General features: G+C 41.5%; 198 protein-coding genes, 3 tRNA genes and 10 pseudogenes (2 of these 211 cut by a window edge). 100 read left to right on the top strand and 111 right to left on the bottom strand.

Translation table 11 applies throughout. From position 1 onward, the window contains the following. The 7 genes from HBH39_RS04045 to HBH39_RS04015 form a co-directional block, all read right to left on the bottom strand. A protein-coding gene (locus HBH39_RS04045; RefSeq protein ID WP_167675833.1) for an NADH:ubiquinone reductase (Na(+)-transporting) subunit B crosses the window boundary here: on the bottom strand, window positions 1-876 show its 5' portion. The gene continues 324 nt to the left of window position 1, outside the view; 876 of the gene's 1,200 nt are visible here — the first part of the coding sequence; its start codon is at window positions 874-876; the stop codon falls past the left edge of the window. Next, entirely contained in the window at window positions 876-2,210 is a 1,335-nt protein-coding gene (locus tag HBH39_RS04040) for a Na(+)-translocating NADH-quinone reductase subunit A (RefSeq protein ID WP_167675831.1), read from the bottom strand. The genes HBH39_RS04045 and HBH39_RS04040 overlap by 1 nt, the downstream gene beginning before the upstream one ends. Before the next feature lie 435 nt (window positions 2,211-2,645). Further along, window positions 2,646-4,718, bottom strand: coding sequence for a TonB-dependent receptor (locus tag HBH39_RS04035; protein WP_167675829.1), 2,073 nt, complete (start codon window positions 4,716-4,718; stop codon window positions 2,646-2,648). 185 nt (window positions 4,719-4,903) lie between these two features. Beyond that, window positions 4,904-5,413: an S-ribosylhomocysteine lyase gene (gene luxS / locus HBH39_RS04030; protein ID WP_167675827.1), complete on the bottom strand. Its 510-nt coding sequence runs from the start codon at window positions 5,411-5,413 to the stop codon at window positions 4,904-4,906. 149 nt (window positions 5,414-5,562) lie between these two features. Next, a complete protein-coding gene (locus HBH39_RS04025; protein ID WP_167675825.1) occupies window positions 5,563-6,681 on the bottom strand; it encodes a TRAP transporter substrate-binding protein in 1,119 nt (372 codons plus the stop codon). A gap of 139 nt (window positions 6,682-6,820) precedes the next feature. Then, window positions 6,821-7,135, bottom strand: coding sequence for a BolA family protein (locus HBH39_RS04020; RefSeq protein ID WP_167675823.1), 315 nt, complete (start codon window positions 7,133-7,135; stop codon window positions 6,821-6,823). A 158-nt stretch (window positions 7,136-7,293) separates the two neighbouring features. Further along, window positions 7,294-7,902: an alpha-ketoglutarate-dependent dioxygenase AlkB family protein gene (locus tag HBH39_RS04015; protein WP_167675821.1), complete on the bottom strand. Its 609-nt coding sequence runs from the start codon at window positions 7,900-7,902 to the stop codon at window positions 7,294-7,296. Window positions 7,903-8,047: 145 nt separating this feature from the next. Between HBH39_RS04015 and HBH39_RS04010 the strand changes: the two genes are divergently transcribed. Next, window positions 8,048-8,809, top strand: a complete 762-nt coding sequence (locus HBH39_RS04010) for a PH domain-containing protein (RefSeq protein WP_167675819.1) — start codon at window positions 8,048-8,050, stop codon at window positions 8,807-8,809. Further along, the gene (locus tag HBH39_RS04005; protein WP_167675817.1) at window positions 8,802-10,358 is read left to right on the top strand and encodes a PH domain-containing protein; all 1,557 of its coding nucleotides are present in this window, start codon (window positions 8,802-8,804) and stop codon (window positions 10,356-10,358) included. The genes HBH39_RS04010 and HBH39_RS04005 overlap by 8 nt, the downstream gene beginning before the upstream one ends. Window positions 10,359-10,489: 131 nt before the next feature. Here the strand turns inward: HBH39_RS04005 and HBH39_RS04000 are convergent, their stop codons facing one another. Next, on the bottom strand, window positions 10,490-10,921 hold the full coding sequence (locus tag HBH39_RS04000; RefSeq protein WP_167675815.1) for a universal stress protein: 432 nt from the start codon (window positions 10,919-10,921) through the stop codon (window positions 10,490-10,492). Between the two features lie 208 nt (window positions 10,922-11,129). On the opposite strand from HBH39_RS04000, the gene HBH39_RS03995 reads away from it, so the two are divergent. From HBH39_RS03995 to HBH39_RS03970, 6 genes are all read left to right on the top strand, one after another. Beyond that, entirely contained in the window at window positions 11,130-12,554 is a 1,425-nt protein-coding gene (locus HBH39_RS03995; RefSeq protein ID WP_167675813.1) for a coniferyl aldehyde dehydrogenase, read from the top strand. 12 nt (window positions 12,555-12,566) lie between these two features. Further along, complete coding sequence (locus HBH39_RS03990) at window positions 12,567-13,154, top strand: TetR/AcrR family transcriptional regulator (protein WP_167675811.1); 588 nt, start codon at window positions 12,567-12,569, stop codon at window positions 13,152-13,154. Between the two features lie 223 nt (window positions 13,155-13,377). Then, complete coding sequence (locus tag HBH39_RS03985; protein ID WP_432280143.1) at window positions 13,378-14,247, top strand: MipA/OmpV family protein; 870 nt, start codon at window positions 13,378-13,380, stop codon at window positions 14,245-14,247. A gap of 2 nt (window positions 14,248-14,249) precedes the next feature. Continuing rightward, complete coding sequence (locus tag HBH39_RS03980; protein WP_244325738.1) at window positions 14,250-14,669, top strand: DUF3019 domain-containing protein; 420 nt, start codon at window positions 14,250-14,252, stop codon at window positions 14,667-14,669. Then, window positions 14,669-15,382, top strand: coding sequence for a winged helix-turn-helix domain-containing protein (locus HBH39_RS03975; RefSeq protein ID WP_167675807.1), 714 nt, complete (start codon window positions 14,669-14,671; stop codon window positions 15,380-15,382). The genes HBH39_RS03980 and HBH39_RS03975 overlap by 1 nt, the downstream gene beginning before the upstream one ends. 17 nt (window positions 15,383-15,399) lie before the next feature. Further along, window positions 15,400-16,665 carry an ATP-binding protein gene (locus HBH39_RS03970; protein ID WP_167675805.1) on the top strand — a complete coding sequence of 422 codons (1,266 nt, stop codon included), beginning with the start codon at window positions 15,400-15,402 and terminating at the stop codon, window positions 16,663-16,665. Between the two features lie 53 nt (window positions 16,666-16,718). Here the strand turns inward: HBH39_RS03970 and HBH39_RS03965 are convergent, their stop codons facing one another. Next, window positions 16,719-17,027 (bottom strand): DUF1289 domain-containing protein, encoded by a 309-nt coding sequence (locus HBH39_RS03965; RefSeq protein WP_167675803.1) that lies wholly within the window; start codon window positions 17,025-17,027, stop codon window positions 16,719-16,721. Between the two features lie 89 nt (window positions 17,028-17,116). On the opposite strand from HBH39_RS03965, the gene HBH39_RS03960 reads away from it, so the two are divergent. Then, window positions 17,117-17,692: a DUF4136 domain-containing protein gene (locus HBH39_RS03960; protein WP_167675800.1), complete on the top strand. Its 576-nt coding sequence runs from the start codon at window positions 17,117-17,119 to the stop codon at window positions 17,690-17,692. Window positions 17,693-17,912: 220 nt separating this feature from the next. Further along, window positions 17,913-19,109, top strand: coding sequence for a formate-dependent phosphoribosylglycinamide formyltransferase (purT, locus tag HBH39_RS03955; RefSeq protein ID WP_167675799.1), 1,197 nt, complete (start codon window positions 17,913-17,915; stop codon window positions 19,107-19,109). 147 nt (window positions 19,110-19,256) lie between these two features. Here the strand turns inward: purT and HBH39_RS03950 are convergent, their stop codons facing one another. From HBH39_RS03950 to HBH39_RS03930, 5 genes are read right to left on the bottom strand one after another with little or no spacing between them, the layout of a single operon-like run. Beyond that, on the bottom strand, window positions 19,257-20,204 hold the full coding sequence (locus HBH39_RS03950; protein ID WP_167675797.1) for a D-2-hydroxyacid dehydrogenase: 948 nt from the start codon (window positions 20,202-20,204) through the stop codon (window positions 19,257-19,259). A 48-nt stretch (window positions 20,205-20,252) separates the two neighbouring features. Next, on the bottom strand, window positions 20,253-20,864 hold the full coding sequence (locus HBH39_RS03945) for an outer membrane beta-barrel protein (RefSeq protein WP_167675795.1): 612 nt from the start codon (window positions 20,862-20,864) through the stop codon (window positions 20,253-20,255). 26 nt (window positions 20,865-20,890) lie between these two features. Then, window positions 20,891-21,664 (bottom strand): co-chaperone DjlA, encoded by a 774-nt coding sequence (gene djlA, locus HBH39_RS03940; RefSeq protein WP_167675793.1) that lies wholly within the window; start codon window positions 21,662-21,664, stop codon window positions 20,891-20,893. A gap of 41 nt (window positions 21,665-21,705) precedes the next feature. After that, entirely contained in the window at window positions 21,706-22,404 is a 699-nt protein-coding gene (gene murU, locus HBH39_RS03935) for an N-acetylmuramate alpha-1-phosphate uridylyltransferase MurU (protein WP_167675791.1), read from the bottom strand. A gap of 25 nt (window positions 22,405-22,429) precedes the next feature. Beyond that, on the bottom strand, window positions 22,430-23,494 hold the full coding sequence (locus tag HBH39_RS03930) for an aminoglycoside phosphotransferase family protein (protein ID WP_167675789.1): 1,065 nt from the start codon (window positions 23,492-23,494) through the stop codon (window positions 22,430-22,432). 143 nt (window positions 23,495-23,637) lie between these two features. Between HBH39_RS03930 and lptD the strand changes: the two genes are divergently transcribed. The 7 genes from lptD to HBH39_RS03895 all read left to right on the top strand — a co-directional run bounded on the left by lptD (window position 23,638) and on the right by HBH39_RS03895 (window position 32,593). Next, entirely contained in the window at window positions 23,638-25,938 is a 2,301-nt protein-coding gene (lptD, locus tag HBH39_RS03925) for an LPS assembly protein LptD (protein WP_167675787.1), read from the top strand. Window positions 25,939-26,081: 143 nt separating this feature from the next. Then, window positions 26,082-27,386, top strand: a complete 1,305-nt coding sequence (surA, locus tag HBH39_RS03920) for a peptidylprolyl isomerase SurA (protein WP_167675786.1) — start codon at window positions 26,082-26,084, stop codon at window positions 27,384-27,386. Between the two features lie 6 nt (window positions 27,387-27,392). Then, window positions 27,393-28,379: a 4-hydroxythreonine-4-phosphate dehydrogenase PdxA gene (pdxA, locus tag HBH39_RS03915; protein ID WP_167679959.1), complete on the top strand. Its 987-nt coding sequence runs from the start codon at window positions 27,393-27,395 to the stop codon at window positions 28,377-28,379. Window positions 28,380-28,386: 7 nt separating this feature from the next. Further along, window positions 28,387-29,199, top strand: coding sequence for a 16S rRNA (adenine(1518)-N(6)/adenine(1519)-N(6))-dimethyltransferase RsmA (rsmA, locus tag HBH39_RS03910; protein WP_167675784.1), 813 nt, complete (start codon window positions 28,387-28,389; stop codon window positions 29,197-29,199). A gap of 62 nt (window positions 29,200-29,261) precedes the next feature. Next, window positions 29,262-29,642, top strand: coding sequence for a Co2+/Mg2+ efflux protein ApaG (apaG, locus tag HBH39_RS03905; RefSeq protein WP_167675782.1), 381 nt, complete (start codon window positions 29,262-29,264; stop codon window positions 29,640-29,642). A 2-nt stretch (window positions 29,643-29,644) separates the two neighbouring features. After that, window positions 29,645-30,463, top strand: coding sequence for a symmetrical bis(5'-nucleosyl)-tetraphosphatase (locus HBH39_RS03900; RefSeq protein ID WP_167675780.1), 819 nt, complete (start codon window positions 29,645-29,647; stop codon window positions 30,461-30,463). Between the two features lie 108 nt (window positions 30,464-30,571). Then, window positions 30,572-32,593 (top strand): HAMP domain-containing methyl-accepting chemotaxis protein, encoded by a 2,022-nt coding sequence (locus HBH39_RS03895; protein WP_167675778.1) that lies wholly within the window; start codon window positions 30,572-30,574, stop codon window positions 32,591-32,593. A gap of 291 nt (window positions 32,594-32,884) precedes the next feature. Here HBH39_RS03895 and HBH39_RS03890 read toward each other — a convergent pair whose 3' ends face one another. From HBH39_RS03890 to rplU, 7 genes are all read right to left on the bottom strand, one after another. Beyond that, entirely contained in the window at window positions 32,885-33,292 is a 408-nt protein-coding gene (locus HBH39_RS03890; protein ID WP_167675776.1) for a DUF3718 domain-containing protein, read from the bottom strand. A gap of 62 nt (window positions 33,293-33,354) precedes the next feature. Continuing rightward, the gene (gene folA, locus HBH39_RS03885; protein ID WP_167675774.1) at window positions 33,355-33,858 is read right to left on the bottom strand and encodes a type 3 dihydrofolate reductase; all 504 of its coding nucleotides are present in this window, start codon (window positions 33,856-33,858) and stop codon (window positions 33,355-33,357) included. 30 nt (window positions 33,859-33,888) lie between these two features. Continuing rightward, window positions 33,889-34,359: a threonine/serine exporter family protein gene (locus HBH39_RS03880; protein ID WP_167679958.1), complete on the bottom strand. Its 471-nt coding sequence runs from the start codon at window positions 34,357-34,359 to the stop codon at window positions 33,889-33,891. Beyond that, on the bottom strand, window positions 34,359-35,117 hold the full coding sequence (locus tag HBH39_RS03875; RefSeq protein WP_167675772.1) for a threonine/serine exporter family protein: 759 nt from the start codon (window positions 35,115-35,117) through the stop codon (window positions 34,359-34,361). The genes HBH39_RS03880 and HBH39_RS03875 overlap by 1 nt, the downstream gene beginning before the upstream one ends. Before the next feature lie 11 nt (window positions 35,118-35,128). Continuing rightward, window positions 35,129-36,298, bottom strand: coding sequence for an Obg family GTPase CgtA (gene cgtA, locus HBH39_RS03870; RefSeq protein ID WP_167675770.1), 1,170 nt, complete (start codon window positions 36,296-36,298; stop codon window positions 35,129-35,131). A 297-nt stretch (window positions 36,299-36,595) separates the two neighbouring features. Beyond that, the gene (gene rpmA / locus HBH39_RS03865; protein ID WP_011621691.1) at window positions 36,596-36,850 is read right to left on the bottom strand and encodes a 50S ribosomal protein L27; all 255 of its coding nucleotides are present in this window, start codon (window positions 36,848-36,850) and stop codon (window positions 36,596-36,598) included. Window positions 36,851-36,866: 16 nt separating this feature from the next. Beyond that, window positions 36,867-37,178 (bottom strand): 50S ribosomal protein L21, encoded by a 312-nt coding sequence (rplU, locus tag HBH39_RS03860; protein WP_055024329.1) that lies wholly within the window; start codon window positions 37,176-37,178, stop codon window positions 36,867-36,869. A 480-nt stretch (window positions 37,179-37,658) separates the two neighbouring features. Between rplU and ispB the strand changes: the two genes are divergently transcribed. Beyond that, window positions 37,659-38,630 carry an octaprenyl diphosphate synthase gene (gene ispB, locus HBH39_RS03855; RefSeq protein ID WP_167679957.1) on the top strand — a complete coding sequence of 324 codons (972 nt, stop codon included), beginning with the start codon at window positions 37,659-37,661 and terminating at the stop codon, window positions 38,628-38,630. A 62-nt stretch (window positions 38,631-38,692) separates the two neighbouring features. Here the strand turns inward: ispB and ung are convergent, their stop codons facing one another. Beyond that, window positions 38,693-39,373, bottom strand: coding sequence for a uracil-DNA glycosylase (ung, locus tag HBH39_RS03850; protein ID WP_244325737.1), 681 nt, complete (start codon window positions 39,371-39,373; stop codon window positions 38,693-38,695). A gap of 76 nt (window positions 39,374-39,449) precedes the next feature. On the opposite strand from ung, the gene HBH39_RS20085 reads away from it, so the two are divergent. After that, entirely contained in the window at window positions 39,450-39,737 is a 288-nt protein-coding gene (locus tag HBH39_RS20085) for a prepilin-type N-terminal cleavage/methylation domain-containing protein (RefSeq protein WP_208764180.1), read from the top strand. A 332-nt stretch (window positions 39,738-40,069) separates the two neighbouring features. Then, window positions 40,070-40,387 carry a DUF3144 domain-containing protein gene (locus tag HBH39_RS03840; protein ID WP_167675768.1) on the top strand — a complete coding sequence of 106 codons (318 nt, stop codon included), beginning with the start codon at window positions 40,070-40,072 and terminating at the stop codon, window positions 40,385-40,387. 79 nt (window positions 40,388-40,466) lie between these two features. On the opposite strand, the gene HBH39_RS03835 is transcribed toward HBH39_RS03840, so the two are convergent. Further along, window positions 40,467-41,084 carry a LysE family translocator gene (locus HBH39_RS03835; protein ID WP_167675766.1) on the bottom strand — a complete coding sequence of 206 codons (618 nt, stop codon included), beginning with the start codon at window positions 41,082-41,084 and terminating at the stop codon, window positions 40,467-40,469. Between the two features lie 117 nt (window positions 41,085-41,201). On the opposite strand from HBH39_RS03835, the gene HBH39_RS03830 reads away from it, so the two are divergent. Next, window positions 41,202-41,732 carry a thioredoxin family protein gene (locus HBH39_RS03830; protein WP_167675764.1) on the top strand — a complete coding sequence of 177 codons (531 nt, stop codon included), beginning with the start codon at window positions 41,202-41,204 and terminating at the stop codon, window positions 41,730-41,732. Window positions 41,733-41,994: 262 nt separating this feature from the next. Beyond that, window positions 41,995-42,621, top strand: coding sequence for a YgjV family protein (locus HBH39_RS03825; protein WP_244325772.1), 627 nt, complete (start codon window positions 41,995-41,997; stop codon window positions 42,619-42,621). Window positions 42,622-42,710: 89 nt separating this feature from the next. Here the strand turns inward: HBH39_RS03825 and HBH39_RS03820 are convergent, their stop codons facing one another. After that, entirely contained in the window at window positions 42,711-45,308 is a 2,598-nt protein-coding gene (locus tag HBH39_RS03820) for a TonB-dependent receptor plug domain-containing protein (RefSeq protein WP_167675762.1), read from the bottom strand. Window positions 45,309-45,884: 576 nt separating this feature from the next. Between HBH39_RS03820 and HBH39_RS03815 the strand changes: the two genes are divergently transcribed. After that, complete coding sequence (locus HBH39_RS03815) at window positions 45,885-47,483, top strand: AMP-binding protein (protein ID WP_167675761.1); 1,599 nt, start codon at window positions 45,885-45,887, stop codon at window positions 47,481-47,483. A 69-nt stretch (window positions 47,484-47,552) separates the two neighbouring features. On the opposite strand, the gene HBH39_RS03810 is transcribed toward HBH39_RS03815, so the two are convergent. Continuing rightward, on the bottom strand, window positions 47,553-49,349 hold the full coding sequence (locus HBH39_RS03810) for an ABC transporter transmembrane domain-containing protein (protein ID WP_432280142.1): 1,797 nt from the start codon (window positions 49,347-49,349) through the stop codon (window positions 47,553-47,555). 92 nt (window positions 49,350-49,441) lie between these two features. After that, window positions 49,442-49,849, bottom strand: coding sequence for a hypothetical protein (locus HBH39_RS03805; RefSeq protein WP_167679953.1), 408 nt, complete (start codon window positions 49,847-49,849; stop codon window positions 49,442-49,444). Window positions 49,850-50,029: 180 nt separating this feature from the next. On the opposite strand from HBH39_RS03805, the gene HBH39_RS03800 reads away from it, so the two are divergent. Further along, on the top strand, window positions 50,030-51,175 hold the full coding sequence (locus HBH39_RS03800; RefSeq protein WP_167675759.1) for a methyltransferase: 1,146 nt from the start codon (window positions 50,030-50,032) through the stop codon (window positions 51,173-51,175). Here the strand turns inward: HBH39_RS03800 and HBH39_RS03795 are convergent. Next, window positions 51,172-52,059: a sterol desaturase family protein gene (locus HBH39_RS03795; RefSeq protein ID WP_167675757.1), complete on the bottom strand. Its 888-nt coding sequence runs from the start codon at window positions 52,057-52,059 to the stop codon at window positions 51,172-51,174. The genes HBH39_RS03800 and HBH39_RS03795 overlap by 4 nt on opposite strands. Window positions 52,060-52,064: 5 nt before the next feature. Then, window positions 52,065-53,089, bottom strand: a pseudogene (locus tag HBH39_RS03790) (DUF2804 domain-containing protein). 224 nt (window positions 53,090-53,313) lie between these two features. Between HBH39_RS03790 and HBH39_RS03785 the strand changes: the two are divergent. The 4 genes from HBH39_RS03785 to HBH39_RS03770 all read left to right on the top strand — a co-directional run bounded on the left by HBH39_RS03785 (window position 53,314) and on the right by HBH39_RS03770 (window position 56,685). After that, window positions 53,314-53,880, top strand: a complete 567-nt coding sequence (locus HBH39_RS03785; protein WP_167675755.1) for a YajG family lipoprotein — start codon at window positions 53,314-53,316, stop codon at window positions 53,878-53,880. Between the two features lie 34 nt (window positions 53,881-53,914). Beyond that, window positions 53,915-54,514, top strand: a complete 600-nt coding sequence (locus HBH39_RS03780) for a peptidylprolyl isomerase (protein WP_167675753.1) — start codon at window positions 53,915-53,917, stop codon at window positions 54,512-54,514. A gap of 268 nt (window positions 54,515-54,782) precedes the next feature. Continuing rightward, window positions 54,783-55,115, top strand: coding sequence for a hypothetical protein (locus tag HBH39_RS03775; protein ID WP_167679952.1), 333 nt, complete (start codon window positions 54,783-54,785; stop codon window positions 55,113-55,115). A 169-nt stretch (window positions 55,116-55,284) separates the two neighbouring features. Next, on the top strand, window positions 55,285-56,685 hold the full coding sequence (locus HBH39_RS03770) for an AmpG family muropeptide MFS transporter (RefSeq protein WP_167675751.1): 1,401 nt from the start codon (window positions 55,285-55,287) through the stop codon (window positions 56,683-56,685). 98 nt (window positions 56,686-56,783) lie between these two features. On the opposite strand, the gene HBH39_RS03765 is transcribed toward HBH39_RS03770, so the two are convergent. Beyond that, window positions 56,784-57,269, bottom strand: a complete 486-nt coding sequence (locus HBH39_RS03765) for a YajQ family cyclic di-GMP-binding protein (RefSeq protein WP_167675749.1) — start codon at window positions 57,267-57,269, stop codon at window positions 56,784-56,786. Window positions 57,270-57,421: 152 nt separating this feature from the next. Between HBH39_RS03765 and HBH39_RS03760 the strand changes: the two genes are divergently transcribed. Together HBH39_RS03760 and HBH39_RS03755 are read left to right on the top strand one after the other, a co-directional pair. Continuing rightward, complete coding sequence (locus HBH39_RS03760) at window positions 57,422-57,778, top strand: VanZ family protein (protein ID WP_244325735.1); 357 nt, start codon at window positions 57,422-57,424, stop codon at window positions 57,776-57,778. A gap of 30 nt (window positions 57,779-57,808) precedes the next feature. Further along, a complete protein-coding gene (locus tag HBH39_RS03755; protein WP_167675747.1) occupies window positions 57,809-58,750 on the top strand; it encodes a ketopantoate reductase family protein in 942 nt (313 codons plus the stop codon). A 67-nt stretch (window positions 58,751-58,817) separates the two neighbouring features. On the opposite strand, the gene HBH39_RS03750 is transcribed toward HBH39_RS03755, so the two are convergent. From HBH39_RS03750 to hemA, 8 genes and pseudogenes are all read right to left on the bottom strand, one after another. Next, window positions 58,818-59,690 (bottom strand): EamA family transporter, encoded by an 873-nt coding sequence (locus HBH39_RS03750; RefSeq protein WP_167675745.1) that lies wholly within the window; start codon window positions 59,688-59,690, stop codon window positions 58,818-58,820. Window positions 59,691-59,791: 101 nt separating this feature from the next. Beyond that, a complete protein-coding gene (gene kdsA / locus HBH39_RS03745) occupies window positions 59,792-60,643 on the bottom strand; it encodes a 3-deoxy-8-phosphooctulonate synthase (protein ID WP_167675743.1) in 852 nt (283 codons plus the stop codon). Between the two features lie 15 nt (window positions 60,644-60,658). Next, on the bottom strand, window positions 60,659-61,906 hold the full coding sequence (locus HBH39_RS03740; protein ID WP_167675741.1) for a DUF819 domain-containing protein: 1,248 nt from the start codon (window positions 61,904-61,906) through the stop codon (window positions 60,659-60,661). Between the two features lie 183 nt (window positions 61,907-62,089). Beyond that, on the bottom strand, window positions 62,090-62,878 hold the full coding sequence (locus tag HBH39_RS03735) for a SirB1 family protein (RefSeq protein ID WP_167675739.1): 789 nt from the start codon (window positions 62,876-62,878) through the stop codon (window positions 62,090-62,092). 10 nt (window positions 62,879-62,888) lie between these two features. After that, window positions 62,889-63,284 carry a SirB2 family protein gene (locus tag HBH39_RS03730; protein ID WP_167675737.1) on the bottom strand — a complete coding sequence of 132 codons (396 nt, stop codon included), beginning with the start codon at window positions 63,282-63,284 and terminating at the stop codon, window positions 62,889-62,891. Window positions 63,285-63,361: 77 nt separating this feature from the next. Continuing rightward, window positions 63,362-64,215, bottom strand: a pseudogene (gene prmC / locus HBH39_RS03725) (peptide chain release factor N(5)-glutamine methyltransferase). 9 nt (window positions 64,216-64,224) lie between these two features. Further along, window positions 64,225-65,310: a peptide chain release factor 1 gene (prfA, locus tag HBH39_RS03720; RefSeq protein WP_167675735.1), complete on the bottom strand. Its 1,086-nt coding sequence runs from the start codon at window positions 65,308-65,310 to the stop codon at window positions 64,225-64,227. A 14-nt stretch (window positions 65,311-65,324) separates the two neighbouring features. Next, window positions 65,325-66,575 carry a glutamyl-tRNA reductase gene (gene hemA / locus HBH39_RS03715; protein ID WP_167675733.1) on the bottom strand — a complete coding sequence of 417 codons (1,251 nt, stop codon included), beginning with the start codon at window positions 66,573-66,575 and terminating at the stop codon, window positions 65,325-65,327. A 213-nt stretch (window positions 66,576-66,788) separates the two neighbouring features. Between hemA and lolB the strand changes: the two genes are divergently transcribed. From lolB to HBH39_RS03700, 3 genes are all read left to right on the top strand, one after another. Further along, window positions 66,789-67,409: a lipoprotein insertase outer membrane protein LolB gene (gene lolB / locus HBH39_RS03710; RefSeq protein WP_432280136.1), complete on the top strand. Its 621-nt coding sequence runs from the start codon at window positions 66,789-66,791 to the stop codon at window positions 67,407-67,409. Between the two features lies 1 nt (window position 67,410). After that, a complete protein-coding gene (ispE, locus tag HBH39_RS03705) occupies window positions 67,411-68,283 on the top strand; it encodes a 4-(cytidine 5'-diphospho)-2-C-methyl-D-erythritol kinase (RefSeq protein ID WP_167675731.1) in 873 nt (290 codons plus the stop codon). Between the two features lie 68 nt (window positions 68,284-68,351). After that, window positions 68,352-69,299, top strand: a complete 948-nt coding sequence (locus tag HBH39_RS03700; RefSeq protein ID WP_167679949.1) for a ribose-phosphate pyrophosphokinase — start codon at window positions 68,352-68,354, stop codon at window positions 69,297-69,299. A 279-nt stretch (window positions 69,300-69,578) separates the two neighbouring features. Here HBH39_RS03700 and mdh read toward each other — a convergent pair whose 3' ends face one another. Then, window positions 69,579-70,514, bottom strand: a complete 936-nt coding sequence (gene mdh, locus HBH39_RS03695) for a malate dehydrogenase (protein ID WP_167675729.1) — start codon at window positions 70,512-70,514, stop codon at window positions 69,579-69,581. Window positions 70,515-70,758: 244 nt separating this feature from the next. Continuing rightward, complete coding sequence (locus HBH39_RS03690) at window positions 70,759-71,058, bottom strand: hypothetical protein (protein WP_167675727.1); 300 nt, start codon at window positions 71,056-71,058, stop codon at window positions 70,759-70,761. 97 nt (window positions 71,059-71,155) lie between these two features. Here HBH39_RS03690 and HBH39_RS03685 point away from each other — a divergent pair. Beyond that, window positions 71,156-71,604, top strand: a pseudogene (locus tag HBH39_RS03685) (N-acetyltransferase family protein). Window positions 71,605-71,621: 17 nt separating this feature from the next. Here HBH39_RS03685 and HBH39_RS03680 read toward each other — a convergent pair. The 4 genes and pseudogenes from HBH39_RS03680 to hemG form a co-directional block, all read right to left on the bottom strand. Next, window positions 71,622-72,877: pseudogene (locus HBH39_RS03680) on the bottom strand (Y-family DNA polymerase). Continuing rightward, window positions 72,877-73,284: a LexA family protein gene (locus HBH39_RS03675; protein WP_167675725.1), complete on the bottom strand. Its 408-nt coding sequence runs from the start codon at window positions 73,282-73,284 to the stop codon at window positions 72,877-72,879. The pseudogene HBH39_RS03680 and the gene HBH39_RS03675 overlap by 1 nt, the downstream one beginning before the upstream one ends. 194 nt (window positions 73,285-73,478) lie before the next feature. Further along, the gene (locus HBH39_RS03670) at window positions 73,479-73,994 is read right to left on the bottom strand and encodes a cytochrome b/b6 domain-containing protein (protein ID WP_167675723.1); all 516 of its coding nucleotides are present in this window, start codon (window positions 73,992-73,994) and stop codon (window positions 73,479-73,481) included. 3 nt (window positions 73,995-73,997) lie between these two features. Continuing rightward, window positions 73,998-74,519, bottom strand: coding sequence for a menaquinone-dependent protoporphyrinogen IX dehydrogenase (hemG, locus tag HBH39_RS03665; RefSeq protein ID WP_167675721.1), 522 nt, complete (start codon window positions 74,517-74,519; stop codon window positions 73,998-74,000). 414 nt (window positions 74,520-74,933) lie between these two features. Here hemG and HBH39_RS03660 point away from each other — a divergent pair, with 414 nt between their 5' ends. Next, a complete protein-coding gene (locus tag HBH39_RS03660; RefSeq protein ID WP_167675720.1) occupies window positions 74,934-76,148 on the top strand; it encodes an MFS transporter in 1,215 nt (404 codons plus the stop codon). Window positions 76,149-76,151: 3 nt separating this feature from the next. Continuing rightward, window positions 76,152-76,991: a TIGR03899 family protein gene (locus HBH39_RS03655; protein ID WP_167675718.1), complete on the top strand. Its 840-nt coding sequence runs from the start codon at window positions 76,152-76,154 to the stop codon at window positions 76,989-76,991. Window positions 76,992-77,067: 76 nt separating this feature from the next. Here the strand turns inward: HBH39_RS03655 and HBH39_RS03650 are convergent, their stop codons facing one another. Together HBH39_RS03650 and HBH39_RS03645 are read right to left on the bottom strand one after the other, a co-directional pair. Further along, a complete protein-coding gene (locus tag HBH39_RS03650; RefSeq protein ID WP_167675716.1) occupies window positions 77,068-77,682 on the bottom strand; it encodes a hypothetical protein in 615 nt (204 codons plus the stop codon). A gap of 454 nt (window positions 77,683-78,136) precedes the next feature. Beyond that, window positions 78,137-79,447 carry a metal-dependent hydrolase family protein gene (locus tag HBH39_RS03645; protein WP_167675714.1) on the bottom strand — a complete coding sequence of 437 codons (1,311 nt, stop codon included), beginning with the start codon at window positions 79,445-79,447 and terminating at the stop codon, window positions 78,137-78,139. 678 nt (window positions 79,448-80,125) lie between these two features. Here HBH39_RS03645 and HBH39_RS03640 point away from each other — a divergent pair. From HBH39_RS03640 to HBH39_RS03620, 6 genes are all read left to right on the top strand, one after another. Then, window positions 80,126-80,884, top strand: coding sequence for a 2-dehydropantoate 2-reductase N-terminal domain-containing protein (locus tag HBH39_RS03640; RefSeq protein ID WP_244325734.1), 759 nt, complete (start codon window positions 80,126-80,128; stop codon window positions 80,882-80,884). Beyond that, entirely contained in the window at window positions 80,800-81,168 is a 369-nt protein-coding gene (locus HBH39_RS19740; protein WP_244325733.1) for a ketopantoate reductase C-terminal domain-containing protein, read from the top strand. The genes HBH39_RS03640 and HBH39_RS19740 overlap by 85 nt, the downstream gene beginning before the upstream one ends. Next, window positions 81,165-84,491 (top strand): winged helix-turn-helix domain-containing protein, encoded by a 3,327-nt coding sequence (locus HBH39_RS03635; protein WP_167675712.1) that lies wholly within the window; start codon window positions 81,165-81,167, stop codon window positions 84,489-84,491. Before HBH39_RS19740 ends, HBH39_RS03635 begins: the two co-directional genes overlap by 4 nt. Window positions 84,492-84,501: 10 nt before the next feature. Then, window positions 84,502-84,855, top strand: a complete 354-nt coding sequence (locus HBH39_RS03630; protein WP_167675710.1) for a DP-EP family protein — start codon at window positions 84,502-84,504, stop codon at window positions 84,853-84,855. Window positions 84,856-84,976: 121 nt separating this feature from the next. Next, window positions 84,977-86,071 carry a sensor domain-containing diguanylate cyclase gene (locus HBH39_RS03625; protein WP_167675708.1) on the top strand — a complete coding sequence of 365 codons (1,095 nt, stop codon included), beginning with the start codon at window positions 84,977-84,979 and terminating at the stop codon, window positions 86,069-86,071. A gap of 255 nt (window positions 86,072-86,326) precedes the next feature. Then, entirely contained in the window at window positions 86,327-87,037 is a 711-nt protein-coding gene (locus HBH39_RS03620; protein ID WP_167675706.1) for an oxidative stress defense protein, read from the top strand. Window positions 87,038-87,133: 96 nt separating this feature from the next. On the opposite strand, the gene lgt is transcribed toward HBH39_RS03620, so the two are convergent. Next, entirely contained in the window at window positions 87,134-87,931 is a 798-nt protein-coding gene (gene lgt, locus HBH39_RS03615) for a prolipoprotein diacylglyceryl transferase (protein WP_167675703.1), read from the bottom strand. 188 nt (window positions 87,932-88,119) lie between these two features. Between lgt and HBH39_RS03610 the strand changes: the two genes are divergently transcribed. Next, window positions 88,120-88,965 (top strand): pseudouridine synthase family protein, encoded by an 846-nt coding sequence (locus HBH39_RS03610; RefSeq protein WP_167675702.1) that lies wholly within the window; start codon window positions 88,120-88,122, stop codon window positions 88,963-88,965. An 8-nt stretch (window positions 88,966-88,973) separates the two neighbouring features. On the opposite strand, the gene ybaK is transcribed toward HBH39_RS03610, so the two are convergent. Continuing rightward, entirely contained in the window at window positions 88,974-89,444 is a 471-nt protein-coding gene (gene ybaK / locus HBH39_RS03605; protein ID WP_167675700.1) for a Cys-tRNA(Pro) deacylase, read from the bottom strand. A gap of 137 nt (window positions 89,445-89,581) precedes the next feature. On the opposite strand from ybaK, the gene HBH39_RS03600 reads away from it, so the two are divergent. Beyond that, window positions 89,582-90,328, top strand: coding sequence for a YccT family protein (locus HBH39_RS03600; protein WP_167675698.1), 747 nt, complete (start codon window positions 89,582-89,584; stop codon window positions 90,326-90,328). 69 nt (window positions 90,329-90,397) lie between these two features. Here HBH39_RS03600 and dbpA read toward each other — a convergent pair whose 3' ends face one another. Continuing rightward, window positions 90,398-91,801: an ATP-dependent RNA helicase DbpA gene (gene dbpA, locus HBH39_RS03595; protein ID WP_167675696.1), complete on the bottom strand. Its 1,404-nt coding sequence runs from the start codon at window positions 91,799-91,801 to the stop codon at window positions 90,398-90,400. 242 nt (window positions 91,802-92,043) lie between these two features. On the opposite strand from dbpA, the gene HBH39_RS03590 reads away from it, so the two are divergent. Further along, window positions 92,044-92,472 (top strand): hypothetical protein, encoded by a 429-nt coding sequence (locus HBH39_RS03590; RefSeq protein ID WP_167675694.1) that lies wholly within the window; start codon window positions 92,044-92,046, stop codon window positions 92,470-92,472. Between the two features lie 460 nt (window positions 92,473-92,932). On the opposite strand, the gene HBH39_RS03585 is transcribed toward HBH39_RS03590, so the two are convergent. From HBH39_RS03585 to HBH39_RS03520, 14 genes are all read right to left on the bottom strand, one after another. Next, window positions 92,933-93,826 carry a LysR family transcriptional regulator gene (locus HBH39_RS03585; RefSeq protein ID WP_167675692.1) on the bottom strand — a complete coding sequence of 298 codons (894 nt, stop codon included), beginning with the start codon at window positions 93,824-93,826 and terminating at the stop codon, window positions 92,933-92,935. 411 nt (window positions 93,827-94,237) lie between these two features. Then, complete coding sequence (locus HBH39_RS03580) at window positions 94,238-94,489, bottom strand: hypothetical protein (RefSeq protein WP_167675690.1); 252 nt, start codon at window positions 94,487-94,489, stop codon at window positions 94,238-94,240. Between the two features lie 494 nt (window positions 94,490-94,983). Next, the gene (locus HBH39_RS03575) at window positions 94,984-95,277 is read right to left on the bottom strand and encodes a HigA family addiction module antitoxin (protein ID WP_167675688.1); all 294 of its coding nucleotides are present in this window, start codon (window positions 95,275-95,277) and stop codon (window positions 94,984-94,986) included. A gap of 219 nt (window positions 95,278-95,496) precedes the next feature. Continuing rightward, a protein-coding gene (locus HBH39_RS03570) for an IS3 family transposase (RefSeq protein ID WP_167675686.1) occupies window positions 95,497-96,653 on the bottom strand; the annotation gives its coding sequence in 2 pieces (ribosomal slippage) (window positions 95,497-96,407 and window positions 96,407-96,653; 1,158 coding nt in all). Window positions 96,654-96,826: 173 nt separating this feature from the next. Then, entirely contained in the window at window positions 96,827-97,597 is a 771-nt protein-coding gene (locus HBH39_RS03565) for an ABC transporter permease (RefSeq protein WP_167675684.1), read from the bottom strand. After that, window positions 97,597-98,532, bottom strand: coding sequence for an ABC transporter ATP-binding protein (locus tag HBH39_RS03560; RefSeq protein WP_167675682.1), 936 nt, complete (start codon window positions 98,530-98,532; stop codon window positions 97,597-97,599). The genes HBH39_RS03565 and HBH39_RS03560 overlap by 1 nt, the downstream gene beginning before the upstream one ends. A gap of 98 nt (window positions 98,533-98,630) precedes the next feature. Further along, window positions 98,631-99,161: a hypoxanthine phosphoribosyltransferase gene (gene hpt / locus HBH39_RS03555; RefSeq protein ID WP_167675680.1), complete on the bottom strand. Its 531-nt coding sequence runs from the start codon at window positions 99,159-99,161 to the stop codon at window positions 98,631-98,633. A gap of 7 nt (window positions 99,162-99,168) precedes the next feature. Then, window positions 99,169-99,828 carry a flavin prenyltransferase UbiX gene (locus tag HBH39_RS03550; RefSeq protein WP_167675678.1) on the bottom strand — a complete coding sequence of 220 codons (660 nt, stop codon included), beginning with the start codon at window positions 99,826-99,828 and terminating at the stop codon, window positions 99,169-99,171. A gap of 15 nt (window positions 99,829-99,843) precedes the next feature. Continuing rightward, on the bottom strand, window positions 99,844-101,226 hold the full coding sequence (mpl, locus tag HBH39_RS03545; protein WP_167675676.1) for a UDP-N-acetylmuramate:L-alanyl-gamma-D-glutamyl-meso-diaminopimelate ligase: 1,383 nt from the start codon (window positions 101,224-101,226) through the stop codon (window positions 99,844-99,846). Window positions 101,227-101,362: 136 nt separating this feature from the next. Beyond that, window positions 101,363-102,046 carry a GTP cyclohydrolase I FolE gene (gene folE, locus HBH39_RS03540; protein ID WP_244325732.1) on the bottom strand — a complete coding sequence of 228 codons (684 nt, stop codon included), beginning with the start codon at window positions 102,044-102,046 and terminating at the stop codon, window positions 101,363-101,365. 24 nt (window positions 102,047-102,070) lie between these two features. Further along, window positions 102,071-102,433, bottom strand: a complete 363-nt coding sequence (gene folX, locus HBH39_RS03535; RefSeq protein WP_167675674.1) for a dihydroneopterin triphosphate 2'-epimerase — start codon at window positions 102,431-102,433, stop codon at window positions 102,071-102,073. Window positions 102,434-102,723: 290 nt separating this feature from the next. Beyond that, window positions 102,724-105,795, bottom strand: a complete 3,072-nt coding sequence (locus HBH39_RS03530) for an efflux RND transporter permease subunit (protein ID WP_167675672.1) — start codon at window positions 105,793-105,795, stop codon at window positions 102,724-102,726. Between the two features lie 8 nt (window positions 105,796-105,803). Next, window positions 105,804-106,892: an efflux RND transporter periplasmic adaptor subunit gene (locus HBH39_RS03525; RefSeq protein ID WP_244325731.1), complete on the bottom strand. Its 1,089-nt coding sequence runs from the start codon at window positions 106,890-106,892 to the stop codon at window positions 105,804-105,806. 1 nt (window position 106,893) lies between these two features. After that, window positions 106,894-108,039, bottom strand: a complete 1,146-nt coding sequence (locus HBH39_RS03520; RefSeq protein WP_244325730.1) for an efflux RND transporter periplasmic adaptor subunit — start codon at window positions 108,037-108,039, stop codon at window positions 106,894-106,896. A 218-nt stretch (window positions 108,040-108,257) separates the two neighbouring features. Between HBH39_RS03520 and HBH39_RS03515 the strand changes: the two genes are divergently transcribed. Both HBH39_RS03515 and HBH39_RS03510 read left to right on the top strand, forming a co-directional pair. Next, entirely contained in the window at window positions 108,258-108,647 is a 390-nt protein-coding gene (locus HBH39_RS03515; RefSeq protein ID WP_167675670.1) for a thiol-disulfide oxidoreductase DCC family protein, read from the top strand. Between the two features lie 48 nt (window positions 108,648-108,695). Next, window positions 108,696-109,562, top strand: a complete 867-nt coding sequence (locus HBH39_RS03510) for an SDR family NAD(P)-dependent oxidoreductase (RefSeq protein WP_167675668.1) — start codon at window positions 108,696-108,698, stop codon at window positions 109,560-109,562. Window positions 109,563-109,620: 58 nt separating this feature from the next. Here the strand turns inward: HBH39_RS03510 and HBH39_RS03505 are convergent, their stop codons facing one another. Next, window positions 109,621-110,409: a viroplasmin family protein gene (locus tag HBH39_RS03505; RefSeq protein WP_167675666.1), complete on the bottom strand. Its 789-nt coding sequence runs from the start codon at window positions 110,407-110,409 to the stop codon at window positions 109,621-109,623. Between the two features lie 246 nt (window positions 110,410-110,655). On the opposite strand from HBH39_RS03505, the gene yjjX reads away from it, so the two are divergent. From yjjX to HBH39_RS03475, 6 genes and pseudogenes are all read left to right on the top strand, one after another. Further along, a complete protein-coding gene (yjjX, locus tag HBH39_RS03500) occupies window positions 110,656-111,213 on the top strand; it encodes an inosine/xanthosine triphosphatase (protein ID WP_167675664.1) in 558 nt (185 codons plus the stop codon). Window positions 111,214-111,215: 2 nt separating this feature from the next. Then, window positions 111,216-111,713, top strand: coding sequence for a GNAT family N-acetyltransferase (locus tag HBH39_RS03495; RefSeq protein WP_167675662.1), 498 nt, complete (start codon window positions 111,216-111,218; stop codon window positions 111,711-111,713). A 132-nt stretch (window positions 111,714-111,845) separates the two neighbouring features. After that, window positions 111,846-112,885, top strand: a pseudogene (locus HBH39_RS03490) (NADP(H)-dependent aldo-keto reductase). Between the two features lie 98 nt (window positions 112,886-112,983). Next, a complete protein-coding gene (locus HBH39_RS03485; protein ID WP_167675660.1) occupies window positions 112,984-114,228 on the top strand; it encodes an aminotransferase class V-fold PLP-dependent enzyme in 1,245 nt (414 codons plus the stop codon). 8 nt (window positions 114,229-114,236) lie between these two features. Beyond that, complete coding sequence (locus HBH39_RS03480) at window positions 114,237-114,677, top strand: SufE family protein (protein WP_167675659.1); 441 nt, start codon at window positions 114,237-114,239, stop codon at window positions 114,675-114,677. A gap of 34 nt (window positions 114,678-114,711) precedes the next feature. Beyond that, window positions 114,712-115,872, top strand: a complete 1,161-nt coding sequence (locus HBH39_RS03475) for a membrane dipeptidase (protein ID WP_167675657.1) — start codon at window positions 114,712-114,714, stop codon at window positions 115,870-115,872. A 34-nt stretch (window positions 115,873-115,906) separates the two neighbouring features. Here the strand turns inward: HBH39_RS03475 and cobA are convergent, their stop codons facing one another. Next, window positions 115,907-116,728 (bottom strand): uroporphyrinogen-III C-methyltransferase, encoded by an 822-nt coding sequence (cobA, locus tag HBH39_RS03470; protein WP_167675655.1) that lies wholly within the window; start codon window positions 116,726-116,728, stop codon window positions 115,907-115,909. A gap of 209 nt (window positions 116,729-116,937) precedes the next feature. Here cobA and HBH39_RS03465 point away from each other — a divergent pair, with 209 nt between their 5' ends. Then, complete coding sequence (locus HBH39_RS03465) at window positions 116,938-117,828, top strand: phospholipase A (protein WP_167675653.1); 891 nt, start codon at window positions 116,938-116,940, stop codon at window positions 117,826-117,828. A 179-nt stretch (window positions 117,829-118,007) separates the two neighbouring features. Here HBH39_RS03465 and HBH39_RS03460 read toward each other — a convergent pair whose 3' ends face one another. The 4 genes from HBH39_RS03460 to HBH39_RS03445 form a co-directional block, all read right to left on the bottom strand. After that, window positions 118,008-119,726 carry a hypothetical protein gene (locus HBH39_RS03460; RefSeq protein WP_167675651.1) on the bottom strand — a complete coding sequence of 573 codons (1,719 nt, stop codon included), beginning with the start codon at window positions 119,724-119,726 and terminating at the stop codon, window positions 118,008-118,010. Between the two features lie 1,358 nt (window positions 119,727-121,084). Further along, window positions 121,085-121,858 (bottom strand): phosphoadenylyl-sulfate reductase, encoded by a 774-nt coding sequence (locus HBH39_RS03455; protein WP_167675649.1) that lies wholly within the window; start codon window positions 121,856-121,858, stop codon window positions 121,085-121,087. A gap of 6 nt (window positions 121,859-121,864) precedes the next feature. Beyond that, entirely contained in the window at window positions 121,865-123,556 is a 1,692-nt protein-coding gene (cysI, locus tag HBH39_RS03450) for an assimilatory sulfite reductase (NADPH) hemoprotein subunit (RefSeq protein WP_167675646.1), read from the bottom strand. A 118-nt stretch (window positions 123,557-123,674) separates the two neighbouring features. Continuing rightward, a complete protein-coding gene (locus tag HBH39_RS03445; RefSeq protein ID WP_167675644.1) occupies window positions 123,675-125,465 on the bottom strand; it encodes an assimilatory sulfite reductase (NADPH) flavoprotein subunit in 1,791 nt (596 codons plus the stop codon). A gap of 455 nt (window positions 125,466-125,920) precedes the next feature. On the opposite strand from HBH39_RS03445, the gene HBH39_RS03440 reads away from it, so the two are divergent. The 4 genes from HBH39_RS03440 to HBH39_RS03425 all read left to right on the top strand — a co-directional run bounded on the left by HBH39_RS03440 (window position 125,921) and on the right by HBH39_RS03425 (window position 131,613). Beyond that, window positions 125,921-127,444 (top strand): Re/Si-specific NAD(P)(+) transhydrogenase subunit alpha, encoded by a 1,524-nt coding sequence (locus HBH39_RS03440; RefSeq protein WP_167675642.1) that lies wholly within the window; start codon window positions 125,921-125,923, stop codon window positions 127,442-127,444. An 11-nt stretch (window positions 127,445-127,455) separates the two neighbouring features. Further along, window positions 127,456-128,940, top strand: coding sequence for a Re/Si-specific NAD(P)(+) transhydrogenase subunit beta (pntB, locus tag HBH39_RS03435; RefSeq protein ID WP_167675640.1), 1,485 nt, complete (start codon window positions 127,456-127,458; stop codon window positions 128,938-128,940). 155 nt (window positions 128,941-129,095) lie between these two features. After that, entirely contained in the window at window positions 129,096-130,469 is a 1,374-nt protein-coding gene (locus HBH39_RS03430; protein WP_167675638.1) for an IS4 family transposase, read from the top strand. 115 nt (window positions 130,470-130,584) lie between these two features. After that, on the top strand, window positions 130,585-131,613 hold the full coding sequence (locus HBH39_RS03425; protein WP_167679945.1) for a sensor domain-containing diguanylate cyclase: 1,029 nt from the start codon (window positions 130,585-130,587) through the stop codon (window positions 131,611-131,613). Window positions 131,614-131,860: 247 nt separating this feature from the next. On the opposite strand, the gene HBH39_RS03420 is transcribed toward HBH39_RS03425, so the two are convergent. Beyond that, window positions 131,861-134,062, bottom strand: a complete 2,202-nt coding sequence (locus HBH39_RS03420) for a TonB-dependent receptor family protein (protein WP_167675636.1) — start codon at window positions 134,060-134,062, stop codon at window positions 131,861-131,863. A 308-nt stretch (window positions 134,063-134,370) separates the two neighbouring features. Here HBH39_RS03420 and HBH39_RS03415 point away from each other — a divergent pair, with 308 nt between their 5' ends. Then, window positions 134,371-135,072 (top strand): DUF3581 domain-containing protein, encoded by a 702-nt coding sequence (locus HBH39_RS03415; protein WP_167679944.1) that lies wholly within the window; start codon window positions 134,371-134,373, stop codon window positions 135,070-135,072. A gap of 132 nt (window positions 135,073-135,204) precedes the next feature. Further along, window positions 135,205-135,594 (top strand): glycine zipper family protein, encoded by a 390-nt coding sequence (locus tag HBH39_RS03410; RefSeq protein ID WP_244325728.1) that lies wholly within the window; start codon window positions 135,205-135,207, stop codon window positions 135,592-135,594. 92 nt (window positions 135,595-135,686) lie between these two features. Here HBH39_RS03410 and HBH39_RS03405 read toward each other — a convergent pair whose 3' ends face one another. From HBH39_RS03405 to hldE, 3 genes are all read right to left on the bottom strand, one after another. Next, window positions 135,687-136,166 (bottom strand): TetR/AcrR family transcriptional regulator, encoded by a 480-nt coding sequence (locus HBH39_RS03405; RefSeq protein ID WP_167675634.1) that lies wholly within the window; start codon window positions 136,164-136,166, stop codon window positions 135,687-135,689. Between the two features lie 268 nt (window positions 136,167-136,434). After that, window positions 136,435-137,457: a hypothetical protein gene (locus HBH39_RS03400; RefSeq protein ID WP_167675632.1), complete on the bottom strand. Its 1,023-nt coding sequence runs from the start codon at window positions 137,455-137,457 to the stop codon at window positions 136,435-136,437. Next, window positions 137,408-138,838, bottom strand: a complete 1,431-nt coding sequence (hldE, locus tag HBH39_RS03395) for a bifunctional D-glycero-beta-D-manno-heptose-7-phosphate kinase/D-glycero-beta-D-manno-heptose 1-phosphate adenylyltransferase HldE (RefSeq protein WP_167675630.1) — start codon at window positions 138,836-138,838, stop codon at window positions 137,408-137,410. Before hldE ends, HBH39_RS03400 begins: the two co-directional genes overlap by 50 nt. A gap of 104 nt (window positions 138,839-138,942) precedes the next feature. Here hldE and HBH39_RS03390 point away from each other — a divergent pair, with 104 nt between their 5' ends. The 4 genes from HBH39_RS03390 (at window position 138,943) to HBH39_RS03375 (ending at window position 144,348) form a co-directional block, all read left to right on the top strand. Next, complete coding sequence (locus tag HBH39_RS03390; RefSeq protein WP_167675628.1) at window positions 138,943-139,869, top strand: LpxL/LpxP family Kdo(2)-lipid IV(A) lauroyl/palmitoleoyl acyltransferase; 927 nt, start codon at window positions 138,943-138,945, stop codon at window positions 139,867-139,869. 409 nt (window positions 139,870-140,278) lie between these two features. Further along, window positions 140,279-141,196, top strand: a complete 918-nt coding sequence (locus HBH39_RS03385; RefSeq protein ID WP_167675625.1) for a L,D-transpeptidase family protein — start codon at window positions 140,279-140,281, stop codon at window positions 141,194-141,196. 119 nt (window positions 141,197-141,315) lie between these two features. Continuing rightward, window positions 141,316-142,755 carry a M16 family metallopeptidase gene (locus HBH39_RS03380; protein WP_167675623.1) on the top strand — a complete coding sequence of 480 codons (1,440 nt, stop codon included), beginning with the start codon at window positions 141,316-141,318 and terminating at the stop codon, window positions 142,753-142,755. Then, window positions 142,756-144,348, top strand: coding sequence for a M16 family metallopeptidase (locus tag HBH39_RS03375; RefSeq protein ID WP_167675621.1), 1,593 nt, complete (start codon window positions 142,756-142,758; stop codon window positions 144,346-144,348). A gap of 21 nt (window positions 144,349-144,369) precedes the next feature. On the opposite strand, the gene HBH39_RS03370 is transcribed toward HBH39_RS03375, so the two are convergent. The 4 genes from HBH39_RS03370 to glnE all read right to left on the bottom strand — a co-directional run bounded on the left by HBH39_RS03370 (window position 144,370) and on the right by glnE (window position 149,827). After that, window positions 144,370-145,254 (bottom strand): polymer-forming cytoskeletal protein, encoded by an 885-nt coding sequence (locus HBH39_RS03370; RefSeq protein WP_167675619.1) that lies wholly within the window; start codon window positions 145,252-145,254, stop codon window positions 144,370-144,372. A 183-nt stretch (window positions 145,255-145,437) separates the two neighbouring features. Then, on the bottom strand, window positions 145,438-145,722 hold the full coding sequence (locus HBH39_RS03365) for a DUF3081 family protein (RefSeq protein ID WP_167675617.1): 285 nt from the start codon (window positions 145,720-145,722) through the stop codon (window positions 145,438-145,440). A 186-nt stretch (window positions 145,723-145,908) separates the two neighbouring features. After that, complete coding sequence (locus tag HBH39_RS03360; RefSeq protein WP_167675615.1) at window positions 145,909-146,874, bottom strand: sensor domain-containing diguanylate cyclase; 966 nt, start codon at window positions 146,872-146,874, stop codon at window positions 145,909-145,911. A gap of 97 nt (window positions 146,875-146,971) precedes the next feature. After that, entirely contained in the window at window positions 146,972-149,827 is a 2,856-nt protein-coding gene (gene glnE / locus HBH39_RS03355) for a bifunctional [glutamate--ammonia ligase]-adenylyl-L-tyrosine phosphorylase/[glutamate--ammonia-ligase] adenylyltransferase (protein WP_167675613.1), read from the bottom strand. A 145-nt stretch (window positions 149,828-149,972) separates the two neighbouring features. On the opposite strand from glnE, the gene HBH39_RS03350 reads away from it, so the two are divergent. The 8 genes from HBH39_RS03350 (at window position 149,973) to HBH39_RS03315 (ending at window position 156,736) form a co-directional block, all read left to right on the top strand. After that, on the top strand, window positions 149,973-150,941 hold the full coding sequence (locus tag HBH39_RS03350) for a hypothetical protein (RefSeq protein WP_167675611.1): 969 nt from the start codon (window positions 149,973-149,975) through the stop codon (window positions 150,939-150,941). A gap of 16 nt (window positions 150,942-150,957) precedes the next feature. Continuing rightward, a complete protein-coding gene (locus tag HBH39_RS03345; RefSeq protein WP_167675609.1) occupies window positions 150,958-151,857 on the top strand; it encodes a DUF350 domain-containing protein in 900 nt (299 codons plus the stop codon). Between the two features lie 4 nt (window positions 151,858-151,861). After that, window positions 151,862-153,637 carry a polyamine aminopropyltransferase gene (locus HBH39_RS03340; RefSeq protein ID WP_167675607.1) on the top strand — a complete coding sequence of 592 codons (1,776 nt, stop codon included), beginning with the start codon at window positions 151,862-151,864 and terminating at the stop codon, window positions 153,635-153,637. Between the two features lie 77 nt (window positions 153,638-153,714). Further along, on the top strand, window positions 153,715-154,128 hold the full coding sequence (locus HBH39_RS03335; protein ID WP_167675605.1) for a YjfI family protein: 414 nt from the start codon (window positions 153,715-153,717) through the stop codon (window positions 154,126-154,128). A gap of 10 nt (window positions 154,129-154,138) precedes the next feature. After that, a complete protein-coding gene (locus HBH39_RS03330) occupies window positions 154,139-154,828 on the top strand; it encodes a PspA/IM30 family protein (protein WP_167675603.1) in 690 nt (229 codons plus the stop codon). A gap of 6 nt (window positions 154,829-154,834) precedes the next feature. After that, the gene (locus HBH39_RS03325; protein ID WP_167675601.1) at window positions 154,835-155,488 is read left to right on the top strand and encodes a hypothetical protein; all 654 of its coding nucleotides are present in this window, start codon (window positions 154,835-154,837) and stop codon (window positions 155,486-155,488) included. Between the two features lie 18 nt (window positions 155,489-155,506). Next, window positions 155,507-155,833 (top strand): hypothetical protein, encoded by a 327-nt coding sequence (locus HBH39_RS03320; protein WP_167675600.1) that lies wholly within the window; start codon window positions 155,507-155,509, stop codon window positions 155,831-155,833. A 93-nt stretch (window positions 155,834-155,926) separates the two neighbouring features. After that, window positions 155,927-156,736: an ion transporter gene (locus HBH39_RS03315; RefSeq protein WP_167675598.1), complete on the top strand. Its 810-nt coding sequence runs from the start codon at window positions 155,927-155,929 to the stop codon at window positions 156,734-156,736. 202 nt (window positions 156,737-156,938) lie between these two features. Here HBH39_RS03315 and mrcB read toward each other — a convergent pair whose 3' ends face one another. The 3 genes from mrcB to HBH39_RS03300 all read right to left on the bottom strand — a co-directional run bounded on the left by mrcB (window position 156,939) and on the right by HBH39_RS03300 (window position 164,298). Beyond that, complete coding sequence (mrcB, locus tag HBH39_RS03310) at window positions 156,939-159,248, bottom strand: penicillin-binding protein 1B (RefSeq protein WP_167675596.1); 2,310 nt, start codon at window positions 159,246-159,248, stop codon at window positions 156,939-156,941. A gap of 46 nt (window positions 159,249-159,294) precedes the next feature. Beyond that, window positions 159,295-161,841 (bottom strand): ATP-dependent helicase HrpB, encoded by a 2,547-nt coding sequence (gene hrpB, locus HBH39_RS03305; protein WP_167679942.1) that lies wholly within the window; start codon window positions 161,839-161,841, stop codon window positions 159,295-159,297. A 189-nt stretch (window positions 161,842-162,030) separates the two neighbouring features. After that, on the bottom strand, window positions 162,031-164,298 hold the full coding sequence (locus tag HBH39_RS03300) for a putative bifunctional diguanylate cyclase/phosphodiesterase (RefSeq protein ID WP_167675594.1): 2,268 nt from the start codon (window positions 164,296-164,298) through the stop codon (window positions 162,031-162,033). A 263-nt stretch (window positions 164,299-164,561) separates the two neighbouring features. On the opposite strand from HBH39_RS03300, the gene thpR reads away from it, so the two are divergent. Next, window positions 164,562-165,119 carry an RNA 2',3'-cyclic phosphodiesterase gene (thpR, locus tag HBH39_RS03295; RefSeq protein ID WP_167675592.1) on the top strand — a complete coding sequence of 186 codons (558 nt, stop codon included), beginning with the start codon at window positions 164,562-164,564 and terminating at the stop codon, window positions 165,117-165,119. A 91-nt stretch (window positions 165,120-165,210) separates the two neighbouring features. Here the strand turns inward: thpR and pepB are convergent. Next, window positions 165,211-166,484 (bottom strand): annotated as a pseudogene (gene pepB / locus HBH39_RS03290) (aminopeptidase PepB). Window positions 166,485-166,661: 177 nt separating this feature from the next. Here pepB and sfsA point away from each other — a divergent pair. The 8 genes and pseudogenes from sfsA (at window position 166,662) to HBH39_RS03250 (ending at window position 173,437) form a co-directional block, all read left to right on the top strand. After that, a complete protein-coding gene (gene sfsA / locus HBH39_RS03285) occupies window positions 166,662-167,366 on the top strand; it encodes a DNA/RNA nuclease SfsA (protein WP_167675590.1) in 705 nt (234 codons plus the stop codon). A gap of 117 nt (window positions 167,367-167,483) precedes the next feature. After that, a complete protein-coding gene (gene dksA, locus HBH39_RS03280) occupies window positions 167,484-167,927 on the top strand; it encodes an RNA polymerase-binding protein DksA (protein WP_167675588.1) in 444 nt (147 codons plus the stop codon). A gap of 84 nt (window positions 167,928-168,011) precedes the next feature. Then, window positions 168,012-168,886: pseudogene (gluQRS, locus tag HBH39_RS03275) on the top strand (tRNA glutamyl-Q(34) synthetase GluQRS). A gap of 226 nt (window positions 168,887-169,112) precedes the next feature. After that, window positions 169,113-170,426, top strand: coding sequence for a polynucleotide adenylyltransferase PcnB (gene pcnB, locus HBH39_RS03270; RefSeq protein WP_167679940.1), 1,314 nt, complete (start codon window positions 169,113-169,115; stop codon window positions 170,424-170,426). Next, entirely contained in the window at window positions 170,426-170,911 is a 486-nt protein-coding gene (folK, locus tag HBH39_RS03265) for a 2-amino-4-hydroxy-6-hydroxymethyldihydropteridine diphosphokinase (protein WP_167675586.1), read from the top strand. The genes pcnB and folK overlap by 1 nt, the downstream gene beginning before the upstream one ends. A gap of 108 nt (window positions 170,912-171,019) precedes the next feature. Continuing rightward, window positions 171,020-171,814 carry a 3-methyl-2-oxobutanoate hydroxymethyltransferase gene (gene panB, locus HBH39_RS03260; RefSeq protein ID WP_167675584.1) on the top strand — a complete coding sequence of 265 codons (795 nt, stop codon included), beginning with the start codon at window positions 171,020-171,022 and terminating at the stop codon, window positions 171,812-171,814. 23 nt (window positions 171,815-171,837) lie between these two features. Continuing rightward, window positions 171,838-172,683, top strand: a complete 846-nt coding sequence (panC, locus tag HBH39_RS03255; RefSeq protein ID WP_167675582.1) for a pantoate--beta-alanine ligase — start codon at window positions 171,838-171,840, stop codon at window positions 172,681-172,683. A 223-nt stretch (window positions 172,684-172,906) separates the two neighbouring features. After that, a complete protein-coding gene (locus tag HBH39_RS03250; RefSeq protein ID WP_167675580.1) occupies window positions 172,907-173,437 on the top strand; it encodes a DUF4124 domain-containing protein in 531 nt (176 codons plus the stop codon). Window positions 173,438-173,488: 51 nt separating this feature from the next. Here the strand turns inward: HBH39_RS03250 and HBH39_RS03245 are convergent, their stop codons facing one another. Next, on the bottom strand, window positions 173,489-173,686 hold the full coding sequence (locus HBH39_RS03245; RefSeq protein ID WP_167675578.1) for a YheV family putative zinc ribbon protein: 198 nt from the start codon (window positions 173,684-173,686) through the stop codon (window positions 173,489-173,491). Between the two features lie 136 nt (window positions 173,687-173,822). Here HBH39_RS03245 and HBH39_RS03240 point away from each other — a divergent pair, with 136 nt between their 5' ends. Next, window positions 173,823-175,745, top strand: a complete 1,923-nt coding sequence (locus HBH39_RS03240; protein ID WP_167679939.1) for an ABC transporter ATP-binding protein — start codon at window positions 173,823-173,825, stop codon at window positions 175,743-175,745. 51 nt (window positions 175,746-175,796) lie between these two features. Continuing rightward, entirely contained in the window at window positions 175,797-176,255 is a 459-nt protein-coding gene (locus HBH39_RS03235; protein ID WP_167675575.1) for a TIGR02444 family protein, read from the top strand. Between the two features lie 80 nt (window positions 176,256-176,335). Here the strand turns inward: HBH39_RS03235 and HBH39_RS03230 are convergent, their stop codons facing one another. Both HBH39_RS03230 and HBH39_RS03225 read right to left on the bottom strand, forming a co-directional pair. Further along, window positions 176,336-177,916, bottom strand: a complete 1,581-nt coding sequence (locus HBH39_RS03230; protein ID WP_167675573.1) for a GMC family oxidoreductase — start codon at window positions 177,914-177,916, stop codon at window positions 176,336-176,338. Window positions 177,917-177,951: 35 nt separating this feature from the next. Then, complete coding sequence (locus tag HBH39_RS03225) at window positions 177,952-178,455, bottom strand: TAT leader-containing periplasmic protein (protein WP_167675571.1); 504 nt, start codon at window positions 178,453-178,455, stop codon at window positions 177,952-177,954. 111 nt (window positions 178,456-178,566) lie between these two features. Here HBH39_RS03225 and HBH39_RS03220 point away from each other — a divergent pair, with 111 nt between their 5' ends. The 3 genes from HBH39_RS03220 (at window position 178,567) to HBH39_RS03210 (ending at window position 180,840) form a co-directional block, all read left to right on the top strand. Then, window positions 178,567-179,547, top strand: coding sequence for a hydrolase (locus HBH39_RS03220; RefSeq protein ID WP_167675569.1), 981 nt, complete (start codon window positions 178,567-178,569; stop codon window positions 179,545-179,547). Between the two features lie 15 nt (window positions 179,548-179,562). Next, window positions 179,563-179,808, top strand: coding sequence for a YheU family protein (locus HBH39_RS03215; protein WP_167675567.1), 246 nt, complete (start codon window positions 179,563-179,565; stop codon window positions 179,806-179,808). Between the two features lie 150 nt (window positions 179,809-179,958). Then, the gene (locus tag HBH39_RS03210) at window positions 179,959-180,840 is read left to right on the top strand and encodes a phosphoribulokinase (RefSeq protein ID WP_167675565.1); all 882 of its coding nucleotides are present in this window, start codon (window positions 179,959-179,961) and stop codon (window positions 180,838-180,840) included. Window positions 180,841-181,014: 174 nt separating this feature from the next. Here HBH39_RS03210 and HBH39_RS03205 read toward each other — a convergent pair whose 3' ends face one another. Continuing rightward, window positions 181,015-181,758 (bottom strand): tetratricopeptide repeat protein, encoded by a 744-nt coding sequence (locus HBH39_RS03205; RefSeq protein WP_244325727.1) that lies wholly within the window; start codon window positions 181,756-181,758, stop codon window positions 181,015-181,017. Between the two features lie 378 nt (window positions 181,759-182,136). On the opposite strand from HBH39_RS03205, the gene crp reads away from it, so the two are divergent. The 4 genes from crp to HBH39_RS03185 all read left to right on the top strand — a co-directional run bounded on the left by crp (window position 182,137) and on the right by HBH39_RS03185 (window position 185,220). Continuing rightward, window positions 182,137-182,772: a cAMP-activated global transcriptional regulator CRP gene (gene crp / locus HBH39_RS03200; RefSeq protein WP_130598440.1), complete on the top strand. Its 636-nt coding sequence runs from the start codon at window positions 182,137-182,139 to the stop codon at window positions 182,770-182,772. Window positions 182,773-182,871: 99 nt separating this feature from the next. Further along, window positions 182,872-183,219: a PepSY domain-containing protein gene (locus HBH39_RS03195; protein WP_167675561.1), complete on the top strand. Its 348-nt coding sequence runs from the start codon at window positions 182,872-182,874 to the stop codon at window positions 183,217-183,219. After that, entirely contained in the window at window positions 183,200-183,874 is a 675-nt protein-coding gene (locus HBH39_RS03190; RefSeq protein ID WP_167675559.1) for a response regulator transcription factor, read from the top strand. Before HBH39_RS03195 ends, HBH39_RS03190 begins: the two co-directional genes overlap by 20 nt. Beyond that, window positions 183,871-185,220, top strand: a complete 1,350-nt coding sequence (locus HBH39_RS03185; RefSeq protein ID WP_167675557.1) for an ATP-binding protein — start codon at window positions 183,871-183,873, stop codon at window positions 185,218-185,220. Before HBH39_RS03190 ends, HBH39_RS03185 begins: the two co-directional genes overlap by 4 nt. A gap of 79 nt (window positions 185,221-185,299) precedes the next feature. On the opposite strand, the gene HBH39_RS03180 is transcribed toward HBH39_RS03185, so the two are convergent. The 25 genes and pseudogenes from HBH39_RS03180 to orn form a co-directional block, all read right to left on the bottom strand. Continuing rightward, entirely contained in the window at window positions 185,300-186,097 is a 798-nt protein-coding gene (locus HBH39_RS03180) for a DUF1338 domain-containing protein (RefSeq protein ID WP_167675555.1), read from the bottom strand. A 134-nt stretch (window positions 186,098-186,231) separates the two neighbouring features. After that, window positions 186,232-187,692: a succinylglutamate-semialdehyde dehydrogenase gene (gene astD, locus HBH39_RS03175; RefSeq protein ID WP_167675553.1), complete on the bottom strand. Its 1,461-nt coding sequence runs from the start codon at window positions 187,690-187,692 to the stop codon at window positions 186,232-186,234. A gap of 9 nt (window positions 187,693-187,701) precedes the next feature. Beyond that, window positions 187,702-188,721, bottom strand: coding sequence for an arginine N-succinyltransferase (gene astA, locus HBH39_RS03170; protein ID WP_167675551.1), 1,020 nt, complete (start codon window positions 188,719-188,721; stop codon window positions 187,702-187,704). A 110-nt stretch (window positions 188,722-188,831) separates the two neighbouring features. Then, window positions 188,832-190,048: pseudogene (locus HBH39_RS03165) on the bottom strand (aspartate aminotransferase family protein). Window positions 190,049-190,393: 345 nt separating this feature from the next. Next, a complete protein-coding gene (locus tag HBH39_RS03160) occupies window positions 190,394-191,536 on the bottom strand; it encodes an HDOD domain-containing protein (RefSeq protein WP_167675549.1) in 1,143 nt (380 codons plus the stop codon). A gap of 90 nt (window positions 191,537-191,626) precedes the next feature. Beyond that, window positions 191,627-194,134 (bottom strand): S9 family peptidase, encoded by a 2,508-nt coding sequence (locus HBH39_RS03155; protein WP_167675547.1) that lies wholly within the window; start codon window positions 194,132-194,134, stop codon window positions 191,627-191,629. A 147-nt stretch (window positions 194,135-194,281) separates the two neighbouring features. Then, window positions 194,282-194,851 carry an anthranilate synthase component II gene (locus tag HBH39_RS03150; protein WP_167675545.1) on the bottom strand — a complete coding sequence of 190 codons (570 nt, stop codon included), beginning with the start codon at window positions 194,849-194,851 and terminating at the stop codon, window positions 194,282-194,284. Between the two features lie 85 nt (window positions 194,852-194,936). After that, window positions 194,937-195,395, bottom strand: a complete 459-nt coding sequence (locus HBH39_RS03145) for a ClpXP protease specificity-enhancing factor (protein ID WP_167675543.1) — start codon at window positions 195,393-195,395, stop codon at window positions 194,937-194,939. Continuing rightward, window positions 195,395-196,024 (bottom strand): stringent starvation protein SspA, encoded by a 630-nt coding sequence (gene sspA, locus HBH39_RS03140; RefSeq protein WP_167675541.1) that lies wholly within the window; start codon window positions 196,022-196,024, stop codon window positions 195,395-195,397. Before sspA ends, HBH39_RS03145 begins: the two co-directional genes overlap by 1 nt. Before the next feature lie 95 nt (window positions 196,025-196,119). Continuing rightward, window positions 196,120-196,854, bottom strand: a complete 735-nt coding sequence (locus HBH39_RS03135; protein ID WP_167675539.1) for a cytochrome c1 — start codon at window positions 196,852-196,854, stop codon at window positions 196,120-196,122. Next, window positions 196,854-198,068 carry a cytochrome b gene (locus tag HBH39_RS03130; RefSeq protein WP_167675537.1) on the bottom strand — a complete coding sequence of 405 codons (1,215 nt, stop codon included), beginning with the start codon at window positions 198,066-198,068 and terminating at the stop codon, window positions 196,854-196,856. The genes HBH39_RS03135 and HBH39_RS03130 overlap by 1 nt, the downstream gene beginning before the upstream one ends. Continuing rightward, window positions 198,068-198,658 carry a ubiquinol-cytochrome c reductase iron-sulfur subunit gene (gene petA, locus HBH39_RS03125; protein WP_167675535.1) on the bottom strand — a complete coding sequence of 197 codons (591 nt, stop codon included), beginning with the start codon at window positions 198,656-198,658 and terminating at the stop codon, window positions 198,068-198,070. The genes HBH39_RS03130 and petA overlap by 1 nt, the downstream gene beginning before the upstream one ends. A gap of 413 nt (window positions 198,659-199,071) precedes the next feature. Then, window positions 199,072-199,962, bottom strand: a complete 891-nt coding sequence (gene hflC / locus HBH39_RS03120; RefSeq protein WP_167675533.1) for a protease modulator HflC — start codon at window positions 199,960-199,962, stop codon at window positions 199,072-199,074. Between the two features lie 2 nt (window positions 199,963-199,964). Beyond that, entirely contained in the window at window positions 199,965-201,122 is a 1,158-nt protein-coding gene (hflK, locus tag HBH39_RS03115) for an FtsH protease activity modulator HflK (protein WP_167675531.1), read from the bottom strand. A gap of 33 nt (window positions 201,123-201,155) precedes the next feature. Further along, window positions 201,156-202,462, bottom strand: a pseudogene (gene hflX, locus HBH39_RS03110) (ribosome rescue GTPase HflX). Between the two features lie 23 nt (window positions 202,463-202,485). Further along, window positions 202,486-202,740, bottom strand: coding sequence for an RNA chaperone Hfq (hfq, locus tag HBH39_RS03105; protein WP_167675529.1), 255 nt, complete (start codon window positions 202,738-202,740; stop codon window positions 202,486-202,488). A gap of 83 nt (window positions 202,741-202,823) precedes the next feature. Then, window positions 202,824-203,768, bottom strand: a complete 945-nt coding sequence (gene miaA, locus HBH39_RS03100) for a tRNA (adenosine(37)-N6)-dimethylallyltransferase MiaA (RefSeq protein WP_167675527.1) — start codon at window positions 203,766-203,768, stop codon at window positions 202,824-202,826. Further along, on the bottom strand, window positions 203,747-205,651 hold the full coding sequence (mutL, locus tag HBH39_RS03095) for a DNA mismatch repair endonuclease MutL (RefSeq protein ID WP_167675525.1): 1,905 nt from the start codon (window positions 205,649-205,651) through the stop codon (window positions 203,747-203,749). Before mutL ends, miaA begins: the two co-directional genes overlap by 22 nt. A 1-nt stretch (window position 205,652) precedes the next feature. After that, window positions 205,653-206,975, bottom strand: a complete 1,323-nt coding sequence (locus tag HBH39_RS03090; protein ID WP_167675523.1) for an N-acetylmuramoyl-L-alanine amidase — start codon at window positions 206,973-206,975, stop codon at window positions 205,653-205,655. A 2-nt stretch (window positions 206,976-206,977) separates the two neighbouring features. After that, window positions 206,978-207,436 (bottom strand): tRNA (adenosine(37)-N6)-threonylcarbamoyltransferase complex ATPase subunit type 1 TsaE, encoded by a 459-nt coding sequence (tsaE, locus tag HBH39_RS03085; RefSeq protein WP_167675521.1) that lies wholly within the window; start codon window positions 207,434-207,436, stop codon window positions 206,978-206,980. Window positions 207,437-207,581: 145 nt separating this feature from the next. Then, on the bottom strand, window positions 207,582-208,037 hold the full coding sequence (locus tag HBH39_RS03080; RefSeq protein ID WP_167675510.1) for a hypothetical protein: 456 nt from the start codon (window positions 208,035-208,037) through the stop codon (window positions 207,582-207,584). 543 nt (window positions 208,038-208,580) lie between these two features. Further along, window positions 208,581-208,656, bottom strand: a tRNA-Gly gene (locus tag HBH39_RS03075). Between the two features lie 92 nt (window positions 208,657-208,748). Further along, window positions 208,749-208,824, bottom strand: a tRNA-Gly gene (locus HBH39_RS03070). Window positions 208,825-208,908: 84 nt separating this feature from the next. Then, window positions 208,909-208,984, bottom strand: a tRNA-Gly gene (locus tag HBH39_RS03065). Between the two features lie 186 nt (window positions 208,985-209,170). Further along, window positions 209,171-209,716, bottom strand: coding sequence for an oligoribonuclease (orn, locus tag HBH39_RS03060; RefSeq protein ID WP_167675508.1), 546 nt, complete (start codon window positions 209,714-209,716; stop codon window positions 209,171-209,173). A gap of 113 nt (window positions 209,717-209,829) precedes the next feature. Between orn and rsgA the strand changes: the two genes are divergently transcribed. The 10 genes and pseudogenes from rsgA (at window position 209,830) to HBH39_RS03010 (ending at window position 224,564) form a co-directional block, all read left to right on the top strand. Continuing rightward, on the top strand, window positions 209,830-210,891 hold the full coding sequence (gene rsgA / locus HBH39_RS03055) for a small ribosomal subunit biogenesis GTPase RsgA (protein ID WP_167675506.1): 1,062 nt from the start codon (window positions 209,830-209,832) through the stop codon (window positions 210,889-210,891). A 50-nt stretch (window positions 210,892-210,941) separates the two neighbouring features. Further along, window positions 210,942-211,808, top strand: coding sequence for an archaetidylserine decarboxylase (asd, locus tag HBH39_RS03050; RefSeq protein WP_167675504.1), 867 nt, complete (start codon window positions 210,942-210,944; stop codon window positions 211,806-211,808). 15 nt (window positions 211,809-211,823) lie between these two features. Continuing rightward, window positions 211,824-212,684, top strand: coding sequence for a DMT family transporter (locus HBH39_RS03045; protein WP_167679938.1), 861 nt, complete (start codon window positions 211,824-211,826; stop codon window positions 212,682-212,684). A gap of 55 nt (window positions 212,685-212,739) precedes the next feature. Then, entirely contained in the window at window positions 212,740-215,943 is a 3,204-nt protein-coding gene (locus HBH39_RS03040) for a mechanosensitive ion channel domain-containing protein (protein ID WP_244325771.1), read from the top strand. Between the two features lie 23 nt (window positions 215,944-215,966). Then, window positions 215,967-216,685: pseudogene (locus tag HBH39_RS03035) on the top strand (glycerophosphodiester phosphodiesterase). A gap of 61 nt (window positions 216,686-216,746) precedes the next feature. Continuing rightward, the gene (locus HBH39_RS03030) at window positions 216,747-217,505 is read left to right on the top strand and encodes an ABC transporter ATP-binding protein (protein WP_167675502.1); all 759 of its coding nucleotides are present in this window, start codon (window positions 216,747-216,749) and stop codon (window positions 217,503-217,505) included. A gap of 14 nt (window positions 217,506-217,519) precedes the next feature. Continuing rightward, entirely contained in the window at window positions 217,520-220,144 is a 2,625-nt protein-coding gene (locus tag HBH39_RS03025; protein ID WP_167675500.1) for an ABC transporter permease, read from the top strand. Then, window positions 220,144-221,298: a lipocalin-like domain-containing protein gene (locus tag HBH39_RS03020; RefSeq protein ID WP_167675498.1), complete on the top strand. Its 1,155-nt coding sequence runs from the start codon at window positions 220,144-220,146 to the stop codon at window positions 221,296-221,298. Before HBH39_RS03025 ends, HBH39_RS03020 begins: the two co-directional genes overlap by 1 nt. Window positions 221,299-221,545: 247 nt before the next feature. Further along, entirely contained in the window at window positions 221,546-224,029 is a 2,484-nt protein-coding gene (napA, locus tag HBH39_RS03015) for a nitrate reductase catalytic subunit NapA (protein WP_167675496.1), read from the top strand. A gap of 112 nt (window positions 224,030-224,141) precedes the next feature. Further along, on the top strand, window positions 224,142-224,564 hold the full coding sequence (locus tag HBH39_RS03010; RefSeq protein ID WP_167675494.1) for a nitrate reductase cytochrome c-type subunit: 423 nt from the start codon (window positions 224,142-224,144) through the stop codon (window positions 224,562-224,564). Between the two features lie 193 nt (window positions 224,565-224,757). Here the strand turns inward: HBH39_RS03010 and fusA are convergent, their stop codons facing one another. After that, window positions 224,758-226,851 carry an elongation factor G gene (fusA, locus tag HBH39_RS03005; protein ID WP_167675492.1) on the bottom strand — a complete coding sequence of 698 codons (2,094 nt, stop codon included), beginning with the start codon at window positions 226,849-226,851 and terminating at the stop codon, window positions 224,758-224,760. 371 nt (window positions 226,852-227,222) lie between these two features. Then, a protein-coding gene (locus HBH39_RS03000; RefSeq protein ID WP_167675490.1) for a biotin carboxylase N-terminal domain-containing protein crosses the window boundary here: on the bottom strand, window positions 227,223-230,686 show its 3' portion. Its footprint extends 1,090 nt past the window's final position; the window shows 3,464 of its 4,554 coding nt (coding positions 1,091-4,554); the start codon falls outside the window, past its right edge; its stop codon occupies window positions 227,223-227,225.

Here is a 230,686-nt window from a genome sequence, read left to right as displayed (position 1 = left end):
CATACCTATCATCACACCACCGACAATGCGCCAAGAGGCGATGCGAGTATAAATGATGACTAAACCACCTAGTAAAATAGCAAAAGTAGAAACTTCGCCGACAGATCCAGGAATGAAGCCCATGAAAGCATCAATCCAATTAGCGTTATTTGCGTAATCAAAAGTACCTTGAGCAGCTTGGCTTAATGCCGTTGCACCTGAATAACCATCTGCAACAACCCATGTAGTGTCGCCTGACATGCTTAAAGGATACGCGAAAAACAGGAACGCTCGACCAGCTAAAGCAGGGTTTAGGAAGTTTCGGCCTGTACCACCAAAAATCTCTTTGGCAACCACAACACCAAAGGTAATCCCTAGCGCCACCATCCATAATGGGATGGTGGCAGGTAGTGTTAACGCAAACAGTACTGAGGTAACAAAGAAGCCTTCGTTAACTTCATGACCACGTACCGATGCAAATAGTACTTCCCAAAAACCACCCACAACAAACGTTACGGCATAAATAGGTAAGAACCAGCAAGCCCCATACCACATCAAAGAGGCAATACCAGAGTCAGCAGTGAGCTGAGCACCAAATAACTCAAATAAGCCAACTTGCCATACATCAGGCGTACCAAAACCTGCAGCTAACGCAACTTGAGCTTGTAAACCTACGTTATACATACCAAAGAACATCGCTGGGAATGTACATGCCCATACGGTGATCATCATACGTTTAAGGTCAATATTGTCACGTACGTGTGTAGTGCCTTTATTTACCTTACCCGGTGTATAAAAAACAGTAGCCGCAGCTTCATAAAGTGCGTACCACTTCTCGTATTTGCCGCCTTTTTCAAATTGCGGTTCAATACGTTCGATAAAATCTTTCAAGCTCATTAGCCTTCCCTCTCGATCGTATCTAAGCAGTCACGTAGGTATGAACCATAGTCATACTTACCAGGGCATACGAAAGTACATAACGCCAAATCTTCTTCATCTAACTCAAGTGCACCTAAGGTCACTGCACCATCATAATCACCTGATACAAGATCACGTAATAACATAGTAGGAAGAATATCTAATGGCATTACACGTTCATAGTTACCAATTGGCACCATAGCACGGTCTGAACCACCGGTACTGGTTGTCATTGAGAATAACTTCGAAGGAGATAAGTGGCCTAAGAAAGCACGAGTGATTGAGAATTTATTGGCACCAGGCATTGCCCAACCAAAAAACTCTTTTTCATAACCTTCTTCAACCATGCTAACTTGCGTATGATAGCGGCCTAAATAAGCATGTGGGCCTTTAGCTTCACGTCCATGTAAGACTGAACCTGAAATCACTCTGACATTGCCTTCAGCCACTTCATTAGCCGTTAATTCGCCAATACTTGCACCTAATTGAGTGCGAACTAAACGAGGTTGCTTAGCTTTAGGGCCGGCAATAGCAATTACGCGCTCAGTGTTTAATACACCTTGAGTAAATAATTGACCGACAGCAATGACATCTTGATAACCAATATGCCAAACACTACGGTTTGCTGATGCGCTAAGAATGTGATGAATGTGAGTACCAACAAGCCCTGCAGGATGCTTACCAGCAAACTCTGCCACCTGGGCATTTTCACTTGGTATATCAGCGCCCGGAGCTTTACATAGATACACTTTACCTTCAGTTAAACGTGCAAGCACTTTTAAACCATTAGCAAAATCTTCTTTATGTTCAGCGATGACGACCACAGGATCGGCAGCAAGGGGTTGAGTATCAATGGCGGTGACGAAAATACCTTGCGTTGTAGCATCAACGGCAGGCACTTTACTAAATGGGCGCGTACGCAAAGCTGTCCACAAACCCGACTCAATCAGATTATCACGAACAACTTGAGCGTCTAACGTGCTTAAAGTACCAGCATCATATTGCTTGAATGTAACGCTATCGTCACCCTCAACGGCAATAACTACTGATTGAAGTACACGCTTTGCACCTCGGTTAACTTCTAAAATGGTACCACTGGCTAAAGCTGTATATTTAACGCCTAAATTCTTTTTATCTTCAAAAAGAACCTGACCTTTTTGTACTTTATCGCCCACTTTAATCTTCATTGTAGGACGTAAGCCAATATACTCTTCACCCAAGGTAGCAACGTGTCTAATGGCTGGGCCATTATGGATAACTTGCTCTGGTCCACCTGCTATAGGTAGTTCCAATCCTTTCTTAATTGTAATCATATCCACAAGCACTACGTTTGAAGGAAAGACAATGCGCCACGTTCCGCTACAAAAACAATGTGTTAACAAACAAAGTGCTTTTGAGCTAGCGCAGATTTAACACGGAAATGCGATCGAAATCACGCTGGTCGCGCACATTTTACCGTAAAAGTGAGACTATCGCCACGAAAATAATAGGTGTTTTCAAACCAATGCACTGATTTAAATCCCCAAATAAGGGCAGTGGTTAATTTCAGGGCGAAACAAGGTAAAAATACATTTTACGCATCGTGTGAAAATGAATATAACATTAATTTTTATAGAAATATCTTTGAGCAGATTTTTTTTATACTATTCAATAAATAAAATAAAGCCCAAGCTAATTGGCCTTGGGCTTTAACATTTTTCAAACAAACCGTCATTATTTAGTAGGTAAAACACAGAGTATTTGATTAACTAAAAATGACCTTGATAACCTATATATGTTTTGAGTTCACCTTGTGAAATTATCCCCATTTGATAATTCTTAGCCACTAAATCATCATCTAACAGGTTTTCAACCCGAACATAAACCTTATGCTCTTTTGACATTTGATATTGAGCAGCAAGATCAATATTCCATTGTGAGTCTATACCATAATTACCAGGAAAAAATGGACTGCCTGTTTCAGTTTGATATAACGCATTGGCAACTATGCTAAATTTATCCATGACAAAACCAATACTTGCACTCACTTGCTGTTCTGGCACCCAAGGTAATTGACTACCATCGCTGTAACACCCAACAATGATGTCGCAATTGGTTTGGCCAAACTCAGCTTGGGTATAACGATAATCTAACGCTAATGGAATCGAGTACCAGTCTAGATTGAGACTGTAATCAACTGAAACATCAATCCCACTGACAGACACATCTTTTAAGTTAACTTGTTGCGTATTTTGGATTGGGTCGCAATTCACACCCCACTTACAGGTAGAATGCATATTATCAAAGTCATGCATATAAGCCGTTAAGCCAACATTTAAACCATCTTGCTGATAATTTATTGCCAACTGGTACTGTAAAGCCTCTTGAGCAAGTTGCTCAGTATTACCCGCACCGGCGGCGGTCCAGGCTTGCTTGGCGCTTAAAGCAAATAACCAGGCATTTTGTTGATAAGCCACTTCAATCGATGGTATCCAACCATCATCAGAAAAATCAGCCGCTGTTAATAATTCAGTGTTATCACCTAACTCTCGACTGACACTGACATGCTCATAGCCTAAACCAAAATTAACTGATAATTTTTCGTAGTTTAATTTTGCATTAACGGCTGTCGTAATAGCATCTGCATCATCGGTGTATTTTCCAACAGCATAATCAGTATCTTGCTTAGTTAATGATAAATCTTGATTAATGAGATAATCATGTCCACCGACTCGCATTTCGGCTTTATCAGTATGATAGCGGGCTTGATATATGACCTCATGCGGGCCATACATAGTAATACCTTTGCTTTGAACACCAAAGCCAGCAAAGTCATTGTCATTTTTTGACGCTGAAGTCAGTAAGCCCTCTGCCGTAGGCGCTTTTTCAAACTCAGATAATTGCATTAAGCTTAAGTTATTAATCAGCTCATCTTCGAGAAGCAGTGTGTCATGACCTCGTTGGGAGAATGTCTGATAATAAAAGTCAGTAAACACCTTGGATTGACCAGGTAATGATACTTGATGCGCTAATGCATAACGTTGCCGTTTACCATGCTCATAATCAAGTTGAGTCGCCGCATATCGCCCATTAGGCTTTGCCGTAAAATAATCGTCGGTTAAACCGATTTTGCTGGTATCTGAGGTTTTATCTGAATAATAGTAACTAAACTCTGTTTTCTGATGATTTCTGGCACCCGGTAGGCTATCTGAATTAATTTTAAACATGATATCTGTCTGCTCATGTTTATTGTCAAAATCAGTTATAAATCCAGAGTCAGTATCCGCCTTTTGATAATCAACACCCAATAACATGCCATATTGTTTGGTTTTACCGCCAACCAAAATGCCACCTGCAGGCGAGCCATCGTCATTGATTTCTACGTTAATAACGGTATCGATTTCACGAGGGCTAATGGCAATGCTGGTATAGTTTAATAATCCAAAACCACCTTGACCACCTTGGCCAACATTAGTTTGTTGATGACTAGACAGCGTTGACTGAAAAAATAAGTTAGGCTGTAAAACAATATTTTGCCCTGAATAAGGCGCGGCAGAATAAAATATATTGTCTTGCATTATTGCAACACCATTGGTTGCACCGCGAACAGAAATGGGATTAGTTATATGATCAGCGCTAGGATGAACAGTAACCCCAGCTTTGGCTAATACATTTCCAGACTCACGATAATGGAACAGGGCGATATCCGCTTGCTGTAAATCAATATAAGAATTTTGCTTTTCTATTGATTCCGTTACCGTATTGGCCACACTAGGAAAACTTCCCAGCATTAACATTACAGCTGAAGCGACAATTGAAACACTAAAAGAGCGAGCAGACATATTAATCTCCATATCCTGTCTAAAATCTTTATTTTTAACCACTGCTGGCTTTAATGACTACTCTATACAATAGCGGTTTGCGAAACATAAAAACAGCATCTACAACAAACAGGTAAAAATTAATCAACCAAACAGTAAAAAAGCGGCCTAAGCCGCTTTAAACACCTGATGAGCTAAATCATCAATTAAAGTTTACCTAAAATCTCATCACTTAATGCTAAATCATCATTTTTATTAACCCGAACACCCGCTGCAATAATAGAACTAGCAATATCTTTAGCCTGATCTAAAGAATGCATTTCATAGGTGCCACACTGATATTCATTTAATTCAGGAATATCTTTTTGATCGGTGACACTTAATACATCTTGCATCGCTGCCAACCAAGCGTCAGCGACAACTTGCTCAGAAGGCTGGCCAATTAAACTCATATAAAAACCAGTACGACAACCCATTGGTGAAATATCAATAATTTCAACACTATCGCTATTTAGGTGATCACGCATAAAACCGGCAAAAAGATGTTCTAGCGTATGAATACCGCGCTCACTTAGAATATCTTTGTTTGGCGCACAAAAACGTAAATCGAATACCGTAATTGAATCGCCACTTGGTGTGCTCATGTGTTTAGCAACACGAACTGCAGGGGCACTCATTCGAGTGTGGTCTACGGTAAAGCTATCTAATAATGGCATGTCTTTCTCCCAAAAATGTCCCACTTACCTTGTATTAAACAGCGTACAGATAAGACGTTAAAACAATATTAGCGTCATGATAACATTAACGTACTAATGCAAACAGCAACAAAATGCAGCAAAACCGTTAAGCCATTGTTCCTCCATAATCAATGAGGTTGTTCAAACACCATCGCATCTTCTGTGTAATAAAAAAATCGTTTAACCTGTCGCTCATTAGCTAAATAAGCTTTCATCACTTTAGCAAACATAGGATCTTTTTTAGCCTCTTGCTGCAAGACCTCATCTCGCGCATCGAGTAAGGCTTTCAGTACCTCTTGAGGAAACGGTCTTAGCTCAACCTGATGTTGATTAATTAACGTCTCCATTGAGATAATATGACCTTGGGTATAATCATCCAACATATCTTGATTAACAGCTCTTGCCGCCACAGTCACTATTGCTTGTAAATCTTGAGGCAAAAGATTAAACGCTTGCTGATTAATAATAAATTCCATGGTTGAACCTGGCTCATGCCATCCAGGGTAATAATAGTACTTAGCCACTTTACTCAACCCCAACGGCAAATCATTGTAGGGCCCAACCCATTCCGCAGCATCTATTGATCCAGTTTGCAATGCACCGTATAACTCACGACCTGCCATTTCTCTAACAGGAATACCCCCTAAGCGCTTTAACACTTCACCACCACTTCCTGGCAAACGCATTTTTAGGCCCTTAAAGTCGTCGACTTGATTAATTTGTCGATTAAACCAGCCTCCCATTTGCATTCCTGTATTACCACCCGCCATAGGAATGACACCAAAAGGCTGGTAGGCTTCTTGCCATAATGCCATTCCGCCACCATGATAAAGCCAAGCATTCATTTGCTGAGCATTAAGACCAAAAGGAATGGAAGAAAAAAACTGCGCTGCGGGAATTTTTCCTTTCCAATAATAAGCGGCGCTATGCCCCATCTCTACTTTGCCATTACTGACTCCATCAAAAACCGAAAATGCTGGCATTAATTCACCCGCGCCATACACAGTAATGTTTAAACGCCCGCCAGACATGTTATTAACTAGCCTTGCAAAATTTTCTGGCGCCATTCCTAAACCTGGCAAATTTTTTGGCCATGAGGTAACCAATCGCCATTCAATGGCTGTAGAGGTTTCAATCATAGGGTTATCAACAGTAGATGCTTCTATTTGTGGCTGCACCGGTGCAGGCTGACAAGCTTGCAATAGCAGGGCTGACGCAAAAAAAGTGAATATTAATAGCCGATACATCAATGAGATATCCTTATTAATGAGAGTAAAAATACATTAATCCTAAAATTGTACAAATACTAGTCGACTATTGTGCAATATAAAAAAACCTCACTAATTTGTGAGGTTCTTTATCGATGACTGTAATCACGCAGGGCAATTATCCTTTGCAGTTAGGTGTTCTGGGCACCTCTTCAACTTGTTGCCATTCTGCTGGGGTATAGGTATTAATTGATAATGCATGCACTCCATTAGCAAGTTCACCTGCTAAAACTGTATTGACTTCACGATGGCGAGCCAAAGGACGTTGACCATCAAATTTGTCACTCACGACAATCACTTTAAAGTGTGTTTCAGAATTAGGTGGAACATGATGGCGATTACTTTCATTAATCACTTCAAGATGTGAAGGGGTAAAAAACTGATTCAGTTTATCAGTAATTATCTGTGCAACTGACATATCTGTAACTGACATAGCGGTTTACTCTTGGGATCATAAAAACTGCAGATTACTGAGTTCGATGCGTTAGGTCAAACTCCATCAAGGCAAAAATACAGTCTATTTCAACTTATTAATATTGTTTTGGTGCAGATCGCAGTGGTCAAATGATTGAGACTCTTATCAAATAAATATTAACCATAAAAATGGGGAATAATTTTTCTAAAGGTAAAATTAATTCGAGCTTGTCGCACCCTCAACCTTTTTGGCACGCAATGCTGCCAATCTTGCTGCATACCCGCATGCATTATAAGTAGATCGCCACTTTGCAAAGCAAAACTCGTTTTTTGTTGAGTGGATTTATGCCGTAATACAAAATCTCGGCATGCACCTAACGTCACCGATGCGATAACACTATTGGGTTCAATTTCAGGCTCATCATCACTATGCCATCCCATTGACTCGCTCCCATCTGCATAATGGTTAACCAATACCGCATTAAAATCTAGAGCGTAGTCATTGGCTAATTTTTGCCGTAATTTACTTAACACTCTTGGCCATGGTAAAGGCGAGATTAAGGTTTTAGAGTAGCGGTATTGGCAACCGATATCGCCAAACCAAGCTTGTGTCCGAGGGATAAAATGTTGCTTTCCAAAAACTTCAATTTCAATCTTTTCAAGAGGATAACAAGCAACTTCATCCAACAGCAATTGCTGCTGTTTATCAGATAAAAAACCTCGATGATAACTTATTGGTGGGCTGATATTTACACTACTTTCATCGGTAAATAAATGCACTTTCATCCCCTCTTTGTGGCATAAGCGAATTAACAGTCTCTAAATAAAGGCTAACGCTAACGAATAAAATGTATACAAATATGTATCCACTACCATGTGACATAAAATGTCGCTATAGTGTGTTGTAGCAAAGACCGATTTCAAGGTAATTATGACAGATAATAATAAACAACTTGACGAACAACACCTGTTTGCAAAGCAACCTAATACTAGCGCCATAGTCAGCGATAATTATGATCATGGGCAAATATTAGTGACTGCACAGTTAACCCCATTGCACCAATTAACATTACAAAAAGTGGATGTGAATTACCCTAAGTTACAGTTAGGTATTGCCTCCGTCATATTAGGACTCATTACGCTACTTATAACCTTATTGATCTTTATCATCCCACCTATTGGATGGCTAATTAAAAGCTCAATCAGCCTCATCACTATCTTATTAACCTTAGGAGTGATTCGGCTTATTTACGTAAAAGCCTGCCAAGTCGAATTTGGGGTGTTTGCTAACGAGTTTGTTATGCGTAGTGGTTTATTTTGGATATCGACAACCGCCTTACCTTATACCCGCTTACAACATGTGAATTTATCCCAAGGACCACTGGAACGTAAATTCAACCTCATTACCTTAAAGTGTTATAGCGCCGGTTCGGGTGAGGCCGAAATTGATTTGCCAGGATTAAATGCAAAATATGCAGAGCATCTAAGACAACACTTATTACAGCAAGCTGCAGAAATACAGCAAACAGAAACTGCACAGCAAGCTAACGCTTATACATCATCGACAGCAATCAAACCGCCCATTGACAAGTCACCAATAATTGAACAGAACTCAGTTCAAACAAACAATGTTGATGTGAGACATCCCCCTCGTTCGAATGACAAGCTAGCGGATAATAATCAACATGAATGAGCAAACGCAAAAAACCACCAGCATTGATGATCTAAACGCTGTAAATTGGCAAGCACTGTCACCTTGGTCAATTGTTAGCTTTGTTATTGGGTCGATAAAGACGATTGCAACTAACGGCTATGCTCTCATTCCGATTGTTTATGCTGGCTGGCAAAATGATGTGTCCCTTTTTTGGGTTATTGATGGTGTATTAGTGCTAATCGTCTTGCTGAGTAGTTTTGCATTTGTCCAATGGCGTAAATTTCGCTATCGAATAACGGATCAGCAACTTGATGTTCAACGAGGGTTATTTTTTACTAAAAAAGATGAAATCCCACTCAGTAGAATTCAAAACATTCGCTTTGAACAGCCTTTCTATTTTAAACCCCTAAAACTCGCGATTTTGGTGATTGAGACAGCAGGCTCAAGTAAAGATGAAGCTAAATTAACTGCACTTGATGTTGATAAAGCACTTAAGCTCAAACAACATTTATTACAGTTAACCCCGATTGCACACGCAAAAGATGACAGCTTTTGTTCTGAAGACCAAACCCAGCTAGTACAAGAGTCGCATCCGATTGTTAAACGAAGCTTTGCCGATTTGGTCCTATTTGGTTTTTATCAAAATAACTTTATTTGGTTTGCGATAATTGCAGGTCCTATAGCTGGCCAAATAGATTGGGAACAAATCGTAAAATCACCTTTATTCCAGCAAAGCCTTAACTGGATAAGCCAATTAACTCACAACAATTTCATGTTACAGATAGGCCTATTTTTCGGTTTATTGATCTGTGGCTATTTATTATTTTCACTTATTTCGGTGGTGTCTTCGGTACTAAAATACTACCCATATTCTTTAGATAAACATCAGCAAACATTACATCGCAGTGGTGGAGTCATCGCTCACCAACAAGATGCATTGGCAATCAAACGAGTCCAAGTTATTCATTTTCAGCAACCACTATTAGCAAGCTTATTTGATCGTTGGACCATATTTTTAAAGCAAGTCAAAGGTAATGAAGTCGAAGAACGCACCAAGCAACATATGCTAATACCTAGCATTAAAAGCACCGAAGTCGAGGCTGTTTTTGAACAACTTGCCGATTTAAGTCGTGAAAAACTATTATTGCCAAATCACTATCAAGGGATACATATTGCTTGGTTTTATAAGCGAGCATGGCTGGCATTTATTCCCGCAGTGTTTATCAGTGCGGCTTATTTTATAATGGGTTTAGATATTAAGCTTGTTGAATTGGCGTTTATCGGCGCAATCATTGCGACAATTTTGCTTTATATTCGTTATAAACGCTGGGGATTTGTCATCGAGGATCAAGTAGTTTGGCAACATACAGGCTTACTTGCTCGCAATTGGAAACGCATTCCTTTTGATAAAATACAGCATGTTAAAGTGACTCAAACTGCAACACAAAAAAAGCAACGGCTGGCATATTTAGAATTAGGACTGGCCAGTGGCGCAATAATCCTACCTTATATTCCTATCGAAATAGTCGACAAGCTCGTCGCTAACTCATTAAATGAGGTTGCCAAAAAGTATCATCAATGGATTTAGCCCGCTTGAGAACTGTTATCTCTTACGATTGAGTGCTTAGCCCATACATACAAATCATGACCAATAAGAAGCACACTTGGTTCAGCCAAATAGGGCTCACGAATCTGAACCAAGTGTATTAATAAAAAAGCTTACTTAACCACTAACACTGGGCAAAGCGCCTGATTAGCGACTGCCTCGGCAACATTTTCATGTAAAAAATGTGCCAAACCTGTACGACCATGACTGGCAATAACGACCATTCCAATATCACCCGAGTTGGCTTCGGCAACAATTTCTTCAATCGCATCACCACGCCTGATCACGGTTTCAACCGGCTTGTCGGTATTTAATTCGGCTAGTAACGCATGCATTTTTTGGCTAGCGGCTTCCTCCATACTTTTGGCTAATTCTTCTGGGGTAACCGCTAAAATCATGTAATTCTCGTCGCCAAAAGGCTGATCAACAACATGAACAATACGGATACCAACGTCATATAAATTAGCCATCTCGATAGCATATTTGAGTGCATGAGATGCGGTTTCTGAAAAGTCCGTTGGCCATAAAATCGTTTTGCTTCGCATGATGTCCTCCTTAGCTCATGATAATTATTGAATACTATTTCATTTAGTGTAGACCTTGAGTCAAATATCTCACTGATCTATATCAATGTAATACAAATGTAATACAAAAAGTTGATTTGATTAACAAACACAGCTAACATCAAACCGACTAATCAGTCGGTATTTTTTTAATCGACACATCTAACACTTTATTTGCTGGAGATACACCATGAATATGGTCGTTGAACAAACTCAAATATCACCTTTACAACAATTATTATTAAAACAAAAAAAGGCTTATTTGGCGCAACCAGCATCTAGCTATGCCTACAGAGTATCAAAGCTAGACAATATCAAACGCCAACTGCTGGCATATCAACAACAACTTATTGATGCTCTCAATACAGATTATGGGCATCGCGCTAAGAATGACACAGTGATCTCTGACATAATGCCTTGCATCAATAATATCAATTACACCATCAAACACCTCAAGGCATGGATGAAACCCAGTAAACGCCATGCTGGGTTATTATTATCACCATCAAAGGTATCGGTTCATTATCAGCCGCTTGGAGTTGTAGGCATTATCGTGCCCTGGAATTTTCCAGTGATGCTATCCATTGGACCGCTTATCACAGCCATTGCAGCCGGCAATCATGCCATGCTCAAAATGTCTGAATTTACGCCACATACCAATAAAGTTTTAGCCGAGTTATTAGGCAATATTTTTGATGAGTCTGAAGTTGCAGTTGTTGAAGGTGAAGCTGATATTGCCGCACAATTTTCTGCCCTAGCTTTTGATCATATTTTATTTACCGGCTCTACCTTAGTGGGTAAACATGTTATGCGAGCCGCGGCCGATAACTTGACACCTGTAACACTTGAGTTAGGTGGCAAATCACCTGCGATTATTGCGCCTGATATGCCAATAGACAAGGCAGTTGAACGATTGATTTATGGCAAATGCCTCAATGCTGGGCAAATTTGTGTCGCTCCTGATTATGTTTTATGCCCTGAAAATAACGTCGCTGACTTTATTGATGCCTATAAGCTACACTTCAACAAAATGTATCCCGACTTTAATCACAATCAAGATTATGGCAACGTGATCAACGATCGCCAATTTAATCGAATACTTGCTGTGCTTGAAGATGCAAAGTCTAAAGGTGCAAATGTGGTATCGGCCGCTAAGTCAGACATTCCTGCAAGTAATAGAAAGCTAGCGACCCAATTAGTCACGAACGTCACTCCAGATATGCTAATTATGCAGGATGAAATTTTTGGTCCACTGTTACCCATTGTTAGCTATCGCACCATTGATGAAGCCATTAGTTATGTGAACCAACATAATCGCCCTTTAGCCTTATATATCATGAGTTTCGATGATCAAACTCAAAACAGTATCTTGCAGCAAACTCACTCTGGTGGGGTTTGTATTAATGATACCGTCTTCCATGTGGCAGCTGATGACGCCCCATTTGGCGGTATAGGGCCATCAGGTATGGGACATTATCATGGTAAAGAAGGCTTCCTGACTTTTAGCCATGCAAAAACGGTTTTAAATAGTGGTAAAATCAACACGGGTATTTTTGTTCACCCACCTTATGGCAGTGTTATTCAAAAATTATTAATAAAGTTCTTTTTAAGGTAAGTTTTACCCAAGATGAAAAACCTCAAAGTGGCACCAACTGAAAAAAAGGCCGCATTGCTCGACTCAGCCTTATCTTTGTTTGTAAAACAAGGATTTCATGCAACCTCCACCGCTTCTATAGCTAAGGCTGCGGGGGTTGCTACAGGGACATTATTTCATCACTTCCCATCAAAAGATGCCATATTAAATGAGTTATTTATTAATATAAAACAAAGCTTTGCTGACTCAATCATACAAACCAGTCAATTAACGGGCAATATTGAACAAGATGCTAATACCTTATGGCAAAGCGCTATAGACTGGGCAATTGCAAATCCTTTAAAGCAAACTTTTTTTCTGCAATTTTCATTTTCAGTCGAAATTAATCCATCAATTCGACAACAAGCCATGAATGAGATTCTAGGTTTTATTGTAGAGCTTATTGAACAAGGGCTTAAACAGAATGTCATTGCCGATTTCCCAGTCCCATTATTACTAGAAAACTGTCACGGACAGTATTTAGCGGCGATTCGCTTTTTTACCGACAACCCGCAATTAGGTCAAGATTCAACTTATCGACAAGCAAGTTTTCAATTATTTTGGCGTGCAATGAAAAAGTAGCCAGTTTATTTTTACTGATAACTTAAACACCAATAACCACCAACAACCCCCACATAAGTATCACTTTGTATCTTTGCTCAATTAAATGTTAAAGCTCAACTAAGCTGGTGTTAATATAAACAATATCAGCGTTAAGCAATTAACTAATTGTATTAAAAATGTTAATAGCAACTCAATTAGACTTAACCCATATATAATGGTGACACGGAAAATGCTTAAATATATAAATGCATGTCTAGGTGTAATATTAATCAGCTTGTCAAGCTTTACCTATGCTCAGGATGAGCTAAATTGTCTATCAAGTAATGACTGTATTACTGTTGGTGAGTGGGAATTTTCCATTGCTTTTGGATATGGAAAAAAAATGAACCCTTTACAAGACAATGATGATATCCCTTTGTACTTAGTACCTTCTATTGCTTATTACGGTGAAAACTGGTTTTTTGATAATGGTAATTTAGGCTACACAGTTAAAGAGTCGGAGTCATTTTCAATTAATATTGTCACTTCATTCAGTGACGATCGTGCTTTCTTTTATGATTGGGATCCATCAAATATTTTTCTGGCCAAAAATAGCGATGGACAAGATATCAATATCTCTCCCACCGCGTTGTCTCGAGGTGTTACTGAACAACCAAAAGTGTTTAACTCACTAGAAAGTCGCCGCTTTACCTTATATGGAGGACTTGAAGCCTTCTTTTATACTGGTTACGGTTTTATTAAACTCGCTTATGCCCATGATATGTTTAACGTTCACAATGGTGAAACAGGCCATTTAAGTTGGAATTATTCAACGGCTATCGAACAATGGGTGTTTGACTTTGTTATTCGAGCTGATTGGAAAAGCGCACAAGTGATCCAATATTATTATGGTGTTCGAGAAAGTGAAAACCCTTATTGGAGCAAACAATATCAAGCAAGTTCTGGTTGGAATACTGGAGCAGAATTAACGACTCGCTACATTATTAATGAAGACTGGAATCTATTGATGGCATTACGGTACACTGCGCTGGCTGAAGAAATCAAACACAGTCCATTAATTAATGAAGATAATAGTCATACATACTTTGTTGGCGCGGCTTATAGGTTTTAATATTGTTTAACTCCTCATCAAGCCTCTCATACTACTTTATTGGTATTTTTATACTTTTTATAGGTGCTTTTACTGTAAAAGCTGATACGCTTGAACAGCAGGCGCAGCTTAGTGCTACGCCTAACTTTTGCTTAACAGATGATCAATTTAATTATTGCGAAATTGACCTTTTGTTAACATGGAATCTAGTTAACGAAGAGCTAGTGTGTATTATTTCAGATTATCAAACTATACCGCGTTGGTGCTCGGATGATCCAAGCGTTAAATCCGTAAAATTAACAATTAAAACTGATAAAGACATACAATTTGTCTTGGTGAGCAAAAATAATAACCATACGCTGGCGGGCGTAAAACTTAAAATCACCAAAGCCGCTTCCCAACAGGTAAGAAGGCGTTATCGGAATCCTTGGAGCTTATTCTAATGACAGTGCCACAATCCACGCACCGAGTGTTACTCGTAGAAGATGATATTCGTTTAGCCAATCTCATTGTAGATTATTTGAAATCGCAAAATATGCATGTTGAAGTTGAACGTCGAGGCGACACGGTACTCACTCGTTTAATCAGCTATAAGCCAGATATCATCCTCTTAGATATCATGCTACCAGGTTTAGATGGTCTAAGCTTATGTGAAAAGCTACCAGACTACTTCTCTGGCCCCATCTTATTAATGAGCGCCTTAGGCACAAACGAGGATCAAATCAAAGGCTTAGAAATCGGTGCTGATGATTATGTTGTAAAACCTGTCGATCCTGCCTTACTAGTCGCCCGAATTAACAACCTCTTACGCCGTCAAGCAGAACCACGTAAAACAGAATCCCACTGTTTAAGCTTTGGTAAATTAAATATCGACCCTCATACCCAAGCCATTCGCCTAGGTAATACCGAAGTAGACCTTACCAGTCATGAATTTGAACTACTTTGGCTATTAGCATCGCAAGCGGGCCAAGTGTTAAGTCGTCAATATATATATCAATACTTACTCAACATCGACTTTGATGGCAAGGATCGCAAAATAGACGTTCGCGTTTCTCGTTTGCGTAAAAAACTAGGTGACAGCATAGAAACACCTTTCCGTATAAAAACGGTATGGGGTCAAGGGTATTTATTCGCGCCTGAAGCGTGGAATAACTAACAAGATATTCAGTCAAATTGAAACGTCTTTTTATCAGCCTATATTTATTACTAAGCTTAAGCTTTATTGGTATAGGCTGGACATTGGACAGCTTATGGCAAAACCATGTCGATGATAGTGGAGATGTTGATGCCCCGCTTATCGCTTTTGCCATTCTGCTTTCTAAATCACCAGAAAAGCAAAGGTTGGCCCTATTAAACCTAATAAGCCAACAAGTCGATTTTCCATTGCAACTGCTCGAACGCAATCAAATTGCTTTGCATGGCAATATGCAGCTAAGCCCTAACAAAATTATCACCACCCAGGCCGATGATGAGCATCAACTGCAGTTTATTGCTGTCGATGAGCAGGTCTTGATGGCTGGACCTATCGATATTGATCCTAGGGGCAAGTTACGCAATATATTCACTATCATTTTTTATATTTCGTTAGCCTTAGTTGCGCTAATCTGGGTGTGGCCTTTATCACGCGATCTCAACACATTACGGGTTGCTACCCGCAAATTTGGTGAAGCTAACTGGGGAACACGAATAGAGTTAAGCCCTAGCTCCCAAGTTGCGCCTTTAGCGCTAACCTTCAATGATATGGCACAACATATCAGTAGCCTAATTGATAACCAAAAGCACTTAACCAATGCGGTATCGCATGAAATACGCACTCCACTAGCTAGATTAAAGTTCGCTTTAGCACTATTACCCCAATATTGCTTACCAGAAACTAGCGAGCAAAAACGTGTTAATTTTTTAAATGACATGCACAGCGACATTAAAGAAATGGAAGATTTACTGCAGGAACTGCTGACCTATGCCAGCCTTGAAACCATGCATATTGAACCCATTTTAGAAAATTGTGAATTAGTTAGCATTAGCAAAGAAATGATTTCACGGCTGAGCGACTTATCAAGGATTAAAATTAATTTTCAACATGACGAACTTGATGAGATATTTATCAAGGGCGAAGGGTCACTCGTTGAACGCGCACTACAAAATCTTATAACTAACTCGCAAAGGTATGCTAAGCAACAAATTGATGTGACGTTAACTCGGGATAAAAATAAGGTGTACTTAGCAGTAAGTAACGATGGCCCAAGCATCCCTGTTGAAGATCAACCACATATCTTTGAAGCTTTCTACCGCAGCAAGCTTCAGCATTTAGGAAACAAAGGGCACGGACTAGGATTAGCAATCATTAAACGAATAATGTTACGCCATAAAGGCGATGTCAGCGTGTTTAGCGACAACAACAAAACCGAATTTACCTTAAGTTGGCCAGTGATCCCCTAAAAATCTTTTTACAACAAACATCAATAAAACACCAACATAAGCCATCAAGCTAATTAAAATTGCTCAAGATTATCAAGATTGATTTGTTCTTCTGCCTCATTGTCATCAAAATCAAATTGGCCATTGATTGATGCCTGCTGTTGCTGAATTTGTAACTGTTTAGCTTTATGTAACGCATAAAGTCTTCTACGTTTGCGCTGCACACATAACCGGATGACATCTTGTTTTTGTAACTCAGAAAATCGCATCCAATTAAAACGCTCATCTCGACTGCGTAAACACCCCATGCAGTAACCTTTAGCATCTGACTGACAGACACCAACACAGGGACTAGGGATTGAGAAAAAACTTAACTGTTCCAAAATAGTATCAAATGGCACTTTCTAAACTAGGATATAGTGAAGCTTATACTATTTGATGCAATTTTGTACAAGATTTGGAGTGTGCACGCATGCACTTTTTTAAGGTTTCTGCCAATTGTCGTCATTCGTTAAAATCATCACTGTTAGTATTATTGACCAGCATGGCACTTTTAGGCTGTAGCAGCACCTTAAAACAAGATTATGATATTCTGTACGATTTTAGCCAGTTGAAATATTTCTCCATTTTAGAAGTTCATTCAATTGACGACCCATTTATCGCTGAGAGAGTCGCTAAAGATATTCATCAAGCTCTCACCAAACAAGGCTTCTCAGCGAGCAATAACACTGAAACGAGTCATAGATTTTTCGTCAACTATGCCATTAAAACCGAAGATAACCCCAAAAGTGCGGGGCTATCGATAGGATTAGGCACGGGCACATGGGGCAATAACGGCGGCGCCAGTATCGGGACTAACATAGGTGTGCCCATTGGCAGTAATACGGCTAAGGTACTAACAATTCAAATAGATATTATAGATTCTATTGACAACCGTTTGATTTGGCGTGGAACCGACAGTTTAGATTTTGATCTTAGTACTACTGAGAAAGCACAAAAAACGACGCAAACTGTTTATAAAATTTTGTCACAGTTTCCACCCAAATAAAGCAAATGATCCTAAACATGCTTGCCTGCTGCTCAGTATTTCGGCGAGAAGCAATCTGATATCATATAAACTTACAATTTTTATCCTTTGTCTTATCGACAGAACATGGTTTTCTAGTAAAAACTATAGCGATAGCTCACATTTATTTAGCCATCAATAGCCATTTTTATCTGCTAATAGGTAAACTGTTTTAAAAATAAAACATTAAACAAGGGTTGATATGAGTACCTCTGCATTAGAAACATTAGGCACCCCCAATTGCACTGATGCAGTCAAAGCAATGCTGCTTGGCTGTGGAGAGTTAGGAAAAGAAGTCGCGATTGAATTACAACGCTTTGGTATTGAAGTGATTGGCGTAGATCGCTATCCCAATGCCCCAGCAATGCAAATTGCTCATCGTTATCATGTCATTAATATGCTCGACGGCGAGGCGCTTGCGGCAATTATCACGCAAGAAAAACCCGATATTGTCATCCCTGAAATTGAAGCGATTGCAACAGACACACTTCTCACCTTAGAAGCAAAAGGCTTAAATGTTGTCCCTAGCGCACAAGCTGCCAAATTAACCATGGATAGAGAAGGCATTCGCCGTCTAGCAGCAGAAGTACTCGGCTTGCCCACCTCTCCTTACTTTTTTTGTGATACTCAAACAGATTTTACTCAAGCCGTTAAACAAATCGGTATGCCTTGTGTTGTGAAGCCTGTTATGAGTTCATCAGGCAAAGGTCAAAGTGTCATAAAAACAGAGCAAGATATTGTTGCTGCATGGCAATATGCTCAAGAAGGCGGACGAGCAGGTCAAGGTAGAGTCATTGTTGAAGGCTTTGTGGATTTTGATTATGAAATCACCCTGCTGACTATCAATGCGGTTGACGGCATTCATTTTTGCGCGCCCATTGGCCATCGCCAAGAAGACGGTGACTATCGAGAATCTTGGCAACCACAAGCCATGCCAGATCATGTATTAGAGCAAGCAGAAATTGTCGCCATGAAAGCCGTTAAGGCCTTAGGTGGTTATGGTCTATTTGGTGTTGAGTTATTTATTAAGGGTGAAGAGGTTTACTTTTCTGAGGTCTCGCCGAGACCACACGATACAGGCTTAGTCACACTTATCAGCCAAGACTTGTCAGAATTTGCTCTACACGTTCGCGCGATATTAGGCTTACCGATAGGTAAAATTCAGCAGTTTGGTCCGTCATCTTCAGCAGTCATTTTAGCTGAGGGCCAATCGGAAAACATCCGTTACAAAGGCATGGCACAAGCATTAACAATACCAGACACTCAATTACGTCTGTTTGGTAAACCTGACATTAATGGCCGCCGACGTTTAGGTGTCGCTCTTGCGAAAGACAGCAGTATTGAAAAAGCAATTGATAAAGCCAAGCGGTGCGCGGCTGAAATCCAAGTGGTTTTATAACGGCAATCAATTAAGCTCAATATAAAACACCAATAAAAATGCCACGCACTTTAGCATGGCTTTTTTTATTGATGATTTTTGTTGATGAACGTAAAAAATCAAACTGTTGCGTGGTTAGCTGGTTAGCTGGTTAGCTGGTTAGTGCCATTAAACGCAATTAATAGGTGTTCCCTGAATAAACTGACGGCAATTATTCACTGCTATATCCATTAAGTTTTGCCTAGCCTCCTTAGTTGCCCAAGCAATATGCGGAGTAATCACCACATTATTAGCTTGTAATAAAGGGTTATCATTTTTAGGTGGCTCACTGGATAATACATCTAACCCAGCATATCCTCGGCCTTGATTTAACCAATCGGCCAAATCTTGCTCATTAACTAAATCGCCACGGGCACTGTTCACTAATAAGGTATTGGACGCCAATAACGCTAATGTTTGCTTGTTGATTAAATGATGGGTTTGTGGAGTAAGCGGGCAATGCAACGATAATATATCCACTTGAGGTAACAGGTGCTCTAATGAACACCATGTTACCCTTTCAGGTAAATTCGTTTTGGGTGTGGGGGTATGAATTAACACCTTCATCCCAAACGCTAAGCCAATCTGGCAAGTCTGTTTTGCAATATCACCAAACCCCACTAAACCAAGCGTTTTACCTTTCAAGGATGTCAGCGGTGCTAACGTAAAACAGAAATCCCGTGAAGCCCCCCACTGCCCCTGTTTGACAGCCCCATCATGTAACGCCACATGTTGATAAAAATGCAAAATATGTGCGAACACCATTTGTGCAACAGCATCCGGTCCATAAGCTGGTACGTTACTAACCACTATCCCTTGCTGCTTGGCAAAGTTAACATCAACTACATTGGTACCTGTTGCTAGTACGCCAATATATTTTAAATCCGGCAGTTGAGATAAGAGTGTTGCAGGAAGCTGGGTTTTATTGGTTAATACCATAGCAGCACCATTACAACGGGCGAGCACCTCTTTGGCTAAGGTGTGATCATAAATCTGACACTCGGCTAAATCGACTAGCCCCTGCCAGCTTAAGTCTCCAGGGTTTAAAGTAAAGCCATCTAAAACAACAATTTTCATTTTTTACCTGCTAACTATCATCTGATGACTAATCATCTTTAAGTTTTATTAAAAAGCCACTTCAAAGCCAATATTGGCTTGTGCTTGCCAGATTAAATCGCCTTCAACTTTCCATAAACATTCTGATTCATCACAAAACAAACTCGAATTAGTATTAAAAAAAGTCGCATAACCACGTACATCAGCAAACACACGGACATTTGAAGTAATGCCATATGCGAGTCCACCACCTATTGCCATTGAAAAATTGGTTTCACTTGAATAAGACTGACTCGGAATTAATCTTGTGACACCTGCACTTGCTGTCACATAAGGGTTAAATGCGCCATGTTGAAAATATAACGAGCCCCCCAAATGCCAGTAATCGACATTTAACTCAGTAACTACGTCTGATGATAATCCACCATCACGAAGATCCGTACTTTGGGTACTATATAGTATATAAACGCTGCCGGGATCGTTAGTTTTCATCCCAAGCACAAGGCCATAATGCTCTGATTCACTAATATTGAGATCTGAGCTCACGCCTTCATTTATCGTCAGTCCTAGCCCATTCCCACCAAAGCTATAGCCTGCAAACGGGGCGACATAGACCTCTGCTTGCGTAGAAAAACAACATAGTGTGAGAGCTAAGCTACTCACTAAAAAATTACGGCCCATAAACAGATCCTTGTTATTTACACAAACTAACGCATACCTCTTGAAACTTTAATTCGCTCATAAGCAGCTTGAATATCCTGCGCTTTAGCTTTAGCTATCGCCATCATCTCTTCAGGTAAACCTTTAGCAATCAACTTATCCGGGTGATGCTCATTCATCAATTTACGATAGGCTTTTTTGACTTGCTGATCAGTGCAAGCCTCATCAATGCCCAATAATAAATAGGCATCAGTCATCGGCATTTGTTGATTTTGAGGCGCTTGATGATGCTGAAACTCAGCCTGCCAACGAGCTAATAAGTCGTTTAATAAATTAGATAATCCTAATTGCTGTGCAATCGTTGATAGCACTTGCATCTCTTTGGCGTGCAACTCACCATCTGATAGTGCAGTTTGGATCTGAATTTCTAAAAACATTTGCAGTAACTCATGACGCTTTTGAGTCACTCTCATAAAGTCATGTAATTGCTGATTCAAATCAAAATCAGCTTGTCTACCTGAGCGAAAAGCCGCTTGAGCATCTTTGCGCGCTTGCCCGCTTAACTGCATTTTGTCCATTAATAAGGTCGCAATGCGGATATCAGCCTCAGTAACATGGCCAGATGATTTTGCAACATGACCCATCACCGAAAAAGTTGAACTAAAGAAGATAGCCTGCCTTTCACCCGCTTGTTGCATAAAGCTCGCTAAACGTTGGCGTTTATCATAAAGGTGACCTAACCAAAGGCCCATTATTCCACCGAATATCCGCCCAAACATAAAGCCGATGATAAACCCGAAAACTTTTCCCCAAATTCGCATGCAGTGTTCCGCTAAATAATAAATCGATAAGAAAAAACAGTTTAATTACTGTTTGCCTTTAAGCGAGCCGTTAACGCCTCTAGGCGTGATATTGTGCCAACATCACACCAATATTGCTGTAAACATTGGCCATAAACTTGCGCTTGCGCAATAGATTGTCTCAACAAAGGCCCCAAAGGTTGAGAGCCCTGAGCGAGCTCGGCAAACATTTTGGGATGAAAAATCCCCATACCGCTATAGGTAAATCGCTGCGTCCCCTCAAGCTGGACTTGATTATGATTGGTATCCTTGCCGTTGAACGCAAAATCACCTTGAGGATGATGTTGCGGATTATTGACTAACCAAATAAACGCATCCGCTTGTTGCTGAACTAATGTGGCTAATGCGGTTTGCAAATCGGGTAATTCATCAATAAAAACATCGCCATTTAACAATAAAAATGGCTGTTCCCCCAAAAGCGGTAAAGCATTTTTTATCCCACCAGCTGTTTCTAACGCCTGAACTTCTACACTGTATTGAATATTAAGCCCCCAGCGTTCGCCATTACCTAGTACCTCAGGCAATAGATAACCTAACCAAGCATGATTAATCACAACCTCGTTAACACCCTGCTGTGCCAGCTTTTCCAAATGGTACGCTATCAATGGTTTACCATTAACTTCAACTAATGGTTTAGGAACGGTATCGGTTAATGGTCTTAATCTTTCACCACGGCCAGCCGCTAAAATCATCGCCTTCATAAAGCCTCCTAAATATTGAGTCGTCCTATTCAAACGATGAGTTAACTTGGGCTATTGCTTGCTGTACTTTAGGGAAGACAATATTTTTTACCCATTGACTTAACTCTGTCAATTGCGGATACATGGCTGCAATATCAATAATATATTCTAGGGTGAGCGGTATATCTTTCATGTAACCAGTTTTACCATCACGAAGCTTGAGGCGGGCAAAAATCCCCGCAGCTTTTATGTGACGCTGCAGTCCCATTAAATCAAACCATTGTTGATATGTACTAAAGGCAATATTGTTATTCAATAATTGATGCTGCTTGAGCAACTCAAAGTGATAGCGAATTAATGGCTGTACCAGCTCATCAGGCCAACGAACATAACAATCACGTAATAGAGAAACAGCATCGTAACTAATCGGGCCTACCACAGCGTCTTGAAAATCAATAATAGCTAAACGCTCACAATCTTGATCGTGATTAATCATCAAGTTACGACTATGGAAATCGCGATGCATACCCACTTTGGGCTGCTGTTCAACATTGTCAATTAACAGCTTAAAACTGCGATTTAACATAGCTTGTTCTGCTGAAGATATTTGATAATGAAGCAACGCACCAATAAGCCATTCAGTAAAAATGGTTAGCTCTCGCATAACAAACTCTGCATCAAAAATCGGTAATGATTTAGTGAGGGGAGGCGTGACCTGCCTATCGGTTGTTTCAACAACCTGACTGAGAGGTATTAGTTGCATCAAAGCCTGCTGGTAATACGCTGTCACGTTTGATGGCGTCAATTGAGATAACAATTGCTTGTCACCAACATCAGTTTGTAAAATAAAACCATTTTCTGCACAAAAATGAATGACTTCAGGGACTAACACCCCAGCCTTCTGGTACGCGTCAGCCACCGCAATAAATGGGGCAATGGGCACAAGCTCTATTGGTGAATCAGCCACAATATAGCGCTTGCCATTATGAGTCAGTCGAAAGTAACGTCTAAAACTGGCATCGCCACAGAGTAAATCAAGTGTGACTGGTTGATTAAAAAATTGCGCCAACCAAGTGGACAGCTTTGAAAATCTTAAATCTGATTGACTCATCTCAATGGCTCTTCTACAAAAATTGCTTTATTATAGCTAGCATAACATTTGGAAACAGCTAAAGAATGGAATGTTTTTTCTAGCTGAGCATCTTTATCTCTCCAAACTTCTCTTGAACAAGAATTCATAAATATTTGACAATAATGCAGATCCGATATTTTCTGGCGCTATGCCTATTACCTCAGTATGTCTTTGCTCAAGATGCAAATGTACCTGAGGAAAAACCACAACTTTGCTTTGTCGAGCCCCCAGTTTCCAGCTCGCTAAATGAGCGCGAAAGTCTATCCGGAATCAATAAAAGCGATATTGTGATTATTTCAGATAGCTCCGCAGCCACAATGGACGATAAAGCCCATTTTCGTGGTAATGTCAGTTTCAGCCAAGGTTCGCGTCATATAGCGGCTAACGAAGCTATTTTAGATCAACAAAATCAGCAACTTAACGCCAATGGCGATTTAATATTTCAAGATGAACTATTTACGGTTACCGCCGACTCTTTAGAAGCACAAATGAGTAATAATAGTGCTAATTTGAAGGGCGCTGAATATTGGATTAACGGCCAACAGATCCATGGTGAAGCCAAACAATTGGAAATTACCTCAAATAATAACCTCATATTATCAGGTACCAATTTCACAACCTGTCCACCTGGTGATGAATCTTGGTTACTTGAAGCAAGAAAAATAAGAATCGACAGTAACGAAGAATGGGGTGAGATTTGGGATGCCAAACTGCGTGTCGCAGATGTACCAATTATGTACATCCCCTATATGACCATCCCGGTTTCTGACAAACGAAAATCAGGATTCCTTTTTCCAAGTTTTAGCACCAGCACCACAAATGGTGTTGAAATCAGTGTGCCATATTATTGGAATATAGCTCCTGAATATGACTTAACTTTCACGCCAGATTATATGACAAATCGTGGCTTATATACCAAAACCGAATTCAGATACCTTCTGGGTGAGCAACAAAACGGTCAGGTGAATGTTGAATACCTAGGTAAAGATAATAAGTTAAATAATAACCCTGACCGTTATTTACTTCATTTTAGCCACCAAGGCGCAATTGGAGATAATTGGCGGGTCAGAGCCAACTATACCGATGTTTCAGATAACAACTATTTCAATGATTTAAACTCTGATGTGAATCGTGCAACCGACAACCAACTTTCACGCATAGGCGAAGCCAGCTACTTTGAAAGAAACTGGGACATCAATATGCGAGTACAGGATATTAAAGTACTTGGTGAAGATGAACTGCCCTATCAAGTCATGCCGCAATTAGGATTTAATTATCGTCAAACCGATATCTGGAACACGATTGATTTTAAATTTAATTCTGAAATCACCAATTTTCGTCATCAAGATAATCAATTTGCCACCGCAACAAGATTACACATGGCACCAAGCTTAATTTACCCAATACAAGGACCTGCCGGCAGTTTAACCAGTGAAATTAAGTTATTACAAACCCAGTATTGGCAGAATGCTTCCATATTAAATCCTGATTTAGATGATACGGTTAGCAGAACTATTCCACAGGCACGTATTCATGGTCAGATAAACTTCGAACGACCCGCGATGTTTTTCGAACAAGAGTATCGCCAAACTTTAGAGCCACAAATCCAATATTTATATGTGGGCTATCAAGATCAGTCTCGGATCGGGATTTATGATACAGCCCAATTGCAGGAAGACTACTACGGTCTATTCCGCGACCGTCGATTTTCAGGATTAGATCGTATTGCAGATGCCAATCAAATGACCTTGGGTTTTACAACACGCTTTTTTGATGAAACAAATCTTGAAAAATTTAAGTTCAGTGTCGGTCAAATTATTTACTTTGAAGAGTCTAAAGTACTGCAAGACAATATTTTTCAGGAAGCAAGTAAATCAACATCGGTACTCGCGGCGGAGTTAGATGCACATGTTACCGACAATTGGTTTATTAGTGGCGCTATACAGCACGATACCGAAAATGGTAAAAACAAGAAAAATGAAGTCACCTTAGATTATCGACCAAGCAATGATAAATTGCTTCAGTTTAGTTATCGTTACGTGCCAGATTTATTAAACACCAACACCAATGATAGGGTGAATATTTCGCAAGCAGGTGTGCGAACCTCTTGGCCACTCACCGATGACTTATATTTTGTTGGCAACTGGTATTATGATCTTAATGAACACAGAAGCATTGAAACCTACACGGGTTTTCAATATGAATCATGCTGCTGGGGCGTACGCTTAAGTTATCACTACCGCATTAAAACCAACTATGATGATGACCTATCAGAAATCATTGATGGCCGCGAAGAGTTTGAAAAAGGCATTTATCTCAACTTTGTTATCAAAGGACTAGGCGGCTCAGGACCGATTGGGGTTGAAGATATGCTAGATGAAGGGTTATTTAACTACCGTAAACCACTTTACTTGAGGAATTAAGGTTCATTTGTGGTAGATTGCTGAACCAAGAGCAAAACTCACTGTCGAATGACTGATTAACAAACTTTGAGTTACCCATTACATAACAATAGATTTGAGCTAACCACTCGAAATATAAAATAAATGTGCCAAGGATTTATTGGATGAAACACAGTAAAAAACTTTTGTTAGCCTTATTTGCATGTGCAATGAGCCATACAGCTATATCAGCGCCTCAAGAATTAGATCGCGTTGCAGTACAAATCAATGACGGTATCATTTTAGAAAGTGAAATTAGCAATATGATCGCCAACGTCAGTGCCAATGCGAAAGCGGCAAACCAAGCTTTGCCGTCTGCAGATGCATTGCGCACCCAAGTTATCGAGCGTCTGATTTTAACTCGCCTGCAATTACAAACTGCAGAACGTATCGGTTTAGCCATCGGTGATTTACAGCTTGACCAAACAATCGAAAATATCGCCAGAGAGCAAAAGTTGACTGTGTCACAAATGCAACAGCAACTTGAAGCCGAAGGCATGAGTTTCAGCCAATACCGTGAACAACTCCGCGAAGAAATCACCTTAGGTGAAATTCAACGAATCCAAGTACAACGCCGAATTCAAGTTTCACCTCAAGAAATCAATAGTTTAGTAAAGCTAATTGCTGAACAAGGCCTAAAAGATGTCGAATTTCAAATTGGCCACATATTAATTGAAGTACCCAATGAGCCAACAAGCGAACAGCTTGAAAACTCTACCCGTCGGGCTGAAGCAGTATTAAAGCGTTTAAATGATGGTGCAGACTTCAAGAGCACCGCGATTGCTTCTTCATCGGGCCCCAAAGCACTTGAAGGTGGTGTTTGGGATTACATGAACATCAACGAAATGCCAACTCTATTTGCAGAAGTGGTATCTGATGCGAAAAAAGGCGACATTATTGGTCCAATCAAATCCGGTTCTGGTTTCCATATCATTAAAGTAATGGATACCCGCGGTTTACAAGTTCAAGAAATCGATGAAGTAAAATCACGTCATATTCTATTAAAACCATCACCGATTTTATCTGAAGAACGCGCAGAAGCTATGCTAGCTAGTTTCTTGAAAGATATTCGCAGCGGTGAGGCTGAATTTGATAAACTCGCCCGTCAGTACTCTGAAGATCCAGGTTCAGCAGCTAAAGGTGGTGAATTAGGCTGGGCAGAGCCAAGTTTATATGTACCAGAGTTCGCGCAAACCTTAACAAGCTTGCAACCTGGCCAAATTAGTGAGCCTTTTAGAACCACACATGGTTGGCATATCGTACAACTAGAAGAACGTCGCAAAACCGATGCGACAGACAAGATGAATAGTAATCGAGCTCACCAACTTATTTTCCGTCGTAAATTCAACGAGGAATTACAAAATTGGTTAGACGAAATGCGCAGTGACGCATATATCGAAGTGTTCGAGGCTGAAAATTTACGAGGCTAATCAACAATAATGATAAAACGTATCGCGATAACGCCGGGTGAACCGGCAAGTATCGGTCCAGACATCGTTATCAAACTAGCTCAGCAGGAATGGCCTGCTGAGCTAGTCGTTTGTGCCGATCCACAATTAATGATGGATAGAGCAAAAATGCTCAATTTACCATTAACACTAAGAAACTATGACCCGACTTTAGCACCTCAAATCCAACAAGCTGGCACACTGACCATCGCTCCCTTCGAGCTTGCCGCACCCGTGGAATGTGGCGTGCTAGAAGAAGCAAATAGCGAATATGTCGTTAACACCTTGCGATTTGCCGGTGAAAAAAACATGTCTAAAGAATTTGATGCCGTTGTAACCGGCCCAGTTCATAAAGGCATTATTAACCAAGCGGGAATTTCATTTAGCGGACATACTGAATATTTTGCCCTACAGGCAAACTGCCCAGATGTCGTTATGATGCTAGCCACCCCCGGTTTACAAGTGGCACTTATGACCACTCACATTCCACTAGCCTATGTTTCTAAAGCCATCACCCGTGACAGATTGCACCATATTATTGGTATTTTACATCGCGAATTGGTGAGCAAATTTGGCTTAGGATCACCAAAAATATTTGTTTGTGGTTTAAACCCACATGCGGGTGAAGATGGTCATTTAGGTCGTGAAGAAATTGACGTCATGATCCCAGCTTTAAACGAACTACGTGAACAAGGAATTGATATTGTTGGCCCATTACCAGCTGACACCCTATTCCAACCTAAATATCTAGAACAAGCTGATGTGGTACTTGCAATGTACCATGATCAAGGCTTACCTGTGCTAAAATCTATCGGGTTCGGCAAGTCGGTAAATATTACCTTAGGCTTACCTTATATTCGCACTTCGGTAGACCACGGAACAGCCTTAGATCTTGCCGGAACAGGTCTAGCAGACAGCGGCAGCCTATTTTGCGCCGTAAACAAAGCCATAGAAATGATCGACAAAAGTAAGTAATTAATTAATGAGTAATAAAGTACATTTAGGTCATACGGCCAGAAAGCGATTCGGACAAAATTTTTTAACTGATGAAAATATCATTAGTCGTATTGTCGGCGCGATTTCACCTGATAATGACCATGTGATGGTTGAAATTGGTCCCGGATTAGCCGCATTAACCGAACCGGTTGCAGAATCTATCGATAATCTTACGGTTGTCGAACTAGATCGTGATTTAGTTGAACGTTTACAAGTACATCCAGTACTCAAAGATAAACTGACCATTTACCAAGGCGATGCATTGCAATTCGACTTTGGCCAGCTAAAACAAGATGGCAAAAAAATGAAAGTGTTTGGTAACTTACCTTACAACATTTCTACGCCACTCATGTTTCATCTCTTTGAGTTTGCCGATCAAATTGAAACCATGCACTTTATGCTTCAAAAAGAAGTGGTATTACGTTTATCTGCAAGTCCAGGCACCAAAGCATACGGCCGCCTAACGGTTATGGCACAATATTATTGCCAAGTAGTACCAGTATTAGAAGTGCCTCCAGGGTGTTTTACACCGCCGCCAAAAGTAGACTCAGCAGTAGTCAGGTTACTGCCTTACGCAGACAAGCCGTGGCCGTGCAAAGACGTCAATGTCATGCGTAATCTTGTAACAACAGCCTTTAATATGCGCCGTAAAACATTACGAAATAACTTGAAAACATTATTAAATGATGATGATTTTGCTTCATTGAATATCGATGCAACATTACGACCGGAACAAATTTCGGTAGAACAATATGTGGCTATGGCAAACCGATTGTTCGACAAAAAATCAGCTAGCTAATGACCATTAAAGGGCATATTCGTTGAATCTGCCCTTTTGTTTTAGGACGAGACAAAAAAACCATGATAGATGATCACTCCCCTATAAAAATCAAAGTAGAAACTCAATATCTAGAGCATCAATCAGATGCAGCAGATCAAAAATACTTGTTTACATATACCATCACGATTATCAATTTGGGGGATCAAGATGTCACATTAAAAGATCGCCATTGGATTATTACTAATGCTAATGGCGAACAAAGTGAAGTGAAGGGGCCTGGCGTGGTTGGAGAAACACCTACTATTGCGCCGAATACAGCATATCAATACTCAAGTGGCACAGTGTTAGAAACCCCTGTAGGCTTTATGCAAGGCTCTTATGGCATGGTCTATACCAATGGCAAAGAGTTTTCTGCTCCCATTGCGCCATTTAGACTGGCTGTACCAGGAGTCATGCAGTAACTATGGCGAATTATTTTGTCGGTGATATTCAAGGCTGCTTCAACGAATTACAGTTTTTGCTAACTAAGGTCAATTTTAATCCCTCAAAAGACACCCTATGGGCCGTCGGTGATTTGGTCGCTCGAGGTACAGGTTCACTCGAAACCTTACAATTTTTTGAATCACTAGGTGACAGCGGCAAAGTGGTTTTGGGTAATCATGATTTACATTTAATGGCTGTTCATGCCAAGCTAAAATCGGCAAATCCAGCTGATCATTTACAAGCCCTGCTTGAATCACCACAATGCAATAAACTAATCGACTGGCTAAGACTACAACCATTGGTTCGCTATTTGCCCGAACATCAGTTGATCATGACCCATGCTGGAGTGCCGCCACAGTGGGATTTAACCACGCTAAACAATGAAGCGAATTATGTCAGTGAGCAACTTCAGTCAAGCGACTACATCAGTCAACTTATCGCTAAAATGTATACTAATTCGCCTGATACTTGGGATAAACAAAGACAAGGTATCGAAAGAGCAATTTTCTGCATTAATGCATTGACTAGAATGCGCTTTTTGCATCCTGATTTACATTTAGATTTTGACTGTAAATTACCGCCCTCCGAAGTTAATGAAGGTCAATTGCAGCCATGGTTTAATTTTAAACATACATTATCAATGCCTTATCAGATAGTTTTTGGACATTGGGCTGCATTAATGGGAGAAACAAAAATAACTCATATTCATGCATTAGATACAGGATGCTGCTGGGGCGAACATTTAACCCTATGGCACCTCGAATCAAATGAAAAAATTACCCAAAGAAAACTAAATTAGCATTAAACTAAACAATCACTAAGCCGATAGTATGCTATTGGATAAAAAGTACCTGAGTACAACTTAACCTCAAAGTTAGGATAAAATAATAATAGGCTGGAGTAACATATGAAAATTAATGTAGCGACTAGAGTTATTGGCGGTTTTTCCGTTGTAACTTTATTGCTGATTGTCCTTGGAGCAGTAACACTGCAAGGTAACAGCAGAATTAAAGAGGGTACAGAAACATTACAGCAAGTCAGTTTACCCGCTTTAGAGTCTACTAACTTATTGAGTGAAAACCTAAACGCTCAACAGCTAGAAACATTACTTGCTTACTACAGCAATCACTCATCCAAAATTCCTGCCATCGATAAAAACTTAGCAACAGAGAATAAGAATTTTCAATCAGAATTAAACACCTTATCCAGTTTAATCGCTGATCAAAATGCGCTTTCTCAGCCTCTTCGCCAGTTAAAAACCGCCTATACAACTTTTGAATCGAATAACCAACGTATGCTCAAAGAGCGCCAGAGCGCACTTTCTAAGCAAGAAAAATTATTAACTATGCGTGGCGATCTTGAAAATGCAGCTGATGATGCATCATCCATCTTGTTAGACGTTATTGATTTAGAAACCAGTGACAATGAAATCGAACGCAGTATTGCTGCCTCAGCAGGGGTTGTTGATAGCACATTCGTCAACCTTATTACCACTGTGTATGATTTAGTTGCTGCAACTGAACTGAATAAGTACCAGCTTATTGTTAAAGAATTAGATTACATGCTTGGTGAAGCCAAAAGTAAACTCAGCCATATTCATATGCAAGGTAACGGTGTCATTGATAATGATGTACTGCAAGATTTAACCACCGAAACCGATAAAGTGTTTAGTCTGTTAAGTGGTTCAAGCTCAATCATTACCATAAAAAGTCAACAATTAACCCATGATGCAACTGCAGCCGAAGCTTTATCTGAAACATTGAAAAGTGCTACCAATGCTAATAATAAAATGACTGAATTAGCAAATGCCATTCAACGATTCACTGATACCATTAGCACAAATGCCATCGAAGTAATTGACTCAGCTGTAGTCACCACCATGATTGTGGTATTAGGCGCTATCTTGGTTGCTATATTTGTCAGTATCGCTGTGGTTCGCCCATTAACTCGCTCACTAGGGCAAGTTAACCAAGCGCTCAATGTATTAGCTTCAGGTGATTTAACGCATAAATTGGATGATAGCGGACATGATGAATTTGCTGAACTATCTAAAAACTGCAACCGATTAGTTGATAGTTTACGCAGCTTGATCACTGGTATTGTTGATCGCTCAAATCAATTGGCAGCCGCAGCGGAAGAAACATCAGCGATCACATCGCAAACGACCATTGGCATTCAAGAGCAGAAGAGTCAAGTGGATCAAGTTGCCACCGCAACAACCGAGTTAAACTCAAGCGCACAACAAGTTTCGATGAGTGCAGATCAAGCCTTAGATCAAATTAAACAAGCCGATCAAGAAACTCAGCACATGCGTGCTCTTGCAGAAGAAAGCAAACAAACTATTTTGGCACTTGCCGAAGAAGTCAGCAAAGCGGGTACCGTTATCAATAAACTGCATACTGATAGCGCCTCAATTGGCTCTATTCTAGATGTTATCCGTGGTATTGCTGAGCAAACCAACTTGTTAGCTTTAAACGCTGCGATCGAAGCGGCACGTGCAGGTGAACAAGGCAGAGGCTTTGCTGTTGTAGCCGATGAAGTAAGAAGCCTTGCATCTCGAACACAAGACTCTACGCGTGAAATCCAGCAGATGATCGAAGTGCTACAGCAAGGCGCGCAAGAAGCGGTTGCGGTAATGGAATTAGGCAGCGCCCAAGCCAGTAGTTGTGTCGATAAGAATGAACAAGCAAACTTAGCCTTAGAAACCATCATCAAGTCTGTGCATAACGCATTTGATTCAGGTACTCACATTGCCCATGCTGCACAGGAGCAAAATCTTGTAAGCCAACAAGTCTCTGAAAAACTTGAACATATAGCACTAATTTCTGAAGAAACTGCTACAGGAGCCGACCAAACAGCTCAGTCGAGTCATCAAGTTGCTATGCTTGCTGAAGAGCTGCAAGCCTCTGTGGGAGAGTTTAAAGTCTAAACTTTATGCTCGACAATCACAGCTAATAAAAAAGGCCATAATGGCCTTTTTTATTAGCTGTGATTTATTCCAATAGTAATAAATAACTAATCATTCTATCTTGTGAAAATAGCTGATTACAACATTAGATATTTTGATTGTAGAATAAGTGCTTATCGAAAAATCTGTCTTGTAATCACCCATTTTCCTACGCACCTATTACTGTGGTTGATATTATACCGCCTTGTTTTTACCTATCCTGTAGGCAAAAAATACCGACAATCAAGTCGGTATTTTTTAAACAGTCATAAATTAATCATCACCGTCTTCAGCACCACCGCCTAAACGATCGTTGATTGCTGCAGTGATAGCACTACCACCATGGCCATTAGCACTTGCCCAATCGATAATTGTTTTACCGTCAGCTTCAGGGGTACTTAAATCAGACGATGGTAAACGCTTAGCAATAAACTCACCAACATCATTAGCATTTGCACTGTAGGCAGTACGCAATAAACTGCTGCCATCACAAGAAATACTTGCATAGATGTTACGTAACTTAACACGGCTTTCTTTAAGCTTTTTACGTAAACGGTTTTTATCGTCTGACTTTACATAATCACAAATATTTGCGACAAGCTGATCGCCATTTGCAACTGCAGGGGCTGACACAGAAGATGCTACTATCAGGGCGGCGATCGCCACAGGCATTAAACGCATCTAACACTCCTTTATCTCTTATAATTTTATATAATCATTTCCATCTTTGTGGAAATGTTCATTCAGGGTAACTCGAGTGTAAGTTTACATTTTTTGATCAAAGTGTTAAAGATATATTGCAAACCTTGTTCATTTGTTGCAGAAACAGATTGCTGCAAGTGCCAGCTACCGTCATCCCAATCGGGAAAGTAGGTATCACCTTCGACTTGTAAATCAATTTCAGTCAAATATAAAACATCCGCCATGGGCAATAACTCAGCGTAAAGCTGCCCGCCTCCCATAACCACTAACTCTTCACATTCACCAGCGACTTCAATCGCTTGATCAAAGTTGCTTACACAAGTAACGCCATCTGGTTGATAATCAGCTTGACGAGTAATTACAATATTATGCCGACCTGGTAGTGGACGCCCAATTGACTCAAACGTTTTGCGCCCCATCACGACAGGTTTCCCCATCGTCATCACTTTGAAATGCTTTAAGTCTTCAGGCAAGTGCCAAGGCATTTGATTATCTTTGCCAATAACACGATTTTTCGCCATAGCGGCTATCATTGCGATACGCATCTGTAAATCCTTTTGATTTTATTAACTTTTTTAAATAATGGGACGGTTACGATAATACAACAAACTAGGTAAGGCTAAGCCGACAGCCAGTGCCCCAAGAATAAAGACTGTTTTTAAACCATTCACAATCACTTGTGCGCTAAGTTCAGGGCTAACTTGGCTTTGGGCAGTTAATTGAATCAACGCAATAACAGTATTAAATGCATATGTACCAGGCACCATAGGAATAATCGCGGCAACCGCATACATTAAAGGCGGTGCAAGATGCCGCTTAGCAAATTGAATCGTTATCACACCAACCAGCGCTGCAGCAGCAAACGTCGCCCACTCAATAGGCATGTTGAAATGCATCAAAAAAGTTCTAGCGCTATGACCTAAAGCGCCAGCTAAGGCGCAGTATCCTAAATAGCGTTTAGGCACATTAAATAGAATCGCAAAACCAAAAGCCGGGATAGCAGAAAAAAAAGCATCATGGAGAAGCTCAAGGAGTAAAGACATGATTAAAAGATGCCTCCTAGCTGCATTGCGATAGTTATCCCTATCACTGAAGCAAGTGTCAGCAAACTCGCATTTCCCCACCGTGAAATACCAACGTTAATGTGGCCTTTTACCATATCGGAAATCGCATTGATAAGTGGAAAACCAGGAACAAGCATTAATACACTGGCAGCTAAGGTAATTTGCGGCGTCTCACTAACGGGATATACATAACCTAATTGGGCTATCACATTAGTGACAAATGCAGTGATAGCAAAGTTAATCAATAAATTAAAATGACGCTTTGCCAAAAACAATCTCACCCCCATCCCTACAGATGAAGCAATAAATGTCAAAACACATGCCATAAAGTCGCCACCAAATAAATGGCAAAAACTGGCACAAGACAAGGCAACAACAGGGATAACAACTTTAGCAGGGTAGGTTTTGGGCTCAACTCTGGCGAGTCGACGCCGGACTTCATTTGCACCGTAAATACCCTTTTCGGTCAAAATACAAATGCGTTGTAATTCACAGACAACCATCATATTGATACCGTGAGCGCGAATACGCCGAGTGGTTGTAATACAGCGTCCATGCACAAGGCTAGTCAATACTAGCGCATTAGAAGAAATAGATAACTCTACACTAGCCAAACCCAATGCTTTTCCTAGACGCTGACTCAACTCTTCAACTAAGTCTGATTCAGCGCCATAGGCAAGCAATAACTGGGCACTACGAACAACTAAACGGGTAATATCATTTTGGTTGTCTTCGTACACAATATTCCTCGTTAACGTTGATAAATCACTTCAACATCATAGTCGTCATCATCATAATCATCGTCATCTAAGTCGTCTTCATAATCTTCATTAATGCTGTCTTCAGCACCTTGATGATAATTGTCCCATTTAAACTCAACTTCTTTGTCATCTGGGCTTAGCTCTTCTTCCAGAGGCATAGCTTGAATGAAGTCTAACAGTTTAATGCTTATCTCTTCAGTGCCTTGACGACTATAAGCAGACATAGTGAACACTTCACCTTCCCAGGCTAATTCTTTCACAATACGGTCCACTTTTTCTTGCACTTCTTCTTCAAGCAGCAAGTCAATTTTGTTAAATACTATCCAGCGAGGTTTAGATGCTAATTTAGGGGAATATTTCTCAAGCTCGGCAACAATTGCACGTGCAGAATCAACCGGATCGCTACCATCAATTGGATCGATATCAATAATGTGTAACAAGGCTCGACAACGCTCTAAATGCTTTAAAAAGCGAATGCCTAAACCAGCTCCATCAGCGGCACCTTCGATCAAACCTGGAATATCAGCAATCACAAAGCTTTGGCCAGGACGTGGGTTCACCACACCTAAATTAGGAACTAAGGTAGTAAAAGGATAATCAGCAACTTTAGGTGTCGCACGCGATACAGCACGAATAAAAGTGGACTTACCTGCGTTCGGTAAACCTAAAAGGCCTACATCAGCTAATAGTAATAACTCAAGCTTGATTGCACGAACTTCACCTGGTGTACCTAATGTTTTTTGGCGTGGCGCACGGTTAGTACTACTTTTAAAACGTGTATTACCTAAACCATGAAAGCCACCTTTAGCAACCAAGAGCTTTTGACCATGGGTAGTCAAATCACCTAGCACTTCTTCGGTTTCAATATCAATAGCACGAGTCCCTACCGGCACCTGCAGTATTAAATCTTTACCAGCACTACCAGTACAGTCACGGCCACGGCCATTAGTTCCACGCTCAGCCATATGAAAACGCGTAAATCGATAATCGATTAGAGTATTCAGGTTTTCATTAGCTTGTAAGAAAACACTTCCACCATCACCACCGTCACCGCCATCAGGCCCACCATCTGGGACATATTTTTCACGGCGAAAACTGACACAACCGCTACCACCGTCACCGGCTTCTACACGAATATTGGCTTCATCAACAAACTTCATACTGACTCCTAACACTCCAACCATCAAGCTACGTAACAATAAGGTTACGGTCGAACATTGGCGCTAATTATAACCCTAATTATATCAGGGGTGCAGAAAAGCGGTGTGGATGATCAATACCCTTTTCGCTTGCTGCAAAGAATAGCTATTCTATTTACATCGTTCAGCCAAGTTAAGAAAAACAATGCACTGAAAAATTAATAAAATAATTCTGGAAATGCTTCAACACTTCAATCATTTATAAAAAACACAAAAGCCCTACCAGAGGCAGGGCTTTCGTTCTAGCTTAGTTAAGAATTAAGCTTCGATACTAATAAACTTACGGTTATTAGGACCTTTAACTTCAAACTTAACCTTACCGTCTGTTAGTGCGAATAAAGTGTGGTCACGACCAACACCTACGTTCACACCAGCGTGGAACTTAGTACCACGTTGACGAACAATAATGTTACCAGCTAGAACTGATTCACCGCCAAAGCGTTTTACACCAAGACGTTTGCTTTCTGAATCGCGGCCGTTACGAGTAGAACCGCCAGCTTTTTTATGTGCCATGAGTTAGACTCCTAAATTATGCGCTGATCGCAGTGATTTTAACTTCAGTGAACCACTGACGGTGGCCCATTTTCTTTTCGTGATGCTTACGACGATTGAACTTTTGAATAGTTACTTTTTCGCCGCGACCGTGGCTAACCACTTCAGCAACAACTTTACCACCAGCAACTAATGGAGCACCAACGTGAACATTTTCACCATCAGCAACCAATAGAACTTGGTCAAACTCAATAGTTTCACCAGTAGCAACTTCAATTTTTTCTAAACGAACTGTATGACCTTCAGCAACACGGTGTTGCTTTCCGCCACTTTGAAAAACAGCGTACATAGCTATTTTACTCCAAATGACTAACACACTAACTCTTCTTACGAGACTAGGTGCTAAAAAACTTTTAATGACAATGGGCGCGGATTCTACGCGAAGATCTTATCACTGGCAAGACTTAATTCACGATCAAATTAAAAAGCCTAAACAACCGCACAATAATGACGATATAAAGCTGCCAATAACCTAATCAAAGGTTAAAATTACTGCATTACAAGCTGTATAGGTAAATACAGACCTAGAAACTTCGGTTAAATCTTCGTTGCTTTATCAACCCCAAACTTTGGCTTGATTTTACCTAAACCAGACAATAAAAGCACTGAATCTTTTTAGCTAATGGCAATTTTATTGATTAATAGATTTACATCGATCAAAATTGATCGCGATTAAAGTGATAACAACTTTGAAAAATGGCTGGTTTCTCCTGTAAGATATGGCCAACGCATACATTATTGAATGTCACCCAATAAACCAGAGAGTATTATGGATTTAAACGCCATTCGTCAGCTGGCAGAAACGGATATGCAATCCGTTAATCAGCTAATTTACAAACAACTCGAATCAGATGTAGCACTTATTAACCAATTAGGTTTCTACATTATTAACGGCGGTGGCAAGCGTTTACGTCCATTGTTATCGGTTTTAGCTGCGCGTGCCATTGATTATAAAGGTCAACATCACGTTAAATTGGCCGCAATTATTGAGTTTATTCATACCGCGTCTTTACTGCACGATGACGTTGTTGACGAATCAACGCTACGTCGTGGTCGTGAAACCGCCAACGCATTATTTGGTAATAGTGCAAGCGTGTTAGTTGGTGACTTCTTATATACTCGTTCATTTCAAATGATGACCGAACTTGACAGTTTGCAAGTGTTAAAAGTTCTCGCTGACACCACCAATATATTAGCTGAAGGTGAAGTGTTACAGTTAATGAATTGCAATGACCCCAGTACGACTGAAGAAACCTACATGCGAGTGATTTACTGTAAAACAGCAAAATTATTCGAAGCCGCAACATTACTCGCTGGTGTATTAGCCGATGCGGATGAGAAATGGCAGCAAGCACTTGGCGATTACGGTAAGTATTTAGGCACAGCTTTCCAGCTCACCGATGACTTACTTGACTATATTGCTGAAACTGAAGAATTAGGCAAAAACATAGGTGATGACCTAGCCGAAGGAAAACCGACCTTACCATTAATTTATGCCATGGAACACGGTAGCGAGACAGCTAAAGCATTGATCAAAGAAGCGATCGAAAAAGGTGATGGCACCCAAGCTATAGATGAAATCTTAGCAGCCTTAAGTGAATCAGGTGCATTAGAATACACCCAGCAAAAAGCTGAACAAGAAGCGCAAAAAGCCATTGACGCATTAGATGTATTACCTGAATCAGAGTATAAGCAAGCATTAATTGCTTTGGCCAACTTATCGGTTAACCGTAAAAACTAAACTTACACCAATCACTAATCAATTAAAAACAGCATTTCTGTATAGAAATGCTGTTTTTAATGTTAAACCTGCCAGTCAATCGGTGTTAATCCACTTTTAATCAATTGCTGATTCACTTTCGAAAAATGCTTACAACCAAAAAAACCTCGATAGGCAGATAAAGGAGATGGGTGCGGCCCAGTTAACACTGTATGCAAATTATTATTAATTCTGCTGCCTTTCTTAATAGCATGACTACCCCATAATACAAATATAATGGGATGTGGCTGAACGTTTAAACAATCTAAAACATGATCAGTAAAGATTTCCCAGCCTGCTTTAGCATGAGAATGCGCCAAGCCCTTTTCAACCGTCAATACTGTATTAAGTAATAAGACACCTTGTTCAGCCCAATGGCGTAAATCACCATGATTAGGTTTTACAAAACCTTGAATATCGGTTTGCAACTCCTTATAAATGTTGACTAAAGAAGGCGGAACTTTGACCTCTGGCTTGACAGAAAATGCCAACCCATGAGCTTGATCTTCACCATGATAAGGATCTTGACCAAGAATCACCACCTTGACCTGCGCTAAAGGAGTTAAGCTAAAAGCTTGATATATTTCATTTTGCGGCGGGAAAATTATTTTACCCTGCTCAATTTCCTGATGCAGAAATTGTGTTAACTCAAGAAAATAATCTTGCTGTTTTTGAGCCTCAATAAACTCTTGCCAGTTTTGCCAATGACAATTTTTGATATTCACCTCTGCCACACATAGAAACTTTGAGTTCCTATTTTAAACTAGATTTATTCCAATACGAATGACTTAAAAATTTTACATGGACACCAACTCACTAAACGTTAGACAAAATGCAGGATTTACACTGATAGAGCTTGTTGTGGTAATCATAGTATTAGCTATTTTAGCTGTTATAGCTTTACCCAAATTTATTGATATTCAGCAAGATGCTCACATTTCAAATGTGAAAGGTACAGGTGGTGCCTTTGCTTCCGAGATTAGTCTGACTCACTTAAAATGGGCAGCATTAGGGTATTCAGGACCGATTGATAACTTACAAATCTACCCCAACGCAGGTTCTAATGGTCAATTAGACATGAATCAGTGACGATATCCAGCTCAAAGTTACCCTCCTTTTGAAGCATCTCCCAGACTTAACAATAGCAACGATTGTATTTCGGTTTGGCAAGCAATCTTACAAGATGCCCTCAGCATCAACTCCAATACTGATCCAGACATTGCGACTTACAGAGCAACATACATAAGCCCAGACCAATGCCGCTACATATACAACCCTGTAGCAACGCTTTCCATCTATTATGATTCAAGGAATGGGCAAGTCATCACAGATTTCGATGTAAACAGCTAACTTTTTACCTGATATTTACCGCCAAAATCGGTACACTAAAATCAATTTATTACTAATCTAAAGTGAATTTTATGTCTGAGCCAAAATCTGAATTAACCATGTACCAACTAGCCGATCAATTTATCGCCCTTGCAAATCAGCTAAGCCAACAAGAAAATGACATTGGTAAAGTGGGGACGGCATTACGATATGCAGCATCACGCTACAATGCATTTGAAGCTGCCGTTAAATCATCTGATTTAGCGGCAGAAAAAGACAACGCATTGGCCTGGTTTACAAATGAGTTCAAAGAGATGCTAAATGAAAATTTAGAAGATCATATCAAGCACCCGCCAGTACCTAATACTGAAGAAGCCAAAGACGATGCAGTAGAAGTATTTAAAGGCTAACCAAGATAACAATGCCATCTTGGATACAATCCACAGATGGCATATTTTTAACCACACCAAGCTTTAAAAAATAAAAGCGCTATAACAAAGTGACAATCACTCTAATTGCCAATGCAATTAATACCAAGCCTGAAAGCCTATCAATCCACAAGGCTTTTTCTCGCAGTTTAGGCAAAATAGCTGAATGAGACAAAATAATGGCAATAAGGGAATACCACAAACCATCCATCACCAGGGGCGTCATCACAATTAGCGCTTTACCTTCTATGGTTTCGGCCGCAAGAACAAACTGACTAAATAACGCAAGAAAAAACAATAAAATCTTTGGATTAAACAATGAAATAGCAATCCCATCTCGAGCTGCAATCCACATACTTGTTTTATTCCCTGCCTGCAATTTTTGTTGCATACCGCCTTTTGAGCCTAACGCTTGAATGCCCATCCACGCCAAATACAAGGCACCAACTAAAGCAATACCATTAAACAATAAAGGTGAGGCTTTTAACACTGCCGCCAATCCCAGCAAAGTCACTAGTGCGTAAACACCTATCCCTATGGAGTGCGCCCAAGCACATACAATACCATGTAAACGGCTACCACCTAACGTATGCCTTACCACCATAGTCAAGCTCGGGCCCGGAGACATTGCACCAAGGCAACAAATAGCCAGCAACCCCAACCATGAAGAAAAACTCATATCACTCCTAATTTTTAATGACTACACTCGATAATTAAACCAACTACTTAAACAATATTAACAATTGTTTCAGGTAAGCCATGTTAACCTAAGTCAAACTCACAAATCCCGAACACAATGACATTTGTACCAATTCTTTTATTGATTTTATTTTTTTGCGCCATAGTCGGCTTACTCATCGCTAAAGCAAAAGGACACAAAATACCTGTTACAGTGATCTTTACTTTAGGTTTTTTTGCCCTGTGTATGGCGGGTATTGTGACATTCATCAAAAACGGGGAAAACTACGACGCATACTTATACCAACATTGGCAACCTATTGCGCCTGATAAAATCCAGCCTCTTGTCGCGCAAGGTTATATTGTTGTTGTCGATATTCAAGCTGACTGGTGTTTACCATGCCAAGCCAATAAAGCCAATGTGTGGCATCGAGAGCCTATGGTAAATACATTGGCAGCAGATAACATCGTATTAATGCGAGGCGATCTCACCTACCCTGACCCTGTAGTGGAATCTTACCTTGCGAGCCAACAAGCCCAGGGTACGCCATTTAACAAAATTTATGGTCCAGCCAACCCACAAGGCATAGCGTTACCAAAACAGCTTGATATATCTGATGTATATAAAGTCTTGAGTGTCATGAACTAAGCTGTGGCTGAACGTTAAATCGATTTGGTATTGATAACCCATCAATACCGAATCGTTCAAAACCACACAACACCCCATCCCAAACACAAAAAAGACACATTTAAGAAACACCACTACAACACCACAACACTGTAAAACAAGCAGTAGCTCACAATTTGCAAATCATAAACTCTTATCACTCATTAATTACCATTTAGATATTGTGTTATTGCTGAAAAAAACGACAATGCGCAGCCCTTAATATCTTGGATTGCGTTTGCCTGTGTTAGATTTCGTCACAATTTACTTTCAATTTATCACCGCCCCCATATTCTGGTTTCAAGTCATTGGCTTTATTTCAATGGCGATTGGATGGTGGGCGAACAGTCAAAAACAAGATTGCAAATTTATTCAAGGTAATATTATTGCTGCAGTGTTAACCGCGATTCATTTAGGATTGCTCGGCAGCTTTCTTGGCATGGCAAATCAGCTCGTTAACGTCATTCGCTTTCGTTTATGTCAAAGCTTAAATCAGGCTGATAAAGCGCAAACAACATATTGGCTGTTCTCACCTTTAATTCTATCAGCGACCTTTAGCACAATAGCCGTTGCTCAGGGTCTAATGTGGGCTGAACATTGGAGCGAGTGGTGCGCCGTATTTGCTGCAATTATCATGAGTATTAGCCTGTTTTTCTTTGCTGGCAGTAAGCTTAGGCTAGCGATGTTAACAAGCAATCTATTTAACCTCATGCTATCAATCTACTTACTTTCATGGTCAGGCATTATCTACCAAGTAATGAGCATTGCGATTTTAAGCAAAGGATTGATCGGCGAAATATTCATTGAGAAATCGACCTCAGATGACCTCAATCAAACAATTGGTGGCACAACCAACATTGTAAAAAGTTAACACGGTTGATTTTTAAGACGATTTTGGACTGTATCAGCAATAAAAAAAGTGAGCCAGATAGCTCACTTTTCTTATTTTATATCACAAACTTAGAAGCGATAGTTAATCTTACCGTAGTAGTAACCACCATTGTAATCAAATGGACCACTTTCGTAATAAACTGCACCTAACTCACCTAAAGTACCATCTTTAAGCTTTTGAGCTTCTTGATCAAATAAGTTATTCGCACCAACTGAGAAAGTTAAGCTATCCAAAACAGTGTAGCTTACCTCTAAATCAATTGTGACGGCTGAATCAGCCATTTCAGAGCCCCAATCTGAAGTATCATCAGCATGAGTTGCATAGTATTCCCCATAGAAATTACCACGCAATGACATGCTTAATTGATCCCAAGTTTGACCCCATGTAAAGGTGGCGCGATGAGCAGGAATGCCGTCCTCTAAGCGACGAACCTTACCTTCATCAGTGGTATCTTCATCGTACTTATCTACACTCGTATCAGTCCAACCATAGGCTAGGCTGAATTTAGTGTCACCACTTAATAATTCAGCGTCATAAGATGCAACAATATCAACACCTTGAGTCGTGGTATCAAAATCATTGGTATAGTAAGTTACCGCTGAAATTAGCTCAGGAAACTCAACACCTGCCAAACGTAAAGCATCGTAATCATCAGCTTCGACTTCAATTTGACTCGACTGGGCAATACGGCCTGTTACTTCGATATTGTAGTAATCCACAGTTAAGAAGAAGTTATCACGCTCGTAAACAGCACCTAATGCATAACTAACAGATTCTTCTGGCTTTAACACCTCACCGCCATAAAACGCAGCTAATGGATCCGTTGGAGGAGCAATAAATGTTTGGATCAAATCACCATTAACAATTGAGGTTTGGGTATTCACTACGTTCTCTTGACCTACTGTCGGAGCACGGAAACCAGTACTGTGTGAAGCTCGTAAAGCTAACTCGTCAGTGGCAGAAAACTGCGCAGTTAATTTGTAATTTAACGTATCGCCAAAGGTAGAGAAGTCTTCATAGCGAAGCGCTGCACCAACTAACCATTTCTCACCAAGATAAGCTTCAACATCAGTATAAATGCCTATGTTATTACGGCTATTTTTGCCCGCAGACTCAGGGCCAAAACCTTTAAAACCATGCGAACCAATGTTAAAGCCTTGGGCTGCATAAGGACCCGCAATCCATGATGCCTCTTCTCCTTGAGTAATTTCAAATGACTCTTCACGCCATTCAAACCCAGTAGCAAAACTAATATCTTCTACTGGTCCCACGTTAAAGTAGCGAGAGAAATCAAGGTTTACAGTGGTCTCTTCTTGCTTATAAGCGCCCGTATCAAAATCTGTCGGAGTATCTAAGCCCATTGATGGGTTTAATGAATTACGAAGACTAAAACTTGCTTTGTTAGACCCAGTACCGGCACTGGCATCATAGTTCCACTCGCCAAACTGACCTTTTACACCAGCAAAGACTGACATATCATCAATGGTACCGGCAAACTGCGGAGTATACCCGCCAGGACGAATCTGGTTCATCGCGAAACAATTTGGATCGGCAACCATCGCTTTATAAGCATCGGTATCTAACACATTACCATCAATCACAGAACCATCAGGTTGAGTGATTTTAGGAATAGGCACATTTATATTACAAGTCGCAACACCATTGGTAGCAAGGCCGACATCACCAACTAATAGATTTTCACCGCCATCAACCGAGTAAACATTGCCGCGATTGTGAGGGTTACGGTAATAAAAGCCACCGACAGCTTCACGCGATGACACGTTACCAAAAGCATAGATACGATGATTGTCGTTAATGTCATAACCTAGATTGGCAAAAATAGTGTAATCATCTTTTAATTCTGGGTTACCCCAAATTTGCGCTGGATCATTTATAAACTCATTACCTTGAGCAGCAAGGTTAGCCGCATCTGGGCGCTGCACACTTCGACTTGTCGCATCAGCTTGTTTGTATTGACCTGTTAAGTTAATAAAGCCGGCATCGGTTAAAGGTAACCCAATGTTGGCATCTATCGTTGTTGATGTTCCATCACCTTCATAATACTCGCCTTGGGTAAGTGAAATTGAACCACCGTCAGCACTGTCATTTAATACAAAGTTCATCACACCAGCAATAGCATCGGAACCATACTGTGCTGCGGCACCATCACGAAGCACTTCAACTTGCTTAAGTGCAGCACTCGGAATGACTGAAATATCTGGCCCTTGAGCACCATCGTTGATACCACCACCTTGGAAAGCAATAACAGAAGCACGATGACGACGCTTACCATTGACTAAAATCAGGGTACTGTCTGACGGCAAGCCACGAAGGTTCACAGGGCGAACCAAAGTGGCAGCATCACTAATAGGTTGCGCACGAGAGTTAAACGATGGCACAGAGGTTACTAACAAATCAATCATGTCAGTTGAGCCGTTTTTCTTTAAATCATCGGCACTTAGAATATCAATCGGCACTGGTGAGTCACCAACTGAGCGAGGGGCAGAACGTGAGCCGACGACGGCGATTTTCTCAACCTTTTCATTGGCAGCTGTGGTTTCTTCCTCTTCAGCAAAAGCTTGCAAGCTTATTACTGAACCGGTTAGCGCTATTGAAACAGCTAGGCTTAATGAGCTTAAGCCAAATTTGTTTTTTGTTTTCATCATAAGTTGTTCTCTGTAATTATTATGGTGTTGTGCTTGCAGATACTATTCACTACATCCTGTAGTAAAGATCTCTCCCAAAATGAATAAAATATCATTTCAGATACATTTTTATAACATAAAAAATACAATTGCCATTTTTTATTTACGGAACATTTGCTCTAAAAATCAATTTACAAGCTAAATCCTAGATAAAACAAAAATAATCCATTGTTTAATATAGATTTAAAAAAATAAAAATAATCAATAAAAAATCAAAAAAAGCTAGCCGCTAAAGTGCAATGAAATGATTACATCTGTTTTAATTCAACACATCATCATTTCACTCATCAATCAGAATTAAATTAAGCAACAATTAACCTTTTAAAAAACAAGGGAATTAAACAAAGGAAACGATAGAGCATTCACTAAAAAATGAGATGGTTGATTCAATAAAGAGACAATTTTATGAGCTACAAATTAATTTGACCCCAAGACCTAAAAAACACTAACCTAAACACTTGTTTGATTTTTACACATCACCAATTGAATGCTTACCAATACCAACAAGACTTCATTATAAAAAATATAGGTGCAAACATGTCCTACGATGCTGATACAGTTCTTGATTTAAGCCACTACCATTCCGTTGTCGATCTGATTGAAAAATCTTGTGCTAAATATGCGGATAAAACCGCCTATGCTTGTTTAGGCAAGCACACCAGTTTTAATGAAATTGAGGTTTATTCTCGCAACTTTGCAACCTATCTTCAGCAACACACAAACTTATCTGCGGGTGATAGAGTTGCTATCCAACTGCCTAACATTACCCAATTTGTCATTGCAGCTTATGGCGTTATGCGAGCTGGTATGATTTTAGTTAATACCAACCCCTTGTACACCGAACGTGAGCTGACTCATCAATACAATGATTCTGGAGCTAAGCTATTAGTTGTATTGTCAGATTTATTACCGACATTAACAAACGTGGTAAAAAACACTCAAATTGAATATGTCATATCAACCCACGCACTAGACCTGATCTCACCACAAGAGCAACCTAAAGTAGCGTTTGATACCATTGCATTTATGGATGTGCTTAACCAAGGTGCCAAAAAAACTTACACCGCAATATCCCCTCAAAAAACCGATTTAGTTGCCCTGCAATACACAGGGGGAACAACAGGCTTATCTAAAGGGGCTATGTTGTCTCACGGTAATTTATTGGCCAATAGCGCCCAAGTAAAATCCCGCATCGCCAGTACCATGACTGAAGGCGAAGATGTTTTTGTCGCACCATTGCCCATTTATCATATTTACGCCTTTATGGTGAACCTAGTATTGTACTTTGAGTCGGGTGGTTGCTCTGTATTAATCCCTAATCCACGCGATATAGCAGGCTTAATCAAAACCATGCAAAACTACCCATTCACGGGGTTTGCAGGCATCAACACTTTGTTTGTTGGTTTATGCCACCAGCCTGAATTTAAAGCGTTAGATTTCAGCAAAATGACCATTACCATTTCAGGAGGTACTGCGTTAACCAGCGCCGCAGCAAACATTTGGCAGCAAACCACAGGCTGCATGATTTCAGAAGGTTATGGATTATCTGAAACCTCTCCAGTAGTCTGCTTAAATGCACCAGGACATCAAAGATTAGGCACTATTGGCAAAGCGGTTTTAGACACCCAAGTGAAAATTTTAGACATTAACGACAATGAAGTGCCCATTGGTGAAGCCGGTGAACTGGCCGTAAAAGGTCCACAAGTGATGTCGGGTTATTGGAATAAACCGCAAGAAACCGCCAAAGTCATGACCGCTGATGGCTTTTTCAAAACTGGGGATATTGCCACGGCTACAGACGATGGGTTTTATAAAATTGTCGACCGCAAAAAAGACATGATTATCGTTTCTGGCTTTAACGTTTACCCAAATGAAATTGAAGAGGTTTTATCCAACAATGAGTTGGTCTTAGAATGTGCCGTCATTGGTATAGAGGATGAACGCAGTGGTGAAGCCGTAAAAGCCGTTATTGTATTGAAAGATGCTGATCACGATCTGCCTGCAGCAAAAGCTCAAATAAGCGATTATTGCCGTAGCCAACTTACCGCTTATAAAGTGCCCAAAATAATTGAATTTATACCGCAACTGCCAAAAAGCACAGTGGGTAAAATTTTACGCCGCGAACTAAGAAATTAATCCTAAAACTTCACCAATAAAACTCAACAAGGTGCCCACTACATGTTAGCGAGGCACCTTTTTTAAGCATCAATCATCTTGCTCAGTAAGTAATTGCAAACGAGCAAACTCTTGGTAAAGCTTACTGCTTTGCATTAACTCATTATGGGTGCCCGATGCAATTAGCTGACCTTTATCTAACACTAAAATACGGTCGGCATTTATCACAGTGGCCAAGCGGTGAGCAATAATTAACGTGGTTCGATTAGCCATTAAGGTGTCTAAAGCTTGCTTGACTTTAACCTCGCTAACCGCATCCAAAGCACTTGTTGCTTCATCCAATAATAAAATAGGTCTATCTGCTAAAATAGCTCGAGCAATAGCAATGCGTTGCTTTTGACCACCAGATAATCTCACCCCTCGTTCGCCTAAATAAGTGTGATAGCCTTGTGGAAACTCAGCAATAAACTCATCGGCCTTGGCTGCAATGCAAGCTTGCTTCACCTCTTGCTCACTCGCATCAATGCGCCCATAGCGAACATTCTCTAACACGCTAGTGGCAAAAATCACTGACTCTTGAGGCACTAAAGCAAATTGTTGACGCAAATCAGCTAATGCTAACTGTGATATATCGATACCATCTAACAAAATAGCGCCTGACTTAGGCTGATAAAAGCGCATTAATAGCTCAAACAAAGTGCTTTTACCCGCGCCACTCGGGCCAACTAATGCAATACGCTCGCCAGGCTTGATATCAACACAAAGTTGTTTAATCACTTCATTGCTGGGCTCTGCTGGGTAAGCAAACACCAACTTCGATAGTGATAACGCTCCCTCAATGTTAGCGGGTAACAACACTGGCGTAGCAAGCTGCTCAATATCGATAGGTGTTTGGCTTAACTCGATTAACCGCTCAGCCGCACCAGAAGCGCGCTGAATTTCACTAAACACCTCGCTAATGGTTGCCACCGCACCAGCCACCATCACGGCATAAAACATAAATGCAGATAACTCTCCGGCGCTAATGTTACCTTGCATCACATCTTGTGCGCCCACCCAAGTAATAAAGGCAATGGCGCTGATACTTAAAAACATGACTGAGGAAATCAATAAAGCGCGGTATTTTATCCGACCTTTTGCAGTCTCCATCACCGCCTCAACTCGCAAGCCAAATGCATGTTTATCTTCACCTTCATGGGTATAAGCTTGCACTGTGTGGATTTCATGCAAAGTCTCATCAATATAAGCGCCTAAATCTCCAACCCTATCTTGGCTATCCCGTGATAAACGCCTTACTTTATTACCAAAAAAAGCAACAGGTCCAAGTACTAATGGCACGGCCAATAACACTAAACCAGTTAGCTTAAAACTAGTAAAAGCCATCATAATGACGCCCCCCACCACGGTAACCGATGAACGTAGCGCCATAGACAAGCTTGAGCCAACAACGCTTTGCAGCAAGGTGCTGTCGGCGGTAAAACGCGAAATCACTTCACCAGTGCGCTGCGAAGCAAAAAAACTGGGCGATAAACCAAGTAAATGCTGATAGACACGCAAACGAATATCTGCACTTACACGCTCACCCAACCATGTCATCATGTAAAAACGGCAAAAAACGGCTGTAGCGCTCACCAAAGTAATGATAATAATGAACAAGATAATCTCGTTTAATCGCTGGGCATTATCGGCAATAAACCCCTCATCTACCATTAACCTGACGCCTTGGCCCAAGGATAACCAAGCTAAAGAGCCAATAAACAAAAATACAATTGCGGCAATGGCTTTAAACTTATAAGGAACTAAAAAGTGCAATAACCAAGGTAATACAGCATAGTGCTGCGCATCGGGTTTAGCGGCGAGTTGATTAGGTGGTTTATGGTGCAAAATACAGATCCTTGCATAGGATAAAAGCTTGATGAGTGAACAAGGCACGATGAGGTTTTCAGCGAATGATAATGCTCACCTCTAACTAAGTCGTTTTAATCTTTTATCGATTGATCTATGGTTTTTAAAGATCGTAAAAAGATCCCTAACCCACCGACACTCAATACTAAAATGACAATCAGATCAAACGCGGTCATATGACTAAAACGGAAGTTAATGGCGCTAATAACCCCAAAAATAAGCCCGACTAAAGATCCAAAAGTCAGTATCCAACCAAGAATATTTTTCGCATTATAAAATATTAACCCAACGCCAAACATAAATGGGATCATGATCATCCCGCTTGTTAAGTTCATACCGCCAACATTATAAAGGCTATAACTAAAACCGAATGAGCTTGTCACCTTAATTGCTTTCAGCAGCATATAAAAACCGCCACACATCATAATAAGCCCGATAAAAAATTGCCCTATTCCACCTGACGTTCCGCCTGCACCTTTCATATCATTCCTTTGTTTCATCATGTTTTATCCGTTGATGTTACTTAGCCAGCTTTTGAATAGCAATGGCATATCTTTGTGCAAGCAGAAGTAAAACCATAAACTTTCACTGAGTTGATTTCATTCCCACAGCTTAACTGCGATAATTACCAGCTTTGAATTAATCGATTGTAGGTAAATTTCATGACGATAAGTCAGTTTTCATGTTCAGGAATAGAATTGGCACTGTTTCGTTACCCAAAGCAGCAAGAATCTAACCTTCAAGCATGGGATGCGGCAGATGAGCATTTAATTAAGATGTTGGTTGAATCTCAACAGCAACCGCTCAATACTGCAATCATTAATGACAGCTTTGGTGCCCTTCAATGTGCATTAACGTCAATCAATCCAACCTGGCCATTAATGGTTGAAACCGACGCCAAAACCAGTTTACTAGGCGCAAAGCAAAACCTAGCTGATAATCAATTAAACACAGATAACATCCGTTATTTTAATAGCCGTGATTTATTGCCGCAATCAATCCAACTTGTGTTGATGAAACTGCCAAAAAACTTAAGCTATTTTGCCCACCAGTTACAGCGTTTATCACAAATTTTGCCCCAAGGTACTCAAGTATTCATTGCGGCTAAAGCCAAGTCGATTAACAAATCGATTTTAACCACCATCGAGCAAAACTTGGGCAGTGCTTCGGCTAGCTTAACTTGGAAGAAAACCCGGGTGATCACTTGTATCAGTGATGGCAACAAGCGCTCGCTACCTCAAAGCGTTACATGGAAAGTGGCTGAGCTAGGCTTATCGATGAGCAATTTAAGTAATGTATTTGCCGCCAATAAACTCGATATTGGTGCCCGTATCATGCTAGACAACATGCCAACTGGCGAGTTTAGCTCGGTTATTGATTTGGGCTGTGGTAACGGTATTTTAGGGTTACGGGCGGCACAATTGTACCCGCAGGCACAAATTCATTTTGTTGATGACTCAGAAATGGCAATAGAGTCAAGCCGCATAAATTGGCAAGCCAACCATCCCGATGCAAACCGTGCCACGTTTCATTGGGATGATTGCTTAACTCACCTTGATAATGTCACCCCTGATTTAGTGCTATGTAATCCACCATTTCATCAGGGTGAAGCCATTACCGATCACATAGCTTGGCAGATGTTTTTAGACGCCTATCGTAAATTATCACCTGGGGGTATTTTACATGTTGTAGGTAATCGCCACTTAGCCTATCACGTTAAAATTAAACGTATTTTTAAAAACTGTCATACTATTGCGTCAAATGGCAAATTCGTCATTTTGCAAGCAAAAAAACAAGCCGTTAATTAATCGGTTGACGCATTTTCTTGCGGCTCATTGTTAGCCTTAATTGAGCGGGTTTGGGGCGGTGAAAACAACACTGATAGCTTTTGCCGCCACGTGAGTCTTGGTTGACGCCAATCATCTAGCATGTCTTGCCATTCAGCAAACGTGACCCTGATTGGATTAACACTGTTTAGCGGCTTAGTGATACCGTATTGCACTGTGTCCACTTCTGGTTCAAAGGTGCCAAAAAGCTTATCCCATACAATCAACACCCCTGCATAGTTTTTATCAATATATTGCGGATTCCGGCCATGGTGGACCCGATGATGGGAGGGAGTATTAAAGACCCACTCAAGCGGGCCAAGTGTCTTTACCGCTTGGGTATGAACAAAAAACTGTAACCCCAAATTCAGCAGTACCACAAACACCACCCAATTAGGATCAAAGCCTATCACCACCAACGGCAACCAAAATAGCCACATTCCTGCCATGGGGTACATCAAACTTTGCCTAAACGCAGTACTGAAATTCATGTTCTCAGAACTGTGATGCACCACATGTGCAGCCCACATCCAACGAATGCGGTGACTGGCGCGATGAAACCAGTAATAGCAAAAATCTTGCGCCACCAACAAGATGACAAAACTGAGAAAAGTCATCTCAATATCAAATAATCGCCAACCAAAACACCAAAGATAAACATTGGCAATCAGCAGTCCGGTTAATAAATCAGCTAATTGATGCATCCCGGCTAACGAGAAATTACAAAGCACCTCTTTAACATGATACTGGGCATTATCTGGCAATTTTTTTCTTAATAACCATTCAAGTGCGATACAAATAAAAAACAGTGGTGCCAGCACCAATAATAAGGTTTCAGGATGCTGGATAAGCCAATTAAAATCCATGGCGACTACCACTTAGCAAAGTGATCTTCAGCTAAACCAAGCTGATTATGAAGTCGATACTGCTTGCCATCATTATCGGTTAACACGCCACTGTAATAGCCAATATACTGTCTGAAATTGTTTTTAATTACGCCTAAATTGAGTTTTTCTTGGCGGCAATTAAGCGCTCTAAAGGTCAAATCAATCTGGCCATCATTAGTCGATATTTGCCATAAGTCGTCACTCACATAACGATTAAAATTAAACTGTGCCGCACCGAGTAAATGGCGTTGACCATTTACCCACAATACATTTTCAGTATTGCCAGTTTCATTTACCCCAGCAGCTAAGTTCAGTCCCAAGGTTCCTTGTGCGGTAAGCGCATTAATCGATGCCCAGCGCCACGCCGTTTTAGCACGCATATAACCGGCTGAAAAATCATACGACGCTAGCGCATTTTGCAGAGGTTGCGGCTCATTAAAAATGGTCAATTCGCCAATTACCGCTAGCGCATTATGCTTTTGGGTATAAGTCCATCCGTTATAACCTGTTGGAGTACAAAGACTTAATGGTAAACTTAGCACAGGGGGGATAAAACCAATGCAGCTTGCACATTAGTTAGCTTAATATTGACATGCCACTGACCATCAACAATATCAAAACTGAAATGATGCTGCTTGCTGCCCATTTTCGCCTTACCATTTTTTGGCGTTCGGCTTAACTGACTGGCAATACCAAAGGGCCTTAACCATTGTGATTGGACAATTCGATTGGCTTGAATATCGTAAAGGTAACAAAAACTGGAACTGGCGTAGCGAATATCTGCAATCGCCAAACCAATAATGTAGCGTTGAGTGATAATGCTAACAAATTGGAACTGTTTAAAATCAAAATGCTTGGCCACAAATGAGGCGGGTTTGTCCATTTCATCGAAATACTTAAATGCTCTCACATTTAGCGATTCAACCACACCATCAAACAGGCCAAAAATGGGCTGACCATCTTGATCCATTAAACTTTCAGGAGCCAATTGCGGCTGAACAAGCTGCATAATACGTCCAATATTAACACTTATTATTATGCTAATAACTTGACCTGATAGTGATAAATTGTCAACCAGCAAAGCAAGAGGCTGGGCAGGTAAATCAGTGGTTATTTTGGTAAATATGCCATCGACTTAGACCATTGGCTTAACTGACAAAATATGTCATACACTGTTCAAAATGTGGAATTCTGGTATCATTTTGTCCATCATTAGTTTGCAAAGTTTTAACCATGAAAATTACTGTTCCCACTTTAGTTAGCGTTTTACTTTTAAGTGCTTGTGCTAGTCATGAGCCAACTCACATTGCATTAAATCCAAGTCTAGGTTCGGTAAGCTTACAAACCGAAAACGATATTCCCGTATTTGTTGAGGTCATTGACACCCGTACTAAAAACTTTATTGTGCAATTTGATCAAGCCCCAAAACCACCCAGATTAGTCAGTGCCAGCGAACCTGTGCGGCTCCAACTTGAATCGCTGTTTCGTTCCGGCATGCGTAAAGCAGGTTATGTGATTGACCCTGCCGCCACTAAAAAAGTGCAATTTCAATTGGCATACTTACTCACAGATGTCACCGACAACACTTTTAACTATGAAGCCAAAACACGTTTAGTCATTAATGTAAAAGCACAAAATGCACGTCAAGAATTAACGAAAAGTTTTAGCGGAAATGGTTTTTTAAAAGGCCCACTTAGCCCAGACTTTGCTACTTTAGAACTCGATATTAATAAGTTAATCAACAAGCTAACTAGCGACATTTTAAATGACACCGAACTACATCAATTCTTAAACCAATAAAGCCATCTAACTAAACAGAAATTAAGGACTTTTCATGTTCAATAGATTGTTAGCAAAAATAAACTTAGCGGCAATAATCATACTCAGCAGCCTAAACGCTCATGCTGCTATTGATATTCAAAAAGAAACCCTCTATCCCAAGGTTGAGTTTGACACCAGTATGGGAAAAATTGTCGTTGAGTTAGATCGCACCCGCGCCCCCCGCACCGTGGATAACTTTTTAACTTATGTGGTAAAAGGTGACTATGACAACACTCTGTTTCATCGCGTAATTGAAGAGTTTGTTGTACAAGGAGGCGGACTAACCCCAAAACTTGAAGAGTTGCCATCAATGAACCCTGTTGTCAACGAGTCCGGTAATGGCTTATCAAATGGATTAGGCACTATCGCTATGGCTCGCGATAACGATCCACATTCAGCAACCCGTCAATTCTATTTTAATGTGGCAGATAATAAAAAACTCGACCCATCAAAGCGTCGATGGGGTTATGCTGTATTTGGTGAAGTCGTTGAGGGTATGCAAGTACTAGAAGCCATGTCACTTGTTGCTACCGAAAATAATGCCACCTTAAATTGGCCAGATTTCCCAGTTGAACCTATCCTATTGAAAAAAGCTACCTTATTAGCTCGCTAGACAATTTGCCCATGATTGCCGCTGAGTTGAATATCTCCATAGCATTTGATCAACTCAGCGCGTTATCGACACAAAATATAAAAATCTTTAGTTATTATTTATTACCCTTCTAGAAAAAAGTGCCAAACCTATGACTTTATTGAATAAAAAAGTATTGTCTGATATGTAATATTTTTGTCATATTTCCTGTCTTTTTTGAATTTAGCATCTATACTCTAATTTACCAGTTAAGCAGTTACCATTTATTGTGCAAGGACGTTTTATTATGATGACAGCGAATGATTTTATTGAGACTAAGGCCCCGCAATTAGCTTATTATGGCAAAGCTTTTTTAGAAGACCAATTAGACTATAAAGAAATCCAACTCTATATGTGGGATGTATTAGAAGAGTGGCAACACTTAACTGAAATGACACCAACAATGAATGTGCCTCAATCTGATACTGAAAAGGTTTTTTGGCATCTACTGCATTGTTTTGATAAGTGGCCAGCCTGGGCGCTGCGCGGCAACCAGTTTTTACGACAGCAAGTTGATGAATGCTGTGACTACATCAATATCGGTGGCAACCTACCTCAGTTATGCATAGGCATTCGGCCATAAATTTAAAGCAATGTTATCACTTTCTTTTTTATAAGCTTTAAATACTCTTCAAAACCTTATACTCAATAGCATAAGGTTTTTGTTAAATAACCTAGCTAAGCCAAATAAGCTTGAACCATTTAAGCCCACCCCTTAAGCTACTTGTCATTACTCAATTGCCCCGATGCTCATGTCAGATATTTTCAGCCGTTGTCGTGACCTGTTTGCCGTTTATTACCATAAACGGGTACTGATTTTATTATTGCTAGGTTTCTCAGCTGGCTTACCATTAATGCTGGTTTTTTCAACCTTAAGTTTTTGGTTAAGAGAAGCTGGCGTTGACAGAGCTGCAATTGGATATTTTAGCTGGATAGCACTCACTTACGCCTTTAAATGGGCTTGGTCGCCCTTAGTCGATAGAATGGCACTCCCCATATTTACCTCGCTGTTTGGTAGACGCAGAGGCTGGATGATCTTCGCTCAGTTATGCCTGATTGCCGCAATAATAGGCATGTCTGTTAGCGATCCGATTGAAAACCTTGAGCGATTAGCGGTATGCGCCCTATTATTGGCTTTTGCCTCTGCTACACAAGATATCGTTATTGATGCGTTTCGCATTGAGTCTGCCCCAGAAAAAATGCAGGCCGCATTAGCCGCCGCTTATCAGGTGGGGTATCGCAGCGCCATGATTGTTGCAACTGCAGGAGCCTTAACCATTGCCGCATGGGTATCGCCCGATAGCCAAGCGTATAGCCTTGAATCTTGGCAAACCGCTTATTTTGTTATGGCGATTTTAATGGGGGTTGGCTTAATCACCACATTATTTGCCAAAGAACCTGAAGTGGATACCAAAGCCGCTGATGAAATTGAGCTAAAGCTCCAACAAGATTTTGCTAAGCGTTACCCGCCGCTGTTTGCCAAAAGTTTTGCCTGGATATATAACGCCAGTATCTTGCCGTTTATCGATTTTTTTAAGCGTTATGGTAAAAGCGCCATTCTAATTTTATTGCTCATTTCTTGTTACCGCATATCCGACATCGTCATGGGCATTATGGCTAATGTGTTCTATGTCGATCTGGGGTTTAGCAAAGAGGAAATTGCCTTTTTAAGCAAAGTATATGGTCTGATTATGACCTTACTGGGAGCGGGTGCTGGTGGTGTTTTAATCATGCGTTATGGCACAATGAAAATACTATTTTTAGGTGCGTTATTAGTGGCGCTGACTAATTTGCTTTTTGCTTGGCAAGCCTATATTGGTTACAACGTGTCGTTTTTAACCTTTGCCATATCTGTTGATAATTTCAGTGCCGGCATTGCCACCGCAGCCTTTATTGCTTATTTATCTAGCCTAACCAGCAGTGGATACAGCGCAACCCAATATGCTTTATTATCATCCATTATGCTGCTATTCCCTAAATTTATTGCAGGGTTCTCGGGCACTTATGTTAACGCCTTTGGCTATATTAACTTCTTTATTGCCGCCAGTTTGATCGGCTTTCCGGTATTAATATTAATTGCATTGGTTAACCGCGCCAACATTCAATCAGCAACAAAAACCGATGCAGAAACAACACCGGAATTGTCACAATAACAATATCCTCGCCATAAAAAATGACGGCTAGCAGGACTTTGCTAGCCGTCTTTTTTACTATGATTCACGAGTTGAAATCATAGCCAATAACTAAAAAGTTAATCTTTAAAATTATTAAACTGGAATGGCTGACCAAGATCAGACTCTTTCGCGAGACGCATTACCGCTTGTAAATCATCACGCTTTTTACCCGTCACTCGGACACTATCGCCCTGAATCGCCGCTTGCACTTTTAACTTACTGTCTTTGATTTGCTTAACCAGTTTTTTGGCGGTAAGTGATTCAATGCCTTCTTTAAACTTAACTTTTAACGAGAAGGTTTTGCCCGTATGCAATGGTTTATCATCAACTTCCATTGATGAAGGATCAACATTTCGCTTACTCAACTGCATTCTAAATAAATCGACCATTTGATTGCAGGTAAAATCATCGTCTGCCGACAAGGTCACCACAAAATCTTTTAATTCAATATCAGGGTTTTTCCCACGAAAATCGAATCGCTTATCAAGTTCGCGTCTAGCATTATCCACCGCATTACGCAGCTCAACTTTATCGACTTCTGAAACAATATCCATTGATGGCATAAGAATTCTCACTTAAAACGTAATGTATTGGGCTATTTTAACGTGAAAAGTCGGTTTTTGGCGATGCTTAGACTGAATATAGATGACTTTGTGCGGTAGTTTTTTTATGATGAAGGTTATTTTCAAACAGCCTTAAGGCAGATGTAACGCTTGTGATTAATTATCGAAATGCTTTTAAACTGGCGTTATTGCTCGCAGTTGTGGTCACTAGCTACTTAGTTTTCTCCAAACCCAACTACCCGCAAACATTTACCCATATGGATAAAGTAGGTCACTTAGGTAGTTTTTTTGCGCTTTCTTTTCTTGCTCATTATGCCTTTAAACCTAAATGGTATTATTTAGTTGGGGTGCTGGCAGGTTATGCTGCCTTGATAGAGCTGATTCAATCTCGTTTGCCTTATCGCAGCGCCTCGGTTGCTGATATGCTTGCAGACTTAGCCGGTATCGCCTTATTTTACTTAGTTAACTTTACATTTTTACAGTACAAAAAATTGCGTTTGAAGCATTAATTTTTCAATCAGCTTGGAAAAGGGTCGTTTATGGGTCGCAAACACATTGGCGTATTGGGTGCTGGCGCAATTGGACAGTTAATTTTTTCCCAGCTATCAGCACACATTTTAACCCATCACCTTAGTCACTCATTTAGGGTTGATTTAGTGAGTCGCCAAGCACAACCACAATCAATAAGTTTTACCGACTTAATGGGTAATCCACACTCTCAAACATTGTCGCTTTTAGATATTAAAAGTGAGCAACTGGCCAATATTGATGTCGTTATTGTTTGTGTCAAAGCTTATCAAGTTCATCCGCTAGTCTTGTCGATACTCAATAAAGTTAAGCCTGATTGCCATATTATCTTGTTACATAATGGTATGGGACCACATTTAGCAGTGGCGAAGTTGCTGCAAGACTTCCCACAAATGGGTTTAACCCTTGCCACCACATCGCAAGGGGCACTGCGTATTAGCCCTTGGCATGTCAAACATACCGGTGAGGGCAAAACCAGTTTCGGTCACTTTTGTGGTGCACCGCTAGATGAGGCAATTCAAAAGTGTATCACCAATGCCATTCCAAATAGTTGTTGGCTAAGCGATATTCAAACAGCGCTTTGGCTTAAGTTAATCATTAACTGCGCGATTAATCCGTTAACCGCTTATTACCAATGCCCAAATGGACAGCTAATCGATGATGCGTATCAAGATGAAATAAAAGCGGTGATTAGTGAATGCGTGTTAGTTGCCAGCGCAGACGGGATTAACTTAGATGAAAAAGAGTGCTGTCGAAGTGTGTTAACCGTTTGCCAGTTAACCGCCAATAATATCTCGTCGATGTGGCAAGATATTCAATCGAACCGGCAAACCGAAATCGAGTTTATCAGTGGTTTTATTGTTAACAGAGCTAAGCACCACGGTATTGTCACCCCTGCAAATCAACTCAACCTTGATCGCATAAGCGCCTTATACCAAATGGGCAATGCATAAGACTTTATAGCGTTTTGTTGATTGATAACGGCATTAGCTAATCGCTTATTAGCAGATCAAACCAAGATTAACTCCACATCACCAATACTGCGGCAATCGCAATTAACACAAGCCCAAGCATGTCATTTTTCTTCAACTTTTGCTTTAACCATAAACTGGAAATAAGCATCATAAAAAACACTTCAATTTGGCCCAAGGTTTTCACATAAGGCACAGCCTGTAATGACATTGCCGTAAACCAACCTATCGAACCGATACAACTACTAATGCTAATCAATAAGGTTAATTTAGGCCGTTGCCACAGTGCTACTAACGTCGATTTATCGTATAGCAGTAAAAAACTCACTAGCAACAAAGTTTGCAAACTGATTACGGTTAATAACACCCAGGCGGCACCATGAGGAAATGGCATATCAAGTTGTAAACTCGCTTCCCTTACCCATAAGGAGGTCATCGCAAAGGCACTGCCACAGGCAATACCAAGCAATACGGTTTTTAATGACAAGGTTTGAATCCCCTGTTGAGTACTTAACAACATAATGGCGATACCACCAAGCAGTACCCCCAGCCAACCCAACAAACTTAATTGCGTGCCAAAAAACAGCATTCCCAAAATAGCTGCAACTAAGGCTTCACTTTTGGCAAGTCCTGCACCAACCGCAAAGTTCTTCATTTTGAATAACTTAACCATTAGGCCTGTCGCTAGAATTTGCATCAATGAAGCCCCAACCACAAAGCCCCAAAAAGATTGATTAAAATCAGGCATTGCCGTGGGTTGCCAATAATTTAGCCCTAAAAGGTAACAAGCCGCCAATGGTCCCGCCCAAATAAAGCGAGCAAGTGTCACCCCTGCAACCTTAATATCTTGACTTAACTGGCTTTGAAATGCATTGCGCCATGCCTGCATAAACGCCGCCATGACAGTAAAAAAGATCCACATTAGCTAATCCCTAACAGCCAGTAACAAAAAGCCCTGAAAATTCAGGGCTTTTAATCTATCATGCTTAGTTATCAAACTGGATAACAATTTATGATAAAAGGCTATTTACTGGTATCAATAAACTCAAATGATTTAACTAAATCATCAACTGCTTTCATTTGAGTCAAATAGTTTTCTAGCTGATGAAGCGGCAGCGCACAGGGGCCATCACATTTCGCGTTATCAGGTTCTGGGTGCGCTTCAATAAATAGCCCTGCTAAGCCTAATGCCATACCACTGCGAGCAAGCTCAGTAGCTTGTGCACGACGACCGCCAGCGGAATCACTGCGTCCACCAGGGCGCTGCAATGCATGGGTAGCATCGAAGATAACCGGATAACCACTTTGCTTCATCTCGTCCATACCCAACATATCAACAACAAGATTGTTATAACCAAAACAGCTACCACGTTCACATAGGATAATATTGTCATTACCTGCTTCATTGAACTTTTTCACAATATGACGCATTTCATGTGGCGCCAAAAATTGTGGCTTTTTAACATTGATAATCGCACCAGTTTCAGCCATTGCCACCACAAGATCCGTTTGACGGGCTAAAAATGCAGGCAATTGAATTACATCAACCACTTCAGCAACGGGTTTGCACTGGGCAACTTCATGGACGTCGGTAATGAGTGGCACATTGAAAGTCGATTTAATCTCTTCAAAAATGCGCAAACCTTCTTCCATTCCAGGACCACGGTATGAATGAACAGATGAACGATTGGCTTTATCAAAAGAGGCTTTAAACACATAAGGAATGCCAAGTTTTTGAGTAACTTCAACATAGTGCTCAGCTATCGTCATGGCCAAATCTCTTGACTCAAGCACGTTCATGCCACCAAATAAAACGAATGGCTTGTCATTGGCAACTTGAATACCATTAGCGAGTTGAATAATTTTTTGTTCCATTGCTTCCTCTTGGCTCTACGCGCCGATAAATTGTAAAAACTGACCACACAGCCAAGCCATGTAGGTACCTAATGCATAACCAAATACCGCAAGTAATACACCGACGGGTGCTAATGCTGGGTGAAACGCCGCTGCTACAACAGGCGCAGAAGCCGCGCCACCTACGTTTGCCTGACTACCCACTGCCATATAAAACAACGGCGCTTTAATCAGTTTAGCAATTAATAACATAAAACCAGCATGGATCAACATCCACACAATGCCCACTAAAAAGTAAATTGGTGTATCCATGATCTTAGTCACATCCATATGCAAACCTATGGTTGCCACTAAGATGTATAAAAATGCCGAAGCGACTTTTGATGCGCCAGCAGCCTCTAAATGACGCACCGGGCTAAATGACATTGCTAAACCAATGGTGGTTACAATCACCACTAACCAGAAAAACTTAGAGGTTAAACTATAATCTGCTGTCCATGGGTAGTTTGCTTCAAAAAATGGTCCAAGAAAATCAGCTACTAAGTGTGCTAAACCGGTAATACTAAAGCCAACAGCTACGATCATCATTAAATCGCGCAATGAAGGAATACGCGCATGCTCAGCATGATATTTTTCCACTTTCGCTTTAAGATGTTCAATTGCTGTTGTGTCAGCACCTGTTTTGGTATCAATCTCTTTCGCTTTAGATGCCAAAAATAACAACACCGCCATCCAAATATTAGCCACGATGACATCAACCGTCACCATCACAGAAAATATCTCGCCACCTACTTCATAAATCTCTTTCATCGCAGCTTGATTCGCACCGCCACCAATCCAACTTCCTGCTAACGTTGTCATGCCACGCCAGACCGCATCAGGGCCATTATTGCCTATCAATGTTGGGTCAATAAAAGACACCGCGAGTAACGCTATCGGCCCACCAATAACAATCCCGACAGTACCAGTCAAAAACATAATCACAGCTTTAGGACCAAGTCCTAAAATAGCTTTTAAATCAACACTCAATATCAATAATACTAAGCAAGCAGGTAGCAGGTATCGAGAGGCAACGTAATACAGTTGTGACTTTTCACCATCCACAATCCCAAAGGTATTTAATAGTGAAGGTAAGAAATAGCATAAAAGCAGTGCGGGAATAAATTTATAGAATTTTTGCCAAAACGGATGTGGCGATGAGCTAGTGTAAAACACAAATCCTAGAATGGCTGCTAATAAACCTAGCGCAGTTGCGTCATTCGTGACCATTGCAGACGTTGTCATGCAGTTATCTCCCTTGCAAAAGCATTGTAAATAGCGCAAAGCGCTAAAGAATTTTTAATGATGACTATTGTTATTATGTTTTTAATTGTTGTGTGCTGGATTTTCAAACAGGGTTAACCATATCATGCAATGTAAGTGTCGCTGTGTGAACTGTCAGGCATTTTAGCGCCTGACATCCATTCATTAATGATAGGTTTGTGCGAGCTGGCTCAATTCTTTTAATTGCATCTTAACCAATTCAATCACAGGATCATGCGGGCTATTATCAATAAAGTGCTGCAAATCTGACATGGCAACCTTAATACAACCTAATTGCTGAGCAATAAATGCCCTTTCACGATTTAGGTTTACATCATCAGGATGCCATTGTAATAGCAAGTTACAACATTCCATTGCTTGTTCATATTTTTGGCTCACTATGCAGCCCGCTTTTAACTCGTGCAGCATGCGACTGATCAATCGCTTTATGCTAGCAGGCTTTAAATAGCTTGGTTTTAGCTTTGCGGCATTACCTAATTCACCACGTACTAACACATGCAATTGATGACGATTCATTTCCTGTCCGGTTAACGGGTCAAAGTATTTAAGCTCATCATTAACAAAACTACGTAAAATCGTATGCCCAGGTAATAATACGGCATCAACCGGTAAATCTAATTGTTTGGCCAACAAGATGATCAGTGTCGCTAAGGTTGTACTATTACCCTGACGCTTTAACACGCAATAACATAAATCCGCAGCTTCAACACTGAAGTAGTCATCGCGTGGCTGAAAGCCAAGATCTTGATAAAACCATGAAAACAGTTTTTGTAACCGTAATTGTGGATCAACCACATAATGGCTTAACACTGAACCGGCTATTTCGTACCAAGCCCATAAAGCTGGTTGAGCACGAGAAAAACCTAAATGTTCTGATAGTTCAAACGCTGTTTCTGGAATAGAAACAGCGTCTTTCATAAGATGTTTTGTCATTAAAAATCTACTAACCCATTAATACAACTTGTTTAAAATGAGCCAGCTTGGCCGCTAACACTAGCCAACCGATTGCCCCCATAAAGGCAAAAAACTTAAACAGTTTATTACGGTTTGACTTGAGTGCCATGATCCCTAATGCAATATATGCGATGACACAGATGATTTTTTCAGTCATCCATGGATCCACAAATGGATACTGCTTGATCATAAAACAAAGTGTAAAGCCTGACACTAATAAGAAAGTATCAATTACATGAGGTGCCACTTTAAGAAACTTTCTTTCCATCAGTGGTGATTGACGTAAATGCAATCCAAAACGCAGTACAAAAAAAGCCACGCTTAATGCAACAAACATCAAATGCGTATGCTTCACTGCTGGGTATAAACTATAAAACGTTTCCATTATTATTTTTCTCAATTGGGCAAAAACAAAATAGCCGCTAGTTTACCAAGTAAACTAGCGGCGTCCAATAGATATGATTATTGAATCCACGTGCCAATAGTACAACGATCGTTACTACCAAAATCCCTTACCGTTGCGACATTTTGATAGCCTAGTTCAATCAATTTTTGACGGACTTTTAATGCTTGCTGGTAACCATGTTCCAGTAACAAATAGCCACCGGGTAACAGATGCTCACGCGCTTTATCTGCAATATGATATAAGTCGGCATAACCTTCTTCAGCAGCGGTTAAGGCACTTTGAGGTTCAAAGCGAACATCACCCAAATTAAGATGCTCATCTTGCTCATCAATATAGGGGGATTAGATACGATTAAGTCAAAATCACGATGTTTAACCGCACTAAACCAATCTGATTGCATGATTTCAACATGCTCTAATTGTAAGTTTTTACGATTAGCAATCGCTAACTCAACCGCCTCTGGCACTTTATCAATTGCGGTAATGCGCCATTTTGGTTTTTCATGGGCAAGCGATAACGCAATAGCACCTGTACCTGTACCCAAATCCAACACTCTGGCATTAAAACGTAAATTGAGATTTAAAGCCGTCTCAACCAAAATTTCAGTATCAGGTCTGGGTATCAAGGTTGATTCATTAACAATAAATGGTAACGACCAAAACTCACGCTCACCAATAATATGCGCAACTGGCATACCTTTCTGACGCTTTTTTACCATAGCTTGAAAATGGTTAAATTGCTCAACACTTAAGGTACGCTCAGGCCAAGTATATAAAAAGCTCCGAGTTTTGTTTAAACAATGCACAAGCAAAGCCTCAGCATCTACATGTGCAGATTCAGAGGTAGCAGCTAATTGCGAGTAAGCCCATTGCAGGGCTTCTGCGATAGTCGAATATGAAGACTGAGGCAAAGTTTATCCTTAGTCGCCTGATAGCGCGGCTAATAAATCTGCTTGGTGCTCTTGCATGATCGGCTCAAGTAGTGCGTCTAAATCACCTTCCATCACTTCATTTAACCGATATAAGGTTAAATTGATGCGGTGATCACTGACACGACCTTGAGGGTAATTGTATGTACGAATACGCTCAGAACGATCACCACTTGCCACAAGACTGCGGCGAGTAGATTCTTCTTCGCTACGGCGCTTTTCATCCTCAACAGCTTGAATTCGAGCAGCAAGCACACTCATCGCTTGAGCACGGTTTTTGTGCTGTGAGCGTTGATCTTGGCATTCCACAATAATCCCGGTTGGGATATGCGTTATTCGAATAGCGGAATCGGTTTTGTTTACGTGCTGCCCACCGGCACCTGATGCACGGAAAGTATCTACTTTTAAGTCGGCAGGATTGATTGAAATAGCTTCAGCTTCTGGTACTTCATGCATCACAACCACAGTACACGCCGATGTGTGCACACGACCTTGAGATTCAGTTTCAGGCACACGTTGTACACGATGTCCACCTGACTCATATTTTAATTTGCCGTAAACACCTTCACCGCTAACTTTAACAATGATTTCTTTATAACCACCATGTTCACCTTCATTGACGTTCATGATTTCCATCTGCCAGCGGTTGGCTTCTGCATATTTGCTATACATGCGATATAAATCGCCAGCAAAAATAGCGGCCTCATCGCCACCGGCACCAGCACGAATCTCCATAAACGCATTGGTATCGTCGTTAGGATCTTTTGGTAGTAATAGAATTTGAAGTTCGTCTTCTAAACGGGCTAATACGAGTTTAGCCGCTTTCATTTCTTCTTGAGCCATTTCACGCATTTCTGCGTCATCTTCTTCAAGCATGTCTTTGGCTGACGCCAAGTCTTCCTGCGCTTGTTGAAAAGCCTTAAAGCCTTTTACGACGTCTTCAAGTTGAGAATACTCTTTAGAAAGGGTGCGAAAGCGGTCTTGATCCGCAATCACGCTAGCATCTGATAATAATGCCAATACTTCTTCATTACGTTCAAGCAAGCCTTCAAGCTTGCGGATAACGGATTCTTTCATTTAGCTCGCTAACCTTAGTTTTTATCTAATCCGAGCGCAACTCTTAACTGTCCTAACGTATTCAAATCACCTTGACGGCTTGCTGCCGTTAACGCTTGAGTGGGGGCATGGATCAGACGATTAGTTAACCTATTCGCTAACTCCAATAACACTTGTTCGCAGTCGCTACCTTGAGCGAGTTTGTTCAAGGCTCGTTCTACTAACTCATCTTTAATTGCCACACTTTGGCTGCGATACTCACGAATACTGTCTACAGACTCTAAAGAACGCACCCATTCCATGAAAACATGCGAGTGTTCTTCAGTTATTAATTCTGCTTGCTCGGCGGCTTCCTTACGTGAAGCCATATTCTGTTCAATGATACTATGCAAATCGTCAACAGTATAAAGGAAAGCGTCGTCTAACTCACCGACTTCTGCTTCAATATCTCTTGGTACTGCAATATCAACCAATAACATAGGTTGGTGGCGACGTTGTTTTAGTGCCTTTTCAACCATGCCTTTACCCAAAATAGGCAAAGGACTCGCGGTAGAGGATATCACAATATCTGCATTAGCAAGATAGTCTGGAATTTGCGACAGGGTAATTGCCGTTGCATTAAACTCTTCACACATGGCTTGAGCACGCTCAATTGTACGGTTTGCCACAACCATAGAGTCAACACCATTATCTTTTAAGTGTTTTGCAACTAATTCAATGGTTTCGCCCGCGCCAATCAGTAACACCTTAGTACTACGAAGACTAGAGAAAATATGTTTTGCCATACTCACGGCAGCAAATGCTACAGATACGGCCGCAGCTCCAATTTCTGTCTCGGTGCGTACTTTTTTAGCAACTGAGAAAGTATTTTGGAAAAGACGATCAATAGTAACAGCGGTAGTTCCCGCCTCTTTGGCTTTAACAAAAGCTTGTTTAACCTGGCCGAGAATTTGTGGCTCACCTAACACTAACGAGTCCAGTCCTGACGACACCCTCATTAGATGCTTGACCGCTACTTGGTCTTCATAAGCATAGATACAAGGCATTAATTCATCATGAGTCAAGCCATGGTAATCTTGCAACCACTCAATAATGTCCGCTTGTTCCGCATTATTGCAATATAATTCTGTACGGTTACAAGTCGACACAATAACGGCTTCACCAGTACGAGTGCGACTGGCTAAGCTTTTCATTGCTTCGTGTATGCGATCTGGTGAAAAAGCAACTTTTTCACGTAAATCTACCGTGGCGGTTTTATGGTTTATCCCGATTGCTACTAGGCTCATCTGACTCGTTCTAAGTTCTTCTCGGTATCGTTAATTAGGCTATTCTACTTAATCAGCCCAATTAAAAACACAATTGGGTTAACAAAACCGAATATATATCTAATTTTTTCTTTATTGTTACAGCATCTTAAAACTGTATAGCAAAAAGCATTTTTACAACAATCAGTTTGACCAGTATTATGGTGGCATCATCTACATACTGACGAGCATCACTTGTTGCGTTTTTCTCAGATAAAATATTCAATGGCAATTTGTATCATCTTGCTATTCAGTGCCTGTACAAGCTTACCTTCACCGACATACCAACCTGTTGAGGTTAGCGATGCTAGCCTTGCTAATAACTGGGAAATACAGGGAAAAATATCCATTAAATCATCCAGTGACAAGTTTAGCACTAACTTATATTGGTTCCATCATACCCAAGGTAATGAATTACGCCTAACCACTGTACTGGGTACAAATGTGCTTACTCTCAAAAATACTCAAGGTATGGCATCACTCGAAGTGGATGGGAAAACCTATCATGATCGCGATGCGCAAAACTTATTAGAAGGAATAAGTGGGATCACTATCCCATTTAACAAACTTCCCCTCTGGATAACCGGTCAAATAAGCAGCAACGATGACGTTGTTAGCTATAATTCACAAGGCAAAGTGAAGCAGCTGATTAGCACCGATGAGCAAGCAGACTGGATAGTCGAGTTTATCAGCTGGCAGCAACAAAGTGGCGCAATGGTGCCTAAGCAACTCAAAATTGAGCGTGCAGATGTACAAATTAAAATTCAAACCAACCAATGGCAGGCATTGACGCCACAGTTAACTACAGGAAAGTAAATTGAAAACAAAACTTCCCATATCAAAAAGCTGGCCTGCTCCTGCTAAATTAAATTTATTCTTACATATCACAGGACGTCGTCATGATGGTTATCATGAATTACAAACCTTATTTCAGTTCATCGATCATTGTGACTACTTAGATTTTCATGTTACCGAGACACCTGAAATTCGTTTACACTCGAATATGGCTGATTCTGTCCCTGACAGCGATAACTTAATTCTAAAAGCAGCAAAATCATTAAAACGATATACGCAATTTCCTGGCGGTGCTGATATTTGGCTCGACAAATTACTGCCTATGGGCGGTGGTTTAGGAGGCGGTTCTTCAGACGCAGCTACCACATTAGTCGCGTTAAATTCACTTTGGAAAACCGATTTACCATTATCTAAGTTGGTTGAGATTGGACTCGCGCTAGGTGCTGATGTACCAGTGTTTATCAATGGGTTAGCGGCTTTCGCCGAAGGAGTTGGTGAAAAGTTACAACCGGTAAAACCGGCCGAACTTTGGTACTTGGTTATCGTACCTGATGCGCATGTATCAACCCAAGCTATCTTCCAACATGCCGACTTACCTCGTAATACCCCCAAACTCTCACTGGACACTTTACTGTCCAAACCTTGGTCAAATGATTGTCAAAACTTAGTGATCAAACAATACCCTCAAGTTGCCAATGCCTTAAACTGGCTGGTAGAATATGCGCCGTCGAGAATGACCGGAACAGGCGCTTGTGTGTTTGGGGAGTTCAAGCATTCGCAACAAGCGCTTGATGTATTAGCAAAATTACCTGCTGGTATGAAAGCTTTTGTCGCAAAAGGGCTCAATACGTCGCCATTACTGGCACGGCTTGAAAGCTCTGAAACAATCTTCTAAGTCAACAGTTTATGAAAACACGTATTGACTTAGCCACTAATTTTAAGCAAACACCTGAGGTTCATAAAGTGCCCGACATCAAGCTCTTTGCTGGTAACGCCACCCCAAATCTAGCCGAAAAGATTGCCGATCGTTTATTTTGCAAACTTGGCGACGCAGTTGTAGGCCGTTTCAGCGACGGTGAAATCAGTGTTCAAATTAATGAAAACGTACGTGGTGCGGATGTATTTATCATTCAATCTACTTGTGCGCCTACCAATGATAACCTTATGGAATTGATCGTTATGGTTGATGCGCTACGTCGCGCTTCAGCTGGTCGTATCACTGCTGTTATCCCTTATTTTGGTTATGCTCGCCAAGACCGTCGCGTTCGTAGTGCTCGTGTACCTATTACCGCTAAAGTAGTTGCCGACTTCTTATCAAGTGTAGGTGTTGATCGCGTTCTTACTTGTGATTTACATGCTGAGCAAATTCAAGGTTTCTTTGACGTTCCAGTAGACAACGTATTTGGTAGCCCAGTGTTACTTGAAGATATGTTAGCAAAGAAACTAGACAACCCAGTTGTTGTATCACCAGATATTGGTGGTGTTGTACGTGCTCGTGCGGTTGCTAAATTATTAGATGATTCTGATTTAGCGATTATCGACAAACGTCGCCCTCAAGCAAACGTTGCCCAAGTGATGCATATCATTGGTGATGTTCAAGGTCGCGATTGTATTATCGTTGACGATATGATCGACACTGGTGGCACCTTATGTAAAGCGGCTGAAGCATTAAAAGAGCATGGCGCAAATCGTGTATTTGCTTATGCAACTCACCCTGTATTCTCGGGTAATGCCGCTGAAAACATCGCTAATTCAGTTATCGATGAAGTGATTGTGACTGACACTGTTCCATTAAGCCCTGAAATGCTTAAAGTGGGTAAAGTATCACAATTAACCATGTCTGCAGTACTCGCTGAAGCGATCCGCCGTGTGAGCAACGAAGAGTCTATCTCTGCAATGTTTCGTCACTAAATAGTGGTTAGCTGACTACACTAAAACGCACTCATCTGAGTGCGTTTTTTGTTTATAGCGATCATGGAAAGAAATAGCGATGTTTGCAGCAAATACGCTCTCCTCTTCAATGAAGTATTTTTGTCATTCAAAAAAGCACAGCAAAAGACATTCGTAAACTCATTGACCGCCGATGCCCACCTGAAACGTGAGCTTAAATTTGCCAGTAAGTGATCAGTTTAGGCATAAAAAAACGCGAGCTAACAGCTCGCGTTTTTAATGACATTAACCTACTTTGAATTACTTAACGAATTCAACACCTAGTTTAATATCAGCATTTAATGTGTCTAACATTGAGTCACGTGCATTGGCTTCAAATGCGCTAACTTCGCCATATGGGAGCACTTTTTCAACGCCGTTTTTACCTAGTAGAACAGGTTGTGCGAAGAATTCAGCATGCTCACTGCCGCCATCGACATAAGCGCATTCAACCACGTTTGCTTCACCTTGCAAGCCACGCACTAAAGATAAACCAAAGCGACATGCCGCTTGGCCCATTGACAATGTTGCGCTACCGCCACCGGCTTTAGCTTCAACCACTTCAGTACCAGCATTTTGAATTCGAGTCGTCATTGCTGCCACTTCTTCATCAGTGAAAGTCACACCTTCAACTTGAGAAAGTAATGGAAGAATCGTCACACCACTGTGGCCGCCAATTACGTTTACTTTTACATCAGCAACATTTAAGCCTTTAAGCTCAGCAATGAACGTTTCGCTACGAATAACGTCAAGTGTGGTAACACCGAATAAACGGTTTTTGTCGTACACACCGGCTTTCTTTAATACTTCAGCAGCAATTGCCACTGTTGTATTAACTGGGTTAGTAATAATACCCACTAATGCTTTAGGGCAAGTTACAGCCACTTTTTCCATTAGGTTACGCACGATGCCAGCATTGATGTTGAATAGATCTGAACGATCCATACCAGGCTTACGCGCAACACCTGCAGACATTAGCACTACGTCAGCATCAACAAGCGCAGCAGTCGGATCTTCACCAGCAAACCCCTTTACTTCTACGTCAGTTGGGATATGACTTAAATCAACCGCTACACCAGGAGTAACAGGCGCGATGTCATATAGAGACAACTTTGAGCCCGCAGGCAGTTGAGTTTTTAACAATAAAGCTAGAGCCTGGCCGATACCACCAGCAGCACCCAATACAGCAACTTTCATAATTATCTCCATCAATTTATGCAGTTTGTGACATAGATCTATCTTTCTTGGGCGTCACATTACTGCAATGTCGAACTAATTTCAATTATCCATTGGTGGAGTAAGGTAAATAAGTGTTTACTAAAATCAAGTCATATGTAACGCAGCTGTTTAAATTAGTGTTTTAGAACTTTGCGCTATGAGTTATTGCAAGCAAGTGCAAGTTTAAATAGCCTTTATTGAACCCATTTATTCCAAACTTCAATCACGCATCAAAACGGGCATGATTATTCACTTTTCCAATATTGATCCGATAAAGTGCAGCTGGCGGTTGCTCACGTTCAATTAAATAGCTCCAATAATCATCATCTAATGCACTAATAAATCCTGACTCCCCTCGCGACAATAAAATTAATCGCCACCAAACAATGCCCCACAGGCCAAAACTACATAATGTCAGGCAAAAGTGCAGCGGATGATTAATGGGTTTTGGCAAGACAGTATGTGATAACGTTAATTTTATAGTAGGATGCCGATGAACCCTGAATTGATAATGTTTAGCCATAACTCACCTTCAAATACAAAACGAAAGAGACCTAACTAAGCATAGTAGACTTTAGTCGAATATCGATAGCAACATTCCTAATCAGAACGAGATAAAAATGAACATAAGAACTGGCCAATTAAGTGACTTATCAGCCCTAGTTGCCTTTAACCAAGCAATGGCGATGGAAACAGAAAACCTCACCTTAGATTCTGCTACCCTAACCAAAGGCGTTGAGGGTTATTGACACATCCTGAGCGAGGTTTTTACTTAGTCGCTGAAATAAATAATGAAATTGTTGGCTCATTAATGGTGACATTTGAATGGAGTGACTGGCGAGCATGCCAGTATTATTGGATTCAAAGTGTATATATTCGTCCGCAAAATCGTCGCCAAGGTATTTATGGCAAATTGTATCAAGCCATTAAAGATCTCGCGGCAGAAAAAGGCGATGCAGCCAGCTTTAGATTATATGTTGAACAAGAAAACCAAACAGCACAACACACTTACAAAGCACTTGGTATGGAGCAAAGCTACTATTTGATGTTTGAAGAAAAAGCCAAGTAAGTTAAAAAGGTAACAAACTAACACCTAATATGCGGTACACAGCGCCATTGGGTTGTGTACTGCGGTGTTAACATTTCACGGCGCATTGCCCACTTTTGCTCAACACCTTGTGATGCCAAAAATAAGGTATCACGACCGTAACGCTGATTAATGCCATCCAATGCCTGCATTAATGCTGGTTGATGTCGAGTGCGAGCAAACAAGTCCAGTTGTTGATAATCAGCACGGGTTAACTCAATAAGCCCCACACCCACTTTGTAATAGCGAATCCCTTGTAAATACAATTGTGCTGCGGCCGCAGTCATTGCTTGATTTAACTCAATAGTTGAGTTTGTTGGCAATGCAAAATGAATCACCACTTTACGACTTACCGGACGTTCGTCATAAGGCGAGTTAATGGCAAAAATCAGCATGGCCTTACACATTGACCCTTGCTGACGAGCTTTAGCGGCTGCTATTGCCACATGCTTACTTAATGCTTGTAATAATAAGCTGTAATCGGTAATTCGCTCGCCTAAACTACGCGTGGAAAATATCTGTTTTTTGTCGGCTCGCGCTTGATCCCACACCTTACAAACTTGGCCATTTAACTCGCGTACCGTACGCTCGACTTCAATGCTAAACTGTTTACGCGCTAGCGCTGGCGGCATTGCGGCAAGTTGGGCTGCGGTGGTAATTTTCAATAGGGCCAATTTTTTACTGAGCCGCCGACCAATCCCCACACATCAGCGACCCCGACCTGCTGCAATATTTTATGTCGTTGCACACTATCGTCTATAACACATACGCCACGATATTCAGGTATTTTTTTAGCGGCATGATTGGCAATTTTCGCCAATGTCAGCGTGGCTGCCATCCCTACACAAACAGGCAAGCGCGCCTCTTTCCAAACCGCTCGACGAATGCGTTGACCTTGGGTGCGCAAGCAAGAAATAGCAGGATAACTATGTTTGAAAGATAAAAAACTCTCATCGATAGAATAAATATGTTGCTCTGGGGCAAAACGGCCAATAATCGCCATCATTTTTGTCGACAAATCAGCATACAATTCATAATTGGATGAGCAGGCAATAATGCCCTGCTGTTCACATAAGGTTTTAAGTTTAAAATAGGGCAAAAAGCTTTCAACACCTAGCGCTTTAGCTTGCCGATTAGCAGCCACAACACAACCATCGTTATTACTTAACACCACAATAGGTTTGCCGCGCCAATCAGGTCGAAATACCTGCTCAGCACTGCAATAAAAACTATTAGCATCTACAAGCGCAAACATTACAAATTAACCAATAATGGGCTTTGGCGATGACATCGGATCGAGCGGGTCACGACACCTTCAATGCTAAACTCATCGTATTCATGGATCACCACAGCTTGATACAATTGATTAGATGATAATAATAGCCGCCGCTGGGTATCAATAATTTTACAAACAAATTCACCATTAAAATTGGCGACAATCACATCACCATTACGGGCAGTTTCATGACGGTCAACAATTATCACATCGCCATCAAATATCCCAACATCCTGCATTGAATCCCCCTGTGCCAAACCAATAAAAGTCGCGCTTGGATGCTCGATTAATAGCTCATCCATACTTAACGTTAATTGACTATATTCAGCAGCTGGCGATTCAAAGCCTGTTACACCAGCGCGAGCAGCAATAGGAATAATTTTCATATAACAACCACTGTATAAAAACACAGTTAATTTTAGCAATAAATGCCACTTGTGCAAGCTTATTCGTCAGGGAGATTTGTCCAGCATGGATTGGAAACTTAAAGTTTGAAGGCAAAAGAAAAACAGCAAGGTATTGCAAGAGGAGTAGAATAAATGAAAGGCCATGTTTACACACAGCCCCTTAAAATAGCAGGTTAATCAAAAAAGTCACGAATATGTAATAAGGCGAGTAAAGCATGCAGCACAAGAAAACCGATAAAACCTTGTGCAAACACTTTATGGTAATCACGCCAAGTTATCGCGTCACTCGGCGCCACTAAAAACCAGACTAAGCCAGTGACACAGACTAACAGCAGGAGTATCACGCCTAGGCCTTCAATAATACTAATTAGCCCTTTGCCGCCAGATACCGGAAGCCGACCTTTAGCCAGCCCTTTGATGTCAGAGATTAACTGGCTAAAATCGAATATCAGCCAAGGAAAAAATAATCGCCACTGCCCTTTGGCACACACCTTCAAGGTAAATAACATGGCCAACAATGCAGTAAACAAGCCACCATATACATGAAATTGATCCCAGAAACTGGCATTGGTTCTAAGTTGACGACCGATCACAATCCAGGGGCTGGTACAAACTAATGTTACGCAAAATAACAATACTAAAGCATGCAGAAACGATGAAATTGCCTGCCCAACTTGCTTCAAGCCCATCAACTAGGCCTCTATCATGGCTTGGGCAAATTTATCTACCTTTTGCCAATCGGTATACTCAACTTTAGTATTGGGATCTGTCGGGCCTTTGGTTATCCACATAATAAAACGAATGATATTGCGATCCATCGGTCCATACCCTTGATAATCTAAATTACCCGCAAAGGTTTCAAGTAACTTAGGTTTCCAAACCGTTTGCTGTAAAAATGCTTGCATGTAGGCATTGGTTTCAGGAGTATTTTTGTGGGGTTTACGGGCCACCAAACTCACCGAGAAAAAGCCGCTGGGCTTAGTTTCAAGCTGTACCTGATGACGCTGAATAAATTCGTACAGCGCAGGACGATGTTTACCATGACGAATACTGGCACCGATAAATATTTTATCAAAGCCTGATAAATCATTAACATCATCTAATGCAGCTAAAGTAACTTGATGATCAGTTTGGTGCACTTGCTGTTGGATATACTCACAAATTTTGCGAGTCTGTCCGTGAACACTTGAATAAACCAGAAGAATGTTAGCCATATCGCCACCTAAAAAAGATCCTATTTATAACATCTTACTTTATATGGAACTTATTGGCTTTGAAACAGATCACGTGCTCAAAAGGTAATTATCTTATGCACTGATCGTTTCCCCTGCATGCAACCTATTAGCTATATCTTGCTTAAATGAAGCTGCTTATAAGTATTCACTGATATTTAATACCAATCACAATAAATAAGTGGCCAGAAATAGCGTAGGAAAAATGCGTGATAACAAGGCAGATTTTTTTGATAAGTAGTTATTCTACAATCAAAAAATCTAATGTAGTTATCAGGTATTTTCACAAGCTAGAATGATCAGTTATTTAATACGATTGGTATAACTCTTTCATTAAAAATAAAACTCTGACAACATGAGCGAATAAGCTACTTTGTTAACGCTCTTGGATTAATCATGTCAACCACAACGCCATTGGTAACCGGCCCACAGGCGCTCAACTCATACCAAACTAACCCACAACACTTATTACTGTGGATGACCTTTGTAATGGGCATTGTGTTTGCCGTTTGGCAAGCCCTGCTGAATAACTTTGTTATCGAAAGAGCCGCTTTTACTGGCACAGAAATAGGCATACTTCAAAGCCTGCGCGAAGTACCTGGATTTTTAGCCTTTACAGCCGTCTTTGTATTATTATTTATTCGCGAACAAGCCTTTGCCCTAATCGCATTAGCCCTGTTGTGTATTGGCGTAGGCATAACCGGATTTTTCCCCGATGCATTCGGTTTATATTTAACCACCATAATCATGTCGATTGGTTTTCACTATTTTGAAACCATCAACCAATCCCTTACCTTGCAATGGGTCGATAAAGCCGATGCCCCTAGCTTTATGGGCAAAGTAATTGCGTGGCGATCTGCGGCTGCTCTTACTGGTTATGCCAATATTTGGGTAGTGATGACATGGCTTAAATTAGACTATGTGTGGATGTATGCCATCATTGGGGCTGCTGGGCTGTGTATGGTGTTATTTATGAGCCAGTTTTTTCCTCAATTTACTCTCAATGCCACTCAACATAAGCATTTATTAATGCGAAAACGTTACTGGCTTTATTATTTACTGACCTTTTTCTCAGGCGCCCGTCGGCAAATATTCGTGGTATTTGCCGGTTTTATGATGGTTGAAAAGTTCGGTTACTCAGTTACGGAAATCACCGCCCTATTTTTAATCAACTATGTCATAAACCTCTTTTTTGCGCCCGCTATTGGTCGACTTATTGGCCGTATTGGTGAACGCTACAGCTTAATATTTGAGTATATCGGCTTAATCATAATCTTTATCTGCTACGCCTATGTTGATAACGCACATCTAGCCGCAGGATTATATGTTGTAGATCATCTGCTTTTTGCCATGGCGATTGCGATGAAAACCTATTTCCAGAAAATTGCCGACAAACAAGACATTGCTTCTACCATGTCAGTGAGTTTTACAATTAATCATATTGCAGCGGTGATCATTCCCGCTTTACTAGGTCTGTTATGGATAAACTCACCTAAATACGTATTCTTTATTGGTGCCTTCTTTGCTGCATGCTCATTAATATTAGCCTTTAATGTACCACAAAATCCACGTGCAGGAACTGAAACTAACTGGCCGAAAAAAGGAGTGTAGTTGATGGATGAAATAGCTAATAAATCAACAGATTCAGAAGTATCCGCTAGAAAGAAGGCATTACAACTTGGTCGGATTATCGGGCTTACAAGTGAAGACGATTATCGCCCAGCCACCGCTTCAATTGCCGAACGAGCTCAACATAGGCAACGTAAACAATTAAGCGTACACCAAGCCAATTTAGAGAGTATTTTTACCCTTGCGTTAAATTACACTCCATCAGATGTGACAGGGAGTGATTTAGATGCTGATTGGAGTTACCAATTTTTTCAAATGGCTGAACAAATCCATAACCGTAAGATGCAAGACTTATGGGCACGAATTTTAGCCAGCGAGATTGTCAATCCCGGAAATTTTAGCCTGCGAACACTAGCCATATTGCGCCAACTGACACTCAGAGAAGCACAAGTCCTTGAAAAAGCATTAGGAATGTCAGTAAAAATAGGCAGTGATAATCGTGTAAAACTACTCACAGGCTACCGCTTAAATGGCGGCATCAAACAATATTTCCGAAAAAGTACCACTGTCAACATACCGCTATCACAGTTTGGTTTGCCCTATTCGAATATCTTAACCCTGATGGATGCAGGTATTTTGCATAACAGTGAGTTTGAAACAGGATTACTTGATCCCAAAGCGATCTTAACAATGCGCTTGTTTACTGACGAATGGCAAATTCAACCGCAAAATAGCCACTTACAGTTTACTTACTACCGCTTTACGCCAATTGGTGATGAAATTTGTCAATTAATCGCAGCAAAAGCCGACAGTGACTTTAATCAAGCCTTAAAAGCGCTGTTAAATAAAGACTTTAGACTGAATAACTCGATTGGAAATAAGTGATGACTCTTCAACAGCCATCTGTGTGTAGCGTTAGCTGTTAACAGTTAGCTGGGCAAAATTTATCACGTTGCCATGGCTACACTTTATAAAGATGAGAATACTTAGCTTTATGAGCACTAAATAAGAATTGCCTTAACGCCTCACGCGCGTCGCCTTTGGCGTTAATTTTTGCCGCCATCACCCCGTTTTCAGCTCGAACAGGCTCAAAGTCAACATCTACTTCTAGGCCATTACTTAGCATTAATTTACCAGAAGTCGGAATATTAGCATGGCGTTCATCATGCATTTTGAATGTTAATCCAGAGCTTGATAACGATAAGACTTCAACAGGCTGCTGAGAATTATTGTCGATGACAGTAACATTTTTTAGATCAGTAATACGCCAACTGCGTTCAGCGCCACTGGTATCCACAACCTCAGGCACGCCAAGTACAGGAATAAATTGACCTAACTCATCTCGTTTTAATACCAAAGGAAACCATAATCGATAATGGCTGATTTCAGCTAGTAATGTCAGCTTAGATTCACCTAAAATATTGGCTAACACTTGTGGTATTTCGGTTGATACGCTTAACGAGTTCTCAGCCAAAATATCAGCGTCAGTATGTCCCGATTGACGTTTGTCACCGGTTAAGCTGGTTGCAAATAAATCACTAAAGCAAGCTAATTCTTCGTCAGATAACGAGCTCATATCAATCAAAATTCCAAATAAGTCAAAAGTATAAATCTTCACATGTAACAACAGTGTAAACGAATGAGTAAACTTTGACCATAACCATTAACTATAGATCATCTTGGTATGAATTAGTGTCATTTTATTATCAATGTGAGGTTAATCACGACTTAAACAAGTAAACATTAAATCATGGTTTACTTATCCCTCACCAACAACATCAATCCAAGAGTGTTCACACTCAATCAAACAAGAGGACACGACTGTCATAGTGCGTTTTTTGTACTATACGTCACTCATTATCATCTGGTTCATCATATTCTTATGTGAAGAGTGACTGAAGCTAAGGTCATAGATAGAACAAAATATTACGGTTAGACAGGATATAAAAAAGGGCACAACAATGCATGTTCTGCCCTAATCCGAATAGAAAAAAATTAACTAATCTGAGTGATGCATAAAAGATTAGCTATCATTGCTTAACGATTTTGCCTGCCTTCATCACAAATGGAATGTCCAGAAGCACTTCAATATTATCAAGTGGGCTAGTTGGCATAGCAATGATATCGGCATATTTACCTGCCTCTAATGTCCCCAACTGTGCTGACATATCAATCAAATCGGCTGCGTTAACAGTCGCTGATTTCAAAATATCCATATTCGTCATACCAGCGCGGCTCATGAGTACCGCTTCCTTGGCATTATCACCATGATGAGACACGCCACTGTCAGTACCATAAGCAATCTTTACACCTGCTTTGTAGGATGCTTTAAAATTAGCCATCATATCGCCGCCAACACGAATCGCCTTTTCTTTAATCGCAGGAGACAACACATCGGTATTTTTAGCCATTTGCACTACGGTATCACCGGCCAATAATGTTGGCACAAGATAAGCGCCAGACTTTTTAAATAACTTAATGCTGTCTTTGTCTGCATAACTCCCATGTTCAATACTATCAACACCTGCACGCAATGCGGCGTTAATACCTGAGGCGGAATGAGCATGACTAGCTACCTTACGCCCTAACGCGTGGGCAGCATCAATGACTTCTTTTAACTCATCATCTTCCATTTGCTGACCAGTACCCGTATTGGTATCAGACAACACCCCACCAGTTGATGTAATTTTAATGACATCTGCACCAAACTTTATCGCTCGGCGAGTTGCGCGGCGACAATCATACGGGCCATCACAAATCGTTTTTTCAGTATATTTTTCAAGTAAATCAGGACTCATGCCGTCAACATCACCATGACCACCTGTCACAGACACACCACCAGATGCGATAATTCTCGGCCCCGTTACCCAACCTTTATTAATGGCATCTCGTAGTGCATAAATTTGTTCTGGTTTGGCCCCTAAATCTCGCACTGTAGTAAAACCAGCTTGTAAGGTTTTATTGGCAAAATATACACTTCTCATTGCAACAGCAGCATCAGACATTCGCAAAGCATCACTGTCATTCTTAGGGCCTAATTCACCTTGTAAGTGAACGTGCATATCCATTAAACCCGGCATAACAAACGACTTTTTTAAATCAATAATCGTTAAGGTATCTTCTGGAGTATGGGCCACATCATTCAAGTAACCTGATTGCACATCAACAATCAGCCCATCACGGATCACTAAGGTTTGTTCGCTAGTTGGTTTCTCTCCTGGTACCGCGAGTAATTGTCCAGCATGCAGCAGGGTAATGTCTGCGGCCTGAACAGAAACAGCCAATAATGCGGCGCCAATGGAACTACCTAAAGTACTCAGGGTAAATAAAGCTGATTTCATTATGTGGTCACTCAAGTGGATAAAGGTTCAATCAATTAAAATGGCAAAGAACCGTTCAAGTTACAAGCTATTAAACCATTTGTTACATTTTGCATGTTAATTACTTAAGTGGCTTTTTCATTGATCATGACCACAAGGCATTAATCATGATGAATGCCCTAAAAAGCGGCACAAATCGCGCCAACCCAGCAAGAGACTGTTAATAAAACAAGCTAAAAGCAGTAATACACTCACAAGTTTCCTATAAAGCAACCCACATAAATCATCCACAACAGCAAAACCAAAACGATTAGAGGAGCTCGTCGGTTTTATTCAATTGCAAATACTGATAAATTCACAAACAAACAACAAGCTAGCAACCCAATCTTTGAAGTTGGCAAAAATAATTTCACGAACCAATCAACAGATAAGTAATTGGTGTACCGAATGAAAACAATGGCAAGGATAATTTGTGTAAAAAACCGCGCGCAATTATAAGTTACGCAGCAATAACCTTGTCAAAATTGAATGGTTTTACGCGAAGAATTTTGTTGGCGAATCATTAGGCTGGCAAAGCGGTAAACAGAACGATGTTAAGAGGTTAATGCAAATGACACGATTGCTCTACATTGCGCTAGCGCTAGTCAGCGGTATTCGTCAATTATTTATGATGTATTACATCAAGTGGGAGCAGGTCAAATGACCCATACAACACCGCCAACGATTGCCGTATTTGGTGCAGGGTCAACCGGTTGTTACTTAGCTGCAGAGTTACTGCTAGCCAAGCTTGATGTAACCATCATTTGCCGCCAGCGCATTAAAAACAGCATCATGACGCACCAAGGTATTCATATTAGTGATTACTTAGGCATGCAACAAACCATCATGCCAAGCAATATTTTGACCGAAATAGATCTCACAAATGATAACAACAGCCAATATGACGTTATTTTTGTTACCTTAAAAAGTCACCAAATTGCGATGATATACCCAGATTTACAAGCCATCAGCCATGCCAATACCGAGATCATTTTTATGCAAAATGGGATTGGCAGTTTTGATGAGGCCAAATACAAACTCGTACAGCAACAACTATACCAAGGCATTACCCCATTTAATGTGCTGCAAAAAGACAAGGCACGATTTCACAAAGGCACCGAAGGCCATTTCATTTGGCCTAAAACACAATTCACCCAAATCATTGCCAAGGCCATGCATCAGCACCAACTTAATTGTGAATTAACAAATAATATGCAAGCCGTGATCTGCGGTAAGCTATTACTCAATCTAAACAATGCGTTAAATGCCATTAGCAACTTACCAATAAAAACCCAATTACAGCAGCGCCCCTACGCAAGTTGCTGGCCGAGGCAATGCAAGAGTGGCTTAATGTATGTCAAAAAGCTCAGTTTCCCGTTAAGCAATTTACTAAACTGGCCCCCAAATGGCTGCCAATAATTTTACGCTTACCTAATGGTCTATTTAATATTATTGCCAAACCCATGCTAGCTATTGACCCACAAGCACGATCATCCATGTGGGAAGACATACAAGCAAAACGCTTAACTGAAATCGATTATTTAAACGGTGCCGTAGTAAAACTAGGTCAGCAATATCATGTGGCTACGCCCATCAATCAGCGTATTTACAGCGCAATAAAATTAATCGAGCAAGGCAAGGCTGTTGATGTCCATCAACTCACCTCAGCACATTACACCTCATCAAATAAGACAATATCATGAGCAAACAACATTTCTTTTTTGGCCCTTGGCAAGTCAACCCAGCAAGCAACAGCTTACAACGGGGAAGTGACATCAAACAAATTGAGCCCAAAGCCATGCAAGTGTTGCAACTGCTTTGCCAGCATTCAGGCGAAGTATTAAGTCCTGATGATATCGTCGAGCAGTGCTGGGGACATGTTGTGGTGGGCGATAACCCGCTCCACAAAATTATTACCCAACTACGCAAAGCCCTTGACGACAGCGCATCTAATCCCGAATTTATTGAAACCATTCGTAAACGCGGCTATCGCACCTTAGCTGAGGTTAATTTCCCGTTAATTGAACATGATGATCATATTCAACCAAGCACTTGGCAGGTAGGTTCGCCGTTCCCCGGATTGCGGGCATTTGATGCCAAAGATGCCGAAGTTTTTTACGGCCGCAGCGAACAAGTCAGCACCTTATTAAAGCGCATGAGCAAGCAGGTGCAATTTGGTCGCGCCTTTTGTTTATTACTCGGCCCCAGCGGCAGCGGTAAATCGTCATTATTAAATGCCGGAGTCGTTCCACAATTTATGCGCCCACAGGGGTTTGATGGCATTGGCATAGTGTCTCACACCAGTTTAGATTTAGCCGATATTAGCCAAGACCGTTTATTTACCGACATCGCCCTTGCGCTGCTGGATTTAGACATAAACGATATACCGGTATTTGATGGCATGACCGCTGAAAATCTCGCCGTGATGTTACAACAAAATATGCCTGAGGCGATTAAACGAGCTCAACAGTCGTTAGCCCGCATACCTTCAACGGATGCAGCTTATACCCCTAAACTATCGCTATTTATTGACCGTTTAGAAGTCTTGTTATCATCACCGCTATTCACCGAGCCAGAAATTCAAACGGCGTTAGATATCATTGAGTCGTTGGCTACCAGCGGCTGCTTTATGGTGTTCAGCGCCTGTCGAAATGACTTTTATCCGCAGGTGGTCAGCCGCCCCAGCTTAATGGCCGGTAAAGGTAACGGCTCACACTTTGACTTAACGGCACCAAACCGCAGCGAGTTACTGCAAATGATCCGCTTGCCCGCAAAAGCGGCGGGCCTTAAATGGGACACAGACCCGCAAACCCACACGCCATTAGATGAACTACTGTGCGCCGAAGCGGTCAACAACCCTGACGCACTGCCAATGCTGCAATACACCTTACAAGAGCTGTATTTACAGCGCGATGACAACGACACCTTATTAGTGTCGGTATATCAAAAACTGGGCGGAATAGAAGGCGCGATTGGTCAAAAAGCTGAAGGTATTTTCGCGGAATTAGCCACGCAACATCAGCAATGCCTAAGCAAAGTATTATCGTTATTAGTGACATTATCCGCCGATGAAACCAACATCACCAGCCGCGCTGCGCGCTTAAGCCAACTGAGCAACGACAACGAAACCGCCCTAGTGCAAACCCTAGTGGATAACCGCTTATTTGTGTCACACCTGCAAAATGGCCAGGGCTGTTTCAGTGTTGCCCACGAGGCATTATTGAGGCGCTGGCCACGGGTTTTACAATGGATTGAAGCACATCGCGACAGCTTACGGGTTAACGCACGTTTAACCGTACTGAGCCAGCGTTGGCAAGATGAACAACACCACAAAGCCTATTTACTAGCCGAAGGTAAGCCATTGCAAGAAGCACTCGCACTGGCCAACAACCCACTGTTTAATTTAGATACCGAGCAACACGCCTTTATTCAAGCCTCAAAGAAAAGTGCCGGGCTAAAACGCCTAGCAAAAATGTCCACTATTGCCGCACTGTGTATGCTGACCCTACTGGCTGTTTTAATGAGTGTTAGAAGTATTCAGGCAGAACAATTTGCTAAACAAAAACAACAACAAGCAGAAAGCTTATTGGGCTTTATGGTTGGCGAATTTGCCGATAAATTACGTAGCGTTGGTCGCATGGATTTATTAGATGGTATCACCCAAAAGTCGATGGAATATTTTGCTGATAATAATGAACAAACAAGTGAATCCACCACCTACAAAACATTAAGCTATCAAAGCCGCTTACAACACGGTCAAGCATTGGCAGCAAAAGCAGAAGTTGCTTATTCAAGGGGCGATAACAGCAAAGCAATAACAGCATTTACCGATTCTCAAAAAATTCTTAAAGCACTCTATGATGAAACCCAAGCTACCCCAGATATTGAATTACTTAAACTATTGGGTGCAAACGCTTTTTGGATAGGTCAAATAGCATTAAATGACAGAAAAGATGCTGAAACACTCAAGCAATTTGAGCTTTACCGCGATTACAGCATTAAAATGAATCAAATTGCACCAGACAATATCGATTCATGGATCGAGCTATCCTATGCTTACAACTCACTAGGGAGTCTTTTTTTCAACCAAAATAATTTCAGCAATGCTCAACGCAATTTCGAACTCTCTTTAGAATTAAAGAAAAAAGCTTTACTGCAGTCGCCACAAGACAGCTTACTTGCTTCATCTACTGCAGATACCTATTCATGGTTAGCGAGCACCGCAATGAAGCAAGGTGATTTAGAAGGCGCATTAAAACTTTATAGCCAAAGTCAGCAATTGTTAGAAACACAATTAAAGCAAAAACCGCAAGATGCACCACTCATGGAAGTACTCGCTTACACCTTTAGTCATCAAATGAGGATTTTAACTGCTCAAGCAAAATGGCAACGGGCATTTGAAATGAACCAACAGGCATTTAAATTATTAGATGATATGCATACACAAGACCCTGATAATAGCTACTGGCGCTTTGAAAGATTAAATATACAAGCCAAGCAGCTGACTTTAGCAGCCCACTTAATTAGCGAACAAAAATCATCAGATTCAAGTTTTATTACCCCACATGAATTATCCTCGCAACTCGCAGAACAATACCTTTTATCTGAGCAGGATAATAAATATTTAAATCTTAAAACCATCCTCCTGATAGCATCCATAAAATACTTTCAAATATTAGAGCAATGGTCAGAAAGTGAGTTACTGCTGCGCGAATTAAATCAACTATCAACGACAACATCATCTCTTGACGCTTATTTAGTTGATATAGCCTTGTTATCTGCAACCCAAGCTAAGCATAAACAGCAGAATAAAGAAATGGAATCAAAATGTCAGTTAGCCCTTACTTACATACCTGAGGATTTTCATCTTTTTGACATTCAATTAACCCAAGCATTTGTTGTGGCCAACTTATGTTTGAAATCGCAAACATCAATAACCGAGCAGTTAAGTGCACTCGAAAAAATGCACATTAATGTCTCGGCGCATCACCCTCTTTTAACCTCTAAAATGTCCACCCCTCTATAAGGAAATAATCATGTCATCTGATAGTAAAATTAATGTCATAGTCACCTATGAACAATCCACCTTTTTATATAATGGCTCACCAAAATGCCAACTTGTTGTGCAACAAAACACATCCATTAGATTCAAATTAGATAGCGCGACAGCAGATAATTATCGATTTGCGGGGGTTATTTTTGACAACCCAAATGATCCTGATATTGGTAAAGTTAGCATCAAAAACCAAGCAACAGAGTTAAAAATTAAAGATACTTATTGTCAGCATGCAGATGAAATTTCATTCAGAATCGTGTTGACGCCACTCAATACACACGAGTGTATTGTAAGCCCTGACCCTCAAGTGCTCAACAGGCCACCACAAAAGTAGCATTAAAACAACAACATAAAAGCAGAAGGTTAGCGGAAGGTTATTTTTTACTTTTTTGAATAAAGTGTGTGTCATCGAAATACGTTCATTTGATACACACTTTTTTGAAAAGGGACTGACTATGATAACCGCTAACAAATACCAAGAAATCCATGACACATTAATTCGTGCCACCGAACTTGCTAAGGCGTTATCGGGTAAAAACTTCCCAACACCTGATCATCCACACAAACCCATTGTGCAAAACGAAGTAGCATTTAATGATCCTCAAAATAAATCTGCCGCACGTCAAACTGTTGAGCACACGTTAGATCAAGCCACGCAAATATCTAGCCTAGGTTTTTTAATGAACGCCATTTCAGAAGCCATTTTTGTGGTCAATGATGAAGGCATCATTGAAATGATTAACCAGCATGCCGCAAAACTTTTTGGCTCGCCAAAAGAGTTATTGATTGGGCAAAAATGGACTAACTTTGTTAATTCTGCCTACAAAGAAGAATACCTAGAATTATTTGCCCAGTGGCGTGAAACCTTCACCCCATTTAATCACGGCCCCAAAGAAATTGTGCTGCAACGTGCTGACTCCAGCTTAGTCGATGCCGATATTTCACTGTCATGCTTACCTGTTGCCGAAAATGCCACACCATTAATTGTCGGGGTAATGCATAACCTGACTAGCCACAAAGAAAAGTTTGCAGAGTTAACCCGTTTAGCCAATACCGACAAACTCACCGGCTTAGCCAATCGTCACGCCTTTGATGACGCGCTGCAAAACGCGTGGGACGCGAGTGTACAGCATCAACATCCATTAAGTTTACTGCTGATTGATATCGACTTTTTTAAACTGTTTAACGATAACTATGGCCACATTAATGGCGATAAGTGCTTACAAAAAGTCGCTCAGGTGATTAAATCTGCCATGCCAAACCGCGACTGTTTAGCCGCCCGTTTTGGCGGTGAAGAGTTTACCGTTATTCTGCCTAACTTCAGCAAAACACAGGCGCAACGAGTGGCAGAAAAAATTCAACGCCAAATTAATCAAATTAAATTTACTGATATAGGCTTAACTCAAGAAGTGAAAGTCAGTGTCAGCCAAGGCATTGCCTGCGAGCAACAGGGCCAGTTTCGTACCGAGATGGCACTCATTTGCGCTGCAGACACCGCCCTTTATCGCGCCAAAGCCGAAGGCCGTAATCGTATCAGTTTAAGCCTGTAATACCTTGAAAGATGCACTGGCTAGTATATTCGTTAGCCAGTGCGCCTAAAACCGCCCCACTGTATATTTGCGTTGAGTGATGCCGATTTATCGATTTACTAATTTGCCAACAAGTTAAACTGAACAAAATGAAAAAATAATCTATCTACAATAACCCTTTTGGTTTTTAACCCCGTTTATAGCCACAAATCACTTATTAATCGACCACGATTAAGCCAATCTGGTCGATACCTTTATTTTTTGTGGAGTACATTTATGACATTACTAACCAAAACCTTTGCTCTTACAGCATTAACCTCAGCACTCGCCTTTACCGCATTACCTAGCCTTGCAGCTGATTTCGATTTTCCCCACATTGAAACCACAGGCGCCAGTGAAATAGTGATAGATGCCGATATGGCCGTGGTGAATATTGAAGTAGTCGTCGAAGCCCCCACATCAAAAGCGGCCAAAGCAGCCTCTGATAAAGCCATCAGCCAGTTTTTAAGCCGCTTAAAACAAGCAGGCGTAGATAAACATGATATTCAAAGTGCTAATTTAAGCTTGCGCCCACAGTATCATTACCAAAAAAATGAACCCTCCAAATTAAACGGCTATCAAGCTAGCCGCAGAATGACCATTACCGTTAAGCAACTTGAACAGCTTAATGACTTATTAGACAGTGCATTAGAACAAGGCATTAACCGTGTCAATTCGATTGAGCTAACCTCAAGTAAACGTGCTGACTATATTGAACAAGCTCGCCAAGCGGCAATTAACGATGCCAAACAAAAAGCAAAATCGTTAGCCAAAGGATTTGATAAAAAGGTCGAGGGAGTGTGGCAAATACGCTACTTTGATCAGCACCCAATTCAGCCAATGCAATACAAAATGGCTGCGCAAGCAGACAGTAGCGTCAGTGAAAGCTATCAACAAGCCCAAGTCACGATTAGCGATCGCGTTGACGTGGTATTTAAATTGAAATAATAACGTTCGTTTCTATTAATGCTGCTCACCTTATTGAGAGATGAGCAGCATTGTTAGTTTTTGGCTAAGAAAATAATTAAACCAATAAGGAATCAGCTATTTATTAGAAATAGGCATATTAGCAGGCTTGATCAATGCGCGAACCAACAAAAATACCCCCACCAACAAAAAGGGCAAACTTAGCCATTGTCCTGCCGTTAATAAGGTTTCAGTATAAGCGGTTTGACTTAACTTAATACTTTCAATAGCAAAGCGGGCACTAAAGATTAAAATTAAAAACAGCCCAAAAATGCCGCCCTGTCTTTGCTTTAATGTGCCTTTTTGGAAAATAGCGAATAACACAATAAAGCTAATTAAGTAAGCGATGGCTTCATACAACTGTGCAGGATGACGCGGTAACATGTCCACACGTTCAAAAATAATACCCCATGGTTTGTCAGTTGGATTGCCCAAAATTTCTGAATTTGCAAAATTGGCCATCCGCACAAAAAAACCAAATATCGCGGTCGCAATGGCTAAGCGGTCAAGCAAATACAAAAATGGTAAACCGACTTTTCGCTTGTAATAATAAAGCGCCAAAATGGCTCCCAGCCCGCCACCATGGCTAGCTAACCCTCCTTCCCAAACCGCTAATATTTTCATTGGATTGGCAAGATAGTAACTTGGGTCGTAAAACAAGCAATGGGCCAATCTTGCGCCGACAATAATGCCAACAACGCAGTACACCAATAGATTATCTAATGACTCAACATTTAAACCTTCTGCTTTATAAAAGGTTTTCATCACTTGAAAGCCACTGGCAATAGCCAAAGCAAATAACACACCGTACCAATGAATAGTTAACCCCATAAACGACACCATAACAGGGTCCCAACTCCACACTAAATGTTCCAAAAACAACTCCCAACAAGCTTTAACCAATGAAAACGCTGCACAGTATACTCAAGATACTTGATGAAAAAACAAATATCCTTCATCAATGCCGTATTATCAGGCGGCGTGATTATATTCGTTATATTTAAGCCCGCAATGCCATCTGGTAACATACTCCCCTTGCTTGCCCAAATTGGATACGAATCGACATGCTAACAGACAAAATTGAATGCCACCTCACCATCGACGACACAGCGCAAGATGCGGTGAGTTTATTAGCAGCATCATCAGGATTGTCAAAGCAAGTCATTAAGCAAGCAATGCAAAAAGGGGCAGTTTGGTATACCCATGGTAAGCAAGTGAATCGTTTAAGGCGGGCAAAAAAAGCTTTATCGGTTGGCGATAAGATCCATTTGTATTACAACCCTTACATATTGGCAGAACAGCCTGCAACAGCCCAAATGCTATTTGACCAAGGTGAATACAGCTTATGGTACAAACCTTATGGTTTGCGTTGCCAACCCTCTAAGTGGAGCGATCACACCACCATCAATCGCTTTATTGAGCTTAATACCAACCCGCCTCGCAGCGCTTATATTATACATCGATTAGATCGCGCCGCTTCAGGGCTTATCATTATTGGCCACAGCAAAAAAGCCACCGCCGCCATCGCTAAGCTATTTGAAACGCGCCAATTAGAAAAATATTACCAAGTCATTGTGGAAGGAAAGTTTACCGATAAAACCGTCACCATTAACACTGATGTAGATCATAAGCCTGCGCTATCCCATGCCACGCTAATGGAATACAACCCAGCGCTCAATCAATCCAAGCTCAGGGTTAAAATTGAGTCAGGCCGAAAACATCAAATTCGTATACATATGGCCAGCATAGGTCATCCCGTGGTTGGTGATAGATTGCATGGCAATGCTGATGAGCAAGCACCCGATTTAAAACTGTGCTGCTGTGAGTTTAGCTTTACCTGCCCGCTAAGCCATAAAGCGGTCAACTTCATTTTACCTGAAACACTGCGGCCTCAGTTTGGCATTGAATAGATAGCCATCTAATCGTTAGTGATATCGGCAAAGGTGGCGCTCAGCAGTTGCTGAACATCATTTGCGGCCATTTCAAGCTCTAAACCTCGTCGACCCGCACTAAAAAACAATGCCGACTGACTTTGAGCAGTAATATTAATCACTGTGGTTAAACGCTTTTTTTGCCCTAGCGGGCTAACCCCACCCAATATATATCCGGTTGTCCGCTCAACTAACGCACTGTCTGCCATTTGCACTTTTTTACAGCCTAATGCTTTAGCCATTTTTTTGAAATTAAGCTGTTGATCGACCGGTATCATGGCTACCGCTAATTGCTTAGCGTCGGTTTGCACCACCAAGGTTTTAAACACCATAGCGGGATTAAGATTTAATTTTTCAGCCGCTTCTAAACCATAAGACGACGCTAAAGGATCATGCTGATAATCATGCACCTTGTATGCTAGACGGTGTTTTTTGACTAAATTAATTGCGGGGGTCATATGTACCACATTTTACTAATTATCTGCTGAATCACAGGTAAGTTAAGTCAGATATGCTATAAACATAACAGCATAAGCATAACTCAGTTTTATCATGCTAGTTTATACAACCAGTTAACGACATTGTCAGGTCTCAAATGAAAATATTGCCAACTCTCGCCACATTATCATTAAGCTTACTAAGCCCACTCCTGTTTGCGGCTAGCTTAAGTTTACCGACTAACGCTGAGCTCATCGCCCTAAATGGCCAAGAAATAAAAGCCACAAACCCGCTTGATTTAACAACTGGCGTTAATCAAATTGCATTTCGGTATCAAGGAACATACAGACAGGGCGGCACCCAAACACGTTTTGAATCTGAACTAATTGTGGTGAGTTTTAGTGCCGATGATCAAGACTACACACTCACCTTACCCACTATTCGCAATAAACGAGATGCCAATAACTTTGATCAGCAGCCTCAATTGTCTATTACTAGCAAGCAAGGTGATCTTGCATTTACCTATGATGTCATCACTAAACCCGGTCTGCAGTGGAACCGTAAATATCTTGAAGAGCTTGCGCTATATAATCAAAGCCAACAAGTTGCATCAGTGAATGAGTTTGCAATACCCGTTGCAACGGCTACCAATAGCCAATCAACAATCCAGCAAGAGGCGCCAACCCCAAGTACAGCCATTAAAGCTACGCCCACTACAACATCAACAATTAGCACCCCACCCGCAAAAGCTGAATCCGCAAAAGCTGAAATGGCGACTCAAGCTGTTATACAGCCCAAAACCATTGCCCAAGATCAAGCAGAAATCAGCCAGATGCTAGATTACTGGTACAGTAAGGCGAATGACGAAACCAAGGCGGCATTTAAAAATAAAATTAACAACTAAATCGTTATAAACAAAAAAGGTTGATAACCCTAAGTTATCAACCTTTTTTAAGGCGATTAAAGACTAAAACTACAATAACCAAGCACGGTAAGTTTTACCTTTTAATCTACCTTTGGTGATTTTGTTTAAAGCTTGTTTTGACATCTTACGAGACACAGCAACATACGAACGAATATCAGTCACTTTAATTTTACCAATATCGTTAAAATCGATGCCATTATCACCCGTTAGCGCGCCGACAATATCACCCGGACGAATTTTTTGCTTTTTACCTGCATCAATTTGAATGGTTAGCATACTGGCTTCAAGCGGCTGCTTATTTAACGCACTTAAAGACGGCAGCGATGAAGGCACAATATCTTTACCGATGGCCTCTTCAATCATCGCCATTTTATAGCCGTCATTTTCACTGAAAAACGTATACGCAGCACCTTGGCTACCTGCACGACCCGTTCGGCCAATACGGTGAATATGTACTTCAGTGTCATAAGCAATATGGTAGTTAAATACGGCATCTAACGCATCAATATCTAACCCGCGAGCTGCCACATCGGTAGCCACTAAAATGCGAGCACTTTTGTTAGCAAAGCGCAGTAACATTAAATCACGATCGCGCTGCTCTAAATCACCATGTAACGCCAACACGCTAAAACCGAACTCGGCTAACGCATCGGCAACTTGTTGAGTTTCACGCTTGGTATTACAAAACACAACTGAACTTTCAGGCTGTTTATCTAACAACAATAAGCGTAACGCTTCTAAACGCTGACTATTATCATCAATGCGATAAAAATGCTGTTCAATACTGAGTTGGTCATGAGTTGATTCCACTTTGACCATCACAGGCTTATACATGATGCGCTCAGCAATGGATTTAATTTGCTCTGGGAACGTGGCGCTAAATAATAGCGTTTGGCGCTCGTGTGGCGTTTGCTCAATAATCGCATCTAAGTGCTCTTGAAAGCCCATCTCAAGCATACGATCTGCTTCATCAAGCACTAACATGTTCACATGGCTTAAATCTAAACGGTTACGATCTAAATGATCAATAATTCGTCCAGGTGTACCTACAATAATATGCGCTCCGTGTTCTAATGAGCCAATTTGCGGCCCCATCGGCACCCCGCCACACAAGGTTAATACCTTGATATTGTGAATACCACGAGCAAGAGTGCGAATTTCTTTCGCCACTTGATCAGCCAACTCACGGGTTGGACAAAGCACTAAGGTTTGAATACGAAACCGCTTTACCTCTAACTTATTAAGCAAGCCTAAACCAAAAGCAGCGGTTTTTCCTGAGCCAGTTTTACCTTGGCCAATAACATCATCACCGGCCAATATTGGCGGTAAACTTTCGGCCTGAATTTGGGTCATTGACTCATAGCACATGGTTGTTAGGTTTTCTAACAATTCTGGTTTTAAGTTCAAGGTAGAGAATGCCTGACTGGCAATTTGCGAAGATGACTGACTCAAAGGAATATCCTGTGCTGATAAGCTAACGGAAAACAACAAGGCCAAAGCAAAAGGCTTTGGCCAAAGAATGTGCTTATTATAGCAACTAACGGCGTGAATTACTGCATTTGCATTGCTAATTACCAAGACAAAATATTGATACCTCTTAAGAGATAATAGTGCAGCAAACATCTAAAAAGTGATTCACATCACAAAATGCTTATGTTATCAATTAACCCATCGCAGACTTTTTAAGGAAACCTATGGCTGTTGCACACGGAGAACATAGCGTAAGTATGCAAGAGGATATTATTTACACAAAAGTGATTGGCGCATTTAATGAATTTGGCATAAAAAACTATACCGACACTGTCATGACGCTAGTAAAACAGCGCGAGGGCAAACCTTTTGCGGTACTCGTGGATAATACCAAGCTAGAAGGTGCCACCCCTGAAGCTTTTCAACTACTTGAATCCTATAACCTATGGATGAACCAACAAAATATGATAGCCAAAGCATTAGTGTTTAATGTGGCTATTTTGGCAACAATAACCCAAAGTCAAACACCATCTCTGTGCGCTGAAAATGTCAAAATTTGCAAATCGATCGAAGAAGCACAAACTTGGTTAGAGCTGAAAATAGACCAGTACAAAATACGCAATAACTCGTGTACAGAAATGACAAAAGGTTAATCATGCAGAAAATTAACAATCAGATAATTTCTGGCAAACAGTGTTATTAATTATAATGTTTTGTTGTGAATTAATCTGATGACTCATAAATACTGAACCACACACAGCACAACTATACTTACTCCAATCTTTATATTTAAAATGCCTTTCGATAAAAGTGCGCTGAACTTTATAAAAAATGGTTTTTGCCGCGCAACATGGGCAAGATTTGTAATGAGCCATTAAGCATTCTCGTAGCGTTGAATAACAACATCATACCCTACCCGCCCACACACAAAACATCATCAAACCGTTAATTTGACACCTATCACTTAAACTTATCTATATGTTATATTTGAACTTTACTTATTTTTACTTGATGTAAAAATTGTTGTCATTAAGGCCTATGAAACGTTGCTTGTTGCAACTTTCGCTTACCAATTTACTTCAACTTAATGGCCTACAAAAAAAGCCTTAATAATTACACCGAATCTTTATAAGTAGGTTTAACTTGAGCAATAAATGCTTGAGCCGCAGCGGTTAACGGCAAGTTTTTACGCCAAATAAATGCTAACTCCCAAGCGACTTTTTCATCTAACGGAATAAACTTAAGTTTATTTGACGACACCCTCTGGCAAATAGGTGCCGGTAAAATAGCAAATGCCATTTGCACCTCTGCCATGGCGGTCATAAATTCCCACTGCCCCGTCTGTGACACAACATTTAACTTATAACCAGCGCCTTGGCAGCTATGACTAATAACCTTCCCAATGGCGAATTGATCATTGTATTGCACAAAAGGCCTTCCATCTAAATCTTGCCATTTAAGATGCGTTTGACTTGCCAGCTCATGATCAACATGCAAGCATACATTTAAAGGGTAACGCTCTAATTTTAAGATATTAAACTCATCGGTATGGTTAGTTGGCAAAGCCGTAACACCAATATCTAAGCTATCATTTAGTAGCGCTTTTTCAACCGCAAAACCACCCACTTCAAGCATATTAACCTTAATCCCAGGATAGGTAGTTTGAAAGCGAGCCAACATATTAATGAACATCCCACCGGTCATTGGGCTCAACCCCAATCGCAAGCGACCAATCTTCAACCCCGTAAGCGCATTCATATCTTCATACATACGATGCCATTGGCCCACTATTTGTTGAGCACTTTTCGCTAATAGCAAACCGGCCTCGGTTACTTCTACTTTTTGGTTATTACGGATCAACAATTGTTGGTCGAGCGTCTCTTCCATTTTTTTAATGGTTTTACTCAGCGTAGGTTGTGTCATATATAACTGCTCGGCCGCTAAGGTAAAGTGGCCAACTTCAATGACAGTAAGGAAGCACTGCAAATTTTTAATTGATATGTTCATGCCAAAATGGAATCTACTGAGTAATTTTTTGTCATTTTACTTATTTATAGCTGAAGAATATAGTTATTTCACACCGACCAGTTAACCGTTTTATTTGAAGGATTTTGACATGAAAGCATTCAAAAACTTATTTGCTAGCGCACTTGTTCTTGCCGCTCTTCCTGAAAAAGTTGAAGTAGTAGTAAAGCAATCTGACGCTAAAAAAGCATAATCAGTTTAGGTTATTAGCTTTATCTCTAATCTCCTACAACTGATATCAGGCATAGATATCTTGTTAATGCTCCCCCATCGCATTACAAAATATCACACAAGTCTGATCATGCTGATATTCCCCCAGATATCAGTAAAAATCCGCAGGCCAACCGCCGCGGATTTTTTGTATCTCAATATAAGTCTCTCAACTAAACAAAATCACTTCATCGTCACTTTGCCGCCAATTATTTTATAAGCAGGTGTGCCACGTATTAACACTTCACGAGCAAATGTTAACTCGCATTGAGGGCAAGTACCGGCGCGAGTTGTAAAATCACCTACAATCCGCTCTTTAAAGCATTTAACTAACGCGCCTTTGCCACCTTTACGATATTTAAACAACTTTGATTGACACTTAGCACAATAAATATCAACAGTGCGAACAGGGCCTTTAGGGTTTGGTTTTGCCACAATAAACTCATTAACTCTTAAACAAAATCATTATGCCACATCGCGCTTATTACGGTTTATTTTGACAAGAAAAATGCCTCTCGCTTTTTGTACAGCCATTTTTGTACAGCCATGTTTGTTATTAGTTCACCAGCGTTTGCCATACTTGAACGAACCGAAACAGGCAAGCGTTGGGGATCACTCATAAACGATTTGTTGAACGAAGCCGCTCTGCGGCAGATAAGATAAAAAGTTTAAGCGGAAGAATTAAAAAATTAACACTTAAGATGCGGAGCAAGAAAATGAAACCATTTCAACTATTAAGTCTCAATTTTTTAGATTCATCCGAAAGAGGACTTTTGTAGATAGAAAACTTTTCTGATTCCATTTTACCCTCAGACCAAATGCTTATAACGCCCGCCTAACACGCAATGTGTTGGCGTGGTTTTTTGCGTTGTTTGCCAAAACCATGACAACGTTACATTGTCGGAGTTTAGGCGCTTATTATATTCCCTCTACGCCAAAGCGAATTTTATAGGGTGTACTTTAGCTAAATTAACGCTCTGTTTCGCTTGCCAAAGGTTATAATTGTCTTGCATGGACAGCCAACTTTCTGGGCTTCTACCTAAAGCCTTCGATAGTCTCAATGCCATTTCGGGTGTTATGGAACTCTGACCTTTAAGTACTCGGTTAAGAGTTGAAGCTGAAACGTCTAATTGTTTGGCGACAAATCTGCAGCTGTAGCCAAAAGGTTCCATATATACATCGGAAATAAACTCACCCGGATGCGGTGGATTATGCATAGTCATTAGTTGAACGAAGCCGCTCTGCGGCAGATAAGATAAAAAGTTTAAGCGGAAGAATTAAAAAATTAACACTTAAGATGCGGAGCAAGAAAATGAAACCATTTCAACTATTAAGTCTCAATTTTTTAGATTCATCCGAAAGAGGACTTTTGTAGATAGAAAACTTTTCTGATTCCATTTTACCCTCAGACCAAATGCTTATAACGCCCGCCTATGTTCTGGTCAACTCCAACCGAACACTTTTCTAAAAGAGATTTCAAAGTCTATAGGTGACTGATCAGCATTTGCCGAATGCAGTCGTTCTACATTGTAATATTTCATATATTTAGCCACATCATCACACATATGATGACGAGTTGGCTGTGGTACTTTTAATAACCAATCGTGTTTCAAACTACCAAAAAATCGCTCTACAACAGCATTGTCCCAACACGCTCCCACATCGCCCATACTTGCTCTGCAATCCAATTGTTTTAATAAACGTCGATAGCCTTTACTAGTATATTGCGAACCTCTATCGCTATGAAAAACTAGGCCTTTAGGTGGTTTTCGCAAGTTATAAGCCTTCAAAAATGCTTTCTCCACTAAGCCTCTCGTCATGCGCTTAGAGATATGCCAGCCGACGATTCTGCGAGAATATAAATCCATTACCACTGCGAGATATAGCCAGCCTTCGCCTGTTTTAAGATAGCTCACATCACCAGCCCAGACTTGGTTTGGCCCAACTGGATTAAAATTCATATTAAGCAAATTATCAGCCACGCTATCACTGTGTTTACGCTTTGTGGTGACTTTATAAGCCAGACGTTGCGTTACCACCAGTTTCAATCGCGCCATTAACTTAATAGTGCGATAACGTGTAATATTAAACCCTTCTTTGCGTAATGCTTTAGCTAATTCTCGGCTACCCAGGCTGTTTCTACTGGCCTTGAATAGTGCTTTAGCTCGACGAAATAATTCTAGTGTGTCAGCAGTGATAAGCTCACCAGGCCTTTTAAGCCAAACGTAATACGCTGACGAACTGACCTGCATCACTTTACACGCCAACGAAATAGGGTATTTCGACACAAGAGTCTTGATAAATGAGTACCTTACTTCATTTCTTTCGCAAAGAAGGCACTGGCCTTTTTTAGGATTTCACGCTCCATTAATAAGCGTTTATTCTCTTTGCGTAACAGCATAAGTTCGGTGCGTTCATCGACAGATAAGGTATCACCTTGTGCCTGCTTTTTGTGTTTAGAAACCCAGCTGTAAAGGATTTTATCTGTGATACCTAAAGAAGCTGCTGCTTGAACTATTGTGTAATTTTGTTCAAGAACCAAAGCGACAGCTTCTTGTTTAAAGTCATCTGGATATTGTTTATTTATTCGTTTAGTCATATTCACCTCAATAATGGCATTATTATATTCCTTTATTGAAGTGTCCGGCTAATTCAACCACAACAAAGTCCTATGGATTGCATTTAATATTAACAAAAAAGGACTCATTCGAGTCCTTGTCAACAATCTTGCTCAGCTACATTTAACCAAGGAAGTTTAACCGCTAACTAAACCTAACTGCGCAAACCAATCCCGCGTGAGATAAGATAATAAGCCACAAACCATAGTGAGGCACAAAAGCCGACCATGATGGCAATGGATAAGCCAATGCTGATATCTGCAAAGCCTAAAAAGCCGTAGCGGAACACGTTTATCATATACACCACTGGGTTTAACGCTGACACGCCTTGCCAAAAATCCGGTAATAATGACAGTGAGTAAAACACCCCGCCAAGATATGTCAGTGGCGTTAAGATGAAGGTAGGGATAATGCTAATGTCATCAAAACTTTTAGCAAATACCGCGTTAATTAACCCGCCTAACGCAAATAATACTGAGGTTAAAAACACTGTCATAATGACTAAACCAACATGATGAAGGCTGAGGTTTACAAAAAACATGGCCACCAAAGTAACAATCAAGCCAACACTTAAACCACGCGCCACGCCGCCGCCAACATAACCGGCAATCATCACATAATGAGGGACGGGTGCCACCATTAATTCTTCAATGCTGCCATGCATTTTTGCACTAAAAAAAGACGAGGCCACGTTAGAATAAGAATTGGTAATCACCGACATCATGATTAAGCCTGGTGCAATAAACTCCATGTAAGATACACCGCCCATTTCGCCAATGCGGTTACCAATTAAGTTACCAAAAATCAAAAAGTACAATGTCATGGTAATAGCTGGCGGCACTAAAGTTTGCACCCAAATACGGGTAAAACGATTGGTTTCTTTAATTAAAATACTTTTAAAGGCAATCCAATAAAGCTTGTTCATTATTTTGAGTCCTTCGTTTTTTTAACTAACTCGACAAATAGCTCTTCAAGGCGATTTGCTTTGTTGCGCATTGATAGCACTTCAATATTTAACTGACTTAATTGACTAAACAAATCATTAAGGTTGTTGGCTTTAGCCACATCCACTTCTAGCGTGTGTGCATCAACTAAGCGGCAAGTCATATTATTTAAGGTTGGCGCGGTTTCAATGTCGTGTCGTAAATCCAAAATAAAGGTTTCAACATCCAGTTTGCTAAGCAGGCTTTTCATGCTGGTGCATTCAACCAATAAGCCTTTATCGATAATGCCGATATTACGGCACAGCATTTCGGCTTCTTCAAGGTAGTGGGTGGTTAAAATAATGGTCACGCCTTGAGCGTTAATTTGCTTTAAAAACTCCCACATCGAGCGGCGTAGCTCAATGTCTACACCGGCTGTGGGTTCATCTAGGATTAATAATTTAGGCTCGTGCATTAAGGCGCGCGCAATCATTAAACGGCGTTTCATGCCGCCAGATAATGCACGGGCTTGGCTATTACGCTTTTCCCATAAATCTAGCTGGCTTAAATACTTTTGTGCTCGCTGTAATGCCACTGCGCGGGTTACGCCATAATAACCAGCTTGGTTAACCACAATTTGCAGCACGGTTTCAAACTGATTGAAGTTAAACTCTTGCGGCACTAGGCCTATGCACATTTTGGCCTGTTCAAGGGTTTTGTCGATATCATATTCGAACACCTTGACGCTACCAGATGTCTTTTGCACTAATGAGCTAATGACGCCAATAGTGGTCGACTTACCTGCACCATTGGGGCCTAATAGCGCAAAAAAATCGCCTTGCTCTACAGTTAAGCTAATGCCTTTAACCGCGTGTACGCCACTTTTATAGGTTTTTTGTAGGTTGTCGATCACCAATGCGTTGGTGTTATTGCTCATTGTTATACCTCATTCATTTTCAATCCATTCTAATAAACCTGAGCGGCGCATAACAAAACTCCCGCCTATAGCGGGAGTTTGTCAATCATCAAATTGCATTAATCTAATGGCACCACTTTAGCAATATAAGGTAAGTTACGATATTGCTCTGCATAGTCAATACCATAGCCTACGATAAACTCATCAGGAATGCTCATACCAATAAAATCCACCGGTACGTCAACTTCACGGCGTTCAGGCTTATCAAGCAAAGTACACAGGGCTAAACTTTTGGGGTTGCGTAATAATATCATTTCGCGAACCTTGTTTAAGGTGTTGCCTGAGTCAATTAAGTCTTCAACAATTAGCACATCACGCCCACCAATATCAGACTGAATATCTTTTAAGATTTTCACATCGCGTGAGGTGGTCATGCTGTTGCCATAACTTGATACTGACATAAAATCGATTTCAACATGGCCTTTAATACGGCGACATAAGTCAGCCATAAAAACTACTGAACCTTTTAACAGGCCGACCATTAATAAACGCTCGCTGTTGGCATAATGCGCATTAATACGTTCAGCCAGTTGATCTAAAGTTTGATTGATCTCTTCAGTCGAAATCATCTGTTCAATCGTGTGTTTCATAAACTTCTCAATTGTCGATATCTTGGGCGGCTTCAGTGCCGTAACCCCAACGATTTGTCAGTGCGTGTGCAATACCCAAATGATCCAAAATTCGGGAAACCATGAAGTCTACCAGATCTTGAACCGATTTGGGATTATGATAAAAGCCTGGTGCCGCTGGCATGATGGTCGCGCCGTTGCGAGTCAGGCTTAACATATGCTCTAAGTGTATGGCGCTAAAAGGAGTTTCTCTTGGCACTAAGATTAATTGACCGCGTTCTTTTAATACAACATCGGCTGATCTTTCTAATAAATTATTGCTCATTCCGGTGGCTACCGCGGCTAATGTGCCGGTTGAGCACGGACAAATCACCATTTGCTTGGGTGCGGCGCTGCCAGATGCCGGCGGCGAAAACCATTCATCTTTACCCAGTACGATCAATTCACCGGCTAATTCAACTTGTTGCTCGGCAAAGTAACTTAGTAATTGTTCACGGGCTTTTTCTGGGTTAGCACTTAGCTTAAGATCATGCTCAGTCGCCAACACCACCCGCGCTGCGCTAGAGATCATTAAAAACACTTGGTAATCAGCCACCAATAAGCATTGCAATAGCTTGATACCATAAGGCGCACCGGAGGCACCTGTCCAAGCTAGGCTTATTGCGCGCTGTTTTTTTACATAAGCCATTAAGGCTCCTCTTACTTATTTAGACTGCTGAGTAATTGCTGCAATAATTTTTTGATGAATACCGTTAAAGCCGCCGTTACTCATCACCACTATAGTGTCTCCGGCTTTTGCATTGCTGCTTACTTGCGCCACTATGTCATCAATACTATCGCTTACCGTGACAGGAATACTGGCTGATTGCATATTGTCAGCAATATTCCAGCCCACATTACTGGCTTGAAACAGCCAAGCTTGATCCGCTAATGCCATTGACTCGGCTAAGGTGTCTTTATGCACACCGCTTTTCATGGTGTTTGAACGGGGCTCAAGTACCACAATAATCTTGCTGTTACCCACTTTAGCACGCAGCCCTTTTAGGGTAGTTGCGATAGCCGTGGGATGATGCGCAAAATCATCATATACCGCAATATGATTAGGCGTTGCCAGTAATTCTAAACGACGTTTTGGTGGACTAAACTGGGTCAATGCTTCAATAGCATGATTTGGGCTAACCCCAACATGACGCGCGGCGGCAATGGCCATCACAGCGTTTTCAATATTGTGTTGGCCAATTAAATCCCAACGTAAAACCCCTTGCGATTCACCGTTAAATATCACTTCAAACTCGTGACCATCTTCAGCAATAGACACACCTTGCCAGCCTCGGCTATCAGCTTGTTGACTAAAGGTTTCTTGCTCGCTCCAGCACCCCATATCTATCACTTGCTGCACTGCGGGAACATCTTTAGGCCAAATCACTTTGCCATCGCCAGGAACGGTGCGGATAACATGATTAAATTGGCGTTGAATAGCGGCTAAATCAGCAAAAATATCAGCGTGATCAAATTCAAGGTTATTGATCACTAAGGTGCGTGGACGGTAATGAACAAACTTAGAGCGTTTATCAAAAAAGGCGCTATCGTATTCGTCGGCTTCAACCACAAAAAAGGGCGAGTTGCCTAATTTTGCTGATACACCAAAGTTTTGCGGTACGCCACCTATTAAAAAGCCAGGTTGGTATCCGCAATATTCTAAAATCCATGCCAGCATACTTGAGGTAGAGGTTTTGCCATGAGTACCCGATACCGCCAGAACCCAGCGCTTTGGTAAAATATGCTCGGATAAAAACTGTGGCCCAGAGGTGTAGTTCATCCCCTTGTTAAGTACAGCTTCAACACAAGGATTACCGCGGCTCATGGCATTACCAATTACCACCAAATCGGGTTGATTAATGCCCTCTTCACCCAATTGTGAAGGGTCAAAGCCTTGTATGAGCTCAATGCCTTGCTGTTCAAGTTGAGTGCTCATTGGCGGGTAAACATTAGCGTCACTGCCAGTCACTTTATGCCCCATGGCGCGGGCTAACAGGGCTAAACCGCCCATGAAGGTGCCACAAATACCTAGAATATGTACGTGCATGAATTTGCTCTACCGAAAACAGATTGCCGACATTCTACCGAGTCGCTGCACTAATGTCAGTTAGCAATCAAGGATTATTCAAATGTGCTCTCTGTTAGCGGTAATCTGCATTATTAATCTTGCTGCACGTAACAGCTCATTTGGCTAAAAACTCTGCCCGTGTAGAAGGGTTGGTTTTAAAGCTGCCACCTAATGCTGTGGTTTGGGTGTTGGATGTGGTATCCATAATGCCGCGAGATTTAACACAGTAATGGGTTGCTGTCATGGTCACGGCCACATCTTGGGTTTCAAGCAAAGTTTGTAAGGCCACTAAAATTTGTTGTGTGAGTCTTTCTTGTACCTGTGGACGCTGAGCAAAAAAGCGCACAATACGGTTTATTTTAGATAACCCAATTATTTTATTTTTGGGTAAATAAGCCACCTTTGCCATGCCATCAATGGTAATAAAATGGTGTTCACAGGTGCTTACCACGCTGATATCACTCACTTTCACCATTTCTTCAACGCCCATCTTGTTGTCGATTTGGCTAATTTTAGGAAAGTTAGCGTAATCAAGACCGGAGAAAATCTCATTGACGTACATTTTGGCAATACGCAGCGGGGTATCGGTTATGCTATCGTCAGTTAAATCAAGGCCTAAAGTGGACACAACCTCACGCATTAACCCTTGGATACGTTCTACTTTTTGATCCGTTGTGAGTGCTGATTTAACTGTTGGGGTTTCTAGCCCTTGGGCAATTAACGCTTGTTGTACTTTGCGCGCCGCTTCAGAAATATTTGGGGCTTGTGGCGAACTATCTAATGGCATAGCAATTGTCATAATAGTGTCCTCAATTAAGGTTAATTAGCGGCGGTGCTCAAGAGATAGCGATACCGAATCGGCAAAGCGCAGCGCGTGAGGTTTGTCTATGGTTACTTTGGCAAGGGTTACCGAAGGATGTTCACTACAAATGGCAACCACATCAGCAACTAGTTTTTCCAGTAATAAAAAACGACCTTCTTCTACATGTTGAATCACTTTTTTAGTGATCACTTTGTAGTTAAGGGCATCGGCTACATTATCGGTGTAAAACGATTTATCAGCGGGATAATGAATTTCAATGTTAATCACTACATCCTGCTGCTTTTCACGCTCTTCAGGATTAAAGCCAATAAAGGTACGTAGGCGCAAGTTAGTGATGTTAATAACAGCATTGCTAAGTGGCATAGTTGAGCCCATTAAAATGAAGTGATGTTGGTTAATACGCTGCTTATTTTAAAAAAGATCATCTTACTTGAGCTGAGCTGCGCATAAGACATTAGTTAACGTGCTAGCTAGGCGAATATTGACGTTTTTGGGGCTGATTCAAAAGTGCGATTTTTGCATAGAGCAAGGCGATTTTTTGCTCACCCTATGATTGCTTACCGCATGATGACCAAGTAATTTCCATAGGTAAGTGTCGATCAGGTTTATTAAAACAAAAAGGCCAGTAGTTGGCCTTTTTGTTTCAGGTTTATTTAGAATGTTTTGTAATCACGGTATTTCACCTTGAAGAAGATGATATAAAACACAGGTACAATCAGCAATGTCAGTATAGTTGCAACGCCTAAGCCAAACATCACCACTGCGGCTAATGACTCAAAAAACGCATCGGTGATCAAGGGTAACACGCCTAAAATAGTGGTGACCGCGGCCATACACACAGGGCGAACTCGGCTAACGGTTGATTCAAATACGGCTTGAAACACCTCTTTGCCTTCATTGATCTCAGTATTAATTTGATCAAGTAATACAATGCCATTTTTAAGTAACATGCCCGACAAACTCAGCATACCCAGTAGTGCCATAAAGCTAAAAGGCTTGTCTAGGATGATCAATCCTGACGTGATACCTATGATGGCCAATGGTACACAACACCAAATAACCAACGGCTTGCGCACAGAATTAAACAAGAAAACCGTGATTAAAAACATAAACAAAAAGCCTAGCGGTAAGGTCGCAAATAATGATTCTTTGGCATCATTTGATGACTCATATTCACCGCCCCATTGCAGTTCGTAACCGGTAGGTAACTCAATCGCTTCGACCTGTGGTTTAACTTGGTTGAACAAGGCTGCTGGCAAAATGTCATAGGCAAAATCTGCATCGGCAAATACAGTTAAAGTTCGCTTGCGATCGCGGCGTTGAATAATTGGATCTTCAAATTTCACCTCAAAGCCATCAACCACTTGCTGCAATGGTACATAGGCACCAATTGCTGGGCTCCAAATGCGCAAGCTTTCAAACGACTCAATATTGACTCGCTCATCGGCAGGTAGGCTTGCCATAATCGGCAATAAGGTAGTGCCTTCGCGATATACACCAATATTCACCCCCGTAAAGGCAAATTTAAGGGTTTCATCTACTTGGCTTTTTACAATGCCTAAGCGACGGGCTTGGGTTTCATTAAACACCGGTGAGATATACTTAACCCTGTCACGCCAATCATGACGCACATTTACCGTAGCTGGCGTGGCATTAAATATCGCCATCACCTGCGCGCCAATTTGCCGAAGCACATCTGGATCGGGGCCGCTAATACGCGCTTCAATTTTAGCGTCTGTCGATGGGCCAACTTCAAGGCGTTTAAACTTCAGCTGGGTTTGAGCAAAGGTGTTTTCAGCGTAGTCTCTGAAGGTAAACATCACCTTATCCAGCGTATCAAAGCTTGTGGTTCTAATGGCTATTTGCGCATAAGAAGCAAAGTTTTTCTCTGGCGAATAAGTTAACAAGAAACGCGGAAAACCTTTACCTACCGTAGAGGATACAAATTCAACATTGTCGATACTGGCAGCTTTAGCTTCCATTTGTTCAACAACTTTGCTGGTTTCACGTATATCTGTGCCTTCAGGCATCCAAATATCCACTAAAAAGATAGGCGTGGTCGAAGGTGGAAAAAACGATTGTTTCACCAAAGCAAAACCCGCAACCGAAGCCACAAAGGTGGCGATAACAGCAATCGTGCTTACCCAGCGGTATTTCATGCATATATTTAACAGGGCTTTATAGTAAACAAAGAATGCACCGGCATAAGGGTCTTTTGCTTCACCCACTTGCTGCTGTTCACCTTGAGCGCCAAAAAATATTTGGGCAAAAAATGGGGTAATAGTAATAGCAGTGACCCACGACAAAAATAATGAAAACAGCAATACCCAAAATAGCGAACCTGCAAACTCACCGGTTGCATCAGGTGATAATCCAATCGGTGCAAAGGCGGTAATGGCTATCACTGTCGCGCCTAATAATGGCCACATAGTTTGTTTTACAATGGCTTGTGAGGCTTCTAGGGTGGTTTGCCCACGTTGACGGCCGATTAATATCCCTTCAACCACCACAATGGCGTTGTCCACCAGCATCCCTAAAGCAATAATGAGCGCACCCAAGGAGATACGTTGCAATTCAATTTCAGCCTGCAGCATCAACATAAAGGTACCAAGACAGGTTAAAAACAAAATTAACCCAATCAAAATACCGCTTTTCAGCCCCATAAACACCAAGAGTACGCCAATCACAATCACAACAGCGGCAATTAGGTTCCATACAAAACTGCTAACGGACCTATCAACTTCATTAGGTTGGTTATACATGGTTTCAATTTGCATACCCGCTGGGCGAGCACTTTCAAGTGAGGCTAACTTGGCATCCACTAACTTGCCAACCTCAACCACATTAACCCCTGATGAAAATGCAATTCCAATATTAATTGCGCTGTGTTGATTAAAACTTAATAGGTTAGTCGGGATATTTTGAAAGCCACGAGAAACCGTGGCCACATCTTTTAAGTAAATTAATTTATCACCTTCGGTTCCTGGAATAATCAATTCTTCTAATTCTTGCACCGACCGAATACCGCCACTGGTGCGAATTTTGAGATTATCACCGGCAACTTGAATATTGCCCGCGTCAGACACCATATTTTGCGAGTTAAGTAAGTTAGCGATTAATTGCGGGTCGATGTTAGAGCTTGAAGCCTTGTTCAGCGACATTTCAACAAACACTTGCTCTTGCTGCTTACCTGCCAATGACACTTTGCCAACGCCGGGGATCAGTTCTAACTCACGCTTAATGTAATCGACATAATCTGATATATCTCGGTAGCTATAATCTTCACCGCTCACCATAAGCATAATGCCGTATACATCACCAAAGTCGTCATTCACCATAGGTGGGTTCGCGCCGGGCGGTAAGCTTGATGCCATATCATTGACTTTACGGCGTAGTTCATCCCATATTTGTGGCAACTCGTTTGGGCCATAATGGTTTTTCATGGTCACGTTAATTTGTGACATCCCCGATGTGCTCAGGGATTTAATTTTGTCGATATAAGGCAGTTCTTGAATGGCTTTTTCAACCAAATAAGTCACTTCTTCTTCAACTTCGGTTGGGGTTGCACCTGGGTATAGCGTTACCACCACAGCATCTTTAATGGTAAAAGGCGGATCTTCTAGTTGACCAAGACCTGTAAAGGCCATTAACCCACCGATCAGTAAGATCAAAGTGAACATCCAACTAATCACCGTATTTTTAACGAAATAGCCTGCAATATTCATTGTTATAATTATCCTTTAACCAGTTCGACTTGCTGACCTTCAAGTAGCCTTGACGCGCCGACGGTAACTATCGTTTGGCCATCTTGTAGCCCATCCACCACTTCGATTTGATCGCCAACAATCACCCCTAAACGAACCGTTTGGTAGTGCACTGTTTTTGTTGTTTTGTCATACAACCAAACGCCACTTTCTTGTTTTGCGAGGTTGTCGCCATCTTTCATCACTACGGCGTTGATCGGCAGTAAAAATTCACGATTATAGGTATAGGTGACTTTACTTAAATTAATCGAAACCTTCGCTGGCATCCCTTCTAACACCTTGTAAGCTGGGTCTAGGTCAACGGCGATGGTGGCAATGTAGGTTGAGGTTTTGGGATCTTTTTCTGTGCTCACTTCCAGCAAACGGCCATTGAACGTTATGTCATCAAAGGCATCAAATTTAACCTTCAACGAACCCTCTTCTTTACCACGATGCGATACTGCAATCAGCATGTCTGGCAGTTGAATATCTACTTCAATTTGCCCCACTTTTTGGATACTCAGCACTGGTTTACCGGGTTGCACGTTTTCAAATGATTCGAGAAATACATCACTGACCATGCCATCAAAGGGCGCACGTAATACCGTGTAAAGCAGGTTGAGCTCAGCTTGTTTTGCTTGAGCTTTGGCAACCAAATATTGCGCATTGATTTGATCGTATTCCGACTGCGCCATTAACTTTTTATCAACCAGTTGCTTAATGCGATCGGCTTGTTTTTGGGCAACATCTAAACGCGCTTTTCGATCGTCTAAGGCAATTTGATAATCTCGTTTTTCGAGCACCGCAAGTACATCACCTTGCTTAACAGTTTGCCCTTTTGATACCGGGATTTGCGCAATACGACCTTCTAACCGAAACGACAACTGTGTTAAATCTTGCGCTCTGGCAACCCCGTTGAACTCACGCATGACTTGGTTATCTGACACAGGCAAAGTATAGGTTTGCACTAAGGTGGGCTGTGTTTGAATATCAACAGCCGGCTGACAGGCAGTAAGTGAACTTACTATTAACATGCAACAGAGTGCACGATAAGCTTTTATATTCAATGTAGTTTGCATCTTATAGCCCTCGTTCCTTAACCCAGCGAACGGCTTTGTCACCATCGGTTAATTCTTTCGCACCGGCAACCACTATCCAGTCGCCATCTTCTAGCCCTGAAAGCAATTTATTATCTTGCAGTTCTACCGCCACCTTTTCGACTTGCTTGTCGTGCGGCAGCCAGCGAAACACAAAATCTTGCCCTTGTTGGTTAACTAATGCGCCTTTGGGAATGACAGGGTTGGTTTGTGAACCGCGCGAGGGCAGTTTCACTTTGACTGATGCGGCCATGCCCGGCAAAACATTGAGCTGCTCAGGCATAGGTAAGGTCAATATTAAGGTATAACTGCCGGTAGTTGAGTCAGCAACGGTGCTCATTTCTTTTAAGGTTGCTGGATACCATTTTTGTCGGCTATCAAATTTCACTTCAACTCGATTAGTTTGTTTATCAAGTGCCTCGGTGCGCTGAATTGCACCAATAAATTGCTCAGGCAATTGAAAACTAACATCAACAAAAGATTCTGTTCGAATACCTAAAACCGACTCTTGGGCCATAACAAATTCAAATGCACGATGATCGCGCTTTGAAATAATGCCGTCATAAGGGGCAACAAGCTTGGTGTAAGTTAAATCCGTTTTAGCTTTATCAAGTGCTGCGGTGGCGATTGTGAAGTCACTTTTTGATTGGTCATAATCATTGCGTGACACGACGCCTTGCTCAACCAGTAAGGTATTTCGTTCAAATAGCACTTTGGCGAGTTCATATTGGGCTTTGGCAACTTCATAATGTTGCTGATATAAATCACTATCGAGCTCAGCAAGTAAGTCACCCGCTTTAACATGTGCACCGGGGCGAACATAAATTTTTGCAATTTGACCTGCCACACGAAACGATAATGAGGCCCGATCTGACGCTCTTACTTCACCCGGCAAAATACGCTCTCGATTACCTTTACCGATATCAAGCTGAATCACTTTCACCGGTCGAGCATAATTCGCTTCAATATTGTTGGGTTCAAGAGCATTGACTTCAACAGGAGCGACTTCAACAGCCAAGGTATCAGTTTGGGCTAATACATAGGATGAGCAAAGCGGGAGCAAAGAAAACGCAAGCGTCTTTATTAGTCTATTTAACAGTAACCTAACTTGCATGATGTACGGTTCCATCCATTCCAAAAAGTTAACTAAGTGTAACACTTTGATAAAGTTAGGTGTAGCAAACCACTAGCTTTATAACAATTGTTCAAGTTTTAGATCTAATTTGTACGCTTCTAGCGTATCAATGATTAATAACTCGGTTGATTGGGTTGTTTTTAACCTTGGCTTCGTTGGGCTTTACTGAGTTAGACATCCTTTTCCCCCATTTAGATAAATAGGATACCGCCATGGAACTGACCATTTTTTACGATAGCGCTTGCCCACTGTGTTCCAATGAAATGGCACAATTAAAGCAACATGATCCTTTGCATAAAATTCATCTGGAAGATTTAAATGCCCCCGATTTAGCTGAGCGCTATCCACAACTCGATTTAGCAAAAGCCAACACCATTTTGCATGGATTAACGGCGGATGGAAGGATGATTTTAGGCTTAGATGTTACCGCGATGGCTTGGGGGTTAACCGGTAAACACTGCTGGATAAAACTGTTGCGTTTACCACTAATAAAACCTGTGGCAGATAAAGCCTACTTAGCTTTTGCCAAAAATCGCTACCAAATATCTTACTTGTTAACGGGTAAGCAGCGCTGCGAAACCGGTAGTTGTAACCTTAAATAATTCAACTCGCTAATCGACATTAACGATAAATCAATTGCTAGAGGACTTATGGCGCAACTTACGCTCCAAGCAACACAGCAAGCAACTCCGACAATATTGATTATTGGTGCTTCATCGACGCTTGCAAACGCATTTGCCCTTGAATGTATTCAGCAAGCTTACGAAACACTAAGCCCATTACATATTGTCACTGTCAGCCGAGCAAATAGTGCATCAAGCCAATTAACAGACTTATTAACTCAAACTGACTTGGTTAGCCATCAGCATTTTACCTGCGATTACCAACCCAGCAGTATTACGCATGTGGTTAATACAATCACCCAAGCCAAAGATGGTGCAACTCACATAGCGAAGGTATTTATTTGCAATGGAATTTTGCACGACATAGCGCCAGAATTAGATGCACAAGTCGCCAGCAATCAACAGCAAAGCCTAAATCAAACCCCAAGTATCAAACCAGAAAAGCGCTTAGAAGAAATCAACTCAGCCAATTTAATGCAGGTTTTTCACACCAATAGCGTTATTCCCACGCTTTGGTTACAGGCATTGATACAGCCGTTAAGCCGCCAAAAACAACGCTGCGACATAGTGTTGTTAAGTGCCAGAGTGGGCAGTATTAGTGATAATCACTTAGGTGGATGGTACAGCTATCGCGCCTCAAAAGCGGCGCTGAATATGTTGATTAAAACCGCAGCGGTAGAATATGCCCGCCGTGCTAAACAAGTTAAATTAGTGGCCTTTCATCCCGGCACGACCGACAGCCCGTTATCAAAGCCATTTCAAGCCAATGTACCCGCAGGCAAACTATTTAGTGCTGAGTTTGTCGCTGAACGCTTAGCAGGCATATTAACTACCCTACCTATCGATGGTGAAGCGAGTTTTATCGATTGGCAGGGAAATAGCATAAGTTGGTGAATAGCATAAGCTGGTAAATTACATAAGTTGGTGATGCCCTACTAGCCAAAAACCTCAACTATCCCGCACGCATGGCAAGCACAGATTTAAGATCGATAGGCGAAGGATATTCAACAAAGCTCTTTTGCTGTTGGTCAACCGCATAAATAGACATGCGATCGGCTAATTCATTACCTTCAATGCCCACGTGGGCGGCAACATGTTCAACCACCAGTTTATCTTTAATGGCATCGTATAACTCATGGGCTTGTTGAATTAAGTCAAGATTCGCAATCTCACCGCCTTTGCGGGTCCAACCTTTGGCCTTCCAGCCATAAGCCCAATTACAAATACAATTGATGGCATATTGCGAGTCACTAAAAATACACACACTTGAATCATTGGCTAGTTCAGATTGTGCAAGTTTTAAGGCTTCAAATAAGGCGTTTAACTCAGCCGTATTATTGGTGCCATTAGGGTTAAACAGACCATACCATAAGCTGTGTAACTCAGCTTGACGGTAAACCGCCATGCCAGAGCCCGCCTTACCCGGGTTTGGATCGCATCCACCATCGGTATAAATTACCACATCATATTTAGCCAGCGCTTGCTGCTGCGATAATATTACCCCTTGTGGGCTAGTGGCATTTTTGGCTGACTGACTTGCAGCGGTTTTAGTTGCACCGACACTTTGTTTACCGATACTTTTACTGGCCGACTGCCCAAATGCAGCTTTGGCCTCTGCTTCAGTAGCAAAAGATTTATACCGAGCACCGGAAAATTTATCAACCTGCTGTTTGGTCTCATCCCAAGTGGTATAAATTCCCGGTTTGTGTCCTGCCCAAACAACATAAAATTTCTTTGCCATAACGTCGCCAACCACTCAAATTATCATTGTGTATTCTTGGCGACGATCATGCCATGTATCAGCCATATTAGTCACACGTTAATTGGCTTAAAGCTTAATTGAGACTGAACCATCTAAAATAGACACATCGCCATTAATATTGTTAACCATGATTAACCGTCGTTGAGCGACTGGGTTAACTATGCCAAACCGCTTATTCACTGATATCATAATCCACATAGTTAACACTAAAATGAATAGCCACTAATGACCCAAGACAACCTCTCTATCCTCGTCGGTTCAAAAAATCCGGTAAAAATTGCCGCCGCCAAACATGCCATTAGCCAGTATTTTCCTCAGGCGCAAATTGATTGCCAAGGCATGCATGCTCCGTCATTGGTGGCTGAGCAGCCGATGACAGAAGCAGAGACTAAACTCGGGGCGATCAATCGCGCACAATACTGCCAGCAATACGCCAAAGACAACGCAATAAAGGTGGATTTTGTGGTCGCAATGGAGGGCGGAGTGGATCAATTTGACCATGGTGCTGCCACATTTGCATATATGGCGATAATTCATCAAGATAAATTATCCATTGGCCGCAGCGCATTACTGCCATTGCCTAGCAAGGTTTACCAAGCGTTGGTTGCCGGTGAAGAACTTGGCCATGTGATGGACCGATTATTCAATACCCAAAACATCAAGCAAAAAGGCGGTGCAATTGGGTTACTAACCCAAGGTTTAGCCACGCGAGAAAGCATATACACTCAAGCAATCTTGTTGGCCATGGCACCTTTTATCAATCAATCCTTTTTTGAAGCATAAACATGACAAAAGCATTAAATGTTACCCCAACCATTCGCCCAATCACTCAAGCGGACAATGCGGCTATTGCGGCGGTTATTCGTCAAGTGTCTGCCGAATATGGCTTAACCCCCGACAAGGGATTTGGCGTAGCAGATAAAACCTTAGACACCTTATATCAAGTATATGACACTCCAAAAGCGCAGTATTGGGTGATAGAGCTAGATGGCAAAATAGTTGGCGGGGCAGGCATTGCGCCACTGGCGGGTAATGAAGCAATTTGTGAATTGCAAAAAATGTATTTTAGCCAAAGCTTGCGTGGCAAAGGCATGGCAAAAGCTCTGTCGAAAATTTGTTTTGATTTTGCCGCACAGCAAGGCTACCAAGTCGTTTATTTGGAAACCACAGCAGTATTAGTTGAAGCGTTAGCTTTATATCAAAAGCTCGGCTTTAGTCATAGCCAACATCTTGGTCAAACAGGTCACGATGCCTGTGAAATTGCCATGATAAAAACCCTTTAATAACGAAACAAGGTCACGTTAAGGCACTTTTGTACATATTTCCAGCACATTAACCTAGCCTTAAGTATAACGCTTTGCAATCAGACTAAAGCTTGGTAGCCTCGAAGTAAGGGTTTCCATCAGGAGGATGATATGGAATATCAACGTCTTGGGCAATCAAGCCTAGAAGTAAGCAAAATCTGTTTAGGTACCATGACTTGGGGTGAACAGAACAACGAAGCAGAAGCATTTGCGCAATTAGACTATGCCATTGGGCAAGGCATTAACTTTATTGATACTGCTGAAATGTATCCTGTGCCCCCTCAGCCGAAACGCAAGGTGAAACCGAGCGAATTATTGGCAGATATTTAAAAGCACAAGGTAATCGTGATGATTTAATCATTGCCAGTAAAATTGCCGCGCCCGGTATTAAAGGCGATTACATCCGTAAAGACATGGCCTTAGATTGGCGCAATGTTCATCAAGCCGTTGATGATTCATTATCACGTTTGCAAATTGACACGATCGATTTGTATCAAGTGCATTGGCCAGACCGCAACAGCAACTTTTTTGGCGACATGCTTTATAGCCATGATGAAGATGAACACTACACGCCGATTTTAGACACTTTAGAAGCTCTGGCAGAAGTCATCAAACAAGGCAAGGTACGCTACATTGGTATTTCCAATGAAACCCCTTGGGGATTTATGAAGTACCTTAAGTTGGCAGAAAAACACGATTTACCGCGTATTGTTAGCATTCAAAATCCGTACAATTTACTTAACCGGAGTTTTGAAATTGGCATGTCTGAAATCAGCTTACGAGAAAATGTGCCACTATTACCCTATTCGCCACTAGCCTTTGGTATGTTGACTGGTAAATACGAAAACAACCAATGGCCAGAAAACGCACGATTAACACTATTTAAGCGCTTTGCTCGCTACAACAGCACACCTGTGGCCTTAGAGGCAACTCAGGCTTATGTGGACTTAGCCCGAGAGTTTGGATTATCGCCAGCGCAAATGGCGTTAGCCTTTGTTAACAGCCGCCAATTTGTGGCTGCTAATATTATTGGCGCAACCAACTTACATCAGTTAAAAGAAAACATTGATAGCCATAAAATTATATTGTCAGATGAGCTAATTGGTAGAATTAACGAGCTAACCAACCTGTATCGTTTTCCGTGCCCATAAATTGAGCGTCGCAATCGCTTCGCTCAACAAGAGTCAATACTTGCAATAGGCATCAATATCATTGAAGATCTTGATGCCTTTTTTATGAGTGAATTTGCATGACCACCAGCAACTTATTTGATCACAATGCCATACGAAGCCAGTTTCCTGTTTTATCGCAGATGCTTGGTGACAACCCGCTATGCTATTTAGATACCGCCGCAACCAGCCAAAAACCGCAAATGGTATTAGATGCCATGACCGCCTATTATCAGTTTGATAACGCCAATGTGCATCGCGCGGCCCATCAACTGGCAGCAAGAGCCACCATTCAATATGAAAAAGTGCGCCAACAAGTACAAGATTTCATTAATAGCCCGAGTTTACAACAGGTTATTTTTACCCATGGCACCACTGAATCAATCAATATGGTCGCCCACGGGCTTATGGATACGCTATCTAAAGACGATATTATTTTAGTTGATGGCGCAGCACATCATGCCAACATAGTTCCATGGCAAGCTTTAGCTAAACGTGTTGGCGCAAAAGTGGTGGCAATACCTCTTGATGCCAATGGCCGCATTGATCAAACAGCCTATGATGAATTATTGCTAACACAACCTAAACTAGTGGCTTTAGCGCATGTGAGTAATGCGTTAGGTACAGTGAATCCAATTAATGCTATGGTGGCAAAAGCAAAAGCGATTGGTGCACTTACCCTAGTTGATGGCGCACAAGCTGTGGCGCATTTAGCTGTCGATGTTCAAACACTAGATTGTGATTATTATGTATTTTCAGGCCATAAAATGTACGGCCCAACTGGAATTGGCATTTTATATGGCAAGTTAGCGGCATTAAACATGCTCACACCTATGTTAACAGGCGGCGAGATGATTAAAACCGTGAGCTTTGATGGTACCACTTATGGCGAGCTACCAAATCGTTTAGAAGCCGGTACTCCCGCCATTGCCGAAGTAATGGGCTTTGGCGCTGCCATCACATTTTTAAACTCATTGCCACAAGCTCAATTACGCCAGCATGAGCAACAATTACTGCGCTATCTTCAGCAACAATTAAGCCAACTGGGCGATATTACCCTTTATGGTGTTGATGGTGGCAAAGAGAGTCACGAAAACATAGGCTCTGTGGCCTTTAATTTAGCAAATGAACATCATCAAGATGTGAGTATTTTATTAGATCAACAAGGCATAGCGATTCGCAGTGGTCATCATTGTGCAATGCCGTTAATGCAAAGCTTACAAATAAAAGGCTGTTGCAGAGCCTCAATAGGGCTATACAGCAACAAACAAGATATTGATCGCTTTATCAGTGCTATGGCACAAGTAAAATCCATTTTGTTGTAAGGCTAGATATGCAAAACCCACTGACACCAGACGCGAGTTTATTTACCCCTTTAGACAGTGAACTAACTCAAGGGGTAAACCTGATAGAACAAGCAACTAATTGGCAAGAAAAATACCGTCAAATAATGCTGTTAGGTAAAAAGCTACCAAACTTAGCAGAAGAACTTCGACTTGAGAGCGCCCAAGTAAAAGGCTGTGAAAGCCAAGCTTGGCTTTATCATTTACAAGTGAATGAGCAACATTTTTACCTCGCAGACAGCGATGCACGGATCGTAAAAGGCTTAATCGCCGTATTACTAGTGGCAACCCAAGGCAAAACAAGCCAACAAATTGCTGCTTTTGATGTCAATCAATACTTCGACACATTAGGCTTAAGTGGGCAACTCAGCCCCTCACGTACCAATGGCTTACATGCACTTGCTAACGTCATAAAAGACAGCGCCGCATAAAGCCTTAGCTGAATAATAAAAGGATCATCGATTAATGCCCCATAACATGCTCACTCGCCGTAAACTATTAAAAGGCCTTGGCGCAGCAGCGTTATGCAGTCCATTTTTAGTGAATCAAGCTTGGGCTGCACGCCAGCAAAGCTTATATGTTGATGGTTTATCTTTTCTGCCTGATGACATTCACGATGTAAAAGCCTCAAAGTTATCAGCCTTTATTGCAGACATTTCAGATATTGAAGCCATTAAACAAGCCGATGGCACCACAAATTATAAACGTAGCTACAATGCCTGCATCCAAAGCATCAAAAAAGCCAAAGCGATCGTTGATGCTAACCCGGATGTGTATCTTCAAGGGCAAACAGGATTAGATATCGAGCGCGCATACGACTCAGAGCGCACCGCTGTGTATTTTCAAATTCAAGGCGCTGATTGTGTTGAAGCCGACAGCAGTCAAACCAACTGGCAGCAATTGAATGAATTTAAAGACAACGGCTTACGCGTATTACAACTGACTCATCATTATGGCAATCGTTTTGCTGGCGGCGCACTCGATAATGATGGTAAAACAGGATTAAATTTACCCCTAACGCCCGCTGGACATGAGTTAATCGAAGCGCTAAACCATCGCCATATGTTAATTGATGTTAGCCACTCTAGCCCACAAACCGCCTTAGACACAGCCAAAGCCAGTAAAAGTCCAATAGTACAAAGCCATGGTGCGGTAAGAAGTATTGTTAATCATGCCCGTTGCTCGCCCGACGAGGTGATTCGCGCCATTGCCGATACCGGTGGGGTATTTGGTATTTTCATGATGAGTTTTTGGCTAACCAACAACCCAACTCCAACCATCAAAGATTATATTAAACAGATAGATCATGTGGTTAGAATTGCCGGTGTCGACAGTGTTGCTATTGCAAATGATTATCCACTGCGTGGCCAAGAAAACCTGCTTAAACTTAATAATGATAACGCTGAAGGGGTAAAAGAGTATTTAGAATGGTGGCACAGCCTGCGAGCCAAAAATGTACTCGGATTCGATATCGAACCCAAGCATGTAGTGATCCCAGAGCTCAATCATATCGATCGCATGAGCCGCATTGACGACGAACTAAAACAAGCCCGCTTTAAGTCATCCGATCGCGACCGTATCATGGGCGGTAACTGGCAACGAGTATTGAAGCAAGTATTGGTGTAATGATTAATGAATATCAAACGGGCTGCAATAGCTTCTAATATTGATAGCTATGCTGTGCCGTTTGATCTGAAGTTACATCAATTTGCTTAGGCTCAAACCAATTCAGACTGTCAGCTAAGCTCACCACCTCACCGATAATCATTAATGCTGGCATTTGAAGTGCGGGATCAGCGGCTAGTTGACCTAGTTCACCGAGGGTGCCAATAAATTGTTGCTGATCTTGAGTCGTTGCTTTAGACACGATAGCCACTGGGGTGCTCGCTGATCGCCCGGCATTAATTAGCCCATTACTGATCACATCGGCATTCAATATCCCCATGTATACAACTAAAGTATTGTTCGGGTTGGCATAGCCTTGCCAATCCATTGGGCGGCTGGCCAGTTGGCAATGACCGGTAATAAAGGTTACCCCTTGAGCATGATCACGATGGGTTAACGGAATTCCGGCATAGGCCGATGTACCACTAGCAGCAGTAATTCCTGGCACCACTTCAAACGCCACACCGGCACTAACCAATGTTTGTAACTCTTCGCCACCACGGCCAAATATAAAAGGGTCGCCACCTTTAAGACGCACAACATTTTTACGGGTATAAGCTTTGGTGACTAATAATTGATTAATTTCATCTTGGCTGGCGCTATGCTTGCCTGCGCGTTTTCCCACAGCAATTTTTTCAGCGCTATGAGGGATTAAATCCAAAATATCTTGGCTAACAAGGGCATCATAAAGTACCACTTCAGCATGTTTTAATATACGATAAGCTTTTAATGTTAATAGCTCAATATCACCAGGGCCTGCACCAACTAGCCACACTTTACCTTTTACTTGTTGGCCTGGTATTGATACTAATTCCATCTGACTTACCTCAACGTGTTTAATTAGCATCAAATATAGCGGTTTACTTATTCCATATATAATAGTAAATAGTTAGTTTTTATTCCTTTTAGATATATGCGATATTTAAAAATCAAAATAAACAACAAAAACAAAAAACAATATCAACAAAACAAAGCTTTACAGCTACAATTGCCACATATAAAACTAACATTCTTAGGATATTCAATATGAAGCATGTTCTATCACTATGTCTATTTACGTTATCGACGCTAATTTGTAGCTTTCATGTTCATGCCGAAGATTCTTTGGTAGCAGAAAGAGTAAAGGACGAACTCGCCACCTCTGAGCAACCGTTTGTAATTACACCGCATAAAGCCAATTACATTTTGCCAGTCACTTATCAAACTCGCCCGAATGACAAACCTTTTCAAGAAAAGTACCCTGATCAAGATATCAATGTTGATGAAATGGAAGCTAAATTCCAAATCAGCTTTAAATTCCCGCTTTGGTACAATGTGTTTGGCGACAATGGTCATCTGTTTTTTGCTTATACCAATCAGTCATATTGGCAGGTTTACAATAAAGAAGTGTCATCACCATTTAGAGAAACAAATCATGAGCCTGAGATGTTCATGCTTTTCAATAATGATTGGCAAATAGCTGGCTTAACCAATTCTTTTTGGGGCTTTGGTGTGGTACATCAGTCTAATGGTCAATCCGATCCTTTATCGCGTAGTTGGAATCGTATTTATGGAAATATGGTATTTGACCGAGGTCCGTTTGCTTTAGGCTTAAAAGTCTGGTGGCGCATTCCTGAAGACGAAAAAGAGTTTCCAACAGACTCCCGTGGTGACGACAACCCAGATATTAATGACTATATGGGCAATTTTGAATTAACCGGAGTGTATGGCTTAAATGACCATCGGTTTATTGTATTACTTCGCAATAACTTATCTTCTGATAACAAGGGCGCTGTCGAGTTCACTTGGAGCTATCCAATTATGGGGAACTTACGAGTTTATGCACAATACTTTAATGGATATGGTGAAAGTTTGATTGATTATAATCATCACAATCAACGCTTTGGTATTGGTGTTGCGCTCAATGATATTCTTTAAACCTTGTAGCTATTCCCGACTATCAATGAACGAAATAGCGTAAAAAGTGCTTGATAAAAAAGCAGGTATTTTCACCCACTAGAATAAGCATTTATTGATTACGATTAATGCTATTAATCAATCACCATAAAAAACCTAGCAATCTGCTAGGTTTTTTTATGGTGAAGTGTCACGCCAACTTAAAGGGCTTTTGATTGCATCATAGAACCAATTTCAATGCCTTTATCTGTCACATCAACAGAGAGTTGGATCCGCATATTGTAGTCCTTCATCATTAACAATTCTTCCGGTAACGGCTCACCATTTTGCTCAATGGCGGTAATGAGTGGTGTCAGCATTTTTTGATAATCAACACCAACATTAACTAATCCGTTAGCGGTTAATGTTTGCTCCGCTAACTTATCTGCTAATTGCTCGGCTTTATCGCCGGAATACACAACTAAATGCTGACCTTTAAGCGCCATTTTAGCTTGCACGCGAAATTCAGTGGGTAACATCAATAACGAGGTTACATCGACTGCTGTGCCATCACTAGGTAAGTTAATCTGCGCTAAAGGTGGAAAAAATGGTTTAACCATCTCAATCAACATGGTTGGATTGTCTGCTGATAAAGAAAACAACGCATCAAGTTCATTAACGATAGGTGAACCATAGTTATCTTCCGCTAATTGATAATCTAGCACGGTAAGATTAACTCCTTTTACACCGTTTGCCATTCCCGTAAACATGCCTATCATGGCAGGATTAAGCTGCTTCAATTCATATTGGCTTTCAGCTAAAAGTTGACAGCTAAATTCTGGGGTTTGTAAATCTTTCCAAATGGTGTTTAAGGTTGGCGCTAATTGCCCCACATCCATCCCAACACCAACAGACAGAAGATGATTAATCGCGTCTTTTCCAAAATCGGGAATAAAACCTCGAAGCTTGGTTAATGCCCCTAATATGACCTGATTATGACTTTCAACCACGGCACGTAAATCAAGAGTGGTTTCAGTTGGCTTGATAAGATAAGTATCGAATCCCATTACCGTGCGCGGCCAATTATTTGCAATCGACATCAGTTCGCTTTGACATTCTGGCGAACGAAGCTTTGCAAAGGGGTCGTCTTGTTGACTTGATGCCAGTTTCGAAATTTGTTTTGCCAAACGGTTGCCATCTAATGAGGTGAGCCCTTTTATCAGCTCAACATGATTGATAAAACTAACACTGTCTTTGGCAAATCCATGTTTATGGATGATATCTTGCAACATAGTGGTTGCGGTGATCGGATTATCAACTTGCTTAGCGCCTAAGGCAGTTTCTAACAACTCAGGCGCATTAAAAGATGTATTAAAGGTAATCGTTAACCAACCTTTATCGATAGCAAAGATAATATCAATACGTTCTTCTTCTGAGTCATCAAGTAATGAATAGGCTCGATAATCAATGCCCACCATACTTTGTACTTGATGCGTTAGCCCGCTATCTTGTTCTGCACGATCAAGCTCTGCCCAAAATGCATCGGCATTGGCGATCTCAATCTTCATTACCGGCAAAGCGCCTAAGGTATAAAAATAGCTTTGGAATGAATCCGCTAAACCGTAATACGCCAAAAATTTTTCTGGCTCGGTTAACAGCTTTAAATTCTGTTGATACAAGCTCATTAAAAACTTTTCTTGCGGTAAGTCATACTCAGAAAACATCGCTAAATCATCAACACCTGTTTGCTGATATTTACTGGCAAAACTAGTTAAATAATCTTTCGCAGGAAAAGGCGTTAACTGCCCAGAAAACATTAAGGTATCAGCGGGGATGTTATCTATTACGGGATTACTTACTACTGAATTAGGTTGCTGACTCACATAATAAGCACCCGCTCCAATCGCTAACACCACAGCAGCTACGGCCAATTTTTTCATTGATAACTCCGATTTATTCACTTATTCACTCTTCCATGAGAGTCATGGGAATGTTCTGTTGCTCAAAAGTACCTAATTTCATCTTTCAAATACACAGGTAAACAATTCAATAAATTAACATTAATTCGCCCCTAGCGCATTAGCATAGGCAGCTATTTAATAATGATTGTGAATGGTTGATCTTAGCTCAGAAGAAGATTTGAAGATTTAGCCAGCCATTATTAATCCTCGCCTTGTTTAATACTCAGCAAAGCCTAGTAGAAAATTGGCAAGAGTGACATTTACAATGGGTGGCAATTTTATTCAGGTTTTATCAATTCAAATCAAATAGGTAATAATCCCTTTGTAGATACTGCTTCGGGACGCTTTACGCCATCCGTGGCCGCTTAACGAAAACGTCCTGTTTTCGATACCCTCAGCCGTATCTACACCGGGACATTCATCTCTTCGATTTGACTTTATTTGGTATGAGTTTGTTTTGGAAGCTAGCGTGATTTATGCCCCTTTACAAGCTAGACCTTGTGTTACGACTGCCATCTATAAAGCTAAATCGAAGAGATAATAATGCGGGTGCAGATTGAGTCAGCGAGTATCCCAAACAAGGCGAAGTTTCACTAAGTGAAACATTTCTGAGCGAAAGGCATGGATGCCGAACTGGCTGTTTAACATGGATGTTATTTGTTTTGGTTAAGCCCACATGGAAGTGCTTGCGGCGTCTCGCTGGATCATTTGCACTTGAAGTAAATCTGATGCGAAACGCAATCAATAAAGCCAAATCGAAGAAACAAAAATTCGGGTGCAGATGAGCCTGCGAGTATCCAAAATAAGGCGAAGTTTCACTAAGTGAAACATTTCTGAGCGAGAGGCATGGGTGCCGAACTGGCTGTTTAACATGGATGTTATTTGTTTTGGTTAAGCCCACACGGACGTGCTTGCGGCGTCTCGCTGGATCATTTGCACTTGAAGTAAATCAGAGTCAATTGTCCAAATCTATGGCTAGCGATCTCAATTAAGTTGTCATGCCTGCTGTTACCCAAATATTGTAAAGGTGAACCATAAGCAATATATGCTCAAAAACAGATAGGCAATAATATAAAGCCCCAACAAGCAATGCTTGTTGGGGCCAAAATTTGATTGCTTATACGCTAACAAGTCAATCAATTTGCTCGAGGATGCGAGCGAAGCTTTTGGAGGTACTTGGACTGCAAAAACAATCCTAAAGTGTCGACAAAAACCATCTACGGAAGAATTAAAATGTAGACTAGTATTGATATTTTTGCCTAAGTTTTTAAACAAAAATTAACCCTTTTTGGATAGTTATTTTAAATTCAGTCAGTTAGCGTTCACTCACGTCTGGGCTATATTTCATAATGCAAACCACACTCGCGTTTTAAACCATTAAAACGGGTTTCCTCTTCTGTCATCCCTAATTCTAACGGCTTACTTGAGTGTGTATCGCCCACAGAAACATAACCTTGCTCCCATAAAGGGTGGTATGGCAGATCATGCTCAGTTAAATAAACATGCACATCTTTATTGGTCCATTCAATAATCGGCAACAACTTAAAACGGTTTCCATGTATAGCCAAAATAGGTAGCGCCTCGCGTGTACTGGCTTGGCTGCGTCGCAATCCAGCAAACCAAGTGCCGACATTCAATTCAACTAATGCACGCTGCATCGGTTCCACTTTATTGATGCGATTATATTGCTCTAGACCATCAATGCCTTGTTCCCACAATTTACCAAATCTTGCCTCTTGCCAAGCAGCAGTTTGCTCAGCCCGATAAACCTGCAAATTTAACTTCAGTCTTTGGGTTAACTCATCAATAAACTGATACGTTTCTGGAAACAAATATCCGGTATCGGTCAAAATAACTGGAATATCAGCCTGTACCTGAGTCACCAAATGCAGCATCACTGCACCTTGAATACCAAAACTTGACGATAAAGCATGCTCGCCCGGCAAAAATGCCAGCCCCCATGCCACACGTTGCTGTGCTGTCAGCCCAGATAAAAACTGGTTTATCGAGTCCAGTTCAACTTGTTGCACCTCTTTTGGCGCCCTGAGCAATTGAACTAATTGCTCAGGGCTAATTGAGGTTTGGGCTGTAGCTGTGGCTACCTGAACCATAATAAATCACCCATGAAAGTCCTTAGCTGCATCGTTAACCGCTTTTACAACGCCTATACGCACAGTGAAGTTACCAAAGGTTTCACCGGCGTCGCGCTCTGCGGCATAACGACCAAATAAACTATCCAACTCTGATAAAATCTCAGCTTCTTGGATATTTTCTTTGTACATTTTGTTTAATCGAGTACCTTCAAAACTCGCCCCTAAATACAAGTTGTAACGCCCTGGCGCTTTACCCACTAAACCAATTTCAGCCGCAAAAGGACGGGCACAACCATTCGGACAACCTGTCATACGCACCACAATTGCTTGCTCGGCAATGCCATGCTTTTGCTGTAGTGCATCGATATGGTCGATAAACTCAGGGAAGTAACGCTCGGCTTCAGCCATAGCCAACGAACAGGTAGGTAGTGCAACACAAGCGATAGAGTGACCACGCGTTGTCGATAACACCTCACCTAACAAACCATGCTTACGGGCTAAAGCTTCAATTTCAGCTTTATCTTCTGCTGCCACACCGGCAATAATCATGTTTTGATTAGAGGTCATACGGAAATCACCTTTGTGGATCTTGGCAATTTCACGTAAACCGGTTTGTAAGGTTTTACCTGGAGTATCTTTAATACGGCCGCTTTCAATGAATAAGGTTAAATGCCACTTATTGTCGATCCCTTCTACCCAGCCATAACGATCGCCACGGTCACCAATCACCACGTCACGCTTGGGCTCAAATTTAACTCCCGCACGTTTTTCAACTTCAGCTTTAAAGGCATCATAACCGTGGTCAACTATGGTGTATTTTAAACGGGCGCGTTTTCGCACCACACGGTTACCCCAGTCACGCTGTACTGTCATTACGGCTTCAGCAAATTTGATCACATCATTGGTTTTAATAAATCCAAAGTCATCTGCTAAGCGCGGGAAAGTATCAACATCACCATGGGTTGAGCCCATGCCGCCACCTGCGACTAAGTTAAAGCCAATTAGCTCGCCTTGTTCTGCAACGGCCACAAAGCCTAAGTCATTGGTATACACGTCAACATCGTTATCTGGCGGCACTGACACAGCCATTTTGAACTTACGTGGCAAGTAGGTTTTGCCATAAACCGGTTCATGGGTTTCGGTGTCGAGTAGCTTTTCTTCATCTAACCAGATTTCTGCATAAGCGCGCGTATGCGGAAGAAGATGATCAGATAACTCTTTAGCCACGGCGTAAGCTTGTTGATGCAGCTTAGACTCAACAGGATTTGGGTTACACATCACGTTGCGGTTAACGTCACCACAAGCGGCAATCGAATCCAGCGCAGCTCTGTCTAACCCTTGGATCAAGGTTTTTAAGTTACGCTTTGGAATGCCATGATATTGAAACGTTTGACGCGTAGTTAAACGAATACTATTTGAGGTAGTTAAGGTGGATGAAATTTTATCCACATCTAACCACTGTGCAGGAGAACAAATACCACCCGGCACACGAGCACGTAGCATAAAGCTATATAAAGGCTCTAGTTTTTGCTCTTTACGTTCGTTACGTAAGTCACGGTCATCTTGCTGATAAAAGCCATGGAATTTAATTAATTGCTGATCGCCATCACTAAATGATCCGGTTACTTGGGTGTCTAGACCTTCTTGGATAGTCCCGCGCAGATAATTACTGTCGGTTTTTAAATATTCGTTTATTGCTAACTTTTGCTCACTCATGGTGACCGCCTCTTATTCGATAATCACTTAGCTGCAGTATTGCTGTGTAATGACTCATCCAGTCGCAATTGTCGCTCGGCAGCTAAGCCTAATATGTGGTGCCAATTAACCTTAAAGATTAATAAACATCTTTTTGGTAACGCTTGTTGCTGCGTAATTCTTCTAAGTAGCTTTCAGCCGCTTCAGCGCTTAATCCACCTTGAGTGATTGCCACATTAACGAGTGCTTGATGGACATCTTTTGCCATACGCTCAGCATCACCACAAATGTAAACATGCGCACCATTTTGCAACCATTGCCAAACTTGCTCGGCTTGCTCTGTAATACGATGCTGCACATAAACTTTGTCGGCTTGATCACGCGAGAACGCCACATCTAAACGGCTTAAGTCGCCATTTTTCAAATACTGTTGCCATTCAACTTGATACAAGAAGTCCTGTTCAAAGTGTGGGTTACCAAAAAACAACCAGCTATTGCCTTTAACACCATCAGCAACACGTTGCTGCATAAAGGCTCTAAAGGGCGCGACCCCAGTACCTGGGCCAACCATAATGACGGGTGTTTGTGGATCGTCTGGTAAGCGGAAATGTTTATTCGGTTCGACATAGACTTTGACAGCTTGGCCTTCTTCAGCTGACGCTAAGAAGTGAGATGCACCACCAAAACGTGCTTGGCCTTGGCGCTCATCTTCAACTAAGGCCACTGTAAGATGGACTTCGGTATCAACTTCAGCTTGGCTAGAGGCAATTGAATATAAACGCGGTGTGAGTGGACGTAACACTTCAACCAATTGTTCAGCTGTTATTTTAGCCGGATAGGTTTTAACTAAATCAGCTAATTGATGATTAAGAATAAACTGACGTGTTTGCTCTTTGTCTTCAGCAATAGCCAATAACTCGGCACTGCCACTCAACTCGGCCCATGCTTTTACCAACCCAGGGTAAAGCTGAGTTAATTCTTTTTTGTCAGTTAATGCTGCAGATAAACTTAATGTCTCTTTAGCAACGGTTACTTCGGTTTCTGCATTCAATGCTAAACTAGAAATAATTTCATCTACCAGATTAGCGTTGTTACTAAACCAAACACCTAAGGCGTCGCCTACCTGATATGAAATACCTGATTCACCTAAATCAATTTCAACATGGCGAACATCACGGTCTGAGTCCCGGCCAGTTAATTTTTGGCTCACTAATACTTCAGCGGTGTAAGGGTTTTGCTTAGTATATTCACTGCTTGCTGTTTGCGATGACGCAATTGACACAACGCTGGCGCCTGCACTTTGAATGTGTGGTTTAACTGCATCAATCACACTGTCTTGCCAATCAGCAGCAGCTTGTTCGTAATCAACATCACATTCAACTAACGGCAATAATTGTTTGGCCCCTAATGCGGCAAAACGAGCATCGAAGTCTTTACCGGTTTGGCAGTAAAACTCATAGCTGGAATCACCTAATGCCAATACCGAATAATGTAAGTTATCTAATTTGGGTGCGCGCTTTGATGCTAAAAACTTGTGCAGTTCCATCGCATCATCAGGTGCTTCGCCTTCGCCATGTGTGCTCACCACAGCCAATAATAAGGTTTCTTGTTTCAACTGGCGCACATTGTAATCGCCCATTGATGCTAGGTTCACCGTGTAACCTTGTGCCTGTGCTTTAGCCGCCAATTCAGACGCCACGCCACGGCCATTGCCCGTTTGGCTACCATACAAAATGGTAATGGTTTGGCTAACACTGGCTTGAGTGGCTACGTCTGCACTTAAGGTTTGCCCCTGATTAGCGCTAGCAGCAAGATATCCACTCACCCAAGCGAGCTGAACGGCAGATAATTCTGATGTGAGATGTTTTAGCTTTTCCACTTGTCCTTGTGACAAAGGAGACGCTAATGCAGTAAGTTCTTTTAGCAACATGAGACGGCCTTATAACAGTTTAATGACATCAGCTTACTCCTGCTAACTAAAAGCAAAAAAGAATAAAAGATAATTTTTTATGCCTTTTAGGAATATGCAAAGTGTGTTTTTTAGGCTACAAAAGTGTGGGTTAGTTAAAACTTTTTAATTTCCCTTGATGAAAATCGAATTAATTAACCCTGTAGTACTTGTGTGAATTACCTGTCTACAGCAAGCTAGGCTGCTGGCTAAACAATTAGTTACCTATCAAACTGATTGTTCTCTGACTAGAACAACAAGCACACCTTCTTAGGGAGGTTGTCAGAGTAAAGATGAGGTTTACCCAACAACATCTTAAATAAGCAGGTTCACTGTGTTCGATGATCACGACCGTCATTGAACACAGCAGAGTGACAAACTCAATGCTTTGCTAGGGGAGCAAAGCATATTTACCCTTTAACCATCAGGAATCAGTCATGCAGATTGGAATACCGAGAGAAAGTATCGCTGGAGAGACGCGCGCAGCAGCGACGCCTGCTACCGTGGTACAACTAATAAAGCTCGGCTTTAGTGTGGCCATCGAGGCAGGAGCTGGAAAGTTATCAAGTTTTGATGACGCAGCATTTGAACAAGCTGGAGCAGAGGTTGTTGAAAGCGTGTGGCAAGCTGACTTTATTTTTAAAGTTAACGCACCAACCGACAGTGAAATAGAACAAATGAAGTCTGGCACGACCTTAGTCAGCTTTATTTGGCCAGCACAAAACCCTGAGTTGGTTGAAAAGCTATCACAAAAAAATATCACAGTGATGGCAATGGACATGGTGCCACGTATTTCACGCGCACAGTCATTAGATGCCCTATCATCTATGGCCAACATTGGCGGCTACCGTGCAGTCGTTGAAGCAGCCCACGAGTTTGGCCGTTTCTTTACTGGACAAATTACCGCAGCAGGAAAAGTGCCTCCGGCCAAAGTGTTAGTCATTGGTGCAGGTGTTGCAGGACTTGCCGCCATTGGCGCAGCGGGCTCACTGGGCGCTATCGTACGAGCATTTGATACCCGTTTAGAGGTGGCTGAGCAAATTGAGTCTATGGGTGGCGAGTTCTTAAAACTCGAATTTGAAAACACCGAAGGCGGTTCATCTGACGGTTACGCTAAAGTGATGTCAGACGAGTTTATTGCTGCTGAAATGGCACTGTTTGCCGAGCAAGCAAAGGAAGTGGATATTATTATCACCACCGCGCTTATCCCAGGCCGCCCTGCACCTAAGCTTATCACCAAAGATATGGTTGATAGCATGAAACCCGGTTCAGTGATTGTCGATTTAGCCGCTGCCACAGGAGGTAACTGTGAATATACCGTCAGCGGTGAGAAGTTCATTACCGACAATGGCGTTAAGATTTTAGGCTATACCGACTTACCGGGCCGCTTACCTGCGCAGTCATCACAGCTTTACGGCACAAACTTAGTTAACTTAATGAAGCTAATGTGCAAAGAAAAAGACGGCAATGCTGTGCTGAATTTTGATGATGTTGTGATGCGTAATATGACCGTCACTCATAATGGTGAAATTACCTTCCCGCCACCAGCAATTTCGGTATCCGCAGCCCCTGCTAAACCCGCTGCACCGGCACCGGTTCAAGTGGAAGAAAAAGCCCCATCGAAACTGAAATACATTTTAGGCGCAGCCGGTATTGCTGCTTTTGGCATGATAGCCTCGGTGGCACCAGCTGAGTTCTTATCGCACTTTACGGTATTTGTACTGTCATGTGTGGTGGGTTATTACGTGGTATGGAACGTTTCTCATTCACTGCATACCCCATTGATGTCAGTGACCAATGCGATTTCAGGGATCATCGTTGTCGGTGCCTTGTTGCAAATTGGTCAAGGATCAGCTTTGGTCACCGCATTAGCCTTTGTAGCTGTGCTTATTGCAAGTATTAACATCTTTGGCGGCTTTACCGTCACTCAGCGTATGCTGAAGATGTTCCGTAAAGATTAAGGGGTAATATCGTGTCTGAAGGATTGGTAACAGCATCGTATATTGTCGCTGCAGTGTTTTTTATTCTCAGCCTAGCCGGGTTGTCGAAGCAAGAAACAGCTAAAAACGGCAATTTATTTGGCATCATAGGGATGACCATCGCGCTTGGCGCAACCATTTTAAACCCAAGCACTACTGGCGTAGTATGGATTATTTTAGCCATGGTAATAGGCGGTGCGATAGGCATACGTTTTGCACTTAAAGTTGAAATGACCGAAATGCCTGAGCTAGTAGCAATTTTGCATAGCTTTGTGGGTATGGCGGCGGTATTAGTCGGCTACAACAGCTTTATTGATTTGCACCCACAAGCGGTCAACGAAATCGTTGTCGCAATTGGTAGCGATCTCAATAGCACCCTAGCAACAGCTGAAGCAGCTTTTATTGAAGCTAATCAAGCACAACACGCCGAGCACTTAACTGGCGCAATGCTAAATATTCACCTTGTCGAAGTTTTCTTAGGGGTGTTTATTGGTGCAGTCACCTTTACGGGTTCTGTAGTGGCATTTGCGAAACTTCGCGGGCTTGTGTCATCAAAAGCATTAATGCTGCCACATCGCCACAAGTTAAACCTAGTGGCAGTGATCGTTTCATTAATCTTAATGGTGGTATTTGTGCAATCTGGCGGCACCATGACGCCAATGCTCATTATGACCTTAATTGCCTTCGCTTTCGGCTGGCACTTAGTGGCATCGATTGGCGGCGCGGATATGCCCGTTGTGGTATCTATGCTGAACTCATACTCAGGTTGGGCAGCAGCAGCGGCTGGCTTTATGCTATCAAACGATTTGTTAATCGTTGTAGGCGCATTAGTGGGCTCGTCTGGCGCGATCCTGTCTTACATCATGTGTAAAGCAATGAACCGTTCATTTATTTCGGTCATTGCAGGTGGCTTTGGCTCTGATGGCGTTGCGGCAACAGGTGATGAAGAACAAGGCGAATACCGTGAAACCACTGCTGAAGATGTGGCTGAAATGCTAAAAAGCTCAGACTCTGTAGTTATCACCCCAGGCTATGGCATGGCTGTTGCGCAAGCTCAGTATCCTGTGGCAGAAATTACTCGTAAACTTCGAGATTTAGGCGTGAAAGTGCGCTTTGGTATTCACCCTGTGGCTGGCCGTTTGCCAGGACATATGAACGTTCTGTTAGCAGAAGCAAAAGTGCCTTATGACATCGTATTAGAAATGGATGAAATCAACGAAGATTTTTCCGACACTGATACTGTGCTAGTTATTGGCGCCAATGACACAGTTAACCCGGCGGCGATGGAAGATCCAAATAGCCCTATTGCTGGCATGCCTGTACTTGAGGTGTGGAAAGCACAAAACGTGATTGGCTTTAAGCGTTCAATGAACACAGGCTATGCCGGTGTCCAAAATCCGCTATTCTTTAAAGACAACACCCAAATGCTGTTTGGTGATGCAAAAGATAGCGTAGAAGCGATTCTAAAAGCGCTGTAAATTAGCACTTAGTTAGCTCGCTAACATAGCTATCTGAAATACCAGCCATCAGGCCTGTCTCTTATACACAAATCCCTGCTAAGAAATTAGCAGGGATTTTTTTGAACTAAATCCCTAATTCGAGATCAGATCTCCAAATGATTTGGAGAAATACGATGATTGATAAACACCAACAGTGGGCAGAGCAACAGTTTGGTCAAGTAAATTTAGGTGATCCCAGAAGAACCTCTCGTTTGGTAAAGTTAGCGTCAACCTTAGCTGCTAACCCTGGAAAACCAATTGTGAATATTAGTCAGTCACCTGCCGATATGGAAGGAGCCTATCGGTTCATACGTAATGAAAATATAGAAGCATCCACCATTGCAGAAGCGGGATTTAAGGCCACCGCAACGGGCGCGCAACAACACAATCTGTTACTTGCTTTAGAAGATACCACGAATATCGTTTATAGCCATCGCTCTATTCGTGAGGAATTGGGCCATATTAACCAAGGCAACCGTCATCGTGGTTTGCTTGCTCACAGTATCGTCTTATTTGCACCAGAATCATCTGAAGTCGTTGGCCTTATTGAGCAGCAGCGATGGACACGAGATATAAATACACGAGGCAAACGACGAACTAAGACACCAGTACCTTATTCGGAAAAAGAGAGCTATAAGTGGGAGCGAGCTTCTCGCAACATGGCTAAACGGCTGGGAGATAACCTTGATAAGGTGATATCCGTTTGTGATCGTGAGGCCGACATCTATGATTATTTGCAGTATAAGCTGAACAATCAGCAGCGTTTTGTTGTCCGTTCGATGATGAGTAGACATATAGAAGAAGGTGAGCACAAACTATTTCACTATGCTTCTGAATTAACCAGTGCGGGTCAAAAGAGAATTCATATAGCTCAAAAAGCAGGACGAAAAGCCCGCACAGCAACGTTAGACATTACCTTCTCTGCGGTGACACTTAAAGTACCCTCGAATAAGAAAGGTGGATCATTGCCTGTTTATTATGTGGGTTGCGAGGAAAGAGGTAACTCAGACAGTAACCTAAACTGGCATTTAATCACCAACGAGCCAATACATACAAAAGAAGACGCCCTCAATATTGTCAGTCACTATGAACATCGCTGGCTCGTTGAGGAGTACCACAAAGTCTGGAAAACAGATGGCACCGACATCGAAAGCTCAAGACTGCAAAGTTTAAGTAATGTAGAAAGATTGGTGACTATAAACGCTTTTATAGCCACTCGAATTCTGCAACTAAAATTCGCTCATAGCCATGCAACAAACGTAAGTTGCGAGCAGGTTTTAACACCGAAAGCGTGGAAATTACTGTGGCTTAAACAAATAAAAACGCCACTTCCTGACTCCCCACCAAATATGCACTGGGCTTATGCAGAGTTAGCGAAACTAGGAGGTTGGAAAGATACAAAACGCACGGGGCGTGCGTCTGTAAAGGTATTATGGCAAGGATGGTTTAAGTTACAAACCATCCTTGAGGGCTACGAGTTAGCTAAGTCTCTTGAGTCAAACTTGTGATCAAGAGACAGGCCATCAGGCTGGTATTTTTTTGTCTGACAATCCACTGTTAAAAAAGTGTAAAAATGTTATCTTGAGCAACATCAATATTAGGCAAGGATTTTCAACACAGCACATGGACAGCTTAACGCCTGAGCTTCAACAACTGCACGATAAAATCCGCAAACTTGAAGCACAGTTAGCGGATTGTATGGCGCAGAATGCTGAATTAACTCAAGACAAACAGCGACTCAAGCAAACGCTGAAGCTCACCGAAGAAAAACTCAATGCCACCTTAGATGGCAATGGCTTATGCCTGTGGGAGCAAGATATCCCCTCAGGCAACCTCATCATGTACAACCAAGAATGGGGGGCATTGCTTGGTTATACCTTAGAAGAACGTCCTGCGCATATTGATAGTTGGAAATCACACCTACACCCAGATGATAAAGATTGGGTGATTAAAGCTTTTTACGATCATGTTGAGGGCAAAGAAGATATCTACCGAGCTGTTCATCGTATGATCCATAAAGATGGTAGTGTCAGTTGGGTATCGGATCGCGGCCGGATCATTGAATACAATGAAGACGGTAAGCCTAAACGCATTATGGGCACTCACACCGATATCACTCAAGAAAAACGCTACGAGCAAGAATTGGCACGATTAGCCCATTATGATCCCCTCACAAACTTACTTAACCGAAATGCGCTAAAAAGTCACTACCAGAAAAACTTCAAACATCCACAAGCCAAAGGAACATTAATTTTCATTGACTTGGATGGTTTTAAGGGCATAAATGATAAGGCAGGCCATCGCATTGGTGACTTACTACTAATCCATGTCGCGAATACCATTAGCCAGACAGCTAAAACTTTGTTGGGCACAGGCCAGCATGCTATCGCGAGAATTGGCGGTGATGAATTTGTTATTTTAACCACAGCTCATCAAGCAGAAATATTAGCCCCCTTTACTCAGACCTTATTGCAACAATTTAATCAGCCCACCAGCATTGAACAACATAAGACCCAAATTGGTTTGAGTATTGGAGTGTGCACATTTTCTGCTCCAACGACCTTCGCCCATGCTTATGAGCAAGCCGACAAAGCTATGTACCAGGTAAAACAACAGGGTAAGCATGATGTGGCGTTTGTATCACTGCTTTGATAGCCTAACATAGCTCACCTTGGCATTCAGATCATTGCCAGCAATTAAGTCGCTCGGTGCAATTGCTTGGTTATGCTGCACTTGCACACCATCAACAGCCACTTTGGTTGAGCAAAAACATCGATTGGCGAGTTAGGAATATGGGGATAACCCCTAGAGAACAAGAAGGGCTGACCATCAATCATGGTCAGCCCTTCTTAGTATGGTTTATTGATCATCTCCAGTGGAGATAATCTCAGGTTAACGATTAAAACTTATAGCTATAACCTAAAGTTGCTGACTGTGGTTTGCCAGCAAATACTGAACCGTGTACACGGGTTGTGACATAAGTTTCATCGAATAAATTATCAACATTTAAGTACACTTCTGACACATCATTAATAAAGTAACGGGCAGATAAATCAAATACCGTTTTAGAGGCAATTAACTGATCAGCAGGAATATCACCTTGGCCCGCTTTAGTGCGCATATCTGCGGTATATCGACCAGCAAGTGTCACTTGCCAGCTTTGTGCCGCAACACCAGCAGAAATGAATATCTGGTTATCTGGTAAGTAAGTTAACGAGTCGCCTTTTTTAACATCGTCCCAGCTTTCAAAATCAGATGAGAAATCAGATCCAAATTCCGCATTAGTATAGGTGTAAGCCATTTTCACTGGGAACGTGAATTCACCTTTTTGATTAAACTCATATCCTAAGCTTAGCTCAACACCTGTGACGTCCACTTCACCCGCATTATACTGGTTATCGATCTTGTTATCGTCACAACCTTGAGCCGCGGTACAGTTACCATGCATATTGCTGTAATCACCATAAAATGCAATCACTTCTGAGGTTAATGCACCTTGGTTATAACGTAACCCAGCCTCATAGTTCCAGCTCTCTTCCTCTTTACCATCAGCATTACCAGGTGCTGCTGGAGAGAAACCTTTTTGAACACCTGCTAATAAAATAAGCGCGTCATTAACCTGATACGTTGCCGACAAAGAAGGCATAACCGCACTGAAACTGTTATCAACATCTTTACTTGGTTGACCATCGCGACCAGGATTTGCTTTCCCCCAATCTAAACGATTAGTGGTGACATCTTCGTAACGAATACCTGCAGTAATAGCAAAATCGCCTATGGTCATACGATCTTGAATAAACAACGCCCAAGCATCTGCACTATCAATACGGTTTGAGTCAGTGCCTGGAACACCACTTTGAGTGCGACTCATCACTTGGTTGGTGTCTAATTGATAAATGTCCGCCCATTGATAACGGTCCATTTCATCTTCATGATAGCGCGCACCAAATGCCAGCTCATGATTACCCACGAAGTAATTTAGCTCAGTTTGGATGCCTTGAGATAAATAGCTACGGTTATTCGCTTTCACACTAACATCAATCGGCGCGGTCACTACACCTTTATCAAAATCAGCGGCGTTTTGTACACCACCACTGCTTAAACTTGAACCGTCAACTTTATCTGCTTTATACCAATTACGGTGAAAGTCGTTATAGTAGGCTGTAGTGCTTAATAACAAGTCATCATTAAACTCAATCACATGATTTAACTGAACTTGTTTATGCTCAGTGGTCATCTTATCTTTTTGTGAGGCCGAATAACGCATAAACGGCGTTGCAGCATAATCTTCATCAGTTAACCCCATGTAAGTTTCATTAGAAACCTCATCAGCGTACTTCAGTTTTAATTCTACAATTTGTTGATATTTAGCTGTCTTGTCAGTTTTAATGCTCACTTTTGCTAACGCATCATTTTTCACAAAACCTGTGTCACCACCGACACCGTTAATATCACGGAAACCATCAGCTTGATAACGGTAGATTTCAGTAACTGCGCCAATGCGTTCACCTTGACCGCCAGCAAATGCGTGCACTTTACCAAAACCATCTTGCCCTGCAGCAATTTCAACTTTACCAGCCAGATCGGTTTCAGGGATTTGACGAGATAACATGTTAATTACGCCACCCGTTGTACGAGGTCCATATTTAACCGTTGAGCTCCCCTTAAGAATTTCAACACTTTGCATACGCCCTGATGTAGGGAAATAATAAGCAGCTGGAGATGCGTAAGGCGCAGGTGCGGCTAGTACACCATCTTCCATTATGGTGATTTTTTCAGAGCGATTTTGTCCTGTACCACGCATACCTAAATTTGGACGTAATCCGTAACCATCTTCTTCTTGAATATAAACGCCAGGAATAGAGGCCAATGTACGCATGATATCGGTATATTTAAACTGCTCAATATCAGCGGCCGAAATAACATGTGCGCTACCTGGTACTGTGTTAACAGGGTTACGGCTACCAAAAATAGTAATTTGTTCAATGTTAGTGGTAGCCACTTGCGGATCTTGAGCAGCTTTTTCAGCGGCATTTGCGCCCAAAGACATTAATAATGCACTTGCTAAAACACTCAAACGTATGGTGTTTGACTGGCTCATCTTCTATCTCCCAATATAACCTTTGATTTAATACAAATAAGAACAATTGCTATTTGCGTTTGTAGTTGCAGGCATTTTACTTAAGTGAACATCAAAATCAACAAATCGATACGATATTTTTACAAAACGAGTCAAATTGTTATATCGAAGCTCAAATATGTGACACAGAACATCGACCACAGGTGTGCTAAAAATATTTACTTGGAAATTAAAAACAAAAGAATCCAGTCATCGGGTGAGTTTTCGCGACATTGTGCAGTACACTGCGACACAGAATGAGTTCTCAAACAATAAAAGAAAAAATTAACATGTTTCTATCACCCTACTATTCAAAAGAAAATCAAAACGTAACCATTACATCACAACAGGCAAGTGACTTCGCCAAGCAGGTTGCAGAAGACTTCAATCCAATTCATGACGTGGGCGCAAAACGCTTTTGTGTGCCTGGCGACTTGCTATTTTCAGTGGTGTTAACCGAGTTTGGCTTAAGTCAAGATATGCAATTTCAGTTTGCTGGAATGGTCGGTGATGGTGTCACCCTACAATTACCAGAGACACCGAGTGAAAAATTCACCATTAGCGATGCTAAGGGCAAAGAATATTTACATGTGTCACGTCAAGGGGAGTTGTGTCAATGCGACAAACAAACTGCGGCATTTATCAAAAGTTATGTGGCATTTTCGGGTCTTAACTTCATGCATGTACTTATCCCAATGATGAAGCAATATGGCATGATGATAAATCCTGAACGCCCTTTAGTCATTTATGAAAGCATGGCATTCCATCTAGATCATTTCGACTTTGATGATGTCAGCCTCCATTTGGTTGAACAACAAATGGAGGTCAACGGTAAACGTGGTGATGTTACATTAGCATTTGAACTTCGCCATCAGGGAAAACGCATCGGTACGGGTAAGAAAACATTAGTGTTAAGTGGCCTAAGACCCTATGTAGAAGAACAAGCACTGCAAATGTGTGATTATTATGAGTCACGTAAATTAGTGATATAGACACAGTAGCAATATTCCTATAGGAATAAGTGTTATTCTTTTTTTACGTCCTGACAATGTTAGACTGATTTTAGTTAGCCCATGTAATACCTTTAGGTTTACATGGGCAGTCTTATTGATATAAGGACAAAGATGATGAAAAAGTTACTTATTGCGGCCCTTACATTTTGTGTTTTTTCAGCCCAAGCGAATATCATTTACGACAAATCTGGCGTTGATGAAAAAGACTTTATCTATGATGAATATCAATGTCAGGAACTCTCTCAGCAAGTACAAAAAAGTCATGAGTCTCGAAGTGCTTTAGGCAGTGCAGCCAAAGGCGCTGCAGTCGGTGCAATAGGTAGTGCTATTGGCGGTGGTAGTGGTTCTGAAGGCGCTAAAAAGGGTGCTGGTATTGGCGTCGCTCTTGGTTTATTGGGCGGAGCAAAAGATCGCAAAGAAAATGAAGCGAATTACCAAGCAGAAAAAGAACTAGTAGTTAAAAACTGCATGTCGGATCGTGGCTATCGGGTATTAAACTAATTACACAATTTAGACCCACAAGCGACATTAAGTAACATATTGAAAATAAAGCCATGTCAATGACATGGCTTTATTTTATAGTAAACACTATCCTACGCAGCCTGTGTCTCTGGTGGGCTTTGCAACAACATAATCGCACTGTAACCAATTAAATGATTAATACAACGGGCTCCCTCTTCACCTAACTTCTCAAATGCCAGCTCTCTTGCGGTATTGACGGCCTTGAAGAAAGTTACACTGTCATCATTATTCCCACACAAACTAAAAAACAGCTTAAGCACAGCTTTATGCTCTGTCACCTGCATTGACTGATTCCAAGATTTTTCAAGCGCAGTGATTGATGTGAAATCTAATGCATCAATAAAAAACTGGCCGATACGGTGATCTAATCGGATCAGGAATTCAGTCTTTTTAGGGAAGTGATGACTAATACCTGTGCGGCTTATACCGGTCGCATTTGATAATGTAGTATAAGACATTGCCTCAAAACCTATGCTGAGGATTTGTTTAAGGGCTTCGTCTAAGATTTGAATAATGGTTTGCTCAGTCTCAGCTCGTGAACGCTTGGCCATAAAACTAGGTCTCTCTAATAATTTGGGGCATGAGCTTACCAGACCAAATTAGAAAATTCCGCTAAAAATAAGCAAAATAACAACACTTTTAACCATACATTATCCTATGTATCAGTGCTATTCAGAACATTATCGATATTAACCGGAGTTTTACGCTTAAAAATCAAAGAGTATAAACTCAACAATCTAATTGGTACGCCATGCTAAATAATATTTGCTAACAAAATTATTAATGCCAACAAAAATCATATAAATAAGCTGAAAACGCTTACAAGCTATCAAATGCGGGTAAATGTTGACTTAGCCAATTTTGAGCAGCAGATTCGCCCATTAATTTCGTTAATGTAGGTGACAACACCAGCGCTAAACTGGAATGACGCCAATACATGTAATTAGGTAAGGGCTGTACAACTCCAGAGCCAAATGTGCGCTGAATTAAACTAGAATACTCAGCAATCTCTCGCGAAGTGTAATTGGGTAAAAGTGGATAAACATCAGCAATAAAGTGAGCGTAATCGCTATATTCCTGCAAAGCTTTACTATCAAATCGTTGCAGTAAAAACTGTAATTGAGGTGAACTCCAATGAGACAAATTTTCACTGTCTTGAATCACGGCTAAATTACGACGATGCAATTGTTGCCAAGCAAACTCTAACCCAACGCCTTCTTGGGCTATTCGCCACAATAAGTACACATCAGCTAACCACTCATGTTGGTAAGCACTTAATTGCGCTGGTAGAGTATCGGCTTGCAAATTAATATTATGTAAATGGCCTATTTCATGCCACAAACTCAGCCTAGCTTGATCCTTTAAGCCAATAGCATAGGTAGTTACCCCTAACAAACCAGACTGATTGACTGGCTCACGCTCAGGCTGAATCACGATAACCCCTGCAATTGTGGCATGAGAAACACTTAATACCATGGCGTTTTTAAACCCCATAGCCAAACGTATTGCTTGCGAAGACAAAGCTGCTTGTTGCTGTAAATGAATAGGTAGGGATGTTAAGCAACTATCGAGTTGTTGTAGCTGACAGATAAGTGCTTTCTTATTGAATATACTCACCCACTCAGCAGAGTGAATGTTTAGCGGATCGAGTGAAGCAGAGCGGTCTTTAGCGACACCTTTTGATGGTGTAGCGGATACAAAACCGCTCAGCAATGCCATCATCAATATAAACAAACAAATCAGCAATTGGCGCTGACTTGTTTGTTTAATGCTGCCACTGGCCAGCAACAAACTACTTATTCGCCATAATATTTTGAATAATCGCTGTAGTAGACACGCCATCTTCAAAACCAAGCACTTCTACACAACCGCCATTGGCGATCACTTCCGCACCACCAGCGATCTCTTCAACCTTATAGTCGCCACCTTTAACTAATGAGTCAGGTAATAATCTTGAGATAATTCGCTGCGGGGTATCTTCGCTAAAAGGGACAACCCAATCAACAGACGCCAAACCTGCCAGTACAGCCATACGGCGATCAACCTGATTAACAGGTCTGCCTTCTCCTTTTAAACGCTTAACAGAAGCATCGTCATTAACAGCAACAATCAGCCTGTCACCTAAGGCTTTAGCTTGCTTTAAATAACTCACATGCCCTGCATGTAAAATATCAAAGCAGCCATTGGTCATGACCACTTTTTCGCCGCGAAGTTTGGCCTGCTCGATGGCATAGGCCAGTTGGTCTTCACTGAGCACACCAAAGCCTGACTCGCCATCACGAATATTAAGCGCGTTAATCAACTCAATGCGGCTAACAGTTGAGGTGCCTAGCTTGCCCACCACCACACCAGCGGCAGTATTGGCAATGGCACAGGCTTGAGCAAGTGTGGAACCTGCTGCAATAGAGGTTGCTAGCGCAGAAATCACCGTATCACCAGCTCCCGTCACATCAAACACTTCACGGGCCACGGTAGGTATGTGCAATTCTGGTTCGTCTTTACTGATCAAGGTCATGCCTTTCTCAGAACGCGTGACCAATATAGCCTTAAAATCATGTTGTTTAATTAATGCCTGAGCTTTTTCGATTAAGTCATCTTCACAAGTTACCGTACCAACAACGGCTTCAAACTCACTCATGTTCGGCGTAATTAATGATGCGCCATGATACTTACCAAAATCGCTACCTTTAGGGTCAACTAATACGGTCACGCCTTTGGCACGAGCTTTAGCAATAAAGGCTTGAGGATTATTAATTGCGCCTTTAGCATAATCAGATAACACCAATACATCCACATCATCAAGTAATGTCTCAGCTTGGGCAAATAAGGCTTGGCTATCTTGGGCGGCAAAGGGCTCTTCAAAATCTAAACGAATTAACTGCTGATTGCGTGATAACACTCTTAACTTGGTAATCGTTGGCTTATCTTCAACCGTTAACCATTGTGGTTGCACCCCTAAAGTTTGCACGCCTAAGGTTAATGCCTGCGCATTGTCGTCATCACCCACAATTCCAGCAAGCTTAACTTGCCCTCCTAAAGTCGCCACGTTTAATGCAACGTTAGCCGCGCCACCAGGGCGATCTTCAATCTGGTTAATCTTAACCACCGCAACTGGCGCTTCAGGAGAAATGCGACCCGTTGGCCCAACCCAATAACGGTCAAGCATCACATCGCCAAGCACTAAAACGCGGGCATTTTCAAAAGCAGGAAGAGAAACCTTCATAATGTTTTCACTGTTTGTTGCAAAAATTACCCAGATTGTACCTAATTTTCAGCAAGAAATGAGTTAGAATATGAAATATTTTTAGTTATAAAGACGAGTGATTTGTGGTCGAAAAAGCCGAATTTACTAGCAAATTGTATCACCCTAAATATTGGTTACTGTGGCTAGGTGTCATCTTAATGCGGGCAACTCAATTGCTGCCTTTATCTGTTCAAATGAAACTTGGCAAAGGATTGGGGCGACTTGTTATGGCGGTTGCTAGCAGCCGTAAACATACAGCTCAACGTAATCTTGAATTATGTTTTCCTGACATGCCTAAAGATGAACAACAAAAACTGCTGACCAAAAACTTTGAAGAAACCGGTAAAGCCCTGTTTGATACTATCAATGCGTGGTGGTGGTCTGATGAAAAAATTCAGCAACATATGACAATATCCGGCCAAGAGCATGTCAGAAATAGCTTAGACAATGGTAAAGGGGTCATTCTATTTGCAGTGCATTGTTTACCCTTAGAAATGGGCGCGCGAATTTTTGGCCAATTTCAACCGGGTATTGGTGTATATCGACCACACAATAATCCGGTAATGGAATATCTGCAGGTAAAAGGTCGATTACGCTCCAACAAAGGGTTAGTGCCCAAAAGAGATGTGCGCCAGATGATCCGCAGCTTACGGGCGCCGGATGTCATTTGGTATACGGCCGACCAAGATTTTGGCCGTTCAAGTGCCGTGTTTATTCCATTTTTTGCCGTACCAGATGCTGCCACTATTACCGGAGCAACGTCACTGGCAAAATTAGGCAAAGCTAATGTTCTGCCATTTTTTGTTGAACGGACCGCAGACGACAAAGGTTACAAGATTGAAATTATGCCGCCATTGGATAACTTTCCCGGTGAAAATGAGCTTGAAGATGCATTGCGCGGCAATCAAATTGTTGAGCAAATCATCAGCCGCAATCCATCGCAATATATGTGGTTACACCGTCGCTTTAAAACCCGCCCCGATAAAAGCACCCCATCGCTATATAAATAACCCACTGAAACACCTGCCACTAGCAGGTGTTTTAAATGTCAAAAGGACTTACTAACTAAGTTATGTTCGTAGAGAAAAGATAAAACTTGAAAACCAACATCTTAATCAATGGCGATTGCGACATTAAAAAAAGTACATCATAGGGAAAAGGGTTGAAATTTAACCCTGAATAAGTGACGATCCGCCAACTTTTATGTGCAAATACAATCACAGTAAATAAGTGAACAAAAATAGTTTAGGAACCCCCTTTGATAATAAGGCAGATTTTTCGATAAGTAGTTATTCTATAATCAAAAAATCTAACCCCGTTAACAGATGATGTCTTAAGCTAGAATGAGCCGTTGTTTATTACGATTGGTATATACACGCCCTATTTCGACTGAACGATACATAGGAACCCCCAAGCGCTATGTTAAATCTTGTAAAAACCATTTTTATAGCTGCAACTGCTGCGGTGATAAGCTTGAATAGCTTTGCTATCGAGTACCGTTTGCCAGCAAAAGGCAATCGCCTCGTTGGTGAAAACCAATATTATGTTGTACCGGAAGGGAAACTCACGCTTGAAGATATTGCGGCGCAATTTCAACTTGGGTTAACTAACTTACTTGAAGCCAACCCTGGGGTAGACCCTTTTTTACCTAAACCTGGCAGCACGCTGGTGATCCCTCACCAACTGATTTTACCTGACACTAAGCGTGAAGGGATTGTCATCAACTCAGCCGAAATGCGACTGTATTATTATCCTAAGGGTAAAAACATTGTCGAAGTGTTACCTATTGGTATAGGACAAATTGGCAAAGACACCCCTGAAAACTGGGTCACCAAAGTGCAACGTAAACGCGCAAATCCCACTTGGACTCCAACCGCCCGTATGCGTAAAGAATACGCTGCCAATGGCATTATATTACCTGACGTATGGCCAGCGGGTCCTGATAACCCAATGGGTTTATTTGCGCTATATGTAGGTAATTTATATGCGATTCATGGCACCAATGCCACCTTTGGTATTGGGCTGCGTGTCAGTCAAGGCTGCGTGCGCTTACGCAATGAAGACATCGAGCATTTATTCAGTAGCGTGCCCGTAGGCACCCGGGTGGAGTTTATCAATCAACCGATCAAGGCCACCGAAGAACTCGACGGTAATCGCTACCTTGAAGTGCACCAACCCCTATCACGCACCCAAGATGAATTTGAATCTAACGAGCCCGTGTCCTTAACATTGGATAAAACCATTACACGTTTTCTTGCGCATCCTGATACCGATTCATTTGTATTAAAACGTTTGTTAGAGCAGCGCAACGGCATTCCGACTCGGATTAATCCTTAACGCTTTATTACTGACTATCAAATAGTTCATAAATAACTTATTCGGCTTGCAATTGATGCAAGCCGTTTTTGTTTCAGTTAAGCTATTTTAAAGATAATGACAAAATAACTGATGTTAAAATGGCAATAATAAACAGTGAGTTGATATACAAAATCCTTGCAGGATTGCTATTGCTGGGAGCCGGACAAACCGCTTATGCGACAAACCTATGCGACATGACGCCACAATTAACCGCATTAAGCCAAATTGAGCAGCAAATAGATTATTATCAACTCGAAAACGGCATACAAGTGCGTTTGCTGCAACAAGTTGATAGCCAAAGTGTCAGTATTGCCAGCCAGTTTGCGGTTGGCTCTCGCAATGAACAGCAGGGGCAAACTGGCTACGCCCACCTATTTGAACATCTGTTATTTAAAGGCAGTGAACAAGCCAGTATTGCAACCTACCCCCAGCAGATGAGCGCAGTTGGAGCACGTTTTAATGCGTCTACTCATTTTGATTACACCAATTATTATGCCACCTATCCTAGCCAAGCTATTGAATTAAATCTTTTTCTGGAGTCAGACCGCTTTATCAGGCCAATCATCAGCCCCAACAGCGTGACCAACCAACAAGGTGCGGTATTAGAGGAGATGGCGGGCAGCATAGATAACCAACCTTATATTCGTAAAGCGATGGAATTTTTACTTAAGCAAGTAAACAATACCCCTTACGATCACGCCATTATTGGCAGTGCACAAGACGTGAAGGCCGCAACTGCACAAAGCTTGCAGCAATTTCACCAAACATTCTATCGCCCTGATGCAATGCAATTATCTTTAGTGGGTCAGTTAGCATCCAACACAGCTGAACTCATTGAGCACTATTTTGGTCAATGGCCAAAGCCAACAGCTTCAATAGCAAACTTTTCCCCCTTAACCATTTCTGCTTCGGCTCAGCACGGAGAAATTGTCGATAGCCGTGGCCCATGGCCTGCGGTGTTGCTCGCTTGGCATACGGTTGGACGGCAGCATATTGATGCTGAAGCACTCAGCTTACTAAGCCAGTATTTATTCCAATATCGAGCGAGTTTACTGGCTAAAAGCCAACAAACACATAGTACAAGCTTGCTTGATTACAGTATTCCATTAACCATGGAGATGCATGGAGTCACCAATATCGTGCTTGTTCCCAGAGCCAATGAGTCCCTTGATTCATTAACCCAAATGATCACTCAACTCATTAATCAAGTAGCAGAGCAAGGCATTCCGGCAGACACATTATGCCGCTTGAAAACCTCAGCCATTAATAAGCATTTATCTGAACTAAGCAATCATCAAAACTTAGCCATTTATTTATCTAATAGCCAAGCAAGAGATACACTCACGCCATTAACTGCACCATGGCAAAGAGTAAATCAAGTATCACCGCAAGATATCCAACGAGTCGCCAAGCAATATTTATTGAATAAGCAGATACGGTTAGATCTATTACCACCTTGGTATATTCGTTTCACTAAAACCCTATTAGAATGGTTGCCGCAATCATGGACCGACTCGCTAGAAGGAGCTGTACTCTAAATGGATCAAACTCGATCGATAGAAGCACTACAATTATTCCAGCGATTACAAAAAGGGATCAGCGCAGCAATTAGCGTATTTTTATTAATGTCATGCCAGCATGCACCAACTCAATTTACTGCGATTAGCCCACCCAGCTTACCCAACTTTAACCAACAAAGTTATGCCCCTAAAGTTAACCTAGATGTAAAGCCAATCAGCCTACCTCAATCCAATAAATTCAGCGCTAATTTGTATTGGCATCAATGGCAACCAGATCAGACTCGTCTTAACAGTCTAAACCGTGTGCGAGTGATCGCCCTAACCCCGCAACAGGCAATAAATAGCCCCGATGTGTTAGTGCAAGCCATGAATGAATATGTTCAACTGTTGGCCATCAATAGCCAAGACGAACAAGCAAGCTGTTTGGATAATCTAAAAATCAGCGCATCAATGCACAGTTTGAGTATCGAAAGTTATTGTCAGCAAACTATCGGGCAACAACTTTTTACCATCAATGAGCTGTTACAGGGTGATTGGTTAACGTCAGCAAATGCCGTTATCAACATAGATAAATTGAGTCATAGCCTTAAACTCAACAAGCATATTGGCGCATTTACTGGCAGTGAAATCAACCAGGTTTATCTTGGTCAGCTACTAGGTAAAACTCACCCTTATTATGACAATTTGAATAATAATGCTGTGGTAGAAAAGCTCTCTCCCGAAGCCATTCATGCTTTACTCAAGCGCACCACCAATAATGCTTTTTGGCATGTATTTACAGATCAACAGATAGCTAAACCATCGTCAGACACTCAGTTAACGACTAAGGTCAATCAATATATAACCCGCAACTTAACCATTGCTAACCTCCAGCAGACTGGAACAGCGCCAACAAGTCATGCCCAAAGCCACTCAACAAAAGCTAAAGACCGCCCATTAACTCTGCACATGATTGACGCTCCCGGCACAGTACAAATACAAGTTAGATTAGGCTACAGCCTGAATGAACAGTCACCTAGCAACATTGACGGCAACAGTAATATAAACAGCCGCGACCAAAATAACACCATGAATAACAGCCTAAGCTGTAAGGTATTAGCAGCCCTATTAGGGCGAAGTTTTAGTGGTCGATTATTTTATGATTTACGCGAAGTTCGTGGACTAACCTACGGCATTTATGGCCAATGTAACGATGCGCCACTGGCTCAATACCTTACGTTTTATGGAAGTAGCGCCTTACAACATAGTGGGGCGTTTATTGAAGGCATATTAGCTCATATGTCGCTTATCCAGACTCAAGCCATATCTGACGGTGAACTTAATGCGCTAAAAACTTATTTAATTGGCCAACAAACCTTGTTAAATGACAGCCAAAACGGCAAAGAAAATACCTTTTTAAACAATCAACTACTCAACAAACCCATTAACGCTAATCAACAGTTTCTAGCACAAATAGAGAAGTTATCCGCGCAAGATATCACTAACATCGCCGATCATGTCTTGTCTGCAAATCCAGTGATTGTGATCAGAGGCGATAAAGCGTTAATTGAAAGCGACATCTTGCAAAAACTTCCAAACTGGACCTTAGCCACCATTTCAGCTGAAAGATAGCCTAAGGTTATAGATTGAGAGTTAATCCAGATTATTGGTTTGTGATACTGTTGCTTCATCAGAGGGCTCAGCGATAGCCTCGCTAACAATATCGGTTTCCGCTAATAACTCATGAGATGCTTCCATAGAATGTAAATCTTCCATAGCGGTATCAACATCAGCTAAACCGGCATTGGTTAGCTCTTCTTGTTGTTCGAGTAAATAGTGCTCATCTTGAACATCCTTGAGTAATTTAGCCGCATTTTTCTCAGTGACACTTGGGGTTGGTTCAAATTGACGTTCCTGAGAAAAAAGTGCCGGTTCACTGCTTGATACTTTCGCAGAAGACGTGTCACTTAATACACCTGATTGCCAAATCACCCCTACAGCAACAGCAACACCCGCTACTGCATAAATCATTTTATTTGCAGTGCCTTTGGCATTATTTGATGGTGGCTGAGTTGCCACAGACGAGGACTGAACCTTAGCATTTCTAGCGGCTTGAGCTGATTGCTCAACACCAGAAGTGGTCGACACCCTGGCAACTTGTTGATGCTCTTTTGCTATCAACGCAGCGCTTGCAGCAGGTAATACTGATGCATCTGGGCCTTTTGTGCGCATACCAATAAATTGGCCGCCATCATAAATCTCCATATCGTGACTGGACACATCGGCCTCAACCACACCAGAGCTTACAATAACCAACTTATTACAAAACAGCTTACCTTTTAGAGTGCCGCTAACCCGTAACTCTTGGCAATAAACTTCACCATCGATTTCACCACCAAGTTCAATTTTTACCTGATCGCTTGAACGAATAACCCCTTGCACTTTACCTGCAATGCTAGCAGGTGCATGAATAGTCATTTCACCACTCAATGCCATTTCAGCGCCAATATAGGTTATACCCTTGGTTTTATTATTCATTTTTATATCCCTGACGGAGGTTTTTTGGGGTTACTAATCTTCATCAAAGCTTAAAACAAATAACATGAGTTATAAAGCAGTTAACCAATTTAATCTTTATAGTTAGCGGCTTAGCTAAAAAGCTCACAGAGGATTTATCATGTCTCAGAACAATAAACCCTAGCGAAATGATAGAGAGACTTGTTAGGCTTTACGCTTCTTGGCAACATTTTCTACATCAGCAAAACGACGCAAAAAATTATCTAAAGCGTCATTATTAGGATAATCAAATTGATATTTGTTATGAAAATAAATCGTTAAGGTAACTTGGGCATCCCTCAATGTGATGGTATAACCATCAAAATCTGTTTCCGCTTCAATCCCACACAACTGATAACTGGCACTATAGTGATTGGTTTGTTTTTCCCCTAATGAGGTAATGCTATTAAATACGTTTAACGCTCGATGGATATCTATTTCGTTTTTCATAGTGCCTCATTTGATTTTTATACTATGCACATGTGGCAACTCATATAGATGGTGCGACAAAAATTAAACAACTAGGCCAATATTTACGAAGACATGACCAGTTAGGCTCACTATTTACTCGAATTGATATTCTGTCTCTTGTGGACCACAAGTGACGATATAATTGGAAGTGACAAATGACAATGATTAAGACTTATGATGCTCAGCTTTTACAAGAAACATGGCCTTGTCAGCCCGCGCAAAGAACTCATTTAAAGATAAATCGCTATTTGCCTCACGGGTCGCAACACCGGTACTAAAAGCAATATCGTAGTCAGCATCACTTTGCTGATTATAGCGATTAACCAAATCCGTAAAGCGCGCCACAACTGGCGCTGCATCAAGTTCAGACTCATGACTGAGTAACACGATAAACTCATCACCAGCAAAGCGGGCGATAACATCCGACTCACGAAACCCATCAAGTAAAAGTGCTGCAAATGCTTGCAAAGCTTTATCACCCTCACTGTGACCATATTGATCGTTAATGTCTTTAAAGTAATCTAGATCAAAAACCATCAAACTGGTGTTCAACCCTAAACGATCGCTATTGGCGATAGTTTGCGTGGCCAACATTTCAAAACCACGGCGATTAGAAAGATTGGTTAATGAATCAAGTGATATTTGTTGAATCACTAATAACTCATTTTCAACCAAGCGACCAAAATCAGTTAATGACAATCTATCTTGTTCGGAAAAAACTCTGGGGGCTTCATCAATAATACAAAGCGTACCTAGCCTTTCTCCATTAGGCATGGATAACGGAAAACCAGCATAAAAACGAATATGAGGGGCTTGAACAACTAGCGGATTATCAGCAAAACGCGGATCAGTAAAAGTGTCTTCCACCACAAAGACATCTGATTGCAAAATAGCATGACCACAAAACGAAATATCACGACCAGTTTCTTGAACACCTAAGCCTTGGCAAGACTTAAACCACTGCCGATCACGATCAATTAAGCTCACCAAACAAATAGGCACATTAAACAAACGTTTCGCTAAACGAGTGATTCTGTCAAACCGCTCTTCGGCGGGCGTATCTAATATGCTTAAATTATGTAATGTTTGTAAGCGACTTTCTTCATTGTCAGGAGTGGGCGCGCACAGCATAAGTAATTTTTACCTGTTCTTTTTCTTTAATTAAAGCAGCACTTTTGCAATTGTCCACCCTCAAAAAGGATTAAAGCGCTAGACCAACGAAAAGAGTTTAATACTCAACTTCAAGTATATGTCGATAAATTTCAATCACAGAATCGGTTTTATCTTTAACAATATCAAAACTTAATTGACCACTTAGTTGTTGTAAAGTTAACTCATGATTTTGATCTCTAAGCCAACAATAGGTTTGTGTTAGATGCTGCGCTTCCATTACCGGCAAGATCTCTAAATCGGCTAACACCTCAAAAATACGAACATTGTCAGACCAAATTGTCAGTTCTTGATGCTCATTGGCATAGGCCAGCACCATAAACTGAGCAATAAATTCAATATCGGCAATGCCACCAGCGCTTTGCTTAAGATCAAATATGCCTTCCCCCACCTTCAGTAAGTGGTCACGCATTTTAATCCGCATGTCTCGCACCGCTTTTGCAAGTTCATTCTTGTCACGTTCCACCTGTAAAATTTGAGCGCGCAATTCACTAAATCGATGAGCTAACTCGTGATCGCCAAACACAAAACGAGCACGCACCAACGCCTGATGTTCCCATGTCCAGGCCTCAGTCAATTGATACTCACCAAAACGTTCAATTTCACTGACTAATAAGCCTGATGCCCCGGAAGGTCTTAGGCGCATATCCACTTCATATAACTCACCTGAGGTTGTCCGAGTGGCAAATAAATGCACAATTCGCTGCGCTAGTTTCAAATAGAAGTGACCAGCATCAATAGGACGATCGCCATCTGTGACACCGGTTTGCTGACTACCATGTAAAAAAACTAAGTCTAAGTCAGAGCCATAACCTAACTCTATTCCGCCAAGTTTACCGTAACCAATCACTGCAAAGCCCATATTGCTAGTGCTAGTGCCTTGGGGCACGCCATGGCGTTGTGCAATTTGATGCCATGCCTGCAACACCACTTGCTCAATAATGGCTTCCGCTAAAAAGGTTAAATGATCACTCACCTGCATAACAGGCAATACCCCAGTGACATCGGCTGCGGCAATTTTAAGCTGCTGCGACAGTTTAAACTGCCGCAAAGCTTCCATTTGCTGCTCCATATCATCTTCAGGCACCCGCAGTAAATATTGACGCAGCTCACTGGGGTAATCATCAATGGAGGTAATGTCATAAAGCTGAGCAGGATCAATTAGCTCATCGAGTAACATCGGGAAGTTAGCCAGTTCTTTGGCAATCCACGGGCTGGCACAACATAGGCTCACTAATTGCTGACGTGCACCTGGGTTTTCACACAGTAATTCAAGGTAGGTTGTGCGGGTTAATATTTTGTCTAACACCTTTGACACAGGCTTAAATGCGGCACTTGGCTTAGCTTGAGTCATTAACTCTTCAAGTAGCTTAGGCATCAGTTTATCGAGGGTTTCACGCCCACGCGGGCCAATGGAGCGCTTAGCAACCGTCGCTCGCCACTCGCTAATTAGCGGCCATAGCTCGGTATCTTCTATTTGCTGCTCTTGCAATAGACTATCCGCATGCTCATCTTGTTGCAGATTCCAAAATAAACTTGTCCAGTGATCGCTATGCTCATGGGAATCTCCACCACCGACAGTGGCATTAAAGTGCGCATGAATCTTGGCCATTGCCGCTTCAATATGAGTTCGTAAATCAGTCTCATTGGCCATATTTAAGCTGTAACATAAGCGCTGCCAGTCTAAATCAGCCGAAGGCAGCGTTTGAGTTTGCTTGTCAGCAATGGCTTGCAATAAGTTTTCAACTCGGCGCAACAGCACATAAGAGTGCTTTAGCTCATCGACCGCCAAATACTCTAATTGACCTAAGCTGTATAAGGTATCGATAGCACCAAATAAACTCTGCTGACGTAATGCAGGCTCGCGCCCACCACGAATAAGCTGAAAACTTTGCACAACGAACTCAACCTCGCGAATACCACCAGCACCCAGTTTGATATTGTCGGTTAGTTGGCGGCGACGTACTTCTTGCGCGATCATTTGCTTCATTTTACGCAATGATTCGATGGCAGAAAAATCGATATAACGACGGTAAACAAAAGGGCGCAATAAATCGTGCAAGTCATCACAGTGTTGAGTCCATGGCCCTAACACACGCGCTTTGACCATGGCATATCGCTCCCAGTCACGACCTTGTTCTTGGTAATAATCTTCAAGACCGGCAAAACTGACAACTAACGGTCCGCTTTCGCCATAGGGACGTAAACGCATATCCACCCGAAAAACAAAACCATCGACAGTCACTTGGTCAAGCAGGTTAACTAAACGTTGTCCCATGCGAATAAAAAACTGCTGGTTATCAATAGCACGGCGGCCGCCAACAGTTTCACCATGCTCAGGAAAGGTAAAAATTAAATCAATATCCGATGAAAAGTTAAGTTCACGACCGCCTAACTTACCCATACCTAAAATTAATAAAGGCTGCGGTTTGCCTTCAGCATCAGTTGGGGTACCCAATTGCTTACAGGCATCTTGATATAGCCAATCTCGGCCTGCAATAACCAAGGCTTCAGCCAAAGACGATAAATCAATCAAGGCTTCTTCAAGCTTGGAGTAATTGGCAAAATCTCGCCATGCTAAACGCACCATTTGCTTGTTACGGTATTGCCTAAGTGCTGATTTCACTGCATCTTCGCTGGTTAAATCCATCAATATTTCATGCAGTTCTTTGTCAAAGTCAGTGCGGACCACTTCATTTAATAAGCCAGAAAATAACTCAACAATCCACTGAGGATGACGACAAAGCTGTTCAGCGATGTAATCGCTTAACCCCATTATGGTTTTTAACTCAGCTTGTTGCACCGCAGTTAATACGTGAACGGCCTCAGGCCAGAGGTCGACTAATCTTGACCAGTAACTTTCTGCGGTGTGTTGGATTTGTGCAGATAAAACCTTGTTACTTTGAGATGGCATGGCGATAATGTTCCTTTAATCGATTATTAACTTGACATAATATGTCTTGCTACTGATATATTGATCGCAGATATCTATAAAATTGTTTCCAGATTACTATAACCTGCGACGAACGCACATGAATTTTATAACACTTGGAGAAAACATGGCTGGCAAGTTCCCCCGTGTATTCACGTTAATTTTCACCTTATTAATCGGATTGAGTCTAAGCGGTTGTGGTGATGATCGACCTGAGCAAATCGCAAAATATCAACAATTGACAGAACAGCGACTCAATCAGCTTCAAAACGGGCTCGAAAATGGTCAGTTACGTAATGCGACATTGCTGAAACAATACAGCCAAATTTTAAGCCAACAGCGCAGCGATTTAGCCCCATTATTAAATGAATTAGCATTAGATGCGACGGCAAGTGGACCGATGTTTTTGTCGCTTAAGCGTCGCAATGCTGAGCTATCAAACGCTGCCAACTATATGGATTTAGACCAACAACTTGCTGAAGCAGAAAATGTGTATCAAGCGGCTGATAGCGCATTATTTAATGATATGTTGTCAGATCCATTGAATGTCATTGCCGATATGTCTCAGGGCAAATTAGCCCGAGTTAATGCTATCAGCCGCGAGGCGGCTGCACTGGCAAATAGTGAAGATGATTTTGGCCCTGGTAGTCAACTGGTAGGCAATCCTAATTATGGGAGTTGGCAAACTGGCTCAAATGGTATGTCTTTTTGGGCGTGGTATGGCATGTATTCGATGTTCTCGAACATCTTTAATCGCCCTATAGCCTACGATAACTGGTCTAATCGCCGTGGTTACAGCTATTACAACGACGTTGGCCGCTATCGTTATACATCACCCAAACAAGCTACGGCGCAAGAGAAAACCTTTGCTCAAACTAAAAAGCGTTTTGACTCACAAGGCAAACGATTCAACAGCCCGTATGCCAAAACCCGCACAGGCTCAACCAGTCTATCGCGCCAAAGTACCAGCGCGCCCAAGGCAAGTACCACAACGCGTACGGCCAGCAGTAGCAAATTTCGCTCAAATTACTCTAAAACTAGCAGTTTCCGTAATTCAACTAGCCGCACCACTCGCGGTATTAGTCGCGGCAAGTAAATAGGTAGGATTAACCATGACATTTCTTGAACAATATGGCATTACCCAGCCACTTTTAATTATTCTTGCCATTGACTTGGCTATCGCAATTGTCCTACTAGCCTTAATGCGTTATCTGCAAGGATGGACCGTCAATGTCAACAGCAGTAAAGAGCTCGCTGAACGTGATAACTTTGCCTTTGGGATAAGTACCGCAGGTGCCGTAGCCGCGTTAGGTATAGTGCTCACAGGCGCTATCACAGGTGAAGCTGCCAGCTCTTATGTTACCGAAGCGATTGGCATGAGTGCATATGGTATTTTTGGCTTAGTGCTCATTAAGCTTGGACGCTTTTTACATGACAAAGTGGCTTTAAATGAATTTGCTAAAAATGATGAAATTTTAAAGGGCAATATTTCGGTTGCCGTAGTTGATGCCGCTGCTGCGATTGCCACTGCAATTATTATTCGCGCCGTACTCATGTGGGCTGAAGATATAACTATTGATACCTTTATTGCTATTTTCAGTGCCTTTATTGTCTCGCAGTTAATTTTAGTACTGTTAACTCGTTTTCGTGAAAACCGCTACGCCAAGCGTAATCAAAATGCCTCAATGCAAGAAGCCTTAAAACAAGGGCAAACAGCATTAGCCCTGCGCCACAGTGGTTATATGATTGCCATGGCATTAAGCTTTAATGCCGCAAGCCACTTTATTCACTACATTCCAACCGCTTATGTCAGCAATATTATTGGCTGGTTAGTATTCTCGATTATCATGTTAGTCCTAATGACCATAGTGATTGCCATCGTTAAAAAGCTAGTACTAGCAGGCATTAACTTAGCTCAAGAAGTTGAACTGCAACATAACATTGGTATTGCTGCGGTTGAAATGGCCATAAGCATTGCCGTCGCCCTTATTTTAACGGCGTTAATGGCGTAACCTTATGTCTGACACTTTGCTTGAAGCTGATCCAACTCAGCCTGTAAAAGGGGGCTTCAAGCAAAGTACTGAAGCCTCCTCTCATCCTGCACAAAAAAGGCTCGCTTGGTTTGATGATGCCTTGTTACTTGGCATTATGGCGCTACTAGCTGGCTGCGGTCTGATATATGAGTACTTACTCTCTCATTACGCTGGGCGTATTTTAGGCGCCTTAGAAGCCGCCATTTACACCATGATTGGCTTAATGATTGTTTCTATGGGAGTTGGGGCATTCGCCGCCCGTAAAATAAAATGCGCCTTTACCGGCTTTGCCATATTAGAGCTGACCGTAGCCTTATGCGGCTCATTTGCCATTATCATTACCGCTGCTGTCATTGGTTTTGGCCAACAATTACCACTGGCTATTGCCAATAACTTGGGCCTACCTGCTGATACCTTACCAAATGGTGGCTTTATTGCCACGCTGCAAGCACTCAGCGAATACCTACCTTATGCTTGGGGAGTGTTACTTGGCTTAATGATCGGCATGGAAATTCCACTGATCGCCAGAGTCCGCCAGTCTCTTTCAGAAGCTCATTTACTTCATAATGCTGGTACAATTTACGGCGCAGATTATATTGGCGCAGGGGTAGGTGCCGCTATTTGGGTTGGCTTTATGCTGGCCATTGATATTCAACTGGCCGCGGCACTCACCGCCAGTGTGAATTTAATTGCAGGATTTATCTTTATTGTGCGTTTTTGGCACAAGATTAACCATGCAAAATTATTGCTATTGGGTCATATCGTTGCCAGTGTTTGTATTGGCGTACTGGCCTCCAAAGGGCCACAGTGGGAACAACATTTTAATAATCTGCTATACAAAGATAAGGTGGTTTATGCCAAAGCCACTCGTTTTCAGCAACTCACATTTACTGAGCGTTTACGGGGTAATGGTTTAGCCCCCGTTTACAATTTGTATATTAACGGCCGCTTGCAGTTCTCAAGTAGTGACGAGCATATCTATCATAGCTTTTTAGTTCACCCAACCTTAGCTGCCAGCGCCCGACACGATAAGGTATTAATTATTGGTGGTGGAGATGGCCTAGGCTTAAAACAGGTGCTTGCATGGCAGCCTAAAAGCGTCACATTAATGGATTTAGACAAAGACTTGGTTAGCCTTTTCAAAGCGCCTCCTGATGATATGCCTGCCTTTTTAAGCCAAGTCTTGTTAGCGCTTAATGACAATAGTTTGAATGACCCTAGGCTGACGTTAATCCATGATGATGCTTTTAATGGTGTCGACAAACTGATCCAGTCAGGTCAACATTTTGATGCCATCATTGTTGATTTGCCTGACCCAAGCCATCCGGATTTAAATAAGCTTTATTCTGATTTATTTTATCGAAAACTCAATGAACTCCTCAGCGCCGATGGCGTTGTCACGGTACAATCAACCTCTCCATATCATGCACCAAAGGCGTTTATTTCGATCGGAAAAACCTTGCAAGCTGCAGGTTTTAATGTCGATCAATATCACCATAACGTACCAAGCTTTGGCGAATGGGGCTGGAGTATTGCCAGTAAACATGGCGCAAGCCCTGCTCAACGATTAACAAAGCTCGACAAGATGCCAATACAAGATGATTGGCTAACACTGGGCTTAATCAAAGGCGCCTTTGAATTTCCGGCAAATTTTTATGATGATAAACAAAATATTAATGTGAACACCATAGGTTCACTGCAGTTATATCACTATCATTTAGCCGCTTGGTCAGACAATGAAGTGATGAATCTTTTTTAATGGACCAGATAGCGCTTGACATATTATGTCTAGGTGCTATCTTTATTCGCAGACATAATATGTCAATAAGGACAAATATGAATATCCACACTATTGCTAACCATTTAAATGGTCTTTGTGACAACAGCCTTACCGGCTTTCAATTTGATTGTTATCCCATTGATGGCGACGTTGAAGTCTTACAAGTCAACGTAGTCGGCCGTGAAGAGATCCCAGTGTTTGTCTCTGTCACTGACAATCAAATTTTGTGTATTAGTTATTTGTGGGGCGAAACTGAAGTAAACCAAGCTCGCCGCGCTGAAATGTTTGAAACCATGTTAGAGCTAAACATTCCAATGCCATTGTCATCATTTGCCAAAATTGATGACAAATACGTAGTTTATGGTGCACTGGCACTGGCTTCTAGCATGGAAGAAATTGAACAAGAATTAGCTGTCCTTTCAGACAACTGTTTGGAAGTTATTGACGAACTCGCAGAGTTTTTAATTTAAGGAGTCAACTATGGGCATTTTAAACAAAATCCTAACCGCATTTCGTGGTGGCGCAAATGAAGTAGGCCAAAGCATTGTTGACGCCAACTCAACGCGCATTTTCGAACAAGAAATTCGTGATGCGGAAAAACACCTGACTAAAGCTAAGCGTGAACTCACAGATGTAATGGCTAAAGAAATGCAAGCCAGCCGTGAAGTTGACCGCTTAAAGCGCAGCATTGCTGAACATGAAGGCTATGCAACTCAAGCCTTAGACAAAGGTAATGAAGCATTAGCTATTGAAGTTGCAGAAAAAATCGCTCAATTAGATCAAGAACTTGCCGAACAACAAACGGCAAATGATAGCTTTAGCTCACACGCTGTTCGCTTAAAAGATTTGGTGAAGAAAACTGAACGCCAGTTATCTGATTACCAACGTCAGCTAAGCATGGTTAAAACCACCGAAAGCGTACAAAAAGCAACCGCAACGATTACTGATTCATTTGCATCTAGTAACTCTAAGCTACTTAACGCTAAAGACTCACTTGAGCGTATTAAAGCGCGTCAACAACAGTTTGATGACCGTTTGAAAGCGTCTGAAGCCTTAGCAGAAGAAAACAGCGATAAGTCGCTACAGGCTAAGCTAGCAGAAGCTGGGATTGGTGAGCAAAAATCAAACGCCAATGCGGTCCTTGAACGCATTAAAGCACGTAAAGGTTAATTGACTATGGGATTTCTACGTGGCCTATTTGGCAAGAAAGAAGCCCCAAAGCGTGTGCTTGACCACCCAAACAAGCTGCTCAAGGGTGACATGATCACCCTTGATGACAGCTTTGCTTTGCCCGCACAACTTCGTGGGCAACAGCTAAAAGTGGAAGCTATCCATACCTACGAATATCAACGTTCGCAGCAATGTGAATTTATGCTTCGTGGTCATAGTGGTAAGTCAATTTTTATGGCCTACGTAGTCGAAGATGAAGCCTATCTCAGCTTTTCTTACAAAATCAGCCGTGCTGTGGTCGAACAGTTATTTGATTTAGACCAGTTTGCCGACATTTTCGAAGAACCCGGACAAGCAAATCTCACACCGCAGGCTTTATCGCCAGAACTTAGCGAAGAGCTGGGGCAATGGGTAGCTGATGATTATCATCAAGTCGAATATGCTGGTTTTGGTTATTTTCATCGTGAAGATTATCGAAACTTAACTCCCCCTCAGGACGATAATGGTCAACGTGGTGAAGCCTTTGAAAGCTATTCTCTGGTCAACGCACATGAAACCCATGCTTTAGACATTGAAGTTTATGAATCTGGTGACACAGAAGTCATGTTAACCTTATATCGCCCATTAAGTGATATTCGAGATTATTGGCCTGCAAGCTAATTAAGGAGAGCTGCCCATATGTCAACAGGCAAGCCATTACCTGATAAGTGGTTGAAGAACCAACAAGCCGCCAAAGCCACTCAAGTGGCTTTTGACATAGATGAAAAGTTCCAATATTCCATCCGTAAAGCGGCATTAGACAGGGGCGTTAGTCCTTCGGACCAAATTAGAACGATTCTTGGTTTATCGGTATCCAAACGCCCTAAAAGGCCAAGGCTGACAGTATCACTAAGCGGTGAAGACTACGTTATTTTGGCTGAAAAGTATGGTCTTACACCCGAAGCGCAACTTGAAATTAAAAAGCGCGTTTTAGATGATTTAGTTCACTTTGTCGATTCTAAATAAGCTTTCTGTTAAAACGCACTAGACTTTGTCCTAGTGCGTTTTTTATTATGCCTGTATCAACAAAAGTAAACTCAACTTAAATGGACTTCCAGAATGCTTAACCCAAAACGCTGGTCAGCAAAAACCAAAACCATGCTTGACCCGTTTGAGTTTGTCATGATGATCTTATCGTTTTTTTCGGTGGTCATTGTACTCATTTTAGCCTTCGCTAAGCTAGATAAAGAGACTTATCGGGTCCTCTTATATGTAGATACGACAATTTGTGTGATCTTTATGACGCGCTTTTTTATCGGCTTAACGAAAGCACGGGATAAAAAGTACTACTTGCGCCATCACTGGATTGATTTTATTGCCAGTATCCCCGCTATTGAAGCATTACGTATCGCAAGGGTGTTTCAAATCCTTCGCGTTATTCGATTAATAAGAATGAGCCGTGCAATTATTTGGCCGCTACTAAGACAACGTAAACAAACGACTCTGGCCAGCTTATTGTTGGCTACAGTTTTAATTTTGGCTAACGCCTCAGTGTTAATCCTGTTAGTTGAGTCCGGCGTTGAAGGGGCTAACATCCATACTGCCGAACAAGCCATTTGGTGGGCATTAGTGACCATTTCTACTGTTGGTTATGGTGATTTTTATCCTGTGAGCACCCTTGGACATTTGATCGGCGGCATTGTGATTATCAGCGGTGTTAGCTTTTTTGGGGTAATTTCAGGCTACATGGCATCAGTATTTGTCGCACCTGATGAGCAAGAACGAAAAGAGTCACAACAAGAAATGATTAAAAATGAGTTAGAGCAAGTGCTAACTCGCATGGAAGCTAATCAACGACAAATGGAAAAAAATCAAACTGAAATGCTCAACGAAATTGCCGAGCTGAAAGATCAATTAGCTAAAAAGTAAGCTCACCAGGTGCTTACTCGTTTGACATATTAAATGCAGACGTTAACAAAAGGTGCTGCTTATACCATTAATCGTAATAAATAACTGATCACTCTAGCTTATTAAAACGCTATTTTTGATCACTTACTTATCGTGATTGGTATTACCTCAGTATTGGTATTACCTCAGTAAAATCAGCACCTTTTATGTAACATTTTAGGAATTACTCACCTAATAACTTTTGCCACCAAGACAACGGTTCACCGCAATTTGCAGCGGGTTTATAACTGTTTTCATGAGCCGGTAAATTAATAATATTTTTACACTTTGACTGCATTGCCGCGCCCGTTGTGCGGTCAAAATAGCCATTTACAATACCATTTACTGGTGACATCCGCAGGCTTAATGGTGGGCGCTGAGCTAAAAAGGCTTGATACACAGCCATCGCACCACTGCTTCCATATAAGCCGGTTTTACTATTATCGTCTTGACCCACCCAAATTGCCGCTACATTGCGCTCATCAAATCCGGCAAACCATGAGTCTCGACTATCGTTACTGGTACCGGTTTTACCGGCTAATTTGACATTTGCAAACGCGGCACCTAAACGCTTTGCTGTGCCCGTTCTTACAACTTGATGCATAGCATATTGCACTAAGTAGTCTGTAGCAGGATCAATCGCCATTTGACTTGCTGAGCGATTAACTACTAATGGTTGATTATGACTATCTAACACCGCAGTAATTGAACTTAATTGACGATAACGCCCCTGATCAGCCAATGTTTGATACACCTGCGCCACCATCAACGGCGAGCCATTCACTGCCCCTAATAACATTGATGGATAAGTCGGTATGTTATCACTCCACCCTGCTTGCTTAAGGGTATTCGCTACGCTATCAACGCCCACAGTTAAGCCGGCATTTACTGTGGGCACGTTCATCGAATCTTTAAAGGCTTCAAGTAATGATACTTCACCATTAAATTGCTTGTTAACGTTTTGCGGTGACCACGTTTTTCCTTGCTCGTTTTTCAAGGTAATAGGCTTATCGGCGATGGGGCTGGCTAAACTGAATTTATCCGGTTGTGATAAGGCGGTGGCATACACAAAAGGTTTAATCAGCGACCCAATTGGTCGGCGTATTTCAACCGCGCGGTTAAAACCTTCATAGCTAGGCTGCCTATCTCCCACCATAGCGGCAATGCCACCAGTGTATTTATCTGTTACGACCATGCCCACTTGCACATTTTTAACTTGTTTATCTAATGACTTTAATGTTGATACCACGGCTTTTTCAGCCGCATCTTGCGCCATAGGATCAAGAGTGGTGTATACCTTCACTCCAGATTGATTCAGTAAGCTGTCGCCATAACGTTGGCGTAATTCATTTTTAACCACCGCAAAGAATGCTGGTAATTTTTGATGAACAGACTTTTTACCATCACGCAAACCTAAGGGGGATTCTGCCGCAGCTTTATATTGCTCCACTGATAGCTTGTCATTTTCCATTAAAATGCGCAGCACTAAGTCGCGTCGTTCTTGCGCCCGCTCAGGGTAGCGCCAAGGGTTGTAATAAGAAGGCCCTTTGATCACCGCCACCAGAAAAGCTTGTTGAGCGATAGTCAGTTCTGCAATTGGGCGCCCAAAATAAAATTGTGAAGCTAACCCCATGCCATGAACACCACGGGCTTTATCTTGCCCCATGTACACTTCGTTTAAATACGCCTCAAGGATCTCATCTTTGCTGTATCTAAAATCAATAATGATTGCCATCAAAGCTTCACGAACTTTACGTATTAGTGAGCGCTCGCTAGTTAAAAAGAAATTTTTGGCCAACTGCTGCGTTAAGGTTGACCCACCCTGCACCGCCCTACCAGCAGTTAAGTTAACCAAAGCTGCACGAGCAATAGCAAACGGATTCACCCCATGATGGTCATAAAAACTGCGATCTTCCACCAGCAATAACGACTCAACCACCATAGAGGGAATTTCTGCCGTAGGCACAAATAAACGATCTTCACCATCGCCTGCAATAATACGATCAAGTAACACTGGCTCTAAATGAAACACAGCTAATTCGCGCATATCGCTCATACGTTTTACTGAACTCACGCCTAGATCATCAAAGGTTATCATTACCCGTTGCTCGGCTTGGTTGCCCTCTGGATGTAAAAAGGGTCTACGCCATAACTCAATTTTGGTACTTGATGCTGAAAACTCACCCACCTGACGTGGATTAGCCACCTTGCGATAACCTAATAATTTTAGCTCTGCCATCAACTGAGGGTGGTTCACCGCAGCCCCTGGGTACAACGCCATTGAACGACTAAATACCTGAGCAGGTAAATGCCATTTTTGACCTTCAAACTTTTGCGCGATAATTTGGTCTAAATAAATGGCGTAAAAAGTCACAAAAGCAATACCGATTAAGGTTAGCTTCCACGTGATTGACCAGAGACTTTTCAGCCAGCTGCGGTTATTGTTTTTAATCTTTTTTTTACTTGTTTTCGTTGACGTTTTTTTGTTTGCCATGGATATTTTTACAACTTGTGGTCATGGTGTAATAAATTCAGCAAGGCTATAAGCCTGGCGTTTTCTTTTTAGTAAATTTGGTTGCTATGGTATTCGCAGGGTCATCAGGCCATAAATGTTTCGGATAACGGCCACGCATCTCTTTTTTCACCTCAATGTAAGGCCCTTGCCAAAAACTGGCTAAATCAGCCGTTGTGGCTAATGGTCGCTGTGCGGGTGACAATAATTCCATTGTCACCATGAGTTTACCATTAAATATCACAGGGCTAGCCGACATTCCTAAGGCTTCTTGCAAGCGAACACTGAGCAAGGCTCTTGCTTGGCCTTTGGCAACATAAACCTGCCCAAACTCATCTATCGGTAATTGGTAGCGTATGGGCGCATGGGTACCTGTGGCCATTTTCCAGTGTTGGGGAGCAAGTTTGTCTAACCTCTGTTGTTGCTCCCATGTGAGGTTGTTAACTAATAAACTCGCAATATTCAATTTGGCTAACTGAGTTAGATTCTTAATATTAGTTAAATACGGACTTAACCAAGATGACATGGTTTGCTGTAAACTTTGGGAGCTGTAATCTGGCCAAAAAACTTTGGCATTATCATCTAACGCGCAGGCCAACATTACTCGCATTTGTATCTGCGCGGCAGCATCATCAAAGTTAACCAGACTTAATCCCTTTTGGTTAAGCTGTAATAGTAACGCTTCACGAATATCAGCATCAGTCACTTGATGATCAACAACCGACGATAAAACAATTTCACCGATTCTGGTTTGCTTTTGCGCGTAAAATCGGCCTTTAGTGTCATCCCAACCACTCACGCGCTGTTCAGACACTAAATGTGAAAGCTCATTCTTTAACAAGCGTTCATCTAAGGCACAAGCAAGATAAACGCGGCCAGCATTACGCCCCTGCGTTTCTTGAAAGTCTGCCACAACTAACCAATTTGCATTAGCTAAAGGGTCGTCATGATCAAGGGTGACCCCCGTTCCATTACTTAACACAAAACCTAATTGACCGCGGGCTTTGGCAATCCGGTCAGGAAAAGCCAAGGCCAATAAATGGCTTATATCATAATCATTGGCTTGTGCTAGAGCGGTTTTTAAATCGCCTTTTATCGCCAGTTTTGTCTGCCATTGTTTTACTTGTTGCGCCTGCGCTCCCTGATTAGCAATAGCTAAATAACGGCTGATATCAGCACCTTTTTTAGGGAGCCCTCTGGCCTCAATAACACCTGCGACCAAACAAGCCAGTAATGCCAAATGGGGATTCTCATTGAGTTCACTTAGATCTTTAGCTGCTAAAAGCATGTGTGCCAATCGAGGGTGGCAACCTAAGTTGTGAGCGTCTCGCCCCATCGCGGTCAGTTTATGATCCTTATCTACGAGCTCCAATTGCTGCAATAATTGCCATGCTAATTGCTCATGGATAATCGGCGCTGGGGTAAGTAACGCTAATTCGCTGAACTGTTTTGCTCCCCAGCAAGCGCAATCTAAGGCAACGGCGGTTAATTCAGTTTGGCTGATTTCAGGTGGTGAAACGGTTAATAGCCGTCCTTGCTCTTCAAGGCTCCATAGCCGCACGGATAATCCAGATGATAATCGACCCGCTCGACCGCTTCTTTGAATCGCCGAGGCCTGACTAATACGCTTTAAACTTAGACGGGACACGCCCGTTTTAGGATTAAAACTGGCGCTGCGTTGATAACCACTATCAACCACCATAGTGATACCTTCAATGGTGAGACTCGATTCTGCCACATTGGTGGCTAACACGACTTTTCTCTGTCCTGGTTTAGGTGGTTTGATAGCTCGGTCTTGCTCTGTTGTACTCAGTTCACCATACATAGGACAAAGAATGATATTAGCCCCAAGTTTGGGGAGCAATAATTGCGCTAACCGATTGATTTCCCCTTTTCCGGGTAAAAAAGCGAGCAATGAACCATGATAATAATCAGCAGTGGTGTTATCGGTATTGGTTAGCATCAAATCGGCAATCACGTTTGCCATGTGTGCTAGCCAATCTTGCTGCGCCCCCACAGGCTGATAAACAACCTCAACAGGAAAACTTCTGCCATCACTGTAAATGGTCGTTGCCTCGGGCATTAACTGCTCTAAGGGTAAACTGGCTAGCGTGGCAGACATGGCTACAATGATTAACTCTTCGCGAAGCGATTGCTGAACTTCAATGGCCAACGCTAGACCGATATCGGTAGTCAAATGGCGCTCATGAATTTCATCAAAAATGATCATATCCACCCCTGTTAATTCAGGGTCTTGTTGGATCATTCGGGTTAAAATACCTTCGGTTACCACCTCAAGTTGAGTTTGTGCGCTGACCTTACTGTCACCTCGCACCCGATATCCCACCTGCTGCCCAACGACTTGGTTAAGTTGATTGGCAATAAAGCCAGCAACATTGCGAGTTGCGACCCGACGCGGCTCTAACATCAAAATTTTACCTTTGATAATGCCTGATTTCAGCAAGGCTAAAGGTAATGCAGTCGATTTACCCGCACCGGTTGGTGCTTGCAAAATTATTTGATTGGTTTTGGTACATGCGTCAAGAATGTCACTCAACACAACTTGGATCGGCACATCTTGCGACTCAAGTTCGTTTACTGCTGAAGTAGCTTGGCTGGGAGATGGGTTCGCGCTCAAAATACAACTGTAAAGATTAAAGTATTGTGGGCCAAGTTTACTCTGCTAGTGCGCAGTTGCAACTCGGCCAATAACATAAATGATTAAATTTGCTTAAAAACACACACCAGTGCAGAGATTTGTAGGTTAGCGAACATCGAACCATGGCGTGCGAATGCCACTTTTTAACGCACTCAGCGGACTAGGCTTATTAATTGCGTAGCCTTGAGCATAATCAACGCCCAATCGCTTAAGCTTATGACCAATCTCGACATTTTCAACAAACTCTGCAATCACGTCAAACGCCATATCATGCCCTAATTGGCAAATAGCTGACACAATGGCGGTATCTTTTTTATCATCACAAAGATTGACAACAAACTGACCGTCAATTTTTACAAAGTCAACATCTAAGGTTTTTAAATAAGCAAAGCTTGAAAAACCCGAGCCAAAATCATCTAAAGCCAGCTTACAACCCATTGGTTTTAATAAGTCAATTAAGGCGGTGGCTTGGTTTAATTGGCTCACGGCTGCAGTTTCAGTGATTTCAAAACATAATTTACTGACCAGTTCAGGCTCTACCATTAAGCGCATTTCTAACCAAGACATAAATTTTTGGTCAGCTAAAGACATAGCAGATAAGTTAACTGACACCATTGCTAATTCTTGCCATATATCAAGGTTATCTGCGCCCCACTTTAGAAGGTTGTCGATCACCCAGCGATCAATCCGCGATGCTAAATTGTAGCGCTCTGCTGCAGGTAAAAAAATGGCTGGCGACATATAGGTGCCATCCTCAAGCACCATGCGCAATAATATTTCCATGTGCAAGCCAGTTTCATCGTGTTCTAACGGTTCAATTAATTGATAAAACAATTCAAATTGATTAAGCGCTAATGCACCAATGATATCGACTGAGGCGACCATTTGAGTGTAAAGCGTATGGATTTGCGGATCGTCGGGGTTAAAATAATGCCAACGATTACGCCCCTCTTCTTTGGCTAAGCGACAAGCGGCATCAGCTTGACTCATCACTTCATAAATATCTTTTGCATCTTGTTCAAAAGTAGCTATGCCAATACTCACACTGACATTGTGCTTCATTTTTTGCCACATAAACTCATGTTCACTTAACTGTAAACAGATCCGTTTAGCGACTTGTTGGGCAGATTTTTCCTCAGAGTGATACATCAAAATACCAAACTCATCCCCGCCTAAACGAGCAACCACATCCCCCTTGCGCACTAGCTGCTTCAGTCTTTTAGCAATTTGTTGTAATAACTCATCACCGGCTTGGTGTCCGCTTAAATCATTTACCACTTGAAATTGATCTAAATCTAAAAACGCCACACAAGCAGGAATATGCTCATCACTATTAAGCAACTCATCTAGCATATCTTCAAACTGCAATCGGTTTGGTAAACCTGTTAATGCATCGTGATTAGAATGAAAGCTTAGCTCATCAGCAAGTCGATAGCGTTCTGTAATATCTTCAATCATTAACAAGAGTTGTTTTTGCTCATTCAATGCATCACAAAAACTCATTTTATACCAGTGAGTTGCAATGCCTGAACGTAAAGGGATTTCACACCAAGCCTGTCGGAGTACACCTTGACGAACAATATGCAGCGTATCTTGCAATAATGGATAATCATCGGGACGTAAACTATCAAATAAGCTTTGACCTATTTGGAATCTGAGCATGTTTTCAGATACCTGGTTTTGCATCACGACGCAATTATTGGTGTCTATCAGTGCACATGCCATCGGTAAATGACTAAACAACTCGTGATATTGTTTTTCTTTATTCGTTAATAATGTTGCTAGACGAAGCAGTTCATATGACGTAGCTAATTGAAATGCATGATCAGCTAAAACGGTTTGCCAAAACAGCCTACAACCTTGCTCTTGCCGGTGAGCAGCTTGCTCATTTAAGGCTCGAAATTGTATCGCAGCAATGACAACTTTGACGTTCCCGACAATAACAACAGGATTAATATCAATATGTTCGATAGGATCATTACTACCTAATAATGATTCCAGCTCAGATATAATAGATTCCGCTTGTTCATCTGGAGACACTTGAGCCTGATGGCGATGAATACTGTGCTCTAAGCTCAGTAAGCTATCTAATAATTCGGCGTTATTTTCGATACCCTGGGTAAAACAAGCTTGCAGTGACAGATGATGACAAAAGTGGCTAATAACTGTTTTTACTGAGATGTCGACAATATCGATATCGGGGGCAAATTGATTATTATGGCAACTCTTAATCACAAAAGCGGCATCACAACCGAGTTGCTTGCACAAAAGGGCAAGCACATCGTCTATCACCATATTAGAGGTATGTGCATCCCCTTCTATATGATCTTGCGTTAACGCTTGTATTAATAACTGTTGGGTAGTATTTACCATGAGTCGACTCAAATTAAGTTAGCTTGCCATCTCAATGCTTGCTCATATGCAAACTCGTCCTTGCTGCAATATTCAATTCCATTGTTATAACCAACATACTTTACGCAGCATAAAGAGGTTGCTTTCAAAATTGATATACACAGTTATCTCTTCATAACAAAAAGCATAGTTTATATCAGTCTTTCCGTCTGTATTGCATCATGATAATTTAGCAAAAACGTTTAAAAACATGTCCGTATCGCTGGAGATCTTACAGGTAATTTATGTCTAATATAACTCAAATCAACAATCAGCGATTATTTTTAGGATTTAGTATAAATAAAACGCAAAGCAGTATTTTTTGTGATATCCAGCAAAAGCTTAGTGGCTACATTAATACAGAAGCGACTCAAGTTAACCAAACTAACTTTCATATTACATTAGGTTTTTTAGGTCAAGTTGGTCAATCTTTTATTCCTCTATTAATCGATCGCATCACAAAGATGCAAAAGTATCAATTTGAGCTCTGCTTATCTGAGCTGCAATTTTGGCAGAAGCCGAGCATTATCTGTATTAGTGGTCTTGCTCACGCAAACTTATCCATTATGGCGCAAGCAGTACAAGACATTGCCCAGCAACTTGCGTTACATCAAAGCCAATATCCGTATCAACCCCATGTAACTTTATTTAGAAAAGCGACAAATTTAACACTTGCAACCAATATCAACAGCCTAAATAACAGATTACCCATTAACATCTGCCCGATAGATTTACACTTATATAGCTCAGTAAACACGGCTTACGGGGTTCACTATCAAATAATCCACAGTTGGACGTTATAACCCTTATTCAAGTAGAAGCTGCCTAGAAGTTATCACTAAAAAAGCCATCATGACGATGGCTTCAAACTCACTAATCCTGTTACCATCAAGCTTAACGCTTGAGCATTTCGGCAATGGTTAATACACCATGAGTTGTTGCACCCGCACCCCACATAGCTGACGCATTTGATTCAAATGCTGCCGCTAAATCAATGTGTATCCATTTCGCTTTTGGGCTAACAAAACGCCATAAAAAACCAGCCGCATTAGATGCGCCCCCGCGCCGCCTCCTTTTACAGGTCGGCTGTTTGCCGTATCTGCATAGGCGGAAGGGCAAGCATCTTTATGCCAAGGGTCTAACGGTAAAGGCCATACGTTTTCCGCTACCGCAGCTGCACACTGCTGCGCAAACTGTATGGTATCGGCTTGTGGCGAGAAAATTGCATTGTATTGATTGCTAACGGCCATCACAGCAGCCCCTGTTAACGTTGCTGCATCGATAATCAATCGAGCACCTGACTCTGATGCAGCTTGTAAGCCATCGGCTAAGACTAAACGTCCCTCAGCATCGGTATTCACAATTTCAACCGTCGTACCATTTTTATAAGTTAAAATATCACCTAACTTAAATGCCCGACCACTGACTAAGTTTTCAGCGCAACACAAATACAGTTTAACTCGCTTGTTCAGTCCAGCTTTCATTGCTAATCCTAACGCCGCCGTCACAGTTGCAGCGCCGCCCATATCACACTTCATGGTTAACATGCCTTCAGATGACTTTAAGCTATAACCACCAGAGTCAAAGGTAATGCCTTTACCTACCAATGCCACGTCAACCGGCGCATCTGATGTTAGCGGGTTAAAGTCTAACTCAAGTAATGCAGGTGGACGCTCACTTCCACGACCTACAGCGTGAATACCTACCCATTTATTAACCAATAACTCTTGGCCTTCAATGATCTGATAACTCACCTTGTCGCCACCAATGTGTTTTATCCATTTAGCCGCTTGGTTCGCCAACGACATTGGCGACAAATCTTCAGGCGTATCATTAATGAGTTGACGTGCAAAAGTTGCAACTTCTGATCGATGCTTGAGTGTTTGCTGAACTTGAGTATCACCGCACCATAAAACTTCATAACCCACTTTCGCGGTAGCAAAACCTTGCGCAAACGCCCACTGTAAATCAAGGGTCCATAACTCGCCTTGCAACTGCACTTGATTCACACCTTGATTGCGTATTTTTCTTGCAGCCATTTGTACTTGGCGTAAAGAGTCACTGGCATTTAAATGAATAAACGCACTTGCCCCCTCAAAAGTCACATCCGCTTTGCCCCAATGAGCAGCAGGTGCTTGCTCCGTTAAAATGACTGTCATTATTTGCATAATAAATTCCCTGTTTACAGCGTTGATACGTAATTAGATTATTCATAACCTTAATATTACGCATATTACATATGGCCAACAGTATATACTCAATCAATATTGCACAATACAGTAGTCACATTCTTTTGCTGAATGAGGTAAGGTGTCAACACCATAACTAGCCTCCACGGATACTGAATGGAATTTTCTCCACAACTAAAACACGGTCGCTTGATCAAACGCTACAAGCGATTTTTAACCGATATCACTTTAGATGATGGCACTGAAATCACCATCCACTGCGCCAATACTGGCTCGATGAAAAATTGCCTATACCCCGGAGAAACAGTTTGGTTTTCAACCTCTGACAATGCTAAACGAAAATACCCACACACCTTTGAACTCATGCAAACCGACGATGGACATTTTATTGGCATTAACACAGGGCGCGCCAATGCGTTAGCCGAAGAAGCCATCAACAATGGCTTAATTAATGAACTAAGTGGTTATGACACTTTACAACGTGAAGTAAAATACGGTGAAGAAAATAGCCGCATAGACATTCTTTTAACTAGCCAAGACAGGCCTAAGTGTTATATTGAAGTTAAAAGCTGTACCTTATTAGAAGATGGCATTGGTTACTTTCCAGATGCGGTTACCACGCGGGGACAAAAGCACCTCAGAGAGCTAATGCAAATGGTACAACAGGGTCACCGTGCTGTATTAATGTTTGTGGTACAACACAGTGGTATATCACTCGTAAAACCTGCAGAGCATATAGATTCAGAATACGCAGACTTATTAAAACAAGCCGTTGAACAAGGCGTTGAAGTGCTGGCATACAAAACCTTAATGACACCCAGTACGAGTAAGATAACCGCCCCATGCAAAGTCGCTGTGTAAATCAAAAAATCACGATTTACCCAGCAAAAAGTTTGCTACGCTATGAAGATTCTGCTATAGATAGCGGCCGTAAATTTAAGACGCAATTTAAACGCAAACGATTACAGGAGATGCGTTATGCCTGAAGGCACTAAAAAACTTGGCGTACTCGCTATCGCAGGTGTAAGTCCTTACCAGGAACAAACTGGCGAGGAGTATATGAATACCAAGCAACGTGGTCACTTTAAGTTGATCCTCGAAGCATGGCGTAACCAATTGCGTGAAGAAGTTGACCGTACCCTGACTCACATGCAGGATGAAGCAGCTAATTTCCCTGATCCTGTCGACCGTGCTGCTCAGGAAGAAGAGTTCAGTTTAGAACTTCGCGCTCGTGATAGAGAACGTAAACTAATCAAGAAGATCGAGAAAACATTACAAAAAATCGAAGAAGATGATTTTGGGTTCTGTGACTCTTGCGGTATCGAAATTGGTATCCGTCGTCTTGAGGCTCGCCCTACTGCAGATCAATGTATTGATTGCAAAACCCTTGCTGAAATTAAAGAAAAGCAAATGGCGGGTTAATCATTCAGGGCGAGTTAACCCTCGCCCTTTTTGTTTTACAGCGTTTTACTTTGTTCACTTCAATTAAAGAATATTACGTCGACTATGTCATACATTGGACGTTTTGCTCCCTCCCCTCTGGTCCACTTCATTTTGGTTCACTGATTGCTGCTTTAGGCAGTTATTTACGTGCTCATAGTCAAAACGGCCAATGGTTGGTGCGAATGGAAGATCTCGATCCCCCTAGAGAAGTCAAAGGCGCTAGCGATGACATCCTTAAAACCTTAGCCGCCTATGGTCTTCATTGGCATGGTAAAGTGCTGTACCAAAGCCAACGTTATCAAGCCTACCAAGACTGCATTGAACAACTATTAACTCATCAGCAGGCTTATTACTGCCAGTGCACTCGCAAAATGATCCAAACAACAGGCGGAATATATAATGGGTACTGTGGTCGGTTAGCCATACCTCATCAACAGGGTGCAATTAGGATGAGAAACCACGCCAAAATTGACCAGTTTATCGATTTGAATCACGGAAAAGTAACAGTATCCGCCTCCTTTGCTGCAGAAGACTTCATTATTAAGCGAAGTGATGGCTTGTATGCTTATCAACTTGCCGTGGTACTGGATGATGCCTTTCAAGGCATAACAGAAGTCGTTAGAGGAAGTGACTTACTCGAGGCAAGCTGTCGTCAAATTAGTTTGTATAACATGCTCAATTTACCTAACCCACAATGGCTTCACCTGCCCTTGGCCTGCGAGAAAAAAGGATTAAAGCTGTCCAAGCAAAACCATGCTCCAGCGATTGATATCAAAGCACCACAGCAAAGCTTGCTCGCGGCTTTAAGCTTTTTAAATCAACCAGCAGTCGATATTGATGATGTCGATATCATGTTAAAACAAGCTGTTGAACAATTTTCATTGCAACGCATTCCAAAACAAACTGAAATTATTTTACCCAATTGCCCACCCCAATAGGGTTTTCGCGGATTTGATCTAGCGCGACTTATCAAACAGCTTTTCTACTCATTCGACCACATTTGGTATATCATAGCCGCCAGATTTTTAATCAACTATTTTATCAACGACGAGGTGTATTATTTTTCGCCGTATTACCCAGTTCTGCAAACAATTATTTAATGATAATTCTGCAGCATCAGAGCACGAAACACCATCAGAGCAAGATGGATTACGATTGGATATCATTTCACGTGATGGCCACGATATTTCGCGCCGTCAAATCAGTGAAAATGCGCTAAAAGTCTTATATCGTCTGCATAAATCAGGCTTTAAAGCCTATTTAGTCGGTGGTGGCGTACGTGATATTTTATTGGGACTGCAGCCCAAAGATTTTGATGTTGTCACCAATGCAACCCCAGAAGAAATCAAAAAACTATTCCGTAACTGCCGCCTTGTCGGACGACGCTTTCGCTTAGCTCACATTGTATTTGGTCGAGATGTGATTGAAGTTGCTACCTTCCGTGGTCACCATGGTGAGAACAGCGATAACATTTCTAAATCGAATGCTCAAGGACGCTTGCTTAGAGATAACGTCTACGGAGAAATTGATGAAGATGCTGAGCGCCGTGACTTCACAATCAATGCACTTTATTACGACATTAGTGATTTCTCGATCAGAAGCTATGGCGGCGGCATAAGCGATCTCAATGCGCGGAAAATTAGGCTAATTGGCGATCCAGAAACCCGCTATCGTGAAGATCCTGTGCGTATGCTGCGAGCGATTCGCTTCGCCACCAAGTTAGATATGCAAATCGACTCGGTTACGGCTAGCCCAATAAAACAACTTGCACCATTACTTGCTGATATTCCGGCAGCAAGAATGTATGAAGAAGTGATTAAACTGTTCTTTTCAGGTAAAGCGCAAGCAACCTATAAAATGATGCAAGAATACGGTTTATTCGCACCGTTATTTCCACAAATTAGTCGCTTAATTGCTGAAGACCCGAAAGGCAACACTGCAAAAATGCTTGATGCCGTCATGAAGAGTACCGATGACAGAGTCAATCAAGACAAACCTGTCACACCGGCTTTCTTTTATGCTGCATTATTATGGTATCCATTAATACAGCGTGCAGACGATATTGCCGTTGAAAGTGGTTTACCTATCTATGATGCCAATGTTGCAGCCATGGGCGATGTGATGGAAGAACAGTGTCGAACTGTCAGCATACCGCGCCGCTTTAGCACACCAGCAAAAGACATCTGGCAGTTACAATTACGTTTTGAACGAAGCCAAGGTACACGTGCATTTAAGCTGTTAGAGCACCCTAAATTTCGCGCAGCCTATGACTTATTACTCCTTCGTGGTGAAGCAGAGGGTGGCAATGTAGCTAAGCAAGCCAATTGGTGGCGCTCATTTGTTGAAGCCGATGAACCTCAACGTATTGTGATAGCCAAAAGTTCAGGCAAAGCCGGTGGCAACCGCAATCGTAATGCAAGCCAACGTAAAAGACGTCGCAAGCCTGCAGCCAAAATCAAGGGAAACACGGCGGAGTAATGGCCCAAGTTTACGTTGCGTTAGGTGCAAACCTTGCTGATCCAATCAAACAACTTAACCAAGCTGTCGTTGAACTTGGACATTTAGCAGGCAAAGATCAGGTGATAGTGTCGAGCTATTATAGCTCGACACCCATGGGCGATATCATCCAACCAGATTATGTAAATGCCGTCGCAGGCTTTCAAACTGAGCTTACCCCGCTTGATTTATTAGATGCATTGCAAGCGATTGAAAACCGACAAGGACGAGTGAGAGAACAGCGTTGGGGGCCGCGCACCTTAGATCTTGATTTATTGCTCTATGGCAATCAAATGATTAATACGCCAAGATTAACGGTTCCCCACTATGGCATGAAGCAACGAGACTTTGTCTTAGTTCCTCTTGCCGAAATAGCGACTAATTTGGTGCTCCCCACAGGTGAGCCCCTAAACGATTTAGTAACCGAAGATATGTCGCTTTCTTTACACAAAATTAGTAACCCATAAATTGAAAAACAGTTAATGTTGCCCCATTGGTCAATGTGCTAGTTTAGTTCGTATGCTAATTTAGCCAAACCTAAACGCAATAAGATTTAAATAATTGTAGAGTCCATTATGTCAAAAGTAACCAGTTCAACCCTGATGAAATTTAAACAAGAAGGCAAAAAGTTTACAGCGCTTACCGCTTACGACGCCAGTTTTGCCGGCGCATTTGATAATGAAGGGATTGATGTCTTATTAGTCGGAGACTCTTTAGGAATGGTATTGCAAGGCCATGATGACACCTTACCCGTCACCATTGAAGACATTGCCTATCATACCGCTTGTGTTCGTCGTGGCATTAAACGGGCATTATTAATGGCTGACATGCCATTTATGAGTTATGCCACCCCAGAACAAACCATGCAAAATGCCGCTATATTAATGCAAGCAGGCGCAAATATGGTAAAAGTTGAAGGCGGCCATTGGTTATTAGAAAGCGTTAAAATGCTGACCGAGCGTGGTATTCCTGTCTGTGCTCATCTGGGTTTAACGCCTCAGTCTGTGCATGTGTTTGGCGGGTTCAAAGTACAAGGCCGTGATGCAGATAACGCTCAACGTATTTTAGATGAAGCTAAAGCCTTACAAGCTGCTGGCGCACAACTTCTTGTTTTAGAATGTATTCCTGCACCATTAGCCAAAACCATCACCGAAGCACTAGCCATCCCTGTAATCGGTATTGGCGCAGGGGCGGATACCGACGGTCAAATTTTAGTAATGCATGATGTACTTGGCATTTCAAGCGGTTATATCCCCCGTTTTTCGAAAAATTATTTAAAACAAACAGGTGAAATCCGCAGTGCTGTACGTGCCTATATTGACGAAGTCGCCAATGGTACTTTTCCAGCTGAAGAACATACATTTAATTAATCTATTATCAGGTTTAGCTCAACATGATCACATCTGCTGCTATTAGTGATATTCGCGCCCAAGTCCGTAATTGGCGTAAAAATGGTGAAACAGTCGCATTTGTTCCTACAATGGGCAATTTGCATCTAGGTCATATCACCTTAGTAGAACAAGCAAAGTTAAAAGCCGATCGTATTGTGGTCTCAATTTTTGTAAACCCAATGCAATTTGGTAAAAATGAAGATTTAGATGCTTACCCTCGTACATTAACAGCTGACAGTAATGCATTAATTGCGGCCGGTGCAGATTTACTCTTCACACCAACACCAGAAATCATCTACCCTAAAGGGCTAGAACAACAAACTTATGTTGAAGTACCTGAAATTGGTGATGAGCTTTGTGGCGCCAGCCGCCCCGGGCATTTTAGGGGTGTCGCCACCATAGTTAACAAGCTGTTTAATATCGTTCAACCCGATATGGCATTCTTTGGCAACAAGGATTTTCAGCAACTATTGGTCATTAAAACCATGGTTGAAGATCTATCATTACCAATTGACATCATTGGCGTAGATACCATCCGCGAAGCCTCAGGATTAGCAATGAGCTCACGAAATGGCTATCTAACGGCTGATGAAAAAAATCGGGCGGCGGCACTTAAAAAAGCCCTTGATACAATGGCATTAGGGATCCAACAAGGTCAATCTGTCACCAGTGTCACTCAAGTGGCAAATCAAGCATTACAAGCAGCAGGTTTTACACCAGATTATCTTGAGGTGCGCAGCGCTACTACACTAAAACAACCACTCGATTCAGATAAAAAACTGGTTATCGTGGCAGCGGCTTACATGGGTAAAGCAAGATTAATCGATAACCTCACTTTTACCCGCTAATCATTCAAATCCCAGACATTTTGGAGCAAAGTGAGCACTTTGCCTCCAAAATACCCACAGTTACAAATGGATACAGGTGTGAGTAAAAAATAAATTGTCATCAGCTTACTTTTATCGCTAGAATTGAAACACCTAATATTTATACACACTCAACTTATTTATGCGGTAAAGCTGTGCTATTTTTAGAGGTAGTTCATAGTTTTACAAAAGGATATGTGACCGCATGGCAAAATTTTTATGCATTATTGCATTACTAGCTAGCCCATTTTTTACGCTAGCCAACACCAATGCTATCTATAAGTGCATGAAAGATAACAAAGTTGTTTTTAGCCATAGCGTATGCCCACAAGAGTTTCGTCAGCATAAAATTGAATATGGTTTAGGCGTTACCACTGAAGTTGATTCCGATAAACGCGAAATAAAACACGACCCTCTCCAAGCCCTACTTAAAAAACAAACTATTTCAAAAGAAAAGCTATTACAGTTATTAGATGCTGAGATTTACCGATTAAAGCAAGAAAATAGTTATTTTGAGATTTTACGTGCCAGTGAGGTGCAAAAACTCGATAGGAAACGTTTTTGGCAAACCAAATCGGTTGATGATCCAAGTTACGGAGTCGAGTTAAAAGAGATTAATCAACGGTTTGATGATCTAATACAAAATAACGCCTCGGTCATGGAAATGCTAAAACAACATAAGTTAAAAATAATTGCCGAGTCCGCCCCTGAAGAAGATGAAAAAATGAGCAAGTAGCAAGTAAACAGCCTCGACTCATTGCCCAAAATTTCATTTATAAATTAGTAACTATTCAGGTTTAAACACCCCTATCATATTACCTGTGACTTTTTTAGGCACCGCAATATCTGTTTGTTGTTCGCGGTAGTCACAATCTGTACATTCTACGGTTTCAATATTATTTTCTTTAAACAGCAAAATGCTATCTTGAGCACCACACTTAGGGCACTTAGCACCAGCGACAAAGCGCTTTTTTATTTTTGTCATGAGACTCTCAATTTAACCTTTCCATCCAATCGGCATATTTTGCCACGAAACCGACTCTAGCACCCATTGAATGTGGGAAAAAAATACCGAATACGGTATTATCGCTGCACTTTATTTTACGCTTCAAGTTGTATCAATGATCAATATTAGCCAGGCCCAATTAATTCGCGGCAGTAAAACCTTACTCGATGATACGTCATTAACCATATACCCAGGCCACAAAGTAGGTCTTGTGGGCGCGAATGGCACAGGTAAATCATCATTATTAGCATTAATTTTGGGTCATTTACACCTAGATAAAGGTGAGTTTTCAATACCAGCAGGCTGGCAAATCGCCACCGTAGCGCAAGAAACACCAGCATTGGAAACGTCAGCTTTAGAGTATGTTCTTGATGGCGATCTAGAATTTCGTCAGCTTGAAGCCGAATTATTACAAGCCCAGCATGAAGATGACGGTAACGCCATTGCGCTAATCCACGGAAAAATTGATGCCATTGGTGGTTATTCCATTCGTGCTCGCGCAGGCTCGTTACTTGCAGGATTAGGCTTTAGCGAGGCAGAACAAAGCAACCCGGTTAAAAGCTTCTCTGGTGGCTGGCGGATGCGCTTAAATCTAGCCCAAGCATTATTATGCCGCTCAGATTTATTGTTACTCGATGAACCGACCAACCATTTAGATTTAGATACCATGTACTGGCTAGAAGGTTGGATTAAAGCTTACCAAGGCACGCTAATTTTAATCTCCCATGACCGAGACTTTATCGATGAGATTGTTGATGAAATTGTGCATGTGGAAAATCACAAATTAAACTTCTACAAGGGTAATTACACCTCATTTGAGCGGATCCGTGCAGAAAGAATGGCACAACAGCAAGTCGCCTTTGAACGCCAACAAAAAGAACGCGCTCACATGCAAAGTTTCGTTGACCGTTTTCGCTACAAAGCCAGCAAAGCCAAACAAGCACAAAGTCGCTTAAAGGCATTAGAGCGGATGACAGAACTTTTACCGTCACATGCTGAAAGCCCTTTTCAAATGGCATTTAGAGATCCTGAAGCATTACCAAACCCATTAGTGACCATGGAAAAAGTGTCAATTGGTTACGATGATAAAACCATTTTAAGTCAAGTAAAACTAAACCTTGTACCCGGTGCTCGCATTGGTTTATTAGGTCGAAATGGTGCAGGTAAGTCGACTTTGATTAAATTATTGTCAGGTCAATTACAAGCGAAAACAGGCAAGTATGAGCCCAACCCAGGATTAAACATTGGTTACTTTGCTCAGCATCAAATAGAATTTTTACGCCTAGATGATACCCCTCTGCAGCATTTAACGCGGTTAGCGCCCAATGCGCGTGAACAAGAGTTGCGCAACTTTTTAGGCGGTTTTGGCTTCAATGGCGATATGGCCTTATCACCGGTAAAGCCTTTTTCAGGCGGTGAAAAAGCACGCTTAGTACTCGCGTTATTAGTCTGGCAGCGCCCTAACTTACTATTATTAGATGAACCGACCAACCATTTAGATTTAGAAATGCGTCATGCCTTAACCATGGCACTGCAAACCTTTGAAGGCGCAATGGTTATCGTATCGCATGACCGACATTTACTGCGTTTAAGCTGCAGTGATTACTACTTAGTTGACCAAGGTGAAGTGCGTCCATTCGATGGTGATTTAGATGATTACCATCAATGGCTTTTAGATGCCGCAAAAGCAGCACAATCAACGTCAAAAGCTGGCAATGAAGAGGCTCAAACCACAACACCTCAGGTTGATAAGAAGCTGCAAAAACGTTTAGAAGCGGAACTAAGGCAAAAAGTATCACCACTTCGAAAGCAGCAGATCAAGCTTGAAACTGAACAGCAAAAAATTAGCACTAGATTAGCAGAGTTAGAAGTTGAACTTGCAGATGGCAGTTTGTATGATGCTGAAAATAAAGCCAAGATGACTCAAGTGCTCAATGAAAGAACCGCATTGACTCAAGCGATGGACGAAAGTGAAATGACCTGGCTTGAACTGCAAGAGCAAATTGAAGTGATTGAGCAGGAATTCAAACTTGATTAAGCCTGCCAAGTGGCATCACATTAACCTTTAATCCAGAGTTGGGCCGACAATATGACTGCTAAGCCACTATCTAAAGGAAAGTTTTGCGATAAAGTCTGGCAAGAATGCGAACAGCGCTATTTGTCTGCGCCCAAAGGGTATATTGCGCTGCAAGATAGTCACCAAGTTAACGTCAACCTGTTACTTTTGGCCCAATACTTAGACCAACAAAATTACGTATTAAGTGCTGAGCAATGGCAACAAATGGCCCAAGTTATTGAGCAATGGGAGCAAACGATATTAAAACCATTTCGTGGGTTGCGACGATTAGCCAAGGCCCATTTAACTGAGGATGAATATCAAAAAATGCTCGAAGTGGAACTGATCATGGAGCGTAAGTCGCAAAAAATGCTGTTGCGACATCTCAATAATATGCCAGCAAACATCCCGTTATCGACACTATCTAACACCAACAACACACAAGGGTATTTAGGTTTATTTGGCTTAACCCAAGAAAACCTCATTTTATGAATATCTTGCTCAAACATTCATAGTGTTGCTGCATGATTCCACCAATAAACTTCTCTCTACTCTGCCTTGAACTTGTTAGGCTAAGTTAACTCTTGCGCTAATCTCGTTGCATTGCGCGCTACTATGCCATAAATCGATAACTGCGGATTAGCGCCTAGACTGGTTTGAAACATAGAACCATCAAAAACTGACAAGTTTTCGAGATAATGTGAGCGCCCATAGCTGTCGATAACTGCTTTGGCTTTATCTTCACCCATTGGGCAGCCCCCCATTACATGTGCCGATGCCACGATGGTTTTAATGAGTCCTATATCCATTGCGCTAATTGACGCCTTTGCCTGTTGCCATGAAGTTAAATAGTTCATGCCATCATTCATGGGCAACACTTTTTTGGCCCCCGCTGCAAATTGCAATTCTGCCATGCTCAAAAACGCCTTTCTAGCAGCCTGCCAAAAAGTGTCCGTTAATGGGTAATCTAGCGCAAAACCTTTGTCAGTTAAATGCACTTGCCCGCCTTGGCTTTGATCATTAAAACCATCGCGCATTAAAGCAATTGTCACTTGTATGTGATTGAAATCTGTCATTAATTTCGCATGACTCATTCCATAACCTATGGTTTTAGATGCAATTAGCACAGGATGAATTGGCGCAACCTCGAGTTTATAACCCAAGTCACCAGTTACACCGTCTCGCCAGACAAATTCATCCGAATAAATCGATTGCGGTGCACCACTGTGACCATTTATCTGCTCAGGAAAAATTGCGCCAGATAGCAAAGAAGGATGCAAAAAAGTTTTGCCAAGTAATTTGTAAGGATCAGGTACTTTTGAACGCATTAAAATTGTTGGCGAATGAACCGCTCCAGCACTCAAAATATAATGCTTGGCGCTAAACGTTAACTCAATATTAGTCGGCGAAAATCCCGCTGTTAAAGCTTGTGCTTTTAGGCCACTCACTTTATCTGCACTGTGTTCCACATGAGTAACCTTGGCCCGAGAGATAAGCAATGCTCCCTTATTTAATGCCGCAGGAATGGTAGTGACTAACATAGATTGCTTAGCATTCACTGGACATCCCATGCCGCAATAACCAGTATTCCAGCAGCCCATCACGTTACGTTTGATCACTGTGTAATCCCAACCTAACTTTTTACAGCCGTCACGCAGCGCACTGTTATTTCGATTAGGCTCATATTGCCACTGGGCAATATGTAAGCGCTGCTCCATTTTTTCAAACCATGGCAACATGTCAGCACTGGCGGTGTTAATCACCGAACGCTCTGCGGCCCAGTAATCTAACGTAGGCTCAGGTGTTCTGATAGAGGTCGTCCAGTTAATGGTTGTTGAGCCGCCAACCGTTCGCCCCTGAAAAATACCGATGCCCTTATCAGCCGTTTTCATGGCTGCCGCCTGTTGATAGAGATTAGGGTAAGCTTGTCGCTCTTCCATATCGAAGTCTTTGGATGACTTGAGTGAGCCGCCCTCAATCATAATCACACTTAATCCGGCCTCTGCTAAAATCTCTGCAGCCGTGCCACCACCGGCACCAGTACCAACAATCACCACATCAGCTTCAAAGTGTCTATTTTGGCTTAAGGTGCTGGCATCAATATGTTGCCAACCTGAAGCTAGCCCTGTTTCAATAGGATCGATAATCGCCAATTGCGCTACTCCTTATACAGCCACTGAATGAAAGATTAAGTATTAATAATGAATGTTGGCTTGGCATAACCAAGGTTTTCCCAATGTTCGGGAGAGGAGTAATAACTGGCTAGCACTAGCTCGCGTAACCCATGATAAGCCGTTTGTAACAGAGTCAAAAAATGATGTCGCCAACCCTCAAGCATTGTCACCAATTCTGCAGGTGAGCGCATCATCAATGGTGTCATTTCGCCGGTTAATATTAATAACCCTAAACGCCCTTCAAGCATTGCTAGCAACTCTGTCAGTTCATTTTGTTGCTCTTGTGGTAATACCGCAATGGATTGTGCGATAGCATCTAATGTTGCCTCAATGACTGCCCGCCGCTGGCTAACAACCTCAGGCAATGCGCCATCTAAAAATACAGGGATCAGTACGCTAAATAGCACGCGGTGATGAATATCTTCAACCTCATCAGGGCCAGAGGTATACAAGTTCACCCCTAAAGCTAATGCTGCGGTGCCAGCAAATGCAGCGGTGAGAAAGGTACGTCGTCTCATTGGCTTCCCCTATTATTTTTGTTGTCGGCATTTTGAATGTGTTACAGTGATGTCAATCACATTTAAACATACGTTTAAGTCTTCTCAAATACGTAAAACAAAATCAACCTTATGGCAGATCTTTTTACTCCACCGTGGTGGGCATCAAACCCACATATTCAAACTATATTGCCGTTCGTTTTTAAAGTGGCGAAACCAGATACCTTTCGTCAACGACAAGAGCTAGATGATGGCGACTTTATTGACTTAGATTGGCTAGGCAACCCACAAAATGGTGAACCTATTCTGGTGATCGTACATGGCCTTGAAGGCAATGTAGAATCTCACTATGCTCGCAGAATGCTGATTGAAGCCAAAAAAGCCAAATTGTGTGCAGTCGTGCACCACCATCGCGGCTGCTCAGGTGAACCTAATCGCTTGGCAAGAAGCTATCATAGTGGTGATATTAATGACTTAGCGTTCACTTTACAGCAACTAAAACAGTATTACCCTGACTCAGAATTATATGCTGTTGGTTATAGTTTAGGCGGAAATGTGCTGGCGAAGTATCAAGGAACGCTGAAAAATAATAGCTTATTATCTAAAGCCGTAGTGATTTCAGCGCCACTTACATTAAGCGCTTGTGCTAAAAAACTCGAGCATGGATTTTCTAAAGTCTACCAAAGCCACCTTATCAAACGCTTACAGAAAAAAATGCTTGGGAAAGTTAATAATGTCGATTTGGTTGATCAAATGCCAATAGGCAAAGAAGATCTGAAAAAGTTAACCACGTTTTATTTGTTTGACGACCAAGTGACGGCTCCGCTACATGGGTTCGATGGTGTTGATGATTATTATGATCGCGCCAGCGGCTTAAAACTATTAAAGCACATTACTAAACCGACCTTAATTATTCATGCTCAAGACGACCCCTTCATGACCGATGCGGTTATCCCAACCAAAGACGAGTTATCAACGGCAGTGGAATACGAGCTGCACACCAAAGGTGGCCATGTTGGTTTTATTAAAGGTGGTTGGCCTTGGAAACCTCAGTTTTATATTGAGAAGCGAGTGCTGGATTTTATATTTAGTCAATCAAACAATCCTAATTGAGTTAGATAAAAGCTTATGATTATTCCATACCACGCACTACAATCACTTGACACTGACACCTTAAATAACTTGATCAAAGAGTATCTTTTTTCTCAAGTTGAAGATGGCAGTTTCAGTGAGTTAAATCAGCAGCAAATATTGGCCATGATCCAGCAATGTAAACAAGCATTAAAACAAGGTGAATTGCTAGTAGAATACAGTGAAGAAGATGAGTCCATCGCAATCCGCCATCATAAAAATATAGTCAATTTGCAAACTTAGTGATCGATAAACAAAGTAATTTAACTGGCTTCAAGTTTGACCCAATACCCCTATTTACCGTATAAATGTGAGTCCGATGTGAGTTTAGTGTTGCAGCGAACACTAAATTACACCAAGTCCCCAAAAAACCAAGACTTTTAGGCAGGTAAAATGTCAGCAAAACATCCCATTATTGCGGTGACTGGCTCCTCAGGCGCCGGCACAACAACGACGACCACGGCTTTTACGCATATTTTTCGCCAATTAGGTATTAATGCAGCCTTTGTGGAAGGGGACAGTTTTCATAATTTTACCCGCGCAGAAATGGAAGTTTTAATTCGTAAATCGCAAGCTGAAAATCGCAATATTAGTTATTTTGGCCCAGAGGCAAACAACTTTGTAAAACTAGAAGAATGCTTTGCCAGCTATAGCGAAACAGGCACAGGTAAAACACGAAGTTATTTACACACCTTTGATGAGGCGGTGCCATTTAACCAAATGCCAGGCACCTTCACCCAATGGCGCGATTTACCACCGAATACCGATATGCTTTATTACGAAGGTTTACATGGTGGTGTAGTGACGGAGGAGGCTGATGTCGCTAAACATGTTGATTTGCTAATTGGCATGGTACCTATCGTCAACCTAGAGTGGATTCAAAAAATTGTTCGTGACACCAAAGATCGTGGTCATAGCCGTGAAAAAGTCATGGGCTCGATTGTTCGAAGCATGGACGATTACATTAATCATATGACGCCTCAGTTCTCGCGTACTCACATTAATTTTCAACGAGTGCCAACGGTTGACACCTCAAATCCATTCAGTGCTAAAGATATTCCTAGCTTAGATGAAAGCTTTGTAGTGATTAGGTTTAGAGGGATGAGCGATGTTGATTTCCCATATCTGTTAAGAATGATCCAAGGCTCGTTTATGTCTCGAGTTAACACCTTGGTTGTACCTGGTGGCAAGATGTCATTCGCAATGGAGCTCATATTAACCCCGCTCATTCGTGACTTAATGAACAAGCGAATCGAGCTGCAAAAACAAGATTAAGCTTACTTTAAGCTGAGCATATTAAGATTGTGGCGTCGGGATTTCAGGCGAAAGAACGATAGTTGATATGCTCAGGTGTTAATTCCCCCAATTTAGATCTGTTAGCTCCTTGAGCATGTCAGCGGCTCCTTCCTTATCATATTCCCTGCTCGATGATGCGATGATAATGGCACATTAATCTAATATCGGGATCACTTCGCGGTACGCTTGATTGTTTTCATACTGCTGTAACCGCAAGTTAAACTCATCGCTTTTTACCAGTTCAGGTGTATATTTCAGAGCATCAATAGCTTTTTTTTGGATATTCACCGCTTGAGTAAAATCGCCCATTTCAGCATACCCCGCCGCCAGGTTATCTAAAATTGTCGGATCATTTTCATTTGTCTCAAGCAATTTTAATGACAAATTGACCGCTTTAGAACCATCGCGATACTCAGCTTCTGGGCACGTTGCTAAAATCCATGCCACATTACCTAACGATACAGTGTCGCCCACACTGCCAAATTGAACCAATGCTTTACCACAATTACGCTCTACACCGTCGCCACCAGCGGCATAAATAAAACCTAATCTGAAATTAGCCCATTTATCACCTTGTTCACTCATTGCTAAATACCACTTTTCAGCTTTAAGAAGATTGCGTGGCACTAATTTACCCTCAAAAGATAAATCCGCTAAGGTTTGCTGAGCTTTAAAATGGTGTTGATAGGCGGCCTGCTCAACCCACATAAATCCTTGAGTAACATCTTGGTCAACAAAGCGCCCGGATAAATACATTAAGCCCAATAAAAACTGCGCATCAGGTTCGCCTTGGGCAGCTTTAAGCTGAATATTAATGATTTTAGACTGCGCCTGAGATTGTGCTGATTGCGGGATAGAAAAGGCCTGTGCTTTAGGTAAAAAAACACTACTTGCCAATAGACAACTCAAGCTTAAAGACAAAAATTTATTCACTACAACCTCAAATAAAAAATGCGCTTAGCTAACATTAACCATGTCAGGTCTGCATTACAACTGAGCTGAGATGATTATTTTTTAATTTAAAAGCACGTAAAGGTGAACTTTAAATTTAAAACTAGCGTAAACAAACGAATCTCGCTTGTGATTTATATGCAACTATGACATTTTAATTGACTTAACTCTCAAATCTGAGCAAATAAACCTAAAATTGAACGAGTTAATATAGAATAGCGACTCGCTAAATTCGATCTCTATCAATGTTTTGCATTTACAAATAGCGTAAAGTGCTTAATTAGAGATTACTTACTTAATTTTTAATCAATCGAGGAATATCACATGGCTCTGATTGGTAAGCCAAAACCAGACCCAACGTTGGAATGGTTTCTTTCACATTGTCACATTCACAAATATCCAGCAAAAAGTACGCTTATCCATGCTGGTGAAGATTCTGACACGCTTTACTACATTGTTAAGGGTTCAGTTGCCGTATTGATTAAAGATGAAGAAGGTAAAGAAATGATCCTTTCTTACCTGAACCAAGGTGACTTCATCGGAGAACTCGGCTTATTTGAAGAGCAGGCTGAACGTACCGCATGGGTTCGAGCAAAACAAGCTTGTGAAATAGCTGAAATTTCTTACAAGAAATTCAAGCAATTAATTCAAGTTAATCCTGAGATCTTAATGAAGCTTTCTGCTCAAATGGCTTATCGCTTACAAAGCACAAGCCAAAAAGTAGGTGATTTAGCTTTCTTAGATGTTGCAGGTCGAATTGCACAAACCTTATTGCACCTTGCCAAGCAGCCTGATGCAATGACTCACCCTGACGGAATGCAAATCAAAATCACCCGCCAAGAAATCGGCCAAATTGTTGGTTGTTCTCGTGAAACGGTTGGTCGCATTTTAAAAATGCTTGAAGAGCAAAACCTTATCCAAGCACACGGTAAAACTATCGTGGTATATGGTACTCGTTAAGTAAAGTCACTACTTAAGTTAAGGTTCAGCTTAATTTAAGCCAAGATTATTAAAGTGGTGCTCAGAAACCTGGACACCACTTTTTTTCTTGGAGTTTGCATGACCCCGCTATTAACTATGGGATTATTCAGCCTTAGCACATTAAATGCCTATGCGATTGATACCGTAGAAATGGTCGAAGTTGATCATGACAATGTCCAACAATTAGTTAGTAATGGTGATATTCGTTCACTCGATGATTGTTTAAATTGGTTAGCACAATATTGCGATGTTCAATTAGTTGATGCACAACTATTTCAACTTAATGATACTTGGCGTTATGATCTGCAATTAAAAGTACGCCAAGGGCATGTAGTTAATCTGCAATTTGACGCCCAAAGTGGTACGCTAAACTCGTTAACTCAATTACCAAGTGAATGCACGCAACATGAAACTGTTACTCGTTGAAGATAATCCACTTTTAGTGGCTGAATTAGAAAAACAGCTTAAGCAAGCTGGCTATGTCACCGATGTTACCGATAAAGCTTTAGAAGCAGACTACCTGATAAAGGAAACTCAATACGATTGCGTCATCCTAGATATTGGTTTGCCCGATGGTAATGGCTTGAACTTAGTCACCAGCTGGCGTGAAAAGGGCATTGAAACGCCAGTTATCATGCTAACTGCACGTTCGCAATGGCATGAAAAAGTAGAAGGCTTTAATGCTGGCGCAGATGATTACTTAGGTAAACCATTTCATGCTCAAGAGTTACTCGCACGTATTCAAGCATTAATAAATCGTGCTCATGGTCGAGCAAATACCTCATCTAAGCAACTGGTTTATGCCGGTATCACACTGGATGAAGCTGAACAAAAAGTCATTGTGGCTGATAATGAATTTGAACTGACAGCAATGGAATTTAGGTTATTAAAAATATTTTTAATGTCGCCTAAAAAATTACTCTCTAAGGCGCAGTTGACCGATAAGCTCTATCAATTTGATGACGAAAAAGAAAGTAATGTTGTTGAAGTGTACGTTACCCACCTTCGTAAAAAACTCGGTAAAACCACGATCGAAACGCGACGTGGCCAAGGATATATCTTCCACGGTTTAACTGAATGATTTCAATCCGTTCAAAACTAAGTCTATGGCTCAGTGGTTTAATTATTATTGCCACTGTCATAGGCTTAATTTTATTCGAATCTATGTTGCGTGAAGCCTTTCATGATTCAATCATTAATCGCTTAGAAGAAGATCTCGAACATGTTATTTTGGCAACTCAGTTGCAATATGGCCAAATTAGCATTGATCAAAAACAGCTCTCGAGTTTTTATAAGCCCGCCTACTCTGGTCGTTATTACCAATTAAATTTACCCGACCAAGTCATCCGCTCACGTTCATTATGGGATGTTGAATTAGAGATCCAGCAGTTAGCTGATGGAGAAAAACGCGTGTGGCAGGCTAAGGGGCCTAAAAATAACGATATGCAATTATTGTCTATCGGCATTGGGGCACAAAATACCTCGCTAACAGCCACATTGACGGTAGCCCAAGATTTGAGTATCGGCAGGCGCGTATTTAGTGAAGTATTTGGAACCAAACTTGCCATCAATATTGGTATGTTATTAGCCATGATAGGTGGTATTTTTATCATTTTACGCCAGTCATTTAAACCCGTTAAACAAATTCAACAATCATTAGCTAAATTACGCCAAGGCGAAATTAATCAACTTGATACCCAGCAAATTCCGACAGAAATAAAGCCATTAGCCGATACCTACAACCAATTATTGGATTACACAGCCAAGCAGATTGAACGCAGCCGAAACAATTTAGGTAATTTAAGTCATGGCTTAAAAACCCCACTGGCGGTTATGCAGCAACAGGTCGAAGCCTTGGGCTTAAGCGACCCTCAAGCTGCCACTGCCATGCAGCAACAGCTAGATTTAATTCGTAAAATGATTGAACGTAAATTGGCTGCAGCTAGAGTCACTGGTGATATGTTGCCTGCGGCACAAATGACAGTACCAAAAGACTTTGATAGTTTATTGACCACCCTAACCAAAGTGTACCGCCATAAAACCATCACCTACGATATCCATAACCATTCTTCACTCTCTCGCATTCCTGTTCATCGTGAAGATGGCATGGAACTCTTCGGAAACTTATTAGATAACGCTTTTAAATGGGCTGATGCTCATATAACCGTAACATTAACAACGCCTGACTCGAAGCAAATTTGGCTAACCATTGAAGATGATGGCCCAGGTGTGCAGCCCGAACAGTTAACCATGTTAACCTCTAGAGGAACCCGATTAGACGAAGAAGTGATGGGGCATGGTCTCGGCTTATCGATTGTTAAAGAAATCTGTGAACAATATGGCTTCGAACTGCAATTTACTGCTAGTCAATCAATGTCAGGCTTAGCCGTTACCATCGTCATTCCACTGAGTAAACCAACCCTTTAACTATCAATTCGACATTAAAAAAAGCCTCAATAGAGGCTTTTTGTTGGAACATAAAATAGTACTTACTCTGTTGCACCAGTTACATAGCATTAGTGCTTTCAAAAATCTTATCCGCAGAAGCGGCCACAAAGCCTGTATATAATTTGCCATCAGCCATAGGGTAACGACGAGCAAACTCATAAAAACAGCTTGGAATTTCAGCTTCGCCATCACTAAATTGCACGGTAACTTTATCTGCCATTGTTGATGATTGCTCCAGTAGCACCTCTGGTGAGCCCTTAATTTCACCACCTGATGCATTTAATACGTAGCCAGCATCTTTAAGGGCCTGATTGACATCTTCTATACGCTCAAACTCTGGTAGATCGTTAATTGACACTGTGAAGTGATTGGCTCGATAACCGATTGCTGCAACCCATGCAGCATATTCACTTTCTGCCATTAAGGCTTTATAAGTCGCTTGGTCGATCTGCCAATGGCGACCTGAGTAAATAAAGTTATCCGCAGTCGTCGCTTGATCATCCATTTGCTCAATCAACCCTTTAACCGTTTGCTGCAACTCAGGGCTAAACGCTTCGACTAATAACTCTGAAATAAACACTTTAGGCTGAGTTGGATCAGGATGCTCAAAATGCTTGGCTACCAGTTTTTTCTGTTCAAACTTATAATCACCGCATGCAACATACCCAATAGAGGTAAAATGCTTGGCTAACACGCTTAAATTGACTTTAGCAATATTAAAGGTACGCAGCGCAATATGATCATTAATGATAGGCGCCCCCTTACCTAGTAGTTGATGAATTGCCTGTGCAGAGGGGGTCATTTGGATATAGTCTTGCCACATGGCAGCAAATAGAGCGTTAACGTCAGTATGCATGGTTAAAATCCTTCTTTTAAAGATAGCGCTGAATACATTCAGCGCTATCGATTTTTCTTCTAATATAAAATAACCATTACATCAGCGCCCCATAGCAAGGTGCATTCTAAAGGCTATTTTTATTGATAACAGCGTTAAATAGATAATCCAGGACTTAATGTTGCCGGTAAGCTCACCGTGTCAGCTTCCATTGAAGCAACAGGGTATGCACAATAATCAGCAGCATAAAATGCACTGGCTCGATGATTACCGGATGCGCCGACACCGCCAAAAGGAGCCGCACCTGAAGCACCGGTTATTTGTTTGTTCCAATTAACAATACCGGCACGGATCCGCGCTAAGAAGTAATCATAATCATCACGACTATCCGCCAAAAGACCTGCTGATAATCCATAGCGCGTATCATTGGCTAAACGAATTGCTTCATCAAAATCACTGTAACGAACCAATTGTAAAAGTGGCCCAAAGTATTCTTCATCAGGCAATTGTTTAATGTCAGTCACATCAATCAAACCTGGGCTGACAATACCTGTGCCTTGCTCTACTTGCTTTAATTCAACTAACGACACACCGCCAAGTGATTGCAACGTCGCCTGGGCTGCAACCATGCCGCGAGCTGCAGTTTCAGAAATCATTGATCCCATAAATGGCTGTGGCTGACTGTTCCATGCCCCAACTTTAATTTGCTTGATGGCTTCAACTAACTGAGCAATTAATGCATCCCCTTGCGCCCCATTTTCAACATACAAACGGCGCGCACAGGTGCAGCGCTGCCCCGAAGAAATATAAGCCGATTGAATAATATCGTGGACAGCAGCTTTAGTATCACTGACATTTTTAACAATAAGCGGATTATTACCGCCCATCTCTAATGCTAAAATTTTCCCAGGATGACCCGCATATTGTTGATGTAGGAGATGGCCTGTTCGAGAGCTGCCTGTAAAGAATAATCCATCTATTTGAGGATGCGACGCCAACGCTTTGCCTGTGTCCACTTCACCTTGAACAAGATTAATCACCCCTTGTGGCAAACCAGTTTTCTCCCAACACTTAAGCATTTGCTCAGCGACTTTTGGCGTTAACTCTGATGGTTTAAACACCACTGTGTTACCTGCCAACAATGCCGGCACAATATGGCCATTAGGCAAATGACCAGGAAAGTTATAAGGGCCAAATACAGCAACAACACCATGGGGCTTGTGGCGCAAAACAGCTCGACCAGCTGGCAAGTCGTTTGACTCTGTACCTGTACGTTTGTCATGCGCTTTAGCTGATAGGCCAATCTTACCAATCATTGCAGCCACTTCTGTCGCGGTTTCCCACTGAGGCTTGCCTGTCTCTTGCGCGATAATTTCAGCGATATCAGTTTTATGTAATTCAAGCTGTTCTCGATAAGCCTCAACAATAGCTAGGCGCGCTTCATAACCTAGCATGAACCAATCAAACTGCGCTGCACGCGCGGCAGCTACAGCAGCGTTAACTTGATTAGCCGTTGCAGTTTGACCTTGCCAAATAATCTCACCATTTGATGGATTCATAGATTGCATATCATGGCCTTCACCGGCAAGCCATTGGCCTTGAATAAATTGACTCATTTGTTATTCCTATAGTTCAAGTACACGAATTTGCTGACCTTCTTCAACCAGTAAGCCACTGGCTAGTTCGGGTGATAGCACAACATTATCGTGATCTGCTGAAACCGAAAGTCTGGCAGATGTAGCCCGGTAATCGGCCAGCTTGGTATTGGAAATAATATATTGATGATCTGCATGATGAATTTTGCCAATTTGCACCGTCAATAAACGACTTCGCTTAACTGACTTAATATCTGATAAGCGGCACTCAACCGTTGGACCACCATCAAAAATGTCGACGTAATTACGGAATCTAAAACCTTCAGATTGTAATAAGCGCAATGCTGGCTTGGTATTTTTGTGGACTTCACCAATCACTTTTTGGGCTTTTTTAGGTAGCATACAAACGTATACGGGGTTGCGAGGCATCATTTCAGCCATAAAGGCTTTTTTGCCTAAACCTGATAAGTAATCCGCCTCGACAAAATCAATTCCCAAAAAATGTTGTTGCAACCATTCATAAAAGGGTGATTCGCCATGTTCATCACTCACACCACGCATTTCAGCAATCACTGTTTCACCAAAGCGCTGAGGATGCTGAGCTAATAACAAAAAGCGTGAACGCGACAACATACGACCATTATTGCCTTTTCGATAAGCACTTTTTAAAAATAAAGTGCACACCTCGGCAGCTCCTGTGTAATCGTGACAAAGTGTTAAGGTTTCAACCTCATTGCGAACCGCGATTTGCTGTGAATGATAAACTTCCGTTCCTAAGCGGTAATGATAAAACGCATCAACCATGCCTACGGCGGCTTCAATACCACAAGTCCCCACGACTTCTTCGGTTGTGGTATCTTCAAGCACCATCAAATACCCTTCATCAAAAGGTTTATCGACTTGCTTAGTAAAAGATGCTTCAGCCCTGGCAATCTTTGACCTTAGTAATTCTTCATTAACTGGTAAAGAAGTAAATCCATGTCCTGATTCAACAGCTATGCTATACAAAGCCTCATAATCACTGGCACGGATCGGACGTATGATTAACATCTAACTCTCCTCATTGCATTAAACATCAGCGCTAAACAAATTGATTAACGCCAATATTCAACACTTACCCAAACAAAAAAGTGCAGCTAACAGCAGCAATCTTTTTTGAATTAACCAGCCACAACTTTGGCTACTGCACGCTCAAAACGCGCTAAGCCTTCAGCTATGTCGGCTTCAGGGATCACCAATGAGGGAGCAAAACGGACCACGTTAGCACCCGCAATTAGGCTCATTAACCCTTCTGCAACTGATGCAACTAAAAAGTCACGGCTACGACCAGCATACTTTTCATTCAGTACCGCCCCAACAATAAACCTTTGCCACGCACTTCGCTAAAGACATCATATTTAGCGTTAATCGCTGCCAAACCATCACGGAATAACTGCTCTTTGTGTTTAACACCATTAAGAACCTCAGGTGTATTGACCACATCCATAACAGCGTTACCAATCGCACACGCTAATGGATTACCACCGTAAGTTGAACCATGAGTACCAACTTTCAGATGTTCTGCAATTTTAGCTGTGGTTAACATTGCTGCAATCGGGAAGCCGCCACCTAAGGCTTTAGCACTGGTTAAAATATCTGGCACGATATCAGTCCCCATGTAGGCAAATAACTCACCTGTACGACCAACACCGGTTTGCACTTCATCAAAAATAACCAACGCATCATGTTTGTCAGCTAACGCACGGACTGCTTTTAAAAATTCTGGATCACCGTTGATAATTCCGCCCTCACCTTGTAATGGCTCAAGCATGATGGCGCAGGTTTTATCTGAAATAACCGCTTCTAATGCTGCGATATCGTTGAAAGGGACATGAGTAATACTTTGTGGCTTAGGACCAAAACCATCGGAATAAGCCGCTTGACCACCGACAGTTACCGTAAAGAAGGTACGACCATGAAATGCTTTATCAAAAGCGATAATTTGGTCTTTTTGCGCACCATGGTTATCTAAGGCATAACGACGGGCTAATTTTAATGCAGCTTCATTTGCCTCTGCACCTGAGTTAGCAAAATATACGCGCTCGGCAAATGTAGCATTCACTAATTTAGTGGCTAAAGCTAATGCGGGCTCGTTGGTCATGACATTTGATAAATGCCAAAGTTTCTCACCTTGTTCTTTTAATGCTGACACAAGTGCAGGATGACAATGACCTAAACAGTTAACGGCAATACCACCGGCAAAATCGATAAATTCATTGCCTTGTTGATCCCAAACACGGCTTCCCTCACCTTTGACAGGAATGACTGCTGCTGGCGCATAATTAGGCACCATCACTTGATCAAATTGGGCGCGGTTTAGATTCATTTCAACACTCATTGCATTTCATCCTTATTTTTTTAAACGGCTCCAAAGCCGCTATAGAACGTCATTTTCTTTGTTATTTAATCGTAAAATGACGACAGTTTGTTCGGGTTATTAGTCATTATTAGCGAAAATGTGTTCAAAATACCAGTTATCAACAGTTAACTTCTGGTATGGGCACGATAAATATGCATAAAGATTTAAAAAAGTGACTAAAAGAAGCGCTTATAGACTGGAATAAAGCATAAATAGTCATAAAAAAAGTTATTTAGGCCATTTTATTATTATAACAAGCCAAAAATGCATAACTACACAGAATTAACATCTAGTTATGCATTACTTGATTAATTTGATATCGGCTTAAGCCAAGTCGAGTTTGCGATAGTTTTGTGCTTTTAATCGAATGATTTCTTGCTGACTGAATTCGTAGTAGTCGAGCATTACTCTTCTCTCTTGTGGCTCAAGTAATTGGTGCTCTTCTAATAGTAGAATTTTGGCAAAGCAGCTAGCTTTAGCAACGATGGAGGCATCGATAGATAGCTCATTATAGTGATAATCATGATCTAACTCTTTTAGCACTTGAGTAATCGAACTGTCATCAAAACCTAAATGCGACAATAACTGCCAATTTAAATTATGGCCAGAGCTAATAACATGCTTAAGCACTTGCTCAGCAGGAAATTCAGTCGCCATTACCGCATCATAAACTTCTTTATCACGACTATGGCTAGACTCTCTAAGCCAATTACCCCAGTGTTTTTCATAAATTTTAGCACTGCTGCCCAAGATAAATGACGTTCCCATTTGATATAACAATGCACAGGTATAACTTACCCCAAGGGGCCGATTATGTAACACGGCTAATGCTTGAGCTGCAATGGCGGTGATCATGCTATAGCGCCAAAGCTTACGCGAGGTCCAAACCAAATTAGTATGGCCACTGGGTAACCAATTGCGCAGACAAAAATAGGGGATTAACAAACGCAAGTTTTCTAAACCAATATAGTTTAATACTAGTTTTATATCAGTCACTTGCACATCGGATGATTTAGGTCGACGATGTCTTGAAGCGGGGCTATTAATGAGCGTGACTAAATCGTGTTTTAGCCAAGATATATTACTAATAATCGGCCTGATCCGACTAATATCAGGATCTTTATCAAGGAGTAAATCAAGCAACAAAATGTGATTTTCTTGCAAACCTGTGCTTTTCAGGAGTAAATCAGGTGAAGCTAATTGGTGTTCGATATCATTGCTAACGGTATCAATTAACTGCTTAGATACGGCCTCAAAAACTGCTTGTGCCTTTGCCTGTTTCTCTAATCTTGCTTGAATCGCTAACCGTTCAATTTCCAGTTTATTAGCATCATCTTCAAGTTTTTGATTAGCAACATCATCCATTGCAGCAGCTTTATGCTTACCAACAATTAAATGCTGATATAGGCGCTTCTCTAGCTCAATTAATTTACCTGGGCGCACACCACCCGCTATCGATACAGCCACGCAATAGTTCTCTTATTGTTAGTATTAAATATAGGAATATCATAAAAATTAAGGCCCCCTAAAGGAAGCCTTAATTAACTTATCAATACGTTATTTCTTTAACTCTTGTTCAAATAGCTTATAAATTCGTCGATATTCATCTAGCCAGCTAGAGGGCTGCTTAAAGCCATGTGGTTCAACAGGATAAATGGCGGTTTCAAACATTGGCTTTTCAAGCTCAATCAAGCGCTGTACTAAACGTACGCTGTCTTGAAAGAAAACATTGTCATCTAACACGCCACTCATGATCAATAATGGTTTTTGCAAACCCTGAGCATGCTCTATTGGTGAACTGCGCTCATAAGCAATAGGGTCAACATCAGGCGTATTCAGAATGTTTGAAGTGTAAGGCGCATTATAATGTGCCCAATCTGTGACAGGACGCAGTGCTGCGCCTGCTTGGAATAACTCAGGCTCATTAAATAATGCCATGAAGGTTAAGAAGCCGCCGTAAGAGCCCCCATAGGTGCCCACTTTGGCAATATCAACATTGGCATGCTTTGCCATCCAGGCTACGCCGTCTTTTAAATCTTCAACTTCAGGATGGCCCATGTTGCGATAAATCGCAGTTCGCCAATCGCGACCGTACCCCTTAGAGCCTCGGTAATCCATATCCATCACCACATAACCTTGCTGAGCAAGCATGTTGTGGAACATAAATTCACGGAAGTAAACGGAAAAACCATAGTGCGCATTTTGTAAATAACCGGCACCATGATTAAAAATCACCGCTGGATATTTATCTGCATTTTCTGGGTCAAAGCCGTCTGGTAGATAGACTCTAGCATAAATATTATTCGCACCATGGCTCGAAGGCACAGCAACCACTTTTGGAGCTTGCCAAGCATATTCTTTGAATGCATTGCTAGTGTAGTTGGTGAGTTGCTTAATTTCGCCACCAATTGGTTGAACATATAATTCACTTGGGCTAATGACTGATGACGCATCAAGCAATAATGCATTTCCATCTGGACTTAACTCATAAGTTAATGTTCCAAACCAATTGGTTAGCTGCTCAATGCTACCATCATCAATTGCCACTCGGTAAACATTATAACTACCAGGATGATCAGGGTTGGCACGATAAATAAGATGCTTACCATCAGGTGATAAAGTGACTTCGTCAACGACAAACTTACCTTGGGTTAACGCGCGAGTTTTACCTGCTAAGGTTTTTACATAAAGGTGAGAGTAACCCGACTCTTCAGATAAAAAGTAAAAATCATTTGAATTGGGTATCCAACCAAATTCATTAAAATTATAGTTAACCCAAGCTTTATCATGTAAACGATGCTCAGTGGTTAACGACCCTTTATCTAAATCTACTGATGCAATCCAGCGATCTTTATTATCGACCGCTTCAATCATCACTAACAGCTTGTTTTCGGTTGGATGCCACTTGATCGCACTTTGATCCCAACCCCAATCTTGCATAAGCTGAATTAATCGTGGCGATTTTTCCGACTGGTAAGTTTCACCTTTTGCATTGGCATTTTCTGCTTTAACATCTGCTAATACATCTTCATCGAAACCGGTTAAGCCTTCAATAGTGATATCTTTTTTAATTTGCTTTGTAAGATCTAACAGCACTAAACGCTGACCTGGAAATTTATCCTCAGCAACGCGGGCGCGTGATGGTACAGCATCAACATAACCGTCTTTTCCAAGGTAATTAGGCATAATGTCATGCTCTGCACGCCATGAATAATTTTTATCGGTTAGTGCAATTAAGACATAACGACCATCAGCAGATAGACTGAGTTCAGAAACAACTTCATTATCACCAAGATACCAAGTTTTAGCGGCTATACTTGGATCCACTTTAATTAATTGTTGCTGATAATCTTGTTTCGCTTTGGCATTATTGTGCTGCATCGCCACATAATTAATCAGCCTGTGTTGCTGTTTAGCAATGTAGGATTGGGGATCTTGAATGAGTTTAGGCTCATTGGCCATTTGAATATTGGCGATTTGTTCAATCAGCCCCGTAGTGTTATGCAAACGGAAAATGTTATTACCTTGCCAATATGCTAAGTCGCCATTAGCTAAAAATCTGACACCACTAATCGCTTCATTTTGCTTAGTAATTTGTTTGATATCCCCATCAGGCAAATGCTTTATAAATAAATTGCCTTGGTAAATATAAGCTTTTTTAGTCTTGTCTAAATTGGTTACGGCATGTTTTTGATCAGCAAGATGTAGCTGTTCTAGCGATAATTTCTGAGCTGTGGTTTGCTTAATATCTTGCTGATAATAATCACGCACCGGTGCTTGATGAGCCTGACGGCTAAAATAAATTGATTGACCATCGTCAGCCCAATAACCATTTTGAGCAAAAACCCCCATCCAGTCGGGGTTTGCCATAATTTGGTTCAGTGTTAATGGTTGTGCCACTCTAGGCGGCTGTGCTAATGGTACTTGCACCGAATTTACATTAGTGACACTTTCTATTTGCTTTGGCGTTTCGGTAGTTGCGGAACAGCCACTCATGAAGGCGATAGTGAGGGCGCTTAAAGCAAAGCGACGTAGAAGTGGATTTTTGTTCACAAAAACAGTCATGTTTATCCCTGTATAAACGATATTATTATTCTAGGGAGACTTTATATCACAATTACATACAATTATTCCTGCACAATTATGCTGAAAGTTGTAACAAGATGACTATCATGATGACAAATAAAACATCAATTTTACGCATGAAGCAGTTTATTTCTTTAAAAAATTTGCTAATAAATCATGCCCTTGCTCGGTTAATATCGCTTCAGGATGAAATTGAACGCTATAAATAGGTAAGGATTCATGACTCATCGCCATAATTTCGCGGCCATGAACAGGATCGTCAAACCATGCATCTAATTGAAAATACTTAGGGACCTGATCAATCAACAGAGAATGGTAACGCGCAACCGTTAGCGGGTTATTTAAGTTCTCAAATAAACCTTTGCCATTATGCTCAATCTTACTGATTTTGCCATGCATAACTCGTTTGGCCCTGATGACCTTTGCACCAAAAACCTGCGCAATGGCTTGATGCCCTAAACACACGCCTAATATTGGGATTTTTCCTGCAAAGTGCTTAATAGCTTCCAATGAAATACCTGCTTCATTGGGTGAGCAAGGACCAGGTGAAATAATAAGATGGCTAGGAGCTAACAATTCAATATCAGCAACAGTAATATCATCATTACGCTTAACCACAATCTCTTGCCCTAGCGTTTGAAAATACTGCACTAGATTAAAGGTAAAGGAATCGTAATTATCGATCATTAACAGCATGCTGTAGTCTGCCTGTATTGCGCACCATAGATATATCATTAAAAAAACCAGCCTGATGGCTGGTTCTTTGTAAAACTAAACCAGTTTACTTAATCACGGTCAAATGGCTTCTGCGTTTTGACTTAAGAACATTTGGTTCAGGTTGTTTGGTCTCATTTGACTGTGAATCAACAGAAGCTAGGCTAGGTGAAAATACATCGGTATCTTCATCATCAATCGCATATGCATCTTCCATATCAAATACCGTTCCAGCACCATTTTCACGCGCATAAATCGCGATAATAGACGCCATAGGCAAATAAACTTGTTGTGGAACACCACCAAAACGAGCGCTAAACTCAACCGCATCATTATTCATCTGTAAATTAACAACAGCGCCAGTGGCAATGTTCAATACAATTTGTCCATCTTTTACAAATTGCTGCGGAACCTGAGTACCTTTAACAAATGCATCGACGACCACGTGCGGCGTAAAGTGGTTATCCATTAACCACTCATAGTAAGCACGCAATAAATAAGGACGATTGGGAGTAATAGTTTTCATTACATGCCCATGCGCATTTCGCGCTCAGCCTCTGTCAATGATGCTTTAAATGAGTCACGCTCAAAAATGCGAGTCATATAAGCATTGATTTCTTTTCCTGTACGAGGATCTAAATTAATTCCCAATACAGGTAAACGCCACAATAATGGCCCTAAGTAGCAATCAACTAAACCAAATTCTTCACTCATGAAGAATGGCATTTCGGCAAACACGGGGGCGAGTGCAACTAAACTTTCAGTTAACTCTTTACGAGCTGCATCAGCTTTATCGCCCTTACGGATACGATCAACTAAAGCGTACCAATCAGTATCAATGCGATGCATCATCAAGCGGCTTTGACCACGAGACACAGGATAAACAGGCATCAAAGGTGGATGAGGGAAACGTTCATCTAAATATTCCATGATGATACGAGACTCATACAACACCAATTCACGGTCAACTAAGGTTGGCACTGAATTGTACGGATTCACTTCAAGTAGTTCTTCTGGCATTTCACTTGGGTCTACCTGTAAAACATCAACGGTAACCCCTTTCTCAGCCAATACGATACGCACTTGATGGCTATATAAATCATCGGCACCAGAAAACAGTGTCATGATAGAGCGTTTGTTGGCAGCAACAGCCATTTATACCCTCCAGAAATCTAAAAAAACAAAACAAACGAGGGGCTAAGCCCCTCGTTTACATTACGCGGATAATATATTTTACCCGTTATTTGCTGCTAGTGCACATCTTTCCAGTATTCTTTCTTCAACAAGTAAGCAATGATGAAGAAAAAGAACAAGAATCCAAGTACCCACCAACCTAACGCTTCGCGTTCTAACTTAACTGGGTCGCCTGAATACACAAGGAAATTGGTCAAATCAAGAACAGCTTGGTCATATTCTTCAGCAGTCATAGAACCACCAGTGGTTATAATTTGCCCATTTTCATCCTTAACAATAGTAACCTTTCCATCTGCATCTGTTACCACAGAAGCAAGACCTTGAAGATCTTGTAAAGCATGAGGCATACCCACTAAAGGAAACACGGTATTATTCACACCAAATGGACGAGATTCGTCAGCATAAAATCCCTTAAGGTACGAATACAACCAATCTTGTCCACGAACACGTGCAACCAAAGTTAAATCTGGCGGCACAGCACCAAACCATTTAGCTGCATCAGCGCTAGGAATAGCACTGTGCATTAGATCACCCACTTTTGCGTCGGTGAACATATATTTACTACGCATGTCATCTATCGAAATGCCTAGATCTGTCGCAACACGTTCATAACGTTGATACTGAGTACTATGACAACCCGAACAATAGTGTTGGAAAATATCCAAACCACGCTCAAGTGAAGCATTGTCAGTTAAGTCAACATTGGCTTTTTCTAATTGAACATTGTTCCCACCCGCAGCCATTGCAAGAGCAGGCACTAATGTTACTAATGCAATCAATAACTTTTTCATTAGTGTGTCACCCTCGTTGGTACAGGTTTGGTTTTTTCATTTTTACTATAAACCCAAAGGGCTACGAAGAAACCAAAATAAGTAAGAGTGAAGATACGTGCTGCAATAGTTAAAGCTGGGGTCGCAGGAACCGCACCTAAATAACCTAACACGATAAATGAGACAGTAAATTGCGTGATGTTGATCTTGTGAATTAAACCACGGTAGCGAATTGACTTCACTTTACAACGGTCTAACCATGGCAAGACAAACAATACTGCAATCGACAAGCCCATACCGACAACACCTAAAAGCTTGTCTGGAATTGCACGTAAAATTGCATAGAACGGCGTAAAGTACCAAACCGGTGCAATATGCTCTGGAGTCTTCATTGGGTTAGCCGCTTCAAAGTTTGGCTTTTCAAGGAAGTATCCACCGCCTTCAGGCATGAAGAACAACACATAACAGAACACGATTAAGAAACCTGCCACGCCCATAATATCTTTAACTGTGTAATAAGGGTGGAATGGTATCGCATCTACTGGCCAGCCGTTTTCATCTTTATTCTTTTTAATCTCAACACCATCTGGGTTGTTTGAACCCACTTCGTGTAATGCGATTAAGTGCAAGAATACTAATACAACTAACACTAATGGCAGAGCAATTACATGCAATGCAAAGAAGCGATTTAGTGTCGCACCAGAAACAACATAGTCACCACGGATCCATAACGTTAGGTCATCACCAATAAATGGGATTGCACCAAACAATGAAATAATTACCTGCGCTCCCCAGTAAGACATTTGTCCCCAAGGAAGTAGGTAACCCATGAAGGCTTCAGCCATTAACACAAGGAAAATCAACATACCAAATAACCAGAGAAGCTCTCTTGGTTTTTGGTAAGAACCGTAGATAAGCCCACGGAACATATGTAAATAAACCACTACAAAGAATGCCGAAGCACCTGTGGAGTGCATATAACGTAACAACCAGCCATATTCAACATCACGCATGATGTATTCGATCGATGCAAAAGCACCTTCAGCCGTTGGAACATAGTTCATGGTCAACCAAATACCGGTAAGCAACTGATTAACCAAAACAAGTAATGCTAAAGAACCAAAAAAGTACCAAAAGTTAAAGTTTTTTGGTGTAGCGTACTGACCAACATGGCGATTATAAGTCGCCGTCATTGGGATGCGCGCATCAATCCAATCGATTATATTTTTAACCATTACGCCGCTCCCGTATCGACACCGATAAGCACGGTGTTGTCATCGACATAATGATGTGGTGGCACAACAAGGTTCAATGGTGCAGGAACACCTTGGAACACTCGGCCAGCCATATCAAATTTTGAACCATGACAAGGACAGAAGAAACCAGATGGAACACCTTCAACTTGCTCACCAAATGAATCTGGTAAATAAGTAGGTGAACAACCTAAGTGAGTACAAATACCTACTGCAATAAAGAATTCTGGTTTAATTGAACGCGCGGCATTCTGAGCATACTCAGGTTGCTGCATTTCTTTTGAAGCAGGATCACGTAATTGGCCATCTAACGAGGCTAGTCCGTTTAATACAGCTTCTGTACGACGTACAACCCAAACCGGTTTACCGCGCCATTCGACACGAATTAACTGACCTGGCTCTACTTTACTAATATTTACTTCGACCGGCGCACCTGCAGCTTTCGCTTTGGCACTCGGATTCCATGACTTGATGAAAGGAACCGCTACAGCGACGGCACCTGCACCACCTACTACGGCGGTTGCGGCTGTCAGAAATCTGCGACGTCCGGTATCGACTGGCGCATTGCTCATCCACTTATCTCCCAGAGGGTGTTGGAATTTTTATATTTCAATTATTTAGCGGTCTTTAAGAGAGCACACTAAACAACCATAGTTTGAGGCGGGGCTCATTATAGCGAAAAATTAGAAGCAGATCATAGTCAAAAGACACAACTAAATTGCGGTTTTGTATTCTTTTTTTAAAAAATGATTAATTTTTACTGTTGCAGTTAACAACAGAGATAAAAATATGAATATTAATTATTGTTTAATGTAATGATTTTTAAGGGGAAAGAGTGTCAACAAGAATAGCTAATTTAGATTCTGACATTAAACAGCAAAAAAATTATTTTTTCGCATAAAGCTCAATGAATGCGCTAAGCTGCTGCAAATAAAAAGCCCGAAACAAATCGGGCTTTATCTCATAAACTAACAAGTTAACTTATTTATTTACCGTCTTTAGACTTCATATACTTAAAGAAGTCGCTTTCAGGCTCTAACACCATAATATCAGAATTACCCGCAAAACTTTCTTTGTAAGCTTCTAAACTACGTAAAAAGCCGTAAAACTCGGGATCTTTATTATAAGCATCAGCATAAATTTTTGCTGCCAGCGCATCACCTTCACCTCGGATGGTTAATGCGTTACGCTCTGCTCCTGCAACCTTTACCGTCACGCCAGCATCTGTGGTCGCACGAATGATCTCGGCCTGCTCTTTACCTTGAGCACGATGCTCTTTGGCAACCGCTTGACGCTCTGCACGCATACGCTGATAAATACTACTACTGACATTTGCGGGTAAGTTAATTTGCTTAACACGCACATCAACCACTTCAATACCTAAATTTTCGGCACTTTCAGAAGCATTGGTTAATGCGTCAATTTGTAACTCATCACGCTTACCAGAAACAATTTCTTTAATGGTACGGCGACCAAACTCGGTACGAAGATCGTTACTGATTTTAGCTTGTAAAAGTCTTTCTGCATTGGCTTTAATACCGCCATTTGTAGAAAGGTAATACTTTTCAAAATCACTAATTCGCCACTTCACATAAGAATCTACCATCAAGTCTTTCTTCTCTGAAGTGACAAAACGGTCAGCAGCACCATCTAAGGTTTGAATACGTGCATCCATATAACGAGGCTTATCAAAAACCGGCAGTTTAAAGTGCAAACCCGGTGTAAACACACGAGTAACTTCTTCGCCATCAATGATATCTTTAGCAACTTTGCCGAAACGCGATACGATTGCTCGCTCACCTTCGTTCACCACCATTACTGAAGAAAAACCAAGCCCTAGAATAACGACAAGAACAATTAAACCCATTCTACCCATAATTACCCCCTTCCCTGACGCACACGGTCTTCACGAGACATACGTCCATCAGTAGGAGCGCTGGTTATTGGTGTGTTCATACTACCTGTTCCAGAATTAATATGACGTTCCACTTCCGGCTCAACCTCTTTACGGTTAGCTTTGCTGCTGTCCATCAGTTTATCTAATGGTAAGTACATTAAGTTACCGTTGTTTTTAGCATCGATAAGTACTTTATTAGTATCAGACATAACTTCTTGCATGGCATCGAGATACAAACGTGTACGAGTGACATCAGGAGCAGCTTTATATTCAGGTAATAGTTTCTCAAAACGGGCCACTTTACCTTCTGCTTCTAATACTACACGTTGCTTGTAAGCATTTGCTTGCTGCGCCATACGTTCAACTTGACCACGAGCTTTAGGCTCGATTTCACGAGAATAAGCTTCAGCTTCACGAATAAAGCGTTGCTCATCTTCTTGTGCTGAAATTGCATCATCAAAAGCATCTTTCACTTCTTCAGGCGGACGCGCTGGTAAGAAGTTAACGTCTTCAATTTTTAAACCTAATTTGTAGGGTTCAATAATTCGCTCCAGTTCACGCCAAGTATCACGACGAATAGCATCACGACCAGTCGTTAAAATGTCGTCCATTTTGTTATGACCAATAACATAACGTAATGCACTATCTGTTGCTTCACGTAAACTCGCATTTGCATCAACGGCACTGAAAACATATGAATAAGCGTCTTGAATACTGTACTGCACTACAAGCTCAACTTTCACAACGTTTTCGTCAGACGTCAACATGCTGCCTGATGCAGGAATTGTGCGATAAGTTTTTACGTCAATAGGAAAAACTTCATCGATAAAAGTCGCTTTCCAGTGTAAACCTGGACCCACTTCCCCGATATGTTGACCAAAACGCAACATCACACCACGCTCAGCTTCTTTAATAGTATAAAGACCCGAAAGTCCCCATATAACTAGAGCTATCGCAAGTATAATAATTAAAGCTGCAGAGTTGAAAGGTTGCCCAGAAGCACTCCCCCCGCCCTTGCCGCCAAAGCGTTTTGAAAGATTACGAAAAACTTCGTCGAGATCTGGTGGTCCCTTATCGTTACCACCTTTATTTCCCCAAGGATCTTTATTACCCTTGTTACCGGGCTCATTCCAAGCCATTTAGCACTCCATAATCGGATGAAATAAATGAGATTAACAAATAACTTCGGTTTCTGATGAATCAAAAACTAAAGTCTCTAATGCCCCTGACTCTGCTTCACTAATCGGCGCCAATCGGCTTCCGATAAACGAACAGATAAAATACAGTTCCCCAGATCGTCATACTCTTTCTGCTGTATTGCATCCAGTCGATAAAACTGGCCAAGATAATGTCCAGCAGAGGCTGGTATTTTCAATGTCAGCTCGTAAATCACTTCACCAATTAACTCGGTGATAGCTTTTAAAAGCAGATCAAATCCAATTCCTTTTTGCGCAGATACCCAAACACGTTCAGGTTTGCCCTCGTCGTCATAATCAATTCGGGGAGCAAAGTCTTCTAACAAATCAATTTTGTTACAAACAACCAACTGGGTGATGTCACCGGCATCAATCTCTTCTAGTACACTTTGTACTTGTTCGAAATTATCAGTCATGTTTTCATCAGCACAATCAACCACATGCAATAAGAGATCTGCTTGACGTGTTTCTTGTAGCGTCGCTTTAAAAGCGGCTACCAAGTCATGGGGTAAATGACGAATAAAACCAACGGTATCAGCTAATATGACTGCACCATCAGGTAAATCTAACTTACGCAGTGTAGGGTCCAGTGTGGCAAACAACTGATCTGCTGCATAAACCTCTGAGGAGGTTAGTGCATTAAACAATGTTGATTTACCTGCATTGGTATAGCCTACCAACGATACTGTTGCCAAATCACTGCGTTTACGAGCCCGGCGGCTTTGCTCACGTTGCTTATCTACTTTTTCAAGACGACGGTTAATATTTTTAATCCGCCCTCTCAGTAAACGCCTATCGGTTTCAAGCTGAGTTTCACCCGGCCCTCTTAAACCGATACCACCTTTTTGTCGCTCAAGATGCGTCCAACCTCTTATAAGGCGAGTCGACATGTGGCGCAATTGCGCTAGCTCCACCTGTAACTTACCTTCGTGAGTTCGAGCTCTTTGAGCAAATATATCAAGGATTAATGTGGTTCTGTCTAACACTCGACACTGGCAAACCATTTCGAGGTTACGCTCTTGAGCTGGGCTCAAAGCATGATTAAAAATCACCACATTAGCTTCTGTCGCTGCAACCATGGCCGCTAGCTCTTCTGCTTTACCTGTACCTACAAAAAACTTGCGATCAGGAGAACGACGACTTCCTGTAATCACTCCTACTGAGCGTGCACCTGCAGACTCAACTAATAGTTGTAATTCCAATAAATCTTCACGACGTTCTTCGTCAGAAAACTCGATATGAACAAGTACAGCTGTTTCTCCGGCTTCATAACGATCAAACAAGAAGCATTTTCCTTTTTAGTCGATTACTCGGCGCCATCTTCGTCAGCACCATTACCTTGGTGGCTTGACACATTAAATGGGCGTGATGGGACAACAGTAGAAATGGCGTGTTTGTACACCATTTGACTCACTGTGTTTTTTAATAAAATAACAAACTGATCGAAAGACTCAACTTGCCCCTGCAATTTAATACCGTTAACTAAGTAGATAGAAACGGGTACACGCTCACGACGAAGCGCGTTTAAAAATGGGTCTTGTAAAGATTGCCCCTTAGCCATTTTTTATTTCCTTTTTCTTTTAAAAAATAATCGATTTAAGTTTTATTGTTTAGTTTTAGTATTATACAGCAACTGCCAATTAGCTAGCGGCTTTCTCGCATAAGTGTAACTAAATTTTCTTTATTGCCACTTTCTAACCAAGTTAAATCACGCCAATTTCGTAACCATGTTAATTGACGTTTGGCTAATTGCCTAGTAGCTGCGGTAGCTTTTTCGACCATAGTAGTATGGTCAAACTCATTATCTAGGTACTGCCAACATTGCCTGTAACCTACACAACGCATCGATGGCATATCTAAATGTAAATCTCCACGCGCTTTCAAAAGTGCAACTTCTTCAGTAAAGCCTTGATCTAACATAAGTAAAAACCGTTTTGCAATTAAGTCATGCAATACTTTTCTGTCCGTAGGTGCGATGGCAAACTGCGACACGCTATACGGTAAATTGTCAGATTTAACTTGAGTTAATTCTGTCAATGATTTTCCAGTTATGCGATAAACTTCTAATGCGCGCGATAATCTTTGCGGATCATTTGGATGAATTCGCTCACCTGCAACTGGGTCTATTTCACATAACTCTTTGTGTAACGCTTCCCAACCTTGGTTATCAGCATCAGCTTGAATTTGCTGCCTGACTTTATCATCTGCACTTGGTAAGGGAGACAAACCTTCAAGCAATGCTTTGAAGTACATCATGGTACCACCAACGAGTAGTGGGGTTTTACCTCGTGAAATAATATTTTCAATTTCTATGATTGCATCACGCCTAAAGTCTGCAGCAGAGTAACTCTCACTTGGATCAAGAATATCAATTAATCGATGCGGCGCCTTTGCTTGTTCTTCTGCGGTAGGTTTTGCCGTACCAATATCCATATCACGATAAATTAATGCTGAATCGACCGATATAAGCTCACAATTATGCTGCTCTGCCATTTGGATAGCCAAGGCTGTCTTACCTGAAGCTGTTGGCCCCATTAAACATATAATTTTTGGCAATTCGTTATTATTCACGCGTTTTCTTTTAACCATGTTTGCCAAGGTAATACAATTGCCTTGGCTAAAATTTGCTGTTGTTTTTCATCTTCAAGTAGACAAAAATTTTGCCAAATAGTTTGCCCAGCGTTGAACTGTTTGCTGGCTTGTTGAGCCATCCAGTGAGCAACAGCCTCATTATTAGGCTTGGCTGGTTTGATCCATTGCAATAATTCAGGGATCACAGAAGCTAATTGGCTATCTCTCAAATATGGGGGCACTTTTTTAATAATCAACTGCGCATAACGAATTGTTAATTCAATACCCAACTGACGCAAGAATGGTTCATTTTCTTCGATAAGTAATGGCCAATCTTCATCAGCCTTGACAGAGATAGGCATCAATAAAGGTTGCCCAATTAGCCCTGTAGCCAATTTATCTAACACTTCCTGCTTAATCACAGCTTGCTGTACTTCAGGTATTGATAATAATTTTAGTTCATTTTCAATAACAAGTACCCAATACTCACCCTGTAATATACTTGGCATTGCTGCAATATTGACATTCAACTCAGCAGAACTAGCTTCTAGGTTACTTTTTGTTTGCAATAATTGACCATAACTTTTTATGGCTGCTGCAGTAACTTGCTGAATTGGCTCAGAAGTGTTTTGTTTTACATTAACTGAACTAGTGTAACCGCTATTAGGCTTTGAGGTTATTGAATACCCACCAAATGATTGACTTGCTTGTCCTGGAACACGCATGCTACCAAATGGGCTGATGCTATTAGGTGAAGCTGCATCTGCAAAATGCGCTTTTGAGCTCGAAACTTCCCCCTGTTCAGCCAAGTTTTGAACACCGCTTTGCTGCTTTATTTGGTAAGTATTTGGATGAACGTCTTGATTGTGACTATGTTCCATGCAGCTATCTGTATCAACGAATAATGACTGCAACTGTTCCAGCGCTGACTGTAATGCTTGTAAGATAAAATCATGTACATAGCGAGACTGATGAAAACGAACCTCATGCTTGGCAGGATGTACGTTAACATCCACTTGATGTGGGTCTAGATTAAGCATCAACACATAACCGGGTTGATGTTCAACTCCTTGTTCAGCAAAAGCTTGCTTCACTGCATGATTCACCAATCTATCACGAACAAGTCGACCATTAACGTAAAAGTAGCTGCTATCACTTATGACATTATCATAAGGTGATTGCAGGTAACCTTGTAATGATAGCCCATCATGTTCGCAGGATACCGTTAAGGCGTTTTCCGCAAATTGACGTCCACAAATTTGCCCTAAGCGTTGCTGATGCTGAATATCTGTTTTGGCAGGGCGATATTGACGAATAAGTTTACCATTGTGACTTAATGTAAAATGGATATCGAAACGAGCAATAGCAATACGCTTTAACCATTCATCAATATGAGTAAATTCGGTTTTATCACTTTTAAGAAATCGACGACGAGCGGGTGTATTGAAAAATAAATCAACAACATCAATAGTTGAACCTTGAGGATGTGCCGCAGGCGTCACTTTTACTTCCATTTGTGAGCCTTCAGCAAATGCTTGCCAAGCTTCACTTTGTTCGGCTGTTTTTGATGTTAATGTCAGTCTTGCAACAGAACTAATACTCGCTAATGCTTCACCTCGAAAACCAAAACTTAAAATAGCCTCTAGATCATCTAAAGTGTGTACTTTTGATGTAGCATGGCGAGACAGGGCTAAAGCCAGCTCATCCTTCGGGATACCACAGCCATTATCGCGAATACGAATAAGTTTGCTGCCACCTTTTTCGATTTCAATGTCAATTCTGGTTGCACCAGCATCTAAGCTGTTTTCAACCAGTTCTTTTACCACAGACGCAGGACGCTCTACCACCTCGCCTGCAGCTATTTGGTTAGCGAGTTGGGGTGGAAGTAATTGAATAGCCATATTATGCCCTTGGGATAACCAAATTTTGGCCAATACGGACCATGTCAGACTTCATATTGTTTGCTTTTTTAATGCCTTCAATACTGACGCCATATCGTCTTGCGATGACAGATAATGACTCACCCGATTTCACCTTATGTTTAGTATTAGTGCGTTTGGCTAGCAAGGTGCCTGAAGGTGGATTAGACTCAAAATAGCGTAGCACCCCTCTATGGATGGCATCAGCTAATTTTTGTTGATGATTACCATTTTTCAGCAATCGCTCTTCTTGAGGATTAGATATGAAGCCTGTTTCAATCAAAATTGAAGGAATATCTGCCGCTTTCAATACGGCGAGACTTGCCGCCTCAGGGCTTTTTTTGTGCAAATGAGTAATAGAACCTAAATCGCGTAAAATATCTTTAGCGATATCATTACTCATTACCATTGAATTGTTTTTTTGCATATCGATGAGTGTTTGAACCAGATATTTTTCCACATCTGAATTTTGAATAATGTCACCCACACCGCCAAGTAATTCCGAATGTTTTTCAGTTTGCTCAAGTAATCGACCTAACTCACTATCAGCTCGGCGCATAGATAAAACCCAAACAGAAGCGCCCCTTGGTTGAGGTGAGGTAAAAGCATCTGCGTGAATCGAGAGTAATAAATCGGCTTTACTTCGACGTGCCAATTCTGAACGACGGTTTAAGTCTACGAAATAATCACCAGTACGCGTCATCACTGCCTGTAAACCAGGTGTTGCATTAATTTTATCTGCTAAACGTTTTGCAATGCTCAACACGACTCGCTTTTCGTACATACCGCTGGGGCCAATTGAGCCAGGGTCTTCGCCACCGTGCCCGGCATCAATCGCTATGATAATATCGCGATTAGAATCTGATGACTGCACAGCAACTTTAGCTTTGGCCTCTGCGCTGAAGGAGTCATCTAAATCAACCACTAACCGATTACCGTATGGCGCAGTTGGAGGTAAGGTAAATAAATTAAACTTTGTGGCTTTAGTTAAATCTATCACCAGTCGTAATGTTCCTTTAGCAGGAGGATTACTTACTCGAATTCGCTTTATTAACCGGCTGTTGTTGGTAATGCTATCTAAGTTAAAGTTCTTTTTAGTATCTTTGATGTCGACAACTAAGCGATCTGGCTCAGTTAAAGTAAATGATTCATATTGCGGCGCTTGGGAAAGATCAAATACTACTCTGGTAGATTCTGGAGCAGCCCAAATACGTACGCTGTCCACCTTATTCGCACTGTGAACGGCAAACGAAAACACCATTAGTATAAAACTTGATAAGCAAAGGGCTATGTTATGTCGAGTCATTATTATTTTAGTTTTGTTAAAATAGTCTGCCCAGCAGCAGACAAAGCGTTAACTTCAATTTCGCGTTGGTCGTCTTTGTAGTGTAAATGCAAATGTAGATCAGCTTGAGGTAACAAACCTTGGCCATGTTCAGGCCACTCCACCAAACAAATACTTGTTGGATTAAAATAGTCTCTAATCCCCATAAACTCTAGTTCTTCAGGATCAGCTAGTCGATATAAATCAAAATGATAAACATCAAAACCATTTAGCTCATAAGGTTCAACTAATGTATAAGTTGGGCTTTTAACTGCACCTTTGTGGCCTAGTGATTGAATAATACCACGACTTAAAGTAGTTTTCCCCGCGCCCAAATCCCCTGTTAAAAAGACGGTTAATGGTGGGCTAATATGCTGAGCAATTAATTGTCCCATTGCTACGGTAGCTTGTTCATTTTCAAGATTTTTAACTACAATTGTCATAAATACAGCCAAACATTTTGGTTAAATACTGATTAAACGAGCAATATAGCAGATTTTAGTAATTAACTCCTACAGCAGAAATAGTCTTTTTTTACAAAAAAAGCCAGCTAATTAGCTGGCTTGATAATGAGTTTAATTTGATAAATTAAATATCATCCATTCTTAATACACTGTGTACCAAACGCTTTTGTTGAGTTTGAGCTACACGCACTAAATCTAGCAATGCGCTTTTGATATCGCCATTAGGACTACTATCAGCTGTATTCTCGAGTAAACCAATCAAACGGTTTTCTAAATCTAAATGTAATTCGAGTACTAAATCTTCGTCCATATTTGCGGGTAAAGTCGTATCAGTACAGCGTTTAGTAAAATCTTCAAAAACCACATCTTGGAACCAAGTGTCCAGTATTTTAGCCGGTGCATCCTCTATGTAGCTTTCGATGGTATCGTGAACATGCTTTTCATGCTGCTGCAAATACTTCAACATTAACTTAACTCGAGAAGAGTCTGCATTTCGATGTAAACGCTTATACAAACTTGCCATATCTAAACGGCATTTTGCTACATATTCAAGAAGTTCGCTTAATTGTTGAATTCGCATATTTCATTACCCCATTACACATCCTGATGACCTCAGGAGAATTTTGTTAAATCCATTATCAGAAATTCAGCGCCACAAATATTTGAACAGCGTCATGTTTTGAGTTTATTTCAAAGATGTACTTTAGGAAAAGGTGAAGAAATGAGTCACAGATCACCTATTCAAAGGCTTGAGATAGAACAGGCGTTCAAAAAACGCCCAAAATCATAGATTAACGATAGGTAATAGAGAGCATATTGAGAATATAGCTCATGGTCACTAAGGTGATTTTCAGCAACATATCGGGTTCGAACCGATACCCTCTTGTGCTAAACAAACTCGCTTGAAAAAAGATAGGTAACGCGCTCTGCAATAAACTCAATGAGCTAATCTCTTATTTAGAATTGGGAATATTTATTGATTGGAGCGACAATCTCTTGTTAAGAGTGGTCGAACCGATGACCACTTTTGCTAAACAAACTCGCTTGAAAAAAGATAGGTAACGCGCTCTGCAATAAACTCAATGAGCTAATGTCTTATTTAGAATTGGGAATATTTATTGATTGGAGCGACATATCGGGTTCGAACCGATGACCTATACCTTGGCAAGGTATCGCTCTACCAACTGAGCTAATGTCGCTTTTTTGTGCTTCATTTTCACATTTAACAAGGTATCGTATTTCTACCTTTCAACTGAGCTAATGTCGCATAATAGATCAAATTATGAAATTTTGGAGCGACATATCGGGTTCGAACCGATGACCTATACCTTGGCAAGGTATCGCTCTACCAACTGAGCTAATGTCGCTTTTTTGTGCTTCATTTTCACATTTAGCAAGGCATCGTCTTTCTACCTTCCAACTGAGCTAATGTCGCATACATATCAAAATTTTGGAGCGACATATCGGGTTCGAACCGATGACCTATACCTTGGCAAGGTATCGCTCTACCAACTGAGCTAATGTCGCTTTTTTGTGCTTCATTTTCACATTTAGCAAGGTATCGTCTTTCTACCTTCCAACTGAGCTAATGTCACATCTAAAATATTTCACTTTCTAGCAATCAGAGTTTGGTGCTCTGTAGAAAGTTGAGGCCGCATTATAGGTAAAATTGGCAGGGCTGCAACCTCTTTTTTCAAAATTTGATTCGATTGATTAAATTTTAAATACTTGGCTACGATAATACTGTAATTCTGCTATTGATTCTTTGATGTCTTCTAATGCTTGATGAGTATTCTTCTTTGAAAAACCATTCATCGTTTCAGGACTCCAGCGTCGCACTAGCTCTTTAATTGTACTAACATCAATATTTCGATAATGGAAATAATCTTCCAACTCAAGCATATATTTATTCAAAAAACGACGATCCTGACCAATACTGTTGCCACACATAGGTGATTTACCTTTTGGCACATAATCAGCTAAAAACTTTATTGTCAGCTCAATTGCATCTTGTTCGCTGTATTGGCTTGCTTTGACGCGATCAATTAAACCTGACTCGCCATGATGTTTTTGATTCCAATCATCCATGCCAGCCAATACTTCATCGCTTTGATGAATAGCCAATACAGGCCCTTGTGCAATGATATTTAATTCTTGATCCGTTACTAAAGTTGCAATCTCAATAATACGATCAACTTCAGGCTCAAGACCTGTCATTTCTAAATCAACCCAAATTAGGTTATTCGCATCAGCAGCCATTTTTTTGCCTTATTTTGTCTATTGCCCTAAATTCAGGCTTTTTTATCCAAGAGGGTGTATCATACTGTGTTTTTGAGACACACAAAAACACCTTTATTTATGAAGATTATCCTGTGAGTAAAAAGAAACCCCTAAGCCAAGGGCAATTGCGTCGCATGCGAGCCAATCAAACTAAACGATTAAAGCGCGCCGACACAGATAAAGATAGCCCAGATATTCAAGATCACTTACTAACGCCTGAACAAGCTGGTGTGGTGATTTCTCGTTTTGGTCAACATGCTGATATCGAAACCCAAGACGGCAGCATCACACGCTGTAATATTCGCCGTAATATCACTAGTCTCGTTACTGGCGATAAGGTTATTGTACGTTTAGCAACTGAAGTACAAGCAAGCTCAAATATTGGCGGTATCGTTGAAGCGGTTCACCCGCGCAAATCATCTTTAACCCGCCCCGATCTCTATGACGGTGTAAAGATTATTGCTGCCAACATCGATCAAATTTTGATTGTATCATCGGTGTTGCCAAGCTTTACCACACAAATTATCGACCGCTATTTAGTGGCATGTGAAGATACCGATATTGCTCCGGTCATTGTACTGAACAAAGTTGATTTACTTAATGATGAAAATCGCCCAGAAATAGAACAAGCTTTAGCACGTTATCAAGCTATTGGTTATCAAGTTTATCAAGTCAGTAGTCACACGGGTGAAGGGATTAACGAATTAATCTCGCTTTTAAACAATAAAGTAAGTATTTTCGCCGGACAATCCGGTGTGGGTAAATCATCATTAATTAATGCATTAATGCCTGAAGCAGAATTAATTGTGGGAGATGTTTCCGATAACTCAGGTTTAGGGCAACACACCACGACCACTGCCAAGCTTTTACATTTTGCCAGCGGTGGAGATCTTATAGATTCTCCTGGTGTACGAGAATTTGCCTTATGGCATCTACCAGCTCAACGCGTAGGCTGGTGCTTTATTGAGTTTAGAGAGTTCCTTGGAACCTGTAAGTTTAGAGATTGTAAACATGGCGATGATCCTGGCTGTGCAATACAACAGGCACTAAAGGATGGCAAGATAACCCAAGACAGATTCAGCAATTACCAACGCATTATCGCCAGCCTTGATGAACAGCGACATGCTCGACACTTTAGAGCGGCTGAAGAATAAAATTAATTAATACAAATTTTTGTAAAAAGAACAAAGATAAGGGAATCAAATTGGACTCACTAAAAATTGCTTTGCAATACATTATGCCAAAACACTTTTTATCACGATTAGTGGGCAAGTTTGCCGCTGCTGAAGCTGGTGCGTTTACTACGGCGTTTATCAAGTGGTTTATTAAGCAATATAAAATCGATATGTCTGAAGCGGCCAAAAGTGAGCCTGAAGCATACAAAACCTTCAACGCCTTTTTTACGCGTGAATTAAAAGACGGTTTGCGTCCAATTTGCCAAGATGCAGATATTATGGCTCACCCTGTTGATGGCGCGGTGAGTCAATGCGGCCCAATCGAAGCGGGCAATATTTTCCAAGCCAAAGGTCATAGTTATACTTCTCAAGCTTTGTTAGGCGGCAATACTACTGATGCACAACGATTTGATGGTGGTGATTTTGCAACCATTTATTTAGCACCAAAAGACTATCATCGTATTCACATGCCAATTAAAGGCACCCTCTCAAAAATGACTTATGTGCCAGGCGATTTATTTTCAGTAAATCCATTAACGGCACAAAATGTTCCTGGACTATTTGCCCGTAACGAGCGCGTTGTTGCCATATTTGAAACCGAAGTAGGCCCATTAGCTATGGTATTAGTAGGTGCAACCATTGTCGCAAGTATTGAAACTGTATGGGCCGGTACAGTAACACCACCAGCAGGAAAGCAAGTGTTTAGCTGGGATTATCCAACCACAGGGCCAGACGCATTAACGCTAGACAAAGGCGCAGAAATGGGTCGCTTTAAGTTAGGCAGTACAGTGGTGATGCTATTTGCCGAACACGCAATCGATAGTTTTGTTGACGGCGTTGAACCAGGTGAAACCACACGCATGGGTCAACCTTTTGCAAAATTGAACCTAGAATAACTCAGCTGAACGTTCATCTTGAAGCCGCGCTCCGGTCTCATTGAACTACACCTTGCCGTACTGCTATTTGGTGGTACGGCACTGTTTTCTAAGCTTATTCCTTTAAGCGCCCTCAATATTACCTTTTTACGCTGTATTGTTGCCGCGTTCACGTTAGCTTTGCTAGTTAAAGTCACTCAAAAATCACTCGCGCTACATCACAAAAAAGATTATTTGATTGCTTTGGGTTTAGGTGTGCTTGTCAGCGCCCATTGGGTGACATATTTTGCAGCAATGCAATTATCCTCAATCGCTGTCGGTATGATTGCCTTTTTCACCTACCCAGTGATAACCGTGCTTATCGAGCCAATAGTGAATCGCACACGCCTCAAACTAGTGGATATTTTTTCAGGGTTAGCCGTGCTAACAGGAGTCATACTACTAATCCCTGAACCAAACCTTCACAATGATATCACCTTAGGGATTTTGGTTGGTGTGGTGTCGGCGATGCTTTTTGCCATACGAAATATACTACACAAGCGCTATTTTAGTGAATATGGTGGCGCCCATGGGATGCTTTACCAAACCTTGATCACCGTAATACTACTGAGTCCTTGGCAAGATGTTAAGGCTCATGATTTGGATCAGCATACTGTATTACTCATCTTAGTACTTGGGGTGGTATTTACAGCAATGCCACATGCTTTATTTACTTCAGCACTGCGTTATTTAAGCGCTAAAACAGCGGGCTTGGTTTCGTGTTTACAGCCTTTTTATGGTGCCGTGTTAGCAATGCTCATACTAAACGAACAGCCAGGGACTAACACCTTGATTGGTGGAAGCATTATTGTTGCAACAGCCTTATTTGAAACGCAACAAAGTCATCAAAAAAAATAAGCGTCTACTTAAGTTGTTTGCTACTATCTTGGTGTCTTTCTTAGAGCTTATTCTTATGTTACGCATTGCAAAAATATTACTTATTATCAGTTTATCTTTCAGCTTTGCCTCATCTAGCTGGGCAAATAATCCACTGCAAATGGGTGTTAAGCCAGTCGAGCCACAACCTACCTCTCTTGATATTAATGAACAGATAGACGCGTTAAGTGCAAGTATCGAAAAGCTAGCATTAGAAGAGCAAAGCTTTTTAAACGCAAATGCCAACAATCAAAAGATAAAAAAAAATCTAGAAAAACAACTCAATGCAGTTATTTCACCACCTAAACTAGACCCTGATTTAAACATAAGCCAACAAACATCTATGGCTTACTTTCATTTGTCAGAGTTAAAAGAAACAGATGCCAGCTTAACAGATCAACTTAATAAATTAACTGCTCGCCAAAAGCTGTTACCAGATTTACTTAGCCAAGCCTCAAACGCAATTAGCCAGCAAAGTAAAACTTTAGCGCCACCACAAGACACACCTGCAGGCCAACGTTACAACCTACAAACACGGCTATTGCAACAAAAGCAATCCACCTTACAAGCAGAACTAAACGCAAACCCAAAGCAATTAGAAGTGGTTCGTTTACAATTACAATTGAATAGGCAATCCCTAAATCAACAAGAAGCCTTAATCGAGCTGATCAATAAGCAGAGCATTGAAAATCGCGAGCAAAAAACTGCAGAAACTATTGCAAACAGCTTAATACCCTCTAGCCCTAATGAAGACACATTCACTCAACAAATAAAGCTATATAATCAAGAGCTAAGTAACCAATTATTAAAAATAAATAATGACATTAATGACGTAATTGTTTTACAAGAACAAACAGAAAAGCACTATCAAAGACTTACGTTGCAACTGACCAATGTGCAAGAACAGCTCACTTGGATGAAAAGTAATTCCGCATTTGGTGAGCGATTTCTAGACATATTGCATTCATTACCTCAACCTCCAAACCAAGAACTATTACAAAAAAATATCAGTGACAGCCGATTTGAGCGTTACAAATTGGAACAACAACAAACATCAAATGCACAACAATTATTTTCAGCAAGTGGGTTGAGTGAAACACAAATAAATACCCTACAAGCTCAACAAGTATTAATAGGTCAACTCATTGATACTTATGATCATTATTTAGCTGAATTAGCCAAACTCAGTATTAGCTATAGTCAGCTTATTATTTTGCATCAAACACTAAAAAACACACTTAATGAGCAGTTATTTTGGGTACCTAATGCAACACCAATCAACGCACTCTGGCTAAAAGACATAACTATCAGTGGCTTATGGATATTTAATCACGCACAATGGCAACAGTTAATCGAGTCTTTGCAACTCAACACCGCCTCATGGGGATGGTGGATTATCCTAACCATTTTGTGCTTTATGGCTCAAGATTTATTAAGCCCACATTTCAATAATCTCTTAAACAGATACAGCGAATATGTGGGCAATGTGACGCAAGATAAGTTTAAATATACTGTCAAAGCCCTGATTTTTACGATTATTTACGCATGTTTCAAACCTGTCCCCATCTTAATTGCTGGCGTCATATTGTTCGACTCCACAAATAATTTTACCCACGCAATTGGTACGGGAGTGTTATCTATAGGCTTGGTTTACCTGATTTATCGATTTGCTTTCATATTGTCACAAGACAATGGCATTTTAATAAGCCACTTCGGACGCCCAAAAGCGCTTATTCAAGATTCTCATCATAAACTCAAAACCTTGATGATATTTTCATTCCCGATTATCGGAATATTGGGATTTGCAGAGTCAATTGATAACACCACATTTCGTAATAGCATTGGTCGTGCAGCATTCATCTTTTTTTGTTACTTACTATTCTTGATGTATAGGCATCTTCTTGCAGTGATCCAACAATATCGCATTGATAGAAAAGATAATCTCAATATGAAAATGCTGCAAAAGATCATGTGGAGCATACTGTTTTTAGCACCGATCAGTAGTGCCATATTATCTGCTATTGGCTATTACTACACTGCATTTCAAATGTTGATTCAAATGCAAATTTCACTGCTTTTTGGCTTAGGTTTTTTACTCGCTTATCAATTGATAAAAAGATGGATGTTAATTGAGCGCCGTTTAATTGCGTTTGATCGCGCAAAAGCGAAAAGAGCTGAAAGAATCGCACTAAGAGAAAGGGAAGACTCAGGTTCAGTTGACAGTTCAGATGGCTATGAAGAACCGGTAGTTGACTTAGAAACAATTTCGAGTCAATCACTTGGACTAGTTAGGTCAGTGCTGTTGTTATCCTTTTTCGCCACAATTTTAGCCTGGTTATCGCAAAACCATACCTCGCTATTACCATTTTTAGATGGCGTCACCTTATGGACCACAACAACCAACTTAAATGGCATAGAGCAACTGCTACCAATTACATTAAAATCCTTGTTTATTAGCAGTATTATTATTGGCTTATCGATAATGATATCTAAAAACCTTCCCGGCTTATTAGAACTCACCATTCTTCAGCGCTTAGATTTATCCACCGGCACCGGATTTGCAATAACCACGGTGAGCAGCTATTTAGTCCTCTTTATTGGCACGTTAGCTAGCTTCGCATCATTGGGAATGGAATGGTCTAAATTACAATGGTTAGTGGCTGCGCTCTCAGTGGGGTTAGGTTTTGGGTTGCAAGAAATTTTCGCCAATTTTATTTCTGGTTTGATCATACTATTTGAAAAGCCAATCCGAATTGGCGATACCGTCACGATTCGAGATTTAAGTGGCACGGTAAGCAAAATTAAAATTAGAGCGACCACAATCGTGGATTGGGATAGAAAAGAAATCATTGTGCCTAATAAGGCATTCATTACAGAGCAATTAATTAACTGGTCATTATCAGACCCGATTACTCGTGTCATAGTAACGGTTAACGTTGCTAGAGACTCTGACCCAAATAAAGTAGAAATGCTATTACGCCAAGTTGTCAGTGAGTGTGAATTTGCTTTAAAAGTGCCTGAGCCAGATGTATGGTTTGCTGGCTTTGGCAGCCACACGTTAAACTTTGAAGTGCGTACTTATGCCAAAGATATGGATGCTCGCTGGCCACTTCGTCATTCATTGCACAAGCAAGTGGTGCAAAAGCTCAAAGACAACAATATCGTGTTAGCGTATCCACAAATGGATTTACATATTAATCCAAATCAGAACAAAGACGGCTCTGGCTTAATTAAGGCCTAATTAACAAGTAGGAAAGCGGTTCTATGTTGATATTTGCTCATCGCGGTGCCAGTGGTTATCAAGCAGAAAATACCTTAGCAGCCATGCAAGTTGCCTTAGATTTAGGTGTACAAGCCATTGAGCTCGATGTGCATAACGTTGAAGGTGAATTGGTTGTCTTCCATGATCGTCGCCTTGAGGGAAAATCAACAGGAACAGGCTTAATTAAACACAAAACGCTCGCGGAATTAGGCCATTGTAAGGTAAAAGAACAACCTATCCCAACGCTTTGGCAGGTACTCAACTTAGTGAATGGCCAGTGCACAGTAAATATTGAATTAAAAGGCGATAACACGGTTGCGCCCTTATTAGCTATGTACTCCAACATCCTAACAACGCTAAATTTTGCCCCTGCGCAGCTCATCATCAGCTCTTTTAATCACCCTTATTTAGCGCAAGTAAAACAAGCTTTACCTCAAGCCTATGTGGCGCCACTTCTGGGGGGATTCCGCTTGATTTAGCTCAATCAGTAACAGATTTACAAGCCTACTCAATTCACCTTGATTTAAGCTTTATTAATCAAGCTATTATTGATGACGCCCACCAGCGCGGGGCGAAAGTATATGTTTATACAGTGGATTGCGCTGATGATATCTGCGCCCTGCAAGCGATGGGAGTCGATGGCATTTTTAGTAATTATCCAGACAAAGCCAAAGCGGCATTAAAGCAAAATACGGGGCATTATCCAAATTGGTTTGAGTAGCAAATGAACTTTAGCCCTTTCTAAAACGTACCATGGAACGACGCTAATTAAAGGAGTATTGATGAAGACCATCGTATCACTGGAAAATATCTGTAAAGGGTTTATTGATGGTGGCTCATTTCATCAAGTGCTTGATAAGGTCAATTTGAAACTCCATCAAGGCCAAACGGTTGCCTTAACGGGGCCAAGCGGCAGTGGTAAAAGCACCTTACTTAATATTATTGCTGGATTCGAATCCATTGATTCTGGCGACTTATCACTTTTATCAACTAATTCACTCGCCTCAACCTCTAATTGGCTAGACAAACAATGGAGCCAATTTCGCCGTCAGCATCTCGGGGTGGTATTTCAGCAGTTCAACCTGTTAACCCCTTTAAATGTTCGAGACAATATTAGTTTTGCACTATCTTTAAACCAACAACAGTGGAACCCTTGGTGCGATGAACTTTGTCAGCAACTTGGATTGAATGAATTACTCTCGCGTTCTGTCGAAAACTTATCGGGAGGTCAGCAACAACGCGTCGCGATTGCGCGCGCCCTCGCCCACAAACCGCAATTACTACTAGCAGACGAACCGACAGGAAATCTTGATGAACAGGCGGGCATGCAAGTGATGGCGCTACTGACTCAATTAGCTAAACAAACTAATACCTGTATTTTGATGGTAACTCATAGCGATCAGTGTGCTGAATTTATGCAAACTCGCTGGCATCTTCAACAAGGGCAGATTATCGAAACCCACCTTGCTCAAGATCTTGCTCCTTCTGAAGCCTCCAGCGCTTTAGATAAAAACAAAACCAATTTATTAGCAAACAAATAACCGAGGTTGAGCTTATGTCATTTGCATTAATTCAACGCGGTTTAAAGATATTTTGGCAACATTATCGCCATGCACCAATTCAAGCCAGCGCTATTTTGTTAGGCATCATTTTAGCGGTTACCTTATTGATTGGCGTTAAAGCAACCAATGAAAATGCCAAACAAAGCTACGGCCAAACAAATGAGCTACTTAGTCAGCGGGCCAACTTTTTTATTACCAATAAAGATCAGTCCCCTTTAAATGAAGCAGTATATTTTGCTCTGAGAAGAAGTGGCATTAAATCTTTAGCAGTAATAGAAGGCTTAGCAAACGATCCACAAGGTCGCAGCTGGCTTGTAACAGGTAGTGATTTAGTTGCCGCATTAACCCTACAAACTCAAGATAACAATACCCATTCGGCTCGCCATAACAATCAGGCTAGCACATCATCTTCAAGTACTTTATCAAGTAGTACGCCCGACGATTCAGCCTCAAACGGCCCCTCTTTTTCACTGATAAATGGTCAAGCTAGTGTCATGATGTCTGCCAATCTTATCGACAAAGTGAATAAATTAACGGGTCAACAGTTAATACTGAATGACATCAATATTGACGTGATTGCCATTGATGACAGCTTTAATTTAGGCACAAGCCTTTTGGCTGATATTTCCTTTGCCCAGCGCTTGCTAAATATGCCGCAACAGCTTAGTTATATTGCTGTTTTTGCAGAAGATAGCCCCGATACAGCCCTGACAAAATCTCAGCAGATAGACCAACAGCGCAGTGTGATAATCACTGCTTTAGCGAAGGGCGGATTTGATACCAGTAAACTCACTATCGATATGCAAGATGATGGAGAATCGCTTTCAGCTTTAACTGCCAGCTTTCATTTAAACTTAGATGCCATGAGCATGCTTGCTTTTGTGGTTGGACTCTTTATTGCTTATAACGGCGTGCGATATAGCTTGATGAAACGACAAAAGCTATTTGTTCAACTACTACAAATGGGACTGGGGCGGCAAAACATGTTAGTGGCGCTGATCATAGAAATAACTTGTTTGGTGATTATCGGCAGCATTGCTGGCTTTATTTTAGGGTTACAGCTATCACAGTGGTTACAGCCTATGGTAGCCATGACGTTAGAGCAAATATACGGTGCCACCTTGTTACCCGGCATTTGGCAATGGCAGTGGTTTGCTCAAGGTTTAGGCCTCACTTTGTTTGCCTCATTAGCAGCTTGTTTACCTCTGTTAATTCAACTCACTCGTATTCCTTTGGCTCAAGGAGCACAGCGACAAGCTCATATCGCTCCTTTTGAATCAATATTCAAAAAGCAGGCTTTCATTGCCTGCCTGCTACTTACAATATGCGGCTTGCTATTCAACGTCACCAACCAGTACAAACATAGCCTCATTTTGCTGGGTATTGTGTCGATATCAATCCCTTTATTACTGCCGCAAACTATCAACTTAGCGATCAAATGGTTGCAGCCCTTGATGCCCAAGGGACTGTGGCAATATGTTGTTGCTGAAAGTAAAGAAATTATTGCGCCGTTATCCTTGGCCATGATGGCTATTTTATTAGCATTATGCGCCAATATTTCAATGAACACCTTGGTAGACAGTTTTGAAGTCACACTGAAACAATGGTTAGATGGTCGCTTACATGCTGACCTTTATGTTAAGCCCAACCCGAATACCATGCCGGCATTAATCAAGCTACTTAACAGCAACAAGCAAGTTGATGATGTGTTCGAGCAATGGACCATAGATGCCAAATTAAATACACCAAATGTCCCAATCAACCTAGTTAGCCGTGACCTACCTTCAATTAAAGAAACCACCATAATGAAAAGTACCACGGTCGAAACCGCCGCTAGCACAAGCGATGATTTTTGGCAGCAATTTAAGCAAGGCCATACTGTGCTTATCAGTGAACCTTTAGCCATTAAGCATCAACTATCAATTGGCGATAGCATTAGTATTGATAAGCTCCCCCATCCCAATGATAACCCTTTAACTATTTCAGCCATCTATTTTGATTATGGTAACCCAAAAGGTGAAGTGATTATCTCGCCAACACTTTGGCATCAACATAATTTACCCCCCAACCCCATTAGTCTAGCCGTGCGCTATCAAGGTGAAACGAATGAACTACAGCAATTATTAATGAGCGAACTTGGAGTCTCATCCGCTTTTATGTATAGCCAGCAGCGCATTAAAGATGAAGCCATTACCATGTTTACCAAAACCTTTTCAATCACAGTGGTGCTGAATAGCCTAACGTTATTGGTGGCAGCCATTGGCTTATTTAGCGCTTGTTTAATGCTAACCCAAGCAAGGCTTGCACCACTAGCACGCCTCTATGCCTTAGGCGTTAGCCGCAACCAACTACGCTTAATGGTCACTAGCCAAATGATGCTGATAGTGTTGATTACTTGCTTGTTGGCCTTACCTATGGGGGCGTTACTCGGTTATTTGCTCATCAATAAAGTGACCTTACAAGCCTTTGGTTGGACAATTGCCATGCTATGGGATTGGTCAGCATATATTCGGGTTGTCGCCATCGCCTTAATCAGTTGTTTAATTGCCGTCGCGCTCCCCCTTTACTGGCAAACCCGAAAACCACTCATCAGCAGTTTACAGCAGGAAGCATTGTAATGACTTACTTCATCAAACAACGCGTGTTCCATTGCAGTCTTTTATTGCTGTTAACTAGCTTGGTGATGGCTTGCGACAATGCTAAACAACAGCCTCAAACATCATCAAACTCATCAGTCTCTATGGGGAAATTACTCGGCAGCGATGATAATAATCAGCTTTATCATCAAGTCTTACCAACAACGGTGTTAACTTTTCCAGATGACCATCAAGCACATAACGGCTTTCGAATAGAATGGTGGTATATCACAGCGAACCTGACTACTGATGCCGGTGAACAAGTTGGTATTCAATGGACACAATTTCGCAGCGCATTAAGCGCTCCTGATAATCAACCATCATCAACCTCAGATTCTAAGTGGGCGACAAACCAGTTATATATGGCACATGTGGCGTTAACCTCTAAAAATAAGCACTATAAAGCTGAAAAATTTGCCCGAGCTCACCCAGAGTTTGCTGGCGTATCAGCTAATCCTTTTGCGGTGTACTTAGATAACTGGCAATGGCAAACCTCGCAAGCATCGCCTTTTCCTGCCACATTAACAGTAACCGATGCCTTGTTTGGCTATCAATTATCACTAGATAGTCAACATCCATGGCAACTGCAAGGTGAACAAGGCTTCAGCATTAAAAGCCGTGACGGACAAGTTGCCTCGCATTATTACAGCCAGCCATATATTGATGTTAATGGCACCATTACCCGTGAAGGTAAAACAGAAAATGTGACCGGTAAGGCATGGTTAGACAGAGAGTGGAGTTCGCAATTACTGACAAAAAGTCAGCAAGGTTGGGACTGGTTTTCAATTAGGCTTGATACAAACACTACCTTAATGATATTTCGCTTACGTGGCCAAACTGAGACAGATAATTTTTACAGCGCACGAGTCATGCTCTCTGATGGAACTGGACGTAATTTCACCAGTGGTAGTCATCCCAACGAAATCAGCATGAAACCAGTAAGTTGGCATAAGATTAAAGATAAGTCATACCCTGTGAGCTGGCAAATTGACATTCCCAGCGAACAAATTCACATCACAACTGATGCGCTCAACCCTAATAGTGAGATGCCATTATCGACACCTTATTGGGAAGGCCCCATTGACTTTAAAGGGAGCCATGAGGGGATGGGTTATATGGAGCTAACCGGCTACTGAGCTCAATTATCTCAATACTCTTTAAGGAGTATAAAAATAAAATAAATTAGCCCAATCTAAAACAGCACTTTCAATCTAATCTAAATGAGATCCATCTCACGCTTAAAAATGTGATTTCGAGCACCAATTAATCACTATACCTATTCAGGGGTATATCCTTACAAATTATCAGGTTTAGACTCAATAACATAATAAAAGATTTAACATCTGCATTAATCAGTTAACTTAATAAAGAGTGAGGAACACCATGAGCATAAGCCGTCGCGAGTTTCTAAAAGCCAATGCCGCTGCCGCAGCTGCATCTGCTGTAGGCCTAGCCATCCCCATTAATGTTGTGAATGCCGCGCAAGGCAGTTCAGATATCAAATGGGACAAAGCACCATGTCGTTTCTGCGGTGTAGGCTGTAGTGTATTAGTTGGTACAAAAGGTGGCAAAGTTGTTGCTACCCAAGGTGATCCAGAAAGCCCTGTCAATAAAGGGCTTAACTGCGTTAAAGGCTATTTTCTGTCTAAAATTATGTATGGTAAAGACCGCCTGACATCACCATTATTAAGAATGAAAAATGGTAAGTACGACAAAGAAGGTGAGTTTACGCCAGTAAGCTGGGATGTCGCACTTGATACCATGGCTGAAAAATGGAAAGCCAGTATCGCTAAAAAAGGTCCAACTTCTGTCGGTATGTTTGGTTCTGGTCAATGGACCGTTTGGGAAGGCTACGCTGCAGCGAAACTGCATAAAGCCGGTTTTTTAACTAACAACATAGACCCAAATGCCCGCCACTGTATGGCATCTGCCGTGGCTGGATTTATGCGTACTTTTGGCATTGATGAGCCAATGGGATGCTATGATGATTTAGAAGCAGCGGATCATTTTGTCCTTTGGGGCGCTAACATGGCAGAGATGCATCCTATTTTATGGGCTCGCTTGACTGATCGCCGCTTAAGTAATGAAAAATCAAAAGTACACGTATTATCAACCTTTCAAAACCGCAGCTTTGATCTAGCCGATAATGCAATGGTATTTAAACCACAAACAGATTTGGTCATTTTAAACTTTATAGCTAACTACATCATTGAAAATAAAGCCGTAAATAGAGACTTCGTTAACAAGCACACCAAATTTGCTCTTGGTGTAACCGACATTGGTTACGGCCTTCGTCCTGATCATCCACTTCAGAAAAAAGCTAAAAACCCAGACAACGGCAATTCAACCCCGATTAGCTTCGATGAATACGCAAAATTCGTGAGCACTTATACGGCAGAATATGCGTCAGAAATGAGTGGCGTACCTGTTGAAAATCTTATCGAGATGGCCAAAGCATACGCTGATCCAAACATTAAAGTCATGAGCTTATGGACCATGGGTATTAACCAGCATGTTCGTGGAGTTTGGGCTAATAACATGCTTTATAACATTCACTTACTTACCGGTAAAATCGCCACCCCAGGCAATAGCCCGTTCTCACTAACGGGTCAGCCATCAGCTTGTGGTACAGCACGTGAAGTAGGTACTTTTGCCCATCGTCTACCTGCTGACATGGTAGTGAATAACGATAAACACCGTGAAATTACCGAAAAATTATGGCAATTACCGGCAGGCACCATTCCGCCAAAACCAGGCTTCCATGCTGTACTTCAAAGCCGTATGCTTAAAGATGGCAAGCTAAATTGTTACTGGACTATGTGTACTAACAATATGCAGGCTGGACCCAATATCAATGATGAAATTTACCCAGGTTTCCGTAACCCTGAAAACTTCATCGTAGTATCAGACCCATACCCAACCGTCACGGCAACTGCAGCAGACTTAATTCTACCCACCGCAATGTGGGTCGAAAAAGAAGGCGCTTACGGTAATGCTGAGCGTCGCACTCATATGTGGCATCAACAAGTGCCAGCTCCACAAAGCGCTAAATCTGACTTATGGCAATTAGTCGAGTTCTCAAAACGCTTTAAAGTGTCTGAAGTGTGGCCTGCTGAGCTTATTGCTAAAAAACCGGAATATGCTGATAAAACCTTATACGATGTTCTGTTTGCCAATGGTGTCGTGAATAAGTTCCCGACAACTGATTGTAAAGGCGCTTATAACCACGAAAGCGAGCACTTTGGGTTTTACCTACAAAAAGGTCTGTTTGAAGAATATGCACAGTTTGGTCGTGGCCATGCGCACGATTTGGATACTTTTGACAGCTACCATGAAAACCGTGGTAAACGCTGGCCAGTTGTAAACGGCAAAGAAACATTGCGCCGTTTTGTTGAAGGTAGCGATCCTTATGTGAAGGCGGGTGAAGGTTTCAACTTCTATGGCAAACCAGACGGTAAAGCGGTTATTTTCGCCCTACCCTATGAGCCAGCAGCAGAAGAGCCAAATAACGAATATGACTTATGGATGTCTACGGGCCGCGTGCTTGAACATTGGCATACAGGTTCGATGACAGCCCGCGTACCAGAACTTCATAAAGCTTATCCAGATGCGCAAATCTTTATGCACCCTGAAGACGCTAAAGCGCGTGGCTTAAATCGTGGTGATGAGGTGGTCGTTGCTTCTCCACGTGGTGAGGTCAAAACTCGAGTAGAAACCAAAGGCCGTAACAAGCCGCCTAGAGGTGTGGTATTTATGCCTTTCTTCGATGCAAGACAGTTAGTTAACAAATTATTGTTAGATGCGACTGATCCGCTATCCAAAGAAACTGACTTTAAAAAATGTCCAGTTAAAGTCATGAAAGCTTAAATCACCAAACATGCTTACGGATATGGCGGGTAAGAGTAATGGAATTAAATCATTTAACCACTCGCCATCATAGGAATTATAAACATTCATCTAGGATGTTACGGAGTAAAACATGAAAAAATTATTCAGTGCTGCAGCTATGGTGTTAGGTCTAGCTGCCTGTTCAGGACAACAAGCAGAACCCGAAGCGGCTGCTGTCAATGTGCAATCATTAGGGCAATCTGCCATCACAGATATTAGACCGGCAGATGCCGTAGCGTCTTATCCTGTAAAAGGTACTGCAATTGAACGTACCTTTGTGCACCAGCCACCACTTATTCCGCACAAAGATAGCTATAGTATCTCTGCAGATAAAAATGGGTGTTTAACTTGTCACAGTGTTGAAAAAGCAGCCCGCATGAAAGCCACTGCCATTGACAAGTCCCACGTTAAAGCTAACGGTGAGTTTAATGGTCAATACTACTTCTGTGTACAGTGCCATGTTGCACAAGCCGATAATAAACAGGCGTTAGTGGGGAACACCCACACCAAATAAACTTTTGTAATAACAACAATGCCACTTCATTTGAAGTGGCATTTTTTTTGAGATAACGCGTAATAGCTAACTCAATTCAACGTTGATGGCAGTTTAAGGTAATGGTGCTCAAATCTTAAAACTGAAACCTGTATCTGATACGCATAAAAAAACCGCTGCAAGCAGCGGTTTTTATTTAACAGTAAATTAAGAATTACTTCTTAGCTTCTGCAGCTTTACGCTCTTTAACTTGAGCAACAACTTTCTCAGAAACGCTGTTAGGACATGGTGAGTAGTGAGCGAATTCCATAGAGAATTGACCACGACCTGATGTCATAGTACGTAGCGAACCGATATAACCGAACATTTCTGATAACGGTACGTCAGCCTTAATGCGAACGCCAGTAACACCTGCGTTTTGATCTTTGATCATACCGCGACGACGGTTTAAGTCACCAATTACGTCACCAACGTTGTCATCTGGGCTGAATACGTCAACTTTCATGATAGGCTCAAGAAGTTGTGCACCGGCTTTAGGCATAGATTGACGGAACGCGCCTTTAGCAGCGATTTCGAACGCGATAGCTGACGAGTCAACTGCGTGGAAAGCACCGTCTGTTAATTCGAACTCAACGTCTAACACTGGGAAGCCAGCAATAGTACCTGTGTTCATCATGCTCTTGAAACCTTTCTCAACAGCAGGCCAGAATTCTTTAGGAACGTTACCACCCACAACTGATGATTTAAACACGAAACCAGTGTTTGGCTCGCCTGGACGGATAACATAGTCAATTTTACCAAACTGACCAGAACCACCAGACTGTTTCTTATGCGTGTAGCTATCTTCAACAGGCTTAGTAATTGTTTCACGGTAAGCAACTTGTGGCTCACCAACGATTAGTTCAACACCATAAGTACGCTTAAGGATGTCTACTTTAATGTCTAAGTGAAGCTCACCCATACCTTTAAGGATGGTTTCGCCTGAATCTTCGTCAGTTTCTACGCGGAATGATGGATCTTCAGCAATCATTTTACCGATAGCGATACCCATTTTCTCACTGCCGCCTTTATCTTTTGGCGCTACAGCGATAGAGATAACTGGCTCTGGGAATACCATTGCTTCAAGCGTACATGGATGCTTAACATCACATAAAGTGTGACCAGTTTGTACGTTTTTCATACCAACGATAGCGATAATATCACCAGCTTGAGCTGATTCAAGTTCGTTACGTTCGTTAGCTTGCATCTCAACCATACGGCCAACACGCTCAGTTTTACCAGTAGCAGAGTTAAGGATGGTGTCACCCTTCTTGATACGGCCTGAGTAGATACGTACGAATGTTAATGCACCAAAACGGTCATCCATAATCTTGAACGCTAACGCTTTTAATGGCGCGTCTGCATCAACGATTGCGTATTCACCAGTTTCGTTACCTTCTTCGTCAGTTAATGGTTGTGGATCAACTTCAACTGGATCTGGTAGGTAATCAACAACTGCATCTAATAATAACTGCATACCTTTGTTTTTGAATGCACTACCACAGTATGTTGGGAAGAAATGCATAGTACGAGTACCGGCACGGATACAACGCTTAATGTCTTCGATAGAAGGCTCAGTACCTTCCATGTAAGCTTCCATTAAATCGTCATCCATTTCTACGGCAGATTCGATTAACATTTCACGGTATTCTTCAACTAAGTCAACCATGTCAGCTGGCACGTCTTGGATTTCAAAGTTTTCTGGTAAACCAGAGTCATCCCATACGTGTGCTTTACGAGTTAATAGGTCAACTACACCAGTGAACTGGTCTTCGATACCGATAGGTAGAACCATAACCAATGGATTAGCAGCTAATACGTCTTTAGTTTGCTTAACAACGCGTAAAAAGTCTGCACCCATACGGTCTAACTTGTTTACGAAGATGATACGTGCAACTTCTGAATCGTTAGCATAGCGCCAGTTAGTTTCAGACTGAGGCTCAACACCACCGCTACCACAGAATACACCGATACCGCCATCAAGAACTTTTAGTGAACGATATACTTCAACTGTGAAGTCAACGTGGCCTGGGGTGTCGATAACGTTGAAACGGTGGTTATTCCAGAAACAGCTTACTGCTGCTGACTGAATGGTAATACCACGCTCAGCTTCCTGTTCCATGAAGTCTGTGGTTGATTCACCATCATGAACTTCACCGATCTTATGGATCTTACCGGTTAACTTAAGGATACGCTCGGTGGTCGTGGTTTTACCCGCGTCAACGTGAGCGAAGATACCAATGTTTCTGTATTTGGATAATTCGGTCATGATTCAACTTTAATGATTAGTTTAAGAAGTAGACGGAGTATGCGAAAAAAGAACCGACACACCGCACATCAGGTTATTTAAGGCGCATATTGTAAATTGGAACTATGCTGGGCGCAAATGGCTGTTGCAATATTTATTGAAATTATCGTAAAAAAATCAGCTTTTTTAGACATTACCTGATATAAAACAGATAAATAAAAATAAAAGATTATTTTTTAATCAAATCACTTTATTGGTCTTTTCAGACTGAAAAAATCGATTATTGACCCAAGTTCATTCATTCAGCCGAAATTTAGTTAAAAATGACCAATAAATAATTAAAAAAATACCCGCCATTGGCGGGTACTTTAATAGACTAAAATCAGTCTTAATTAAGCTTCAACAGGTGATATCACAAATAACAAATCACCTTGTGATACTTGCTGACCATTACTATTCAATACTCGCTCAATGCGATACGTTTGATCTTCAGGGTACAGTACTGCGTCTTGACGGTTAAAGCCAGCTAGTGTGACTTGTGAGAACATCTTCATTGCTTCTGTCAAAGCAAGAGTTTGATCTACAGTAACAATATCACCTTCTTTAACAAAGTCTGGCTCACCTGGAGCAGGTGATGAATAGAAAATACCTGAACCTTGAGCAAGCACCTTCAACTCGTTACTTTCACCCACACGCAATGACTCAGTATCAACAGCAGCGGTTTCTGCTGCGGCTTCCATTTCAGCAATTAACTGTGGAATATCTAACTCTGCCATTAAACGTGGTAAGTAGTTGGTATCGTATACGCCCTCATTAAATGTGCCGTCATTCAAAATACGCTTCAGTAAAGGAATGTTAGTAGCAATACCTTTAATAACAACCGTATCGAGATAGTCTGACATCTTCTTAATCACATCAGCACGATCACTTCCACGAATAATAATCTGCGCGATTAAACTATCATAATAAGGCGAAACTTCTTTACCCGTCTCTGCAATCGAGATGATTTCGACATCGTCACGCTGGGGCATGATGCACTCAGTAATCTTCCCTGGATTAGGAATTAACTGTAATACTCCATGGCTGTCTAATGCCGCTTTCTCTGCCGTTACGCGCACTTCCATGGCATAACCTTGCTCAACTGGTTCTAGTTTCTCAATTGAACGACCTGCAGCAATATCAAACTGGGCACTCACAATATCAATACCTGATGTGGCCTCAGTAACAGGATGCTCAACCTGCAAACGGGTATTCATTTCCATGAAGTACACTTCGTTGGCGTCTAAGTTATAGATAAACTCAACTGTACCAGCCCCCATATAATCGGTTGCAACACCTAAGGCGCGAGTGTAGTCCATTACTTTTTGTTTTAGCTCTTCAGGCAGCATTGTTGAGCCAGATTCTTCAATTACTTTCTGGTTATTACGCTGCACAGAACAGTCTCGAATACCTAATACTTTGGTGTTACCAAACTTATCACGTAATAGCTGTACTTCGATGTGACGTAGTGAGGTGACATATTTTTCAAGGTATAAATCACCATTACCAAATGCAGCAGCCGCTTCTGTGGAGGTTTTTTGGAATAGACCAATCATATCTTCAGGACGTTTTACTACCTGAATACCTTTACCACCACCGCCTTGAACAGCTTTAAGCAGCACAGGATAACCAATTTCAAGGGCAACATTCACCGCTTGCTCTGCATTGGTCAAAATGCCGTGACTACCAGGAACAACCGGAACGTTTTGTGCCTGAGAAGTATGGATAGCATTTGATTTGTTACCCATAGTTGTCATTGAATGCACACTTGGGCCAACAAAGTTAACGCCATTATTAACACATAAGGCGGCAAACTGTGGGCTTTCAGATAAGAAACCAATACCCGGATGAAGCGCATCTACATTTTCATAATCTGCCACTTTCAATACTGAGTATGCATTTAAGTAACTTTCATCTGAAGTATTACCACCAATACAAACCAGCTTATCGTTTTCTTTAAGCATGTCGGCTGGTACGGATGTCATGTCTGGATCTGAGGCCACCAATACTACATTGATATTGTTATCGTGAGCTTTACGAATAAGCTTAACGGCAGTACAACCACGAGCATGGATTAACACTTTGTCGATTGGCTTCATTAACGCGCGCGGATCGTCTTGAACAATATCCTCTTCAACCACGACCACTTCAGGGACTAAAGTTGATAATGCTTTATTAATCACATCTTCAATTTTGGCTGACGGTAATGGCATTAATGGGTCAATACCCGACAACTGAGAATCTAATGTATCGCTAAATGGGTTATAAACCAGTCCTGTCATCGCACCTGGCACTTTCGACAAGTAGTTCGACAGCGTTGCCGTTGATGGTAAGTATGCAGGCACAACCATTTGCCCTGCAAATGGCATGTTAGTACCAGATAAGTAGTAAGTTTGCACCAAAGGATGGGTTACAAAACTGGCTTGCGCACCACCGGTACAATCACCAAAACCAAACATCAATACCGGCAATTCGTTATCACGAATAAAGCGAGTAATACGATCATTAACGACCGCCATTGAGAATAATGCCGCCGCACCTTCTTTGGTTTGCATCCCACCGGAACTGATAAAACAAATCACCGGAAGTTTCCGCTTAGCACACTCAATTAACAGCGAGCTGAATTTCTCAGCACTGGCCATATCAAACGCACCCGCTTGGAAAGCAGTATTTGACACTGCCACACCCACACGTAGCTTTTTGCCGTTTTGGTCAAAATCAGCCAAGCCAGTAATTAAACCACATGGGCGAATTTTTCTATCAATAGCATCTTCAATGGATAAACGGAAACCAGGGAAGTTAAGCAAGTTAGCTGACATTTTATCAGCATCAATTTCGTCAAACTGAGTGAAGAATTTTGCAATAATATTCTCCCAACTCATTTTGCCTTTTTGCTTTTCTTCGCGAAGCACTTTCTGGATTAACAAATCTTGATAACCCATGGTTAAGCGGTTCCAGAAGTCTTTACGACGACCAATGCGCACAGGGTTAATTGTACCTGTGTACTTGTCGTGGTCTTCTTCGCTATCAAAGAACTCAGGTAATAAGCGTTCAAAGAAATACGTTAAGATCACGAATAATGAATCGTTAAGTTGCGGGAAACCAACGCTCTTCCATTGTTCAACACGGGTAAGTAATTCTGCACGGTTTGATTGCGCCATGAAATACTTTAACCATTTGTAGAACTTAGCTTTATCATTCGCTTCATCATTAGTCGATAAAGCATTGTCGATAGACTTGTGCAATAATTTGTCAACTGAGGCTCGCGACAAGCTTTTTGCCATCATCGCTTCTTTGGAGATTGACGCTAAGCTACCAACCACATTGTCGTACAACGCATTAAAGATAAGAATATTATGGCATTGCCAAATAAAATCTTCGCGCAATTCATCATTAACCACAACATCTAATACCGTTAACTCATTTAGCTCAGGCCATGGAGCTTGTGTTGTCGATTTTGGTAATGACTCTAAGTAGCTAATGAGCCCTTTGAAGTTGTTAGCAGCATTACTTTTCCAGCGGTGATATAGCGACCAGCCAATATTAAAGATTAACGCTTTACGCGCTTTCTTATAATTTTCTTTTGGCTCACCTAAAATCAGACGGGTAATCACATTTCGCTCAGTAGATACTTCGCTGCGCTTAGCACTGAAGGTTCCCCAAAGCTTGTTTAATTCTTCGTCGTAAACCAATTTATCTGGGTTAGTTAACCAAGCTTGGAATACACGTTCTTGCTCTTGCTTAATACGCTCAAGTAAGTCACCTTCTGGCACACTCACTTTCGATAAACGGCCATACTGCTCTTGCGAGATAGAAT

The sequence above is a fragment of the Shewanella aestuarii genome (assembly GCF_011765625.1).
Taxonomy (GTDB): domain Bacteria; phylum Pseudomonadota; class Gammaproteobacteria; order Enterobacterales; family Shewanellaceae; genus Shewanella; species Shewanella aestuarii_A.
The sequence above is the reverse complement of the archived record's forward strand: the minus strand, read 5'-3'. Positions and strand labels throughout refer to the sequence as shown.

Bases quoted from the DNA above. Each gene is read 5' to 3' on its own strand.
- cobA (WP_167675655.1), bottom strand. From the start codon at position 116,728: ATGGAATTAGTATCAATACCAGGCCAACAAGTAAAAGGTAAAGTGTGG.
- HBH39_RS03575 (WP_167675688.1), bottom strand. From the start codon at position 95,277: ATGACTATGCATAATCCACCGCATCCGGGTGAGTTTATTTCCGATGTA.
- yjjX (WP_167675664.1), top strand. From the start codon at position 110,656: ATGACCCAAGACAACCTCTCTATCCTCGTCGGTTCAAAAAATCCGGTA.
- rsmA (WP_167675784.1), top strand. From the start codon at position 28,387: ATGAGTAATAAAGTACATTTAGGTCATACGGCCAGAAAGCGATTCGGA.
- HBH39_RS03805 (WP_167679953.1), bottom strand. From the start codon at position 49,849: ATGAAAGGTGCAGGCGGAACGTCAGGTGGAATAGGGCAATTTTTTATC.
- HBH39_RS03225 (WP_167675571.1), bottom strand. From the start codon at position 178,455: ATGAGACGACGTACCTTTCTCACCGCTGCATTTGCTGGCACCGCAGCA.
- HBH39_RS03385 (WP_167675625.1), top strand. From the start codon at position 140,279: ATGTTAAATCTTGTAAAAACCATTTTTATAGCTGCAACTGCTGCGGTG.
- HBH39_RS03835 (WP_167675766.1), bottom strand. From the start codon at position 41,084: ATGAGTTTTTCTTCATGGTTGGGGTTGCTGGCTATTTGTTGCCTTGGT.
- dksA (WP_167675588.1), top strand. From the start codon at position 167,484: ATGCCTGAAGGCACTAAAAAACTTGGCGTACTCGCTATCGCAGGTGTA.
- HBH39_RS03525 (WP_244325731.1), bottom strand. From the start codon at position 106,892: ATGCAAACTACATTGAATATAAAAGCTTATCGTGCACTCTGTTGCATG.
- HBH39_RS03795 (WP_167675757.1), bottom strand. From the start codon at position 52,059: ATGGATTTTAATTGGCTTATCCAGCATCCTGAAACCTTATTATTGGTG.
- crp (WP_130598440.1), top strand. From the start codon at position 182,137: ATGGCTCTGATTGGTAAGCCAAAACCAGACCCAACGTTGGAATGGTTT.
- purT (WP_167675799.1), top strand. From the start codon at position 17,913: ATGAGTACCTCTGCATTAGAAACATTAGGCACCCCCAATTGCACTGAT.
- HBH39_RS03340 (WP_167675607.1), top strand. From the start codon at position 151,862: ATGTCTGACACTTTGCTTGAAGCTGATCCAACTCAGCCTGTAAAAGGG.
- HBH39_RS03590 (WP_167675694.1), top strand. From the start codon at position 92,044: ATGGCTGTTGCACACGGAGAACATAGCGTAAGTATGCAAGAGGATATT.
- luxS (WP_167675827.1), bottom strand. From the start codon at position 5,413: ATGCCATTATTAGATAGCTTTACCGTAGACCACACTCGAATGAGTGCC.
- HBH39_RS03375 (WP_167675621.1), top strand. From the start codon at position 142,756: ATGGATCAAACTCGATCGATAGAAGCACTACAATTATTCCAGCGATTA.
- folK (WP_167675586.1), top strand. From the start codon at position 170,426: ATGGCCCAAGTTTACGTTGCGTTAGGTGCAAACCTTGCTGATCCAATC.
- HBH39_RS03365 (WP_167675617.1), bottom strand. From the start codon at position 145,722: ATGAAAAACGAAATAGATATCCATCGAGCGTTAAACGTATTTAATAGC.
- HBH39_RS03020 (WP_167675498.1), top strand. From the start codon at position 220,144: ATGACTTACTTCATCAAACAACGCGTGTTCCATTGCAGTCTTTTATTG.
- HBH39_RS03815 (WP_167675761.1), top strand. From the start codon at position 45,885: ATGTCCTACGATGCTGATACAGTTCTTGATTTAAGCCACTACCATTCC.
- sfsA (WP_167675590.1), top strand. From the start codon at position 166,662: ATGGAATTTTCTCCACAACTAAAACACGGTCGCTTGATCAAACGCTAC.
- HBH39_RS03235 (WP_167675575.1), top strand. From the start codon at position 175,797: ATGACTGCTAAGCCACTATCTAAAGGAAAGTTTTGCGATAAAGTCTGG.
- HBH39_RS20085 (WP_208764180.1), top strand. From the start codon at position 39,450: ATGGACACCAACTCACTAAACGTTAGACAAAATGCAGGATTTACACTG.
- HBH39_RS03150 (WP_167675545.1), bottom strand. From the start codon at position 194,851: ATGCTGTTAATGATCGATAATTACGATTCCTTTACCTTTAATCTAGTG.
- HBH39_RS03380 (WP_167675623.1), top strand. From the start codon at position 141,316: ATGGCAATAATAAACAGTGAGTTGATATACAAAATCCTTGCAGGATTG.
- HBH39_RS03405 (WP_167675634.1), bottom strand. From the start codon at position 136,166: ATGGCCAAGCGTTCACGAGCTGAGACTGAGCAAACCATTATTCAAATC.
- apaG (WP_167675782.1), top strand. From the start codon at position 29,262: ATGATAGATGATCACTCCCCTATAAAAATCAAAGTAGAAACTCAATAT.
- astD (WP_167675553.1), bottom strand. From the start codon at position 187,692: ATGAGTCAATTTATTCAAGGCCAATGGCTTGCCGGTGAAGGCCATGAT.
- cgtA (WP_167675770.1), bottom strand. From the start codon at position 36,298: ATGAAGTTTGTTGATGAAGCCAATATTCGTGTAGAAGCCGGTGACGGT.
- HBH39_RS03740 (WP_167675741.1), bottom strand. From the start codon at position 61,906: ATGACAACGTCTGCAATGGTCACGAATGACGCAACTGCGCTAGGTTTA.
- HBH39_RS03400 (WP_167675632.1), bottom strand. From the start codon at position 137,457: ATGGCGTGTCTACTACAGCGATTATTCAAAATATTATGGCGAATAAGT.
- HBH39_RS04010 (WP_167675819.1), top strand. From the start codon at position 8,048: ATGACAGATAATAATAAACAACTTGACGAACAACACCTGTTTGCAAAG.
- HBH39_RS04035 (WP_167675829.1), bottom strand. From the start codon at position 4,718: ATGTCTGCTCGCTCTTTTAGTGTTTCAATTGTCGCTTCAGCTGTAATG.
- HBH39_RS03030 (WP_167675502.1), top strand. From the start codon at position 216,747: ATGAAGACCATCGTATCACTGGAAAATATCTGTAAAGGGTTTATTGAT.
- HBH39_RS03515 (WP_167675670.1), top strand. From the start codon at position 108,258: ATGGAACTGACCATTTTTTACGATAGCGCTTGCCCACTGTGTTCCAAT.
- surA (WP_167675786.1), top strand. From the start codon at position 26,082: ATGAAACACAGTAAAAAACTTTTGTTAGCCTTATTTGCATGTGCAATG.
- HBH39_RS03080 (WP_167675510.1), bottom strand. From the start codon at position 208,037: ATGCGAATTCAACAATTAAGCGAACTTCTTGAATATGTAGCAAAATGC.
- cysI (WP_167675646.1), bottom strand. From the start codon at position 123,556: ATGAGTGAGCAAAAGTTAGCAATAAACGAATATTTAAAAACCGACAGT.
- HBH39_RS03975 (WP_167675807.1), top strand. From the start codon at position 14,669: ATGACAGTGCCACAATCCACGCACCGAGTGTTACTCGTAGAAGATGAT.
- HBH39_RS03820 (WP_167675762.1), bottom strand. From the start codon at position 45,308: ATGATGAAAACAAAAAACAAATTTGGCTTAAGCTCATTAAGCCTAGCT.
- HBH39_RS03650 (WP_167675716.1), bottom strand. From the start codon at position 77,682: ATGAGCTCGTTATCTGACGAAGAATTAGCTTGCTTTAGTGATTTATTT.
- hflK (WP_167675531.1), bottom strand. From the start codon at position 201,122: ATGGCTTGGAATGAGCCCGGTAACAAGGGTAATAAAGATCCTTGGGGA.
- HBH39_RS03180 (WP_167675555.1), bottom strand. From the start codon at position 186,097: ATGCATACTGACGTTAACGCTCTATTTGCTGCCATGTGGCAAGACTAT.
- hemG (WP_167675721.1), bottom strand. From the start codon at position 74,519: ATGGCTAACATTCTTCTGGTTTATTCAAGTGTTCACGGACAGACTCGC.
- HBH39_RS03670 (WP_167675723.1), bottom strand. From the start codon at position 73,994: ATGGGCTTGAAGCAAGTTGGGCAGGCAATTTCATCGTTTCTGCATGCT.
- HBH39_RS03630 (WP_167675710.1), top strand. From the start codon at position 84,502: ATGTCATCTGATAGTAAAATTAATGTCATAGTCACCTATGAACAATCC.
- folA (WP_167675774.1), bottom strand. From the start codon at position 33,858: ATGCGTATCGCAATGATAGCCGCTATGGCGAAAAATCGTGTTATTGGC.
- HBH39_RS04000 (WP_167675815.1), bottom strand. From the start codon at position 10,921: ATGCGAAGCAAAACGATTTTATGGCCAACGGACTTTTCAGAAACCGCA.
- lptD (WP_167675787.1), top strand. From the start codon at position 23,638: ATGCAGATCCGATATTTTCTGGCGCTATGCCTATTACCTCAGTATGTC.
- HBH39_RS03185 (WP_167675557.1), top strand. From the start codon at position 183,871: ATGATTTCAATCCGTTCAAAACTAAGTCTATGGCTCAGTGGTTTAATT.
- HBH39_RS19740 (WP_244325733.1), top strand. From the start codon at position 80,800: ATGCAAGAGTGGCTTAATGTATGTCAAAAAGCTCAGTTTCCCGTTAAG.
- HBH39_RS03135 (WP_167675539.1), bottom strand. From the start codon at position 196,854: ATGAAAAAGTTATTGATTGCATTAGTAACATTAGTGCCTGCTCTTGCA.
- HBH39_RS03215 (WP_167675567.1), top strand. From the start codon at position 179,563: ATGATTATTCCATACCACGCACTACAATCACTTGACACTGACACCTTA.
- HBH39_RS03040 (WP_244325771.1), top strand. From the start codon at position 212,740: ATGTTACGCATTGCAAAAATATTACTTATTATCAGTTTATCTTTCAGC.
- astA (WP_167675551.1), bottom strand. From the start codon at position 188,721: ATGTTAATCATACGTCCGATCCGTGCCAGTGATTATGAGGCTTTGTAT.
- hldE (WP_167675630.1), bottom strand. From the start codon at position 138,838: ATGAAGGTTTCTCTTCCTGCTTTTGAAAATGCCCGCGTTTTAGTGCTT.
- HBH39_RS03830 (WP_167675764.1), top strand. From the start codon at position 41,202: ATGACATTTGTACCAATTCTTTTATTGATTTTATTTTTTTGCGCCATA.
- HBH39_RS03195 (WP_167675561.1), top strand. From the start codon at position 182,872: ATGACCCCGCTATTAACTATGGGATTATTCAGCCTTAGCACATTAAAT.
- tsaE (WP_167675521.1), bottom strand. From the start codon at position 207,436: ATGACAATTGTAGTTAAAAATCTTGAAAATGAACAAGCTACCGTAGCA.
- sspA (WP_167675541.1), bottom strand. From the start codon at position 196,024: ATGGCTGTTGCTGCCAACAAACGCTCTATCATGACACTGTTTTCTGGT.
- HBH39_RS04020 (WP_167675823.1), bottom strand. From the start codon at position 7,135: ATGTCAGTTACAGATATGTCAGTTGCACAGATAATTACTGATAAACTG.
- HBH39_RS03655 (WP_167675718.1), top strand. From the start codon at position 76,152: ATGGATGAAATAGCTAATAAATCAACAGATTCAGAAGTATCCGCTAGA.
- HBH39_RS03250 (WP_167675580.1), top strand. From the start codon at position 172,907: ATGGCAAAATTTTTATGCATTATTGCATTACTAGCTAGCCCATTTTTT.
- HBH39_RS03995 (WP_167675813.1), top strand. From the start codon at position 11,130: ATGAATATGGTCGTTGAACAAACTCAAATATCACCTTTACAACAATTA.
- HBH39_RS03770 (WP_167675751.1), top strand. From the start codon at position 55,285: ATGTCAGATATTTTCAGCCGTTGTCGTGACCTGTTTGCCGTTTATTAC.
- HBH39_RS03565 (WP_167675684.1), bottom strand. From the start codon at position 97,597: ATGAACAAGCTTTATTGGATTGCCTTTAAAAGTATTTTAATTAAAGAA.
- HBH39_RS03750 (WP_167675745.1), bottom strand. From the start codon at position 59,690: ATGTGGATCTTTTTTACTGTCATGGCGGCGTTTATGCAGGCATGGCGC.
- HBH39_RS03735 (WP_167675739.1), bottom strand. From the start codon at position 62,878: ATGACAAAACATCTTATGAAAGACGCTGTTTCTATTCCAGAAACAGCG.
- murU (WP_167675791.1), bottom strand. From the start codon at position 22,404: ATGAAGGCGATGATTTTAGCGGCTGGCCGTGGTGAAAGATTAAGACCA.
- hpt (WP_167675680.1), bottom strand. From the start codon at position 99,161: ATGAAACACACGATTGAACAGATGATTTCGACTGAAGAGATCAATCAA.
- HBH39_RS03420 (WP_167675636.1), bottom strand. From the start codon at position 134,062: ATGAGCCAGTCAAACACCATACGTTTGAGTGTTTTAGCAAGTGCATTA.
- HBH39_RS03585 (WP_167675692.1), bottom strand. From the start codon at position 93,826: ATGAACATATCAATTAAAAATTTGCAGTGCTTCCTTACTGTCATTGAA.
- HBH39_RS03410 (WP_244325728.1), top strand. From the start codon at position 135,205: ATGATGAAAAAGTTACTTATTGCGGCCCTTACATTTTGTGTTTTTTCA.
- HBH39_RS03690 (WP_167675727.1), bottom strand. From the start codon at position 71,058: ATGGCTAAACATTATCAATTCAGGGTTCATCGGCATCCTACTATAAAA.
- HBH39_RS03780 (WP_167675753.1), top strand. From the start codon at position 53,915: ATGTTCAATAGATTGTTAGCAAAAATAAACTTAGCGGCAATAATCATA.
- panC (WP_167675582.1), top strand. From the start codon at position 171,838: ATGATCACATCTGCTGCTATTAGTGATATTCGCGCCCAAGTCCGTAAT.
- HBH39_RS03625 (WP_167675708.1), top strand. From the start codon at position 84,977: ATGATAACCGCTAACAAATACCAAGAAATCCATGACACATTAATTCGT.
- rplU (WP_055024329.1), bottom strand. From the start codon at position 37,178: ATGTACGCTGTTTTTCAAAGTGGCGGAAAGCAACACCGTGTTGCTGAA.
- folE (WP_244325732.1), bottom strand. From the start codon at position 102,046: ATGACAATTGCTATGCCATTAGATAGTTCGCCACAAGCCCCAAATATT.
- HBH39_RS03240 (WP_167679939.1), top strand. From the start codon at position 173,823: ATGATCAATATTAGCCAGGCCCAATTAATTCGCGGCAGTAAAACCTTA.
- HBH39_RS03505 (WP_167675666.1), bottom strand. From the start codon at position 110,409: ATGGCAAAGAAATTTTATGTTGTTTGGGCAGGACACAAACCGGGAATT.
- mpl (WP_167675676.1), bottom strand. From the start codon at position 101,226: ATGCACGTACATATTCTAGGTATTTGTGGCACCTTCATGGGCGGTTTA.
- napA (WP_167675496.1), top strand. From the start codon at position 221,546: ATGAGCATAAGCCGTCGCGAGTTTCTAAAAGCCAATGCCGCTGCCGCA.
- HBH39_RS03315 (WP_167675598.1), top strand. From the start codon at position 155,927: ATGCTTAACCCAAAACGCTGGTCAGCAAAAACCAAAACCATGCTTGAC.
- HBH39_RS03155 (WP_167675547.1), bottom strand. From the start codon at position 194,134: ATGACTGTTTTTGTGAACAAAAATCCACTTCTACGTCGCTTTGCTTTA.
- HBH39_RS03645 (WP_167675714.1), bottom strand. From the start codon at position 79,447: ATGAAATCAGCTTTATTTACCCTGAGTACTTTAGGTAGTTCCATTGGC.
- HBH39_RS03320 (WP_167675600.1), top strand. From the start codon at position 155,507: ATGTCAACAGGCAAGCCATTACCTGATAAGTGGTTGAAGAACCAACAA.
- djlA (WP_167675793.1), bottom strand. From the start codon at position 21,664: ATGCGAATTTGGGGAAAAGTTTTCGGGTTTATCATCGGCTTTATGTTT.
- HBH39_RS03890 (WP_167675776.1), bottom strand. From the start codon at position 33,292: ATGCGTTTAATGCCTGTGGCGATCGCCGCCCTGATAGTAGCATCTTCT.
- HBH39_RS03455 (WP_167675649.1), bottom strand. From the start codon at position 121,858: ATGGTTCAGGTAGCCACAGCTACAGCCCAAACCTCAATTAGCCCTGAG.
- hflC (WP_167675533.1), bottom strand. From the start codon at position 199,962: ATGGGTAGAATGGGTTTAATTGTTCTTGTCGTTATTCTAGGGCTTGGT.
- HBH39_RS03415 (WP_167679944.1), top strand. From the start codon at position 134,371: ATGTTTCTATCACCCTACTATTCAAAAGAAAATCAAAACGTAACCATT.
- HBH39_RS03190 (WP_167675559.1), top strand. From the start codon at position 183,200: ATGAAACTGTTACTCGTTGAAGATAATCCACTTTTAGTGGCTGAATTA.
- HBH39_RS03660 (WP_167675720.1), top strand. From the start codon at position 74,934: ATGTCAACCACAACGCCATTGGTAACCGGCCCACAGGCGCTCAACTCA.
- HBH39_RS03765 (WP_167675749.1), bottom strand. From the start codon at position 57,269: ATGCCATCAATGGATATTGTTTCAGAAGTCGATAAAGTTGAGCTGCGT.
- HBH39_RS03895 (WP_167675778.1), top strand. From the start codon at position 30,572: ATGAAAATTAATGTAGCGACTAGAGTTATTGGCGGTTTTTCCGTTGTA.
- HBH39_RS04015 (WP_167675821.1), bottom strand. From the start codon at position 7,902: ATGAAAGTGCATTTATTTACCGATGAAAGTAGTGTAAATATCAGCCCA.
- HBH39_RS03495 (WP_167675662.1), top strand. From the start codon at position 111,216: ATGACAAAAGCATTAAATGTTACCCCAACCATTCGCCCAATCACTCAA.
- HBH39_RS03950 (WP_167675797.1), bottom strand. From the start codon at position 20,204: ATGAAAATTGTTGTTTTAGATGGCTTTACTTTAAACCCTGGAGACTTA.
- HBH39_RS03480 (WP_167675659.1), top strand. From the start codon at position 114,237: ATGCAAAACCCACTGACACCAGACGCGAGTTTATTTACCCCTTTAGAC.
- HBH39_RS03900 (WP_167675780.1), top strand. From the start codon at position 29,645: ATGGCGAATTATTTTGTCGGTGATATTCAAGGCTGCTTCAACGAATTA.
- HBH39_RS03610 (WP_167675702.1), top strand. From the start codon at position 88,120: ATGCTAACAGACAAAATTGAATGCCACCTCACCATCGACGACACAGCG.
- HBH39_RS03460 (WP_167675651.1), bottom strand. From the start codon at position 119,726: ATGAAAAAATTGGCCGTAGCTGCTGTGGTGTTAGCGATTGGAGCGGGT.
- HBH39_RS03090 (WP_167675523.1), bottom strand. From the start codon at position 206,975: ATGACTCGACATAACATAGCCCTTTGCTTATCAAGTTTTATACTAATG.
- HBH39_RS03300 (WP_167675594.1), bottom strand. From the start codon at position 164,298: ATGGTAAATACTACCCAACAGTTATTAATACAAGCGTTAACGCAAGAT.
- HBH39_RS03755 (WP_167675747.1), top strand. From the start codon at position 57,809: ATGGGTCGCAAACACATTGGCGTATTGGGTGCTGGCGCAATTGGACAG.
- HBH39_RS03440 (WP_167675642.1), top strand. From the start codon at position 125,921: ATGCAGATTGGAATACCGAGAGAAAGTATCGCTGGAGAGACGCGCGCA.
- miaA (WP_167675527.1), bottom strand. From the start codon at position 203,768: ATGGTTAAAAGAAAACGCGTGAATAATAACGAATTGCCAAAAATTATA.
- HBH39_RS03430 (WP_167675638.1), top strand. From the start codon at position 129,096: ATGATTGATAAACACCAACAGTGGGCAGAGCAACAGTTTGGTCAAGTA.
- petA (WP_167675535.1), bottom strand. From the start codon at position 198,658: ATGAGCAATGCGCCAGTCGATACCGGACGTCGCAGATTTCTGACAGCC.
- rpmA (WP_011621691.1), bottom strand. From the start codon at position 36,850: ATGGCACATAAAAAAGCTGGCGGTTCTACTCGTAACGGCCGCGATTCA.
- HBH39_RS03330 (WP_167675603.1), top strand. From the start codon at position 154,139: ATGGGCATTTTAAACAAAATCCTAACCGCATTTCGTGGTGGCGCAAAT.
- HBH39_RS04005 (WP_167675817.1), top strand. From the start codon at position 8,802: ATGAATGAGCAAACGCAAAAAACCACCAGCATTGATGATCTAAACGCT.
- HBH39_RS03785 (WP_167675755.1), top strand. From the start codon at position 53,314: ATGAAAATTACTGTTCCCACTTTAGTTAGCGTTTTACTTTTAAGTGCT.
- HBH39_RS04025 (WP_167675825.1), bottom strand. From the start codon at position 6,681: ATGTATCGGCTATTAATATTCACTTTTTTTGCGTCAGCCCTGCTATTG.
- mrcB (WP_167675596.1), bottom strand. From the start codon at position 159,248: ATGGCAAACAAAAAAACGTCAACGAAAACAAGTAAAAAAAAGATTAAA.
- HBH39_RS03475 (WP_167675657.1), top strand. From the start codon at position 114,712: ATGCCCCATAACATGCTCACTCGCCGTAAACTATTAAAAGGCCTTGGC.
- orn (WP_167675508.1), bottom strand. From the start codon at position 209,716: ATGGCTGCTGATGCGAATAACCTAATTTGGGTTGATTTAGAAATGACA.
- hfq (WP_167675529.1), bottom strand. From the start codon at position 202,740: ATGGCTAAGGGGCAATCTTTACAAGACCCATTTTTAAACGCGCTTCGT.
- HBH39_RS03930 (WP_167675789.1), bottom strand. From the start codon at position 23,494: ATGAGTCAATCAGATTTAAGATTTTCAAAGCTGTCCACTTGGTTGGCG.
- HBH39_RS03510 (WP_167675668.1), top strand. From the start codon at position 108,696: ATGGCGCAACTTACGCTCCAAGCAACACAGCAAGCAACTCCGACAATA.
- HBH39_RS03550 (WP_167675678.1), bottom strand. From the start codon at position 99,828: ATGGCTTATGTAAAAAAACAGCGCGCAATAAGCCTAGCTTGGACAGGT.
- HBH39_RS03960 (WP_167675800.1), top strand. From the start codon at position 17,117: ATGCACTTTTTTAAGGTTTCTGCCAATTGTCGTCATTCGTTAAAATCA.
- HBH39_RS03530 (WP_167675672.1), bottom strand. From the start codon at position 105,795: ATGAATATTGCAGGCTATTTCGTTAAAAATACGGTGATTAGTTGGATG.
- HBH39_RS03485 (WP_167675660.1), top strand. From the start codon at position 112,984: ATGACCACCAGCAACTTATTTGATCACAATGCCATACGAAGCCAGTTT.
- HBH39_RS03335 (WP_167675605.1), top strand. From the start codon at position 153,715: ATGAATATCCACACTATTGCTAACCATTTAAATGGTCTTTGTGACAAC.
- mdh (WP_167675729.1), bottom strand. From the start codon at position 70,514: ATGAAAGTTGCTGTATTGGGTGCTGCTGGTGGTATCGGCCAGGCTCTA.
- HBH39_RS03325 (WP_167675601.1), top strand. From the start codon at position 154,835: ATGGGATTTCTACGTGGCCTATTTGGCAAGAAAGAAGCCCCAAAGCGT.
- HBH39_RS03635 (WP_167675712.1), top strand. From the start codon at position 81,165: ATGAGCAAACAACATTTCTTTTTTGGCCCTTGGCAAGTCAACCCAGCA.
- panB (WP_167675584.1), top strand. From the start codon at position 171,020: ATGTCAAAAGTAACCAGTTCAACCCTGATGAAATTTAAACAAGAAGGC.
- HBH39_RS03145 (WP_167675543.1), bottom strand. From the start codon at position 195,395: ATGAAAACTATTACTCCCAATCGTCCTTATTTATTGCGTGCTTACTAT.
- HBH39_RS03520 (WP_244325730.1), bottom strand. From the start codon at position 108,039: ATGGAACCGTACATCATGCAAGTTAGGTTACTGTTAAATAGACTAATA.
- HBH39_RS03360 (WP_167675615.1), bottom strand. From the start codon at position 146,874: ATGCTGTGCGCGCCCACTCCTGACAATGAAGAAAGTCGCTTACAAACA.
- ybaK (WP_167675700.1), bottom strand. From the start codon at position 89,444: ATGACCCCCGCAATTAATTTAGTCAAAAAACACCGTCTAGCATACAAG.
- HBH39_RS03465 (WP_167675653.1), top strand. From the start codon at position 116,938: ATGAAGCATGTTCTATCACTATGTCTATTTACGTTATCGACGCTAATT.
- folX (WP_167675674.1), bottom strand. From the start codon at position 102,433: ATGCCACTTAGCAATGCTGTTATTAACATCACTAACTTGCGCCTACGT.
- HBH39_RS03350 (WP_167675611.1), top strand. From the start codon at position 149,973: ATGGCTGGCAAGTTCCCCCGTGTATTCACGTTAATTTTCACCTTATTA.
- HBH39_RS03130 (WP_167675537.1), bottom strand. From the start codon at position 198,068: ATGGTTAAAAATATAATCGATTGGATTGATGCGCGCATCCCAATGACG.
- HBH39_RS03560 (WP_167675682.1), bottom strand. From the start codon at position 98,532: ATGAGCAATAACACCAACGCATTGGTGATCGACAACCTACAAAAAACC.
- HBH39_RS03025 (WP_167675500.1), top strand. From the start codon at position 217,520: ATGTCATTTGCATTAATTCAACGCGGTTTAAAGATATTTTGGCAACAT.
- HBH39_RS03620 (WP_167675706.1), top strand. From the start codon at position 86,327: ATGACATTACTAACCAAAACCTTTGCTCTTACAGCATTAACCTCAGCA.
- HBH39_RS03245 (WP_167675578.1), bottom strand. From the start codon at position 173,686: ATGACAAAAATAAAAAAGCGCTTTGTCGCTGGTGCTAAGTGCCCTAAG.
- HBH39_RS03640 (WP_244325734.1), top strand. From the start codon at position 80,126: ATGACCCATACAACACCGCCAACGATTGCCGTATTTGGTGCAGGGTCA.
- HBH39_RS03675 (WP_167675725.1), bottom strand. From the start codon at position 73,284: ATGAAAATTATTCCTATTGCTGCTCGCGCTGGTGTAACAGGCTTTGAA.
- HBH39_RS03730 (WP_167675737.1), bottom strand. From the start codon at position 63,284: ATGGAAACGTTTTATAGTTTATACCCAGCAGTGAAGCATACGCATTTG.
- HBH39_RS04040 (WP_167675831.1), bottom strand. From the start codon at position 2,210: ATGATTACAATTAAGAAAGGATTGGAACTACCTATAGCAGGTGGACCA.
- HBH39_RS03345 (WP_167675609.1), top strand. From the start codon at position 150,958: ATGACATTTCTTGAACAATATGGCATTACCCAGCCACTTTTAATTATT.
- HBH39_RS03010 (WP_167675494.1), top strand. From the start codon at position 224,142: ATGAAAAAATTATTCAGTGCTGCAGCTATGGTGTTAGGTCTAGCTGCC.
- fusA (WP_167675492.1), bottom strand. From the start codon at position 226,851: ATGACCGAATTATCCAAATACAGAAACATTGGTATCTTCGCTCACGTT.
- thpR (WP_167675592.1), top strand. From the start codon at position 164,562: ATGTCTAATATAACTCAAATCAACAATCAGCGATTATTTTTAGGATTT.
- ispB (WP_167679957.1), top strand. From the start codon at position 37,659: ATGGATTTAAACGCCATTCGTCAGCTGGCAGAAACGGATATGCAATCC.
- HBH39_RS03210 (WP_167675565.1), top strand. From the start codon at position 179,959: ATGTCAGCAAAACATCCCATTATTGCGGTGACTGGCTCCTCAGGCGCC.
- HBH39_RS03220 (WP_167675569.1), top strand. From the start codon at position 178,567: ATGGCAGATCTTTTTACTCCACCGTGGTGGGCATCAAACCCACATATT.
- HBH39_RS03840 (WP_167675768.1), top strand. From the start codon at position 40,070: ATGTCTGAGCCAAAATCTGAATTAACCATGTACCAACTAGCCGATCAA.
- prfA (WP_167675735.1), bottom strand. From the start codon at position 65,310: ATGAAAGAATCCGTTATCCGCAAGCTTGAAGGCTTGCTTGAACGTAAT.
- glnE (WP_167675613.1), bottom strand. From the start codon at position 149,827: ATGCCATCTCAAAGTAACAAGGTTTTATCTGCACAAATCCAACACACC.
- HBH39_RS03600 (WP_167675698.1), top strand. From the start codon at position 89,582: ATGAAAATATTGCCAACTCTCGCCACATTATCATTAAGCTTACTAAGC.
- mutL (WP_167675525.1), bottom strand. From the start codon at position 205,651: ATGGCTATTCAATTACTTCCACCCCAACTCGCTAACCAAATAGCTGCA.
- HBH39_RS03370 (WP_167675619.1), bottom strand. From the start codon at position 145,254: ATGAATAATAAAACCAAGGGTATAACCTATATTGGCGCTGAAATGGCA.
- hemA (WP_167675733.1), bottom strand. From the start codon at position 66,575: ATGAGCCTAGTAGCAATCGGGATAAACCATAAAACCGCCACGGTAGAT.
- kdsA (WP_167675743.1), bottom strand. From the start codon at position 60,643: ATGGAACAAAAAATTATTCAACTCGCTAATGGTATTCAAGTTGCCAAT.
- HBH39_RS03775 (WP_167679952.1), top strand. From the start codon at position 54,783: ATGACAGCGAATGATTTTATTGAGACTAAGGCCCCGCAATTAGCTTAT.
- HBH39_RS03945 (WP_167675795.1), bottom strand. From the start codon at position 20,864: ATGGGCCGTAATTTTTTAGTGAGTAGCTTAGCTCTCACACTATGTTGT.
- HBH39_RS03425 (WP_167679945.1), top strand. From the start codon at position 130,585: ATGGACAGCTTAACGCCTGAGCTTCAACAACTGCACGATAAAATCCGC.
- HBH39_RS03800 (WP_167675759.1), top strand. From the start codon at position 50,030: ATGACGATAAGTCAGTTTTCATGTTCAGGAATAGAATTGGCACTGTTT.
- HBH39_RS03445 (WP_167675644.1), bottom strand. From the start codon at position 125,465: ATGTTGCTAAAAGAACTTACTGCATTAGCGTCTCCTTTGTCACAAGGA.
- HBH39_RS03990 (WP_167675811.1), top strand. From the start codon at position 12,567: ATGAAAAACCTCAAAGTGGCACCAACTGAAAAAAAGGCCGCATTGCTC.